This is a genomic window from Colwellia sp. Bg11-28 (assembly GCF_002836245.1).
Taxonomy (GTDB): Bacteria; Pseudomonadota; Gammaproteobacteria; order Enterobacterales; family Alteromonadaceae; genus Colwellia; species Colwellia psychrerythraea_A.
On the sequence record NZ_PJBA01000006.1, the window covers coordinates 403,701 to 634,386 of the forward strand.

At 36.4% G+C, this 230,686-nt stretch carries 199 protein-coding genes, 1 tRNA gene and 4 pseudogenes (2 of these 204 only partly in view); 126 read left to right on the forward strand and 78 right to left on the reverse strand.

Features of this window, described 5'->3' with window-relative positions:
• Positions 1-963: the 3' portion of a M61 family metallopeptidase gene (locus CXF79_RS08715; protein ID WP_232769125.1), read on the forward strand. Its footprint begins 828 nt before the window's first position; 963 of the gene's 1,791 nt are visible here — the last part of the coding sequence; its start codon lies beyond the left edge, outside the window; its stop codon occupies positions 961-963.
• A gap of 76 nt (positions 964-1,039) precedes the next feature.
• Here the strand turns inward: CXF79_RS08715 and queF are convergent, their stop codons facing one another.
• Positions 1,040-1,900 (reverse strand): NADPH-dependent 7-cyano-7-deazaguanine reductase QueF, encoded by an 861-nt coding sequence (gene queF, locus CXF79_RS08720; protein ID WP_101154666.1) that lies wholly within the window; start codon positions 1,898-1,900, stop codon positions 1,040-1,042.
• Positions 1,901-1,955: 55 nt separating this feature from the next.
• Between queF and syd the strand changes: the two genes are divergently transcribed.
• Positions 1,956-2,558, forward strand: a complete 603-nt coding sequence (gene syd, locus CXF79_RS08725) for a SecY-interacting protein (RefSeq protein ID WP_101154667.1) — start codon at positions 1,956-1,958, stop codon at positions 2,556-2,558.
• Between the two features lie 20 nt (positions 2,559-2,578).
• Here syd and CXF79_RS08730 read toward each other — a convergent pair whose 3' ends face one another.
• Positions 2,579-2,944 (reverse strand): hypothetical protein, encoded by a 366-nt coding sequence (locus CXF79_RS08730; protein ID WP_011044291.1) that lies wholly within the window; start codon positions 2,942-2,944, stop codon positions 2,579-2,581.
• A gap of 192 nt (positions 2,945-3,136) precedes the next feature.
• On the opposite strand from CXF79_RS08730, the gene CXF79_RS08735 reads away from it, so the two are divergent.
• From CXF79_RS08735 to CXF79_RS08745, 3 genes are all read left to right on the forward strand, one after another.
• Positions 3,137-3,529 (forward strand): DUF3192 domain-containing protein, encoded by a 393-nt coding sequence (locus tag CXF79_RS08735; protein ID WP_011044290.1) that lies wholly within the window; start codon positions 3,137-3,139, stop codon positions 3,527-3,529.
• A gap of 168 nt (positions 3,530-3,697) precedes the next feature.
• Positions 3,698-4,369 carry a GNAT family N-acetyltransferase gene (locus tag CXF79_RS08740; RefSeq protein ID WP_011044289.1) on the forward strand — a complete coding sequence of 224 codons (672 nt, stop codon included), beginning with the start codon at positions 3,698-3,700 and terminating at the stop codon, positions 4,367-4,369.
• A 1,904-nt stretch (positions 4,370-6,273) separates the two neighbouring features.
• Positions 6,274-6,630 (forward strand): hypothetical protein, encoded by a 357-nt coding sequence (locus CXF79_RS08745; RefSeq protein WP_232769126.1) that lies wholly within the window; start codon positions 6,274-6,276, stop codon positions 6,628-6,630.
• A 94-nt stretch (positions 6,631-6,724) separates the two neighbouring features.
• Here the strand turns inward: CXF79_RS08745 and trpA are convergent, their stop codons facing one another.
• From trpA to CXF79_RS08775, 6 genes are read right to left on the reverse strand one after another with little or no spacing between them, the layout of a single operon-like run.
• On the reverse strand, positions 6,725-7,573 hold the full coding sequence (gene trpA, locus CXF79_RS08750) for a tryptophan synthase subunit alpha (RefSeq protein ID WP_011044287.1): 849 nt from the start codon (positions 7,571-7,573) through the stop codon (positions 6,725-6,727).
• Entirely contained in the window at positions 7,573-8,835 is a 1,263-nt protein-coding gene (trpB, locus tag CXF79_RS08755; RefSeq protein WP_101154668.1) for a tryptophan synthase subunit beta, read from the reverse strand. Before trpB ends, trpA begins: the two co-directional genes overlap by 1 nt.
• A 1-nt stretch (position 8,836) precedes the next feature.
• Positions 8,837-10,279, reverse strand: coding sequence for a bifunctional indole-3-glycerol-phosphate synthase TrpC/phosphoribosylanthranilate isomerase TrpF (gene trpCF / locus CXF79_RS08760; protein ID WP_101154669.1), 1,443 nt, complete (start codon positions 10,277-10,279; stop codon positions 8,837-8,839).
• 1 nt (position 10,280) lies between these two features.
• The gene (gene trpD, locus CXF79_RS08765; RefSeq protein WP_101156221.1) at positions 10,281-11,378 is read right to left on the reverse strand and encodes an anthranilate phosphoribosyltransferase; all 1,098 of its coding nucleotides are present in this window, start codon (positions 11,376-11,378) and stop codon (positions 10,281-10,283) included.
• Positions 11,379-11,427: 49 nt separating this feature from the next.
• Positions 11,428-12,057, reverse strand: a complete 630-nt coding sequence (locus CXF79_RS08770) for an aminodeoxychorismate/anthranilate synthase component II (RefSeq protein ID WP_011044283.1) — start codon at positions 12,055-12,057, stop codon at positions 11,428-11,430.
• Positions 12,050-13,693: an anthranilate synthase component 1 gene (locus CXF79_RS08775; protein ID WP_101154670.1), complete on the reverse strand. Its 1,644-nt coding sequence runs from the start codon at positions 13,691-13,693 to the stop codon at positions 12,050-12,052. The genes CXF79_RS08770 and CXF79_RS08775 overlap by 8 nt, the downstream gene beginning before the upstream one ends.
• Before the next feature lie 403 nt (positions 13,694-14,096).
• Between CXF79_RS08775 and rnm the strand changes: the two genes are divergently transcribed.
• From rnm to CXF79_RS08815, 8 genes are all read left to right on the forward strand, one after another.
• Positions 14,097-15,002, forward strand: coding sequence for an RNase RNM (gene rnm, locus CXF79_RS08780; RefSeq protein ID WP_011044281.1), 906 nt, complete (start codon positions 14,097-14,099; stop codon positions 15,000-15,002).
• 88 nt (positions 15,003-15,090) lie between these two features.
• Complete coding sequence (locus CXF79_RS08785; RefSeq protein WP_011044280.1) at positions 15,091-15,711, forward strand: L-threonylcarbamoyladenylate synthase; 621 nt, start codon at positions 15,091-15,093, stop codon at positions 15,709-15,711.
• 373 nt (positions 15,712-16,084) lie between these two features.
• Entirely contained in the window at positions 16,085-17,152 is a 1,068-nt protein-coding gene (gene rluB, locus CXF79_RS08790; protein ID WP_011044279.1) for a 23S rRNA pseudouridine(2605) synthase RluB, read from the forward strand.
• Positions 17,153-17,172: 20 nt separating this feature from the next.
• Entirely contained in the window at positions 17,173-18,312 is a 1,140-nt protein-coding gene (rnd, locus tag CXF79_RS08795) for a ribonuclease D (protein WP_011044278.1), read from the forward strand.
• A gap of 262 nt (positions 18,313-18,574) precedes the next feature.
• Complete coding sequence (locus tag CXF79_RS08800; protein ID WP_011044277.1) at positions 18,575-18,868, forward strand: YcgL domain-containing protein; 294 nt, start codon at positions 18,575-18,577, stop codon at positions 18,866-18,868.
• Positions 18,868-19,911 (forward strand): lytic murein transglycosylase, encoded by a 1,044-nt coding sequence (locus CXF79_RS08805; RefSeq protein WP_101154671.1) that lies wholly within the window; start codon positions 18,868-18,870, stop codon positions 19,909-19,911. The genes CXF79_RS08800 and CXF79_RS08805 overlap by 1 nt, the downstream gene beginning before the upstream one ends.
• 61 nt (positions 19,912-19,972) lie before the next feature.
• Complete coding sequence (locus tag CXF79_RS08810) at positions 19,973-20,494, forward strand: YcgN family cysteine cluster protein (protein ID WP_011044275.1); 522 nt, start codon at positions 19,973-19,975, stop codon at positions 20,492-20,494.
• 58 nt (positions 20,495-20,552) lie between these two features.
• On the forward strand, positions 20,553-21,416 hold the full coding sequence (locus CXF79_RS08815; protein ID WP_041737975.1) for a DMT family transporter: 864 nt from the start codon (positions 20,553-20,555) through the stop codon (positions 21,414-21,416).
• A 245-nt stretch (positions 21,417-21,661) separates the two neighbouring features.
• Here the strand turns inward: CXF79_RS08815 and dsbB are convergent, their stop codons facing one another.
• Positions 21,662-22,180, reverse strand: coding sequence for a disulfide bond formation protein DsbB (gene dsbB, locus CXF79_RS08820; RefSeq protein ID WP_101154672.1), 519 nt, complete (start codon positions 22,178-22,180; stop codon positions 21,662-21,664).
• 137 nt (positions 22,181-22,317) lie between these two features.
• On the reverse strand, positions 22,318-23,718 hold the full coding sequence (gene nhaD / locus CXF79_RS08825) for a sodium:proton antiporter NhaD (protein ID WP_041737099.1): 1,401 nt from the start codon (positions 23,716-23,718) through the stop codon (positions 22,318-22,320).
• Positions 23,719-24,666: 948 nt separating this feature from the next.
• Here nhaD and CXF79_RS08830 point away from each other — a divergent pair.
• Positions 24,667-26,583, forward strand: coding sequence for an alpha/beta hydrolase family protein (locus tag CXF79_RS08830; RefSeq protein ID WP_101154673.1), 1,917 nt, complete (start codon positions 24,667-24,669; stop codon positions 26,581-26,583).
• A gap of 543 nt (positions 26,584-27,126) precedes the next feature.
• On the opposite strand, the gene CXF79_RS08835 is transcribed toward CXF79_RS08830, so the two are convergent.
• Positions 27,127-27,939: a type 1 glutamine amidotransferase domain-containing protein gene (locus tag CXF79_RS08835; RefSeq protein ID WP_101154674.1), complete on the reverse strand. Its 813-nt coding sequence runs from the start codon at positions 27,937-27,939 to the stop codon at positions 27,127-27,129.
• Positions 27,940-28,220: 281 nt separating this feature from the next.
• Between CXF79_RS08835 and CXF79_RS08840 the strand changes: the two genes are divergently transcribed.
• From CXF79_RS08840 to CXF79_RS08860, 5 genes are all read left to right on the forward strand, one after another.
• Positions 28,221-30,359: a winged helix-turn-helix domain-containing protein gene (locus tag CXF79_RS08840; protein WP_101154675.1), complete on the forward strand. Its 2,139-nt coding sequence runs from the start codon at positions 28,221-28,223 to the stop codon at positions 30,357-30,359.
• A 187-nt stretch (positions 30,360-30,546) separates the two neighbouring features.
• On the forward strand, positions 30,547-31,812 hold the full coding sequence (locus CXF79_RS08845; RefSeq protein ID WP_101154676.1) for an efflux RND transporter periplasmic adaptor subunit: 1,266 nt from the start codon (positions 30,547-30,549) through the stop codon (positions 31,810-31,812).
• 80 nt (positions 31,813-31,892) lie between these two features.
• Complete coding sequence (locus CXF79_RS08850; protein WP_011044266.1) at positions 31,893-32,609, forward strand: ABC transporter ATP-binding protein; 717 nt, start codon at positions 31,893-31,895, stop codon at positions 32,607-32,609.
• Complete coding sequence (locus CXF79_RS08855) at positions 32,602-35,016, forward strand: ABC transporter permease (protein WP_101154677.1); 2,415 nt, start codon at positions 32,602-32,604, stop codon at positions 35,014-35,016. The genes CXF79_RS08850 and CXF79_RS08855 overlap by 8 nt, the downstream gene beginning before the upstream one ends.
• 90 nt (positions 35,017-35,106) lie before the next feature.
• Positions 35,107-36,294: an alpha/beta hydrolase-fold protein gene (locus tag CXF79_RS08860; RefSeq protein WP_101154678.1), complete on the forward strand. Its 1,188-nt coding sequence runs from the start codon at positions 35,107-35,109 to the stop codon at positions 36,292-36,294.
• A 382-nt stretch (positions 36,295-36,676) separates the two neighbouring features.
• On the opposite strand, the gene CXF79_RS08865 is transcribed toward CXF79_RS08860, so the two are convergent.
• Entirely contained in the window at positions 36,677-37,162 is a 486-nt protein-coding gene (locus CXF79_RS08865) for a VOC family protein (RefSeq protein ID WP_101154679.1), read from the reverse strand.
• Positions 37,163-37,888: 726 nt separating this feature from the next.
• Here CXF79_RS08865 and CXF79_RS08870 point away from each other — a divergent pair.
• The 4 genes from CXF79_RS08870 (at position 37,889) to CXF79_RS08885 (ending at position 40,955) form a co-directional block, all read left to right on the forward strand.
• Positions 37,889-38,122 (forward strand): hypothetical protein, encoded by a 234-nt coding sequence (locus tag CXF79_RS08870; protein WP_041737095.1) that lies wholly within the window; start codon positions 37,889-37,891, stop codon positions 38,120-38,122.
• A gap of 580 nt (positions 38,123-38,702) precedes the next feature.
• Positions 38,703-39,260: a DUF1569 domain-containing protein gene (locus CXF79_RS08875; protein WP_011044249.1), complete on the forward strand. Its 558-nt coding sequence runs from the start codon at positions 38,703-38,705 to the stop codon at positions 39,258-39,260.
• A 440-nt stretch (positions 39,261-39,700) separates the two neighbouring features.
• Positions 39,701-40,558 (forward strand): rhombotarget lipoprotein, encoded by an 858-nt coding sequence (gene rhlP / locus CXF79_RS08880; protein ID WP_101154680.1) that lies wholly within the window; start codon positions 39,701-39,703, stop codon positions 40,556-40,558.
• A gap of 67 nt (positions 40,559-40,625) precedes the next feature.
• Positions 40,626-40,955 (forward strand): hypothetical protein, encoded by a 330-nt coding sequence (locus CXF79_RS08885; protein WP_101154681.1) that lies wholly within the window; start codon positions 40,626-40,628, stop codon positions 40,953-40,955.
• A gap of 268 nt (positions 40,956-41,223) precedes the next feature.
• Here the strand turns inward: CXF79_RS08885 and CXF79_RS08890 are convergent, their stop codons facing one another.
• The 5 genes from CXF79_RS08890 to CXF79_RS08910 all read right to left on the reverse strand — a co-directional run bounded on the left by CXF79_RS08890 (position 41,224) and on the right by CXF79_RS08910 (position 44,175).
• Positions 41,224-41,679, reverse strand: a complete 456-nt coding sequence (locus CXF79_RS08890; RefSeq protein ID WP_101154682.1) for a GNAT family N-acetyltransferase — start codon at positions 41,677-41,679, stop codon at positions 41,224-41,226.
• Entirely contained in the window at positions 41,676-42,005 is a 330-nt protein-coding gene (locus CXF79_RS08895; RefSeq protein ID WP_054202994.1) for a hypothetical protein, read from the reverse strand. The genes CXF79_RS08890 and CXF79_RS08895 overlap by 4 nt, the downstream gene beginning before the upstream one ends.
• A 139-nt stretch (positions 42,006-42,144) precedes the next feature.
• Positions 42,145-42,813, reverse strand: a complete 669-nt coding sequence (locus CXF79_RS08900) for a glutathione S-transferase N-terminal domain-containing protein (RefSeq protein ID WP_101154683.1) — start codon at positions 42,811-42,813, stop codon at positions 42,145-42,147.
• 2 nt (positions 42,814-42,815) lie between these two features.
• Entirely contained in the window at positions 42,816-43,532 is a 717-nt protein-coding gene (locus CXF79_RS08905) for a glutathione binding-like protein (RefSeq protein WP_101154684.1), read from the reverse strand.
• A gap of 16 nt (positions 43,533-43,548) precedes the next feature.
• Positions 43,549-44,175, reverse strand: coding sequence for a LysE family translocator (locus CXF79_RS08910; protein ID WP_101154685.1), 627 nt, complete (start codon positions 44,173-44,175; stop codon positions 43,549-43,551).
• A gap of 103 nt (positions 44,176-44,278) precedes the next feature.
• Between CXF79_RS08910 and CXF79_RS08915 the strand changes: the two genes are divergently transcribed.
• The 4 genes from CXF79_RS08915 (at position 44,279) to fadR (ending at position 48,481) form a co-directional block, all read left to right on the forward strand.
• Entirely contained in the window at positions 44,279-45,148 is an 870-nt protein-coding gene (locus CXF79_RS08915) for a LysR family transcriptional regulator (RefSeq protein WP_101154686.1), read from the forward strand.
• Positions 45,149-45,824: 676 nt separating this feature from the next.
• Positions 45,825-46,436 carry a hypothetical protein gene (locus tag CXF79_RS08920; protein WP_101154687.1) on the forward strand — a complete coding sequence of 204 codons (612 nt, stop codon included), beginning with the start codon at positions 45,825-45,827 and terminating at the stop codon, positions 46,434-46,436.
• A gap of 108 nt (positions 46,437-46,544) precedes the next feature.
• Positions 46,545-47,213 (forward strand): hypothetical protein, encoded by a 669-nt coding sequence (locus CXF79_RS08925; protein ID WP_101154688.1) that lies wholly within the window; start codon positions 46,545-46,547, stop codon positions 47,211-47,213.
• A 554-nt stretch (positions 47,214-47,767) separates the two neighbouring features.
• The gene (fadR, locus tag CXF79_RS08930; protein ID WP_011044248.1) at positions 47,768-48,481 is read left to right on the forward strand and encodes a fatty acid metabolism transcriptional regulator FadR; all 714 of its coding nucleotides are present in this window, start codon (positions 47,768-47,770) and stop codon (positions 48,479-48,481) included.
• A gap of 50 nt (positions 48,482-48,531) precedes the next feature.
• Here fadR and CXF79_RS08935 read toward each other — a convergent pair whose 3' ends face one another.
• The 3 genes from CXF79_RS08935 to CXF79_RS08945 all read right to left on the reverse strand — a co-directional run bounded on the left by CXF79_RS08935 (position 48,532) and on the right by CXF79_RS08945 (position 53,496).
• Positions 48,532-50,070, reverse strand: a complete 1,539-nt coding sequence (locus CXF79_RS08935) for a SpoVR family protein (RefSeq protein WP_011044247.1) — start codon at positions 50,068-50,070, stop codon at positions 48,532-48,534.
• 19 nt (positions 50,071-50,089) lie between these two features.
• A complete protein-coding gene (locus CXF79_RS08940) occupies positions 50,090-51,367 on the reverse strand; it encodes a YeaH/YhbH family protein (protein ID WP_011044246.1) in 1,278 nt (425 codons plus the stop codon).
• Positions 51,368-51,561: 194 nt separating this feature from the next.
• On the reverse strand, positions 51,562-53,496 hold the full coding sequence (locus tag CXF79_RS08945) for a PrkA family serine protein kinase (protein ID WP_011044245.1): 1,935 nt from the start codon (positions 53,494-53,496) through the stop codon (positions 51,562-51,564).
• Between the two features lie 509 nt (positions 53,497-54,005).
• Here CXF79_RS08945 and hppD point away from each other — a divergent pair.
• Entirely contained in the window at positions 54,006-55,061 is a 1,056-nt protein-coding gene (gene hppD / locus CXF79_RS08950) for a 4-hydroxyphenylpyruvate dioxygenase (protein WP_101154689.1), read from the forward strand.
• A 111-nt stretch (positions 55,062-55,172) separates the two neighbouring features.
• Here the strand turns inward: hppD and can are convergent, their stop codons facing one another.
• The gene (gene can, locus CXF79_RS08955; protein ID WP_011044243.1) at positions 55,173-55,772 is read right to left on the reverse strand and encodes a carbonate dehydratase; all 600 of its coding nucleotides are present in this window, start codon (positions 55,770-55,772) and stop codon (positions 55,173-55,175) included.
• Between the two features lie 175 nt (positions 55,773-55,947).
• Between can and ppiC the strand changes: the two genes are divergently transcribed.
• Complete coding sequence (gene ppiC / locus CXF79_RS08960) at positions 55,948-56,226, forward strand: peptidylprolyl isomerase PpiC (RefSeq protein WP_011044242.1); 279 nt, start codon at positions 55,948-55,950, stop codon at positions 56,224-56,226.
• Positions 56,227-56,239: 13 nt separating this feature from the next.
• Here the strand turns inward: ppiC and CXF79_RS08965 are convergent, their stop codons facing one another.
• Both CXF79_RS08965 and CXF79_RS08970 read right to left on the reverse strand, forming a co-directional pair.
• Complete coding sequence (locus tag CXF79_RS08965; RefSeq protein WP_101154690.1) at positions 56,240-56,407, reverse strand: DUF2897 family protein; 168 nt, start codon at positions 56,405-56,407, stop codon at positions 56,240-56,242.
• Between the two features lie 76 nt (positions 56,408-56,483).
• Positions 56,484-57,086: a PilZ domain-containing protein gene (locus CXF79_RS08970; RefSeq protein ID WP_011044240.1), complete on the reverse strand. Its 603-nt coding sequence runs from the start codon at positions 57,084-57,086 to the stop codon at positions 56,484-56,486.
• Between the two features lie 193 nt (positions 57,087-57,279).
• Between CXF79_RS08970 and CXF79_RS08975 the strand changes: the two genes are divergently transcribed.
• From CXF79_RS08975 to lolE, 3 genes are read left to right on the forward strand one after another with little or no spacing between them, the layout of a single operon-like run.
• Positions 57,280-58,548 carry a lipoprotein-releasing ABC transporter permease subunit gene (locus CXF79_RS08975; protein WP_011044239.1) on the forward strand — a complete coding sequence of 423 codons (1,269 nt, stop codon included), beginning with the start codon at positions 57,280-57,282 and terminating at the stop codon, positions 58,546-58,548.
• Between the two features lie 12 nt (positions 58,549-58,560).
• Entirely contained in the window at positions 58,561-59,337 is a 777-nt protein-coding gene (lolD, locus tag CXF79_RS08980) for a lipoprotein-releasing ABC transporter ATP-binding protein LolD (RefSeq protein ID WP_101154691.1), read from the forward strand.
• Positions 59,330-60,598, forward strand: a complete 1,269-nt coding sequence (gene lolE, locus CXF79_RS08985; RefSeq protein WP_011044237.1) for a lipoprotein-releasing ABC transporter permease subunit LolE — start codon at positions 59,330-59,332, stop codon at positions 60,596-60,598. The genes lolD and lolE overlap by 8 nt, the downstream gene beginning before the upstream one ends.
• 737 nt (positions 60,599-61,335) lie before the next feature.
• On the opposite strand, the gene CXF79_RS08990 is transcribed toward lolE, so the two are convergent.
• Positions 61,336-61,920, reverse strand: coding sequence for a Fe-Mn family superoxide dismutase (locus tag CXF79_RS08990; RefSeq protein WP_101154692.1), 585 nt, complete (start codon positions 61,918-61,920; stop codon positions 61,336-61,338).
• A 272-nt stretch (positions 61,921-62,192) separates the two neighbouring features.
• On the opposite strand from CXF79_RS08990, the gene CXF79_RS08995 reads away from it, so the two are divergent.
• Together CXF79_RS08995 and CXF79_RS09000 are read left to right on the forward strand one after the other, a co-directional pair.
• Positions 62,193-62,543 (forward strand): Grx4 family monothiol glutaredoxin, encoded by a 351-nt coding sequence (locus CXF79_RS08995; protein WP_101154693.1) that lies wholly within the window; start codon positions 62,193-62,195, stop codon positions 62,541-62,543.
• A gap of 153 nt (positions 62,544-62,696) precedes the next feature.
• Positions 62,697-63,302 (forward strand): peroxiredoxin, encoded by a 606-nt coding sequence (locus tag CXF79_RS09000; protein WP_011044234.1) that lies wholly within the window; start codon positions 62,697-62,699, stop codon positions 63,300-63,302.
• A gap of 107 nt (positions 63,303-63,409) precedes the next feature.
• On the opposite strand, the gene rnt is transcribed toward CXF79_RS09000, so the two are convergent.
• The gene (gene rnt, locus CXF79_RS09005) at positions 63,410-64,105 is read right to left on the reverse strand and encodes a ribonuclease T (protein WP_101154694.1); all 696 of its coding nucleotides are present in this window, start codon (positions 64,103-64,105) and stop codon (positions 63,410-63,412) included.
• A 229-nt stretch (positions 64,106-64,334) separates the two neighbouring features.
• Here rnt and CXF79_RS09010 point away from each other — a divergent pair, with 229 nt between their 5' ends.
• Positions 64,335-65,231, forward strand: a complete 897-nt coding sequence (locus tag CXF79_RS09010; RefSeq protein WP_101154695.1) for a flagellar protein MotY — start codon at positions 64,335-64,337, stop codon at positions 65,229-65,231.
• A 190-nt stretch (positions 65,232-65,421) separates the two neighbouring features.
• Positions 65,422-67,311, forward strand: coding sequence for a M1 family metallopeptidase (locus tag CXF79_RS09015; protein ID WP_198560051.1), 1,890 nt, complete (start codon positions 65,422-65,424; stop codon positions 67,309-67,311).
• Positions 67,312-67,377: 66 nt separating this feature from the next.
• On the opposite strand, the gene CXF79_RS09020 is transcribed toward CXF79_RS09015, so the two are convergent.
• Positions 67,378-67,824 carry a hypothetical protein gene (locus CXF79_RS09020; RefSeq protein ID WP_232769127.1) on the reverse strand — a complete coding sequence of 149 codons (447 nt, stop codon included), beginning with the start codon at positions 67,822-67,824 and terminating at the stop codon, positions 67,378-67,380.
• Between the two features lie 164 nt (positions 67,825-67,988).
• A complete protein-coding gene (gene cysZ / locus CXF79_RS09025; protein WP_101154696.1) occupies positions 67,989-68,744 on the reverse strand; it encodes a sulfate transporter CysZ in 756 nt (251 codons plus the stop codon).
• 177 nt (positions 68,745-68,921) lie between these two features.
• Here cysZ and zipA point away from each other — a divergent pair, with 177 nt between their 5' ends.
• The 3 genes and pseudogenes from zipA (at position 68,922) to CXF79_RS09040 (ending at position 73,535) form a co-directional block, all read left to right on the forward strand.
• Positions 68,922-70,064, forward strand: a complete 1,143-nt coding sequence (gene zipA, locus CXF79_RS09030; protein ID WP_011044227.1) for a cell division protein ZipA — start codon at positions 68,922-68,924, stop codon at positions 70,062-70,064.
• Between the two features lie 154 nt (positions 70,065-70,218).
• Positions 70,219-71,415: pseudogene (gene ligA, locus CXF79_RS09035) on the forward strand (NAD-dependent DNA ligase LigA); the annotation flags it as partial.
• Between the two features lie 164 nt (positions 71,416-71,579).
• A complete protein-coding gene (locus CXF79_RS09040; protein WP_101154697.1) occupies positions 71,580-73,535 on the forward strand; it encodes a BRCT domain-containing protein in 1,956 nt (651 codons plus the stop codon).
• A gap of 227 nt (positions 73,536-73,762) precedes the next feature.
• Here the strand turns inward: CXF79_RS09040 and CXF79_RS09045 are convergent, their stop codons facing one another.
• Positions 73,763-75,325, reverse strand: coding sequence for a hypothetical protein (locus CXF79_RS09045; RefSeq protein ID WP_101154698.1), 1,563 nt, complete (start codon positions 75,323-75,325; stop codon positions 73,763-73,765).
• A 565-nt stretch (positions 75,326-75,890) separates the two neighbouring features.
• On the opposite strand from CXF79_RS09045, the gene CXF79_RS09050 reads away from it, so the two are divergent.
• Entirely contained in the window at positions 75,891-78,467 is a 2,577-nt protein-coding gene (locus CXF79_RS09050) for a toll/interleukin-1 receptor domain-containing protein (RefSeq protein ID WP_198560052.1), read from the forward strand.
• Between the two features lie 750 nt (positions 78,468-79,217).
• On the opposite strand, the gene CXF79_RS09055 is transcribed toward CXF79_RS09050, so the two are convergent.
• Positions 79,218-79,826, reverse strand: a complete 609-nt coding sequence (locus tag CXF79_RS09055; protein WP_101154700.1) for a BRCT domain-containing protein — start codon at positions 79,824-79,826, stop codon at positions 79,218-79,220.
• Positions 79,827-79,928: 102 nt separating this feature from the next.
• On the reverse strand, positions 79,929-80,177 hold the full coding sequence (locus tag CXF79_RS09060; protein ID WP_332871597.1) for a helix-turn-helix domain-containing protein: 249 nt from the start codon (positions 80,175-80,177) through the stop codon (positions 79,929-79,931).
• 108 nt (positions 80,178-80,285) lie between these two features.
• Between CXF79_RS09060 and CXF79_RS09065 the strand changes: the two genes are divergently transcribed.
• From CXF79_RS09065 to CXF79_RS09080, 4 genes are all read left to right on the forward strand, one after another.
• Positions 80,286-80,633: a hypothetical protein gene (locus tag CXF79_RS09065; protein WP_101154702.1), complete on the forward strand. Its 348-nt coding sequence runs from the start codon at positions 80,286-80,288 to the stop codon at positions 80,631-80,633.
• A gap of 207 nt (positions 80,634-80,840) precedes the next feature.
• Positions 80,841-81,539: a hypothetical protein gene (locus CXF79_RS09070; RefSeq protein ID WP_101154703.1), complete on the forward strand. Its 699-nt coding sequence runs from the start codon at positions 80,841-80,843 to the stop codon at positions 81,537-81,539.
• Positions 81,536-83,878: a DEAD/DEAH box helicase gene (locus CXF79_RS09075; RefSeq protein WP_101154704.1), complete on the forward strand. Its 2,343-nt coding sequence runs from the start codon at positions 81,536-81,538 to the stop codon at positions 83,876-83,878. The genes CXF79_RS09070 and CXF79_RS09075 overlap by 4 nt, the downstream gene beginning before the upstream one ends.
• Before the next feature lie 102 nt (positions 83,879-83,980).
• Complete coding sequence (locus CXF79_RS09080) at positions 83,981-85,063, forward strand: hypothetical protein (RefSeq protein WP_101154705.1); 1,083 nt, start codon at positions 83,981-83,983, stop codon at positions 85,061-85,063.
• A gap of 69 nt (positions 85,064-85,132) precedes the next feature.
• Here the strand turns inward: CXF79_RS09080 and CXF79_RS09085 are convergent, their stop codons facing one another.
• From CXF79_RS09085 to CXF79_RS09100, 4 genes are read right to left on the reverse strand one after another with little or no spacing between them, the layout of a single operon-like run.
• Positions 85,133-86,458 (reverse strand): site-specific integrase, encoded by a 1,326-nt coding sequence (locus tag CXF79_RS09085; protein ID WP_101154706.1) that lies wholly within the window; start codon positions 86,456-86,458, stop codon positions 85,133-85,135.
• The gene (locus tag CXF79_RS09090; protein ID WP_101154707.1) at positions 86,455-87,015 is read right to left on the reverse strand and encodes a hypothetical protein; all 561 of its coding nucleotides are present in this window, start codon (positions 87,013-87,015) and stop codon (positions 86,455-86,457) included. The genes CXF79_RS09085 and CXF79_RS09090 overlap by 4 nt, the downstream gene beginning before the upstream one ends.
• Positions 87,008-88,981: a hypothetical protein gene (locus CXF79_RS09095; RefSeq protein ID WP_101154708.1), complete on the reverse strand. Its 1,974-nt coding sequence runs from the start codon at positions 88,979-88,981 to the stop codon at positions 87,008-87,010. The genes CXF79_RS09090 and CXF79_RS09095 overlap by 8 nt, the downstream gene beginning before the upstream one ends.
• A complete protein-coding gene (locus CXF79_RS09100) occupies positions 88,974-90,959 on the reverse strand; it encodes a hypothetical protein (RefSeq protein ID WP_101154709.1) in 1,986 nt (661 codons plus the stop codon). The genes CXF79_RS09095 and CXF79_RS09100 overlap by 8 nt, the downstream gene beginning before the upstream one ends.
• A gap of 500 nt (positions 90,960-91,459) precedes the next feature.
• On the opposite strand from CXF79_RS09100, the gene CXF79_RS09105 reads away from it, so the two are divergent.
• The 4 genes and pseudogenes from CXF79_RS09105 to CXF79_RS09120 all read left to right on the forward strand — a co-directional run.
• Positions 91,460-92,530 carry a hypothetical protein gene (locus tag CXF79_RS09105; RefSeq protein ID WP_101154710.1) on the forward strand — a complete coding sequence of 357 codons (1,071 nt, stop codon included), beginning with the start codon at positions 91,460-91,462 and terminating at the stop codon, positions 92,528-92,530.
• A gap of 21 nt (positions 92,531-92,551) precedes the next feature.
• On the forward strand, positions 92,552-93,820 hold the full coding sequence (locus tag CXF79_RS09110) for a P-loop NTPase fold protein (RefSeq protein ID WP_157825858.1): 1,269 nt from the start codon (positions 92,552-92,554) through the stop codon (positions 93,818-93,820).
• Between the two features lie 117 nt (positions 93,821-93,937).
• Positions 93,938-94,777: a putative zinc ribbon protein gene (locus tag CXF79_RS09115; protein WP_101154712.1), complete on the forward strand. Its 840-nt coding sequence runs from the start codon at positions 93,938-93,940 to the stop codon at positions 94,775-94,777.
• A 194-nt stretch (positions 94,778-94,971) separates the two neighbouring features.
• Positions 94,972-95,850: pseudogene (locus CXF79_RS09120) on the forward strand (helix-hairpin-helix domain-containing protein); the annotation flags it as partial.
• A gap of 91 nt (positions 95,851-95,941) precedes the next feature.
• Here CXF79_RS09120 and CXF79_RS09125 read toward each other — a convergent pair.
• Together CXF79_RS09125 and CXF79_RS09130 are read right to left on the reverse strand one after the other, a co-directional pair.
• On the reverse strand, positions 95,942-97,273 hold the full coding sequence (locus tag CXF79_RS09125) for a Na+/H+ antiporter NhaC family protein (RefSeq protein WP_011044225.1): 1,332 nt from the start codon (positions 97,271-97,273) through the stop codon (positions 95,942-95,944).
• Positions 97,274-97,477: 204 nt separating this feature from the next.
• Positions 97,478-98,698 (reverse strand): EAL and HDOD domain-containing protein, encoded by a 1,221-nt coding sequence (locus CXF79_RS09130; protein ID WP_101154713.1) that lies wholly within the window; start codon positions 98,696-98,698, stop codon positions 97,478-97,480.
• Between the two features lie 248 nt (positions 98,699-98,946).
• On the opposite strand from CXF79_RS09130, the gene putP reads away from it, so the two are divergent.
• The 9 genes from putP (at position 98,947) to CXF79_RS09175 (ending at position 109,642) form a co-directional block, all read left to right on the forward strand.
• The gene (gene putP, locus CXF79_RS09135) at positions 98,947-100,434 is read left to right on the forward strand and encodes a sodium/proline symporter PutP (RefSeq protein WP_011044223.1); all 1,488 of its coding nucleotides are present in this window, start codon (positions 98,947-98,949) and stop codon (positions 100,432-100,434) included.
• Positions 100,435-100,706: 272 nt separating this feature from the next.
• On the forward strand, positions 100,707-101,324 hold the full coding sequence (locus CXF79_RS09140; RefSeq protein ID WP_269801473.1) for an FKBP-type peptidyl-prolyl cis-trans isomerase: 618 nt from the start codon (positions 100,707-100,709) through the stop codon (positions 101,322-101,324).
• 108 nt (positions 101,325-101,432) lie between these two features.
• The gene (locus CXF79_RS09145) at positions 101,433-101,852 is read left to right on the forward strand and encodes a hypothetical protein (RefSeq protein ID WP_011044221.1); all 420 of its coding nucleotides are present in this window, start codon (positions 101,433-101,435) and stop codon (positions 101,850-101,852) included.
• A 101-nt stretch (positions 101,853-101,953) separates the two neighbouring features.
• On the forward strand, positions 101,954-102,760 hold the full coding sequence (gene dapB / locus CXF79_RS09150; RefSeq protein WP_011044220.1) for a 4-hydroxy-tetrahydrodipicolinate reductase: 807 nt from the start codon (positions 101,954-101,956) through the stop codon (positions 102,758-102,760).
• A gap of 556 nt (positions 102,761-103,316) precedes the next feature.
• On the forward strand, positions 103,317-104,468 hold the full coding sequence (gene carA / locus CXF79_RS09155) for a glutamine-hydrolyzing carbamoyl-phosphate synthase small subunit (protein WP_011044219.1): 1,152 nt from the start codon (positions 103,317-103,319) through the stop codon (positions 104,466-104,468).
• Positions 104,469-104,496: 28 nt separating this feature from the next.
• Positions 104,497-107,712 (forward strand): carbamoyl-phosphate synthase large subunit, encoded by a 3,216-nt coding sequence (carB, locus tag CXF79_RS09160; RefSeq protein WP_011044218.1) that lies wholly within the window; start codon positions 104,497-104,499, stop codon positions 107,710-107,712.
• 121 nt (positions 107,713-107,833) lie between these two features.
• Positions 107,834-108,310 (forward strand): transcription elongation factor GreA, encoded by a 477-nt coding sequence (greA, locus tag CXF79_RS09165; protein ID WP_011044217.1) that lies wholly within the window; start codon positions 107,834-107,836, stop codon positions 108,308-108,310.
• Positions 108,311-108,532: 222 nt separating this feature from the next.
• Entirely contained in the window at positions 108,533-109,378 is an 846-nt protein-coding gene (locus tag CXF79_RS09170; RefSeq protein ID WP_101154714.1) for an SPFH domain-containing protein, read from the forward strand.
• 63 nt (positions 109,379-109,441) lie between these two features.
• Positions 109,442-109,642 carry a hypothetical protein gene (locus tag CXF79_RS09175; RefSeq protein WP_101154715.1) on the forward strand — a complete coding sequence of 67 codons (201 nt, stop codon included), beginning with the start codon at positions 109,442-109,444 and terminating at the stop codon, positions 109,640-109,642.
• A 72-nt stretch (positions 109,643-109,714) separates the two neighbouring features.
• On the opposite strand, the gene yhbY is transcribed toward CXF79_RS09175, so the two are convergent.
• Complete coding sequence (gene yhbY / locus CXF79_RS09180; RefSeq protein WP_011044214.1) at positions 109,715-110,011, reverse strand: ribosome assembly RNA-binding protein YhbY; 297 nt, start codon at positions 110,009-110,011, stop codon at positions 109,715-109,717.
• Between the two features lie 362 nt (positions 110,012-110,373).
• Here yhbY and CXF79_RS23615 point away from each other — a divergent pair, with 362 nt between their 5' ends.
• From CXF79_RS23615 to CXF79_RS09220, 8 genes are all read left to right on the forward strand, one after another.
• The gene (locus tag CXF79_RS23615; RefSeq protein WP_101156224.1) at positions 110,374-110,616 is read left to right on the forward strand and encodes a hypothetical protein; all 243 of its coding nucleotides are present in this window, start codon (positions 110,374-110,376) and stop codon (positions 110,614-110,616) included.
• 90 nt (positions 110,617-110,706) lie between these two features.
• Entirely contained in the window at positions 110,707-111,336 is a 630-nt protein-coding gene (gene rlmE / locus CXF79_RS09190) for a 23S rRNA (uridine(2552)-2'-O)-methyltransferase RlmE (protein WP_011044213.1), read from the forward strand.
• A 148-nt stretch (positions 111,337-111,484) separates the two neighbouring features.
• Positions 111,485-113,476, forward strand: coding sequence for an ATP-dependent zinc metalloprotease FtsH (ftsH, locus tag CXF79_RS09195; protein WP_041737089.1), 1,992 nt, complete (start codon positions 111,485-111,487; stop codon positions 113,474-113,476).
• 155 nt (positions 113,477-113,631) lie between these two features.
• Positions 113,632-114,492 (forward strand): dihydropteroate synthase, encoded by an 861-nt coding sequence (folP, locus tag CXF79_RS09200; protein WP_198560053.1) that lies wholly within the window; start codon positions 113,632-113,634, stop codon positions 114,490-114,492.
• 106 nt (positions 114,493-114,598) lie between these two features.
• Entirely contained in the window at positions 114,599-115,936 is a 1,338-nt protein-coding gene (gene glmM / locus CXF79_RS09205) for a phosphoglucosamine mutase (protein ID WP_011044209.1), read from the forward strand.
• Between the two features lie 196 nt (positions 115,937-116,132).
• A complete protein-coding gene (gene tpiA / locus CXF79_RS09210) occupies positions 116,133-116,903 on the forward strand; it encodes a triose-phosphate isomerase (protein WP_011044208.1) in 771 nt (256 codons plus the stop codon).
• A gap of 2 nt (positions 116,904-116,905) precedes the next feature.
• Positions 116,906-117,310: a preprotein translocase subunit SecG gene (gene secG, locus CXF79_RS09215; RefSeq protein ID WP_011044207.1), complete on the forward strand. Its 405-nt coding sequence runs from the start codon at positions 116,906-116,908 to the stop codon at positions 117,308-117,310.
• A gap of 190 nt (positions 117,311-117,500) precedes the next feature.
• Positions 117,501-117,585: transfer RNA gene (locus CXF79_RS09220), tRNA-Leu, on the forward strand.
• A gap of 131 nt (positions 117,586-117,716) precedes the next feature.
• Here the strand turns inward: CXF79_RS09220 and CXF79_RS09225 are convergent.
• The 4 genes from CXF79_RS09225 to CXF79_RS09240 all read right to left on the reverse strand — a co-directional run bounded on the left by CXF79_RS09225 (position 117,717) and on the right by CXF79_RS09240 (position 121,330).
• The gene (locus tag CXF79_RS09225; protein ID WP_101154716.1) at positions 117,717-118,889 is read right to left on the reverse strand and encodes a tyrosine-type recombinase/integrase; all 1,173 of its coding nucleotides are present in this window, start codon (positions 118,887-118,889) and stop codon (positions 117,717-117,719) included.
• Positions 118,890-118,901: 12 nt separating this feature from the next.
• On the reverse strand, positions 118,902-119,150 hold the full coding sequence (locus tag CXF79_RS09230; RefSeq protein WP_101154717.1) for a hypothetical protein: 249 nt from the start codon (positions 119,148-119,150) through the stop codon (positions 118,902-118,904).
• Between the two features lie 201 nt (positions 119,151-119,351).
• Positions 119,352-120,782: a DEAD/DEAH box helicase gene (locus CXF79_RS09235; RefSeq protein WP_101154718.1), complete on the reverse strand. Its 1,431-nt coding sequence runs from the start codon at positions 120,780-120,782 to the stop codon at positions 119,352-119,354.
• Positions 120,779-121,330 (reverse strand): hypothetical protein, encoded by a 552-nt coding sequence (locus CXF79_RS09240; protein WP_101154719.1) that lies wholly within the window; start codon positions 121,328-121,330, stop codon positions 120,779-120,781. Before CXF79_RS09240 ends, CXF79_RS09235 begins: the two co-directional genes overlap by 4 nt.
• 231 nt (positions 121,331-121,561) lie before the next feature.
• Between CXF79_RS09240 and CXF79_RS09245 the strand changes: the two genes are divergently transcribed.
• On the forward strand, positions 121,562-121,963 hold the full coding sequence (locus CXF79_RS09245) for a hypothetical protein (RefSeq protein ID WP_101154720.1): 402 nt from the start codon (positions 121,562-121,564) through the stop codon (positions 121,961-121,963).
• A gap of 249 nt (positions 121,964-122,212) precedes the next feature.
• Here CXF79_RS09245 and CXF79_RS09250 read toward each other — a convergent pair whose 3' ends face one another.
• Both CXF79_RS09250 and CXF79_RS09255 read right to left on the reverse strand, forming a co-directional pair.
• Complete coding sequence (locus CXF79_RS09250) at positions 122,213-122,479, reverse strand: helix-turn-helix domain-containing protein (protein ID WP_232769128.1); 267 nt, start codon at positions 122,477-122,479, stop codon at positions 122,213-122,215.
• A gap of 419 nt (positions 122,480-122,898) precedes the next feature.
• Positions 122,899-123,627: an HNH endonuclease family protein gene (locus tag CXF79_RS09255; RefSeq protein WP_101154721.1), complete on the reverse strand. Its 729-nt coding sequence runs from the start codon at positions 123,625-123,627 to the stop codon at positions 122,899-122,901.
• 323 nt (positions 123,628-123,950) lie between these two features.
• On the opposite strand from CXF79_RS09255, the gene CXF79_RS09260 reads away from it, so the two are divergent.
• The 3 genes from CXF79_RS09260 (at position 123,951) to CXF79_RS09270 (ending at position 126,179) form a co-directional block, all read left to right on the forward strand.
• Positions 123,951-124,364: a LexA family protein gene (locus CXF79_RS09260; RefSeq protein ID WP_101154722.1), complete on the forward strand. Its 414-nt coding sequence runs from the start codon at positions 123,951-123,953 to the stop codon at positions 124,362-124,364.
• The gene (locus CXF79_RS09265; RefSeq protein ID WP_101154723.1) at positions 124,352-125,605 is read left to right on the forward strand and encodes a Y-family DNA polymerase; all 1,254 of its coding nucleotides are present in this window, start codon (positions 124,352-124,354) and stop codon (positions 125,603-125,605) included. The genes CXF79_RS09260 and CXF79_RS09265 overlap by 13 nt, the downstream gene beginning before the upstream one ends.
• 172 nt (positions 125,606-125,777) lie before the next feature.
• Positions 125,778-126,179, forward strand: coding sequence for an SOS response-associated peptidase (locus CXF79_RS09270; protein WP_101154724.1), 402 nt, complete (start codon positions 125,778-125,780; stop codon positions 126,177-126,179).
• Positions 126,180-126,301: 122 nt separating this feature from the next.
• Here the strand turns inward: CXF79_RS09270 and CXF79_RS23365 are convergent, their stop codons facing one another.
• A complete protein-coding gene (locus tag CXF79_RS23365; RefSeq protein ID WP_157825859.1) occupies positions 126,302-126,952 on the reverse strand; it encodes a lamin tail domain-containing protein in 651 nt (216 codons plus the stop codon).
• 452 nt (positions 126,953-127,404) lie between these two features.
• Between CXF79_RS23365 and CXF79_RS09280 the strand changes: the two genes are divergently transcribed.
• Positions 127,405-128,388, forward strand: coding sequence for a hypothetical protein (locus CXF79_RS09280; protein ID WP_101154725.1), 984 nt, complete (start codon positions 127,405-127,407; stop codon positions 128,386-128,388).
• Positions 128,389-128,422: 34 nt separating this feature from the next.
• The gene (locus CXF79_RS09285; protein WP_101154726.1) at positions 128,423-129,175 is read left to right on the forward strand and encodes a hypothetical protein; all 753 of its coding nucleotides are present in this window, start codon (positions 128,423-128,425) and stop codon (positions 129,173-129,175) included.
• A gap of 175 nt (positions 129,176-129,350) precedes the next feature.
• On the opposite strand, the gene CXF79_RS09290 is transcribed toward CXF79_RS09285, so the two are convergent.
• Positions 129,351-129,614 (reverse strand): hypothetical protein, encoded by a 264-nt coding sequence (locus CXF79_RS09290; RefSeq protein ID WP_101154727.1) that lies wholly within the window; start codon positions 129,612-129,614, stop codon positions 129,351-129,353.
• 374 nt (positions 129,615-129,988) lie between these two features.
• Here CXF79_RS09290 and CXF79_RS09295 point away from each other — a divergent pair, with 374 nt between their 5' ends.
• The 9 genes from CXF79_RS09295 (at position 129,989) to CXF79_RS09335 (ending at position 139,180) form a co-directional block, all read left to right on the forward strand.
• Entirely contained in the window at positions 129,989-130,603 is a 615-nt protein-coding gene (locus tag CXF79_RS09295; protein ID WP_101154728.1) for a transglutaminase domain-containing protein, read from the forward strand.
• Between the two features lie 127 nt (positions 130,604-130,730).
• Positions 130,731-131,534 (forward strand): TIR domain-containing protein, encoded by an 804-nt coding sequence (locus tag CXF79_RS09300; RefSeq protein ID WP_101154729.1) that lies wholly within the window; start codon positions 130,731-130,733, stop codon positions 131,532-131,534.
• 126 nt (positions 131,535-131,660) lie between these two features.
• A complete protein-coding gene (locus CXF79_RS09305; RefSeq protein ID WP_101154730.1) occupies positions 131,661-133,343 on the forward strand; it encodes a hypothetical protein in 1,683 nt (560 codons plus the stop codon).
• Between the two features lie 113 nt (positions 133,344-133,456).
• Positions 133,457-134,602, forward strand: coding sequence for a DUF3800 domain-containing protein (locus tag CXF79_RS09310; RefSeq protein WP_101154731.1), 1,146 nt, complete (start codon positions 133,457-133,459; stop codon positions 134,600-134,602).
• 42 nt (positions 134,603-134,644) lie between these two features.
• Positions 134,645-135,658 (forward strand): DUF3800 domain-containing protein, encoded by a 1,014-nt coding sequence (locus tag CXF79_RS09315; RefSeq protein ID WP_101154732.1) that lies wholly within the window; start codon positions 134,645-134,647, stop codon positions 135,656-135,658.
• A gap of 113 nt (positions 135,659-135,771) precedes the next feature.
• Positions 135,772-136,338, forward strand: coding sequence for a hypothetical protein (locus tag CXF79_RS09320; protein WP_101154733.1), 567 nt, complete (start codon positions 135,772-135,774; stop codon positions 136,336-136,338).
• A gap of 114 nt (positions 136,339-136,452) precedes the next feature.
• Positions 136,453-137,319 carry a hypothetical protein gene (locus CXF79_RS09325; protein WP_101154734.1) on the forward strand — a complete coding sequence of 289 codons (867 nt, stop codon included), beginning with the start codon at positions 136,453-136,455 and terminating at the stop codon, positions 137,317-137,319.
• A 620-nt stretch (positions 137,320-137,939) separates the two neighbouring features.
• Positions 137,940-138,251, forward strand: coding sequence for a hypothetical protein (locus CXF79_RS09330; RefSeq protein WP_101154735.1), 312 nt, complete (start codon positions 137,940-137,942; stop codon positions 138,249-138,251).
• 263 nt (positions 138,252-138,514) lie between these two features.
• A complete protein-coding gene (locus CXF79_RS09335) occupies positions 138,515-139,180 on the forward strand; it encodes a hypothetical protein (RefSeq protein WP_101154736.1) in 666 nt (221 codons plus the stop codon).
• Between the two features lie 203 nt (positions 139,181-139,383).
• Here CXF79_RS09335 and CXF79_RS09340 read toward each other — a convergent pair whose 3' ends face one another.
• Positions 139,384-139,950, reverse strand: coding sequence for a hypothetical protein (locus CXF79_RS09340; protein ID WP_101154737.1), 567 nt, complete (start codon positions 139,948-139,950; stop codon positions 139,384-139,386).
• 403 nt (positions 139,951-140,353) lie between these two features.
• On the opposite strand from CXF79_RS09340, the gene CXF79_RS09345 reads away from it, so the two are divergent.
• Complete coding sequence (locus CXF79_RS09345; RefSeq protein WP_101154738.1) at positions 140,354-141,121, forward strand: hypothetical protein; 768 nt, start codon at positions 140,354-140,356, stop codon at positions 141,119-141,121.
• Positions 141,122-141,562: 441 nt separating this feature from the next.
• Here CXF79_RS09345 and CXF79_RS09350 read toward each other — a convergent pair whose 3' ends face one another.
• The 3 genes from CXF79_RS09350 to CXF79_RS09360 all read right to left on the reverse strand — a co-directional run bounded on the left by CXF79_RS09350 (position 141,563) and on the right by CXF79_RS09360 (position 146,465).
• Positions 141,563-143,317, reverse strand: a complete 1,755-nt coding sequence (locus tag CXF79_RS09350; protein WP_101154739.1) for a hypothetical protein — start codon at positions 143,315-143,317, stop codon at positions 141,563-141,565.
• 755 nt (positions 143,318-144,072) lie between these two features.
• Positions 144,073-145,005 (reverse strand): FRG domain-containing protein, encoded by a 933-nt coding sequence (locus CXF79_RS09355; protein ID WP_157825860.1) that lies wholly within the window; start codon positions 145,003-145,005, stop codon positions 144,073-144,075.
• A 203-nt stretch (positions 145,006-145,208) separates the two neighbouring features.
• Positions 145,209-146,465, reverse strand: coding sequence for an IS110 family transposase (locus CXF79_RS09360; RefSeq protein WP_101153835.1), 1,257 nt, complete (start codon positions 146,463-146,465; stop codon positions 145,209-145,211).
• A 619-nt stretch (positions 146,466-147,084) separates the two neighbouring features.
• Between CXF79_RS09360 and CXF79_RS09365 the strand changes: the two genes are divergently transcribed.
• The 7 genes from CXF79_RS09365 (at position 147,085) to CXF79_RS09395 (ending at position 154,395) form a co-directional block, all read left to right on the forward strand.
• Positions 147,085-147,681: a hypothetical protein gene (locus CXF79_RS09365; protein WP_157825861.1), complete on the forward strand. Its 597-nt coding sequence runs from the start codon at positions 147,085-147,087 to the stop codon at positions 147,679-147,681.
• A 108-nt stretch (positions 147,682-147,789) separates the two neighbouring features.
• Positions 147,790-148,449: a hypothetical protein gene (locus CXF79_RS09370; RefSeq protein WP_101154742.1), complete on the forward strand. Its 660-nt coding sequence runs from the start codon at positions 147,790-147,792 to the stop codon at positions 148,447-148,449.
• 467 nt (positions 148,450-148,916) lie between these two features.
• Positions 148,917-149,453: a hypothetical protein gene (locus CXF79_RS09375; RefSeq protein WP_232769129.1), complete on the forward strand. Its 537-nt coding sequence runs from the start codon at positions 148,917-148,919 to the stop codon at positions 149,451-149,453.
• A 273-nt stretch (positions 149,454-149,726) separates the two neighbouring features.
• Positions 149,727-151,346: a hypothetical protein gene (locus tag CXF79_RS09380; protein ID WP_157825862.1), complete on the forward strand. Its 1,620-nt coding sequence runs from the start codon at positions 149,727-149,729 to the stop codon at positions 151,344-151,346.
• An 899-nt stretch (positions 151,347-152,245) separates the two neighbouring features.
• On the forward strand, positions 152,246-152,803 hold the full coding sequence (locus CXF79_RS09385) for a cytochrome b/b6 domain-containing protein (protein ID WP_101154745.1): 558 nt from the start codon (positions 152,246-152,248) through the stop codon (positions 152,801-152,803).
• Positions 152,804-152,827: 24 nt separating this feature from the next.
• Positions 152,828-153,292 carry a helix-turn-helix transcriptional regulator gene (locus tag CXF79_RS09390; protein ID WP_232769130.1) on the forward strand — a complete coding sequence of 155 codons (465 nt, stop codon included), beginning with the start codon at positions 152,828-152,830 and terminating at the stop codon, positions 153,290-153,292.
• A gap of 2 nt (positions 153,293-153,294) precedes the next feature.
• Entirely contained in the window at positions 153,295-154,395 is a 1,101-nt protein-coding gene (locus CXF79_RS09395) for an arsenic resistance protein (protein WP_101154746.1), read from the forward strand.
• A gap of 199 nt (positions 154,396-154,594) precedes the next feature.
• Here the strand turns inward: CXF79_RS09395 and CXF79_RS23805 are convergent, their stop codons facing one another.
• Entirely contained in the window at positions 154,595-154,726 is a 132-nt protein-coding gene (locus CXF79_RS23805) for a hypothetical protein (RefSeq protein ID WP_269801457.1), read from the reverse strand.
• Between the two features lie 307 nt (positions 154,727-155,033).
• Positions 155,034-155,414 carry a c-type cytochrome gene (locus CXF79_RS09400; RefSeq protein WP_101154747.1) on the reverse strand — a complete coding sequence of 127 codons (381 nt, stop codon included), beginning with the start codon at positions 155,412-155,414 and terminating at the stop codon, positions 155,034-155,036.
• 335 nt (positions 155,415-155,749) lie between these two features.
• Here CXF79_RS09400 and CXF79_RS09405 point away from each other — a divergent pair, with 335 nt between their 5' ends.
• The 3 genes from CXF79_RS09405 (at position 155,750) to CXF79_RS09420 (ending at position 159,578) form a co-directional block, all read left to right on the forward strand.
• The gene (locus tag CXF79_RS09405) at positions 155,750-155,992 is read left to right on the forward strand and encodes a hypothetical protein (protein ID WP_011044199.1); all 243 of its coding nucleotides are present in this window, start codon (positions 155,750-155,752) and stop codon (positions 155,990-155,992) included.
• 268 nt (positions 155,993-156,260) lie between these two features.
• The gene (locus tag CXF79_RS09415) at positions 156,261-157,043 is read left to right on the forward strand and encodes a phytanoyl-CoA dioxygenase family protein (protein ID WP_101154748.1); all 783 of its coding nucleotides are present in this window, start codon (positions 156,261-156,263) and stop codon (positions 157,041-157,043) included.
• Positions 157,044-157,319: 276 nt separating this feature from the next.
• Positions 157,320-159,578 carry a bifunctional diguanylate cyclase/phosphodiesterase gene (locus CXF79_RS09420; RefSeq protein ID WP_101156239.1) on the forward strand — a complete coding sequence of 753 codons (2,259 nt, stop codon included), beginning with the start codon at positions 157,320-157,322 and terminating at the stop codon, positions 159,576-159,578.
• Between the two features lie 132 nt (positions 159,579-159,710).
• On the opposite strand, the gene CXF79_RS09425 is transcribed toward CXF79_RS09420, so the two are convergent.
• The 5 genes from CXF79_RS09425 to CXF79_RS09445 all read right to left on the reverse strand — a co-directional run bounded on the left by CXF79_RS09425 (position 159,711) and on the right by CXF79_RS09445 (position 166,321).
• Positions 159,711-160,838, reverse strand: coding sequence for a TDT family transporter (locus tag CXF79_RS09425; protein WP_101154749.1), 1,128 nt, complete (start codon positions 160,836-160,838; stop codon positions 159,711-159,713).
• Between the two features lie 210 nt (positions 160,839-161,048).
• On the reverse strand, positions 161,049-161,324 hold the full coding sequence (locus CXF79_RS09430) for a DUF1145 domain-containing protein (protein WP_011044196.1): 276 nt from the start codon (positions 161,322-161,324) through the stop codon (positions 161,049-161,051).
• A gap of 15 nt (positions 161,325-161,339) precedes the next feature.
• Positions 161,340-162,959 (reverse strand): GMC family oxidoreductase, encoded by a 1,620-nt coding sequence (locus CXF79_RS09435; protein WP_101154750.1) that lies wholly within the window; start codon positions 162,957-162,959, stop codon positions 161,340-161,342.
• Between the two features lie 107 nt (positions 162,960-163,066).
• Positions 163,067-164,428: a DUF1329 domain-containing protein gene (locus CXF79_RS09440; RefSeq protein ID WP_101154751.1), complete on the reverse strand. Its 1,362-nt coding sequence runs from the start codon at positions 164,426-164,428 to the stop codon at positions 163,067-163,069.
• A gap of 30 nt (positions 164,429-164,458) precedes the next feature.
• Positions 164,459-166,321, reverse strand: coding sequence for a DUF1302 domain-containing protein (locus CXF79_RS09445; protein ID WP_101154752.1), 1,863 nt, complete (start codon positions 166,319-166,321; stop codon positions 164,459-164,461).
• 159 nt (positions 166,322-166,480) lie between these two features.
• Here CXF79_RS09445 and CXF79_RS09450 point away from each other — a divergent pair, with 159 nt between their 5' ends.
• The 5 genes from CXF79_RS09450 (at position 166,481) to CXF79_RS09470 (ending at position 174,523) form a co-directional block, all read left to right on the forward strand.
• Positions 166,481-167,506, forward strand: coding sequence for an AraC family transcriptional regulator (locus CXF79_RS09450; RefSeq protein ID WP_011044192.1), 1,026 nt, complete (start codon positions 166,481-166,483; stop codon positions 167,504-167,506).
• A 140-nt stretch (positions 167,507-167,646) separates the two neighbouring features.
• A complete protein-coding gene (locus CXF79_RS09455) occupies positions 167,647-168,840 on the forward strand; it encodes a WD40/YVTN/BNR-like repeat-containing protein (protein WP_101154753.1) in 1,194 nt (397 codons plus the stop codon).
• Between the two features lie 4 nt (positions 168,841-168,844).
• Entirely contained in the window at positions 168,845-171,208 is a 2,364-nt protein-coding gene (locus CXF79_RS09460) for an efflux RND transporter permease subunit (RefSeq protein ID WP_011044190.1), read from the forward strand.
• A complete protein-coding gene (locus tag CXF79_RS09465) occupies positions 171,208-172,623 on the forward strand; it encodes a coniferyl aldehyde dehydrogenase (protein ID WP_101154754.1) in 1,416 nt (471 codons plus the stop codon). The genes CXF79_RS09460 and CXF79_RS09465 overlap by 1 nt, the downstream gene beginning before the upstream one ends.
• A gap of 259 nt (positions 172,624-172,882) precedes the next feature.
• Positions 172,883-174,523 (forward strand): AMP-binding protein, encoded by a 1,641-nt coding sequence (locus tag CXF79_RS09470; RefSeq protein WP_101154755.1) that lies wholly within the window; start codon positions 172,883-172,885, stop codon positions 174,521-174,523.
• 143 nt (positions 174,524-174,666) lie between these two features.
• Here CXF79_RS09470 and CXF79_RS09475 read toward each other — a convergent pair whose 3' ends face one another.
• The 4 genes from CXF79_RS09475 to CXF79_RS09490 all read right to left on the reverse strand — a co-directional run bounded on the left by CXF79_RS09475 (position 174,667) and on the right by CXF79_RS09490 (position 180,776).
• A complete protein-coding gene (locus CXF79_RS09475) occupies positions 174,667-175,338 on the reverse strand; it encodes a Fe2+-dependent dioxygenase (RefSeq protein WP_101154756.1) in 672 nt (223 codons plus the stop codon).
• Positions 175,339-175,462: 124 nt separating this feature from the next.
• Positions 175,463-177,664 (reverse strand): TonB-dependent siderophore receptor, encoded by a 2,202-nt coding sequence (locus CXF79_RS09480; RefSeq protein WP_198560054.1) that lies wholly within the window; start codon positions 177,662-177,664, stop codon positions 175,463-175,465.
• A gap of 546 nt (positions 177,665-178,210) precedes the next feature.
• Entirely contained in the window at positions 178,211-179,101 is an 891-nt protein-coding gene (gene mmsB, locus CXF79_RS09485) for a 3-hydroxyisobutyrate dehydrogenase (protein WP_101154758.1), read from the reverse strand.
• A 172-nt stretch (positions 179,102-179,273) separates the two neighbouring features.
• Entirely contained in the window at positions 179,274-180,776 is a 1,503-nt protein-coding gene (locus CXF79_RS09490) for a CoA-acylating methylmalonate-semialdehyde dehydrogenase (RefSeq protein ID WP_101154759.1), read from the reverse strand.
• Between the two features lie 161 nt (positions 180,777-180,937).
• On the opposite strand from CXF79_RS09490, the gene CXF79_RS09495 reads away from it, so the two are divergent.
• Entirely contained in the window at positions 180,938-181,855 is a 918-nt protein-coding gene (locus CXF79_RS09495; RefSeq protein ID WP_101154760.1) for a LysR family transcriptional regulator, read from the forward strand.
• Between the two features lie 224 nt (positions 181,856-182,079).
• The gene (locus CXF79_RS09500) at positions 182,080-182,730 is read left to right on the forward strand and encodes a response regulator transcription factor (protein ID WP_011044181.1); all 651 of its coding nucleotides are present in this window, start codon (positions 182,080-182,082) and stop codon (positions 182,728-182,730) included.
• A gap of 202 nt (positions 182,731-182,932) precedes the next feature.
• Here the strand turns inward: CXF79_RS09500 and CXF79_RS09505 are convergent, their stop codons facing one another.
• On the reverse strand, positions 182,933-186,487 hold the full coding sequence (locus CXF79_RS09505; protein ID WP_101154761.1) for a hybrid sensor histidine kinase/response regulator: 3,555 nt from the start codon (positions 186,485-186,487) through the stop codon (positions 182,933-182,935).
• Positions 186,488-186,762: 275 nt separating this feature from the next.
• Here CXF79_RS09505 and CXF79_RS09510 point away from each other — a divergent pair, with 275 nt between their 5' ends.
• The 14 genes from CXF79_RS09510 (at position 186,763) to CXF79_RS09575 (ending at position 202,394) form a co-directional block, all read left to right on the forward strand.
• The gene (locus tag CXF79_RS09510) at positions 186,763-187,818 is read left to right on the forward strand and encodes a DcaP family trimeric outer membrane transporter (protein WP_101154762.1); all 1,056 of its coding nucleotides are present in this window, start codon (positions 186,763-186,765) and stop codon (positions 187,816-187,818) included.
• A 203-nt stretch (positions 187,819-188,021) separates the two neighbouring features.
• On the forward strand, positions 188,022-188,849 hold the full coding sequence (locus tag CXF79_RS09515; RefSeq protein ID WP_101154763.1) for an ABC transporter ATP-binding protein: 828 nt from the start codon (positions 188,022-188,024) through the stop codon (positions 188,847-188,849).
• Entirely contained in the window at positions 188,849-190,819 is a 1,971-nt protein-coding gene (locus tag CXF79_RS09520; RefSeq protein ID WP_101154764.1) for a long-chain fatty acid--CoA ligase, read from the forward strand. The genes CXF79_RS09515 and CXF79_RS09520 overlap by 1 nt, the downstream gene beginning before the upstream one ends.
• A complete protein-coding gene (locus CXF79_RS09525) occupies positions 190,816-191,709 on the forward strand; it encodes a branched-chain amino acid ABC transporter permease (RefSeq protein ID WP_101154765.1) in 894 nt (297 codons plus the stop codon). The genes CXF79_RS09520 and CXF79_RS09525 overlap by 4 nt, the downstream gene beginning before the upstream one ends.
• An 82-nt stretch (positions 191,710-191,791) precedes the next feature.
• Positions 191,792-192,865, forward strand: a complete 1,074-nt coding sequence (locus CXF79_RS09530) for a branched-chain amino acid ABC transporter permease (protein ID WP_101154766.1) — start codon at positions 191,792-191,794, stop codon at positions 192,863-192,865.
• Between the two features lie 184 nt (positions 192,866-193,049).
• The gene (locus CXF79_RS09535; protein WP_101154767.1) at positions 193,050-194,309 is read left to right on the forward strand and encodes an ABC transporter substrate-binding protein; all 1,260 of its coding nucleotides are present in this window, start codon (positions 193,050-193,052) and stop codon (positions 194,307-194,309) included.
• Between the two features lie 237 nt (positions 194,310-194,546).
• Positions 194,547-195,368 (forward strand): ABC transporter ATP-binding protein, encoded by an 822-nt coding sequence (locus CXF79_RS09540; protein ID WP_041737081.1) that lies wholly within the window; start codon positions 194,547-194,549, stop codon positions 195,366-195,368.
• 217 nt (positions 195,369-195,585) lie between these two features.
• Positions 195,586-196,836 carry a phenylacetate--CoA ligase family protein gene (locus CXF79_RS09545; protein WP_101154768.1) on the forward strand — a complete coding sequence of 417 codons (1,251 nt, stop codon included), beginning with the start codon at positions 195,586-195,588 and terminating at the stop codon, positions 196,834-196,836.
• 136 nt (positions 196,837-196,972) lie between these two features.
• The gene (locus CXF79_RS09550; protein WP_011044171.1) at positions 196,973-197,470 is read left to right on the forward strand and encodes a PaaI family thioesterase; all 498 of its coding nucleotides are present in this window, start codon (positions 196,973-196,975) and stop codon (positions 197,468-197,470) included.
• Positions 197,471-197,631: 161 nt separating this feature from the next.
• Positions 197,632-198,183 carry a hydrolase gene (locus CXF79_RS09555; RefSeq protein WP_101154769.1) on the forward strand — a complete coding sequence of 184 codons (552 nt, stop codon included), beginning with the start codon at positions 197,632-197,634 and terminating at the stop codon, positions 198,181-198,183.
• 205 nt (positions 198,184-198,388) lie between these two features.
• A complete protein-coding gene (locus CXF79_RS09560; protein ID WP_232769131.1) occupies positions 198,389-199,600 on the forward strand; it encodes a cation:proton antiporter in 1,212 nt (403 codons plus the stop codon).
• 594 nt (positions 199,601-200,194) lie between these two features.
• Positions 200,195-200,668 (forward strand): BufA2 family periplasmic bufferin-type metallophore, encoded by a 474-nt coding sequence (bufA2, locus tag CXF79_RS09565; protein ID WP_011044168.1) that lies wholly within the window; start codon positions 200,195-200,197, stop codon positions 200,666-200,668.
• Between the two features lie 58 nt (positions 200,669-200,726).
• A complete protein-coding gene (gene bufB, locus CXF79_RS09570) occupies positions 200,727-201,590 on the forward strand; it encodes an MNIO family bufferin maturase (RefSeq protein WP_101156244.1) in 864 nt (287 codons plus the stop codon).
• Entirely contained in the window at positions 201,591-202,394 is an 804-nt protein-coding gene (locus tag CXF79_RS09575; RefSeq protein WP_101154770.1) for an HvfC/BufC N-terminal domain-containing protein, read from the forward strand.
• A gap of 76 nt (positions 202,395-202,470) precedes the next feature.
• Here the strand turns inward: CXF79_RS09575 and CXF79_RS09580 are convergent, their stop codons facing one another.
• Entirely contained in the window at positions 202,471-205,875 is a 3,405-nt protein-coding gene (locus CXF79_RS09580; RefSeq protein WP_101154771.1) for a DEAD/DEAH box helicase, read from the reverse strand.
• A gap of 418 nt (positions 205,876-206,293) precedes the next feature.
• Here CXF79_RS09580 and CXF79_RS09585 point away from each other — a divergent pair, with 418 nt between their 5' ends.
• The gene (locus CXF79_RS09585; RefSeq protein WP_101154772.1) at positions 206,294-206,698 is read left to right on the forward strand and encodes a hypothetical protein; all 405 of its coding nucleotides are present in this window, start codon (positions 206,294-206,296) and stop codon (positions 206,696-206,698) included.
• Positions 206,699-206,826: 128 nt separating this feature from the next.
• Here CXF79_RS09585 and CXF79_RS09590 read toward each other — a convergent pair whose 3' ends face one another.
• On the reverse strand, positions 206,827-207,450 hold the full coding sequence (locus tag CXF79_RS09590; RefSeq protein WP_232769132.1) for a PEP-CTERM sorting domain-containing protein: 624 nt from the start codon (positions 207,448-207,450) through the stop codon (positions 206,827-206,829).
• A gap of 287 nt (positions 207,451-207,737) precedes the next feature.
• Here CXF79_RS09590 and CXF79_RS09595 point away from each other — a divergent pair, with 287 nt between their 5' ends.
• On the forward strand, positions 207,738-209,036 hold the full coding sequence (locus tag CXF79_RS09595) for a DEAD/DEAH box helicase (protein WP_101154774.1): 1,299 nt from the start codon (positions 207,738-207,740) through the stop codon (positions 209,034-209,036).
• A 103-nt stretch (positions 209,037-209,139) separates the two neighbouring features.
• Here the strand turns inward: CXF79_RS09595 and CXF79_RS09600 are convergent, their stop codons facing one another.
• The 3 genes from CXF79_RS09600 to CXF79_RS09610 all read right to left on the reverse strand — a co-directional run bounded on the left by CXF79_RS09600 (position 209,140) and on the right by CXF79_RS09610 (position 211,671).
• Positions 209,140-209,820 (reverse strand): helix-turn-helix transcriptional regulator, encoded by a 681-nt coding sequence (locus CXF79_RS09600; protein WP_101154775.1) that lies wholly within the window; start codon positions 209,818-209,820, stop codon positions 209,140-209,142.
• A 218-nt stretch (positions 209,821-210,038) separates the two neighbouring features.
• Positions 210,039-210,422 (reverse strand): VOC family protein, encoded by a 384-nt coding sequence (locus CXF79_RS09605; RefSeq protein WP_101154776.1) that lies wholly within the window; start codon positions 210,420-210,422, stop codon positions 210,039-210,041.
• Positions 210,423-210,849: 427 nt separating this feature from the next.
• A complete protein-coding gene (locus CXF79_RS09610) occupies positions 210,850-211,671 on the reverse strand; it encodes an AraC family transcriptional regulator (RefSeq protein ID WP_101154777.1) in 822 nt (273 codons plus the stop codon).
• 135 nt (positions 211,672-211,806) lie between these two features.
• On the opposite strand from CXF79_RS09610, the gene CXF79_RS09615 reads away from it, so the two are divergent.
• The 4 genes and pseudogenes from CXF79_RS09615 to CXF79_RS09630 form a co-directional block, all read left to right on the forward strand.
• The gene (locus CXF79_RS09615; protein ID WP_011044158.1) at positions 211,807-212,292 is read left to right on the forward strand and encodes a YHS domain-containing (seleno)protein; all 486 of its coding nucleotides are present in this window, start codon (positions 211,807-211,809) and stop codon (positions 212,290-212,292) included.
• 24 nt (positions 212,293-212,316) lie between these two features.
• Positions 212,317-212,631, forward strand: coding sequence for a thioredoxin family protein (locus tag CXF79_RS09620; RefSeq protein ID WP_011044157.1), 315 nt, complete (start codon positions 212,317-212,319; stop codon positions 212,629-212,631).
• Between the two features lie 93 nt (positions 212,632-212,724).
• On the forward strand, positions 212,725-213,195 hold the full coding sequence (locus CXF79_RS09625) for a DoxX family protein (protein ID WP_011044156.1): 471 nt from the start codon (positions 212,725-212,727) through the stop codon (positions 213,193-213,195).
• Positions 213,196-213,262: 67 nt separating this feature from the next.
• Positions 213,263-214,006: pseudogene (locus CXF79_RS09630) on the forward strand (alpha/beta hydrolase family protein); the annotation flags it as partial.
• A gap of 8 nt (positions 214,007-214,014) precedes the next feature.
• Here the strand turns inward: CXF79_RS09630 and CXF79_RS09635 are convergent.
• The gene (locus tag CXF79_RS09635; RefSeq protein ID WP_101154779.1) at positions 214,015-215,517 is read right to left on the reverse strand and encodes an aminotransferase-like domain-containing protein; all 1,503 of its coding nucleotides are present in this window, start codon (positions 215,515-215,517) and stop codon (positions 214,015-214,017) included.
• A 234-nt stretch (positions 215,518-215,751) separates the two neighbouring features.
• Here CXF79_RS09635 and CXF79_RS09640 point away from each other — a divergent pair, with 234 nt between their 5' ends.
• Complete coding sequence (locus CXF79_RS09640) at positions 215,752-216,654, forward strand: EamA family transporter (RefSeq protein WP_011044152.1); 903 nt, start codon at positions 215,752-215,754, stop codon at positions 216,652-216,654.
• Between the two features lie 134 nt (positions 216,655-216,788).
• Positions 216,789-217,982: an amino acid aminotransferase gene (locus tag CXF79_RS09645; RefSeq protein ID WP_101154780.1), complete on the forward strand. Its 1,194-nt coding sequence runs from the start codon at positions 216,789-216,791 to the stop codon at positions 217,980-217,982.
• 124 nt (positions 217,983-218,106) lie between these two features.
• On the opposite strand, the gene CXF79_RS09650 is transcribed toward CXF79_RS09645, so the two are convergent.
• From CXF79_RS09650 to CXF79_RS09665, 5 genes are all read right to left on the reverse strand, one after another.
• Positions 218,107-218,514, reverse strand: coding sequence for a GFA family protein (locus tag CXF79_RS09650; protein ID WP_011044149.1), 408 nt, complete (start codon positions 218,512-218,514; stop codon positions 218,107-218,109).
• A gap of 109 nt (positions 218,515-218,623) precedes the next feature.
• Positions 218,624-218,845 carry a VOC family protein gene (locus tag CXF79_RS09655; RefSeq protein ID WP_269801458.1) on the reverse strand — a complete coding sequence of 74 codons (222 nt, stop codon included), beginning with the start codon at positions 218,843-218,845 and terminating at the stop codon, positions 218,624-218,626.
• A gap of 50 nt (positions 218,846-218,895) precedes the next feature.
• Positions 218,896-219,048, reverse strand: a complete 153-nt coding sequence (locus CXF79_RS23370) for a hypothetical protein (protein WP_157825863.1) — start codon at positions 219,046-219,048, stop codon at positions 218,896-218,898.
• 167 nt (positions 219,049-219,215) lie between these two features.
• Positions 219,216-219,677, reverse strand: a complete 462-nt coding sequence (locus CXF79_RS09660; protein WP_101154782.1) for a hypothetical protein — start codon at positions 219,675-219,677, stop codon at positions 219,216-219,218.
• A 162-nt stretch (positions 219,678-219,839) separates the two neighbouring features.
• A complete protein-coding gene (locus CXF79_RS09665) occupies positions 219,840-220,256 on the reverse strand; it encodes a hypothetical protein (protein WP_011044146.1) in 417 nt (138 codons plus the stop codon).
• Between the two features lie 220 nt (positions 220,257-220,476).
• On the opposite strand from CXF79_RS09665, the gene CXF79_RS09670 reads away from it, so the two are divergent.
• On the forward strand, positions 220,477-221,070 hold the full coding sequence (locus tag CXF79_RS09670; protein WP_011044145.1) for a TetR/AcrR family transcriptional regulator: 594 nt from the start codon (positions 220,477-220,479) through the stop codon (positions 221,068-221,070).
• A gap of 174 nt (positions 221,071-221,244) precedes the next feature.
• On the opposite strand, the gene CXF79_RS09675 is transcribed toward CXF79_RS09670, so the two are convergent.
• The 3 genes from CXF79_RS09675 to CXF79_RS09685 all read right to left on the reverse strand — a co-directional run bounded on the left by CXF79_RS09675 (position 221,245) and on the right by CXF79_RS09685 (position 224,912).
• A complete protein-coding gene (locus tag CXF79_RS09675) occupies positions 221,245-221,553 on the reverse strand; it encodes a putative signal transducing protein (RefSeq protein ID WP_011044143.1) in 309 nt (102 codons plus the stop codon).
• A 424-nt stretch (positions 221,554-221,977) separates the two neighbouring features.
• Positions 221,978-222,556, reverse strand: a complete 579-nt coding sequence (locus CXF79_RS09680) for a class GN sortase (RefSeq protein WP_101154783.1) — start codon at positions 222,554-222,556, stop codon at positions 221,978-221,980.
• Entirely contained in the window at positions 222,540-224,912 is a 2,373-nt protein-coding gene (locus tag CXF79_RS09685) for a marine proteobacterial sortase target protein (RefSeq protein ID WP_101154784.1), read from the reverse strand. The genes CXF79_RS09680 and CXF79_RS09685 overlap by 17 nt, the downstream gene beginning before the upstream one ends.
• Before the next feature lie 617 nt (positions 224,913-225,529).
• Between CXF79_RS09685 and CXF79_RS09690 the strand changes: the two genes are divergently transcribed.
• The 3 genes from CXF79_RS09690 to CXF79_RS09700 all read left to right on the forward strand — a co-directional run bounded on the left by CXF79_RS09690 (position 225,530) and on the right by CXF79_RS09700 (position 227,376).
• Positions 225,530-225,952 carry a hypothetical protein gene (locus CXF79_RS09690; protein WP_101154785.1) on the forward strand — a complete coding sequence of 141 codons (423 nt, stop codon included), beginning with the start codon at positions 225,530-225,532 and terminating at the stop codon, positions 225,950-225,952.
• A complete protein-coding gene (locus CXF79_RS09695; RefSeq protein ID WP_101154786.1) occupies positions 225,945-226,397 on the forward strand; it encodes a hypothetical protein in 453 nt (150 codons plus the stop codon). Before CXF79_RS09690 ends, CXF79_RS09695 begins: the two co-directional genes overlap by 8 nt.
• Positions 226,398-226,494: 97 nt before the next feature.
• Positions 226,495-227,376, forward strand: coding sequence for an HNH endonuclease (locus CXF79_RS09700; protein WP_101154787.1), 882 nt, complete (start codon positions 226,495-226,497; stop codon positions 227,374-227,376).
• 137 nt (positions 227,377-227,513) lie between these two features.
• Here the strand turns inward: CXF79_RS09700 and CXF79_RS09705 are convergent, their stop codons facing one another.
• The gene (locus CXF79_RS09705) at positions 227,514-228,137 is read right to left on the reverse strand and encodes a tyrosine-type recombinase/integrase (RefSeq protein ID WP_101154005.1); all 624 of its coding nucleotides are present in this window, start codon (positions 228,135-228,137) and stop codon (positions 227,514-227,516) included.
• Positions 228,138-228,491: 354 nt separating this feature from the next.
• Here CXF79_RS09705 and CXF79_RS09710 point away from each other — a divergent pair, with 354 nt between their 5' ends.
• Both CXF79_RS09710 and CXF79_RS09715 read left to right on the forward strand, forming a co-directional pair.
• Positions 228,492-228,911 carry a hypothetical protein gene (locus tag CXF79_RS09710; protein WP_101154788.1) on the forward strand — a complete coding sequence of 140 codons (420 nt, stop codon included), beginning with the start codon at positions 228,492-228,494 and terminating at the stop codon, positions 228,909-228,911.
• A 108-nt stretch (positions 228,912-229,019) separates the two neighbouring features.
• A complete protein-coding gene (locus tag CXF79_RS09715; RefSeq protein ID WP_101154789.1) occupies positions 229,020-229,742 on the forward strand; it encodes an HNH endonuclease in 723 nt (240 codons plus the stop codon).
• A 249-nt stretch (positions 229,743-229,991) separates the two neighbouring features.
• Here the strand turns inward: CXF79_RS09715 and CXF79_RS09720 are convergent.
• Both CXF79_RS09720 and CXF79_RS09725 read right to left on the reverse strand, forming a co-directional pair.
• Positions 229,992-230,282: pseudogene (locus CXF79_RS09720) on the reverse strand (DUF3427 domain-containing protein); the annotation flags it as partial.
• A gap of 24 nt (positions 230,283-230,306) precedes the next feature.
• Positions 230,307-230,686: the end of a histone deacetylase family protein gene (locus tag CXF79_RS09725; protein WP_101154790.1), read on the reverse strand. The gene runs 520 nt beyond the window's last position; the window shows 380 of its 900 coding nt (coding positions 521-900); the start codon falls outside the window, past its right edge; it ends in the stop codon at positions 230,307-230,309.

Below are 230,686 nucleotides of genomic sequence, written 5' to 3' on the forward strand. Positions count from 1 at the left end.
GCTGCTCACGAATTTGTTCATACATGGAATGTAAAGCAGTATCGCCCGAAAGGCATTGTGCCTTACGATTATCAACAAGAAAATTACTCTAACTTGTTATGGTTAGTAGAAGGTTCAACCAGTTATTTGCAATACCAGCTTTTATTACGTGGTAATTTAATGACGACAGATGAATTTTTTACTGCGTTAGCTAAACGAATTACCGCGCATGCTCATAAACCTGGGAAAGAAAGTCAGAGTGTGGCACAAGCAAGCTTTGATGCTTGGATAAGTGAGGGAGGAGATTATGGTAATAATCATAGCGTGAACATTTATTCAGAAGGATTTTTAGCCTCTTGGTTACTTGATTTTGATATTCTCACTAAAACTGCATTATCGAAAAGTTATCGAAATGCACACAATCAACTTTACCAACAACATCGCCTGCCAAAAGGCTATGATGAACAAGATGTTTTAAGTATATTAGAACAGATAACAGGTGACGACTATCAAGTTTGGTGGCAAAAAAATATCCAAGGAACAACAAAAATTAATTTTAACCTTTTATTAGCTAAAGCTGGTCTAAAGATGAGTTATGCTAAAAATGTTAAGGATAAATCGAGTGAGCAATCTAAAGTTTGGACTGGTCTTAAAACTAAGCTAGATAACCATGATTTAATTGTTTCATCGGTAGAGAAAAATAGTCCAGCATGGGACGCAGGACTTACGACAGAAGATGTCATTGTTGCAATCGATGGACTGCGCCTGCTCGACAATGAACTTGATAACCGTTTAAAAGATTTTAAACCGAAACAAACTATTACGGTTACCTATTTTCGAAGAGATAAGTTAATAACTAGCCGTCTTAAACTGGCAGCGATACCTAAAAACAAGTTAAAAATCATTCCAATTGCAAAGGCAAGTGTCGAACAAAAAGCATTTTTTAAAGCATGGACGGGTGTCGATTTTCCAGAGAAGAAATAGTGATATAAAAGCATAAAGCATAAAGCACGCATGTTATGTCGCTCTATGCTTTTTTATTTTATAGGAATGCTCTCTGTTATTGGCGCAATGTTCTGGCAAAAGGAGCTTGTTCAATATGACTACTTCTGAATGGGTTAATATCTAACCCTCCTCGTCTGGTGTAGCGTGCAAAAATGGTTAACTCATCAAGTTGACAAAATTGCTGTAAATCACAGTAGATTCTCTCTACACATTGTTCATGAAATTCATTGTGCTGGCGAAACGATATTAAATACTTTAACAATGATGGGTGATCTATCGCTTTACCACGGTAATGGATATAGATGCTCGCCCAATCTGGCTGATTAGTTATTAAACAATTAGATTTTAATAGATGGCTAACTAAATACTCTTCAATTTGAGAGCCTGATCTTTCATCTTGTGCTGTAGCGAGCAATTGTGGGTCATATTGATAATTGTCTATGCTAATATCTTCACCATCAATACAAATACATTTATCTGATTTTTTGGCAATATCTAAGGCAGGGCAGTGATCAACACCAAACAAATTTACGCTTGCCACAGAGCCAGCTATTTTTGATAGATCTTTAGTTAATACTTTCTCTACGTCTTTAATGCTGGAAAACCGTGTTTGATTAAAGCTATTTAAATAAAGTTTAAACGACTTTGATTCAACAATATTGTCACTGGTGCAAGCAAATCGAAATTCAGCAACAGCGACAACGGGCTTACCCTTTCCATTTAACCATGATAGTTCATATCCATACCAAACATCCTCACCTACAAAAGGTAAATTACTTTGATTTAGTGCTAAGTCGTCCCTATTTAAACTTCTAGGTACTCCTTGTAGCAAATCTGCGGTATATTCGCTGCAATATTGTGTACTTTTCCCCAGTGTTAATTTGCTGAGTTCCGTTGCATTTTGATAATTGGCCATAAAATTTTTCAGTAGTGAGCTAGTATCTCGCTATTTTAAAGGATCTTTTCTTTATATGACATCTACAAATAAAACTTTAACGCAAGCGATTTTAAACTTCAGTAAAAGCTATAGTCAACAACACGTCGAGCAATTTGGACATCTTCCTACAGTAGAACATGATGAACAATGGCTATCACCGTGTGACTTAGGTTCACATGATACTAGTCACCATTACTGGCAAGCCGTTGCAATGGAAAGTGTTCAATTAGCTGATAACAAAGAAGAAGCTCTCTCTTTTGAGAATGTCGAGTCAGCATTAAATATTGAATTACATCCGGATATTAAAATATATTTCACCACTATTTTTAGCGGTGATATTGAAGCGCAGTCTGATGACGGTGAATTATCTCTTCTTTTTGCTTGGAACAAAGACGATTTTGAACGATTACAAGAAAATATCATCGGTCATATTTTAATGAAACAAAAGTTAAAGCAAGTTGAAACTGTTTTTTTCGCTGTTACCGACGAGGAAGACATGATTATTTCTGTAGATAACAGTAGTGGAGAGGTCTGGGTCGAACAAGTTGGTTGTAAGCCGCATAAAAAACTCAGCGATTCATTAGCTGAGTTTATAAGTCAGTTAACTCATAAAAATGTAGTGAGTGAAAAATCATAATAGCAAAGATTAAATCATTCCTACTTTTTAGTCAGTTGCTCACTTAAGTTGTTGATGAGCAACTTCATCTCATATAGCTCTTTTTTCATTTCAGTTAATTCCAAAGCTAATGATTGTTGAATCACTTTTTTTATCACACCATTTTCAAGTAAGGATTCCAGTAACTCCGACGTGTTTTTTGCCGATGAATCGTTATTCACTACTTGTTCTTCATTAATTGTAGGAGCAATAAAGTCGGGTTGATGCTGCCAGCCTTTCAGAGTAGTTATTACCGTAGCTAATGGAGCACGTTGACTTAGCTTTGCTTTTACTAAAGCAACTGTCGGCTTTGTTCCGGCATTAGCTAATTGATTTGCGCAGATTAAAATTTCATCGATAATTGTCATTTTACTTACTGATTTGGAATATGAATAATTAATTTAACTATATTTTAGCCAATATAACTAAAGATGTCTTGGTTTTCATTTTCTTATTTTTTAAAACTCTTTAAATTCAGTTACTTAATCATTTGGCTTGTTTTTTGCCTTAATACATCTGAGCATTATAATAAATATTAAAACACCTTAGGAAATATAGACATGAAAAAATCAATAATAGCTTTACTGATTGCAGCTCCACTAGCTATGACATTATCTGGATGTGTTATTAAAATAAATGACGACGGAATGGATCATGGTTTTGTTGGTGATAGCGAAGACCGAACTTATAAAAATCGTAAGAAAATTGCCAAAGTACAATTAGGCACTTCATTTATGGATATACAAGAAAATTTAGGTGTTTCTGATTTTTCTGAGACTTATGCTGATGGCGATAATACAGTGCGCGTTCTATATTATCGCACCCAACGCAAACATAAAGATGGTTTAACGACAAAAGATGAATGTACTTTCCTCCAGTTTATTAATGGCCAACTAGTAGAAACAGGTAATGGTGGAGATTATTCAAAAATTGATAAGGTTATAGCAAATTAATTATTAGTTTTCTTGAATTTTAAATCCCCCGCATAGCGGGGTATTTTTTTATCTCCACATCTATAGTAACAGTTTGTTCTAAACTTATTATATTTGACCTATTTGAAATTATACTGGTATGGTGGGTTGTTAAATTAATGATCATCCATCGTCAGAGTAGGGATAATAATGAGTGAGACAGTATCGGTAGAAAGTAGTGTTGATAGCAATATAAATCAAGACGTTAATATTCGAGCGACATATTTGGGTGCTCATGAATTGAAATTAGCCGCGTCCCTTTTATATCAAGCCTATCATGATGACCCCGTTTTTTTAGATATTTTTAAAAGCGATAAAGAAGATTATGAGCAACGTCTTCGTGGTGCTATCAGGGAAGAACTTAATGCTTTCTGGCAAGCTAAACAGCCTATGATTGGACTGTATCTAGGTGAGGCTATGGTTGGTGTTGCTTGTATTAATAGCCCTGATGAAACATTGGCGAGTGATCGTTTTTGGCATTGGCGTTTAAAGATGCTGTTGAATGCAGGTTACTTTAGTACCAAACAAATGATGCAAAAAGAGCACACTGTATTGGCTGCTGTGCCGTTAAAAATATTTCACTTTTTATCCTTTATCGCAGTTCATCCACTGCATCAACAGCATGGTTTTGGTCACTACTTAATGGCCGCTGTAAATACAGTTCTTGATGAACATCCCGATAGTGAGGGTGTTGCGGTGTATGCAACCTCAGGAAAATTTAAAGAATTCTTCAAACAGGTTGATTATCACACGGTTAAAGAGGTGACAGTAGGCAATGTCTGTGGTTCTGTGATGGTTCACTATCGAGATAAAGAAGAATAAATGTTATTTATTTGCTTTTATTGAAGCTACTGTAGGTCTCTTGTTCCCTAATTTCATTCCCTAAAAAAAATAGCACTGACAAAGTGCTATTTTTTTTGTAAGACATGTCTTACATCACTGTGAGATATATTGGCAATTTCTGCTGCTTCATTTAAATAACAACCTTAAGTTATTGATTGTAATCGGTTATTTTTTGTCATTAATTGTGATGTTGTTTCTGTATTTGGATCTTAATTGTTAACCTGCTTCGACCAATGATGTTTAGGTGTATTATTATTCCTGTCAGGAAGACAAGAAGCAGGGGGCTTCAGCATTACTTGTAATGCTATTAAGGAAGATGCAAGTTACTGAGATGGAATCTAGTGGCTTAAGGACTTACCGGGACGGTAATTATTACTTAAGGATTGAGTTGAGAAAGTTGGATGCAACGGATGCTATTCAAGGAAGATATAAGTAAGGATGCTTGTGTCAGATAAAAGGAAAACCTAAAGCAGGATGCTTTAATTCTAAATAATATTTTTGTGTTATTCAGGATAGGGTTTGATAAGGAGACTTTAAGGATAGAGTCGAGTGGTAGGATACCACAAAGGAAGAAATGAAAGGATATGGCTTAGTGATGATAGCCAATGTCAGGAAGACATGAATTATGGATGATTAAATGAGAGACTAATCGTTTTTCTAAATGGATATGAGTGGACTCATAAGGGATGTGCTAAGGATAGTTGTTCAAGGAAGAAATGAGATCATTAAATATGTGTGCAGGACGCACCATATAAGCTAGTTATAAAGATGCGACTCAATGAGTCGCATTTTTTATAGATCCTAATAAATCACCCAGTTATAAAAATTACTCGACAACCCCGCTTCAAACCGTATTTACTCTAGTTCATCTCTGGATAAATAATAACACCGCCAAACCTCTGTATTCTTTGTAAGACATGTCCTACATCAGTGTGAGATATGTTGGCAATTTCAGCTAGAATATAAGACCAATAAATCCTATCGTACTGATTAATAAGAGTAAAATAAAAAAAGTTTTTGTTACATTATTTTTACATTTTGAACTTTGTTATTACTCGCTTCGATAAACGATATTTAGGTGTAATATCAATCATGTCAGGGAGACAAGGAGCAGGGGGCTTCGGCGTTACTTGTAACGTGATTAAGGAAGATGCGGTTACTAAGATGGATATAGTAACTTAAGGACTTACCGAGGACGGTAACATGACTCAGGGATTGAGTTGAGCAGGAATAATGCAATGGATGCATTTCAAGGAAGATATGAGTAAGGATGCTTGTATAAGAGAGAAGGAAAACCTAACGCAGGATGCTTTAATTATTAATAACACGTTAGTGCTATTAATAATAGGGTTTAACAAGGAGGCTTTAAGGATGAAGTCTAGTGGTAGGATGCCGCTATGGATGATATAAACAAGGATGTGGCTTGGTGAGGATAACCAAGGTCAGGAAGACAATAGTTACGGAAGACTATTACCAAGGAAGCGTAACCAAGGAATGTTAGCTAAGGAAGGTTAACTAAAGGATAAAACACGGAATTGTTGAATTGTATACTTTAAAGGAAATAGGGTCAGGAAGACACTAATTATGGATGATTGAATAGGAAACGTAACCGTTACCCAACATGGACATGAATGGATTCATAAAGGATATACTAAGGATAGTTGTTCAAGGAAGAAATGAGATCATTAATATGTGTGCAGGACGCACCGTATAAGCTAGTTACAAAAATGCGACTCATTGAGTCGCATTTTTTTATGTTTAGATTATAATCTCTGTTCGTTTATCGATATGATTTACTAGGGAAAATCATTATCAACCAGTACCGTATGCTTTGAATGTCATTTCTTCGAAAATCATTGAGTCATTTGAGAGTTGGGCTGTTCATGTTGGAAATATTAGAAAAACTGTCTTCAAAGCTACAACCATTTCGTAAATTGACTTATATAGTGGCAGCACTGCTCATTGCAGTTATTGTTACTCAGGTGCTGCAAACATCTTTGCCAACGCAATCAACCGATCCTACAGCTATGTTAAGTTTTGTTGGCTTGATATGGTTATTACTATTTAATATATTACTTTCTCTTTTCCATAATCTCCCAAAGAACGATGAAGTCTCACAAGGCGTGTTTACACGGGCTAAAATTAAATTGCAACGAAGTTTGTATCATCTTTTAGCATTGCTCTTTATCGGTTTAACGTTAGTGATAGTTTTTTTATCAGTCCGCATGTTGAGAATTTAAATAAACATAATAAAAAAGGAGCAATATAATTGCTCCTTTTTTTATTGTTATTAATTAGCCGGTCACTTGATAACTTAACGTTATTAGGCGTTTATTACCTCGTAGCAGCTTTCATATCTTTAACAAAATGCGTTAAATCAATGAGCATTTTACTTTCGTCGGCTAAGTTATCTTCAATGATTTTAACTACTGCCGATCCACTAATTGCACCAAGAGCGCCTGCTTTGAGGGCATCTTTAACTTGTTGTGGTGTTGAAATTCCAAATCCTAGCACAGGAGGCGCAGCATGATATTTTGCTAAACTATCAATTAACTTGTTTGCTGTCGTCGTAACAGTGTTTTTGGGGCTTTCTGCCGTGTCTACGCCGGTCACGCCTGCGCGACTTAATACATAGGTATAACCACGAGAGTATGAGGACACTTCACGTAAGGTTTCATCACTCGCATTAGGAGGCGCAATGAAAATAGGAGCAATACCGTATTTTAATGCCGCTTCTCTAAACGGTTCACTCTCTCTAATAGGTACATCAGCAATCAAAACTGAATCAACTCCAGCTGCGCTCATATCCCGATAAAAGGCATCAATACCGCGTGCAAAAACTAAGTTGCCATAAAGCAATAAACCAATAGGTATCTGTGGCGCGTATTCTCTTACTCTTTTTAATATATCAATACAAATATCGGTGTTGATGCCAGCACCTAAAGCACGAAGAGCTGCATTTTGAATAGTCAAACCATCAGCACTTGGATCCGAAAATGGAATACCTAACTCTAAGGCATCAGCTCCAGCATCAATTAAACTTTTGATAACAGCAATTGACTGTTCAGCATTAGGATCGCCAATCATGACAAAAGGGATGAAGGCTTGTTCATTTTTTTCTTTTAATGACGCGAATGAGGCTTGGTATCGGGCACCAGCTTGTTGAATGTTTGAGTTTGACATTATGCCTCTCCTCTGTGTTTAACTTTTGTTGTGGATGAAGCTTCTTCAGGTGAAAGAATAGCATGGACATGGGCTAAATCTTTATCGCCACGACCTGACAAGTTAACTAAATAAATAGTTTCTTCGGTTGCAGACTCTGCCATTTTTAATGCTTGGGCAAGGGCATGAGATGATTCAAGTGCAGGAATAATGCCTTCATTCATTGCTAAGGCTTGAAATGCTGCCAATGCTTCATCATCATTAATAGGAACATATTGAGCACGTCCAGTATCTTTCAAAAAGGCATGTTGTGGACCAACCGCAGGGTAGTCAAGACCAGCAGATACTGAGTAAGATTCTTGAATTTGGCCAAAATCATCTTGCATTATATAGGTGTAGTTACCATGCAACATTCCTTTTGTACCAGCAACAAGTGTTGCACCGTGTTCGTTGGTATCAATACCTTTACCACCGGCTTCAACGCCAATAAGCTTAACACCCTCTTCTTTAATAAAATCGTGAAACATGCCGATAGCATTTGAACCACCGCCAACACAGGCGATAACATAATCAGGTAAACGACCTTCTTCATCATAAAACTGTGCTTTGGCTTCTTCACCAATCATTTTTTGAAATTCACGCACTATAGTAGGAAATGGGTGAGGCCCGGCAGCTGTACCTAATAAGTAGTGTGCATTTTCATAATTTGCAGACCAGTCTCTTAGTGCTTCATTAACCGCGTCTTTTAATGTACCTGAGCCAGCCGTTACAGGAATAACTTCAGCGCCCATTAATTCCATACGAAAAACATTAGGCTGTTGTCGCTGACAATCTACAGCGCCCATGTAAACTTTACATTTCAACCCAAGTAATGAACAGGCAATCGCGGTTGCAACACCGTGCTGTCCAGCACCCGTTTCAGCAATTATTTCAGTTTTACCCATGCGCTTAGCAAGTAGAGCTTGTCCTAAAACTTGGTTCGTTTTATGTGCGCCACCATGTAATAGATCCTCACGCTTCAAGTAAATTTTAGCTAGAGGGTTTTTTACAATGTTACGACAACACGTTAATGGTGTAGGTCGGCCAGCATATTTTGTTAATAAATTATTGAACTCGGTTAAAAAGGCTTCATCGGTTTGAGACTCGATAAAAGCTTGCTCTAATTGCTCTAGTGCGGGGACTAATAACTCACCAACGTACATACCACCAAACTCACCAAAATAGGCAGGTAAGCGAGTTTTATTTGATTTTGTCTTTTGAGTATTCTTATTTGCATCTGACATCTTAATAATTCCTAATTTTCGAAAATACTTGCGCTAGTTTGTCACTTGATTTTATACCTGGGCTATCTTCTACACCTGAGTTGAGGTCTAGGCCAAATAAATCTACATGGGTTAACTGCTCTAAGGCTTGACCAATATTGTCATTGTTTAAACCTCCAGCTAAAAAGCTTTTTGATAAATTTTGCTCACTCAAGGCTAACACTTGCCAATCGAAGGTTTTACCACTGCCAGGGCTTTGGCCATCAAGTACATGATGGCTGACATTTGGGTTAAGCAAAGGCACACTTTGTGCTACGGGACTCGCTTGCCATATTTGACAAAAGTCACACTTTTTGAGAATAAGTTCGGCAGTTAAAGCCTCTATATACTGAATATCTTCACTCCCATGAAGTTGCACAGCACTTAAATGTAACGCTTGAACTAATTCAATAATCTGATCACGATCTTCATTAACAAAAACACCGACATATTCTAACTTGGGCTCTGCTTTGATAATTACCTGAGCTTGCTCCTTGGTAACATATCGAGGCGACTTCTCTGCAAAAATAAGTCCGCCAAAACGTGCTCCTTTATCAGCGGCTGCGCTAGCATATTTTATATCTGTTAATCCGCAGACTTTATTATTTCCATAAATGAGCTTGCGACACGCTAAATCAATATCTTGATAAGCGTTGTTTTTGGGATCCATTAATGAGCTCCCTACTAAAAACCCATCAACAGCAGGGGCTAATTCTCTCACTTGAGAGTGAGAATAAATGCCTGATTCAGAAATAATGATTCTATCGTCCGGAATAGTTGGTGCAAAGTCGAATGTACGTGAAATATCAGTACTTAGATCACGTAGGTTGCGATTATTAATACCGATCATTTTTGCATTGAGCTTTATTGCTCTATCGCGCTCAGCTTCGGTGGATATTTCTGTTAGTACTGCTAAGTTATATTGTTCGGCAACTGCCGATAACTCAAGGTACTCTTCATCTGATAATACACTAAGCATCAATAAAACTGCGTCAGCACCGTAGTATCTTGCTAAGTACACTTGATAGCTATCAACAAAGAAATCTTTATTAAGTACCGGGCACTTTACCGATTGGGTTACTATTTTGAGGTAATCAAAATTACCTTGGAAATATTTTTCATCCGTTAATACTGAAATAGCGGCTGCATATTTATCATAAATTTGGCAAATGGCTTTAACATCGAAATCTGGGCGGATAAGCCCTTTAGAAGGTGATGCTTTTTTGCATTCAAGGATAAAACCAGCATAAGGTTTATCTTTAGTTCTTGTTAATGCCGCATACATATCTTTAGTTGTTGGCACTAGTTCATCAATAAAGCTTGATAATGGTTTCTTAATTTTTAAAGCCGCAATTTCAATACGTTTATCGTCAACTATTTGTTCTAAAATATTCTTTTCAGCTGAAGTATTTGTGTCGGTATTCATATTATTTATCAGCCTTTAATTCAGTTTGAGTCGATGAAACATCTTGGTTTGAAAGTTTAACCAAGGTTAATAAAGTGCTTAAGCCTTTACCTGAAGCAAGCACCTCTGTTGCAAGTTGTGCAGCTTGAGTAAGTGACTCAGCTTTATCGTGTAAATACAGTAATGCAGCACAGTTAATTATTACTGCTGCATTGTGTGCATCCTTTCCTTGACCAGATAAAATATCTCTAATGATATCGGCATTTTCTGCAGGCGTGCCACCCTTAATCTCTTCAAGAGTGTAATTTTTTAAGCCAAAGTCTTGTGGTGAAATCGTACGTTCAATTAGTTCACCATTGTTAATTTCAATGGCTTGCGTATTGCCGTGTAACGCAATTTCATCTAAGCCACTACCATGAACAACAAAAGCGCGTTTAACACCGGTCAGCTGGAGTGCTTGAGCCATCGGCATTAATAATTCAGGCGTATATACGCCGAGTAACATTATATTTGGCTTAGCAGGATTAACTAGCGGCCCTAAGATATTGAATAAGGTACGAATGCCCATAGCTTTTCTCACTGGTCCGGCATATTTAAAACCAGAGTGGTAAGCAGGGGCATATAAGAAACATAAATTTGTTTGTGCTAGACAGTGATTGGCTGTTTCAGGTGACATGGATAAATTGACGCCAAATGCTTCGAGTAAATCAGCCGAGCCAGACATACTTGAAACACTTCTATTGCCATGTTTCGCCATTTTTAAGCCACAAGCTGCTGCTAGAACCGCAGCAGTAGTTGAAATATTAATGGTATTAGCACCATCACCACCAGTACCAACACAATCGGCGACAATATCTTCTTTATTACGTTCAGGAAAAGGAGTCGCAGCTGCGCGAATAGCAATTGCCGCACCAGCGATTTCTTCTGGTGTTTCACCTTTAATTTTTAGTGCTGTTAATACACTCGCCATTAAAGCTGGGTCGATGTTGCCTTGGAGTACTTGCTGAAAAAAGTCATGGCTTTGTCTTTGATTCAAATCAAGGCCATCAACTAAGGTAGGTAAAATAGTGTTGATAGTTGATGAAACTAACTCATTTGAGGCAGCACTGGTTGAAGCCATCTCTTTGGAACCTATACTATTGGAGTCAGTATTTAGTGGATTCGTCATTTTATTCTCCAGTAACTTTATTATTAAGTGATGGGGCTAAGGTAAGTAAATGCTGAATACTCTGAGCCAACAAGGTTGCACCAAATGTCGTTAATATTGATTCGGGATGAAATTGAAAGGCTAAAACAGCGTCTTCATCTTTACTAATGGCCATACACATACCGTTATACTGGGCTATCACGTCTAATGATTTTGGTATATCTTTGCCTATCAATGAATGATAGCGAGCAACGGGTAAAGGGTTTTGAATATTTTCAAATGCACCACAGCCACTATGAGTAATACTTGATGCTTTACCGTGCACAATTTCTTCAGCTCTGTCTACCAGACCACCATAGTGTTCAATTAATGCTTGATGTCCTAAACAAATACCTAGCATCGGAATACGTCCAGCACACATTTTGATCAAAGCCATCAGGCAACCCGCTTTATTTGGCTCGCCTGGGCCAGGGGATAAAACAAGTAATACCGGCTCTGATGTTTTTTGGGTATGTTCAAGCATTTTGCTGAAAATAAAATCAGCACTGAGTGTATTTCGATAAACACTGGGCTCAAACCCTAAACATTGAAATTCATCGACCAAGTTATATGTAAAAGAATCTAGATTATCGAGCATAAATAATTTAGTCATGAGCTTGCTCCTTTGCCGACGTATTAGCCGTGATAATGGCACTAATAACCGCTTGGGCTTTTTGCCTTGTTTCATTTGCTTCACTTATTGGGTCTGAATCATAGACCACACCAGCACCCGCTTGTACTTGAGCAATATTATCTTTAACAAAGGCGGAGCGTATAACAATACAAGTATCCATTTCACCAGTACCAGTTAAGTAACCAACCGCACCGCCATAACTACCACGTCGTTTACCTTCAACTGCCCTAATAAGGGAGGTTGCTTTTACTTTAGGGGCACCAGATAACGTGCCCATATTCATGCAAGCCTGATAGGCATGTAACGCATCTAAATCGGTTTGTAAGGTACCGCATACTCGTGAAACTAAGTGCATTACGTGAGAGTATCGATCAACTTTGAGTAAGTCGGCAACATAACGAGTACCGGGTTGTGAAACTCTAGCAACATCATTTCGTGCTAAATCAACCAACATGATATGTTCGGCAGATTCTTTTTTATCTTGCCTCAGTTCTAATTCTATTCGACTGTCTAAGTCGAGTGAAATATTACCCTGTTGATCGAAACCGCGAGGGCGAGTCCCCGCTATTGGGTAAATCTCAACATGACGATTACTGGCTTGATATTTTAATGACGATTCTGGCGATGCGCCAAAAATACAAAAATCACTATCTTTTAAATAAAACATATAAGGACTAGGGTTACTAATCTTAAGAGCTTTATAAGCAGCAATAGAATCAAAACAAGGTAAGCTAAAAGTACGTGATGGCACTACTTGAAAAATATCACCGGCTCGAATATTTTCTTTTAATTGATCAACTATTTCACAAAAACCTTCGTCACTAATATCAACTTGCAATTGTTCATTGAGTTTATCTTTATCGGCAATATCGGTAAATGAAGGGCTTAATTGTAATACCTGTTCGGCATCAATAGACTTAGCAAGCGTTTCTTTAATCTGAGCAACACGATTGGAAATCACTACTTGGCTTTGTTTGGTTTTTTCAGAATCATTGCAGTTGAAAATATTACCTATAATTTCGGTGCTTTGTAATTCATGGTCAATAATTACTAACGTTTCAGCTAAGTAATAAACAAAATCAGGGCAAGTATTATCACCTTGAGCAACAGTGGGTAATTCCTCTGCTATTGCCATAAGATCAAAAGCAAAAACACCCCCTAAAAATACGGAGAAAGGGTGACTTTTATCATCGGTGAGTTGATTGAATAATCGTAAACTGTGAAATTGATTGGTTGCACTTAATCGCGCTTTTTCATCAAGGTCTTTAGCAACCTCGCTAAATGTTGCTTGAAATGATTTTCCATCATCAGCAAAACTTACTTGAGCATGTGACTCTAGTTGAGCCGCCGCGTAATCGATAGCACTTTCGCCATTTAAGGATAATGCAGAGAAAGTGACAGTATTGCCATTACATACAATCTTTACTGCCGCGTCAGTTAATAATAGGCTTTTTAATAAATGCTTTTTATCAATCTCGGCAGATTCTAGTAATATATTATGTTGTTGTTGGTGACATAATAATTGGTAAACACTTAACGGATCATTTTGATAGTAAGTACTATCTTGTATGGTGATTACTTCACCCTTAATTTTACTTGGTAAATTTTGAGTCATATTGAATACTTCTATTAGAGTTTATTAAAAGAAAAATTGTCAGCCTGCGTAAATAGGCAACAGCCACCAAATAAACCATGTTTTTGTTCTGTTCATTTTAAATCCTTTGTTTACTAACTCTCGTTCGCTTTAACGAGAAAAACCCGCTAACAGGAGCGGGTTTTTTTGAAATTCGATTCATCTTTTTTAAGATACACGCAATTATCACAACCCAATTATGTCGAGTTATGCCACCACCAAATTAATGTTATGTTTGTATTTGCTGTGTTCATTATTTACGTACCTTTAAAATGTATTGTCTTATCTACTTTTCGATTAATAATAAAGGAAAAAGTATCATTGTTTACTCGTTATCAGTAAACTTATCATAAGACTAAGTTTTACCCCTATAGAAGACCTTATTATGGCGTTGCTGTCAACCACTGATTTCCCGCATCTGATAGTAAAAACCGAGGGTTTTGCCCACAAACGCATCGACCTACACAGCCACACGAATTGCTCTGATGGCGGCTTGTCGCCACAAACCTTGATAGATAGGGCGGCTAACTTTCAAATTGATGTTTTAGCTATCACAGATCATGATACTGTCGCTGGGCTTGATATAGCGCAAAAGCATATTGAAGACAAAAATATTCCACTTAAATTGATTGATGGCATTGAAATATCTACTGCATGGCAAGGGTTTGAGATTCATATAGTTGGTTTAAATATTGATAAGAAAAATTCAGAATTAAAATCACTTATAGAGCAGCAGCAAGAAGCGAGAGAACAGCGCGCTATTTCAATGGGTGAGAAACTAACGAAGTGTGGTTTCCCAACTATTTATACCGATGCTAAAGCGATGGCTGGTGAAGGCTCTATAACACGGGCTCACTTTGCTAAAGTACTGCATCAACAAGGGCATGTTAGTACTATGCAACAGGCCTTTGATAAATATATTGGTAAGAAAGGTTCAAAAGGGCAACGCGCTTATGTAAAACCTAACTGGTGTAGTATTGAAGAAGCTATTGTGGCTATACATCAAGCTGGCGGAAGCGCAGTGATGGCTCACCCAATTAGATATGATCTTTCGGCTAAATGGTTACGGCGTTTGATTGTTCACTTTAGCGAAGTTTCAGGTGATGGTTTAGAAGTGGTATTACCACAAATGAGCCCGGATCAAAGACGAAAGATGTTGGCTTATTGTCAAGAATACAATTTATATGCTTCGATGGGATCAGATTTTCACTACCCAAATAAATGGAGTGACTTAGGTCGTAACCTGACTATGCCTGTTGGTGCAAAACCTATTTGGGCTCAATGGCAATAACGCAAACGATAGAAAGTATCTCAACAGATTAATTAGCCGTTTCAACTGACAAGAAACAATCAAAAAGTTTTAAAGAAAGGAAAGTCTCATGAGTCAGTTTTTTTATGTACACCCTGATAATCCGCAAGGTCGTTTAATGAAGCAAGCGGCAGATATTATTAAGCAAGGCGGGGTCATTGTTTACCCTACAGATTCAGGCTACGCATTAGGTTGTCACTTAGGTGATAAAAAAGCATTAGAGCGTATCTGTCGCATTAGAGACATAGATAAAGATCATAACTTTACCTTAGTTTGCCAAGATCTATCACAAATATCAGAATATACACGGGTAGATAACACAGCTTATCGATTACTAAAAAGTAATACTCCGGGCGCTTACACCTTTATCTTTAAAGGTAGTAAAGAAGTCCCTAAGCGACTGTTAAACCCTAAAAAGAAAACAATAGGCATAAGAGTGCCTGATAATACTATTGCACAAGCCTTGTTGACTGAACTTGCAGAGCCTATAATGTCTACCAGTTTAATTATGCCTGGCCAAGAAATGGCTGAGTATGATCCTGAACAAATTCGAGATTTGTTAGAACATCAAGTTGACCTTATCGTCAATGGTGGTTATTTAGGGGAGCACCCTACCACGGTGATTGATTTTTCTAATGACAGTATTGAGATAATACGCGTGGGAGAGGGTGATCCTACTCCATTTCAATAAGCTGAAGTAAAGTGCAAGTGAAACATGCACTTTTATACCCGTGACCATTCAAAATGCATGTTTCAGTGGGAGAAAAAACGATTTAGGCAAGACATTGATTGTAGGAAATGGTTGTTCCATTCTCAAAATCAATAACGACGTATAAATCGTTTTTAGCCCCATCGTAGAAGCGCTTGAGCAATGTCATTTTATTGTTGCGTCAAAGAAATAGGGAATAACCTTAATTTAATTGACACGCCTAAAACTGAAATAGCTCAAGTACTCTGAATCGAGTATTTTGAATAATTACGGGTATATAAGGTAATTGAGCCTGAACAATGAGCCAGAAGTTAGCTTCAAGGGAGCTGCTACTGACGTAACAGAGTAAAAGATAATGACGGTTGACAAGAAAAAACAAGCGAGAAAAGACGAAGCCTTAGATAAAAAATATGGCACGCGTGGTACTGAGAAAAAAGGCACTGCTAAAAAAGGCATGACCAAGCAAGATGTCGCAAAGAAGGGCGCAGCTAAAAAAGGTCAGCATAAAAAAGAGCCTGAAAAGGCAGTGAAAGTTGAGTTTCAAAAAGCAACGCATTCAGACTCAGAGAAAGTACAAAAAGTATTAGCTCGTGCTGGTAAAGGCTCTCGCCGTGAAATGGAAACCATGATAAGTGAAGGTCGTGTCAGTATTGACGGTAAAGTCGCTTTTCTAGGTGATCGAATCACAGGTACCGAACAAATTCGCCTTGATGGACATCACGTTAAACTTACTGCCCAAGATGAAGATATCTGTCGCGTACTTGTGTATAACAAGCCAGAAGGTGAAATGTGTACACGTAAAGATCCTGAAGGAAGACCAACCGTTTTTGATCGTCTTCCTCCTCTTGACGCGGGTCGTTGGGTTGCTGTCGGTCGTTTGGATATTAATACTTCCGGTATGTTGTTGTTTACCACTGATGGTGAATTAGCTAACCGATTAATGCATCCGTCACAGAAAGTAGAGCGTGAATATGCAGTACGTGTCTTTGGTGAAATCAACGAAGCTATGTTACAAACGTTACGTGCAGGTGTTAAATTAGAAGATGGTATGGCACGTTTTCAAAAAATTACTTACCGTGGCGGAGAAGGTCGAAACCATTGGTTCCATGTTGTCTTATCTGAAGGACGTAACCGAGAAGTTCGTCGTTTATGGGAAAGCCAAGATGTACAAGTAAGCCGTCTTATTCGAGTGCGTTACGGTGATATGGAAATGCAGCGACAATTACCTATGGGTGGTTGGCGTGAATTGGCGTTAAAAGAAGTGAACTATTATCGTCAATTAGTTAACTTAACACCTGAAGCAGAAAGTAAAGTTAAAGTTGATGAGAAGGCGATGGACAATGCTAAAAGTCGTCGAATTCGTCGTTCAGTTAAAAAGCATCAGCAACGTCATCAGCAAAGTACTCGTCGCCGCCATAAGTAGCCGTAGTAGAAATAAAAAATATGCATTATCAATTGATTGAAGATCAGAAAAGCTTAAATAATTTATGCGAACAACTAGTTAAAGCTAAAGTGTTAGCCATAGATACTGAGTTTGTTCGTACACGTACTCTGTATGCTAAATTAGGATTACTTCAGGTATGCGATGGAGAGCAATTAGCACTTATTGATCCTCTTGCAATTGATGATTTAGCACCTTTTTGGGCGTTACTTACCAACGAAAATATCACTAAAGTGCTGCATGCTTGTTCAGAGGATTTAGAAGTTTTCTTAACTGCTGGAAATTGTAAACCGGTGAATTTAATTGATAGTCAGATCATGATGTCATTTTTAGGTCATGGTTTATCTTTAGGTTATGCTGCTATGGTAAAGCACTTTACTGATATCGAATTAGATAAATCGGAATCACGTACTGATTGGACAAAAAGGCCATTGACAGAAAAACAATTGGACTACGCCAGTGCAGATGTTGATCATTTATTTGATATTTACCCTAAATTATTAGCTGAAATTACTCAAGCTGGTTTTTTAGCTTATGCTCAGATAGAAACACAGAGCATGATAGACAAAAAGTTTACGCCTATCATTGAAAGTGAAATGTACCTTAATATCAAGATGAACTGGCGATTAAATCCTAAGCAATTAAATTTATTAAAATACTTAGCAAGTTGGCGTTTTCAGCAAGCAAAAAAGCGTGATTTACCTCTTGGTTTTGTTGCAAAAGATCATACCTTAATGGCCTTAGCACAAAGCAATCCAGAGAGTGTAAACGCCATGCTTACGCTTGAAGGAGTCGAAACACTTGATATTCGCCACAAAGGTAAAGCTATGTTGGCGGTTTTAAGCCAAGCAGAACAGGCGGAAGTAAGTAGTTATCCAGATAAAATTGATAGGTTAGATGAATATCCTGGCTACAAACAGATATTTAAAAAGTTGAAAACGTTTTTAATTACGGCAAGTGAGCAGCAAGGCTTAGCGATTGAAAATGTTGCCTCAAAGAAGCAAATCAATCAATTTTTAACTTGGCAGTTTGATCTTAATGACGCTCGCAATAGTTCGGCTAAGGTTGATCTCATAACTGGTTGGCGTTACGAGTTGTTTGGTCAAACCTTGTTAGATTTTGCCCAGCAAGGTTTCGAATAACCGTCATATATCCATCGTTACATTTGTTTTTAAGGGAATAACCCTTAACATAAAAATGTGTCTTGATTATGATTTGCACAAGTTTCCTGAAACGAGCATCTTCAAGCTGAGCAGATATGTCACCTTCGTTTTCTATGTTAGGCACTCTCTAAATTTACATTTTTGTTAACAATATTTCATTGAGTCACTATGGGGTTCACCCATGGCTCATGATATATTGATAACTCAACGCTATTTTCTCAATTATCTATAGGTCTCCATTATGCTATGTGCAATTTATAAAAGTGCTAGAAAAGCCCAAACTTATCTTTTTGTTAATAAACGTGATGACTTTTCGTCAGTGCCTGAAGGTTTGATGAAAACGTTTGGTACACCAAATTTAGTCACATTAATTAATTTAGCTACCAAAGATAAATTAGCAATGGCTGACTTAGAAAAAGTGAAAAAAAACTTAATAGAAAAAGGGTTCTATTTACAGTTACCACCACCACAAGAAGACTTATTGAAAGAACATAAAGCGGCTATGGCAGCTGAAAAAGAGCAAGGAGAGCTTTAATGAATTTGACTATAAAAAGCATTATTCTATCGATGCTTCTAATTATTGGCATGATGAACTCATCAATGGCTGCTAAAGCGGAGCTTACAGAAGAGGGTTTTGCTGAGTATGTTATAAAACTAAAGGCAGAAGCATTAGCGAAAGGGTTTAGCCAAGCATTAATTGATGAAAGTTTTGCAGAAGTAAAGTTTCACGAACGTGCGGTAAAAGCGGATAGAAGCCAACCTGAAAATGTTGAAACACTTGATACTTATCTACCTAAGCGAGTGCCAAAGTGGAAAGTTGATAAAGCCAGGGCTTTGTATAAAGAGCATCAAGTATTGTTAAACCAGATCGGTGAAAAGTATCAGGTTCAACCGCGTTTTATTGTAGCTTTGTGGGGACTTGAAACTAATTTTGGTAAGTTCACTGGTGGATATAATGTTATTTCTGCCCTAGCGACATTGGCTTATGAAGGGCGACGAGAAGTCTTCTTCAAAAAACAATTAATGGCAGCATTAACTATATTAGATGAAGGTCATATTACTAATAAAAATATGAAGGGCTCATGGGCAGGGGCAATGGGACAAAATCAATTTATGCCAACGTCTTTTTTAAGCTACGCAGTTGATGGTGATGGTGATGGTAAGAAGGATATTTGGCAAAACCAAGCCGATATTTTTTCGTCTATGGCAAATTACTTACAAAAAGAAGGCTGGAATGATGAACTGACTTGGGGACGCCAAGTGAAGTTACCAAAAAACTTTGACTATACTTTAGCTATCCCAAAGAATACTGGCAGTCGAAAAAATTGGTTAAAGGCATGGTCCAAAACTGAAAGAACGCTTACTCAGTGGCAAGCACTAGGCGTAAGGCGTTCTGATGGTACTAATTTACCTAATGTTGATATTAAAGCGGCGTTAGTTTTTCCAGATGATGAAAATGGCCGAGCATACCTTGCTTATGATAATTATAAGAGTTTAATGCACTGGAATTTATCTTATTATTTTGTCAGTTCAGTAGGTCATTTATCCGATCGTATTAAGTTTCCACCTATTCAGTAATGTACTTGAAATTTTATGAGCAAATTATGAGTAAATCCATTCGTCAATTAAGTAGTAGTAAATGATCGATAAAAACACACAAGAAAACCCATTTTGGCAAACTAAAAGCTTAGCGGAAATGACTCGCCCCGAATGGGAGTCATTGTGCGATGGCTGTGCTAAATGTTGCTTAAACAAGTTTATTGATGATGAAGATACTGATGATGATTCGGAGCTGTTGCCGACCGATCATATAAAAGAAGGTGAGCACATTTTTTACTCTAATATTGCTTGTCACTTACTTAATGAAAAATCTTGTCAATGTTCTAAATATGAGCAACGGACAACGTTAGTACCTGATTGTGTTCGTTTAACACAAGAGAATATTGATGCGGTATTTTTCATGCCGCCTAGTTGTACTTACCGTCGCCTGCAAGAAGGGCGTGGCATGCCATCATGGCATCCTCTTCTACATAAAGGTAAAAAGTCTGCTATGCATAAAGCAGGTATGTCGGTAAGAGGGAAAATAGTTAAAGATAATGAAGTCAGTATTGAAAATTTTGAAGATCACATTGTCATTTGGCCATTGAATGATATTGATTAATTGATACTTAGATAGCGTATCGTTTATGACGAAAAGTACTCCCCACCCGTCCTCTATAATAAAAGCTGAACAGCAAAGCTTGCTTTACTTACATATCGCAGTTTTCCTTTTCGGCGGCACTGCGCTATTTTCTAAACTCATTGGTTTACCTGCCCTGGATATAACCGTTTATCGAACGGGTATTGCTGCCTTAGCATTGTTTATTTTGCTAACGTTGCAAAAAAAACAAATATCCTTATCAAGTATGAAAGATTACGGTATCGCCATTTTATTAGGCTGTGTGGTAGGCTTACATTGGGTCACTTATTTTACCGGCATGCAAATGGCAGGGGTTACTGTCGGCATGATAGCTTTTTTTACTTACCCGGTAATAACCGTCTTTATTGAGCCTTTTTTTAATAGAACAGTCCCTAAAATGAAAGATATGATCACAGCTTTTGTGGTTATTATTGGCATTGTGCTGTTAATTCCTGAAATTAGTTTTGGTAATCAAATTACTTTAGGCATTGTAACCGGAATTATTTCTGCGGTATTTTTTGCATTACGAAATATTCTGCATAAAAATTATTTTTCTCATTATTCTGGGCCACATACCATGCTATATCAAACCTTGGTAGCCTGTTTGATGCTGTGCCTTTTTGTAGAGGTGCCACCAATGCAAGTAACAGAAAGCGATTGGTTATTGCTTTTATTAGTCGGAGTTGTTTTTACTGCCACTCCGCACGCCTTATTTGCCTCAAGTTTACGTTCTTTATCAGCCACAACAGCTGGGCTCATTTCTTGTTTACAGCCTTTGTACGGTAGTATATTAGCCATCATTCTATTACATGAACGTCCTGATATCTTAACTATAATCGGGGGGCTATTGGTCGTTAGTGCTGCTATTTTTGAAACATGGTCAGTGAGTAGAGGAAGACGTTAGTAAGGTCTTTAAATCACTTATTAGTAGAGAAATATAGCTATTATGAAAAGGGGATGTAGCAAGGTTTACTCTTTACTTGAACTGAGTTCATTGTGGCTGATTTAGTATTTGCTGAGAAAGTACTAAAGTCACTAGGTAAAGGAGACGGGTATTAAATAAACCTTGTTTAATACCATACTTCACATGAGTAGAGACACGCTATGAAGAATAGTCTGTCTCTACTCATGTTAATCGTTATTTAGTCGTTATGGTTTCTTCGCACAAACTAGGCGATTTATGAGTACAATGCTAAATACTATTGAAAATAAAGCATAAACAACGACCATCCACTGTGGCATGCTGTAATTGAAGAAACGCCAACTTATTTCACCACAATCTCCTGTCGCCTCAAATAAGAATGGTATCCATTCATGCAAAGGAGCCCAAGTAGGAAAGTGAGGTATGAATTCACAACTAAAGAAGAGTGAGCCGCTATTTTTCTGCATTTCAACATGTTCTAACGCAATAATTAGTCCCCAAATTGCGCCAACTCCCCACAAAACATAAGCTAATATTCGGGCAACGATATTCTGATGTCCTATAGCACCAATAGCTCCAGCGGAAAATATAGCCAAAATAGCAAGCCGTTGATACACACACATGATACAAGGCGCTAAACCTAGCACGTATTGGAAATATAAAGCTGAAAGCTCTAAGCCTAAGGCGGCGAGTGCCAGTAGTAACCATGGCCTTTGACTAGTGGTTATATTACTTAAGTAATTCACAAAAAATCCTCAAAAATGTTCAATAAAAAAGCCTCTAGCAAACTAGAAGCTTTTTAAGGGTAGCATGAAGAAATTACAGATTAAGTATTTCTTTGCTTTAAGCTCACATTATTAATGTAAGCAATTGATACAAGTTATTAATTTATTAATAAATGTACATAAATACTAGCAGCGTAACCTAGTGCAATTACTGGCGTCCATTTTAGGTGACTGAAGAAGGTATAGTGACCTCTTGCTTGTCCCATTAAGGCAACACCAGCGGCAGAGCCTACTGATAACAAACTACCGCCAACACCAGCAGTAAGTGTTACTAATAACCATTGCGTATGATTCATATCAGGGTTCATTGTTAGTACTGCAAACATGACGGGGATGTTATCAACAATAGCCGATAATAGACCAACTAAAATGTTGGCATTAGTTGCGCCTAATTCACCGTACATAAACTCTGATGCCATACCAAGGTAACCAATAAAGCCTAAACCACCTACAGCAAGGATAACACCATAAAAGAAGAATAAAGTATCCCATTCTGATTTAGCTATTTTATCGAAAATATCAAATTCATCTTCTTGTTTAAGAGTACTCGGTATACCTGAATCGTTGATTTTACCTTGACCAGATCTACGAAGGTAATAACCAAAGAACTTTAAGTAACCTAAACCTAACATCATGCCAAATACCGGTGGTAAATGTAGGAAGTTATGGAAAGATACGGCAGTAAGAATGGTTAAAATAAATAACCCAACGATGATTAAACCACCTTTTTTGATAGGAGTTACGTCACTTGTCTCTGAACTTGGGTTACCTGTAGGTAAAAAGAACTGCATAATAAGTGCAGGAATAACAAAGTTCACAACGGATGGTAAGAATAAGTGGAAGAATTCAGAGAACTGAACCATACCTTTTTGCCATACCATTAAAGTAGTAATATCGCCAAATGGACTAAATGCACCACCAGCGTTTGCGCCTACCACAATGTTTATACAACTCATTGCGATAAATTTAGGCTCATCTTTTCCTACGGCTAATACTACAGCACACATAATTAATGCCGTTGTTAAGTTATCTGCAATTGGAGAGATAAAGAAAGCTAAAATACCAGTTATCCAGAATAAAGCTCTATAGCTATAACCTTTTTGTACTAACCAGTCACGAAGGGAATTAAAAACATCACGCTCTAAAAGTGCGTTGATGTAAGTCATGGCAACTAATAAGAAGAAGAATAGTTCAGCATATTCAAGAAAATTATGACGAATTGCAACTTCGGCAGCATGAGGCATGCCATTAGAGCCATAATAAGCAGCGATTAAAATCCAAATAAGTCCAGCAGCAAGTAATACGGGTTTTGATTTTCTTAGATGCAATTGTTCTTCTAAAATCACCAGCGTATAAGCTAGAACAAAAATAGCAATAGCGGTATAGCCAATCCAATGACTAGTTAAATCAATACTCTGATGTGCTGCCTCTGATGCAAAAGCCATGCTTGGGAAAAGCACTGCTGATAACGCCAGTAAAACGTATACAAGTGGTTTCATGTTACTCTCTAAATGGACTGTAAAGTTATATGCGGATTTAGCGATTATTATTCGGCGTGAAGTCTAACAAATTTTGTACTTAATGACACAAAAAAGCCGTTGATTTCTATTAATTTGGTTGATAACAGCTATCAATTTGATTTATAACAAGCTTAGGGGAGGCTGTTCTTTTCATTTTGGACATTGCCACTTATCTGGAGAATCTCAAGCATTTGACTTTCCTCGAACTCAAGTTCTTAGGAAATAGCCAACATGAAAGACTGCCATTTAAGTTGAGACCTATAATCACTTTAGGCACTCATCTTGATATTTACTATCGCCAAGCTAAATTTAGTACTCAAGTATGAAAAGTGAATAAAAAGTGAATGAACCTCCTACATTTCTATAGCGCTTTCGTACTCTAAAGTAGATGGGATGCATATTTTCAAGCATCGATAGAAAAGCGATACATTAAGGCCAATTTGGTGACCTTAAACTTTAGATCAGGTTTGGGCATCAGTGAGGATAAAACCAATTCCCAAAATCGGTTTGGTTTTATCTCTAATATTTATAGGTGCTAAGGTTCCCTTTGTGCCTTGAGTTCAAATGGTGAATGCAACACACAAGTTAAATTTCTCTGTTGGTGTTTCATATTTGCATGCTAAATGGACATTCTCCACCTAAGTAGACAAACTCTCTATTACAAGAGCAGACTATAAGAACTCTAATCGAGTTAACTTTATACTTATGCCGAGTTGACGCAATGTATAAATTCACCTGAAGTAAGGGGAGAGGTACTTATGAATTTGAACATGCTCTTAAAAGTTTGAAAATCTCAATTATGTCTGTTTTTTATTCACTTAATTTAACGCTGTTGATTTTTATACACTATACTGACGCCGGAGAATAAATACGCCACTGATAGCGTTGATAGCTCAGAGCTATAATAACTATAAAAGGAATTCACGCATGATAAAACTCCCTCCATTAATTGTCACCGTTTGCGCAGGATTATTACTTTTAGCTTGTTCAACACCACCAAAAGAATTTGTTAAACAATCGGTTACTGAAGAAAGTAAACCTCTATTTCAGAGCTATAGTGCTGAAGAGTTTTTCAAAACAACCACGGTATTTGGCTCATCAATTAATTCTGACGCGAGTGCTGTACTGATCAGCAATGATGAAACAGGTATATTTAATGCATTTAAAATGCCTCTTGATGGCTCACCGCCAATACAGTTAACCCATTCAACACTTGAGTCTATTTATGTCAAGAGTTGGTTTCCTCGGGATGATCGATTTCTTTATACCGCTGATAAAGGTGGTGATGAATTAGATCATTTGTATGTGAGGGAATTGTCGGGAGAAGTGACTGACTTAACTCCTGGAGATAAACTAAAAGCCTTCTTTGTAGGTTGGCACGAAGATGACAATCAGTTCTTTGTCGCTTCCAACGAAAGAGACCCCAAGTTTTTTGATGTATACCTCTATCAGGCCAATGATTATTCAAGGGAACTCGTTTATCAAAACAATGCCGGATATTCAGTAGAAAGTATTAGCCCTAATGGTCAGTACATAGCGTTGAGTAAGACCAATTCTAATGCAGATTCCGACCTATACCTTGCTGATCTTAATGAGAAAAATGCTGTGACTGTATTAATAACTGAGCATCAAGGGGATATTGAGCACAGTGCCTATACTTTTACGCCCGACAGCAAACAGCTGATATATTCAACTGATGAATTTGGTGAGTTTAAGCAAGCTTGGGCTTATGACTTGAAAACAAAAAATAAATCGCTAAATTATGCTTCTGATTGGGATGTCAGGTTCACTTACTTTTCTGAAAATGGTCGCTACCAAGTGATAGGCGTCAATGCAGATGCCCAAACTAAGTTACAAATCATTGATTTAAAAACAAGACTACGATTAGCTCTACCGAACTTGCCAGCTGGAGATTTACGGGGGGTTAACTTTTCTGCCGATGCCAGCCAACTAGTATTTTATATTAATTCAGATACGTCACCATCTAATTTATATGTCCATAAATTAGGTTCAACTGGAGTTAAACGTTTAACCAACACAGGAAACCCTAATATTCTCGAAGATAATTTAGTGGAAGGAGAAGTTGTTCGCTTTAAAAGCTTTGACGGTTTACAGATCCCCGGTATTTTGTATAAACCAAAACAGGCAGAATTCAACAAGGTTCCTGCTTTAGTATTTATACATGGTGGACCAGGGGGACAAAGTCGCAAGGGATATTCGGCCTTAGTGCAACATTTAGTGAATAATCGCTATGCTATTTTTAAAGTAAATAATCGCGGTTCGAGTGGCTATGGCAAAACATTCTTTCACTTAGATGATAAGAAACACGGTGATCATGATTTAAAGGATGTGGTTTATAACAAATATTATTTGCAATCGTTGGATTGGGTCGATAAAGACAGAATTGGTGTTATTGGAGGCAGTTATGGCGGATATTTAACTATGGCGGCGATGGCATTTACAGACGAGTTTCAAGCAGGAGTCAATATATTTGGCGTCACTAATTGGGTGCGAACACTGGAAAGCATTCCTCCATACTGGGAAGCATTTAGGAAATCACTATATGATGAATTAGGCGATCCCAAAACTGATAAAGAACGATTGCATAATATTTCTCCGGTTTTCTTTGGTCATCAAATCAAAAAACCTGTACTTGTTGTGCAAGGTAAAAATGATCCTAGAGTGTTAAAAATTGAAAGTGATGAAATGGTTGATTCCATCAGGAGTGGTGGTACTTACGTTGATTATTTGGTGTTTGATGATGAAGGCCACGGTTTTAGTAAGAAAGCTAATCGTATTGAAGCATCCAACAAGTACTTAAACTTTTTCAAAACACAATTGTAATCTTTGAACTTCACCATAGTATAAAAATTTTTAGGTAAAGGTCAGATTCAAGTTCTGACTTTGCCTAATATTAAATTCGCCCTAGAATGCGTACTCTTAAGTCATACCAATACAACTTCCTGACTGACGGCTATGGTGGCTTAGTTCGCTTCTGGCTTAACGACTCATTGACGAAAGTCATCATTAAAGACTCATGTTTTATCTATGGAGAACATACGCTATCAGGAGACTGTTAACGTTCATGAGTGTTCCTGTTAAAGATTATATGCTTTTAGCGCATCATCATACTTATACAAACAGTAAATTGGCTATGTTAAATTACAAAGATGATATGCAAAAACAGTCTATAGATTAAAGCTTTCAGATGTCGAAGTTCAATGATAAAACCTTGGCAGCTAACTTGCTTTACTCCGGTAACATCCAGCGTTTTTCCTGATATGTCAACTATTTTGATTGTCGATAAATACAAAAATATAAACGCTAAGATTGTGGCCCTACAAAGAAAAGAACCATCAATACCTATGCGAATATACTCCTTAATATTTATATTACTGTCACCTTAGATAATGAGTTTTGAATTTCATACGCTGGATGTTTTTCTTTGGGAGTTAAGTGCAGGATTAATGCCTTGGTCATAGGAACGGCCGAAGCAGGATTTTGACCTGTGATCAACCTTCCGTCTACAATTACATGTTCTTTACCTTTAGCTGCTGAGGTATAAATACCGCCGAGCGAAACAATTTTATCTTCTAATAAAAAAGGATAGTTATTTTTAGCCCAACGTCCCTCTTCGATGTTAGCTTTTGCTGTTAATTTCCTTCCTGAAATAAGACGCGAACCATCAGATAGTTTGACATTAATAAGTGCAGCTGGACCATGACAATCTGCTGAAATGATACCGCCATTTTCATATATTTCTCGAGTCACCCTTTGTGCTTCTTGGTTTTCAACCAAATCAAACATAGGTCCCGCGCCACCTGCAAAATATATCGCTCTATATTGCGTTGATATTACCTGTTTTAGCTCAATTGACTGTTCAAGTTTTTCTGGCAACGAAGATTGCTTAAACCAGTTACTGTCCTTGCCCGATAGACGAGTACTACCACTGGCAGTTCCCTTACCTCCTTTAGGACTAGCAATATCTATTTCAAATTCAGCTTGTTCTAACAATTTATATGGTTCAACAACTTCAGGCAACCAAAAGCCATGTTGATCACTCGAAATTATGATCAGCACCTTACCCTTAACCTCATTATCGTTTATCTCTTTAGCATTTGAACTGGTGGAAAAAGCAAAAATAAGCCAAAGTGGAAGGAGTATTTTTAGTATCAACTTATATTGTTTTAATTCTTTCATTAGTAATCCTCTTATACAGTCATTGTTTATATTTCGATGACAAAGGTACTGACAATTAAGCTGGAAAAAATGAACAAAAAAGGATTAGTTAGGATTTAATAAGGAAAAATTTGTGACTTAATTGTGACTTCACATAAAAATCAGATAGTTACAATTAAATCCATCTCAAAAAAAACTTACTTTTTTTGAAGGTTTTCATTAATTATTTTGATTAAATACTTTATGATGATGCTAGCTAAAATATAACAACTAATAAATTTACAGTATTAATAGGATGTACTTTGCGTTATCTCGAATTTAATCACATTACCATAGATACTCAGAATCAATTACTGATCCGTGATGGTGAGAGCATTATCCTTGCACCTAAAGTTTATGACTTATTGATCTTCTTTTGTAAAAACCCAGCAAGAATAATAACCAAAGATGAGTTGATGGATGAAGTCTGGACAGGTACCTTAGTGACCGAAAATGCCATTAGTCGTACCCTAGTAAAAGTAAGAAAAGCATTAGGAGATGATCCTAAAAGCCCGCAATTTATCATTACCGTGCCGCGTAAAGGCTATAGAATGGTTACTGAATTTAATGCCAATGATAAATGCCAATACAATGAGCAAAATACGACGGAGCATACAAGTACCAACAAAGAAAACAATAATACCATAACAGCTTCTTTCTCTTCACTTAATAGCACTAAAAACAAAAAACCAAAAACGTTACTCTCCTTGTTTGCGATCTCTTGCACATTATTAATAGTGGCAGTTTCCTTTTATTTTTCAACTCAACAGAATATCGAAATAATTGCCACTAAGCAGCTAAAGCCACTAACGAGAGAGATAGCTGACGAACAACATCCAAATGTCTCTCCAGATTTAAGTCAACTTGCCTATACCAAAGTAGTGAGCGGTAAACCAAGTTATATTAATATTGAAAACTTGTCAGATCATTCCAAAATGAGTGTCAGTCACCCAAGAGGAAAGTTATCTCGCCCAGTATGGTCGCCAACAGAGAGTAAAATTGCCTTTTTATATCAGCATAAACAGGTTTGTATTATTTTTTTAGCTGAACAAAAAGAAATTAAAAACAAAGATAACTGGCAAAAAATTACAGAATGCAGCGGCGAAAGTTGGCCTCATTTGGTTTTTTCACCTGATGGCCAGTATTTATACTTTAACGACCGACAATCAAAAGCTAATGGTTATCAAATTTTTCGTGTCGATTTGCTCAATAAACAAAAAGATATTATTAATCAGCCAATCACCAGTGGTCAGGGAAATTACGCTTTTGATATTTCCCCTGATGGTCAACGTTTAGTCATGCTAAACAGTGAGTTCACTTCTCAAACTCGTATTTATACACTAGATATCGCCCAAGCTAAATTGCAACTAACAGCAAAGTTACCTTACTTGATGGGCGCTGTCGTTTGGCATCATGACAATATGACACTGGTGCACCCTTCTCCTCACCCAGCTTATGAGTTATGGCAAAGTAATTTGGCCGGAGAAAAATTAGCAGTGGTTGTCAGTAATACCTCACGGGTTAAACAATTATCGCGCATTAACAACAAGCAAGATTTTACGTTTGTTTCTTATCTAATAAACCGAGACATTCACTTTAAAGACTCAAATAAAGACAATCAGTCGATGAATTTAGATAACTCTTCGGTAATGGATTATCTGCCTGCGCTTGCCAATAATAGTGATCAATACGCGTTTGTTTCCAAACGTTCAACGACGGCAGAAGTTTATTTAGCACCATTACCTACTGAGAATAATAGTGTCACGACAAGTAAACAGCTAACATTTTTTAATACCCCTGTTAGGCTCTTTCAATTATTGTTTTCACCTGATGACAGTCAACTTATGGTTTTAGCTGACAATCAAATTGTTATTGTTGATATAGATAAAGGCGAGGTAAATAAACTGGCTTTAGGTAATAGAGCCATTAGCGGTATCAGTTGGCAGGATCAACACACCTTATTATTCTCGACTATTCGCAATAGTGATTGGCAATTAATGCAGTACAACATAACAACCAAAGTACTCACCGCCAAACCAAATGGTTATCAGGGAGGTCTATATGATCACAAAAATCAGAACTTTTACTTTTTAGCCGATGAAAGCAATGAAGTGATAAAATTGAATGATTTAACACAAACCCCTCAATCAACAGGGTTAATTTGTGAGCCAAGCTTTATAAACCGTCAGCTGAATTTAACATTAACACCTGATGGCTTAGTCTGTTTATCTGATGTTAACAATAATATACAAGAACTTAAGTACTATTCTTTTGCAGATAAATCTATCTCTCCATGGCAAGAGTTACCAACATCGTTTGATTATCAAATAAATAACAAAGGGGTTATTTTCACTCAGTTGAAACAATCTGTGGCCGATATTATGCAAACAAAAAGTAATTAATGAGTAATAACAGCCAAATATTTAAAAACAAATAGTAACATAAGTCATTGTTTATATTATTATAAAGTTGTGACCACTTAGATGGTCACAACTTATTCCAAACTAATCACTTCTTTTTCCCGCTTTGTTCCTTTCTTCAATAGCTATTTGCTTAACACTGGCACCACATTGTTAAGCAGGAGTTATTATGGACAAGCCCATCAGCAACAAAATAAAAAAATCTAACTACCGTAACTATTTATTGTTTACGTTAACTATTTGTATAGCAGCCGTTGTACTTACCATTGCCAATTCAAGTATTGATACAGGAAAAACGTATAACGTTGAGAAACAAAATTTAGTCGTAGATACCGTAAAACAATCAACTTTTACTGAATTTTTACCTTTGCGTGGTTTAGTACAGCCTGAAGAAACAATTTTTATAGATACTATTGATGGGGGACGTGTTGAGGAAGTTTTTGTGCAAGAAGGCGCATTGGTTGAACAAGGTCAAGCGATTCTCAAATTAAGTAATACAAATTTACAACTGAATGTTCTAGCACGAGAAGCTGAAGTGTCAGAGCAAATTAATAATATGCGCAATACACGTTTAGCATTAGAACAGAATCAATTATCGCTTAAGCGAGATGTAATTGAACTCGATTTTTCAGTACTACGTTTACAAAAAGATTTTAATCGCCATAAAGCCTTAATCAAAAAAAATATAATTTCACAACAAGCTTTTGAACGAGTGGAAGATGAATTAGCTTTTCAAATTAAATATCGAGAAACAGTTAAAGAAAGCCAAGAAAAAGAAGCCATATTACAAAGTCAACAATTAGCGCAACTTGAACAAAGTATTAAAACACTACAAAGCAACCTTGCTATTTCTCGCTCCAGCTTAGATAAGTTAATTATTCGAGCTCCCAGAGCTGGGCAGTTAACCTTTTTAGATGCCCGAGTCGGTGAGTCAAAACGTGATGGCGAAAGGTTAGGTCAAGTGGATTTAATTGACCAATATAAAGTCAGTGCACAAGTAGATGAGTTTTATGTTAGCCGTGTTGCCAAAGGACAAATTGCGTCTTTTGAATCAGCCCAAAAAAGTTATCAGTTAATCGTTAGTAAAGTTTATCCCGGTATAAATAACGGCACCTTTAAAGTTGATTTCAAATTACAAAGCCAACAAATTGCTCAAACGTTACGCCTTGGTCAAAGTTTACAAATGAAGTTTAACTTGTCATCAAGTGAGTCAAAACTGCTACTCGCCAATGGAGGATTTATACAGAGTAGTGCTGGAAGTTGGGCATTTGTAGTTGACCCCTCTGGTGCGACCGCTAGTAAGCGCACTATTCGTTTAGGTCGAAAAAACCCACAAAGTATTGAAGTTATTTCTGGTTTGCTGGCCGGTGATCGCGTGATCACTTCTTCCTACGCCAGCTTTGCTGATGCACAGCAACTTAATCTTAGTAACTAAACACGTATAAAAAAACGAATTTTAAAATCAAATAACTATGGTCGGTCGAAAACAATACACATATACCCAAAGGAATTATTATGATCACATTAAATAATATCAGCCGCTCATTTATCGGCGATGAAGTAGAAACGGTCGCTATTGACGACATGAGCTTGACCATAAAAAAAGGCGAATTCTTGTCAATATTAGGACCGTCGGGCTGCGGTAAGTCAACCTTACTTAATGTACTTGGTATGTTAGACCATATCGACCAAGGGCAGTTTACGTTTTTGAAAACCAATGTAGGCCAATCAACTGAAAGCCAGCGCGCACAATTAAGAAAACAACATATCGGTTTTATTTTCCAGAGTTTTAATTTAATTGATGAATTAACTGTTGAGCAAAACATAGAGTTACCGCTTTATTATCACAAAGTGGCAAAGGCTGAACGAAAACGTTTAGTTGATGAAGTATTACATCGTGTTGATATTGCTCATCGTCGTAACCATTTACCCGCGAAATTATCAGGCGGACAGCAACAACGTGTTGCTATTGCGCGCGCTATTGTTACTCAACCAGACCTAATTCTAGCCGACGAACCAACAGGGAATTTAGACTCAAAAAACTCGATACAGATAATGGAATTACTCCAGCAACTAAACCAAGAAGGGTCAACCATTGTTATGGTGACTCATGCACCTGAACATGTAAATTATGGTACGCGTGTTATTGAGTTGCTCGATGGAAATATTTGCAAAGACAATCAAATAAGCTCTCAAATTGAGCTAACTACTGCGGAGGTGTCATGTGCTTAAATTATTATTAATTGTTGCGTGGCGCAACTTCAGCCGCGATAAAGTAACCAGTGCGATTCAATTAGTTGGACTGATTATCGGTATTGCCTGTTTTATCTTAATTCAACAATATGTTGACCAACAAAAAAGTTATAACCAGCAATTTACAGACGCTGAGTCTATTTATCGTGTTAACTTACAACGTGATGATAATAGAGCACAAGCTTTGACTACGTTGGCGCTAGCTGAAGGACTTGATAGTAACTTTAGTCAAGTAGACTCTGTTACTCGAGTATCACGTAGTAATATTTCAGTTAAACATCAACAAAATGTATTTTCGGAGCGTGGTCTCTATGTCGATAGTAATTATTTTGATTTCTTCGACTTTGAATTGATCGAAGGTGATATTCACACAGCACTTGATGCTCCAGATAGTCTCGTTTTACACGAAGCATTGGCCATTAAGTATTTCGCGCGCAGTAGCGGTGTTATAGGTAGTCGCTTAACCATTAATGGTAAAGAGCATCAAGTCACTGCTGTCGTGAAAAAAACTACGACGGCTAGCACTATGCCTGCCACACTATTGATACCAATCAAAAATTTCTATGAACAATTGCCTGCAGTCGATTGGGCCGAACGCTGGAATTACGCAGCGACAGTGACCTTTGCTAAGATAACAGACACAACAAATATACAAACAGTCGCTAGCGATGTTAGTCGTTATTACGATAGCCGGACAAAAGGTTTATCGTCTTATAAAAAACGTCAGATCACTTTCGAACCTTTGCGCGAGCTTTATTTAAACAACAACGTAGCTTATAGCTTAATACCACCAGGCAGTGCTGCCATGGTGAATGCATTCAGTATTATTTCATACATGATTTTAGTACTTGCTTGTGTCAACTTTACTAACTTATCAACAGCAGCCGCCATGCGCCGTGGTAAAGACGTTGGTGTACGTAAAGCACTAGGTGCGAGTAAAGGGCAATTAGTAACGCAATACTTAGTTGAAACAGTGTTATTAACAGCAATCGCTACACTACTTTCCTTAGTCGTTATAACGTTATGTTTACCTACATTTAATCAACTGATGAACGTCGAAATAAGTTTGACATACTCGATGCTTTTTATCACACAAATAAGCGGACTAACGCTTTTGGTCGGTATGGTATCAGGGAGTTATCCAGCATTTTTCTTAAGTAACTTATCTCCTGCGCATGTATTAAAAGGTTTAGTGACAACATCAAAGTCAGGTGTGCTCTTACGCCGATCTCTGATCATTATACAATTTGCGATTGCCGCATTTTTAGTAGTCACTAGTTTAGTTGTAAATTGGCAAATGCAGTTTATTAAAGACATGCCACAAGGTTTTGACAGAGAAAATGTACTGATCGTTAGTTATGGTGAAAAAATATATCCTGCTTTTAAGAACCAAGTCGAACGTCACCCGGATGTTATTTCAGCTTCGATGTCACACACAGTGCCAACAAAATCAACGCGTACCTCAAACACTGTAAGACGACTTGAGGATATGACGACAGAGATTTGGACAGGTAACAACCCTGTTCATTATGATTTCTTTTCAACTTTTGGCATTACGATTTTAGCAGGGCGTGATTTCTCTACTGCTTATGTAAATGATACTTATCAAGAAAATAAAGATGACTGGCAAAGTTCAACGGGGAAATTAATCATTAATCAAACCTTAGCCACGACACTCGGTTGGAGCCCCGAAGAAGCTGTGGGAAAAATGTTGACCTTAGGTGGCGGCAACGAAGGATTACACAATCATCAAATTATCGCAGTAGTTGAAGATACCCATTATGTTAATGCTAAAAATGTTATTCCGCCGATGACCTATATATTATCTGCTAAGCCAGAACAACGCCCTTTACGTTGGGTCTCTATTCGCTTAAAAGCAGGTGCCAGCTTACAAACAGTCAAAGATCTTGAACAAATATGGTTGGGCTTAGATGGTAAGTTAGCTTTTAAATATAACTGGTTGTCAGACTTGTTTTCAGCCTCATATCGCAATGAAAACCAACAAACAAATTTACTCAATATCTTTACGTTAATTGCAATTACAGTAACGGCTATTGGCTTATTTGGCTTGGCTGCTTTTAATACCCAACGACGTATTAAAGAAATTGCCATACGAAAAATACTCGGAGCAAGCACTGGCCAGTTATGCTTTATGTTAGTAAACCAATTTTCAAGTTTAGTATTACTCGCTAATCTTCTCGCTCTACCCTTGGCTTACCTACTAATACAAGACTGGCTAAATGGTTTTATTTATCGTATTGCTATGCCTTACAGCGCCTTTTTACTTAGTGCGTTATTTTGTTTAGTTATTGCCTATGTCACTGTAATGGCAGTCGCATTTAAAGCGGCAACAGCCAAACCCGTTGATTCACTTACCTGCGAATAGTCACTATTTTAAGTTCTAAGCTAAAGCTTTTGGTATGCCCAAAAGCTTTAGCCAAAACAAGTGCCCTTTAAAAGAACACATGGTATTCAAATGATTAATATAAAAAAATCTAACATAATTAAAAATATAAAAACGGCTGTTATTTTAATCACATTATCTATTTCTCCACTAACGGTATTTGCTAATAGCGCTGTAGTCACAGATCTAAATGAACCACTCGTTATTGCGAAAAAATATAATTTTCAGTCAAAAAGGCTTGGCGAAGACCGTACTTTCTATGTGCATTTACCTGATAACTACCCACTATCAGGCAAAACATATCCCGTATTATATATTCCTGATGCTCAAAATAAGATGCAAAAAACAGCTGCTATCACTGATGATTTAACAACTTTTGGTAAACGTATTCCGGCGATGATTGTGGTTGGTATTGAAACCAATAAAAACCGTAAAGCCGACTTAAGCACTTTTGATAGTTCAATAACCTTTCTAAATTTTATTACCCAAGAGCTTAAGCCTTACATAAATGAGCATTATCAAACAAGTGGTGAAAATTTATTAATGGGTAGCTCGATGGGAGGAGAGTTTGTATTACGTGCTTTATTAGAGCAGCCAAATCAATTTAATGGATACTTTTCTATAAGCCCAAGTGTTTATTACAGTGATTTTACGTTAGTTGATAAAGCGATACAAATTTCAAATAAAAAACAAGTTATCAACAAGAAACTTTATTTAAGCGTTGCTAATGAGGGCTGGAATCAAGGGGTAGACACGCTAGTTTATCATTTGAAAAAGCATCCTATTCAAGGATTAGAATGGCAGTTTGATAAGTTAGAACACGAGTCACATGGCTCCATTTCATTTAGAAAAAGCTATACCGATTTACAAGATTATTATCAAGGGTGGGCAGCACCCCATTTTAAAAACATTCAAGACTTTGAAACGCAAGGAGCCATAGAGGGTTTACTGAGATTATATGCTAAACGATCCCCATCAGTTATTCCTGTGAGTTTACTTGACCACATAGCGATATTGTATCTTGATGAACAACAAGCTGACAACGCTATTGAGTTATCCTTGTTGGCTGTCAAGGAACACCCTACATCTGGTAGAGTGTGGAGAAACTTGGCTTTCATTTATGAAAAACTATCAATGCAAAATGAAGCATTAGCAGCTTTAGAGCAAGCATTGAGCACAGCAATTTTAAATAAGCATCGTGCACGCAGTATTGCCTCACATAAAAAAGCTTTGACTGAGTTTAAAGCTAAACAAGGGTAATATCTGGCTGTTGCACGCTCAAAAAGCAGACTATCATTACGTCTACTTGTTATTAAACCAAGACTAATTAAGTATTCGTATATAATGCTTATTAATCTCCACTTTCGTATCTAAGTAATACTTATCAAGGATGATTTTACTCATAAATAATGACCGCTTCAGGTTCAGTTGATTTTAACTCAGTAGTTATTCATGCCAGTTTTGAGATGAAATTGATATTAAGTTCTATTTCACAAAAGGGGCGATTGCGCCATAGATTATATAATCTAAATAACCTCCTATCTCGCAATAGGGCACAAAACGCCCTAGAAAATTTACCACGACACACAAAAAAGGCCACCATTTAGGTAGCCTCCTCATATTGCGTATTACGTTAAAACGATTACTCGTAATCAGTAGCGTAAGTTTCTTCATAAGTGTGAGAGTAAAGCTCAAACAAATTGCCAAATGGGTCTTCTAAGTAGACCATTTGAGCTTGTTTGCTATCGTCTTCTGGATGGTAGCGCATAATGTCCATACGCACTTTACCACCATACTGCTCAGTACGCGCAATAACACCTTTGAAGTCATCTGTTTGAAGACAGAAATGGAAGATACCAAGGCGTGAGAAATCAACTTCGTGACGCTCTTGACGCTCTTTCATTTCAAACATTTCAACACCAATGCCGTCAGACGTTACTAAGTGCGCAATGTTAAAGCCTTTAAAGCCTTCACCAAAAACTGCCACACACATTCTGCCAATGGCAGTTTCACGCTCTTCTTTTACCTTAGTGTTACCCATTACAACTTTTAGGTTAAGCGCTTTAGTATAAAATTCAACAGCTTTATCCATATCGCCAACCATGATACCTACGTGATTCATTTTCATAATTTACTCCAAAAATTCTATTGATTAATTCGTAATTCGTTTCGATGAGGTAATACTACGCTGAATGGTACATAACTAAAAATTATCAAATATTATTGATTTGATAACAAAACGTAATGATTTATGTGGTCGAAATTTATTGAAATGAAATAATGAATGCAGGATTATTCAAATACACTGTAACTTTTTGCGTGGTGAAAACACAAAATAATTTGATTGTCAGCTTGGAATAGCCAAATATAATTAGTGCTATTACTAAGTAAATTAGGCCACTTATTTTTAGTTTCTAAGTCGTAATGGGGCGTTTTCGCCATAGATTATATAATCTAATATAACCTCCTATCTCGCAATGGGGCACAAAGCGCCTTATAACTTTGTACTCTTTATTTGTTGAACTGCTCCATTTAGGGTAGTTCCTCCCAAATGAGTTATAGGAAAAGGCGCGATTCTATTCTCTTACCAGAAAGAGATAAACTATCCAGTTCAAATCAATATTTTTTTGGGGTAAGGATTTCATTCTTCCAATACTCTCCTATACTTTTACATGCAAACAATTAAGTAAAGTGAGATGTTCAAATGACTAAAGAAAAAACAACTACATGTTCGTGTGATGGCGGCTCTATTGAATGTTCTGGTGATTCCTGCGGTTGTCACTGCAATTCGGAGCGATGCATCTTTACTTGTGGCGACACCCTTAATACAGGTTTCTCATCTAATGTAACTCTAATGGTCACAAAACGTGATGACACTAAGCCTGATCGTAATAAAGATAAATTAAAAGTACGATCAAATGGGCTACCTCTTGGTCAAGTTGCACTAATGCTTAATAAGGACTACGTCGGAGAGGTGCTTGTACCTATAGGTCGTATAGATGAAATTACCACACTCGAAATAAAAGGTTCACTTGAAGAAATTTGTTACAGACTAGGTTTTACTCTTCAGCCCAAAACTAAAGCTTGATCCAGTCAATTAAACTCATATACGCGAACTACCAAAAGTGGCGCCACTTTTGGTATACGACTTCGGTTAGCCAGTGATGCTAAGCGTTAATACAGTATCTTCCAAATTAATTTCTAAGTCGGTTAGGTGGCGTTAGCGCCTTGGAAATAATGCTTTATTTCATCTGAATTTTTTAAAAAGATCAATGACATCTTTGGTGGCACAACGGACTATTTATTAAGATAAAATCTTGTTTGAATTATGGCGTCTTTGTGGTAAAAGTGGTTATGTCTCGATAGTGGCATAAGTTAATCTTAGAAAATCATACAAAAAACATCATAAAATGATTATGGTTTTACTTCTTCTGCGTGCGCATTGAAAACATTAGCTACAAAGTATTTGTGATTTGTTTTCTAATGAATGATTTGTGTCGTATTACTAAGAAGTATCAGTAATATCCAAGCCCTGACTAAAAATAATAACATTTACTTTATAATGCTTTGAAGTTATGTGATATTAATCATTAATTAAATGAAGTTTATGGGGCGGGAATTACTAATAAATCGCCATATTATACTGTAAGCTCTTTCAAAGGTTTAACATGAAACGTAGACAATTTATTAAAACCTCAATTGCAATTGGTGGAACCATTGCGAGTGTTAGTGGTGGAGCATATCTGTTAATTGATGAAACTAATAAATTTGATCTTAAGATCTCATCAGCTTTAAATAAATTAGAACTTTTATCAGACAAAAACCTTGTGCAAACAGGGAAGTGGGAACTATATAAAATATTTACACATTGTGCACAAAGTGTAGAGTATTCAATGTCTAAATTCCCAGAACATAAATCTAGTTTTTTTAAGAATACAATTGGAAAATTAGCATTTTCACTTTTTTCATCTAAAGGAAAAATGACTCATAGTTTAAGCGAGCCTATTCCTGGCTCGCCTTTAATTGACTCAACTTTGGATACAACAGAGGCATTGAATCATTTAAAAAAATCATTGACTGATTTTGATAATTATAAAGGGGAACTAGCGCCGCATTTTGCGTATGGTGAATTAACAAAAAGTGATTATGAAATAGCGCATGTTATGCATTTATATAACCACCTTCAAGAAGTAAAGAGCATACAATTTACTCAAACGGATGCCTAAAAGTTGGTTAACGCTCGTTACTCGCAATTTGAGCGCACTATTTATCGCCGCTTAGCAAAGCGTTACCGATACAAAAACTAATCCAAATTTCACATTATAAATAATTATTAATGTCTATATCGTGGCAAAAGTGACGGTTATAGAAAATCCCTCAAACGTCGTAGTTTTTTAGCATCAATAAATATTGGTGCTAATGTTCCCTTGGTGCGCATTCCTGACATTAGTAATTAATCTTTTTCCCTATCTTTTCTAATGAATAAATTATGTGTGTTACTGAGACGTATCAGTAATAACCTGATTTTCCCATAAAAAACACCTGTAATAATATAATAAGACTTTGAAATTAAATAATATTGAGTTATTTTATTCAACAATCAAGTAGATGGGAGTTACTGAGACGTCTACATAATAAGCTGTTAACGCTACCAAAAGGGATGTCGATGAAATCTAGAATATTAATCATAATACTAGGGATAGTTTTTTTAGCTTCATGTAGTTCGATACTAAGCCAAAATACTGGAAAGAAAACGCAATCGAGTAGCTTGATGGATTTTCTATATCCAGATGAAACAAGCCGTTCTGAACATAAACCAGAAATACCAGTTTTAAAATTACCCGTTAAAGTAGGTTTAGCTTTTGTCCCATCTAAAAATTGGCAACGTGATGGGATTCATAGTAAAGATCAAATAGAACTTCTTGAAAAAGTTAAAAAATCATTTCTCAAATATGATTATATTGATCGAATTGAGGTTATACCTAGTACATACCTACAAAGTGGGGATGGTTTTACAACTCTAGAGCAAGTTGCAAGGCTATATGACGTTGATGTTATGGCTCTTGTTTCATACGATCAAGTAACTCAATCACTTGAAAATAATGCAGCATTGCTCTATTGGACAATTGTTGGAATGTATGTCATTCCTGGAAATGAAAACTCTATTCAAACATTTGTTGATACAGCTGTTTTTGATATAAAAAGCAAAAAGATGCTTTTTAGAGCGCCCGGTATAAACAAACTTGAAAAAAGAACTACTGCTGTAGGAATTGACGATACACTTTCTGAAAAATCATTAGAAGGTTTCGGGTTAGCTGTTACAGATATGACAGTTAATTTGGATGCAGAACTTGCTCGCTTTAAAACGAGAGTAAAAGAAGAGAAAATTGCAAAGGTTGAACATCGTAAAGGTTATAGTGGTGGCGGTTCAATGAGTTATTATTTGTTAGTTTTGGTGTTCGTAGTGCTAACAAGAAAATCAACAAGGACAAAAAACAGTTGGCTTTTTCTCCTTCGTCGCTAATTTTAGCCAACAATTTTTGCCTGTTATTTAGGCGTTATGCTTTAATCAAGCTTAAGGAGTAGCTTTCATGAAAAAACTTATTTTACTGCCTTTACTCTTAACTATTTTAAGTTGTTCTTCGACTACTAATATTACTGAAGGGTATGGTATAGAAATTGTGTCAATTGGCACCCAAGGTGAAACACGCCATGTAAAATTTAATAGGGTAACAGGTGAATCTTGGTGGTCTGAGAATACAGTGTGGAAACCTATTATCGATATTAAACCTATCCCTGAGTCACAATATATTATTAAAATCATATCAACTGGCAAAAGTTGGCGTGCACTTAGAATTGATACCTTCTCAGGTGATACGTGGAAAAATAGTAGAGGGAAGTGGGTTCCTTTCAAGCAGTAAACTTCAAACATACAAGTAAATCAAGGTGACACGCAATAGTTGGGTAGCGTTCGTTCTTCACTTATTTTAGCCAACGTTACTTAGCTGCTTATGGCAGCGTTATCGATACAAAATCTGTTCCGACTGCTCGATGGATGCGATTGAATGGTTATTTTTATTTGAATTCAAGAATTTAGTGTTTTGTTCGTTTTAATAAGGGACAAAAAGGGATAATGTTAAGCCTGTGAATAATTAAGGTTTATCTACAGGCTACCTATCGTGTTTTAATTTATACTTCTTTAAGCATAAATATTGTTTCTTCATTAAAACCTCTATTTATATAGATGTCTCTTGCATGTTGATTAGAGGAAAAAACGTTTAAACTAATATTTGTAATATTCAATTCGCGAGCAAATTCTTCAGAATATTTAAGTAGTTTAGAGCCAATACCAAGTCCTTCATGAAATTTAGGAACGGCCAAAATAGAAATATGCAATAAACTTTTATTGTTAAAAAAGTCTTGTCTTGTTTCTACAAATAAAATGCCGACTACTTTGCTTTCTAGCTCTGCGACATACAAATACTGGTTTGATTGACGTTTATTAAAGTAAGCCTCAATAACTTTCAAATCACCCTTTACAATTTCTTTATCAGTTCTCCAGTATGGAGTTTCAAAATCAGCAAGCCTCTCAACTATTTTTATAACTTGGGATTTATCTGCTTGACCTGCTTTTCTTATTTTCATGTGTCCATCCTTATTGCCTCACTATTACCATAAACGACTTCTTGATGTTCAACATACTTGGGTTTGTCAATAAGAAAATCATCGTCCTTAGGGTAATATTTTGCCAGATGATAATTTTCACCTGCAAAATTTTTAATCGACTCATAAGAGTCCCAAAAAGTCAGTGTTGTAAAATAAAGTTTATTGTCTTTTTCTTCTAGCGTTAAAAACGCACCTATATTACCTTTTGTACTCTTATAATCTGCAAAGCCAGTTTGCATTATATAATCTATATATTCATCACGCTTAGATGTGGGTATTGGTGCAGTCCATTTTCTAGTGATCATTATTCATCTCCAATGGTGGTAGCTGTTGAAATATTTTAGTTTGTTCTGTTATCACATTTCCTGTATGTAATATTCATTTAGACTCAGTTAGCATTATTCCGCTAGTTCATCAATGCTATGTACTTTCAGATTAAGCTCCTCAACCCTGAATAACATAAATCTGACTAATCTTTAAAAACCAATTTTTGCAGTTGCTACTTAACTCATTAATCTCAAATGTATGGCTAGTTGTAAATAACCACTGTAAGCTGCCAAAAACAATGAAATCTGGGTATAGTGGGCTAGCTCCCCCGATAAATTCAGTTTTGGTTAAATATTTTTCGAGTACACTGAGTTTTGAGAGAAAACTTTCTTTAGCTGTATCGTAATTTTCTTGTTGAACATCTTCTAGCTTCTTGCCGAAGAAACTTTCCCGCGTTCTTCTAAAATAAGGTTTGTCTTGATCTTGCAAGTGGCTATGTATATCTGCAATTGCCATTCTCGCTATGTCTGAATGTAAAGAATTTGCCCATGCTTCAATAAAAATTGATAAAACACGTCCCTCATTAGAACTAAATAATGAGGGTTTTTCAGGATAGTTAGCCTCCAAATACTCAATTATTTTAAAAGAATCGTTCATATTTACGTTTCCATCATGGATAACTGGAACTGTTTTAAATTTACTGTCAGATATTTTTTGTATGTCAGTAAATGCTGTTTTTACACTTAAAAAATCTAATTCTTTATGTAATAACGCTAAACGTACTCGCCAACAATAAGGGCTAAAAATGACGTTGTTTTTACCTGCTAATTCATATAATTTGATCATGTTTATTTCTCGCTATTTTGATGTGGTGTAGTCACCTTAACTTGGTTGAATAATAAACTTGAAGCCTTTTCATTTACAGTTGGTTTTGTGTTGATATTTTTAGCTACTTCTAATGCTTTAATCGTAGCAGGCCTTTTACTTACTGCTTTCAGCCAGCGTTCTAGATGCTTAAAGTTAGAAATATCTTGGTTCTGATATTCATGAATTCTTATCCAAGGAAAGCACGCTATGTCAGCAATAGAGTAGAAATTACCTGCAAGGTATTCAGTAGATGCTAATTGTTTGTCCATAACACTATATAAACGGCTTGTCTCATTCTGGTATCGCTTTATTGCGTAAGGTACTTCATCAGTAGCATAATGGCTAAAATGATGATTTTGCCCTGCCATTGGTCCAAGTCCAGCAACTTGCCAAGTTAACCACTGAATTACTTTGTATTTATCTTCAGTTGTATTTCCTATTAAGTGACCTGTTTTCTCAGCTAAATATTGTAAAATTGCACCAGACTCAAAAATATTTATACTTTTATCACAATCATTTGGCGAGTTATCAACGATTGCAGGGATCCTTTGGTTTGGACTGATACTTGAAAATTTTTCTGAAAATTGCTCTCCTTCACTAATATTTATCGGGTGAATGTTATATGCTAATTGCAACTCTTCAAGCACCATTGTAGCTTTGTGACCATTAGGTGTAGTCCAGTAATATAAGTCGATCATATTTACCTCTGTTTTCTTAAGTGAATAAATTATATGTGTTTTCAATAGCTTGTTTTATTAACAAAGTACCGAATGTAAAAAATAGGGCGGCTGATATTTTATTAAAGATATAAGTGAGCTTTTTAAGGTCAATTGATTTTGCTATACGTGTAAAAACGTATGTATATATGCTATGCACAATAATTACATTGAATGAGAATATTAGTGATAAGAGAGCAGGTTTGTGAAAGCTAATTGTTTTAGTATCTAGGTATAAAGGAAATATAAAAATAAAAAATGCAAGAGCTTTAGGGTTCAATAAGCTGATCAATATTCCATGCTGAAATAAATTAAGCTGTGTGTCTTTTTTATGCTCTTTTTGCATGCTCTTTTGCCAACTGTTAAATGATAAATAGAAAAAATACAGTGATCCAGTAACGCTAGTTATCAGAAGAGCAAAGTCTAATATATTTGCTGCAAAAATAAGGAGCAACGTGGCACATACTGCTACAAGTAAAATGCCAGTAGCAACCCCTAAAATCCCGCTAAATGTTTTAGTTAATCGGTAATTCAAGGTGTTATTAATTGTAAATAATACCGCTGTACCTGGGCTTGAAACCGTGATTAACGACAAAATAAAAAAGCTGATAAAGTATGTGTTCATTTTTTCTCCGACTCGTTTACGTAGCTAGTCTATCTTGCTAGCATGAAATGATTAATAGTGTTTAAGTGTTAACAGTTTTTACTGAGGGTTTATAGTGGATAGAATGAAAGCAATTGATATCTTTATTGCTGTATGTCGGGAAAAGAGCTTTTCTAAAGTTGCTAATGAATTTGACTTATCACCAACGATGGTAAGTAAATACATTGATTTTTTAGAAAAAGAGGTGAATGTAAAGCTTTTGAGTAGGAGTACACGAGGTCAAAAACTAACAGAGGCAGGTGAGTTGTATTTGAGTAAAGCGGCAAAGTTATCTGCACAATATCAACAACTGATGCATGAGATGGAATATTTTTCAGGAGAGCCTCAAGGTCGCATAAAAATAAATGCTCCTGTGACGTATGGCACATACCAGTTAACTTATCTCATTAGTGATTTTATGGATAAGTATCCTGATATTCATATTGATTTAGATCTTTCGGATTCATTGTCTGATGTACTGTTGGATGATTTTGATATGATCTTTAGAGTCGGTGAGTTAAAGGATGCATCTTATATCTCTAAAAAAGTCGATGAGCAACAACTCATATTTTGTGCTTCTCCTGCATATTTAAAAGATTTTGGTATACCAAATAACATTAATAATCTTGAAGCACATCTATTTTTGGGATTTAAACCTTGGCAAACACACTCTAGGTTGAAAAGAGAATTTCAAATAGAATCATTACGGATTGAAGATAGTAAATTTGTGAGTAATAGTGGTAATTGCTTAAGAGTTGCAGCTTGCCAAGGTAAAGGAATAATTCTTCAACCATCTTCACTGCTTAAAGAGAACCTAGATAATTCCACCTTGATTAGAATATTAATTGGAGAAGAACCTAACCCACGACCAGTTCATTTACTCTATCCAGCTAAAAAACAATTACCTCTCAAGATACGATTGTTTATTGATTTTGTTTCAAACTATCAGAGGTAACTGCATTTGCAGTATTTTAATTTTATCATTGCGAGATTAAAACAACTATCTGTCCAATCGTAGGTTATAAATTAATTTTATTTACCTTTTTAATTCTTGTATAATTCTCAAAAATAACCAGTTATTTCCTTTAGTGTTTACACTAAGTTCTAATTTTACTTTTATAGATAAGTCTTTGATTTCTAATAAACTTCCCGTTACTCCTATGCTCGATTGGACTTAAACTTCCATTTATCCTGACCTAAAGATACTAATGGAGCACCATAGGAACCCTTAATAAAAAATTAAGATAAAAAGGGCCCCAAATTACTCACCCACTTCATAGCTAATTCCGATAATTTCATCTCTCATTGTAAGCCTCTTTATAAATATCAATTAGATACTAAAACTAATGTTTTATTGCTGAGCTTATGTTCCCTTGGTGCGCTAAGCAGACTTTAGCGAGAACTTTTTTGCCTTATATTTTCTAATGAATTACGTCTGTTTTTTACTGTTTTTATGTACAGTTTGAAAAGTAGTACCACCTTTTGAGAGAAAGAAGGCATAACTGATTCTTTCAACTTATAGTACAAGTACCTTGTACTTGTTAATTCCTTGAAAATCATTCGATTAACCGTTATTGTTGAGCGCAATGAATTATGAAAGGAGGCATGGTGCCTTGTTTAGGTAAGGCACCATGCCTCCTAATAAACTGTTATATGCTATTGCGAATTTGGAGTTTTCGGTGAATAAGTTTAAGAATATTTTAGTGCTTTGCATTTTAACTATTTCGGTAGTTGGTTGTTCGAGTTACAACTCAAAATATAACAATAAAGCCCTCTTACTTAACGAGGGGGTAATTATAGTTTCTGTTGTTAACAAGTTTAATTCAGATCCATTAGCTCCCCATGTTCTTTTTAATAAAAGCTCAGAGTGTGTTGGTTTTGTTGCTCTTGCTGAATCTGACATCAATTATGTAGAAGATGATAAGGTAGTACATTTGAATGTATTAAAATTACCAGAGGGAAATTATACAAACCACAATTGGGGCTTGTACTACAATGGCCCTCCTACTTGGGGCAGATATTTACGTCCTCAAGACCCTTATGAATTAAATATTAAGGTAAAGGCTGGTGAAGCTTTATATTTAGGTAGTTATCAAGCCACCACTAATGGATTAATCATTAAAGATAACTCGGAAAAAGACTTAGCTTTAGCTCGTGAACGTTTTCCTAATTTAAACTTAATTCCCCAAAAAACTGAGTTTGTAAAAATTGGAAAGTTTAAAGGTTACAAAGAATGTAAATAGGCGCACATAACAAGCTGTTAAATCAGGACAAAATACAGTTGGCTGTTTTCGTTCCTCAACATTTTAGCCAACAATATTTTGCCCATTAACGAGGGCGTTAGGTTTAAAATGGAATTTGCTAAACTTTTAATACTTTCAATATTCTTACAGCTAATATCTAGTTGTGCAGTTGTAAGTTACTCCACTGGTAGTGCTGTAAGTCTAAGCAAAGAATCTGACTTTGATCCAAGTAAAACCTATACATATTATGATGATGCTGTGTCTCGTGAGCTAAAGTTTGGTGAATTTGAACTTCGAGTTATTCCATACAATACTTTAACAACAAGTAGTCACTCTGAACTGTTGTTCATCCCTTTTGAAGAAAGAGGACAGTTTAAAGGCTCTATTGGCGAAAGACCTTTTCAGATTAGTATTAGCCTAAAGGGTGAGAAGAATAAAATCACATTTTACCCATTTAAATCAATACTAAGTGATGGAGCCAAATTAGATGTTGTAAAATGGCGAGATCCAAAACCAACTTGCGTATACAATTATACTGACTGGAGTGTTTTAGAGTCAGGTGCTTTTCACGTAGTCAAAGACAGGCTAAGAAATCAAGAAGAAAGTTGTATGAAACCAGGTTGGGTTGAATATTTACTCGTATTCGATTCGGAAACTCCAAATCCCAATTCTAGATTTAGTTTAGATTTAACCTTTAAAAATAGTGAAACCAATGCGTTAATAAAAAAGAAACTGTTCTTTAGTCCTGCTAAGTATATTTCTACTCAGACGCATTAAACCTAACAAGAAATTAAACAAGGACAAAAAAAGTTGGCTTTTGCTCTTTCGTCGCTTATTTTAGCCAACCATTTTTTGCCTGTTAATTAGGCGTAATCGATACAAAATCTAATCTGAATCATTGTTTATCGTTTATTAGCTAATGTCAGCAAAGTGGCATAAGTGAACCTTAGAAAATCATTCAAAAAAACATCATGAAATTATTATGGGCTTAAGTCTGCTGAGTGGCAATAGTGACGGTTAGAACTTTCTCTCATAGTAACTCTCCATGAAAGATATTCTCTTTATGAGTGATGTATCCCACATACATACCTAAAACACTTATCATTAAAAAAGTAAAACAAACCCCATTAATGATGATTAAAATTTCTGAAGTGTTATAAATTTTTTGATAGGATGTATTTTACTAATTCTCAGGTTGCCGTGGATTCTCATTTTAATTGTCAGTGATCAAAAATTTTGTCATTTTTGTATCCTTGTGCATAAACGTACTTCTGGTACAATCAGTCATAATCATCCCCCTATTTACACATATCATTAGGTAATTATCATCAATGGTCATAAAAGCTAAAAGCCCAGCAGGATTTGCGGAACAATATATCGTTGAGTCTATTTGGAATGGTGGTTTTCCTCCTGGATCTATATTGCCAGCTGAACGCGAACTTTCTGAACTTATCGGGGTAACTCGAACTACTCTGAGAGAAGTATTGCAGCGATTAGCTAGAGATGGTTGGTTAACTATTCAGCATGGTAAACCAACTAAAGTAAATGATTTTTGGGAAACATCTAGTTTAAATATTCTGGAAACCTTGGTGCAATTAGATCAAGATGGAATTCCAGATTTAGTTGATAATTTATTATCTGCGCGTACCAATATAAGTGCAATTTATATTCGCGCTGCATTAAAGAATAACCCCAAAAAAGCTATCGAATCATTAGAAGCCTACATTGATGTTGAAGATTCTGCAGAGGCATTTTCACAATTTGATTATCAACTAAATAAAGATTTGGTTATAGCTTCAGGTAATTCAATATATTTATTAATATTAAACGGTTTAAGTGGTTTATATTCTCGCATAGGTAATTTATATTTCGCTAACCCTAAGGGCCGTGAAATATCGATAAATTATTACAAAAAGTTAATAGAGTTGGCCAAAGCAGAAAAATTTGATGAAGCAATTTTTGCTGTTCGTCAAAATGGTATTGATTCCGGTCTACTTTGGAGTGACCTCAAGGATGAAGTGTTACAAGAGCTCTCAGAAGATTAACGTTTAATTTAGACAAATAACTAGTAAAAAAACCAAAAAAGAAGACGATTTTAATCGTCTTCTTTTTTTTGTGGGCAACTAGCAATGATTTTATCCTCACCTGATATGTCTTCTTGAATAATTTTAACGTCAAAGTGCCATAAATAATGTAAGTGTTTTAATACCTCATCTTTAGAGTTACCCAGTTTAACGTCGTTATGTGGCGTATAGCGGAGTGTTAACGCTCTGTCACCATCAATATTAGCATCAACTATTTGGATATTTACTTCAATATTACTGAGGTTATACTGATTGGCCAAATTGTGACGTACTTTTTTATATCCTTGCTCATTATGAATAGCACCAATTTCAACATAATTATTATCACTATCATCATGGATGTGAAATAGTTTAAAATCACGTATTAATTTTGGCGATAGATACTGACTGATAAAACTTTCATCTTTAAAGTTTTCCATGGCAAAATGTAAAGTATCTACCCAGTTACTCCCTGCTATTTCAGGAAAATATTCTCTATCTTCTTCTGTCGGGTGTTCGCAGATACGCCGAATATCAATGAACATATTAAAACCTAAAGCATAAGGGTTTATGCCTGAATAATATTTACTATTATATTCGGGCTGCGCAACAACATTAGTATGGCTATGTAAAAACTCCAGCATAAACTTATCAGTCACTAAGCCTTCATCGTATAAGTGATTTAAAATAGTGTAATGCCAAAAACACGCCCACCCCTCGTTCATTACTTGAGTCTGTTTTTGTGGATAAAAATACTGAGATATTTTTCTTACAATTCTGACTATCTCTCTTTGCCAAGGTTGTAATAGAGGCGCATTTTTTTCAATGAAATATAAAATGTTTTCTTGGGGCTCTTTAGGGAATTTATACTTATTATCTTTATCTTGCTGCTCTTTTTTAGGAACCGTACGCCATAGTGCGTTTACTTGTGACTGTAAATACTCAGCACGTTCAGATTGTCTTTTAAGCTCTTCATCTAATGATATTTTTTGTGGTCGTTTATATCGGTCGACACCATGGCTCATTAAAGCATGACAAGCGTCTAACGTGGACTCTACTTCACTAATGCCGTATTTTTTCTCACATTGAGCGATATAATTTTTTGCGAATAACAAATAATCAATAATAGAGCTAGCATCAGTCCATGACTTAAATAAGTAATTACCCTTAAAAAACGAGTTATGGCCATAACAAGCATGTGCCATGACGAGGGCTTGCATAGTAAGCGTATTTTCTTCCATGAGATAGGATATGCAAGGGCTTGAATTGATGACTATTTCATAGGCTAAGCCCATTTGGCCACGTTTATAGTTTTGTTCTGTTTGAATGAATTTTTTACCAAAGGTCCAGTGACTATAACCAATGGGCATACCTACGCTAGCATAAGCATCCATCATTTGTTCTGCAGTGATGACTTCTATTTGGTTAGTGTAAGTATCAAGACGGTAAAAGTCTGCAACTCGGGCAATTTCATGCTGATATTGCCCAAGTAAATCAAAGGTCCAGTCAGGAGTATCATCTAACGGAGTTACGTCTGCTTTTTGAATTTTTTCATTTTGATAATTTGTCATCAATCACCCCTTCACTCTGTTAAGCTGCACTTTTTGTATTTTTTTTGAAAAACTTTCTAAACACAGGATAAATATCAGCAACAGATTTTATGTGCTGCATAGCAAAGTTAGTATGAGATTCTTCCACTTGTTGATAGTGCTTCCAAAGTGTCTGGTGGGCTCGTTGGGTTATTTCGATATAACTAAAATATCGACTTTTAGGCAATATTTGCTGTTCTAAAAGTGCCTGACATCGAGGAGAGTCGTCTGCCCAGTTATCACCATCTGATGCTTGGGCACCATAAATATTCCACTGGTTGTCATTATAACGTTCAGTGATTATGTCATTCATAAGCTCTAGAGCACTTGATGCAATGGTTCCGCCCGTTTCTTGCGAATAAAAGAACTCATGCTCGTCAACCTCTTTAGCCTGCGTATGGTGTCTTATATAAACAACATCAATATTCTTATAGGTACGGCTAAGAAATAAATAAAGTAAAATATAAAAGCGTTTAGCCATTTCTTTGGTTGCTTGATCCATAGAGCCAGATACATCCATTAAACAAAACATAACCGCTTTTGAAGTAGGAACTGCTTGCTTGGCATAATTACGAAACCTTAAATCAAAAGTATCAATAAAAGGAACCTTAGATATTTTATTTTTTAAGGTTTCAATTTCAGCGATTAAGTCTCGTTTTCGTTGAATATTGTCGTGTTTATCATTATTTAAAGCCTGTAGCTCTAGTTCAAGTACTTTTATCTGTTTGCGCTTTGAAGCTGTCATCGCTATACGGCGGGCAATTGATCCTTGTAATGATTTGACAATATCTATATTTGAGGCAACACCTTCAGCACAAAAGCCGCTACGAACTGTTTTATACTCAATTAATTTGTCTAATTGATTTCTTTCAAGATTGGGTAACTCTAAATCCTCAAAAAGAAGATTTAAGTACTCTTCTTTAGAAATTGAAAAAGTAAAGTCGTCTTCTCCTTCACCACTATCACTTGCATCGCCTTGGCCTCCACCTTGACCTTGCTGTTTTGGCGGACGAGGTATCCTATCACCAGTAGAAAACTGATCATTTCCAGGGTGAACTCTATCTTTTACACCACCATCACCTTGGTGAAAGGTGGGTTCAGATAGATCTCTGTTTGGAATGACTATGCTTTCACCAGAATCAATATCTGTCACACCACGTTGATTTATGGCATCGGAAACAGATTTTTTAATTTGATTTTTATAGCGTCTTAAAAAGCGTTGACGGTTAACCGTACTTTTATTTTTACTATTAAGACGTCTATCAATAAAGTTGGTCATACGTTCTCCTTATCTCTTTTACTGTACATAGCCGATACCATTCAAAATGCAGGAAAAGTCATTTACAACTCATCATAGAAGGTTATGAGTAATCCTATTTCATTACTGTGCCTGCAACTGAAATGGCTCACAAACTTTTAAACATGCATCTTGCTCGGTAACGGGTATATATCCTTTTTTGTTAGAGATACAACTTAAGAGGACTTTCTAACCCGTAAATACCATTCAGACAATAAGCGCACTTGCTTTCTGGTATAGCCTTTTGTCATCATTCGTTTAACAAAATCATCGTGCTTTTGTTGGTCATCTGTTGATGTTTTAGCATTAAAAGAAATAACGGGTAGTAAATCCTCAGTATTGGAAAACATTTTTTTCTCAATCACCGTTCTAAGCTTTTCATAACTTGTCCAAGCTGGATTTTTACCATTATTATTAGCCTTTGCTCGCAGTACAAAGTTCACTATTTCATTACGGAAATCTTTTGGATTGCTAATACCTGCAGGTTTTTCAATTTTTTCTAATTCATCATTCAATGATTGTCGATCGAATAATTGACCTGTTTCAGCATCTCTATATTCTTGATCTTGAATCCAAAAATCTGCATAAGTAACATAACGGTCGAAAATATTTTGCCCATACTCGGAGTAAGACTCTAAGTAGGCGGTTTGAATTTCCTTCCCTATGAATGCTATATATTCCGGCGTTAAATAATCTTTGATAAATTCTAAATAGCGTTCGGCGATTTCTTTAGGTAGTTGCTCTCGTTCAACTTGCTGCTCTAATACATAAAACAAGTGAACTGGGTTTGCTGCTACTTCAACGCTATCGAAGTTAAATACCCGTGACAGAATTTTAAAAGCAAATCGAGTTGATAGCCCTGACATACCTTCATCAATGCCAGCATAATCACGATACTCTTGATAGGATTTTGCTTTTGGATCGGTATCCTTAAGCGTTTCACCGTCATACACACGCATTTTCGAATATATACTTGAATTGACGGGGTCTTTTAAACGAGATAATACAGAGAATTGTGCAAGTATATCTAAGGTGTCTGGTGCACACTGCGCAGTTTTTAATTCACTGTGCTCAAGTAGTTTTTTATAAATGTTAACTTCTTCAGAAACGCGCATGCAATAAGGCACTTTAACTATATAGACTCGGTCTAAGAATGCTTCGTTGTTTTTGTTATTTCTGAAAGTCTGCCATTCGGATTCATTTGAATGGGCGAGTAAAATACCGTTGAAAGGTAATGCTGAAAGCCCTTCTGTAGGATTATAGTTACCTTCTTGGGTAGCTGTTAGTAATGGGTGTAGCACTTTAATAGGCGCTTTGAACATTTCAACAAATTCCATTAAGCCTTGATTTGCACGACATAAAGCACCTGAATAGCTATAAGCATCGGCATCATTTTGAGCAAAATGTTCAAGCTGTCTAATATCAACTTTACCAACGAGTGCCGAGATGTCTTGGTTGTTGTCATCACCCGGTTCGGTCTTAGCTATAGCAATTTGATCTAAAATGGATGGGTAAACTTTTACTACTTTAAATTGGGCAATATCACCTTTAAATTCATGTAAGCGTTTCGCAGCCCAAGGAGAAATAATATTGTTTAAATACCGCCCAGGAATATTGTATTCCTCTTTTAGAATCTTTCCATCTGAATGAGCATCAAATAAACAAAAGGGATGATCATTAACAGGGCTACGTACACCATTTGCGCTTAAAACATAAATGGGTTCTTGTTGCATCAAAGACTTTAATTTTTCAGCAAGAGAAGATTTACCACCGCCAACCGGGCCTAATAAATATAAAATTTGTTTATGCTCTTCTAATCCTTGTGAAGCATGTTTTAAATAAGACACAATTTGCTCAATAGCTTCTTCCATGCCATAAAAATCAGCAAAAGCAGGATAGCGTTTGATAACTCTGTTGGAAAATATTCTGCTCAGCCTAGGATCGGTCGCGGTGTCGACCATTTCAGCCTCACCAATAGCCGTAAGTAAACGTTCGGATGCACTAGCATAAGCCAGATTATCTTCTTTACAAATAGTTAAGAATTCTTGTAAACCAAACTCTTCTTGTTGAGCTTGCTCATAGCGCGTTTGATAATGTTGAAAAATACTCATAACTACCTCCAAAAAAATACGATGCTATCCACTAAGATTAAAATAGTAAAAGCCAGCACTTAACAGCTTGCAAAGGTAAGGTAAAAAGCACTTGCTATATTTTAAGGTTAGTCGTTCTGGCTGATTTTGCTAAGGAAATTAGTAATTAAATTGTAACTAGTATGAAAAAGCCACATTAAGTTAACTCGCTAATTTCTAATTAATCAAAGGTGATTTAGTGCGTATTAGCTTTACCAGTAGGAAGTTAGAAACTTTAGCTGCAGATATTAAATTATACATGAGCAAATACTGCTTATTTCTGCAGTCAATCAAGCGACTGTTTATATTTCTTTACACTAAGCTGCGAGCCATAGTATAGGCTTGTTAGCAGTCAGTTATTTTTTTGTACAAAGACACGTACAACTTCTGTTACAACCGTCTTTTAAGCCTTGTCCTTAGAGGACTTTCGCTTTAATCATTTGCCCTAGATAATAGCTTTAAGACAGACATTGAATGAAAGAGAGATAACAATGACCGATAACAAAAACCCGTTAAAATTGTGTGGTATTGAATTTACTGAATATGCCACGCCAGACTCAGACTTTATGGAAAAAGCTTTTTATGGCTTTGGTTTTTCAAAAACTAAAAAAATGAAAGGACGTGATGTTGAATATTTTAATCAGAATGATATCCACTTTTTATTAAATAAAGAAAAAGTGGGTTTCTCTAAAGAGTTCGCTAAAAGTCATGGTCCTGCTATCTGTTCTATGGGCTGGCGCGTAGAAGACGCTAACTTTGCCTTTAACGAAGCGGTCAAGCGTGGAGCAAAATCTGCTGAAAATGAAGCAAACAAACTTCCATATCCCGCAATCTTTGGTATTGGTGATAGCCTTATCTATTTTATTGAAAATTTTGCTAAAACAGGTACTAACAAAGGCTTGATCTATGACACTGACTTTGAAGACATTGCTGAGCCAGTAATAGTTGAAGATAAAGGTTTCTTAGCGGTAGACCATTTAACCAATAATGTTTATCAAGGCACTATGCATAAATGGGCTGATTTTTATAAAGACGTCTTTGGTTTTACTGAGGTTAGATACTTTGATATTAAAGGTGTTAAAACCGCTTTGATTTCTTACGCACTTGCATCACCTTGTGGTAAATTCTGCATCCCAATTAATGAAGGGAAGGGCAGTAAAGATAACCAAATTGATGAATACCTTAATGAGTACAATGGTCCAGGTGTACAACATTTAGCTTTTATCACAGATGATCTTGTTGGCTCTCTTGATAAGTTAGATCGATCAATTGTTGATACACTTAATATCGTTCCTGAGTATTATGATGAAATTTTTGACCGCGTACCTTGGGTAAAAGAAGATAAAGCGCGTATTAAGGAACATCAAATTTTAGTTGATAGCCAAAGTGAAGACTCTTATTTACTGCAAATATTCACTAAAAATTTATTTGGCCCAATTTTTATTGAAATGATTCAACGTGTTGACGATCAGGGTTTTGGAGAGGGAAACTTTTCAACTCTATTTAAATCAATTGAGTTAAATCAAATGGAACGTGGCGTTTTATAAATAAACGTCCCAAACATCGTAAATTTAAAAGCCAACAAGCTCTATGAGTTTGTTGGCTTTTTATTTTTTGAAGCTAAGTTTTTAAGTCAGTATCATTTAGAAAGTTAGAACTTATTTACCCGTAGCTGATACGTTTAAGTCTTTTAAAATACCATCATGTAAGTTGTACACTACGCCATGCACTGTCGTATCTTGGTTATTTTTCCAGGCATTGACTAAGGTAGTGGTATTACAGATATTAGCGACTTGCTCCATAACATTAAGCTCACATAGTAAGTTAATACGTTCTGTTTCATCAGTCAATTTGTCCATTTCTTCTTTATGGAAACGGTAAACATCTTCTATGTGACGTAACCAATTGTCTATCAGACCATGACTCTTATTATCAAGAGCTGCACTAATACCACCACAACCGTAGTGACCACAAACAATAATATGTTGTACTTTCAATACATCCACAGCGTATTGAATAACAGATAAACAATTTAAGTCTGTATGAATAACTTGATTGGCAATGTTACGGTGTACAAAAACCTCTCCAGGATCCATGTTTAAAAGAGCGTTTGCAGGTACGCGGGAGTCAGAGCAACCTATCCATAAATATTTTGGTGATTGTTGTTCAGATAGTGCTTTAAAGAAGTTAGGGTCTTCTTTAGTGATTCTTTCTGCCCATTGTTTATTATTATCAAACAGGTGTTGGATTTTTGTCATAAGTTAAGTCCACATTGAGTAGTTAAATTCATGACATTTTATGTCATAGAAAAGGTAAGTAAAAGTAATTATTTGTAATGATAGTATCTATATACCCACTACCAATCAATATGCAGGTTTCAGAGTGCTTGGGTATAGTATAATAACGGCAATGATAATCTGATAGGTAAACGTTATGGCGAGTGCATGTGCCCTACATATTCTAGTAAAAACGGAAAAACTAGCGGTAGAATTAAAAACACAACTTGATAAAGGTGCTAATTTTGGAGCCCTTGCAAAGAAGCATTCACTTTGCCCATCTAAGAAAAAAGGTGGTGATTTAGGGGAGTTTCGTCGTGGGCAAATGGTTAAAGCATTTGATGATGTTGTTTTTAAAAGGCCCTTATTAAAAGTTCATGGACCTATAAAAACAAAATTTGGCTACCATTTAATAAAAACCTTATACCGAAGTTAATTAGTTAGATTGTTTATTCCTGATCCTTCTCTTCCTTTTCTAGTTCTTTATTACGCTTTTTAATATCGGCTAACTGCTCTGCAGTTAAATTGAACTTATGCGCTGATTTTTTTATTACTAAAATGCCTCCAACTATAATACCAATAGCGAGGGCTGTAATGATTATGGCTGTGATTGACATAGGTTATAATCCTTATTGGTAGTCGTTTTTTATCGCAATGAAGTGCGACATCATATTCTAATGAGAAGAGTGTGACTTACTGTTCACTTTCTTGATTACGTAATTTTGCCAGCTTTTGTAATTGTTTAGATTGCTCATGTAAGCTGCCACGTACTAAGGTTTCTCTGTCTTCTTCACGAATAAAATGAAAAGTAACTTTGTGGATAAATAGTTCGTTAGCTGCTTCAACCTCGATGACTTCACCATAGCAATATATAGCACAGTGACTTTCTAGCAGGAATATTTTAAGCTCAAGTAATTGGCCTATATTAAACGCCTTTGGAGTAACAAACTTAATGCCGCCGCCACCAAACTTTATCCCTTGGTATCTATGTTGTAACTCATCTTGCTGACTCAGAATATAGCCAATAAGTAAGTCAATTTTTTTTGATTGTTGATTAAGAAAACTAACAAGCTGAGAAGCACTGTTACCTATGCCTTGTAATGATCGTAAAGCTGATTGATCTATTGTGCTCATATCAGTAGCGAGTTTGAAAGGCATAGGCATACTGGAAATAAATTTGTCATAACTGCAGTCGTCAGTATTATCAATAGGCAGGATATTTACCGAGAACTCATGTTCAATGGCAAAAAACTCATCATATTGTGCTAATTTTTGATCGAGAGAAAGAGTGCTCATGTTATTTATTTCCGTGTAGAAGATAGTGCTTTCATAAATAGTTGAAAGCATATTAATTAATGCAATAGCAGTACTTATAGTAGAGAATTGTAACTAACAATATCTCAGCGGCTATTTATCTCAGACAATGATAGTGACTGTGTTATGCTACAGAACAATCTAAATCAGTACCAGATAAAATAAAAATACCTCAATGTTTCAACCTATTAGTATCTTCATCGGGCTACGCTATAGTCGTAGTAAAAGCCATACAGGCTTTGTTTCTTTTATAACTTTCTTTTCCACTGTTGGTATTTTATTAGGGGTGGCTGCGCTTATAACCGTTGTTTCTGTAATGAATGGTTTTGAAGGCGAATTAAAGAAACGTATATTAGGTATAGTTCCCCACGTAATTGTTAGTGACTTTAGCACTATAGATACGGGTACTGACCAAGAGAAATCCTGGCAAAACTTACGTGAAGAGTTACTGACTCAACCCAATGTGCTGCGAGTAACACCTTTTCTTGAGAGTGAGGCTCTGATCCAATCAACTAAAGGGCTTCAAGGTGTTTTAGTTCAAGGTATCATGCCTAAATTTGAACAAAAAAATATCGTAAGTACTCATATGGTTGCTGGTAGTATGGAGAATCTCTCGACACAAAGTTATTCTTTAGTCTTAGGGCAATCTTTAGCCAATAAATTACAGGTTTCTCTTGGCGATGAGGTTCGCTTAGTACTGCCTAATAAAAGTGTTTTTACTCCGATGGGGCGCATTCCGGTACAACGCGTTTTTACTGTTGCGGGTATTTTTCATATTGGTTCACAGGTTGATGATGCCATGGTTTACGTTGATAGTCGCTATGGTGCGAAATTACTCAGGCGAACGGGTGATGGTATTGATAAATTACGCCTATATTTAGATGATGCATTTAATGCCAAAACCGTAGTGAAAAACCTTGAGCAGAAGCAACAAAATACAGAGCATAGTAAAACACTCGATTCTATTAATTTTAGTACTTGGGATGAGAGCCAAGGAGCATTATTTTCAGCCGTGAAAATGGAAAAAAATATGATGTGGTTAATGTTAAGTTTAATCGTGGCTGTGGCTGCATTTAATATTGTTTCTGCGTTAGTGATGGTTGTTGTTGAAAAACAAGCTGAAATAGGCATATTGCAAACATTAGGTTTAGCGCGAATTGAGGTTATAAAAATATTTATCACTCAAGGTATGGTTAATGGCCTGTGGGGAGTTAGCTTAGGTGGACTTCTTGGCGTGATATTAGCGCTAAATTTGAACAGTATCTTGTTAGTGGTAGGGGTTAATTTATTTGGTTTTGGTATGCAAGACTTACCAATAAAACTTGAGTGGTTTGATGTGCTTACTATTATTTTATCTGCACTCGCAATGAGCTTTCTTGCCACACTTTATCCTGCATACCAAGCCTCGACTACTCAGCCAGCTCAGGTATTACGAAATGAATAAGGCCAAAAATTAATGAGTAAAGTATTACAATGTTGTCAGCTTTCTAAGTCATATATACAAGGTGACATCGAAACTAAGGTCTTAAATGACTTAGAACTAAGTGTTGATAAAGGAGAGTTACTTGCGGTAGTTGGGAGCTCTGGCTGCGGAAAAAGTACCTTTTTACACCTTGCCGGTGCATTAGACTCGCCAAGTTCAGGCAAGGTGCTTATTAATAATATTGATATCCATCAGTTGTCTGATAAAGAAAGAGCCAAATTTAGAAATGAACATATTGGCTTTATTTATCAATTTCATCACTTGATGATGGAGTTTAATGCTCAAGAAAATGTAGCGATGCCATTAATGATCCGAGGTGAAAAACCAAAGGATGCATTGTTAGCAGCTAAAGAAATGCTCGACCAAGTGGGTTTGTCTCACCGAATTGATTACCGACCTTCACAATTGTCAGGCGGCGAGCGTCAGCGTGTAGCAATAGCTCGTGCATTGGTGACTAAGCCATCTTTAGTGTTAGCTGATGAGCCTACCGGTAACTTAGATAGCGATACAGCGGAACAAATTTATCAATTGATTCGTAGTTTAAATAAAACAGCCCAGACAAGTTTTGTTATCGTCACTCATGATCTGGTCTTAGCGAATCGTATGGATAGGCAAGTAAAGTTAGTTCAAGGGCAACTAAGACCACTTTCGGATAACAGTGAGCAAGCATTACCTCCTACTTCAAGTATCACCGATCCTGCGAATAGCATTAAAGATAATGAATCTCAGGCAAATGAACGTCATGTTTAAACCGTTAAGTATTTTTTTAGGCTGGCGTTATGTCCGAGGTCGACACGGGAATGGTTTTTCGGCGTTTATCTCAGCTTCTTCTACTATCGGTATAGCTTTAGGTGTCACTGTGCTTATTGTAGTTCTTAGTGCTATGAATGGCTTTGAACGAGAACTATCTGAAAAACTTCTTTCGATAGTACCGCATGTTGAGTTAGTCAGCGTTAATGAGCCAATAAAAGATTGGCCAAAAAGTATTGAAAAAGTAGAAATAGAATCGTCAGTCATTGCGGCTGCGCCAGTTATTAAAATGACAGGAATGCTACAACACGGTTTAAAGCTCAAGGCCGTAGAGGTTCGTGGCGTAGATGCGAAACTTGAAAAGCAAGTATCAAGCATTGATGATTATATTATTGCTGGTGAGTGGCAAGCTTTAATGGCTAGTGAGTTAAATGAAAACACCATTGTTATTGGTAGTGGTGTGGCAACAAAGTTATCGGTAGAACTCGGTGATAAAATACAACTATTGTTACCACCACCTGGGGGAAGCAATGATGTTAAGCAAGTGTTTTCTGCGCCGATTACCCGTCAGGTAGAAGTGGTTGGTATTTTTAAATTTGGTGGCACAGTAGATGAAACGTTAGCTTATATCCCTCTGACGCTAGCCAGTGAGGTCATGGGATATAAAGAGAATGAAACACAAAGCATACGTTTAAAAGTTACTGATGTTTTTTCTGCGCCTAAAATTGCCCGACAGGTCGCCTATAATTTCGACCACTATGTTTATATTAATAACTGGACTCGAACCCAAGGACATTTATTTAATGACATTCAACTAGTGCGTATGGTGATGTTTATTGTCTTGGTGTTAGTTATCGGAGTGGCTAGTTTTAATATTGTTTCAACCCTTATTATGGCGGTTAATGAAAAACAAGGTGATATCGCTATTTTAAAAACTATGGGAGCAAGCTCAAGTACCATTATGCTGGCTTTTATTGCACAAGGTCTGGTTAATGGTGTTGTAGGCAGCTTGTTAGGCGCTATGTGCGGTGTTTATTTAGCTTTAAACCTTACCGATATTATTAGCACGCTAGAGCAGTTAATGGGAATTACCTTCTTGTCTGGCGATGTGTACTTTATTAACTACTTACCCAGTGTTCTTCATGCGAGTGATGTGTATATCACAATTATTACCGCACTCATTATGAGCCTTTTGGCAACGTTATATCCAGCATGGCGAGCGACTAAAATAGAACCTGCGCAAGTGCTAGGTCAGTTATAACTACCGCGATTCATCCTACTTCAATAAAAAGCTAATCCGCTAAAAAAAACTCAAAAAAAAGCCCGCAAACTAAGTGCGGGCCAACTATAACATCAAGTTGATATAAGGAAATTACATTCCAAGAAACATGTCAGAGAGAAAAGATAGTAAGCTATCATTTCGGAGTAATCATAGTTAATGATGTCTCCGTAAGAGTACGAAGTAAAACATCATTGCGCTAACTCAGAAAACAAAACCATCATAATAGTCTTTATTTACTTCGACAAACTAAAAAAAATGCATCTTTCGCATTATAAAAACTAATGCGAAGAGGGCTAAGGGGTTAGGTTATTAATAAAATGAATAACTATTCGTTTTTTTTCATTAAGCCCAGTTTAATAGGGTTTCAGACTGAATTTTTATACATAAGTTGATTTTTATTTAAATGTGGCTCAGTCTATTTACCTCAGCGTACCTATTAATTATTTTTAGATTGTTTTTCAGAATCAGAAAATATAATGTAAATAATATATGCCGTTCTCCCCGTATAAATCAAAAAATGATCCTAGATGATAAATTGGCTAGAGAACTTTTATGTTTAGCTGTTTAGATCAAGTAGTGATTTTGGTGGATTTGTACATTTGAATATTGCTAGTGAGAAAGACGCTGGAGTGTTTTTGCAGTTAAGTAGAATATTTTGTTTAGAGAAGACCTAACAAAGATCAGAAACCTTTGCTAAGTCTGCATAAATTTTGTCTTTACGAGCTAAAGTTAGCTTGAGCAAAATCCCAGTTAGCTAATGCCCAAAAACCGTTAAGGTAATCAGGTCTTACGTTACGGTAATCAATGTAGTAAGCATGTTCCCATAAATCTACAGTAATAAGTGGCGTAACACCTTCGTCAGTCAATGGTGTTGCTGCATTTGAAGTATTAACGATAGCTAAACTGCCATCGGCATTCTTTACTAACCAAGTCCAGCTAGAGCCGAAGTTGTTGATAGCACTATCAGTGAATTTAGCTTTAAACTCAGCAAAAGAACCAAAGTTACTATTGATTGCAACTAATAAATCACCTGATGGTTCACCACCAGCGTTTGGACTTAAGCTATTCCAATAAAAAGTATGATTCCATATTTGTGCTGCATTATTAAAAATTCCAGCTGAAGACGTTTTAACAATCTCTTCTAAGCTTTTATTTTCAAATTCAGTTCCGCCAATTAAGCCATTAAGCTTAACTACATAAGTATTGTGATGCTTTCCGTAATGGAATGATAACGTTTCTGCTGAAATGTGCGGTTCTAATGCGTTTTGCTCGTAAGGTAATGCTGGTAATTCAATGGACATTATACTCTCCTAATTGTAATTCTAATTTTTAACCAAAAATGGGTGTGTTTTTATATAAACTTGAGTAAAATACTCAAGTATTATTTATATATAGGTATTGTGAAGGCTACTTTCAAGGCTATATATTTTAAAATCAATAGCTAAGCTATTTATATAATAGTACTTATTCTATTACCTTGTATTGAAAAGAGTTGATAATTTGTTTTTTATCTCCATATGTAAGGTATCTGAGTGCAAAAGAATAGAATAAGTATTAATTAAGAGAGGGTATTATGGATACAATTGAGCGCATTAAAGAACAAATTAGCGAAAATACGATCTTGCTATATATGAAAGGGTCTCCTAAATTACCAAACTGTGGCTTTTCATCACAAGCATCACAAGCATTAATTTCTTGTGAAGAAAAATTTGCTTATGTTGATATTTTACAGAACCCTGATATTCGTGCAGAATTACCTAAATATGCTGATTGGCCAACCTTCCCGCAATTATGGGTTGACGGCGAGTTAGTAGGTGGCTGTGATATTATTATGGAAATGTTTCAACAAGGTGAATTACAAACCTTAGTGAAAGCTGCCGCGGCAAAAAATGCATCAGCAGAAGATAGTTCAGCAGACGCATAATAAATATTACTTAACTAATTGATTTTATATACCTGTTACCATTTTAAATTCAGCTTTAACCATGAATTTTGATTGGTAACGAGTATTTATCTGCCACAAATTTTGTTGGCAGAAAATTAAACTTTTTTAACATAAAGATAAATGGAGCATAAAATGAGCGTATTAGTTGGTCGTCAAGCACCAGACTTCACTGCTGCAGCAGTATTGGGTAGCGGTGAGATTGTAGATAGCTTTACATTAAGCGAAGCAATTAACGGTAAAAAAGCAGTAGTATTTTTCTATCCTTTAGATTTTACTTTTGTTTGTCCATCAGAGTTATTAGCTTTTGATCACCGTATGGAAGAATTCAAAAGCCGTGGCGTAGAAGTTATTGGTGTTTCAATCGATTCACAATTTTCACATAACGCATGGCGTAACACTCCAGTAAATGACGGTGGTATTGGTCCAGTACAATACACTTTAGTTGCTGATACTAAACATGAAATTTGTAAAGCATACGATGTTGAACATCCAGAAGCTGGTGTTGCATTCCGTGGTTCTTTCTTAATTGATGAAGAAGGCAACGTACGTCACCAAGTAATTAACGATTTACCACTAGGTCGTGATGTTGATGAAATGATACGTATGGTTGACGCACTTCAATTCCACCAAGACCATGGCGAAGTTTGTCCTGCTGGTTGGAACAAAGGTGATAAAGGTATGACTGCTTCTCCAGAAGGTGTTGCTTCTTACCTTACTGATAATGCAGATAAGTTATAATTTTTCCTGACTTTTTTAGTTAATCGCGTAAGTTGATTAACTAACATGCAAAAAAAAACCGCGAAAGCGGTTTTTTTATATCTAAATTTTAGTTTGTTGTTTAGTTGTTAGACTTCTGTTTCTTCAACAGCTAACGGCCAACCACCTAATGCTCGCCACTTATTAACGATATGACAAAATAGTTCAGCTGTTTTTTCAGTATCATATAAAGCACTATGTGCTTCGCTATTGTTAAAGTCTATTTTTGCAGCGATACATGCCTTTGCTAAAACGGTTTGCCCTAGCGCAAGACCGGCAAGCGTTGTAGTGTCAAAACTAACAAAACTATGAAAAGGGCTGCGTTTAATCTTACAGCGCTCGGTAGCGGCATTTAAAAAGCCTAAATCAAAGGCTGCATTATGCGCAACAATAATAGCTCGCTGACAACCTGCAACTTTCATTTTCTTTCGAACCAATTTAAAAAGATCTTTTAGTGCTTCATCTTCATCAACTGCACCGCGTAACGGATTTGTTGGGTCTATACCGGTAAATTCCAACGCTTTAGGTTCAAGGTTTGCACCTTCAAACGGCTCAATGTTAAATTGTATTGTTTCATCGATAGAAAAATCACCGGTGTCTTCATCTAAATGTAACACTGAGGCTGCAAGTTCAAGTAAGGCATCTGTTTGGGAATTAAAACCGGCTGTTTCAACATCAATAACAACGGGAAAGTAACCGCGAAATCTTTGAGAAAATTTGCTTTTTACTTTTTCAGAATTAGGATTGCTTTTTTGCTGGGTATCTATAGAGCTTGATTCAGACATTAGTCACTAAGTATTATAGGTTTAAATAATGCCGATTATTATCGCAGAAAGTTTATTTAAAAACGACAATGAAGATGGCTTATCAGTCATTAAATTGATTTTTTTACTCTGTAAAGCGATTTTTAACCGATAAAATGCTAAAGTTATCTGAGTTTAGGGCGATACCCTATATATCCAATACAGGCAAAAGTGAATAGTCCTGTTACCGCTATCGATATTGTGCATAATTATGAAAAAAATAGTCACATCAATGAGTACTTATTTTCTTGTTATAGCTAGTTTAGTCACTAGTTTGCTAGCTAGTGATGTAAAAGCCGGCATACGCCAATATAGCGCAGATATCCATACCTCTAAATGGCAATTATCTGATGATTCACGCCTACAATGCACATTATCACACCAAATCCCTCGCTATGGCGAAGCTCGATTTTCAGCAAAAGCCAGCCGAAAGCTTAATATGGAATTTGAGTTAGATATGATGCTGTTACCGGATAACTACTCTTTAGCCGAAGTTCGCAGTGTTGCCCCTAATTGGCAGCCAGGTACTGGTTCTCGTACCTTAGCGAATATGAAGTTACATAAACAGTTTAACCCTAGTCTGCCGAAAAAAGTTGCTTGGACTATGTTAAGTGAATTAGAGCAGGGCATGAGTCCTACCTTTTATTATAATGACTGGTATAGCGAACAAGATAAAATATCTGTTGGTCTTTCAACCGCTCGCTTTAAAAAAGCTTATAGAGATTTTGTTGGTTGTGTTGGAAATTTATTGAATTATAGTTTTGATGATATTGCTTATACCGTACTTAACTATCAATCAAGTAGTGATAAATTCACTAAAGCATCACAAAGACGTATCGAGATGATCCGTCAATATTTGAGTTTAGATCCAGAGTTAGAGTTGGTGTTGATTGATGCTTATTCTGATAGTTATGGTGGTCGTTGGTCTAATTTAAAATTATCAGAACGCCGCGCCGCTAAAATCAGAGATTATTTTGTAGAAAATGGCATTGAAGTAAGCCGAATTGAAGCAAAAGGTTATGGTGAGAAGCGCCATATATCTTCCAATGACACCACGCTAGGGAGAGGAAAAAACCGTAGAGTGGTCATTCAAATGCAGAAACCATAACTTTACCCAAGTTACTATATTGAGGTGTTGTTAAAGTACTGTAAATAATACTTGCTACTATCTCAATAGAGCGCGTAAAAAATATAAAGTAAAATATTGAACAGGCCTGTAGATTCGCAGTAATCTACAGGCCTGTTTTTGTCTGAGCCCTGTTTGGGGACGACTTTTTAATTTTAAGGTATAAAATGTCATGAAACATTTTTCAAAACTTTGCTTTTTACTCAGCACTTTTACTGTGTCTATAGCGCCAGTTACATGGGCCCATGAAGGGGCCACTCATCAACACGCAAACGTGTCAAAGTTAACTGATGCGTATACTTACGCTAATTATGACCAAGTCAAAGCAACTCATGTGTATCTTGATCTTAATGTTGATTTTGATAAAAAATCGTTATCTGGTTTTGCAGAGTTATCACTTGATTGGTTTACTGATAATAAAGCGCCATTAATCTTAGATACACGTGATCTTGTTATTCACCGCGTGATGGCAAAAAATAGCCAAGGCCAGTGGGTAAAGGTGAACTATGATTTAGCTAAACGCGATGACGTGTTAGGTAGCAAGCTAACCATTAATACACCATTAAATGCTAAAAAAGTTCGTGTATATTATAACTCAACAGAAAAAGCGACAGGGTTACAATGGTTGTCAGCTGAACAAACTGCTGGTAAAGAAAAACCCTTTCTATTTAGTCAAAACCAAGCAATCCATGCCCGTTCTTGGATACCTATCCAAGATACACCAAGTGTTCGAGTGACTTATACTGCACGTATAACTACCGATAAAGATTTATTGGCGGTAATGAGCGCGAATAACGAACCGGGTACTGAGCGCGATGGCGACTATTTCTTTTCAATGCCTCAAGCCATCCCACCTTATTTAATTGCGATTGGAGTGGGTGACCTTGAGTTTAAAGCGATGAGCCATCAAACAGGCATTTATGCTGAATCTTATATTTTAGATGCTGCTGTTGCTGAATTTGATGATACCCAAGCCATGATTGATAAAGCTGAACAAATGTATGGCAAATATCGTTGGGGTCGTTACGACTTATTGATGTTACCTCCTAGTTTTCCTTTTGGTGGTATGGAAAATCCACGTCTTTCATTTATCACACCAACCGTTGTTGCGGGTGACAAAAGTTTAGTTAACCTAATTGCTCATGAGCTTGCTCACTCATGGTCAGGAAACTTAGTTACTAATGAAAGCTGGCGTGATTTATGGTTAAACGAAGGTTTTACCAGTTATGTTGAAAACCGTATTATGGAAGCCGTTTTTGGTACGGACCGCGCAGTAATGGAACAAGCATTGGGCGCACAAGATCTAAATGCAGAAATACTCGAACTTGATGCAAGTGATACTCAGCTATACATCGATTTAAAAGGTCGAGATCCTGATGATGCCTTCTCTGGTGTACCTTATGTTAAAGGGCAGTTATTTTTGATGTACTTAGAAGAAAAGTTTGGTCGTGAGCGTTTTGATGCATTCGTGTTAGAATATTTCGATAGCCATGCATTTCAAAGTTTAGGTACGGATAACTTTGTTAAATATTTAAAAGCTAACTTAACTGATAAATACCCTAATATTGTTAGTGATAATGAAATCAATGAGTGGATTTTCAAAGCAGGCTTGCCGAGTTATGCGCCGCAGCCTACTTCAAATGCCTTTAAAGTTATCGATAAGCAAATTAACCAATTAGTAACTGATGAGTTAACGTTAGAACAGTTACCTACCGCTCAGTGGACATTACACGAATGGTTGCACTTTATTAATAACTTACCTGTAGATTTAGATCACCAGCGTATGGTGAATTTGGATAAAGCTTTCGACTTAACCAATAGCAGTAATGCTGAGATTGCTCATGCTTGGTACCTATTATCAGTGCGTGCTGATTACAAAGAGGTTTATCCTGCAATGGCTAAGTACCTAAAAAGCATCGGTCGTCGTAAATTGATAGTGCCGTTATATAAAGAGCTTGCCAAAAATGCAGAAAGCAAAGCGTGGGCAGTTGAGGTGTATAAACAAGCTCGTCCAGGTTACCATGGTTTAGCCCAAGGTACCGTAGACGGTGTATTGAAATAAGATACTAATATCTCGAGACAGAAAAAGGGGCTCAATGTGAAAACATTGAGCCCCTTTTTACTATTATTAATTTTTATTTTCAATAATAACATCAACTTGACGTTTTTTGTTTTGCTGAGAAATAACTACGCGCATTATTTCTTTACCCTCTTGGTATTGTAGCGTTAATCTGTCGCGTTTAAGCTCTTGTGAGTAGGGCTCACCGAATGCTTGTTGATAAAAATCGATTACTTGCGCTTCGCTTGATTGGGTGAAATAGTTAATGACAGCAGGTAATTTATCAGTGAATTCAGCAAAAACTTGAGCATTATCCAAGATTGGAATATCAATAACACCATTATTGATTACCTTACTGACGACTTCTTCTTCTATTTCTTCAATGACCGGCTCTGCCACAATGACAGGGGCTTGAGTAGGCTGCTCTTCAATGTCTTGCGTCGACGAGCAAGCACTTAGACCAACTGCTATCATACTAAGTAATGTAAAATGCTTAACAGCTTGTTTTACTCTCATTTAAGTCACTTCCGTTCAAGTTTATGTTTTTATATAATTTTAAATATATACGATTTTTAGCACTAACGCGATAATAGCCTTACAAATATCATTAAAAATCGTTAGTTAGGCAGTACTTTATGGCTCATCTCTATCGTCGCGCTTTAGTATCGAGACTAAGCCTTTTAGACTTTGTCTTGATAATGATCAACCCATAATGCTGTCGCACCACAAATGGCAACAGGCATTACAACCAGATTAATGATGGGGATCATAGAAAATACAGCGACAGTAATACCAAAGCTATAACTAATGCCTTGGTTTTGTTTTAAAACTTCTTTCATCTTTGCAAATGGAACTTTGTGATTATCAAACGGGTAATCTTTGTATTGTATTGCCATCATCCAAGCTATAAATAAAAACCAAAGTACTTGCCCTACAACCGGTAATAGCCACATGATAATAAAAAAACCAATGGCACGGGGTACATAATAAGCGAGTTTTTGCCACTCTCTACTGAGCGTTCTTGGTATATCTTTTACAATATCAAGCATGCTGCCTTTTGGAGCTTCATTACCAGACAAAAGAGCTTCCATTTTTTCAGACAATAAGCCATTAAAGGGAGCCGCTAGCCAATTGGCCACTGTACTAAAAAGAAATGAAAAAATAACTAAAATGGTGATCACAGCTAAAGGCCATAATATAACACTCAACCAATCAAGCCAACTTGGTAACCAAGCCATTACATTTTCCATATAAGTATTCAATTCTGAGTAAACAAAATAAAAGGCAAAGCTGAATAATAGGGCATTGATTGCTAAAGGAATGAAAACAAAACGACGTATACCTTTTTGTCTTATTAGACTAAACCCTTTGAAAAAGTAGCTGGCGCCGCTGTGATCAATGGGCGGAAATTTAGTTTTTTTAGCTGAATGTGGCATGAGCGTAGAGTATTCCTAAGTGACTGATATTCATCGCGTGAGTATAAAAGCTTCTTTCATACTTTTACAACATTTACTTGTTACAAATATCTCTAATTTCTGATAAAGTTTTCTGTTAATATATCGCGATAAGAATCGCATGAAAAACAGTAATCAAGAAAGTAAATAGGCTCGAAAATGGAAGATAACTTCAGAAACGTCTTAATTATACTCAGTGCCATTGTCATTACCGCAATATTTATTCATGGCTTATGGACATTAAGAAAACAAAAAAATCCCTATAAACTAAAAACATCGAAGGACAAAGCCGATCCTATAACGCGAGATTTTGACCGAAAAGGTTTTGATCAAGATGGTGTTGGGCAAGTTAAAGTTAAACCAAGTGCAGAAAATGACAAAATAAACCTTGAAAATGAGGCCGTCACTGAGCATTTTATAACTGAAGGTATTCAACTGCCCGATGATCTATCTAAAAGCCAGATCATAATAAAAAATGATGTTTTAGGCGATCTCGCGGGGCAGACCTCGAAAGCTAAACAGGAAGAACTTGATAATAATTCGATTCAAGAATTAGATAGCAGTCTTGAAGATGACTGGTTCAAAGAAGACAATAGTGGCCAATTTTCTAAAGGTGAATTAGGTGACGAGTTAACTCCTGCTCCAGCTGTTGAAAAGGTCAAGAAGAAACCGACAAAGCCAAAAGCAGTTCATATTGAACCTTTATATGAACAGCCTGTTACGCAAGCCAAACCTGCTCGCACGCCAATTAATAAAGTTAGCAAAACACCATCAAAAGCTACACTTAAACGTGACCAAATTGAAATTGATTTTGATAACCAGATGAGTGAACAAGCTGCCGCACCTAAAAAAATCAAAACTCAATTAGAACCACAGGTCATTATTTTATCAGTAGTAATGCCGGCTAATCAGCAAATGCTTGGTGCAGCGCTCTTACCTAGCTTGCTTACACTTGGCTTAAAATATGGTGAAATGAATATTTTTCATCGTCACGAAGATAATGCAGGCAAAGGTAAAGTAACTTTTAGTTTGGCAAATATTATGAACCCAGGTTCATTTGATTTAGATAACATGGAAAATTTTGCAACACGCGGTGTTAGTTTATTTATGACATTACCAAATGCGGGTGACCCTTTTTCTGTGTTTGAACAAATGCTTAATGCAGCAAAACAATTAGCTCAAGAGTTTAATGCACAAGTTCTTGATGATAAACGCAATGTAATGACTAAACAAACCGAGCAACATTATCTCAGTAAAATACGAGAATTTGATCGAAAAAGTCGCATTGCGCTTGTGGAGTAAATAGTCACGATTATTGCAATACTTGAATGTTACAACGGGCTTTAAAGCCCGTTTTCTATTTTATACCCGTTACCAATCATCTCTTTGTGTCAGCTTCTATTAAAACTAATAGAAGTGACCTATATAAATTATTAAACTTTAGTGAATCATTTTTATGTCGAATGTCGAAAAGAAAATTAGCCAACTGCAACAGCAGCTTAATCAATATAATCATGAATATTATGTATTAGACCAACCTAGTGTGCCTGATGCAGAATATGACCGATTAATGACAGCATTAATCGATTTAGAAAAGACTAATCCTGAGCTTAAGACTATTGACTCACCTAGCCAAAAAGTTGGCGGTCAGGCATTAAAATCTTTCACTCAAGTAACTCATCAGCTGCCGATGCTTTCTCTTGATAATGTTTTTTCTTTAGATGATTTTCACGCATTTGTTAAACGCGTAAAAGATAGGTTAAATGACAATCAAGCGATAGTCTTTTGTGCCGAGCCTAAATTAGACGGTTTAGCAGTGAGTTTACGTTATGAGCACGGGCAGTTAATACAAGCGGCTACACGTGGCGATGGTAGTGTAGGGGAGAATATTACGACTAACATTCGTACAATAAAATCTATTCCGCTTAAGTTAATGGGCACACCAGGTAAAGATTTTCCTGATATCGTTGAAGTCCGCGGTGAAGTTTTTATGCCTAAGGCAAGTTTTGACGCATTAAATACATTGGCTAAAAAACGTGGCGAGAAAGGTTTTGCAAATCCACGTAATGCAGCGGCGGGAAGTTTACGACAACTTGATTCTAAAATCACCGCTAAACGTAATTTAGCTTTTTACGCTTATAGCCTTGGATTTGTAGGGAAACTGTCTGATGGAGGCGCTGAAAGTACCGATTTAACCAATGACTTTTTTGCTAACTCTCATCATGAAAGACTATGTCAGCTTAAAAGGTTGGGGTTGCCTATGTGTCCAGAAGTACGCTTACTTGAAAGTGAGCAAGCCTGTGATGCGTTTTATCAAGATATCTTAGCAAAGCGTAGTGCCTTGAGTTATGAAATTGATGGCACTGTATTAAAAGTTGATGAAATCTCTTTGCAGAAACGTTTAGGGTTTGTCGCACGTGCCCCACGTTGGGCTATTGCTTATAAATTCCCTGCGGAAGAAGAATTAACCTGTGTTGAAGATGTCGAGTTTCAAGTAGGGCGTACTGGCGCGATTACTCCCGTAGCACGTTTGAAACCGGTATTTGTTGGAGGCGTAACAGTGTCTAATGCCACATTACATAACCAAGATGAAATAACCCGATTAGGGCTGAAAGTGAATGATTTCGTGGTTATCCGCCGTGCCGGTGATGTGAATGTCATGTTCACAGGTATGAGCAAATATTTGTCAAATAGAGCAACAAGCTTAAACTCTAGTTTAACTCATTAATAAGGACTCTTCATGTTAAATGTAAAATTCAATAAAGAGCAATTACTAATTATTGAGAAACTAAATCTTATGTCTTGGGTAAAACGAATATGTTAAATGAAATACAAAAAGAAATATTTTCAAAGAAGCACGAAAAGCTACATCTATCTTTGTTAATAGAAGTGTTGGAAGGAATTGTTGAGTTCAAATCTTTGAATGAAGAGTTCCAATTAGAAATTCTTGAAATCACTAATGCATGCTACAGAGCAAAACACGAACTTATCAATGATCGTGTTTATGATGGATTTCAGGAAATATTTAAAGAGAGTAATGAATTAGGTGAATACCACCCATATTTGACTAATGTAGAATCAGAAGATGTACTTGAAGGCAAAACAGTTGAATTACCACAAAGAATGTTATCAACACAAAAAGCTTATACGTTTAAATCGATTAATAAGTGGTTAGATAATGTAATAAAAACTGGCAATATGGTTGATATTAGCGAACTAGATATCGAAATTAGAATTACTCCAAAACTAGATGGTTATGCTGGGTACGATGATGGAAGTACTTTATATACAAGAGGTAATGGAGTTAGAGGAAGAGATATATCATTTGCATTTGAAAGGGGATTACAGGTTGCAAAAAGTGCTCAAAGGGGCCTTGGTGCGGGTGAAATTGTTATTTCAAAGGATTACTTTGAATCCAATTTATCAAAGTACTTTGAAAACTCAAGAAACATTCAAGCATCGATAATAGCAGAAAAGAATATAGATAAAAGAGTCCAGAAAGCTATGAATGAGGGCGCTGCCGTATTTTATCCTTTCTCAAAGTTAGAAAACTGGGAAGGTAAAATATCAGATCTTCGTAGTGATTTTGATGCAATAACTCAAAATATATTAGCAAGTTGTGATTACGATGTAGATGGTGTTGTTTTAGAGTGTAAAAATCAAAAAATCAAAGAGAAAATGGGCGCTACAAGAAAGCACCACCGTTGGCAAATAGCACTTAAATCTAATGATGAAAAGGCTCAGGTAGAAGTCTTGGAAGTGATACCTCAGACTTCAAGGAATGGGAAGTTGACACCAGTTGTTCGAATCAATCCAACCAAATTATCAGGTGCAGAGATAAGTAGAGTTACAGCGCATCATTATGGAATGGTTAGAGATAAAAAAATTGGGAAAGGTGCTATTCTTGAAATAGTCAGATCAGGTTTAGTGATCCCTAAAATAGAGAAAGTAATTGAATCAGCTAATGCTGATATTCCAGATGTATGCCCATGTTGTAATGAAGATTTAAAATGGGTTGATGATAGTCTTTATTGTCTTAATACTTCAGCCTGTAAAGACCAAATAGAAAAGAGCATAATTCATTTCTTTGATACTTTGGGTAACAATGATGGTTTTGGAACCGCAACAATATCTAACTTAAATAAGCACGGTGTATCAACAATTTATGATGTTTATTTATTGGAAAATAATTCAATTAAACTTTCTGAATTAGGTTATAAAGAAAAAACAGTTAAGAACCTACAGGATGCTCTAACTAGAAGCCGTACAGTCGAAATAGAAGATTGGAGATTTTTAGCTGCTTTCGGATTGAATCGTTTGGGCCTTGGAGTTGCGGAAAATTTACTCGAACATCATTCGATTGAAAGTATTTTTGATTTAGACACTAAAGAATTAGTGAAGATAGATGGTTTTGCGAAGAAAACAGCAATCCAACTTGTAAAAGGTTTGTCATCAATTAAGGATGTTTTTCAAAAGATATATTCATTACACTTTAATTTAACTGTAACTCCAAAGAAATCAGATCAGCTAGATAGTAACTCGCCAATTGCAGGTAAAATTGTTGTCTTTACTGGGGCGATGACACAAGGCGCAAGAGGAGATATGGAAAAACAAGCTAAATTACTTGGGGCGAAGGTTGGAAAATCAGTTTCAGGTAAAACAGACTTTCTGATCACAGGTGAAAAAGTTGGTGAAAACAAGTTAAATGCAGCTAGGGATAAAGGTGTTAAGGTTCTTTCTGAAGAAGAGTATTTATCATTAATAAATGATTAATTAAACATAATGTTTGAGGCTCTCAATCGAAAACTGAGATTGGCCTCTAACATGAGCACTTTTGCCACAATATGTCTTAATTTTAGTTTGAATTTATCACCATAAATAGTCCGCTTTGCCACCATAGCGATAATAGGGATTTAAAATCAAGCTGTCAAAAAAATACAGCTTGTATTAGTTCCGATTCAATTTAAATTCTTTGACACCATCATGTTTTACATTAATTATTATTCTAATATCTTTGTAAGAGAGTTAATAAGCTCTGTCATTTGCTCTAAAATCTTATCGAATGCAGTTATTAGGTCGTTATCGTCAATCTCAAGGCGGTTAATAGTCTTTTCATACGTTTTACCTCGTCTATGTGCTACTCCCGAAGAACGAACCCCTTGAAGCCCTCCCAAGAACCTAGCAGCATCAAAATCTATCTCTTTTGTTTTAATAAATGCAGAAAACAACTTCATAGATTTCGTTTCATCACTTGGCATAACCACTTTTATACCTTTCACATTTATCGAGTCGATTGTGATTTTAACAAGTGATAAAACTTGTGAATCAAATTCAGATTGTTCATTTTTGGTTAAGCAATGTAATGTATTAAAACAATGTTTATCAGAGTCCGTTAAAGGTAAGAATAAATACCAACCGAATTTTTCAAACCATTCATTTTGAAATCTTTCAAACACGCTCTTAAAGATTAAGTCGGGGCTTTCAGGATTTGACCATTGCCCTAACATACTCCTTTCAAAGTATGTTTTGCTCATCTTTTTATCTTCTGCCCCAATATTGAAGCATTTCCAATATTTTTGTTCCGAATGGGGTAAGTCCTTTCCTAAATCACCTAAAAAGACACAAACATGATCTTTTGAATTATTATCAATTCTTAACTGCCAATATCCAATTTTATAAATCATGCTATCTGAAACTTCATATTCTGTAGATGCATTAAAGTATCTTTGTAGAACATCTTTACTAAAAAATACTTGAGTTAAATAGTATGGCGAATCGGGGTTACCACCAAAATAATCAGCTAGAATAGATGGATCACACGAATGAGATTTTGAATCGTGCTCATCTCCTTTAATGATAAATTCTTCATAGTCTTCTTCTAAACTAACAGGTGATGCATTTTGCTCTGTTAAACCTAGGCACTCTATTAATTTTTTACCTACCACTCTTGTAAAGTTCTTATAACCTTTTACATATGAGTCATTGGAATATTTATCGTATCTAATACTGTCTTTTTTAATTATTTCTTCGTTATCAAAATTTTCGTTAAAATGAAAAGTGCTTTCAAAAAACAAAAGTAAATTCATTTGTTTGGCTGCCATGAATGCTTTTAAGAATGAAGCTCTAATTACAATTTCTTTTTTTGAATATCGAATTACTTCAATCTCTTTTCCATTATCATCATCAATCACATATTTAGAGTTTTTAGTGTCATTGTACAATCTCAAGTACAATACTAATTCTTGAAGAAGTTCATTACACTTTTTATTTCTTCCTATAAAGTCTCGAACATAAACCAACGGTAAAAATTCAGATGTATGTTCTTCATAACTTACATCATCACCACACGTTATTATTGAAGGACAACCGCTACCGTATGATAAATCCCACCCGTAAGAGTCCATATAAACTTCCCTTCCGACTATTGGAGATAAACAAGAGTATTGCGAACCATCAACCGTTTTATCATCAGAATCGAGGTTTCTAAATAGAGGAATCCATGTTTCTTTACCTAGTTCATTCTCACAATAAGTAACAAAGCCTGATATTTTATTTTTTGACAAAAGAATCCTTCCTAAATTTATTCATAAGGTATTTTATATGCTTATGATAATACCATCTCAAGGTATGACTATGTTTAAAATCAATATTTAACAGTGTTGATTTTAAGAGGCAACATACTTCAATGAATTTAGTATTTGATGAACGATTGATGGTTGAACTTCGCTCTCTGGAAAAATAGTCCTTATCGCCTCGGAAATCCCGTTAACATTCTGAGAGGGACTATCACTGACAGCTACGAAAGCGGACATTAAAATCAACAGGTTTTTTAGGTGTATTTAGTGTTCATAAGACGTTGAGTTACCTTCATATTGATAATCAACAAAGCCACCAAAGCTGCCGTTGAGGTAATTACATTAAAATGACTTAAAGTATCAGGAATTGATATCACTTGCTGAAATCAATTACTCTGACCTCATTGATGCTCTGCTGCTTCTGAAAAATCATTTATTTTGGTAAATATTCATGATTTGTCCGTGATGTATTGATTTTATTAATTTTTTAATATTGCTTGTACTGCTCTAGAATGAGACTATTTAATTAAGATTAACCTATAAGGATATTCCCTTGAGTAAAAAAATATTTATTAGCTACTGCCATAAAGATGAAGCATTCAAAGAAGACTTGGTTGAGCATTTATCATCTTTAAAACGCAATGGTGATATCTCCATTTGGAATGATAGAGACATTAACGCTGGTGATAAATGGAAAGATGAAATAGATCAAAACTTGGAAGATGCGGATATGATTTTATTTCTCATTACACCAAGCTTTTTAGCCTCAGAGTATTGTTTTGAAGTTGAAGCAAAAAGAGCATTTGAAAAAGAAGAAGAAGGAACTGCCAGGTTAATACCAATTGCTGTTAGAGACTGCGTATGGACAAACACTCCATTTGGCGGTTTTCAAGGTCTCCCAAAAGACGGTAAAGCAGTAAAGTTATGGGATGATACTGATACTGCATGGAAATTTGTAGTGGAACAATTGGCAAAGGTGCTAGCTGATTTCAAACCAAAAAAAAAAGAACTTAATAAGCAGCTTGACCTAACGACCTTCATTTCTGCTAACGAAAAAACATTAAATTGGCTAGATGATACAGAACTCTCATATTCACATAGAAAAGTAGATAATGTACTTCTAAGCCATATTTATGTAACTCCAGACCTAATGGTTACATCTGATGTAAATGAAGATGAAATTAAATATGTGAATTCAGAAAAGCACTTAGAATCAAAAGGTTATTATTTTTTACTAGGAGAAGAGCAACAAGGGAAAACAACGCTACTTAAAAATAAATATAAAAATTCATTAAAAAATAGTGTATTGCCTGTTTATATTGATATTTTTAAAGCAAATGTAAATAAATCAGATTTGTCTAAATATTTAAAAAAAGCTATTGAAGAACAATATGATAATTTAAGTTTTGAACAGTACATTGAATATCCAGAAAAAATATTGCTATTGGATAATTTGGATAAGATTAAACTAAATAATAAAGCCCTTGATCATTTCTTCGTAAATATAGAGTCGATGTTTAATTGCGTAGTGATAACAGCTCATGACTCATATGCTTTTATGTCTTCTGAATCAAACCACCTTTCTGAGTACCACTCTATAGAGATTCAAAATTTAGGGCATGTTAAAAGAGAGGAAATGGCGAAAAAATGGTTATCTCTTGGTGTTGAAGAAACAATAAACGAACATGATTTATATAAAAGATGTGAAGAAGTTACCGTTTACCTGAACTCCATAATTAGAAAAAACATAATGCCAGCTAAGCCAGTCAATATTTTAATGCTTATGCAAATATTGGAGACGAATGAAGGTCATAATTTAGAAATGACTTCTCATGGGCATTGCTATCAGAAGTTAATTTATCAACATTTAGAAAAAGCAAATGTAAAAGATGATAGTGAAACATCTAAATGTTTAAACTTTTTAACAGAACTTGCATGGAGCATATTTAATAATAAAGGGCCATTGAATCAACATAAACTTGAAGAATTTGGCAAGTCATATAATAAAATATTTTTACCCGTTGATCCGAGTCATTTAGTTTCAATACTAACTTCAGCTCAAATACTAAAAGAAAGGGATGGTCTTTTTTCTTTTTCTTATCCTTATATATATTATTTTTTCTCCGCAAGGAAAATTGCAGAAGGGTATTCAAATGATGAGGCAATTCGAAACGTTTTTAGCGAGATATTAAATGGATTGCATCGTGAAGATTTTGCAAACATTGTCGTTTTTATTACTCATCACTCAAAAGAACCTTGGGTAACTGAAAATGTATCTTCAGTTTTAAGTACTTTATTTTCTACACAAACAGAAGCTATGCTCACTAAAGAAGAGCTATCTTTTATGGACGATTTTATTGGCCAAATTCCCGATATAGTTATGGAAACAAAAGAAGTAGAAAAAGTAAGAGCATTAAGAAATCAGAGAAAAGATGAAATTGACAGATTTGAAATAGCTAATTCAAGTGAAATCTCCAGTGTTGAAGATGATCATGTTCCAAAAGACATTCTTGCTAGTATTAATAAGACTTTTAAAGGGATGGATGTTGCAGGCCAAATTATTAAAAATCGACATGCATCTCTTACTAGAGATACTCTCTATGATTTGGCTCAAAATGGTACAGCAACAGGACTTAGGTTCTTAGATTATTTTATTTCCATTTCTGATGCTACTAAAGTGGAAATTGTTAATGTTGTTAAAAACCTTATTGAAGAGTCACCTACTATATCTGATGCCGAAATTAACGACCATGCAAAGAAGATGTATTATCATCTGATCTATGGTGTTGTTAGCTCCGTAATTAAGAAAATTGCATCCTCTGTTGGCTCTAAGGAAGCATTTGAAATATATAAAGCATTAGAAGAAGATTCTAATTCTCCAGCACTGACTTTAATACGTCAATCTATTGATCTACAATTCAATAGAAAGTTAGATACAGATGAGATATCCAAAACGGCCTTTAAATTAAAAAATAACAGTGTTTGCACTAGAATATTAAAAGAAATTGTTGTTCAGCATACCTATATGTTTCCTGTTGAATATCAAACTAAGCAAAAGTTAGAGAATTTATTAGGAATATCAACCAAAAGACAAAGGCAATTAGATCTTAAGACTGTAGGTAAAGGATAATTTATTTGATAGCACTAACTAAAATTAGCAATTTAGATTAGATATTCATGTTATTACTACAAAAAAGCTCAATTTATATATTGGGCTTTTTTATTTAGAATCTTAAAATATCTAGGTCCACGTTAGGTAAACGGCTTGACATGAGATAAGTCTGTTTATTACTAAACACGACTCAAAGTTAACATAAAAAATTAAAGGTCAACGGCAGCAATGAGCTTTTAACTGACTTTAAATAATTATTCTATTGCTGTTTTTCCAGCATAATTAGTTACCGGAAAATAAATATATTTTTCGTTCTTATTTATAAGGAATTCACGTTGGGTTTTTATTCGTTCAAAGTAGTTTTTTATTTATTGTTCGGATGTGTATAATTATGATTTAAATAATTTAATCTCTATTTTTCAGTGTCTTATACTCTTCGTTTTGACGCTGTTAGCTCTGTAATTAATCTTGTTGTATTTTCTCATTATTCAGTTGCTTACGTGTTTGTTTTTGTGAGTTTAAAGTGGTTTTATTAATTTTAACGTTAAACCGAGCTTGTAATGCGATTCTATGTGAATATTGTTACATTCAAATTGAATTTATCGATATTAGGTAAGATTTGTTGATTGAATAAATATTCAATGCAGGAATATTTATTCAACTTTTATTGACGGTAACTTACACAAAATATCAATATAGAGTAAGTATCCTTGTGCATAGATTGATAAGGATTTAACTATAGCAACTGTTAATTGTTCACTAAACTAATTAGACTCCAGCCTCATTTGCCCAATGCTCTTCAGTGATGATTATTAATGGCATACCGCTATCTCTGTATTCAATTGCTTTTTCAATTTTACGTCCGAATGTTTCATGTGCCCAGCTATCAGTTACATAAGTACCAAGTACAAGATAATTAAGTGTTTTAGTAACACTGTTTGCATTAACACCACCAAGCTCGTCTATTGCTGCCTGGCAATCTTTTCGGGTGCCAAATGCACATGTGCCAGTAAACAAAAAGGATGCACCATCAAAGTCTATTTTAGGTAAAGGAGCATCTATTGGTAATGAGGTGGTTTTAGCTAATTCTCCAATTTCAGAACTTTCACCTGAAATAGCTTGTAAGATATTTTTTAACTCTTCTGATTCATCTGAATCTAATACACCATCTTCAAGCATAATTGCCACTTTTTGAAGTAGGTTATCTATTATTGGATTTTCTGAATTTTGCTGGTTTTGGATTAACCATGTTAAAAGAAATTCAGCTTCGCTTTGGTTTACATTACCATCAGCAACTAAGCCCTTGCTTAATCCAATAAGAGTATCTATTTGTCTATCTTGAATGTTTTTTCTATTAAATCGTGTGAAAATTTCCATATTCTCTCCAGAGTTTTGTTGGCCTAATCGTAGAATGTGTAGATGTCTTAGCAATGCTTAATTATTTGATAGTTATTTAAATTATCCTTTACTAAGTTTATCTCATTGTCTTTGGGCTAGTATTTTTAATCCTTCAACGGGATCTAAGTTTAAAGCCTCACAATATTGTACGTATTCGTGAATGCTTAGCTTTCTTTGGGCTGTTTCAATTTTGCTAATAAATTGAAAAGGCTCATCTATTATCAAGGCGAGTTCTCGCACAGAGAGGCTTTTATTAAGTCTCCCTTTCTTCAGCCAATCTAGTAGCTTTTGGTGTTTTTCAGTGTTTATTGATTTTATCATTGTCCCCATAATAGTGACATGTTATCGTGTCCCCAAATTAGGGACTAAGTGTATTGGTTAATATAAACGAAATTATATATTTTTAATTAAAATAAATACGGTTTAGAGGTAATGATTATGGAAAGAACATATTTATATGATGGTGTTTTGATATCAGTACTAGATAGTGTAAGTCGTGAAAAGCAATCTGATATAAAATTTCTTACAGGCAAAGTGATTCATGACAATACGAATCGATTTCAAGTTGGAAAATCCCTAATAACTTTAGAGCTTGAATTGTGCGGAGGGAATGTTTTTTTAACTAAAGAAGGAGATCTATTTGAAACATCTAATTCACCTATTGTTACTGAAGTATCATGTGCTGAATTTCTGCTTATGAGGATCAACTCTCTCAAGTTAAACCAAATTTTAGCTATGCGTGAAAATAGAAATAAATCTAAGTTAATTTCGGCTTTTGATTATTAGATGAAAGTGGAAAAGTATTAATTATCAGTCTGATGTATCATCATCACTATTTTATATATTACATTTTAAATAAGTAGTTTTAAATCAACAAATGTAAATATAAATATTTCTAAGTAACTGAAAATATGAGATGTTAGTAACATATAAATGCTTTCTTCAATAAATACCTAGGTGCTTTTATTTGAAGTTTTCTAAAATGGATTTTAAGTGAAAATAACTTATCAAGAAAAAGTACAAGCAAGTGACTTACCTGTAGATGCAGTCGCGGATACATATCTATTTTCGATTCAAATAATAGATGTGAATAGACGAGCGCATGATTTATTGAATGAAATATCTAACACCTCTTGGATTCAAAAACTCAGCCCTGTGGCTCAAGCATCCTATACAATAGTTACACACAAGACTATTGCTAAACTAGTTCATATATTTACCTCTGTTAATAATAAAGTTACCAAAGATTTTGGTGAGTTTATGATATCAATGAGTTCTGGGGAGTGCTTAAATCAAGTCTACAATCATAGTGTTCTTCCTTTATCAGAGCTTTGGAAAGAAAAAACATCCAATAATCATGGTTTCGATTTTCACACCTTAAGTCCAAATGATAAGTTCTCTTTTGGTGAGGCTAAATATACTAGTTCAGGTAATTCCTATACTACATCCGCAGAACAGGTTGTTAGATTTTTAAAGGAAGGAAAAGACGGTGTTGATGCGGTCCATTTAATTAATTTTGGAAGTAGTACCGCTATTGATAATTTAATAAAAAGAAAGCGAGGGTGCATTGTAGCGTTTTCTATTAATAGCGATAACTATAAGCAAATTTTAAAAAACACATTAAATAATGAGAATGTGCAGAAGCTAAGTAAGAGCTGTGATGAGCTATACATCATAGGGGTGAAAGCATGAAGCCTAATGACTTAATCAACCTTGAATCCCCTGATGCTATTTTTACAACTTTATTTGCAAAACTTCATGAAATGGGACCTATTGATCAACAAGATCTTGAAACATTATCTTATTTAAAACGTTTTCATCCAGATAACTTTGAAAAGGAAGAAAAACAACTAATGTACCTGTTAGGTTTGTTTTATAAAACAGACGAGCCGGAAGATTTATTAAGTTTTTCATACTCTATTTTCTCTCAAGCAATTCAAAGTGAAACGGGGCAAAGCTTTACACCTGTGCAAGCTAGTATCAGAAAAAAAATAATTGCTAATAAATATTTTTCATTTTCTGCTCCTACAAGTGCAGGGAAGTCATTTCTTTTTAGAGAGTTAATCAAACAGGAAAGTGGCGACATTATTATTGTTGTACCATCTAGAGCTTTAATAGCTGAGTATATTTTAGCAGTAAGAGAAATTGTCAAAGATCAAAAAGATATTTTGATTCTTCAATTTGTTGATGACGTAAATATAAATAAAACATCACGAAGAATCTTTATTGTAACGCCAGAAAGAGCTTCGGAAATTTTCAAGTCACCTGATAGCTATAAACCGTCATTGTTCTTATTTGATGAAGCTCAGATTTCTGAAGAGAAAATTAGAGGGATAACGTTTGACGCTTTTGTTAGAAGGAGTGCCAAGATATTCCCAGGAGCCAAAAAGGTTTTCGCTCATCCATTTATTGAAAATCCTGAAGCACAGCTAATAAAACATGATTTTGAAAAAGATTCAGCCTTTGAGCGGTATCAGCAGAATTCTGTTGGAAAAATATATTTAAATTTTAATAAAAAAACTAACAAGTTTGAATGTTTTTCACCTTTTATTAAAGATGCACATCTAAAAAATAATAAGTGCGATTTTCCATATGATGTTGTTCAAGAAAAATTGGTCAGTGGTGGTAGTGTCCTTATTTACATCACAAAGACATCTATTTACGACAAGAGCTTTGAAGATACTTTTGAGCACTATATTGCACTTTGTTCTGCTATTGTAAACACTGATGCAAATGAGATTATTGATGAGATAGAAGAACTTATTGGCGCAAAAGGAAAGGACTCTGAGCTTGTAGAGTTAATGCGTAAAGGGGTAGTTATTCATCATGGTTCAATACCATTGGCAGTGCGCTTTTTAATTGAAAAATTTACTAATCTTGGTTTTTCTAAAATCTGCTTTGCGACTTCTACTTTAGCGCAAGGGGTAAATATGCCTTTTGATATAGTTTGGGTAGAAAACGTCCGTTTTTCTGGTACTAAAGAGGATCGGGTTCTTGGACTTAAAAACTTAATTGGGAGAGCTGGTCGAAGTACAAATACAAAAAATAATTTTGATTATGGTTATATAATCGTAAGAAATGTTAAGAGTTTTGTAGAAAAGCTAATTGAAAGTTCTTCCTTAAGCACCTCATCTCAGTTAGACGAAGGTTCACATGATTTACCTGATGATTTAAGTGAATTTATTCATGCGGTCAGAGAAGGTGAACTTAATGATGAATATAATTTACCTAATAAAAAAACTGATAGGTTAAGATCCTCCGAGTCCTATTTACTGATTGTTAGAGCACTTGATTTTTTATTTAGGGATGGAAAGTTAATTGATGGTAGCGCATATCAAGATATGACAAAGACGGAAAGGCTGAAGCTTAAAACAGCTTTTGCTGGGATCTATGAACTATCTTTAGGGAGAGAACTGAAATTAGGTGAAAAAACAGTTCTATCAGCATCAATCACAATATTATTATGGCAGATCCAAGGAAAGACGTTCAAAGAGCTTTTAGGTTTGAGGTATAGCTACTTAACAAAGCAAGATGAGCAAAGGAAAATTAGAAAACAGCATAAAGCAGGGATAATACCACTAGATGAATGCAACAAATTAATTGGGCAATTAGCAATAACATATTCAGCAATACCACATTCTCTTCCTGATTCGAAATTAACAAGTCCACTTCCTTCGAGATTTAGAAGGAAGACTATAAGTGACTTTAACTATGATTTAATTGTATATGATACATATGACTTTTTAGATAAGGTTATATCATTTTCTTTAGCTGACGTATTTATCGCAGCCTTTGATCAGTACCATGAAGTTTCACAAGATGTGAGAGCTTCTGAAATGGTAAATTATTTTAAATATGGAACTAATGACGAAAAAGAAATATGGCTTTTAAGATATGGTTTTTCAATTGAAGAAGCTGAAAAGATCAAGGAACTTGTATTATCTATTGATGAAAATGAAATAATATTTGATGAAAATATTAATGTGAGAAATAATTTTCACATCAAAAAAATTGTTGAGCGTTATTTATAGTATTCGCTATCTAATAGTTCTATTAAATTATTTTTATTTGAGCAAAGAATAGAAGTAATGAACTAGGTTTAAGCGAAAATTGAAATTATATGGAGTTTTAAATTGGATTTAGATAAAGAAAGTATTGCCAAAGGTTCCTATAGATCACTCTGTAGCAACGAAGAAATTGAGCGTATTTTTAATGTGTCTTCAGCTAGTGATTTCTTACTAAAAGTTAGAGCTGATACAGCTATTGATCATATGAGAATATATAGGGTCTTTAGGCATAAAATGATAAAAGCGGGAAATAACTGGAACTTTAGTAATTATTTTGATGTTAAGCCATTTGAAAGTTATATAAAACATTTAGCGGACGATGAGTATACTCAGGCGCAAGAGTTAACTGCTGGATTTGTTTTTTGCGAGAACCCTAATGGTAGTATTGAAAAAACCGATTTTGGAAATATAATTACTGTGTCGGAATCATTGCGATATTTTTTATATTTTATGAATATAGCCTTTTTAGACTTTGACAATATGGAAGTTCCTATTGAAGTGAAAGGGGCAGCAATCAAAATTGCAATTAGAACGATGTTGCAAAGTGAAGCTGTTGATTTTGATATGGATCCTAGAGGAAAAGTTCCTGAAGAAATTCATGATGCTGCTAAATACCACACAGATCGACAATTAGAATTTATTATAGGACATGAATTTGCACACCACTTCCTAGGTCACCTTGATAATGCAAATTTAATAGAAGGTAAATATTTATCGGCCATAAACTCGGATGATATCACTCATAAATTTTTTTCTTATGCACAGAAAGAGGAGCTTGATGCTGACATAAATGCTATTGAAAGACCTATGTACACCCCTGATATGAAAGTCGATCTTATTAATAGAGCATTATTCTTTTTTGTATATTTGGATATCTACGAAAGTGTGAAAGAACAAATTATGCCATCTATGGGGCATATAAAGTCACATCCCAATCCTATAGATAGATTTAAACATTTACACAATCACTTTAAAAATGAAGTTGAATTTGATAGTGAAAATTTAGATAATTTATTGAAATGGAGCGAAAAATATAAAGAATCATTATCGGAAGACGTTGCTTTAAATATTGAATCTTATGAGTCATACGGTTCAATGTATCTAGCTCAGTGGCGCGGTAAAGTCTTAGTTGATCGTGTGGATTATTAACAATTAAAATAAACCCTGCTATTTTTGTCCTACAATTGCCACCTGTAGGGATTGAACTTACTATGTCACTCAAATCCCATTAATTATAGTTGATAGGCTAGCCATAGCCTCATCATTAGAAATTTTGTTATTTTCATATTTTTGAACGATTCTTTTTAATTTTGTTATTTCAGTTCTGACTATACGGCTTACTTTCTCTGTAGCTAAAGTCAATTTTTGGTTATACAGTTGGGCTAAGTGTACATATTGTTCCATCGTTGAATTTGAGGCGTGTAATGTTAACTTTCTAGCAGCAGACATGGCTACTGTTAAAATGTTGCTAAATACGGCTTCTGTATTATAGCTTTTAAGTGTCTTTGCAACGTTTAGAGTGATGAAACGATGCCTAAATGAGTGATTATTTAAATGTGCTAGCTCATCAGCATATTTACTATTGTTTATAACGTTTAATGTGTAGTTTTTTAAATAACTTTTTTTCAGTGGTTTACCATTATCTACGTTCACAAAAAGCTTATCATGCTTCATGTCTGGCCATTGCGTTTCAATAAACTGTATGTAACTCATGACTAGCTGTAATGTACCGTTAGAGACAGGAACACTTCTTTTTTTTCCTTTATATTTTCCTTTATTAACTGGTATTGAGTTTAAATCACTTTCTTCGTCAGCACTTGCCAGTGGATCATAAGCTTCTTTTATCATACTGCGAGTAATATCCGCTAATTCACTAATTCTTGAGCCTGTCGCATCAAGCAAATAACTGATAGATTCCCACCTTAATATTAGCAATTTATCTGGATTAGGGTGTTCAGTTGTGTGGTGAATAGCATCAAGCCAATCGATAAACTCGTCATCTCTTATATACTCAACTTCTTCATGTATAGTGACTAAACCTTTAATAGATTGATGGTCAAAATAAGTTATAACTTTACCACCAGCATTAAAAGATTCTTTTGTTACATGAGATGAGTATTTTACAGCATGAGCTGTTTTTTGTGTGATTAAAAATAAATCCTGATGAGTCTCTTGTAAGAAAAAAAAGTAATCAATAGCTACTCTTACATGACCTTTTATTGTGCCGTTATCGATATTTCGTGATTTTAAGTGTGTGACATAATCATAAAAACATTCATCATTGAAGTTGTATTCGTTAATACCTTTAATAGTATCAATAAAGTTGAATAGTATGTTTATGCTTCTAGTTTGTTCAATTATATTGTTAGGTTGTGGTCTAATGCCATAACTTATAGGCCCCCCGCCATATTTCATTATGTACTGGTTGGCCTCCCAGTTAAATGATTTGTCTTTGTTTAATAAAAAAGGATATTTAAATTTATCGTTGGGCTTAAGTTTAAGAAAATCGAGCCTTGGTGATTTTGCTATGAATACCTCACTCATTCTACTATTTTAAACCTGTCTTTCTTATTAACATTGCAATGAGATTTCAATAAGTTATGGTATTGCTTGTTCTCAAAATTCTGAGTAACGATAAAGCTTTTTAGTTGTTCATAAGCTCGGAACAGTTCAACGACATTATTGTTTAATATTTCAATTGTCTCGTCCTTTTCCTTACCTTCTAATACTAGGTCGTTTCTAGTCTTATATTTACTTTTTTTCTTTGGTTCATCTTCGATATTTTCAGAAGCTACCCATAGTGGGATTTTCTTATTAAAATTATAAATTGCATCTAAAAGTTCATTCAAGAAAGGTTCATTTTTTTCTGTTTTTGCCGTGTTAACGGTATATTTGAATACTTCAAATTCTTTGTTTTCCCAAGAGTGAATATCACCAATATTGAGCTTTGTTCTTTTGGAATTGAGTGGTATGTAACATGGCATTTTATCTAATGTAAAAGCGTCATTTAATAATTTTGTTTTTGTAATTATACTATTAGTAATTTTTTCGCTGTTTCTAACGTTTTCATGAGATGTTTCTCCTTTTTGATACTTAGGCATTGTTAGCACCTTCAGTAAAATAGAAGTAGATTGTTTTGTCATCACATCGCTTGAAATGAACCTCTTCACCTGTTTTTTTAATTCTTTCGTTTATTGCATGATAAACAACGTCCTCAAGTTGAAGGTTTAATTTAATCGATTTTTCCTTAGCTAGTTCTACAATATTGCTAATAGCTTTATCAACATTCAAATTTTCATTTATTTTTACCGCTCGTTTGGCTATTGAAATTATTGCTTCATCCATCCATTCGCTACTTGGGTGTATTTCGGCATACCCAAAAGTCATTTCTAAATTTTCATGCCCTAAGAACCAACTTAATTCTTCAATACCTTCTTCATTTGTCAAACTAAAATAGAGTATTGCGAATAAACGTCTGAATTGGTGTTCAGTAGCATACCAACGTTTTTCATCTATTAAGGGGACTCCTGACCAATCGCTGAAATGATTTAGGCATGATTGCATCGTATCTGAATATAAATGCTCAGGAATAAAATCGTCATCTGATGGACAAAAATGACGTGTTATTAATTTTTTTGCATTGTGAAAGTTAGTAAATAAGTAGCTATTCTCATCATCATGGTTTATCCCATATCGTTCCTCTAAGTATTGTGAAAATTCACAGTACTGTAACCCCAACTCATATATTTGAGCTGGTATGGGACGATGAATAGTTTCTAATAGATTAAAGGTAGAAGCTTTTTGTTGTTTGAATTTAACATCACATAAACCATCAAGAGGTGAGTGCTCAAAACAGTTTCTTTTTAATAAAAGAATGGAAAACTCTCGCGTTGCTAAATATGCAAGCAGAAGTATATACATGGATGCTAGATGCAACTGTATCGCATTCACCAGGCTTATAGAGCCTTTTGGCGAGGTGTCTCTTTTAACTTCGTGCTCTAAGCCTAATATACTAATATTCAGGCTAATTAGCTCGACAGGACACTTTACTATGAGAAATAACCGCTCTCTTGTATAGCACTCTTTTAAAAGCGTACTTTTGGCATAATATTTAGCTCTATTTTTATAATGTAGATCTATATCTTTCAAATACTTCAGTAATGATGGTCCATAATTTATCTGGAACTTCATTGATTGTGATATTAGATGAAAAGCGGTTTCTAAAGGCATTGCTGCTGTTTTTACTTCGTTTTGAAAACCATCAAATAACGTTGCTAAACCTTCTTCACCACCAAGAGTTTCATAGGGAGAGAAGTTAATCGGAAATTTCAAATCTTGAGAGTTATTAAATAAGTGCTCTAGGTCTGAAGTGATATTCTGAACTGTTTTTTTATTTACTAGCGTAAGCTCGTGAATACCTCTCGATATGTTGGCATCATCAAATTCTTTTTTTGTACTGCTATTGGATATGTACAGTTCTTTCAACTTAGATGCTTTTATTCGAGCCTTTATTATCGAAAAAGTTTTGGATCTCAGTTTTAATTTTGAATTAATATTTTCCCAATCTTTATTTGTGGGTTGATGTGTAATCAGTTTTAATTCATCAACAACTGCATAAAACTGTTCCGCTTTTGTTTGGAATGACTCCATGAAATCAAAAAAATCTTCTTCAGTAATTTGATTTAACGCTAAAATTGGAGGCAAATCATTAAGCTCTCTACATTCATTGACAGAGACAATAAATGATATGATATTTCGATTTATGTTTGCCAACTGGTATGGTTTACTTATTGAATTGCTTTCGAATGTGTTTTTTAGACATTGTTGTAAATCAGCGAATATATTGCAGTAAATCTCATCTGTTAGTATGCCGAAAGAACTTATTTTTTTACTGAATATTATTTCAGTTAAGTGAGACTTAGGAGTATTTGAATCTACTTCAATGTTTTTTTCTAATTTTGCCACATTCCAAAATGATGCATTTATATCATTTGCAATCCAGTTAGTTCCATTTTTTGCAAGAGATTCAGTTATATTTTTCTCTATGGCTGAAGAGTGTTTATTCATGACTATTACCTCTACCGTCAAGCAATAACTCAGCATCTCTAATCATTTTTTTGTGTTGAATAGAGGCTGAAACAGCTTTGTTCAATGCATTCTTGCACACAGTATAGAATTCACTGCCATCGTCTTTTTCATGTTTTAAGTAGTTAATGATGAAGGCAAAGTTCTCTACGGAACATACAAAAAAATATTCAGATTCAACTTTTTCTTCTGTTGGCACAATAGGCTTTAACTTTTCGAAAAGTGGGCCACCAAAGTCTTTGTTGTCATAAATCTCAAGGATACATTTGTCATAGGATTCTTGTGACATACCTAGCAATTTTAGTTTTTCTGGTTCTAAAGCTGTGGCCAATATCAAATAGATGTGTTGAAAAACTGAGATCTTTCTTCTGTACATGATCTCCTGTAAAAACAAGGGAATATAAGTGCTTAATGTGGTCTTTACTTTATTCCCTAGGTAAGTTGCTGCTGCGACAACATCACCATCTGTTCTAATGTAAATTTCTATTGCTCTTGAAGTTCTTACTTTCATGAGGGTAGGCTTTAAATTTGAAAACTCTGGCGGTAGGTTGTTAGTACAAAACTGACGAAATTCACAATCAAAAGAGTTATCTTTTCTTAAAATTGTTTGTGATTTTCTTATCCAAAGTAAATTTGTTTTAAGCTCTTTACGTTTCTTTTCGGTTAACTCGATTGCAAACTGGATGCAAAAAGAAGCATTAATATTACGTGGGTTAATGTCGGTAGGAGGAGCTAATTTTGATGCATCTGTTGTTCTTTTTTGAAGCCTTCTTTGTCTCCATTTTATTACATTAAACCTTACAGTACCGTCATCTTCTATTTTGATAAATTCATTTTTTGAATTAGGAGAATTTTTATCTATCTTTACTTTTAGATTATATAAAGAAGTTGGGTTAATTCCTTCTTCGTCAGTAATGATAAGTTGCATTGCACTGGCTAATTCGTTTTCAAGACCGTTAAATTTCTGGTTGTTTTTAAGGTGAGGGAGTTTAATTTGATAATAATAGAACACCGTCTCCTGTGCTATGGAAACCATTTGATCAAGTCTGTGTACTAAATTAGCATAGAACTCATCAATAAGTGATTTAGCGGAGGTTAAAGATTTTTCTTTATTTACTTCGTCAATATTGATCTCAGCTATAGTTGGGTTTGTACTTCTCATTAAGCTAGATTTAGAAGGCTTCTTGATGTTGTTGGTTAAGCGAATATGTTTATCTAGTAAACCAATATCCTTCAAGTGTTGAAATAGTTCAATCGCCCGGCTAGTTTCATAATACTTAGTATTCATTGAACCTAACTCGGTATCATAGCTGTCTCTGAAATTATTTAGACCTTGCTCAATGGCATCTTTTGACCAATGAATATCTATTGATGAAATTTCTTGGAATGCATTTACAAAAACTCTTAAGTAATTCTTTTCAACATTTTTTGATCTTATAAATAATTTTGTGGCATTTAAAATCTCTTCATTTGGACAAATCGTTTTAAGAACTAATTTTAATTGAGCAGTAACATCACTTGCGTTTTGTGGGCAAATATCAAAAATATTAAATTGTTTAGAGTCATTATCTTGAATAAAGAAATCAACTGAAATGAAGTACAAGTATACTTTCTTAGTTATGTTAGCTAACTGAGAAGGTAATTTTCCGTTAATTGTCACAGATTCAAAATATTTTATTAAAGAGTCCTGAAAGGAGAATAATCTTTTTGACTCTTCAACGAGGTTATGTTCGTAGTGATATTTGAGAATTTTGATAGCTATATTAATGTGAATAAGCCTAAATCCCTTGTTGTTAACATTAGAAGTAATGTTTAAAAATAAATTTTCAGCTAATTTATATGTTCCAACAAGGGTAGTTAATAAAGAAAGCTTTTCTTGAATTACCTTTGATTCTTTAGATGCACCATCGTTTGAAATTTGTCTTTTAGGGACCGATTTATTGTTTTTTTCTGTATGCATTTTTTATCCCTTCTCACTTATTTATAAAAACTATGCAGACAAAAATGATAAAAAGCAAGTGGGTTTTATTTGTAAGTTGCTGATTTTTATCGTATATAATTTAGTGTTTATTAATTCGAGAACAAGATTAATCATTTGAAAACAAACTAGTAAAATGGTTTGTCTAACTTATTTCGAGGTAAAAGGACTTACTTTAAGTTGGTAATTATTTTTGAAAACATTTCCAAATAAGGGTAATTAAGATCAAAAGTATTGGTAAGAAGGGGCAATTTAATAGTTATTGTTTACTATCGAGCATAAATTAGTTTGTTAGTTGTTTTATCAATTTTGAGTGATAATTGTTGGCGGCTTAAAGCATACAAAATATTCCTATTTGAACTATGCATACTACTAATATCTTACTACCTTTCCTCCTACTGACATTGTTGTCTTATTAGTTTATTTATTATTAATAATCAATTAAAGTGTTATAAATTAGTTGGTTATTATTAGGAAGATAGATGAGTACTTACCAAGAAGGAAGAGATGCTGGTGTGTGGGGAGAAGATGGGGTTCCATATGATCTATCGGATGGCGATGACCCGAATGCTTTAAGTAAAAAAGACTTCATGGACAATTATCCTAACGATAAGAGCAATAAGATCTTTGAAGGTTATGATGCATCTCAATTTCCTGGTATGAGCGAAACAGGAAGGGTTGAAAATTTTGATGACTATGCTGTTGCTGAGTATGAAGATAGAGGGTTAAGACTTAAATCTATCGCTGATGAAATAAATGAAAGTGTTTTAGCTCATTTTGTCTTGTACGATTACAAAGGGACGGTTCAGTCAAATAACTCTTCAGCTATACATGCATTAAAAGAAAAATATGGAGAAGATATTGAGATAAATGGTGATGTTGTTTACATTTTTGATGAAGTCATATCGATAAATAAAAAGTCTCCTGGTAAAAGCGATGATAAAAATAAAGTAACTCAATATTGGCATATGCAATTACACCCAAATCAACAAGATTGGGGACGAGAAACTGAATTACTAGAAAAATTATCATTGATTGGTCACGGGATATCCTCATCAGCTAATACAGTGAACAACTTCAGCAATAAAATGAATATCAATGATATTGTTTTAATTAAGAATGGAAGCCGCCCGGTTGCTTTAGTAAAAGTCATTAGTAAAGTTATTGATTTAGGGGATAATAAAGACATATCCAATGATCTTGATTGGTTTAAATATAGACGTAATATTAAAATTTTGAAGCTTGCAAACAATGATATGCAGGACTTCCCCCAACCCAGGCGCACCTTGACTCTTGCCAAGGACATGAAATCTCAATCTTATAAGTACATTGAGAACTGGCTGAAAGGTATGTCTCCTAAAGAGTTAATACCTAATCTTGTTTCTATTCCCACCAAGATAAACTTAAATACAGCTAAACCATCATTTGGGGTTGAAGCAATAGCTAAAACATTATCATCTATCATAATTAATATACCGGAAAGAAGCGGTATGATGATTGGTGTTTTTGGTAAGTGGGGTAGAGGAAAAACATATTTAGTTGATAAAATATGAGAAAATATATCTTCTCAAACTTTGTTCCATAGAGTCAATTTTTCTGCTTGGAAGTATCAAGATACTAAAGAGTCATGGGCATACCTTTATGAAGTCATGATGAAGCAGTATTTATCAGAAGATTCAAAAATAAAGTTAGGTAAGTCTACTAAGTCCTTACCCAAGACATTAGGGCGTTACCATAAGCTTTGGAAGTTAAATTTACAAAAACATAAATGGTTTCCTATCATAAGTTTTTTTATGGTTTTTGGACTGGCATTTTACTGGTCTTTTTTAGCGGATAAAATAAGTATTATTAAAACTGTAGTAAGTACCTTCGGTCTAGTTTTATTAGCAAAAATGATTTTATTTTATTTTCAGCAAAGAACTACAGCTATTGGCCTTTTAAATAAATACTTAAATCGACCTAGTTATTTGGAATACCTTGGCATGCAAGCCGAAGTAGAAAACGAACTTGAAAGCCTAATGAAAACTTGGATACCAGATCTAACCAATAATGAAAAAGTTCTTTTATTTGTTGATGACATTGATCGGTGTGATCTTGAGAAGGTTATAAGTATTGTAGACGGGCTTCGGATTATATTAGACAACCCTGAAATCCATAAGAGGCTTATAATCGTCACTGCTATAGATGAAGAAATACTAAGAGAAGCTCTTGCTGTTAAATACAATGCTATAAAAAATCTAGATATTCCCAAAATGTATCAAGAGTATTTAGAAAAAGTATTTATTATTGGTATAAAGCTAAATGAATTAGAGAAAATTGAAATGGAAGAGTATTTAGGAAAAATACTTCCAGATTTAAATTTTGATACCAAAGAAATTGAAACCTCTATTGAAAAAGCTAATGAGGAAGTAGAAGAAAGCAAAGAAGAACAAAGTATTACTAATGATAAAGGTATGCCGAACGAAAAAATTGTTGATGAAAATATTAATGAAGAGCAATCTGAACTTGAACTTACTGAAAATAAAGAGCTAACTGAACTGGAATTAACAGAAGATGAAAAGCGCTACTTAATAACTTCTATTCAGAAATTAAAGGATGCTACACCAAGAAAAATAAAAATATTTTATTATAAATATCTAATTTTAAAGCAACTATTTCATGTTCGTTTGACGGATAAAAATTTAATTGAAAAGTGGGACACGCATAATGATGAAAAGATCATTATGGATATTCTTATCCATATAAGTAATCAACAACCTATATCGGACTTTATTTATGATGTAAAAGATAACGATATTTTAGATGCTTTGAAATATTCTTCTAACATGGTCTCTGCATTATGATTTTTTTGATAAATGATTAAATGTTTTAGTAGGTAATTAACTCTGGTTTAGACTAGTTTTTTTTAAGTGTGGTTAACTAGGTAGCCTTTCGGATATCACTAAGTTGCGTGGATTGATATGAACTTAATACCTTTTGCATATCTAGCATCAACTCAAGAGTTAGTTGATGTTGCTGACGTTCCATCTGGTAAAGATTGTCAATGTGTTTGTCCTAGTTGCAAAATACCACTAATTGCTAAAAAGGGTATGGTTAAGGAGTGGCACTTTGCACATGACAGTCAATTCATAGATAAAGAACAAACTGAGCCTTGTGATTTTTCATGGGCTGTTGCTGTAAAAATGATGATCAAGCAATTGTTGATGGATGGAACAGAAATTTCCTTGCCTGATTACCATATGGAACTACCAAGCATTGGTTATAAAAGCACAAATCAGAAAGTGTTAATCACTAAACCTTCAAGAGTTAAATATTCTAACCCTACTTTAAAAGAATATGGCTGCGACATTATTCTAGAAGTTGGCGGAAAAAAACTAGGGTTGATTTTTTTCATGAGTAAAAAGAATACTATGGATGAACAAACGATTGATCCTCATTTAGTTGGATTAATTGGGGTGGATATCAATGGTTTCGCTTATGATGAAACTGGCAAAGCTATAAACCACCTTCGAGCATATCTTAAGTTATCTATAGAGAGCCATGTAAGATCAAAATCTTGGTTATATCATGCTAGACAAAGAAGCGTGATTGAAAAAGAGTTACAACGGCAACGTACACTGAAAAATCTAGAGTTAAGCCGCGATGCTAGACTAGGCCGCAATAAAGCTCTTGATACAACGGTAGATAAGTTTCAAAGCTCATGGTTTTGTGTAGCTTGCAAGCACTCTTATCAAGGTGAAAATATAGGGTTAAATCCATGTCCTAAATGTAACAGTCACTTTTACCGAAAAGCAGTATGATGTGAGCACTAGACATGTCTAAATTCTCATAATTTGCATATTCATAAACTTTAAATTATTAGAAGGGGCTAATTGATAGATTTATCAATAAAACTGTAATTCAACCTAAAGCTGTTTTAGAATAGAAAACAAATACTTACTTCTTTGCATGGTTAAATATTATCTATTTGAATAATTATCAAACATGACATTCTGACGTTATTCCTCAAATTGTTAGCGTAGTACTTGATAAACGACCAGATAATGCCGTCGATATAGTCTTTCCTACCAGTTGCCCTGTTTGTGACTCTGCAGTGGCTAAACCTGAAGGTGAAGCCGTACTGAGATGTACCGCCGGACTTTTCTGTGCGGCGCAACGAAAAGAAGCTATTAAACACTTTGCTTCTCGAAAAGCACATGATGTTGATGGTTTAGGTGACAAACTAGTAGAGCAACTTGTAGATGAAAAGTTAATTAATACACCCGCTGATTTATTCAAATTAACCGAAATACAGGTTAGTACTATAGATCGTATGGGTAAAAAATCAGCGACCAATTTAATTAATGGACTTGAGCAGGCTAAAAGTACCACACTAGCAAAATTTATTTATGGTTTGGGCATACGCGAAGTCGGTGAAGCAACTGCTGCTAATCTAGCAAATCATTTTTATACCTTAGCGGCAATTGAAAGAGCTTCTCTTGAAGACTTACAAAATGTTTCAGATGTTGGCGAAGTCGTTGCCAAAAATATTATTAATTTCTTTAAAGAAGAGCATAACTTAGCGATCGTTTCTGGACTAAGTGAAGTAATGCACTGGCCAACTATTGAAATAAAGTCAGCTGAGGAGTTACCGCTTGCAGAGCAGATATTTGTTTTAACAGGCACATTAACCCAAATGGGAAGAACTGAAGCTAAAACAGCCTTACAGTCCTTGGGAGCTAAAGTATCAGGTAGTGTCTCGAAGAATACACACTTCGTTGTTGCAGGTGATAAAGCGGGATCTAAACTGACTAAGGCTCAGGATTTAGGTATCTCAGTGCTTACCGAAGATGGGTTAGTAGCGTTACTTGCCGAACATGGCATAACTATTTAGTTAATAGTTAGTTTAATCTTTCATTGTAAATCAGTTAATTAAAAAGGACGCTTAAAAGCGTCCTTTTTTGTGTGCTTTAACAAATAAAATTTTATTTAGTATTACTTGTTAATCGCCAAAAAGAGAAACCAGCGGCAAAAAATAAAACCATAGGGTAAAAAGAATGGCTTGCTACAGATAGTGGCGAAATATGTAAAGTAGCGCCAAGTAATAGTACTTGAGCTCCGTACGGCAGCATACCTTGGTTAATACAAGCAAAAACATCGAGTAAACTGGCTGATTCAGCAGGGGATAACTCGCCATCAGTAGCAAGGTTCTTAGCAGTATCACCCGTGACTATAATTGATACGGTATTGTTTGCAGTGAAGAAATTACAAATAAAGGCAAGTCCAGCAATACCTAAACCCGCTGCTCGCCTCTTATTATTGGGGGTCAGTTTTCTGGCAAGTGTTTCTATAACACGCGTTAACGCGGCTAAACCACCTTGCTGACGAACTAATTCACTTAAACCACCAATAAAAAGGGATAAGAGAAAGATGTCTTGCATACTAGAAAATCCAGCAGTAATGTCTTTTAACCAAGCGGATAACTGGTAGCCATTACTAATCATACCAATTGCTGCAGCTAGCACTATGCCCAATGTTAAGACCACAAAAACATTCACTCCCATCAAGGCTAGTACAAGAATAGTTACGTAAGGAATTAAACCAATAAGAGCAGACTCGTTGCTCAACTCATGGCTTACTTCGCCGCCTAATATTGTAAATATCACCAAACAAATAAGGGCTGCAGGAACGGCAAATTTAAAGTTAACACGAAACTTATCTTTCATCTGCGCGCCTTGACTACGCGTAGAAGCGATAGTGGTATCAGAAATAATTGACAAGTTATCACCAAAAATAGCGCCCGAAATCAGACAGCCAGCGACGAGTGCAGCATCTAAGTTTGCCGTTTCAATAAATCCTAGTGCAACAGGTGCTATAGCAGCAATTGTGCCCATAGATGTTCCCATTGCGGTAGATAAGAACGCAGCGACTAAAAATAACCCCGGCAGTAGTAGATAATCAGGGAATACAGCTAAGCCAAGCTGTACGCTGGCATCAACACTTCCAGTTGCTTTTGCAACCACGGAAAAAGCACCAGCAAGAAGATAAATAATACACATGGTTGTTATGTTGCTATTACCTGCACCACGGATAAATTGCTCTACTTGTTTTTCAATTGTACTTTTAGATAGGTACTTTCCTAAGCCAATCGAGACGATAATAGCCGGGATAATAGCAATACTTGCCGGTAGTTGATAAAAAGCAAAATCAACACCTTGTAGAGTTAAAATTATACCAGTACCGAGAAATAGCCCTAAAAAAATGGCAAATGGGAGTAGGGCAAATAAGTTTTCTTGGGGGGCATTTTTTTCAGTCATATCACAGCTACATAAAACAATATCGTTGCTGCATTATAAAAGTAAAATCCTAAGTGTCAATGTAGATGTTTAGATGGCTAAATGACTAAGTGCTATAAAAAGGGCTATAAAAAAAGGTCAATTACCTAAGTAAGTGACCTTTGCTGTAAAATATTAATAAAACAATATGTAATCTAAGTTGAGATTTATTTTTTTAACATCTAGTTAATCAGCAGCTTGTGTTTGCTCATCAGCCCAAGTAACGGCTTGATTGTAATGCTCTACCACTTTATCTTTATCGAGTTGTAACTTTTCCATTACCAAGGTGGTTTTATCCCACTGGGCTTGTTCGATAAATTCCACTAACTTAATCAATGCAGCCATAATGCCTTTTTTGGTTAGCAATGGGTTTTTGATCTCTTGTGAAAGAGGAAGCTTCTCTAATACCGTAGCCATCTCTTCATCCAAAATGGCATCTATCATTGATAACAATCCCGTTAAAAAGGCAATGGAAGCATCAAGCTGTGAATTGATATCTTCTGCGACCAACTCACAAAATTTTGCTCTTGTCATTGCTAAGTTAATTAATTCAGATGGTTTATTAGGGTTTGCCGTAATAGCAAACATCAACCCAATAAATCGTTTTAATTCACCTGAGCCTAAAATAACGAGTGCTTGCTTGATTGTCGAGATTTCATTGCGGCGTTTGAATATAGCTGAATTAGCATAACGTAGTAATTTATAAGACAGCGATACATCCCGTTCAAAAACATTGGTGATACTATTTAAATCGAGTTCAGTTTTAGAGGTTTCGTAAAGCAACTCTGCCATTGCTATCTGAGAAGGAGATAAATTTTTTGTTTTAATCATTTCAGGTTTTGCAAAAAAGTATCCTTGAAAATAATCAAAACCAAGTTGCAGCATTTGATCATATTCTTCATAGGTTTCAACTTTTTCAGCTAACATTTTGATATGAGGATGATCTTTGGTCGCTTTAAGTACTTCGCGAATTTCTTCAATTCCGCTCATTTGAATATCAATTTTAATGATTTTAATATAAGGATAGAAATGCGCCCACACATTTTGGTGTTCGTAATCATCTAAAGCGAGGGTATAGCCTTTTTTATGTAAGTCTTTACAGAGGGCTAATAGCTGTTTACCGGGTTTAATTGTTTCAAGAATTTCAACTACGACCTCATCAGGCGTAAGCATTTCAGGATAGCCTTGTTTCAATGTTTCCAAGGTAAAGTTGATGAAGGCAGGTTTGTTACCGGTAAATTCGCTGATGCCCATATTAAATTGGCTAGCTTCAATCATCTTGCTGGTAGCTTCATCACCATCAATATCTGGAAATACATTATCTATGCTATCTCGGAAAAGTAACTCGTAGGCAAAAAGTTTTTTACTTTTATCTAAAATAGGTTGTCTTGCGGCGTAAAAATTCATAGAAGTAGTTATCTAGCTTAGCTTGGAAATATTAATTACTATTGAATATATGGTATAGCGGCTTTTTTTGCATTAGTTTTTTGAATATGTATGCAGTTTATTCAATATATGCAGCGTTGTTGCTAATTATTATCATTCTCATTATTATTAGAGGCATAACTTATTCATCTAAGGTTTCTTTCTTTAACCAATTTTGCTAGTTTAGCGACCTTACTCATTCACTACTACATAATAAGCAGGTAATTACTTTGGCTATCGGTACCTTAATTTCTTTAACTCTCTATTTTATAACCATGCTATTAATTGGTTTATATTCTTACAGAAAATCAACCAGCGATGTTGCAGGCTATATGTTAGGTGGCCGTAGTCTATCGCCAAGTGTTGCTGCATTATCTGCCGGCGCTTCTGACATGAGTGGTTGGATGCTTATGGGATTACCAGGCGCTATGTATATAACGGGCATGAGCAGTATTTGGATTGCTATTGGCTTAGTGATTGGCGCATTTCTTAATTATTTAGTCGTTGCACCACGCCTTAGAACCTATACCGAGCTAGCAAATGACTCGATAACCCTGCCTGATTTTTTCGAAAACAGATTTAATGATAAATCGCGTGTATTAAGAATTGTATCATCAGTCGTTATTGTGGTGTTTTTTACCCTGTATACCTCTAGTGGTATTGTTGCTGGTGGCAAATTATTTGAGAGCTCTTTTGGCTTAAATTATGAGATTGGTTTATATGTTACCGCTGGTGTAGTGGTTGCTTATACTATGTTTGGTGGTTTTTTGGCGGTAAGCTTAACTGATTTTGTTCAAGGCTGTATTATGTTTATTGCCTTAGTATTGGTTCCTGTTGTTGCCATAAGTGAAGTCGGTGGTCTGGCCGAAATGCAAAGTAGCATCGAGATGATAAACCCTGATCTACTTAATCTATTTAGTGGTGTTAGTGCTCTTGGTATCATTTCAGCCATGGCTTGGGGGTTAGGTTATTTTGGTCAGCCTCATATTATTGTGCGTTTCATGGCTATTAGAAGTGTAAAAGACATGCCAACCGCTCGTCGTATAGGTATGAGTTGGATGATTGTTTCTATTATTGGCGCGATGGCAACAGGTTTTGCTGGTATTGCTTATGTGGCTAAAACAGGCATCAAGCTTGATGATGCAGAAACTATTTTTATAGTACTATCCCAATTATTATTTAGTCCATTAATCGCAGGCTTCTTACTAGCGGCAATTTTAGCCGCTATCATGAGTACCATATCGTCTCAATTATTGGTGACTTCGAGTTCGCTTACTGGTGATTTCTATCAAGCCTTTTTACATAAAGATGCCAGTGAAAAACAATTAGTCTTAGTTGGCCGAATTTCTGTTTTGATTGTTGCATTGGTCGCTATTTATTTAGCGTACGATCGTGACAGCAGTATATTAAGTCTAGTCAGTAATGCTTGGGCTGGATTTGGAGCCGCCTTTGGACCTGTCATTATTGGTTGTTTATATTGGAAAGATATGACGCGTAATGGCGCTTTAGCTGGCATTATTAGTGGCGCAGTAACTGTACTTATTTGGATTTATGCACCTATCACCATCGATGGACAATCCCTTAGTGCTGTTATGTATGAAATAGTACCTGGCTTTATTGTTTGTTCTCTAGCGATTTATATCGTAAGTAAACTATCACCTAAAGTAGAAGAGAGTATCAGTACTACATTTGATGAAATGTTAGAGATTCATAAATAACGCATACCAAGTCTGTTATATAGTTTGTCTAAAAACTCGTTGCCTTAAAACAACGAGTTTTTTGTTTATATCTACAAAGCATTATTTAGGCTTTATTGTTAGGTGATGTTTACTGGTAATTACTCGGGTCAGGTCGTAATTTCAAGTTGTTCGCATTAAAGCTTTTATGCTAGAATCGCGATAATTTTAAACCTTCGATTAATTTAGTTAACCTTAAAGTAAAGTTTACAAATAATTAATCATTAAAAATGACAGTATTGTCTGGAGTTTATATACCAATGAGTTTTGATACTATTGAACAACGTGTTAGTTATGGCGTAGGTCGTCAATTAGGTGACCAACTTCGCAACAACCCTTTTAAAGAGTTTGATATCACCGCTGTACAAGCTGGTATTGCTGATGCTCTTGCTGATGCGGCTAGCCAAGTTTCAGATGAAGATTTAAACGATGCTTTTTCTATAATTTCTAAAAAATTACAAGAACAAGAGCAAGCTGCTGCTAAAGAAGCTTCAGCTGAAGGCGAAGTATTCCTAGCTGATAACGCTAAGCGTGATGAAGTTACGGTAACTGAATCTGGTTTACAGTATGAAGTAATTACTACAGGTGAAGGTGAAAAACCTTCAGCTGAAAGCACTGTAAGTGTACATTACCACGGTACTTTTGCTAACGGTGATGTTTTTGATAGTTCTGTTGAACGTGGCCAACCGGCTGAATTCCCAGTAAACGGCGTTATCGCTGGTTGGACTGAAGCACTACAGTTAATGACTGAAGGCAGTAAGTGGAAATTAACTATCCCTTATGATTTAGCATACGGTGAGCGCGGTTCTCAAGGTGCTATACCTCCTTATGCTACGTTAGTTTTTGATGTTGAATTATTAAGCATCAAATAATTATCGTATTATAATGAAAGCCCTCAATTGAGGGCTTTTTTTTAAGCTAAAACTAATTGAAGCAATGCAGCTATTGTTAATGTTAACCAGCAAGGGGAGTAATTCATTATGCGAATTGATATCAAGTTACAAGATCTCTTTAAACGCTATCAAAGTGCATTTATTGATTATGATATTGATGAAGTAAGCCGTTGTTATCACTTACCATGCACACTAAATACACCTGATAAAATAATTTTGCTTTCAAGCCCCTCAGATTGTCTTCAAGAATTTGGCACTATCTTCACTCAACTTAGAGAAGCTAAAACGAGTGATATTATTGCGAAAAAAGCATCTTTTGAGCAAGTAAGTGAACAGTTATATTTAGTGTGCATAGATTGGGATTTTATCGATGGCCAAGGGCAAGTCTTTGCTGACTTTACTGCGATTTACCATGTGTTAGACAGTGAAGGGGCATTGAAAATAGTAAATGTTATTTCTCATGAGCTTGATAGCTCGTTATCATTAACTGAGCCACTAGATTGGTGACATCTATTCATTACGAATAGGAGTTGCTAATAGAAAATAGAAAAAATTAATTAAATTTATCGGCGGTTTCCGCTCTTATCAAAAGAACAGTAGAGAACAATATGAAAGTAAAAGTAGCTATTTTAGGTTGCAGTGGACGTATGGGACGCAATTTAATTCAAGCAGCTCATGAGCATGCAAGTATCGAATTAGTTGGTGGTAGCGTACGTACCAGTTCATCTTTTGTCGATTTTGATCTGGGGGAATTGGCGGGTATTGGTGCCATTGGTATTAAAACATCAACAACGTTAGCTCAATTGGCTACAGCAGATGTTTTTATTGATTTTACCTCAATAGAAACGACGCTAGAAAACCTTACTTGGTGTAACGAAAATAAAAAAGCGTTAGTTATCGGCACGACAGGTTTTTCTGATGAACAAGTGCAGGTTATTGAACAAGCAGGTAAAACTATGTCTGTTATCTTAGCGCCTAATACCAGTGTTGGCGTTAATTTAATGTTTAAATTATTGCAAGTTACAGCAAAAGCCATTGGTGACTATACAGATATTGAGATTTTTGAAGCGCATCATCGATTTAAAAAAGATGCACCGTCTGGGACTGCTGTCAAAATGGGGCAAGTTATAGCTGATACGTTAGGACGTGACCTGAATAAAGTTGCTGTTTATGGGCGTGAAGGCATAACAGGAGAACGTGATCGAGAAACTATCGGTTTTGCAACTGTTAGAGCTGGCGATATTGTTGGCGAACATACTGCATTTTTCGCAGATTTAGGCGAAAGACTTGAAATTACGCATAAAGCTAGTTCTCGAATGACATTTGCTCTAGGCGCTATGCGAGCAGCATTTTGGTTAAAAGATGCTGACGCTGGTTTTTATGATATGCAAGACGTACTCGGATTAAAAGATTAATGTTAATACCTAGTTAACATCTAGGTATTAACGAAATTTCACATAGATAAGTAGTCTTTTCAGCCCTTTGACTAGTAAAAGCTAGGAAAAGCTAGAAAAGACTGAGTTTTTACATTTTATTACTAGACGAAAGTAAAGTACAAGCGTAAAATAAGTGGATTTTGTCAAAAATTTAGCTGAAAAGCAGTTTTTGACACCTATTTTTGTACGGGAAGTACTGTATACCAAGTTGATTAAATTTCTTCTCAACTCAGAGCTTTGCTCGATATTTACTAACAAGGCAAGTTTATTTAGATTTAGTCATTCTAAATCCAATAAACTTAACGTAGTTAGTGGATTTCGAACAAGCTCCCGAAGGGCGAATTTAAAAGGCCCATATACGGCGGTATTGATTTTGACAATAGAATTACTATTCTCTTCAATCAATACCTTGCCTATAAGCCTTTTAATTTTCGCTGAGTGTGAAAGAACTTAATCAACTTGGTATAATAAGCAAATGCATGGAGCACTTGCTGTTACATGCGCGTTTACGTTTATTTCTTCTTTGGAGGTTACATTGGCTACATCTGCTATTTTAGTGCTTGAAGACGGCACTGTTTTTAAAGGCACCGCAATTGGTGCACAAGGATCGGCTGTTGGGGAGGTGGTATTTAACACTTCTATGACAGGTTATCAGGAAATCCTTACCGATCCATCATATGCAGAGCAAATTATTACCCTGACTTACCCGCACATAGGTAACACAGGTACTAATAGCGAAGATAAAGAGTCAAATAGCATTGTTGCTAAAGGCTTGGTTATTCGTGATTTGCCATTACTTGCTAGTAACTTTCGAAATGAACAAAATTTAAGTGATTACTTAATTGCTCATAACATTTTAGGTATCGCGGATATTGATACACGTAAATTAACACGAATTTTGCGTGAGAAAGGTGCACAAAATGGCTGTATCTTAACACTTGATGATAGCAGCGATGAGAGCTTACAGGCTGACGCACTAACACAAGCAAAAGCATTCCCTGGCCTTAAAGGCATGGATTTAGCTAAAGTAGTCTCTACTAAAGAACAGTATCAGTGGACAGATGGTAGCTGGGAGCTTGGTAAAGGTTTCACTAAGCCAGACAATCTTGAGTTCCACGTTGTAGCCTATGATTTTGGCGCTAAACACAACATCTTGCGTATGTTAGTTGACCGTGGTTGTAAATTAACCGTAGTACCAGCACAAACACCAGCAAGTGAAGTTATTGCGATGAACCCTGATGGAATTTTCTTATCAAATGGACCTGGTGATCCAGAGCCATGTGACTATGCAATTTCTGCTATCCAGTCTTTCCTAGAAACAGAAATACCTGTTTTTGGTATTTGTTTAGGTCATCAATTACTTGGCCTAGCAAGTGGCGCAAGCACAGTGAAAATGAAGTTTGGTCATCACGGTGCTAACCACCCGGTGAAAGACTTCGCACGTGACGTAGTAATGATTACTGCACAAAACCACGGCTTTGCAGTTAACGAAGAAAACTTACCAAGTAACTTAACTGTTACCCATAAATCATTATTTGATGATTCATTGCAAGGTATTCATCGTACAGATAAACCAGCATTTAGCTTCCAAGGTCATCCTGAAGCAAGCCCTGGTCCACACGATGCAGCGCCATTATTTGATCACTTCATCGATTTGATCAAAACCTACAAATCAAACAACGCTTAAGCCGACAGACAAGAGAAGAGAGAAAATAATGGGAAAACGTACTGATTTAAAAAGTATCTTGATCTTAGGTGCAGGTCCAATCGTGATTGGCCAAGCCTGTGAGTTTGATTATTCTGGCGCTCAAGCGTGTAAAGCACTTCGTGAAGAAGGTTATCGAGTTATTTTAGTTAACTCTAACCCAGCAACGATAATGACTGACCCTGATATGGCCGATGCGACTTATATCGAACCTATTCACTGGGAAGTTGTACGTAATATTATTGAAAAAGAACGTCCTTGTGCTGTTCTACCTACTATGGGTGGTCAAACCGCATTAAACTGTGCTTTAGAACTTGAAGCCAAAGGCGTACTAAAAGAATTTAATGTTGAAATGATTGGTGCTACTGCTGACGCAATTGATAAAGCAGAAGACAGATCTCGTTTTGATAAAGCAATGAAAGCGATTGGTCTTGATACGCCAAATGCTGAGATTGTACATACTATTGAAGAAGCGCACGCGGCAAGTAAAGTATTAGGTTTTCCTTGTATTATACGTCCTTCATTTACCATGGGTGGCACCGGTGGCGGTATCGCATACAACATCGAAGAATTTGATGAAATTTGTACTCGTGGCTTAGACCTTTCTCCAACATCAGAATTACTAATCGATGAATCATTAATCGGTTGGAAAGAATATGAAATGGAAGTGGTTCGCGACAAAAATGATAACTGTATCATTATTTGTGCGATTGAAAACATTGACCCTATGGGCATCCACACGGGCGATTCAATTACTGTTGCACCAGCGCAAACATTAACTGATAAAGAATACCAAATTATGCGTAACGCTTCTTTAGCGGTATTACGTGAAATTGGTGTTGAAACAGGTGGTTCAAACGTACAGTTTGGTATTTGTCCTGAAACTGGCCGTATGGTTATTATCGAGATGAACCCACGTGTATCTCGTTCATCAGCATTAGCATCAAAAGCAACAGGTTTCCCTATTGCTAAAATCGCGGCTAAGTTAGCGGTAGGTTATACGCTAGATGAGTTAAGTAATGATATTACTGGTGGCAAAACACCAGCATCATTTGAACCAACCATCGATTACGTTGTAACTAAGATCCCACGTTTTAACTTTGAAAAATTTGCTGGCGCAGAAGACAGATTAACTACGCAAATGAAATCTGTTGGTGAAGTAATGGCTATTGGCCGTAACCAACAAGAATCTATGCAAAAAGCATTACGCGGCTTAGAAGTTGGCGTTAATGGTTTTGATTCAATTGTTGATGTAACTCAGCCCGGTGCTAAAACCAAAATAATGCATGAGCTTCAAGAAGCAGGTGCTGACCGTATCTGGTATGTAGCCGATGCGTTTCGTTTAGGTTTAACCGTTGAAGACGTTTATAGAACAACAATGATTGATCGTTGGTTCTTAGTACAAATTGAAGACATTGTTTTAGAAGAAGCAAAAGTTAGCGAAGGCGGTTTAAAAATACTAAACCCTGAGTATCTACGTAAACTTAAGCGTAAAGGTTTTGCTGATTCTCGTTTAGCTGATCTTATTGGTGTATCTGAAGCTGAAGTACGTAAAAAACGTCATAACGCAGATATTTATCCAGTTTACAAACGTGTTGATACTTGTGCGGCAGAGTTTAGCTCTGATACGGCTTATATGTATTCAACATACGATGAAGAATGTGAATCAAACCCGACCGACAAAGAATCAATTATGATTCTAGGTGGTGGCCCTAACCGTATTGGTCAAGGTATTGAATTTGATTACTGTTGTGTTCATGCAGCATTAGCATTACGTGAAGATGGTTATGAAACTATCATGGTTAACTGTAACCCTGAAACAGTTTCTACCGATTACGATACGTCAGACCGTTTATACTTTGAATCAATTACTTTTGAAGATGTACTTGAAATTGTTCGTATTGAAAAACCTAAAGGCGTTATCGTGCAATATGGTGGTCAAACACCACTTAAATTAGCACGTGCTTTAGAAGCCGCTGGCGTACCAATAATTGGTACTTCTCCAGACGCTATTGATAGAGCTGAAGATAGAGAACGTTTCCAGCAAGCAGTTGACCGTTTAGGTTTATTGCAACCTGAAAATGCCACCGTAACTTCGTTAGAAGAAGCTATGGCTAAAGCCGAAGGTATTGGCTTCCCGTTAGTTGTACGTCCATCTTATGTATTAGGTGGCCGAGCGATGGAAATCGTTTATGACTTAGACGACTTACGTCGTTACATGACAGAAGCGGTAAGTGTTTCTAATGATTCGCCAGTATTACTTGATCACTTCCTTGATGATGCGATTGAAGTTGATATTGACGTAGTTTGTGATGGCACTGATGTCGTTATTGGCGGCATTATGCAGCATATTGAACAAGCCGGCGTTCACTCAGGTGATAGCGCATGTTCATTACCAGCTTATAGCTTAAGCCAAGAAATACAAGATGTTATGCGTAAGCAAGTAACAGACTTAGCGTTTGAGCTAGGTGTTATTGGTTTAATGAATACGCAAATGGCAGTTAAAGACAATGAAGTTTATATCATTGAAGTTAACCCACGTGCAGCACGTACTATTCCGTTTGTTTCAAAAGCAACGTCAGTACCACTTGCTAAAGTCGGCGCACGCGTAATGGCGGGAAAATCACTGAAAGAGCAGGGCATAACCAAGGAAGTTATTCCGAAGTATTTCTCTGTTAAAGAAGTTGTGATACCGTTTAACAAGTTTCATGGTAGTGATCCTTTAGTTGGACCAGAAATGCGTTCAACAGGTGAAGTAATGGGCGTAGGTGATACGTTTGAAGAAGCTTACGCAAAAGCAAATCTAGGCGCTGGTGTATCTGTTCCTAAAACAGGTCGTGCTTTAATATCTGTACGTAATAGTGATAAAAAACGTGTACTTGAATTAGCTAAAATCATGGTTGATTTGGGTTATGATATAGATGCAACTCACGGTACTGAAGTGATTTTACGTGAAGCGGGTGTTCCGGTTCGTCGTGTTAATAAAGTACATGAAGGTCGTCCACATATTCTTGATAGAATCAAAAATAGTGAATACAGCTATATTATTAATACTACTGAAGGCCGTAAAGCTATTGAGGATTCAAAAGTATTACGTGGCGGTGCATTGCGTTATAAAGTTGCTTACACAACGACATTAAATGCTGCATTTGCTAGCTGTATGGCTCATGCTGCAGATGAAATGAGTACTGTGCGCACTGTGCAAGAGCTACACAATACGTTGTAAACGGACTACATAAAGCTTAAATTCCTGAGTGAATTTAAGCTTATTCAAAGTATTTAAAGGTGGTTACCCCCTATTTATAGGCAAGGTTAACCGCCTTTATTGTTAGAGTGAGAAAATAAGAATGATTAAATATCCAATGACCCTTCGTGGTTCTGATCTATTACATGATGAGCTTAAAATCTTAAAAACAGAAAAGCGTCCGCGCATTGTTAAAGATATTGCTACAGCACGTGAACACGGTGATTTAAAAGAAAATGCCGAATACCATGCTGCAAAAGAAGAGCAGGGCTTTTGTGAAGGGCGTATACAAGATATCGAAGGTCGCTTATGTAACGCGCAAGTGATTGACGTAACGGCAATACCTAACCATGGTAAAGTTATTTTTGGTACCACAGTTACCTTATTAAATTTAGATACCGAAGTTGAAGTAACTTATCAAATTGTTGGCGATGATGAAGCTGATTTTAAAACGGGTCGTATCTCAGTTAACTCACCTATAGCGCGTGGTTTAATTGGCAAAGAAGTAGATAGTGAAATTGAAATAACGATTCCTGGTGGCGTAGTAGAGTATGAAATTGTTTCTGTTGAACATATCTAACATACTATTTTAAACCGCTATTAGGGTATTTATGCCGTCATCGTTGTTTAAGTAAAAGGTCGAAAACGTCATGTTTTCGGCCTTTTTTGTGCGCGTCTACTTAAGTGAGCGTAAATAGCGTAATTTTCATGTCAAAAAAATCGTCTTGCAAAGTGTTAAGAACAATAGTACTCTTTTGTGATATCAAAATGATATCACTTTAGTTTGTTTCAGGGAGTTAGCATGAACGAGAATATAGGTTTTTCAATTAATGGTTACGGTATTTTTATTGCCTTGTTAGCTGCAGCAGCATTTATTGTTAGCCAAGCCGCGATAGGAAATATAGAAATAGTCACTGTAATTGTATTCATCGTTACTGTGGCAGCAATTCCAGGTTTTTTTATGGTGCAACCAAACCAAGCGAAAGTAATGACTTTTTTTGGTAGCTATGTTGGCTCGGTAAAGGCATGTGGTTTACGTTGGACTATTCCTTTGTTTATGCGTAAAAATATTTCACTGCGTATTCGAAACTTTGAATCCAATCAGATGAAAGTGAATGATAATCACGGTAATCCTATTGAAATAGCCACCGTAGTTGTATGGTCGGTAGATGATACCGCAGAGGCTTCTTTTGAAGTGGACGATTATATCAGTTTTGTAAATATTCAAAGTGAATCAGCTTTACGTAATATGGCTATTAGCTATCCCTATGATCAACATGAAGGTGATGAAATCGCTCTACGTAGTCATCCTCAAGAAGTCTCTGAAGCATTAAAAATAGAAATACAGCAACGGTTAGGCAAAGCGGGCGTGCGAGTACATGAAGCACGTATTAGTCATTTAGCTTATGCACCAGAAATCGCTAATGCTATGCTGCAAAGACAACAAGCTTCTGCCATTATAGCAGCACGCAGACTTATCGTTGATGGCGCTGTGGGCATGGTAGAGATGGCATTGAGTCAACTATCAGAAAAAGGTATTGTTGAGCTTGATGAAGAACGTAAAGCAGCCATGGTCAGTAATTTATTGGTCGTACTATGTAGCGATAAAAGTACTCAACCCGTAGTTAATACGGGTAGTTTATATTAATTAGGTGTTGTTCAGTTATTAACCCTTGAGTTATTAATCGTTTAGGTATTAATAGGAAATATAATGGCAGCCAAAAAGAGCTTCCCACTTAGAATTAACCCTGAGGTTTTAGCTGCAATGCAGCGATGGTCTGCTGACGAATTACGCAGTGTTAATGCTCAAATTGAATATGTATTAAGAAAAGCCTTGGTTGATTCAGGCCGAGTAAAGCTGATTCAAAAAGTGGTAACCATTGTTGAAGAAGCTGATGTTGTTAAAAAATAAATAATTCTTCAGCAGAAATAAAAAATGACAGCAATTGCTGTCATTTTTTATGGTTGCAAAGCAAAGGTAAAATTAAATCTTAGGGATTCTAATTTTATTTTCTTCACTTTTACGATAAATAACTAAAGTCTTACCAATTACTTGTACTTGAATTGATTTGGTTTCGCGACAAATAGCTTCAACGATTAACGCTTTAGTTTCTTTATCATCTGTTGGGATTTTCACCTTGATTAACTCATGGTGATTAAGTGCATAATCAATCTCGGCTACAACCGCTTCTGTTAAGCCATTATTGCCAAGTAAAACTACTGGTTTTAAAGGGTGTGCTACGCCTCTAAGGTGCTGAATTTGTTTTTTGTTTAAGCTCATTACTAAATTTCGTTATCTGTTGCCTTGAATTGCCGCCATTTTACCCTTATCTAGTGACTAATACCAAGTCTATTAAGTTTTTTCCTACTCAACGAGAATTAAAAGGCTTAGAGGCAAGGTATTGATTGATGATAATGGTTATTCAGGAGAATATGCCCCTGCATTCTCTAATAAGCTGCATCCGTGCCGCGTCTTTGTTAAAATCAAGATAGTAGCATATAAGCCTTTTAAGCTCGCCTTTCGGGAACTTGTCAGGTAAGTGACAAGTTCACAAATTTGTTTAGGTTCAGAATAACAAGGGACTGTTGAGCTTTTGCGGTTGAATTTTGTTCGAGATAAAAGCGTTTTAATTGCGGCGAGTAGTGTGTAGCCTAGTCATTCTAAGCAAATACTACTCAACAAAGAGTAAAACGCTTTTAGCCGAATCCTTCGGACAGCATTTGTTAGTCATTTTTACGGCGTTATCGCATTTTTATGTGGAACAACCACATGACAAAGGCTCTGCCTTGTATAAATACGTAACAAAACGCTGCAAAATCAATCTCGAAAGTTCAATAGACCCTAGACCAATACAAAATTTATTTATTCTAACTTCTCTGACATAGCTCTGAGTAGGGAATAAATTTATTAGAATTGGTATGATACTAATAGTTAAATAACTTAACGCATTTAAAGTTAGATGAGTAAGAAAAAACATGGCAAATAAAAAACACAAAGCGAGTAGTCAGCGTTGGTTGGATGAACACTTTGATGATGAATACGTAAAAAAAGCGCAACGTTTAGGGTTACGCTCACGTGCAGTTTTCAAACTTGAAGAGATAAATATTAAAGATAGATTGATTAAACCAGGTATGAAAGTTGTCGATTTAGGTGCAGCCCCAGGTGGTTGGTCAGAATATGCTGTTAAGGTTGTAGGTGATAAAGGGCAGGTTGTTGCTTGTGATATTTTACCTATGGATGCCATTGTTGGTGTTGACTTTCTTGAAGGTGACTTTAGAGAAGAAGAAGTACTTGATGCATTATTGACTCGTATAAATGGCAAAAATATTGACGTTGTTATGTCTGATATGGCGGCGAATATGACTGGTAATGAAAGTGCTGATTCAGCGCGTAGTATGTATCTTGTTGAGTTAGCACTAGATATGTGTAGCCAAGTATTAAAACCTAATGGCGCATTTGTGGTAAAAGTATTTCAAGGTGCTGGCTTTGAAGATTACATGAAAGCGACCCGTGCAGTATTTAAAGCGGTTAAAACCCGTAAGCCAGAATCTTCTAGAGCGCGTTCGAGAGAAGTATATTTAGTGGCTACTGGCTACAAAGGTTAGTAACATTTTACTGGGGTAAGTTGTAACTAGTTGTTACTGGCGACTAAAGTTAAATAGCGACTAGCCTTGAATTGTAGTAAATTAGGCACAATAGACTAGTATAGATTTATTATAATAAATATTTTAAATATCACAAGAGGTCATTAAGTTGAGCGATATGGCGAAAAATCTTATTTTATGGTTAGTTATTGCAGTTGTTTTGATGAGTGTATTTCAGAGTTTTTCTCCAAATACCACAGAAGATCAACAAATGGATTACACCCGCTTTATTCAGGATGTACGTCAAGGACAGATTCGCGATGCGAGTGTTGATAGAAATGGCGTAATCACGGGTGAAAAGCGTAGTGGCGAAGCATACAAAACCGTTATACCTGGTGGCTATGATCGTGATTTAATTAACGATCTTGTTAAACAGGGTGTTCGTGCTGAAGGTAAATTACCTGAAGAAACGAGTTTCTTAACGACTATTTTCGTTTCTTGGTTCCCAATGATTTTGCTTATTGGTGTATGGATTTTCTTCATGCGTCAAATGCAAGGTGGTGGCGGCAAAGGAGCTATGTCTTTTGGTAAGTCTAAAGCACGTCAGTTAAGTGAAGAGCAAATCAAAACGACTTTCGCCGATGTGGCTGGTTGTGATGAAGCGAAAGAAGACGTTGCTGAATTAGTTGATTACTTGCGTGAACCTAGCCGTTTTCAAAAGCTTGGTGGACGTATTCCATCAGGTATTTTACTTGTCGGTCAACCAGGTACAGGTAAAACCTTATTAGCGAAAGCTATTGCTGGTGAAGCGAAAGTTCCTTTCTTTACTATTTCAGGCTCAGACTTTGTTGAAATGTTTGTTGGTGTTGGTGCATCTCGTGTACGTGACATGTTCGAACAAGCTAAAAAAGCGGCTCCTTGTATTATCTTCATCGATGAAATCGATGCGGTAGGTCGCCAACGTGGCGCTGGTATGGGTGGTGGTCATGATGAACGTGAGCAAACACTTAACCAAATGTTAGTTGAAATGGATGGTTTTGAAGGTAATGAAGGCGTTATCGTTATTGCCGCAACTAACCGTCCTGACGTATTAGACCCTGCATTACTTCGTCCTGGTCGTTTTGACCGTCAAGTAACCGTTGGTTTACCTGATATTCGAGGTCGTGAACAAATTCTTAAAGTACATATGCGCAAAGTACCATTAGGTGATGATGTTAAAGCTGAAGTTATTGCGCGTGGTACGCCAGGCTTCTCTGGTGCAGATTTAGCTAACTTAGTGAATGAAGCTGCTTTATGTGCTGCACGTACGGCGCGTCGTGTTGTTAGCATGAAAGAATTTGATGCAGCTAAAGATAAAATAATGATGGGCTCAGAACGAAAATCAATGGTAATGAGTGAGTCAGAAAGAGAAATGACTGCTTATCATGAAGCTGGGCATGCAATCATTGGTCGTTTAGTGCCAGATCATGATCCTGTTTATAAAGTGAGTATTATTCCTCGTGGCCGTGCCCTTGGTGTGACTATGTACTTACCAGAACAGGATCGATTTAGCCATTCTAAGCAACATCTAGAAAGTAACATTTCTTCTTTATATGGTGGTCGTGTTGCCGAAGAAGTTATTTACGGTAGTGATAAAGTTTCTACTGGTGCTTCGAACGATATTGAGCGTGCAACTAACATTGCTCGCAAAATGGTAACTCAATGGGGCTTATCTGAAAAAATGGGTCCTATGTTATTCGCTGAAGAAGAAGGTGAAGTATTCTTAGGTCGTACGTCTGCAAAATCATTGCATATGTCTGATGAAACAGCGAAAACAATTGATGAAGAAATTAAATCAGTAATTAGCCGTAACTATCAACGAGCAGAAGACTTAATCAAAGCAAACATGGATGTATTACATGCCATGAAAGATTGTTTGATGAAGTATGAAACGATTGATGCCTTACAAATTGATGACTTGATGGCTAGAACATCTGTTCGTCCTCCTGCTGGTTGGGAAGACAAAGGTGGTTCAAGCTCTAATTCGGATGACAGCAAAGGTGATAAAGCTGCAGATGTTGAAGCGACTGATAAAGATGCTGAAACAACTAGTGACCCAGAAGAAACTAGTCAAGTAAAACCTGATACAACTAAGCCAAGTGGTGATACACCAGCAAGCTAAGATGTTTATATCATTATTAAAGCCTCGTTATTTACTGTAAATACCGAGGCTTTTTCATATGTAGAGCTTTCCTATTTACTCTTCATATATACCCGTTCCACTTGAAGACGCTCGTTTCAAATGGAGCGGGTATAAACACAAAAAGAAAGATCAAAATGACAAAAGATAATTTTTCAGCTAATAACGCAGATAATCAACAAGCCGAGCAGAAGCAAAATAAACCTCAAGCGCAAGTGATGGGCATCTTAAATATTACTCCTGACTCATTTTCCGACGGCGGAAAGTTTGCCACGTTTGATAAAGCGCTAGCGCAAGTCGAACAAATGATACTTGATGGTGTTGATATCATCGATATCGGCGGCGAATCTACACGCCCTGGTGCTGTTGATGTGAGTGTACAGAATGAGTTATCACGCGTTATTCCATTACTTAAAGCGATCAAATCAAATTTTGATATAAAGGTGTCAATCGATACCAGTAAAGCCGAAGTAATGTCACAGGCAATCGCTCATGGTGCAGATATTATTAATGATGTTCGAGCATTACAAAATGAAGGCTGTTTAGCGGTATTAGCAAAGAGTCATGTACCAATTTGTTTAATGCATATGCAGGGTTTACCACGCTCGATGCAAAATAACCCTCGATATGATGATGTTATTGGCGACATTAAGCAGTTTTTTATTGACCGAATTAAAGTATGTGAACAAGCAGGTATAAACCGAGAACGTCTAATTTTAGACCCCGGTTTTGGCTTTGGTAAAACGCTGGAGCAAAATTATCAATTACTTGCTCAACTACACCAATTTAGTGAATTAGGTTTACCGCTGTTGTCTGGAACATCGAGGAAATCAATGATAGGCAATTTATTAGCGCGTAATGTTGATGAACGTCTTGCAGGTAGCTTAACTACCGCTATAATAGCCGCACAGCAAAACGCTAGTATAATTCGGGTGCATGACGTTAAAGAAACTGTTGATGCCCTAAAAGTATTATCCATAACAGCTAAATACCAGTGATGGTCAGTTGCAGCAGAACAAAGACAACGTTAGATGAATTCAATGAATATCTAACGGAAATTGCTGCAATAAATAAAGCTATACAAGAAAGTATATAAGGAAAAATATGTCAGATCGTAAATATTTTGGTACCGATGGTATCCGTGGTTTAGTGGGTCAATATCCTATAACACCAGAATTCGTGATGAAACTAGGTTATGCCGCGGGTAAAGTACTCGCTGGTCAAGGCACTAAAAAAGTGCTTATTGGTAAAGATACGCGTATCTCTGGTTACATGCTTGAATCCGCACTTGAAGCTGGATTTTCAGCGGCAGGTATCGATGTAGGCCTTCTTGGACCTATGCCAACGCCAGGTATTGCTTACCTTACTAAAACATTCAGAGCCGAAGCCGGCATTGTTATTAGTGCGTCGCATAATCCTTTCTACGATAATGGCATCAAATTTTTCTCTAATACAGGGGAAAAACTCCCTGATGCGGTGGAGTTAGCTATTGAAGCTGAATTAGATAATCCAATGGGTTGTGTTGAATCAGCAAAACTCGGTAAAGCGAGTCGTGTTAATGATGCAGCGGGGCGCTATATCGAATTTTGTAAAAGTAATTTCCCTAGCAAAATTTCATTAAAAGATTTAACTATTGTGGTTGATTGTGCCCATGGTGCGACCTACCACATAGCGCCGAATGTATTTCGTGAATTAGGCGCAACGGTTATTGAAATCGGCACTGCGCCTAACGGAACCAATATAAATCAAGGGTGTGGTGCAACATCTATGGCAGCAATCAGCAAAGCTGTTGTTGAACATAAGGCTGATTTAGGTATCGCCCTTGATGGTGATGGCGATCGTATTATGATGGTTGACCACACTGGTTATGTTATTGATGGTGATGAAATTATTTATATCATCGCCTGTAATGATTTAAAAACGGGTCGAAAAGAGGGTGGCGTTGTTGGTACCCTGATGAGCAATATGGGTTTAGAGTTAGCTTTAAAAGAGTTAGATATCGAATTTGCTCGCAGTAATGTTGGTGACCGCCATGTAATGGAGTTATTAAGAGAAAAAGGTTGGCAGCTAGGCGCCGAAAACTCAGGTCATGTCATTAATCTTAATCATACATCTACGGGTGATGGTATTATTGCTGCGCTTAACGTACTTACTGCGGTAACTAAACAAGAAAAATCGTTATTTGAGTTACGCCAAGGCCTAACAATGCTTCCGCAATTACTGGTCAATGTTCGTTTTTCGGGACAAAATAATCCTTTAAATGATGCTGATGTATTAGCTGCTGTTGATGAAGTTAATGAAACACTAACGGGTCGCGGTAGAGTGTTACTTCGTAAATCAGGTACTGAACCACTTATTCGTGTAATGGTTGAAGGTCCAGATATGGATGAAGTGACTTTATTAGCTAACAAAATTGCTGATTTAGTGAAACTTGTTAAGTAATTATTATTACTAATTACCACTATTAATAGCTAAACACCGCGATAAGTATAAAAAAACTGCAACTAGTAAAAGATATGTGTTAAATACTTGTATCTTTTGCGCAGGTTAGTTACTATCTCGCGGCTTCATTTTAGCAATGACTCCATTTAAATATTAACTGAAGTCATAAGATAATAACCTAGGCTAAGAGGTATAAATGACTAGACAAGCAATTGTAGCCGCAAATTGGAAAATGAACGGTGACTCAGCCCTAGTTGATACTATGGTTTCAGGGTTGGCTGATATTGAACTATCATCGCACGTTGATGTGGTTATTTGTCCTAGCTTCCCATATTTATCTGAACTTAATCAGAAAATAAAAGCAGCTAACTTAAATGAAGCTATCCATGTAGGCTCACAAAACGTGAGTGAACATGAAAGTGGTGCTTACACAGGTGAAGTATCCACGGCTATGTTGCAAAACTTAGCTATTAACTATGTAATAGTTGGTCACTCTGAACGTAGAAGTATCTTTAAAGAAACCTCTACGCAAGTTGCTAAAAAAGTTCATGCTGCATTAAATGCAGGCTTAACACCCATTTTATGTATTGGTGAAAGTGAAGCAGAACGAGCAACCGGAGAAACTGAAACCGTGCTATCAGCGCAGATTCAGCCAGTTATCGATGAGATAGGCATAGAGAAATTTAAGGATGTTGTTATCGCTTATGAGCCAGTTTGGGCCATAGGAACAGGTAAAACAGCATCAAGTGCGATGGCACAAGAAACACATCAGTTTATTCGTAAATTCTTAGCTCAACAAAACGAGCAAGTAGCGGATAAAGTACCATTACTCTACGGTGGCAGCGTAAATGCAGCTAACTGTGAAGAACTATTCGCACAAACTGATATAGACGGTGGTCTTATCGGCGGTGCTAGTTTAAAAGCGGAACAATTTAAAATTATTTGTTCTGCAGCGAAAGGAAAATAGAAATGTTGTATCAAGTATTAATTATAGTCTACGTACTAATTGCTTTAGCCCTAATTGGTTTAGTATTAATCCAACAAGGTAAAGGCGCAGATATGGGCGCATCTTTTGGTGCTGGCTCTTCTGCCACTGTTTTTGGTTCAGGTGGTTCAGGTAACTTCCTAACATCAGCAACTACGTATTTAGCAGTAGGTTTCTTTGTTATCAGCTTAATTTTAGGTAACTTAACGGCTAACCGTACTAAGTCGGTTGACGAGTGGAATAACCTAGCAGTTCCTACTGACCAAGCGGTTGATGCTATTCCTAGTGAAAGTGTTGAAGCAACTACATTACCAGCTGTTCAAAACAGTGATGTACCTGCATCAGACGAACCTGCTAAGAAAGAAGAAAACAGCAACGTTCCAGATTAAACTTAACTAAACCTCAATTTAGTTAGCAGTAAAAGTTAAAAATCTAGTATTGCGCGGATGTGGCGGAATTGGTAGACGCGTCAGCTTGAGGGTATTGTGAGCCTAAGAATTAAGTAGGCTGATTTACCTAAAAATAAGCAAGATAACTTAGCAATAAAGATAGTATAGAATAATATAAATTTAGTATTGCGCGGATGTGGCGGAATTGGTAGACGCGCCAGCTTGAGGGGCTGGTGACTTAGGTCGTGGGGGTTCAAGTCCCCCCATCCGCACCACTAAATTTACAAAATATACTTTAAAGGCCAGTAGCAAAATTGCTTAAGGTCTTTTTTTTGCCAAAAAAACGTCCCATTATCGTCCCACAACAGTCCCAAAATACAGTATTAAATCTGTTTTTTTCACTGTATCAAATATCCAATTCAGCTGCCGCTACCTTTATCCATTTTACGTGACCCTTTTTGTATAGTTTAGTTGATTCAGCATCTGTGTGAGCAGCTCTCGCTTGTGGATCAACACCTGATTGATCGTATTGATATATGGCTAAAGCTCTAATTTCATGAAAAGTAGGGCGCTCTTTAGGTTTTAGGTGGCTGTATAGTTTAAGTTCATCACGAAGTTTGGTAAATGCTTTAGTTAAGTAACTTGTTCTTAATTGAGTATTATGTTCTTTATTCTCCATTTTTTCATAATTTCTAATGAAAGATTTATGAACAATAAATGGGGACTCAATCCCATCGCTTTTAGACTCTTTTATTATTTCTTTGAGTCGTTTTGTTATAGGAATCGCAACTCTCGATGCTTCTTTTTCTTTAACTTTTTTCCTATGTATTTTCATCACACCATAAACTTTTATTTCATTTTCAATTAGCGGCTCATCATACCAAGTACAATCACTATATTTTAGGTGGCAAACTTCATGTATTGAATGAGTCGTTTGGAGACTAACATTCATCGCTATTTTGATAAATAAAGGAGCTTTTTTACTCATCTTTTTGAATGCTGATAACGAAAGCCTTTTTCTTTGTACAATATCTTTTGGCTTTCTTTTTTTTAAGTCTGCAAAATTTGTCTCCATACCCCCAAGATCTATTATGTAGCTAAAGGTTTTTTTTAAAAATGTAATTTTCTTATTAAATAGGTTATTAGATTTATTTTCCGCTACGGTTGCCAAAAAATTATTCACAAGTTTTAGATCTATGTCTTTTGATAGTGTATTGCCATGAAGCTTCGATAACCTCTCTAGGTCATGACAGAAGCCTTTAAATATTTGGTCTCCAATTTTGGATGTTAATAGTTCTTCAGCTTCAACTCGCTTCTTAATGATTGGAATCCAATACTTTAGAGGCTTATTAAATGAATCTTTTGGCTGTAATACATCTTGTATTAATATAGGTGGGCGCTGTGAGCTATTACAAAGGATTACTTCTTGAATAGCATCAGCTTCTTCTGTACCAATTGGGAAATATCTCTCTGTTCCGTCTTTATAGCGAAACCGATAACGTAACTTACCGCGTAATATCCTCTTATAAAGGCCTTGTGGTAGGTGTGAGTTTTCTTTTTTTCGAGCGCGAGGGCACATATAGTTCCCTTGCTATTGTTTGTATCTAAATTGTTTAACTATATCTATTTCTATCGTTGTTTCCGCAAATCCAACTAAGAAGTTTCCTCCATCACTGGTTCGATAGATTTCCACAGGAAAATCGCCTTTTATTAGTTTAATTCGTGCTGTTTTATATGTCATTTTCCATTTGACAAGGTATAGATCATAAAACTCACGGAGAGTAAGTATTTTCCAGTGGGGATGCTGTTTTAATTGTGTGTTTTTGGTGTAATATTCCATATATTGTCTCGTGCAAGGTGCATGGTGGCTGAGACATATAATCAATTATCTCAATAAAATCTTTTATATTCCAAGATTTTATTGATATCGTTATTTGTCTACTTATGTATTTTTGGAATAAGTTAATTTTAGGTGGTTGATATATATGTTATTTATTTTAACGTCATTTTACTGATGTTTTTTTTCTACTTTTTTTAATTATTATTCAAATATTTCGTATTTATAGTGTAGTAAGTTTACTACATTCTCGCTGGAGGCTAATTTATAATTAAATGAGGATTGTAGCCCTAAGTGCCTTGTAGACGCCCTTATTATTATGTCTTCTACATTAATTTTATCATCCATTAACTGAACTATTTTATTTTCATCCTCATTCAATTTTAATAGTTCTTTATTTAATTTTGGCTTTCTAACAATACGTGTATCTTTGGGGGGCAATTGTTCTAACTGAAGGTCAGCTAGTTTGTAATTAAATAGTATCTCTTGCCTAGGGAGCATTTGTGCCATTTCATCAGAAAATTTGAGCAACTTTGGATGCGCAAGACAATATAACCAAGAATTTTGAGTATGATTTAAATGTGAAGTGTTTATTCTCAAAGATCGTCCAAATATTTGTGAAAACAGTATTTTTGTCATTTTATTTGTTAGATAGACAATTACTTGAATTCGAGGTATATCAACACCTTCGCTGACCATGTCTACACTCACTAGCCACAAATCTTCGCTATTCTTAAATGTTGTTATAGTTCTTTCTGGATCTCGGTGGGCACTTGAGACAATTTTCACTTTTTGTTTATAAACATACTTTAAAAGCATATAAACCATCCTGGCATGTGACACATTTTTGCAAACGACTAAACCAGACGCATTTTTAATTGATAAGCGAATATCATGTAACTTCTCATTTGCATCAAACAATAATTGATTGATAATATTTTTATTCCATAATAATTCAGAATAAATTACTTTTTTTTCATTTATTAATGTCTCAATAGATAACTTTGAATCGCCCCCAATACCATCGGAAATATCATAAGATACTATATGGGGTATTTTGTTAATATTATCTCTTATTCCTTCGGCTAATGAATACTGTATATCTACGCTTGGAGTATTGTCAGTATATTCTATACATGAGATCGGACGATTATCAGATCTAAATAATGTACCACTCATACTTAATACTTTATTTGAATGCTTAGACAGCACTAATATCATTTCTCCCCAGCTATTAGATACCTCGATTTCTTCACCACAAAGATGATGTACCTCATCTAAAATTAGTAATACTCGATGCTTTTTTGCTATTTCAATAGCTTTAGTTCTTGTGTAATTTTGATTTGCGTATGTAACACAAATACCTCCCGAAAATGCGAGTCCGTCAAATGTTTTATTAAATTTTTGCTCTAGACTCTTTCGCATTGAGTTACATACGTTTGTCTGTGGAGCAGCATATATGATGTAATCAATTACATTGTTTTCAAGAAGAAAATATGAAATCTCGGTAGCAACCGTAGACTTTCCCGCCCCTGTGACAACGTTCATTACTACATTCTTTTGATTATTTAAATAAAGTGATATTGCTTTGTTAAGTCCTACTTTTTGCCATTTACGTAATTCTATATATTTCATATATTTCTAGTCTGCTCTAATCTAGTTTTAATTAGCTGAATTGTAATTTTCAAGGAATTGATCTTATGATGGCCTTGCTTGATGTCTTTATCTAAGCTCATAATTTCTATTTTTAAGTCTTCAATTAGTTCTTTATCATTTTTAAATCTAGTTAACCTCGCATTCAAACACTCTCTTAATTCAATAGTTTCATTTATTCCATTATTCTCAATATTCAGTTCTTCCTTTTCTTCTGATAATAACTTTAATCTAGATTGATATTTAATTAGGTCACTTTCATTTGTTTTAGCCATGTAAATTCTTAAGTTTGGACGGATTTTGATTGAAGAAATTTCGTTGTTTTTTACTAAGTCATTTAAAACGTTTTGTGCACGCTTATTTAACTTCTGTTTTAAATCTTTTGCTAATGGAACTTGCATTTCTAGCTGTTGACTAATACGGTTTACAACGTCTTTTTTTTTGTGATCCTCAGATGAAAAATTAAGTATATCTTTGATTATTTCACGTAGCTTTTTTTCCTGAGGTATCACATTTTTAACTTTATCCATAAGAGACTCTAATTTGTATTTGGCGGGATCTTAGTCTCTTTTATTTTTACAGTCAACGATTAAGTTTAGCAAGTTGTTGTTTTTAAAGTGAAATTTGTTCTATTTGTTCTATTTGTTCTATTTTTTATTAATTAGAATAGGGGAGTATGACTATACTGTAGCGGCATACCAAATGTTGTCGCCTATTAGAATTGGGAAAGCAGGGTTAATAAGGATTTTCTGCATTTAGGAATGCTAGATGGTAATCATTTAACAGATACTTGTGGCGTTCAAATTAAAGAATTAATTAGAAAGTTAAGACTCGAAGTTTCTCAAAAAAAAGCGAATCAAGAGATTGTAGATCTGGAAAAGTATCACAGTGAATATCATATAATTTCAACTGAACCAGAAAACCATCATCGAGTAGATTATATTTTGGCAACCTTGGAAGCTAAGGAAGATTTTTGTATAACTGGTTTCAGTCGTTTAATAGCATACGGTAAAGCTATATTTTTATATACTCTTCAATATTTAATACCAACATCGATGATGTTATTCGAGTTATTGATAATCAGCGATATATTGGGAGTTACAACAATTTTCTGTGGGGTTTTTGCTGCCCCTTCAACTATTACAGGTTGTAAACAATGCTAATAAGAGATTATGGTTAGCTATTCAATACAAAACCTAATCCATCTTAGTCGATAAGCAATAATACCTAACGTCTATTTTCTGGCATTAGTTAGCCTTAAATAGCGCAACGGCAGTAATGAGTTTAAAACTGTCGTCGGGAATAACGGTGGTGGTATTTCTACATAGCGCACGGTGAAACCTATTAAACTAATGTCTCATTGCTGTCGTTTTGGAGAGGAAGAACTTGAGTCCGTTTAGTATGAAGCGGTGTTAATCATCTTTGAAAAAATCTTGTAGATCGTCAAAGTCAGGGATGCGATTTCTGATAGGGGATACGCTTAATTCAAGCCCAAGGCCATTTATATACCGTTCATATACTCTAAGTGAACCCGTGAACTTCCCATTTTCTATTAATGATATAATAGATTTATGAACACCAGTTTCTTCAGATAAAGCCTTCTGAGTTTTACCAAGCTCTTTACGTTTATGGGTGATAATATTCCCATTTTCAATCCGACTAAACATAGAGCCCTTCATATATAACTTAAAGTAATTTGTTTACTATATAGTAAATAAATTGCATTGGTATAGCTTTGTTTACAATATAGTAAACTTTTCAAAGTTGATTATTAGTAAGAATGGCTTTGATATTGAGCTCACTTAAAAGTTAAAACCCAGTTGGTCACTATTTTTAAGCTTACGGATTCTTACTGTAGTGATAGTCTTTTTGCCACCTAGTTAGAGGAAACAGTCTTATGTTGTCATATCTTTAAGTGGTATTAGTGAGCCTTAGATAAATACTTTAACCACAATGATGATGTTCTGCTGCCAAGGTGTTCTAAGCCACTAAAATGGTCATATGGTAGTTAAAGAAGCAGCGGTACATTTCATTTTTACTGGTTTACAATTATTAGCAAGATTGAAATAAATCACTAAGTAGTGAGTTGAAATCTTGGTTAATTACAATATTGCTTTTTAATTTGACCGTAACTACCTTTTTCTTTATCACTCAACGTTAAGTTGTAGGTCTTATAAACTCTGAGAAAGCGAGATATGTATTGACACTGATTAGCTGGCGGTAACCATGCATTTAATCCCTTTGCTCCTTTTTGTTTATTCAACCTTGCTTCGACACTCAATAGATTTGCGGGGTCGTTTGCAAACTTTACACGCTTGGCTTTAGTCCAGTGATTCGCTCCGTGTAACCATGCCCACTCCAGCGATACAACATGGTCAATGTCTATCTCTGAGGCCACATATAGAGTTTTCCCTGAAAATGGTGAAATCCATTTTCCTGATGCTACCTCACACTCCTTTTCTGTTTTAAACAGGACAGGCGACAAAGAATAAGTGATGAGTGTTTCCATTCTTGAGTTCTGGCAGTCTTTGTTACTGTCAGCCCAGCCATGCCCAAACATCTTTCGTGAATAATTTGACGATATAGTTGATTTTTTCTGTGTGTGAACTGGTGTAGAGGAAGAGTTTTTAGCTAGTCTGCCACCGGATTCGATACACGACGCTAAACTATTAAACGAAGTAAAGTTCTTAGTACGTTTGTAGGATGGGCTTTTTAGGTCGTGGCATATATCTGACTTTGATTTCTTAATCGTTTCAGCATTGGCTAAAGGAGTAAGTAAAATAAGGTTGAGCAGTACAGAAGGGAATAATAAACTTTTGAATGTCATGTAATAAGTACCGAATATGTATTTTGACTTAGTAGAAAATTTTAGAAAGGTCTCTTTGGCTTAGAAGTCTTTTCTTGTTAATAAAAGCTGCCGACTGTTCTTAAGGAGTTCATAGAATTTCACCTGTAAAACCCACAGGGACTAAAGACAATCGAATAATGCTCAACTTACCTTAATAGTATTTAGCATCAAAGTATTAAGTTTAATTCATTACCAATATTTTAATGCGCTATTGGTTTTAGTAATACCTAATTGATGATCGCACTTCATAATATCTCCAAAAAACACTATACTGTACTTATATACAGTAATATTGGTTTTTTATGAAGATAATACCCGTTTATATTGAAGCAGGCATATCCGGCTTTGAATCACCCGCAGCAGAATATAGAGAACTAAATCTATCATTAGAAGAGTTACTTCTTCAGCACCCTAATGCGACTTTCTTTGGTCTAGCTAATGGACGGTCAATGGAAGGGAAAGGGATTTTTAATGGGGATGTTCTGGTCGTTGATAGAGCAGAGCATGTTAGTAATGGCGCTGTGATTGTGGCAAATTTTAATGGGTGCTTTGTGTGCAAAATCATTGATACTGAAAATGCCTTATTGCTATCTGCATCTGAGAGTCACAAGCCTATCAAAATATCTGACAGTGATGACTTTCAAATAGAAGGGGTAGTCAATGTATCCTTTAGATTGCATAAACAACTACCCGTCCTGCTGTCATGTTTGGGTTAGTTGATGCTGTTTCATTCTATGCTCGTGCGGAAAAGGTCTTTGACCCAACCATTAGGCATAAACCCGTTGTCGTCTTAACCAATAACGATGGCTGTATTTGTGCTGTTTGTCCTATTGCGCGTCAATTAGGCATACCTAAATTTGTTCCTTATTTTAAGATTAAGGCATTTTTAGAAAAAAATAATGTCGTTGTTCGTTCTTCAAATTATGAGTTATATGCTGACTTAAGTGAAAGAATGATGAACGTTATTGCACGGTATTCTGATAACCATTATGTCTATTCTATTGATGAATCGTTCTTACATTTCAGGAACTTTAGCTGTGTTGATAACTGGCAGGAATACGGCCATGTAATACGAAAGGCTGTTTGGCGAGAGACACGATTACCCGTTGGCGTAGGTTTTGGTGCAACTTTAACATTAGCCAAAGCAGCGAACCATGCATCCAAGAAATTATCAGGTTTTGATGGTGTTGCTGTAATAGATGATGAAGCCTCTCGTAAAGAAATCCTTTCTAGAATGTCGCTCACTGAGGTTTGGGGTATTGGCAATAAGTTGAGTAAACGGTTAAGTATATTAGGGCTTAAAAATGGCTGGGATTTAGCTAATCAATCACCTAAAGCTATGCGAGGTCAGTTTGGTGTGGTCGTTGAACGCACGGTGAATGAACTGAACGGCATGCAGTGCTTAAATTGGGATGAAATAGGGCAAGACAAACAAGAGATATTTTCTACACGTAGTTTCGGGCAACGAGTTACCGACGGTCATGCACTTAAAGCTGCACTATCGAGTCACGCCAGTATTGTTGCGTCAAAAGTGAGAAGACAAGGTTCTTTGGTTAAACGCTTAGTTATTTTTGCATCAAGCTCACCACATGATGACCATTACTATAAAAAATCTGTCATTTATGAATTCCCCATTGCGACTGACAACACCCTAAAGCTTGTAGGTGCTATTTCTTACGTATTTGATAGTATTTATAGACAAGGTGTTAGCTTTTATCGCTGCGGAGTAGGTGGCGTCGAACTAGAAAATAGTCAATTTCAGCAACAAGATATGTTTAGTCTTAGTGTGAACAACCCTCCTTTAATGAAATGCTATGACCAAATAAATCATCGCTATGGTAGAGGCACTCTTGAAGTCGCTGTTGCTGAAAAAAATGAAAAGTGGGCAATGAGACGAAACTTCTTATCACCTCGCTCTACGAGTAACTGGTCAGAAATACCTAAGATAAACTGTTGAGGTTAATATGTGTGGTCGATTTAGTGTAAACAAAGCAATTTCACCTATTGTGAGTGAGCTGTTTAATACGCACTTCAATACAGAAACGAATGCTAATTTAAGTCCTAGCCAATCAGTTGCAACGTTAGTTAGCAGCAACTCAACCTATCCTCAAGTAAATGCGCTATAGGGAATAAAACCTTCATGGTCAAAGAGGCTTATTATTAACGCCCAATCTGAAACGGTTGCTACAAAGCCTACGTTCAGACAAGCTTTTCAACATCAACGCTGTTTAATTCCATGCAACGGTTGGTTTGAGTGGCGAACAGAAGAGGGTAAAAAGGTTAAGTACCTATTTGAGCATACCGACAAAGTACCTTTGTATATGGCGGGTATATTGTTTCAGCATGAATTTACTGAATTAGTCACGTTAACTACAAAACCTAACCTTAAGTGTGGTCAATACCACAAAAGAATGCCTGTACTTATTGCTCATGAAGATAAAGAATCCTGGTTTCAATCTTCGCCTCAAGACCTCGAACCATTACTTAAGCATGTGAATAATGAAATGATACATATTGAACGCAGTGGTTAAGTTTATGGTTAACTATGTGCGCATTATAGTAAAGGGTTAGTCTTTTTATCTAAGGATTAGAAACAAAAAAACACCAATCATTACAATTGATGTTTTATAGAAAAAAACTTAAATGATTAAGACTATTTCTTAAAGCGACGTGACGCTAAACCAATCATTCCTAATGCAAAAATAGCAAGTGTAGATGGCTCAGGTACTGAAACACTACATACTTGGCCAACATCATCATTACATCTTCCAGCAGTCGAAAAGTCCCCACTTGCGTTTAAAAGAGTAGATGTTGCCCAACTGCTACCTAAGTTATTATCAAGCGATACTGATGTTAGTGCCATAGAGGCACCAGTAGGGTCAGGAAATACTGGACCACCATCCCACTCTACACGGTCAATTTCATTCAATACATCATCAAATAAAACTAATTCGTCAGCGCCATTTGCCAAGAATACTGCACTGTATTGGTAATCTACAGATATACCACCGTTGGTTAAGGTATCGGCGTTTCTACCTAAAACTAAAAAGCCACCAGATGAAATGATTAATGAACCACCATTATTAACGACCTGACTATCAATATCATTATCACCAAATGTCCATCCATTTATATCGATATCAGTTAAGCCTGAATTGAATAGTTCAAACCATTCACCATTAGAATCAGTAACCGCAGATGGGTTTTGAAATATTTCGTTGATTATGATGCCTGCATTGACAGGTATTGATAAAGTTAAACCAATTACTGCTGTTAGCGCCATCTGAGTTATTATTTTTAACATTTTATTCCTTAATGTATCAATTTTAGACCGTAGCCTATTATCCATTTGTTAAAGATCAGCAAAAAGTATACCGTCTAGGCAATATCTAATGATATCAATAGCGTGATAATCAACGATAATTTCCGCAGAGTAATACTGTAAAACAACCTGACACTAAAATTATTAACCAGTTCATCAACCAGCAGAGACATTTAACCAATGTGTTGCGTCCATCGGTTGAACTCAAGGCGCTTAACTTACATTAGATTAGAAAATTATGCAATATATTTTCTAATGAATAAATCATATGTATTACTTGTACTTCTCAGTAATAACCTTATCTGTCCATAAATAACAATATAATAAGGCTTTGAAATTAAAGAATATTGAGTTATTTTATTAAACAATAAAGTAGATGGGGATTACTAAGACGTCTACATAATAAGCTATGAGCATTCAAAGGAGTTGTTGCATTGTTTAAAGATGAAAAGTTTGACCATTATTTATTTGAAGATATCCCATTAGATAGAGATATTTATTTGATGGATGAAAAATTTTTAGGTGAATACAATGAGATGATGAGCAAGTTTTTGGATGACCCTAAGAATAATGAATATTCATCCGTAGGATATATAAGTAATATTGCTGCAAGGAAGGTTCTTGAAAATTCCTTAGAAATTTCATGGTTTGCTAATATTGCTCAAAGGTTTCACGAAATATCAATTATTTTACCTAAAGAACACTTTGTATATTGCGTTGGCTGTTGGCAATATGACGAAAAACCAATTGTTTTTGTTAACGGGAATTGGTTGAATAGTTTACACGCTCGATCTTTTTCTATATTTTCTTTAGTTGATGCTATTGGAGTAAAACAATACTTAGAAGACGATAAGTTAACTACTGACATGTTAACTTTATTGAGAGATAAGATTGATTTATTGGCTTCCGAATATCCTCACATTTCATTTTTATCTTTCGCTGATAGTATACTTTTAAAAAGTAATTGGTCTGTAGGTGCTTTCGATAATGACATTTCCTATAGCTATAACCCCGAAATATTCATTCATCTAGCAGATCAAATATCCAACATTTATAAAGAGTGTTTAGGCTTAGCTACTTATGCTGTGATAACGCAAGGGCAAAATTCATATTACGATGATTCTTTACTACATATATCAGAATCTAAAAATCATATTTCGTTAAATAGCTTAGGTATTCCTTTTGCCCAATTAATGGATATTGAAAATACAGCTAGAGTTAATATACGAGAAAAAAGTCATGAACCTGCTGATATATATATGGATTCCCAGTATTATAACTCGTTGAACTTTAAATTTGAATTTAAGAAACATGATCAGCCTAAAGCTGAATACTCAACAAAAATGGTAAGCAAAGAATGTGAATATTATTATAACTCTGTGCCTACTTTGCTAGAAAATCTGAAAAGTCAATGCTAACAAGGCGTTATGCACCAGTGTGAATTGGAGTCCTATGGATATTTACAAAGAGAAGTTAAGTAAAAAAACATTACTTAAATTATCCGATGTTGAAAGGAAGTTGTTTATAAGTCTAGCCCACGTACAGAATGAAATTCGTTTTTCTTTGTACACGGTAGTCTGGAGCCATGACTATAGTTCTAAAGATGATGACATATTGAAGGGTCAAATATCGGTTAACTTTTATCATTTGAAAATACTTGCGGGTAAATTACATGAGAGTTATGAATTATTAGTTAAATATTACTTCCCAAACAAAGTTATATCTAAAGAATTTAATAGTTTTGCGAAGAAAGAAGTATTGATTACCTTAAAAGAAATAAAAAAATATTTTAGTAAAAAAAATAATTTTATAACAGAAATAAGGAATAATCTTTCATTTCATTATTCACCGAAGGAACTAGATCAACAACTAGCTAAATTACCTGATGAGTTAGAGTTATATGTTTCCAAAGACAATGACGCTAACACCTTATATTATTTCGCAGAAGAACTAGCGAATAGAGCCGTATTCGAGAAGCTAAATTTATCAAATGACATAAACCCTATAGATGCAGTTTATAAAGAAATAATCGACTTATCAAAAATGTTCAACAAAATTAATGCTGAATTAATGAGATTTATTCTAAACAAATATAGTTCAGATATATGGTGTGGATCAGCCGAATTATTGGAGTTAAATGGGCTAATGAAATTTTCTGATGTTAAATTACCTTTGTTTACAGATACATCTGACGACTTTATTTAAAGCGCAAAACAAGTTACTTAAACAGACGTAAAACGTGTGTCCCTGACTAATTTTAGTCAAGTATTTTACGTCGCTTAGAAAGGCGTTATCGATACAAAATATAATCCGAAGTATTGATTGTCTTTAAAAGCTAATGTCTCGAATGTGGCAGAGCGCGACCTTTAAAGCAGACAATTTACTCGATATTTATTTTTTGAGGTGTAAGGGTAACTAGTTGTTCGATAGTGCAATCGATATCCTTGCCTCGAATGTGCCTCTTCTCTTGCTTCTTGGTGCAGATAGTAGCCACTTCCTGTAATACAGTTCTAAACTTCTCCCTGTACTTTTGCTCTTGCTTCTCGCCATTCCAAGACAATAATATAGTTACAGGAATAGTTAGTAGAATTAGGGGGACTGCTATACCTCTTCTAATTTTGATTGCGCTTTTGGTTGTACCCATAAATTACCTCCTTGTTATTAGTCCAATCATTAGACTAGATTAACTAACCTGAAAAAGACAGATACTTACCTATTAAGGCAGAGCTTATGTGTAGTGATGTAATGGCAAAATCAGTCTATTTAAAGGTCGTTTTTAGCTTTATAAATTAGTCCCAAAAGAGGTAGGACGCGACTTTTTTAACAGACTATTACTCGATATTTAATTGTTAAGGTGTAAGGAATATTTTGTGCGCGTTGAAGACATTAGCATTTACCTTTTGCTATATATTTTCTAATGAATAAAATACTAGCGTAAACGATGTAATGCCGTGTAATGCCCTTTTATATGGAAATCTGTATAATTTTTGAGAACTGTTATAACTATATGGAAATCACATGAAATACTTAACGATACTGCTTGGAATTTTATCATTATCCGCTTGTGGGGAAAATAAATTAGTTTCTTGTTTGAACGACTCTGAACATGCAAAAACACAATTGTCTTTATATTCTGAAGAAGGTGGGAGTACATATGAAGTTATAAAAGCCGTTAGAACTGATCAAAACTACGGTGAGTGTTTCATTAATAAATTAGACATCCCTAAAGAAGCGACTATTGAACAAAAAGCACAAATCATTTTAGATTTTACTTCCAATACAATTCAATATGCTCCAGATAAAAAGAAAGCAAAGTTAAGTGACATAGATCGCCCAGGTACACGGTTACCTTCGAGAACTGTTGCTGACGGAGAAGGAGATTGTGAAGATAAAGCTGCACTCTCTGCTGTTATGCTTAGACAGCTAGGGCTTAAAACTTACGTCATAGTACGCCCAGCGGACTTTAAAGGTATTGGGCACGTTTTTCTTGGTGTAAAGGCAAACTATGAGACAAAACTAAAATGTGATGGTGAATACGTGATAGCTTTTGATCCAACACTAGATAACGCTAAAGTCGGTGATGAGGAGTATGGGTTAACAGAAGTCAAAAATGCAAGTTGCACTAAAATATAGTTATAACAAGTTACTTAAACGGAAAAATAACAGTTAGCCCTCACTCCGTGAATATAGCCAACCATTATTTTTCGCTTAGTAAGGCGTTAGGCTTTTAAGTTTTTAAATTGCACTATAGGAAATAAAATTGAGCACTGAATTTTTAGAAACGGATTTTGATAAAGTTAGCTACCTTGTGAATTTACTTACCGCAAGAGCAACTGGGCTTGCATCGGACTCAGGTGAATTTGAAGCATTACGTTCTGAATTACTAAGTAATCCTAATCTTGCTCCAATGCTTCCTCAGTGGTTACGACAGCATCGTAATTTAGATTCATTTTGGGGGTTTATTCAGCCAAAATTCAGTAGTTACGCCGAAAGACGTACGTACTTATCTGGTGAGTTCACACCAATATTAGATCAATTGGAGTTTGGGCAACCAACTCAGGTAATAATGCCAAGCAGTATTACAAATACACCTTTGCCCCCAGCAAAAGAAGTTCCTCGTAACAAACGGAAAGTTTTTATTGTTCATGGACATAACAACGAAGTAAAACAAGAGGTAAGTCGCTTTGTAGAGCAACTTGGTTTAGAAACTATTATTCTGCATGAGCAAGCGAATGCAGGAATGACAATTATTGAAAAAATTGAACATTATTCAAATGATGCTGATTTTGCTCTCGTTTTATATACTCCATGTGATTTGGGTAGAGCTATAACCGAGCCTAACCCTCCAAAAAATAGAGCACGACAAAATGTAGTGTTTGAGCATGGTTACCTTATTGCGAAGCTTGGTCGAGAAAATGTTTGCCCTTTAGTTAAAGGAGCTCTTGAAACCCCAAATGATATAAGTGGCGTCTTGTATGTAACTATTGATGATCCTGGTGCATGGAAGAATCAGGTAGCGAAAGAGTTAATTCAATGTGGCTACACTTTAAAATCATTTTTCTAATAAGTATCAAAGCCTAATGCGTTCAAACGGACAAATAACAGTTGGCTGTTTGCTCCTTCGTCGCTTATCTTAGCCAACAATTATTTGCCTCTTAGTGAGGCGTTAGGCATCTTTGGAGTTAACCTCTTGTCAGTAGAAATTATTAAATCTCAAATTTTTAAGTTTTTATCCTCAGATGAACCTGAAGTGATGGCAATAAAAGGCCAATGGGGAGTTGGGAAAACTTTTAGTTGGAAAAAGTTTCTGAATGAAGCTTGTGAAGAGAATAAAATAAAACTTGAACGTTACTCATATGTTTCCCTGTTTGGAATAAGCTCTTTAGATGCTTTTAAGTATACGATTTTCGAAAATGTAGTAAAACGTGAAATTATTGGAACTGAGGCGAGCATTGAAACATTTAGAGCTAATACAACTAGCCTTATGGAATCTTTTGGCAGGCAGTCAGTTAATTTTTTCAAAGGAGCTCCAATTGTAAAGTCATTTAATCCTGCTATCGAAGCTATTTCTTTTTTATCAATAACTAATACTCTTATTTGTATTGATGATTTGGAGCGAAAAGGAAAAAGCTTAGACATAAAAGATGTATTAGGTCTGGTCTCTTTACTAAAAGAGCAAAAAAGATGCAAAGTAGTGCTCTTATTGAACGACGGTGAAGAGGGATTAGAGGACTACGATAAGTATCGTGAAAAAGTTATAGATATTGAACTTTCCTTTGTACCAGATCCAAAGGAATGTGCTTCCATTGCTTATTCGGGGAGTGCGGATTTTCACGGTAGACTCCAAGAATTAACTAGTAATCTCAATATAAGAAATATTAGAATCTTAAAGAAAATCGAACGACTAATAGATTTAGCTATACCTTTGGTAAATGAGTTTGAACCTGAAATATTAGATCAAGTAATGCATACCCTTGTACTTTATTCTTGGAGTTATTTTTGTTCAAATACTGATGATGATATTCCTCCGTTAGACTTTATAACATCTAAGGGATATGTGTTACTTGGAATTGGTGATGATGAAATTGATGAACAAGAAAAGGGCTGGCAAACAACTTTACAGGCTTATAACTATCAGCTAACAGATGATTTAGATTTAATGTTGGCTGAAGCAGTAAAAACTGGTTTCTTCGTTGAAAATGAAGTTATAAAGCAATCAGAGATTAAAAACCAACAAATAATTGCGTCAAAATCTGAAAACTCTTTTTCTTATGCATGGGGATTATATCACGACACATTTAATGATAACTCTGATGAAGTTATAAATGGGCTATACGAGAGTTTTAAAGCTAATTGTAAGCATATTACCCCGACAAATCTGCATGGAACGGTTACGTTATTTAAAGAACTTGGTGAAAATCATAAAGCATCTGAAATTATCGATATTTATATTGAGAATAGAAGAGAAGAAACTGAACTCTTTGATATGGATGAGAATAATGTTTTTGGAGATATCATAGACTCAGAGGTAATACAAAAATTTAATAATGTTCATAATCAAGCAGTACCACTAGAGACGGCCAAGCAAGTTTTAGATCGTATCGCAGGAAAGAGTGGTTGTAATGGAAGTGATGAAACTGTATTGGTAAATACTACTGTTGATGAATACTTCTGTTTGTTTAAGGCAGAACAAGGTCGAAATTTATCAAATTTTATAACTACCTGTTTGAAGTTCAGACAGTTTTCAAAACCAACTGAACAACAAAGAGAAATAGCAAACAGAGCAACTCAAGCACTTGAAAGAATAGCATCGGAAAGTGAAATAAATAAAAGAAGGGTCAAGAAGTTTGGCGTAAGTATACAAAGTGCCTAACAAGCCGTTCAAACGGACAGTTGGCTGTTTTCGTACCTCAAACATTATAAGCCAACTATTTAAGCCTCTGAATGTCTATATTTTTACGTACGTAAACTGCACGGTGTAATTAAATGGAATTAGAATTTACAAACAATAAGTACACTATCTATTACGATGAATCGAACAATATGAGAAAGTTACTTCTTGCAGGTGATGAGTACAATATTGACAATGATCCAAACCAAGATGCGTCTCCTATTTTTGTACTAGCTGGAATAGCGTTTGCTAATTCCAGTAAGCAAATAGATTTTGACCTCCTGAAAAAACAGATGCATCTACAGAAAGAGTGTTCAGAGCTTAAACTCGCGCAGATGGTTAAAATTAGAGCCAAATACACGCCTATAGAAGCTTTTAAGTATGCGCTAGGAAGTAAGCGGTTTAAAACTCTTTTTGAGTGTCTGAACTCAAGTAAAATATTTATTCACTATAAAATGATAAATACCGTCTATTGGTCATTTCTAGATATCATCGAAGATCTTGTCTTATGCACTAATGCTCAAGAAGACTGGATGAACCAGTTCTTTTATAAAGATTGTTTATATAGGCTGATAAAACTGGATAAAGAAAACTTTTTGTCACTAATGACAGATTTCAACTATCCGAATATAACAAAAGAGAATTCTCTGAAGTTCTTAGAAAGACTAAATGATCTAATAATGAAAAATGTGACTGTAAAGTTCATTGAGAATAGTAACGACCAAGACTTTGAAATGTTAGTGAAACTAGGTTCTCTAGTTTATAAATGCATTAAGTTATTTGGTGAAGAGCTTAACTTTGAGTTGGTTTTTGATCACGACAAAGACATTCTTATAGAGGATTTCTCAATCTTTTATATGAATAGACTTAAGACATTCCCCAATTCACAGCACATCCTAGATAACGAATGTGAAATAGAAGAAAAAATAAATATTATCAGAATGCATGACCCTAAATTAGATGCTGTAAATTTTTCTTTTGTTGAGTCTAAAGAAGCACAGAACTACCTTGTCCAAATTTCAGACGTAACAGCTGGTTTTATTAGGCTATATTTCAATTTTCTTGAGTATGCATCTATTGAGGAGGTTAATTTATTCATGGATTCGCTAAACCCTACACAAAAACAAACGATGTCATTATTTAAAGAGTTACTTGATAAGTCTGTCGAGGAATGTCATATATTGCTCCATAGAGTTGTAGTACCTATGGATGAGCGTAAGGCTTCGATATTACTTAATTAACAAAATATAACAATGCATTAAGCATATTGGGATGAATTAAGTATGATAATTTCAATGGACGAATCAGGGTCATTTGTAGAGTCCCCCTCTGATAACTCATGGTGCGTAGTTAGCGCCTATGTGTTCTCTGAAAGAATACAGTCTAAATCGTATGAAGCACTTAAGAAGTTGAAGATAAATAGTGGAGCCTCAGCTAAAGAAGAAATAAAGCTTAAAAACGTATCTGAAAGCAATTATTTTTCCTTTCTAAAGGATTTATCTAACCTCGGTGGCGTATTGTTCTCCGTTGCGACTGACTCAAGATTAAACACTGATTTGGTGATCAAAAAGCACAGAGATATACAAGCTGACAAAATACGAATAAATGCCCCAATCATGATCCATGCTGAAGGTAAAAAAGCAGTATTAGATTTAGCAGACGAAATTCAAAATTTACCGCCGCAACTCTATACACAATTACAATGCCAAGTAGAATTAATAAGTGATTTGTTAAATCGGGGGGTATTATATTATGCTCAACGTGACCCTATAACACTTAGAAAGTTTAAGTGGAGGATTGACCAAAAACACCCTAACAAAACAAGGTATGAATACGCATTCGAAAGAGTATTGTGTCCATTACTTCAAACAAAATCCTTTCGTGAACCGATGATTTTTTTAAAAGAAGCTGATTATAGTCATATGGAGCCATTTTTTTATTCTCAAAAAACAGTTCCAAAATACATTGAAGATACATATGGAAAGAAACTAGAAAGTGGCGTCAATATTGGCGATATTATAAGAAATGATTTGGAGTTCTCTGATTCTCAAGCTAATTTGGCTGTGCAGATCTCAGATTTGCTTGCCTCTGGTGTACGCAGGAGTCTAAGAAATGGCTTTTCAGATAATAAAGTTGCATCAAAACTACTCGGAAGTCTTATGCTTACTAACGGAAAAAATAAATATCCGATTAAATTAATAAGTTTCAGCACACAAGAATCAAATGTAGATGCAAGAGTCGCAGAGACTATGCGTATATTTGATGACTTTTCTAGAGGCATATTACAAAATGCCTAACAAAAAAATTAAGCGGGACTGCTAACAGTTGACTAGGTTTCGCTCCGCTACACATTTTAGCCAACTTTTAATCAGCCCCTTATTTGGGCGTTAGGCATTCAAGGAGTTTTCAAATGGATTGGTTCTTTAAACTGGTGAGAATTGCAGGTGTTAATTTTCCTGGTGCTGCATCTTTAGTTCAATTGCAAGCTGAAATTGATTCTCAAGCAATTACTAAAAGAATAGAAAAGCTAAGTGACCCCATTAGCTCTCTTCACGAGGATGTACAAGTAGTTGCTAGAGAAATTTATCAAAACTTAAAAGAGAAAGACTCGAATATTTTATATTTCTCTGACGAATTTTATAGGAAGTACAGTCGAGCATTAGCTGCACTAGATTCAAGTAATTTAATTGAAAAAATTAATACTGCTGGTTCTAGATTTCCAATAGCTATTACGTTATCTGATGCTTCATTTGTTATGTATATGTGCAACTTAGAAGAAGATTCCGAAAAAATGGAAAAAATCACATCAATTGTTGATAGCTGTGAGGTTGGAACTTGGCTAAATGGTGATTTATTAAGTCAAGAAATTGGACTGCCAGTTAATGTCATCCGTGGAGTTTTTTCTATCTATGAGTCTAAGGGCTACGGATTACTATCCAAAACATTAGGGTCATGTCAGTATATGGGGAATGCCTAACAAGTTGCTTAAACGGACACTGAAATACAGTTGGTTGTTTTCACTCCGTTCAATATTGTAACCAACTATATTTAGCCGCTTAATGTGGCGTTAGCCTACTTGGAATAATCGTTCATGCCTCAACGCTCAAATTCATTTCAAAAACTGGTTAAGATTTTAAACGAACGCTTGGATGATTCTTGGTTAGTGACAGAATCAAAAATGTATATTGATAGTATTACTGGTGAAAAGAGAGAAGTAGATATTGCTATAGAATCTAACTTCGGATCACACAATATAATCATCTCAATAGAGTGTAGAGATCATAAAAGAAAGTGTGATACTCCTTGGGTTGAGTCAATGAAGGCCAAACACGATTCACTACCGACTTCTAAACTTGTTCTTTGGTCTTCTAGTGGGTTTTATAAACCAGCACTACTGAAAGCATCAAAACTGCAAATAGATACTGTTACACCAGGTGATATTGACAGCTTGGAATGGACAAAACTAGCTAAAACCATAAAAAATGGCACACTTGAACTATTAGAGAGCCAATTGTCATTTTTTATAGATGCAGAAGATATGAGTGGTGAAAAAGTAAGGCTTGAAAATAGTGAATATAATTATATTCTTCAAGAATGCTTATCAAAGAACGAATTTGATGTTTATTCATTGCGTCACTCAATAGCTCATGACCCAAGAGTCGGTGGCACTCTTTTACAACATTCATCCAAAGGTGATAATGACTTCTGGATTGAGTATACACACCCAAAACAGTGCGAAGTAATTGATGAAGACTATAAAAAATATAATGTGTTTAGAATCGGCTTTGGTGTTAAAGCAAAAGTCGAACATACAGATTTGGAAACCAAATCTGTTTTATACCAGGGTGTTGTATCAACTCTCGCTACTGGTGATTTCGGAAATAAGAAAGTGGAAATATTCATCGAAGAGAAAGAAAATGAAGAGCCTGTTGTATTATCAGGTATTGTAAATAAGTAGGCTAATAAGGCGTTCAAACCGACAAGAAGCAGCTGGCTGTTGTTCGTACCTGACACATTTTAGCCCGCTTTTATTTGCCGCTTAATGTGGCGTTATCGATACAAAAACTAATCCTAATTCAGTTTTAGTCCGTTAGTGCTAATGTCTCGAATGTGGCAGCTACTGCCCTTAGTAATCATTCCAAGAACCTTTCAATTATTAAAATTCCTCAGAGTTCACCTTCATGTCAAAAATGTGCGCATTGCTGACATTACAGCTAAAAATATTGCTATACATTTTCTAATGAATTAACTACTAGTGTATACGATGTAATTCCCTTTCTATGGAAGTCTGTATGATTTTTCATGGTGTGTTACTAAGACGTCTTAGTAACACACCATTTATTATAATAAATACTCAATACAGTCACTTAACCACCTGAATTTATGATGTTTTGTTTGCTTTGTGCTTAAGGCGTGTTACTAAGACGTCTCAGTAACACGCCTTAATACACATGTGATTTATCATTACTAGTTTCTAATGCTTTGAAAATATGGGATATTAATATAAATTAAATGTTATTTATGGTGCGTGTGTTACTAAGACGTATACATAATAAGCTGTTAGGCTTTAAGTGAAATATGGATAGTTCGGATAATAAAGCAGAGTTCAATAGCATATGGAGCAACCTTGATTATACGCTTCACGAATTGTCTTGTGGTGTATTGTATGGCGCAAATGGTGCTAACGAAAAACAGTGCCAAGAGTTAATGAAGGATACGTATCGTTTGCAAGAACTAGCAGAAGCTCTTGGTGAAGACGCGGATAAATTTATAGAATTCTGCCGTTGGCATTATGAACGTTATCCGCACTACTTAAGTAGGCAAACACATTTTGGTACTTATGGTCAGTACATTGTTAAATATGACGGTCCATTCGAATTTAAAGCCTAACAAGTTACTCAAACGGACGCTAAACAGTTGGCTAGCACTCGTTCCTCGTACATTTTAGCCAACAATTTCGCGCCGCTTAGTAAGGCGTTATCGATACAAACTCTAATCCGAATCAACGCTACAGGTTAAATGCTAATGTCTCGAATGTGGCAATAGTGTCGTAACACGGATAATGTGGCCAGTGCATTAGAAGCTTTAAGTGGTAGCGTAAGTAGCTAACCTCATTAAAAGGGATTTTATGTTATGCCGCAGACACTAAGCATATGAATATCAGAACCAGAGCTGCTCAAATTAGATCTAGATGGCTAAGAACGGGCTTCCAATGTAAGTTATCACTCGATGAATTAGAGCCTCTATTTTCAGTTTATGCTGAGAGTCCAAGAGGCAAGCTTGTGATTATTGATAAGACGAAGGCAATCACCTTAAAAAACCTCCTAAGCTTATCTGCTGATGAATATAATATTTATAAGCTAGACATCAAAGCTCGTAATCAAGCTACATTGCTTCATACAACGTTAAGCCGTTTTAACCAGCCAGTCCTCGTTAGCATTGATGATATTTATCAAATTATTCGAGATAAGGTTGATATCAAGAAAAAGTATTTCATACTAAAAAATGAAAACTCACCAGTAACCATCAAAAACCTTATTTTATCCCCCGTGACAAGAACAGAATATTATCTAAAGCTGAAAAAGAATGCTGATCAAAAAATGATATTCTGGCGAAAAAAAGGGCTTGAACTTAAATTTACTCTCACTCAATTAACCGAACAAATGGAATCAGTAGGGTATAGAATGATTAGTTCTAAAAAAGGGGTTCCTATACGTGACCGGATTAGGATTATCGACAACGAAGAGTCTTTGACGTTAAATAATATAGAAATATTAGTTAGTATTGATGATGAATCGAGAGTCAGGTTAAGCGTTTAAGTAGCCTTAAAGTAGCTATCCCAAGCAGTTAAGTTTTGGGAACTAACCTAGTGGCAATATTCCCTTAGTGCGCTTAGCGGATGGTAGCTGCTCGCTAACCCTAACGTCCGCTTGAAGCTCAAACATTGCTGCCGTTGATATTAATTTCTAAATGGCAACTTAGTTGGATTTTTTGCCCTTGAGTAGCAGAATTGATTAAATTATCAATTTATTGGTGTGTGTGCTGCATAATTAGTCCCAAAAACATTAAGAAGTAGTCGTAAGTGCTTTTTTGGTCTTTTTTCAAAATCGTTAATATCTGAACCTATATAACCCTCCCAAACTGTCTTTTGTATTTCATTTTTAAGATCCTGAATAGAATATAACTCCAACCATACTTTCTTTGCTGTGTAATCAGTTGAATACGGAATAGCTGTAGTTGAGGTTGTTGTACCGCTGTAATAGGTTCCACCGACATAACCGGAAGTATAGCTAGTTTGCGGCAGAAGTATGGCTGAATTAACGGTAGAAGTTTTTTGTCCCATTTGGAAGCCTAATATGTAACTTGCTTCAAGTGGATCGTCAGTTATATTAAAACCTGTTTCTTTCATTTCTTTTTTTAATAGCGCACCAAATTGCCTATCTTTAATTTTCGCTTCATCGTCAATAAATATATATATTGAGTCAGAAATATTAATATTGTATTCAGGATCTGTAACTGAAGATATGTAAGCTGTATTTACACAACCAGAAAGAAATAAAGTAAAAAAAATACAAATAAACTTTTTCATGATGACCACTTAATTAAAACTGAAATTTACCAATCAGGAATTAAATTATAACGTACATAAAGTATACTTTTTGCGCTTTAATGTTACAGAAATGTAGCCTAGAGTTATCAAAGTATAAAATCCTATGTATTTCTATTAGTGACGTTGATGAGATGGTGGTAATTAACCTCACTGTCCGCTTTGGTGACTAAGCCGAAGTTAACTTAAGAAGTTTTTCCATATATTTTCTAATACATAATTTTGTCGTATTACTAATATTATATTTTGATAAGTATTTGTTTGAATGGTTTCCAATTTATTGAAATTATGGGATATTAACGTAAAATAAATAAAAACATGGAACGGACATTACTTAAAAGTATCCATAATAAGTTAGACTAAAAACCAATACGGAGATAGAACAATGCAGGCAGTCGCTACACCTTTTTATTTGGATTGGTCTTTTTGGGCTGTGATTGTTGCTTTTTTGGCAATATTTTTATCTCAGATTCCACCGATACGTACTCTTCTTAAAAGAGCTAAATTAGAACTAGAACTTTATTCCAAAGTATCAATTAGTCATAAGTTAGGTAACCCAAACCTTCAGTTACACCTTATTATAAATAATATTGGTGGGCGGAGAGTTAGAGTAAAAGATATAAATGTGTCAATCTCAAGAGATAGTGCGCCTGTGGTTGATTTCCCTGCTCAAACCTATCTTCAAAATCAGAATGACCAAAATACAGTTCTATTTACAACATTCGCTTTAGAGCCTAAGCAAGAGTGGGCTCATATTACAAATTTCCTTAATTTTTTTAATAGAGAAAACGAGAAAGAATATCAAAAAATTGAAGGTGATTTACTTTCCGATTTTAGAGTATACAAAAAAACAACTAAAGGGAAAGAAAACACCGAAAATGAAGACTTTTACGAACACCCTGATAATCTTGTGCAGCCAGTTTATCAGTTCTTCGAAAAGCATTTTTGTTGGAAAGCTGGGGAGTACACTATGAACATTAACGTTGTAACTGATTCAGAGTCCGCTAATATAACGAAAAAATACAGATTTACTATTTTTGAGTCTCATACCGATACACTTACTTCAATAAAGGATCACTTTAAATACGGTGGTGGTACTTACTGGAATCCAAAGATTCAAACAAGTGTAGTTTTGGAATTAACTGAGGCCTAATAAGTTTAGGCAAATGGATACCTCAGAGCTAAAGGAGTAATCCATATAAAATCTAATCCAAATCAACGCTACAGATTAAATGCTTATGTCTGCAATGTGGCATAAGTGAACCTTAGAAAATCATTCAAAAAAACATCATGAAATTATTATGGGCTTAAGTCTGCTGCGTAGTCTTACCCCATTAACTATGGGTTGTTCTTTGGGTCAAGAGCTAGCCAACTGCGGACATTAGCTTTTGAGCTACTAAAGGCAGTTCAGAGCCTTTTGAGGACATAAGATGGTCATGTGTTTTTAGTTTTCTGTGACGCTATGGAGCACAAAGCTCCATAGGGTTTATCGTGCCAAGATTGGATTGGGGATTAGACTATCTATGGAAAATACAAATGGCTAAATGAAAAAAAATTATGCGAAGGCTAATTAACTTTATTTGACTCCAATTATTCAATCAGGCTTAAAATTTACTAATTTAAGTAGTTCAGAAGTATCACCTACTGAATAATGATTTAGGTAAAACAATCTATTTTTCTTTTCACCTCGACCATCTGCTGACCATTGCTCCTGTTCTTCAAGCTTCAATTTTAACAGAATACCAATTTTACCTTGTTCTAATTTAAGTTCGCACGGAGATCGAGTATCACACCAAAGAGCTACAATTGAACTTGGAGGATGCTCACTGCCATTCGTTGACCGCTGTGTCATACCATATGGCGAGATAGATAAAACACTACAGCCAGGTTCGTCAACTAAAGCCGATGAATATCTATGAGACCAGCGCCCTTTCATTTGAGGGCCGTCAAGCAAAAGAGCAACGACAAGATCAGGGCCTAGTGCGCGTACAACAGGAGCTATGGGATCTTGTCTTGCCAAGTCTTCACAGATAAGCGGGCATATATGAACATGTTCATCCCGATAAGAAATAAGCTTTCTATCGCCAGTTGCACAGTTTTCCCACCACTTTACTTTGTCCGTACTAAGTACATTACCTAACCCATATGTATTTAACTGAGTGGCATCGAGAGCCCATCGATGATGTTTTCTCTGATTCTCACCAACATAATTATTAATAAATTGGTTCTGATAAAGAAGCTCCAAACTATTTTCACCATAACTTTCAACACTATCACCGTCTCCAAAGACACCAAATATAATAACAGGAGGTTCAATGTTTCTTTCTGAAAAATAGTCTCTGATACCGCTTAATAGTTCAGTTTTATCGTTTGAGTTCACCGCACATTCAGGAATAACAACAAGATCTGGTAAGCTTAGTTCTCCTGATGATTCAATCGCGTATACGATCATCTGATGGGTAATTATTTGACGATTCTCATATGAAAAAAAACCAAATTTTTCATCCATTTGTAAGGTTGGTTTATTGTCTTGCTTAAAAAACTCATCCTTAATCTCTAGCGGCCAAGGAAGAACCAAAACATTGTATTGATTAGGTTCGATTGCCTGAGTTGAGCTTCCAACAAGTGCTGTTACTTCAACCCCTGGCTTAATGTATGCTAAATCATGGCTTAAGCTATTAAGTGAGATACCAGTTTGCGGCGTATGGCTCTTAAACTGAATTACACCATAACTTTTATCACATTGAGATAAGCTATAAATAATTGAAAGATCTTTTCCGGCAATCAATGTCTCTGCATATCTACTGATCAGCGCATTACGAGTTCGATAGATCTCATTTTGTATTCGGTAAGCACATACATCACTTGCAACATACAGTTCAAAAAGTAACTTCAGATAATCAGGATCTTTTAGTAATTTTTCAATCTGCTCTCTTGTTCTACTGCTGCTAAACAAATTATACAATAGTTGATAAAATCTCGGACTTACTTTAATTTCATTACGCGTTTGAGCATCGAGTAATCCTTGGGACCAGTTTCTTTGGTGGTTACCTGTTTTTAGCTGTTTTAGATAATCGGTTCCATTCTCTATAGAAACGATTTTTTGGTACACATCATATGTATCAAAAATCCGAGCGATAAGATGAAACGTATTCATCGGCCACATCAAGTATTGCAATAATTGATTCTCAGGATTATCTAAATCTATGGTAAAAGCAGCCTCTTCTGAGGACTCCTTTATTTCGGCAAAATCCTCTTCTGAGGACTTCTTTATTTTGGCAAAACCCTTTTTAGGGACTGAAGAATCATCACCCAAAAACATTCTGTTCAATAGTGTTGCTAATATCATGTTTATATCACCAGTTCATCAATAGCATCAGTTAGATGCAACTGGGCTGTTTGAATTTCTTTAAAGCGAAAATTAAAGATGGGATAATAAAAATATCAATTATATTCAATAAGTTTCGATACCCAATGTGTTTGATGCTGTAATTTAACACCAATAAAGTAGCGGCGCAATAAACAGAAAATGTTAAGTTTAAATCATAAAATCAATCAATATAACAGGCTGGTAATACATTAGAAACGGTACTGCGAATTAAATTAATTGCTTTGGACATTGAGGCTGTTATAACTCGCTTTTGCGCAAAAGCGAATGTCAGGTTTGTCGGATCACTTGTCACTCGATAAGCGAATGCTAACGTCCGCTACCGTATCAAAGTGATCATTAAAAACGGTTCTGCTGGTTCATGAGAGGGGTCAGCTTTGTGGTATCAGTTGACCCTATCATAGATTTTAAACGCATTATAAAATGACTAGCTGGTAAGGTCACAAAGGTGGTAAAAGTTAGCGTTGCATTCACCATTTGAACTCAAGGCTTAAAGCTGTCGTTAGCCACTATTCTCTATTCTATTTATAAAGCGACTGTCCCCGTTAATTTAGTTTAATAATGACCAAGCTAAAGTGTTTCAGGAAAAGATTAAAAGCGGTATGGTTGGTATTAAGAAAAACCGCGGTACTGACATAGATAACGAAGATCTAGAGTACCGCGACTTGTGGTGACATAAATTGGGCAGTATAAAAGCTGGTCGCACAGAGAGCTATTTACTGGTTTTTATACTCTTCAATTAATGAGCTAGTTTTCTTTTCAAGGGCTTCTTTCCATCGATCTAATTCACTTTTTGGATAAATAAAATCATGTGTTATACCTTTACCTTTAAGGTAGTCCATGACAAAAGGCTTTAAGTTTCGATTGATTTTTATTCTCCGTTCGTTAAGTGAACAACGCTCTTTCATCCTATACATCAGAACATCGTACGGAACAGCATCACTATTAAAATATACGCAGCCTTGTTGATTACGTATTCTAAGGTTATGTTCAAAGCAGGGATCTCTTAACTCAGGAAATTCAACGTTTTTAGATGAAAAATTATATTCTGACGCTAATTCTCTTAATTCATTATCAGATTCATCAACAAAATATTGCCCATTCAAAACAAGTTTATTTATAGTATCTACCCATTTAATGGTATTTGTTTGGAATAGACATACATAATCAGAATTGTGCTTCATATCATCTTTGTAGTCGAATGCAAAAAATAGTGCTACATACGGAGATTTTGTTAAGTCTATGAGGTTTGTTGGCAATCCATAATGCTGTGCTAAGGAGAGATAAAAGTTAGCATCTAACTTATCTTTTTCTTTAGGTAGGTTAACTATCAGCCCTAGTTCTTTAGTGCAATAGTCGGCGAACTCTAGAATCATTTTGTCATGAATAACAGAGTAATCATTATTTTCGGTACTTTCATCCAAATACAGTAACAGCTCTTTAAAGGTAGTGATTTCAGGTAATTTAAATACTTTGGAGAAATGACGGTAAAAAGTTGAAGTTATCATCCAATCAGCTTCATGTTGTCCTCTAAATAAAAGCGTTTTTTCTGATTGTTGTGATAAACCATCTAGCTCCGCAAGTAACTCGGTTAATTCACCTTCTGTATTAATCTCATATGTGTACCAAAAGGCTTTGTCTTGAATCATCATCATCTCCATTTTTAAAAAGGATATTATGAGTGTATTTGTAACTTTGGTACAAATAGTGACGAGTTACAGTTTGTCATCAGCAACATAACAAAAACTTATAAGGGACAGTCACTCAAAATAGCTCGGATATAGATACAAAACCTAATCCGAAACCTTGTTTGGCGCTTATTAGCTAATGTCTTCTTCACGCCCTGAGTCTTTCAGTCAACTATTTTTAACAATAATAGTGGCGACTCTCTATCTCTGAGTGACTTCAGATATTTCGTTTCACTATAGTTCGTTCTCGACTTCCAGCAACGAAATAAAATCCGGATCCACTTAAACGCTAATGACCTTACCGCCGACTGATGAGAATTCCCCTTCCTTCTTTGTTGGGTGTAATACAAACCTGCCCAATAAGATGAATGAACGGTTTTAGCTGACCATTCTATAAATGATTGTCGAAGGAATGTTGAGCATTGCCAGCGCCAATGTACCCATGATTTTTGTCCGCTTCTGACGGTTACAGGAGCGACGCCAGCGTACATTTGTACTTCTGATGCAGTCGTAAACCGATCTCTATTTTCACCAAAGGCGACGAGTAACCGTGGTGCCATGCAAGGGCCTGCACTCGGTAAAGATTCAAAGAACTCTGCATCTGGTTGTTCATGAAATAACTTGTCTATCTCGATGTCGAACATGCCAATAGCTCTAACTGTTGTTATTATTTGATCTGAAATTGATATTGCTAGAAGCTGATGTGAATCAATTATAGCGGTATCTTCGGTGATGTATTGAGCATGATTAATGATCTCAATCCGCTTTTCAATTAGTGGCACTGAGCGCCCACCAGCAGCTAAAAAGAACTTTCTTATGGTATCCGCTCTTGCTCTTTTCAACTTTTGCAAACTAGGCCAGCGATGAATAAAATTGCAAAACATTTCCGAATCTCGATGGCTAAACATCTCTAATAATTGAGGAAAGTATTGTTTAAGGACGTATATCAATCGATTCCCAAAACGTCTTCTATCCTCAACTAATCGGCGTCGTTGCTCCACCAGGTACATGAGCTTCCGTATTGGTGTACTTTGTAAAGCAAGGGGTTTGATTTTTTTAGGGTAATTAATCATTAAATCCAAAGCTAACTCAGCATCTGTTGGATCATCTTTAGCTTTGCTCGGTGTAAATGCTTCACGATATTTAGCTAGCAGCAAGGGATTGATAGGGAAGATTGTGATGAAGTTGTATTTTTGCAAAGCATACACAATCGGTCCTTTTGTCAGCTCAATAGATATGGCCAGTTGCCCTCCAAATCGTTGATGTAAAGACTGTACCCAGTCATCTATTTTTTCTGGTGAGTGAGTTAAAACTCCAAATTCACGGGTCGATTGATTGACACCTTGAATACAAAAGTCGTGTTTTTTATCTGCCCAATCAATACCTATATGAGCAGTAAATTCAGTAGTGAACGTAGTCATATTACCTCCTAAACATTAAGGCGTTCAGTCAGTATGCTCAGCTCTTCGAAAGCAATATAGCCAGTAATGAATGGTACAAGCCCTGAGTATTCGTTATTGAGCTTAAGCGTACCTAAAACATCGAAAGCAAAGGAGTAAACATTTAATGTTATGTGGCAATTATTCGTATGAAATAGGCACTTACCTGAACAGATTAAGTATGGTCTTTATCAGGAGTTAAAGACTATAATGTGGCATAAGTTAACCTTAGAAAATCATTCAAAAAAACATCATGAAATTATTATGGGGCAAGATCAGCGTGCGCATTGCCGACATTGCCGACATTGCCGACATTGCCGACATTGACCTATAGCTTTTAGCCATATATTTTCTCATGCATTACGTCTGTATTTATCACTAGTTCTATGTACAGATTAAGAGGTAATATCACCTTTTGAGAGAAATAAGGCATGACGCCTTCTTTCAACTTATGGTATAAAACCTTGTACTTGGTAATCCCTTGAAAATCATTGAATTAACCGTATGGTTGAACTCAATAAATTATAAAAGTAGGTATGATACCTTGTTTAAATAAGGCACTATGCCTTCCAATAAGCTGTTAGGCAAACCAGGAGGTTTGGTGGAAAACGAAATGCCAGAAGGTGTATTGAGGCAAAGGAGGAATTTTTTACTTTTTAGTCTTATTGTTAGCGCTTATATATTTTTAGATATTAAAATTTCAGATATCTCGATATTTGGAATTAAATTGGTGGTTTCAAATGCAGAAAATATCTTTTGGGTATTAGTGTTTTTCTGGCTATATTTTTTTTGGCGATTCTATCAGTACACTAAAAAAGTACCGACCCTTGGAGTTTCTAATACATTTAGAGGTTACTTTTATAGAAACCTAAAACCTTATCTTGATAAAACGGTTACAAAAAATTATCCCAAGGCACTCTCACACCATGAAGTCGCTTTTTATAACTTAAAATCTAAACCCTTATTTTTGTATGAATATAATGGTGAGCTTTCATTTGCAGTAGAGGGAAAAGATAACCATTACAAAAGTGAAAAAGTAACGTTAACTTTTAATAAAGTTCACTTCATCTTTCCTTGGTTTAGGGCTTGTGCTTCATTAATATTTAAAGAGTCCTGTTTTAGTGATTACGTTTTACCGTACCTACTTGGGGTTCTTATTTTCTTTTATATTCTAATAGGTAAGGTAATGTTTGCCTAACAAGAAAATAAAGCGGGACTGCTAACAGTTGGCTCGGTTTCGCTCCGCTTCACATTTTAGCCAACTTATTATCAGCCCCTTATTTGTTATGTGTTTTAGGAATTATGCGTGAAGTTTATCGATAGCGAACTTAAAAAACGAAAAAAGCACGATAAAACCAAAAGGTTTTCGTCGATTAACTGGCCAATAAAAAAACAAGAGATTGAATCTATTTTTCGTGAGTTCAATAATTTATTTTCTGACTCAAATGTCCACTTTTATATCACAACTACTCTGAATAGCGATTTTTCAAACAAATTTTATGTGGGCTACGATGTCATTCAAATTAGCTTCCCGTTTCGATGGACAGGAAATCGAGTAGTAACCGAAGGTGATGAGCAGGTTACAATGGATCATAAATCCGAACATGGACCTACATTGGTAATATCAACTTCAAAGTTAGGCATAATTAATGTCATCCTCATGCCCGCAAAAAACGATGATAAAAAAATTGAAGTTGATTCTTTGCTGTTATTCACAACGAATAATCCTAATGATCTAACCAGAGGGAAGATTGAAAAGTTCTTGCATCAATTTGTTGTATTTCAAAGAGTGGATAGTTTACTTGAACTTTCATCGTTTAATGAGAAAACCTATATAAAATGGCTTTATTTCTTTGATGCGCGTAAGCGACAAAAAGCTCAGAGTATTTTGTTTAATATTGCCAACCATTGGGCTGCGGTGTTACTGAGTGCATTGGCTGCTTGGCTTATCGCAAAAAACACATAATTATAAGCCACTCAAGCAGTACAAATAACAGTTGGTTTTTGCTCGTGCCTCGCTTATTTTAACCAACTGTTATTTGCCTCTTAGTGGGGCGTTATCGATACAAAATCTAATCCAAATCAGCTTTAAGTGCCAACCACCTAATGTAGGCAATGTCGCAGCTAACGACCTTAGAACAATGAGTCCTGGTAATTTTACCCCAACAAAAGCTAAGGTCAAAAAGGTGGAAAATAGTGTCGTAACAGTGCTAATTTTGCCAGTGCATTAGAAGCTTTAAGTGGTAGTGTAAGTAGCTAACCGCATTAAAATGGATTTTATATTATGACGCAGACACTAAGCATATGAATATCAGAACCAGAGCTGCTCAAATTAGATCTAGATGGCTAAGAACGGGCTTACAATGTGAGTTGTCACTCGATGAATTAGAGCCTCTATTTTCAGTTTATGCTGAGAGTCCAAAGGGGAAGCTTGTGATTATTGATAAGACGCAGGCAATCACCTTAAAAAACCTCCTAAGCTTATCTGCTGAAGAATATAATATTTATAAGCTAGACATCAAAGCTCGTAATCAAGCTACAGTGCTTCATACAACGTTAAGCCGTTTTAACCAGCCAGTCCTAGTTAGCATTGATGATATTTATCAAATGATTCGAGATAAGCTTGATATTAAAAGAAAGTATTTCACACTCAAAAACGAAAACTCGCCAGTAACCATTGAAAATCTTATTTTATCCCCCGTAACAAGATCTGAATATTATCTAAAGCTAAAAAAGAATGCTGACCAAAAAATGATGTTGTGGCGAAAAAAAGAGCTTAAACCTAAATTTACTCTCACTCAATTGACCGAACAAATGGAGTCCGTGGGATATAAAATGATTAACTCTAAAAAAGGGGTGCGTATACGTGAGCGAATACGGATTATCGACAATAAGATAGCTTTGACATTAAATAATATAGAAATATTAGTTGATGTTCATGATGAATCTAGAGTCAGGTTAAGTGTTTAAGTTTTGGTGCTAACCTAGTATCAATGTTCCCTTGGTGCAATAGTTGACCTAATTATCTGAAAAGATAAATGTCTGCTTAGAGTCAAAAACTAACGCTAATTATAATTAATTTGTCGGGCTACAATGGCTCGATCTTAATATGCCGAAATGGTTTAGGATAGTATATTGGTAGTAAAAATAAAAATGCGACCCTATAGCTTTTATATTAATAGGGTGTATTAAGCATAAAATATAAATTTCAGAAGAATATTACAAAAAATACAAGGATTTAATATGCATAGAAGGATCAGCTACAATTCTCAAGAATTCTATTGTCGGTATCTAAGCTTAGGGCTAAATAGTGAACCTGTAATGAGAATGTGTAGCGGAGACTTCTTCACATTTATAAATAAAGAGATGCATTTTAAGAAGCTTCCTTATGATATTAAAATCATTGATTTAATATGTGAAGATTGTATTGATGTTGATTTATTTGTTGAATTACCCAAATCTTATTTTGAAAGTTGGGATAACTTTCCGAATACTGGTCGTCAGTCTAATCAATGTGAAAAAAATGATATTGGAGATGCTGGATATTATAATTTAATAATTAGATTAGATGATGAGACCTCGTTATCCGAATTATCTCATCCATATGATGCACAGCTAAATGAAAGTTTTAAAAAACGATTTGGGGTGCAACCTCCATTAAAACTTATTAAATGTGACCACCCTAACGGAAGAAGTTTTTACCCAAATGAAGCATATATGGCGTATTGGAAAGCTTATGTTATTTTAGAGGCTGCAAACGAATGCCTATTCATTGATCGTTATATGGCAAAGGAAGAAGGCTCACTTCTATTCAAAGATAAAGTAAGGAGCGTAAATCAAAAGTGGTTGTCTCAATATGCATCTATCTTTGATGCCATATCCCATTATCGTACTTTAATTTCACAATTTAATCATCTTGAGAAGCTATTCACTACAACGCATGGTGAATTGTCTCAGCACTTACTTAATAGAGCTAATATTACAGCTTCAGAGCTAAACTCTGGCTTAGGAAGTCTTCTTACACTACATCTTGATTGGAGTCGAAAGCTAAATAACAATGGAATGACAGCATTTAACTTTGCCTTAAAATCTTTAAAACGAGATATTTACTTTTTATTTGAATGGCTTTGCGGTTTGAGTTATACCGAAGAAGATTTATTTAAACAATGGGCTAATAGTAATGGTCAAGCTGCATCACATTCACAACTAAAGGATGTTCTAGATTTTGAGGAAATTCATTTTAAATTGATTTTCGAACGATATACTCCCATATATTGTCAAGACAATTCTAAGTGGTTTAATCTTGATGGAGTAGCAGAAACGTATGACCAGTTAAACGAATATCAAAGTTTTGAACCTTGGATTAGTTCATTTTCGGATTTACATAAGTCAATAAATAAGAAAAGTGATATTACTTTCGTTCAGCCACGTTTACTAGACACTTTACTTGTGATGACAATCAGAACTGAAGTGCTAATCAGAACTATGCTTCTAAATTTATCTGGAAAACAAGAGCCAGATGATTTTTATGTTGTTTTGCGTGAACTATCTGCTTTTGTGAAAGATGATGCGTCTAAAACAGTTCTCATTGCGGTGGGAGATAATCGTGATTTAACCAAATTACAAGATCGCCCAGAGTCAGTGTTCAATAAAATTGAAACTAGTATTATTGGGAAAAAATGGTCAAATAAACAAAAACATTTTTTTAAGGTGATTCAAAAATTCATAACATCTAGGAATTACTTCGCTCATCACTATTATAAAGATCACGAATTTAAAACTCATACTAATAAGTTTTGTGGAGAAGTTGTAACCAGCTGTTTGCAAACAATATTATTTATAAACGACTCCAAACTGAAGTAATTATATGTGGATCGTTGAGGTCAAGTCTGCATATTTACGCGTTATAAATTGGGGATGTGTTATTTAAAACTAATTATAGAGGTAACGGAGTTAGATAATTTAACGTCCCTTATGGCACACAAAGCCGCCTTTAATGATCCTTACTTAGTTCAGCAGTGTGGCATAAGTGACGATTAGACTAAGTTCTCCAATCGGTTTTGTAGTGTGGAGGAAGAATATAACCTAGTTTAGTGAAGTGATGTTTTTGGCTCTTTGAAGGTGAAATTTACAATGAAAGAATATTCACACGTTTCCCACTAATAATCAGCGACAGCTGAATATTTATTTACTATTTTAAATAAGTAAATAAATTGAACAGGTAAAATAATCAGCATATAAAATCCTTCCATTAGTTAAGAAAAGATAATCCTATACTCAATGTCCTGGCAAGGATCGCGATCCAATATACAGTGTTTTATTCTTTATAATATTAACATATAGAAAAATTTATTTTTGCAATTACTTGATATTTAGATGTATTCTATTTTTATTATTGTCATTGAAGTAGACACGTATCCTTGAGGGGCTGGTGACTTAGGTCGTGGGGGTTCAAGTCCCCCCATCCGCACCACTAGATTTAAATAATTATAAAAGGCCGATTCGTGATGAATCGGCCTTTTTGCGTCTGGTTTCCACGTATTTTAGGGAGGAATTAAATGTTTCATCCTAACGCCTGTAAAGACATCTCACTATGTGGCAAGTATTAAGCCTACCACTGTATTGATATCAATGAATAACATAGGGCATATGACCTATAAAGCTGAATTAGAGACAATTGTCCCATGTTTATATGCTTTTAAAGCAATAAACTCATAACAACAACAACAACAATTTATTTCAATTTCTACTTTGGAGTTATTATGAGCGATCAGTCTGCTTACCCAACCTACGCAAAGCTCATTCATTTAGGTATAGCTTTTTTTGGTGTTTTTGCTTTTCTTACCGGAGAGTCTGCTGAAGACGGGATCACCTCAAATGGCTATTTATTGCATAGCTATTTAGGTTTGTCGTTAGCGAGCATTATGCTGATAAGAGTCGCGATGGGGTTTACTAAATCACAGGCATTGTCTTTTAAGGCATGGTCCCCGTTTTCAAAACAGCAAAGGCAATATGCCATTGAAGATTTTCGTAGTCTACTTACGTTAAAAATCCCAAAGCGGGGACCTCATGACGGGCTTGCAGGGGTCACGCAAGCTTTTGGTCTACTGATATTTATTTGGATGTCAGTTACAGGTACTATACTATTTATGCTGGGTTCAGAAAGTAAAAGTAACATTTTTGAGTATGTAGAAGAGTTACATGAAGTAGGTGAGTCGTTAATACCTATTTTTTTAGCGTTACATGTTGGGGCGGTAATTTTACATTCACTTTGTGGTAAATCTAATTGGCGGAAAATGTTCAATAATAAATTGCGTTAAACTTTCCTACTTGAGAGGTATTAAGTGTCTTTAAAGTTATATTTGCCAGCCATCGTGCTGGCATTTGCCATGGTGTTTTTTATTTTTGACATTATCAGTGATGTATTGAGTAATGAAGACGGCTTCCTTCATCTCAGCCTTGAGCTAATGGTTTTTATGGCCATTTCGCTGGTTTTATTTCACGAGCTTCAACATGTTAAATCTCTCAACAAAGTAATCATCAAAGAAAAATCGAAAACAGCAAGACTCGCTGGTGAATTACTGCAAGTGATGAAAGAACAATTCTCTCATTGGGGCCTTACCGTGTCTGAATGTGAGGTTTCGTTGCTGTTAATTAAAGGGCTCTCAATGAAAGAAATAGCGGAAGCGCGACAGGTAAAGGAAAAAACAGTTAGAGGCCAAGCTACCGCGATATATGCCAAAGCCAACTGTGCAGGCAGGCACGAACTGGCAGCATACTTTATAGAAGATTTAATGAGAGAGGTTTAACCATGGGGATTTTTGAACGTTACTTATCTGTTTGGATTGGTTTAAGCATAATACTTGGCGTGATCTTAGGGTTATGGCAACCCAACATATTTCAACTGATTGCCGAGTTTGAAATTGCGCACGTTAACATTGTTGTCGCGGTTTTTATTTGGGTGATGATATACCCTATGATGGTTCAAATTGACTTCTCATCAATAAAAAATGTCGGTAAAAATCCCAAAGGACTAGTGCTAACCATTATCATTAATTGGTTTGTTAAACCTTTTACCATGGCAGCGTTAGGCTGGCTGTGTTTTAACTATTTATTTGCAGATTTAGTTGACCCCGAATCGGCGCAAGAATATATCGCGGGTATGATTTTACTGGGCGTAGCGCCCTGTACAGCAATGGTATTTGTGTGGTCTCAGTTAACCAAAGGCGATCCTAATTACACCTTGGTTCAAGTCTCTGTCAATAATGTCATCATGATATTTGCTTTTGCGCCTATTTCGGCATTTTTATTGGGCGTTAGTGATATTCAAGTGCCGTGGGAAACGTTACTTATTTCCGTTTTATTGTATGTGTTATTGCCTTTAATTGCGGGTGTAGTAACCAGGAGAATGCTAAATAAGGGCAATGATAAAGTTGATGCACAGAAAAGTGCAGAGGTAAGTATAAATGCTGATGAAGAAACAAATACAAATACTGACAGTACTAATAAGTCATTAGACAACTTATTAGCGACATTAAAACCTTGGTCGGTTATCGGTTTATTAGCGACCGTTGTTTTATTATTTGGGTTTCAAGCCAACACCATCATATCTGAGCCGCAAACCATCGGCTTAATTGCTATTCCACTGATGATCCAAACATACGGTATTTTTATTATTGCTTACCTAGCGGCAAAGTGGCTGAAATTACCACATAACATCGCGGCTCCCGCTTGTTTGATCGGCACATCTAACTTCTTTGAGTTAGCGGTTGCTGTGGCTATTTCGCTGTTTGGTTTACATTCTGGTGCGGCATTGGCGACAGTTGTTGGAGTGCTAGTTGAAGTACCCGTTATGTTGTCTTTAGTTTATTTTATTAATCACACCCAAAACTGGTTTGTTGAAGGTGGGTAATCAACGAACAATCATGAGTCATAGCTTAAATATCCCTTAGTTGTGGCTTAACTATAACTCATTTATTACTTAATCATCCTTATCTTTTGGCAGATACTTATAACCAGTAATCATGGCAGAAACTAACCCCTAAAATATGCAAAGGAATAAGGAAGAGTAATCCGTAAAAGGAATATACATGGGCAGTTATAAAGAGTTTTCATATCGCGCGCATTTCTTTATGGGCCGCTTCATCAACATTCAGCTTCGAATAAGGTTGAATCACTTCAGTATCTTGCTTATCTATGGCAATACTTTCGACGAAGTATTTTCCATAGTCGTTTGCCAACATGAAAGTATTCACGAACTAAGTTTTGTTCAACTAATTGCGTAATTAGCTGTTCGTAGATACCCGCAGTGTTCATGAAAAGCCTTTAATTCAACGCTTTAATCGTTTCAGGGTATCTGAAAAAGGATGAGAGAGGAATGACAAAACAGGTTAAATATTATAAAAGAATAAGGGGGAGGTAAACGCTTTACTGCTTTGATATATATTATTTTTTTTATTCTGTATAGATGATAGGACTGTGTATTAAAAAAGAGCCTGTAAAGTTAACTTTAAAGCTCTTTTTTCATCGTGATAAAAACACTTGTCATTACTATAAAGACTTAAGGTACGCCAATAAATAGTTCTGTTCGGCTAGGTCTGTAATTTGAACATGACGCATACGAGTACCCGGCACTAAAATATCATTACCTGCCATCCATCGACGAAGATTGGCTTCTGTCCAAGTTAACTCTGATTTCTGTAATGCTTCAGAATAGGCAAAACGCGGAAGTGATGCGGCTTTACGATTTATAACGCCAACTAAGCTAGGACCAAATGTGTTTTTGCTGGTATCGGTTGAGTGACATGCACTACATTTTTTAAAAATCTCTTGCCCTGCTGCTTGCATCATTACTTCATTATTACCTTTCGCTAATGAAGTAAAAGAGATAGTCGCTGCTAAAATTGACATACCCAATATTTTGCTTTTCATTTTATTCCCTTTATATAACTGAAAGACTCATTGATATTATATTATCAATTGCCCTATGCAGATGTAGACCAAAAGGATGAAATGAGTCTACTCATAAAGTATGAGTTTCTTTCATTACTAAGTTGTTATGTTGAGGAAGGGAGCAGTCAGTAAGTTTTCTCTTTAAAGGGAGCTGATATCGATTTTTTTCGTAGTCTTTTATTGTATTAATCTTTGATTACGTTTCAATAAACAATATTAAATCAGAAAGTTGACAATCATAGTGATAATGATTAATGTTTGGCAGTCTGGTTGGAAAATGACCATGAAAATATTTAACATAAAGGGAACTTTAAATGAAAACCATTATATTAGTTGCATTATCGACTCTTCTATTTGCATGTAGTAATACTGATAAGCAGAGTGAAGATGGTCAACTCACAGCAGCACAAAAATCATCTGGTTATGAATGTAAAAGTATTAAGGTAACCGGTACTCGTATTAGTAAAAAAATATGTAATACCGCAGCAGAGCGTCAATATAGTAAAGAGCATGCTGATGAATTCGCTCGAAAAATGAAAGATGACATCACTAATTAACATTAGTCATAATAACAATATCAAAATAATGAAAACTTTGAGTTGCATCAGGCACCTTTTAAATAGTTTATCAGCACTACAAGTAACTAAAGATACTAATGAATAATCTTTAGTTACTATCCTTATCATTACTTCCAGTTTTTTATAATCTCCCTCGATACTGTTTTTTTTGAGTGACTGATGGTCATTTGCCACGTTTACCATTAAAATTCACGGTTCAGTAAGTGTTGTTCTTATAAGAACGTTAACGTGGAGGCAATGGCCGTAAATGGTTGAAAATAGAAGTCAGTTATATAGCAGTTATCACGATCAAGGTTACTTTGTTATTAGAGATTATTTTAATGTGGCTGAAATATCAGCCCTTAGAAAAGTCATATTAAAATTCCATGAAGCTTGGAAAAAAGATAATGAAGAATTTTATCGGGAGGAAGCGTTCAACTCTTCCTTAATCACTGGAAGTCAGTATTTAGCATATGACGATCGAGTGCAGTTATTTAACTTTATCAGTTCAAAAAAAATAATGAGTATTATCGATTCTGTGATGGCGGCTAATCCAGCATTTATGAATACTCAATTATTTTTCAATCCCGTTAATTCCCATCAAAAAGATTTTTGGCATAGAGATTGTCAATATGATTATGAGGTTGAAGATCAAAAGAGAGTCATTTCTGAGACACAAGTCGTACATTTTAGAATTCCATTATTTGATGAACTTGGTATGGAGCTGGTGCCAGGAACGCATAAACGATGGGATAATGATGAAGAATTTGAAGTCCGACAAGAAGAAAAGGGCAGAGTCAGTAGTGAAAGCCTCTCTACCGGAAAAAAAATTAAGTTAGCTGCGGGTGATTTATTAGTTTTTTCGGCTGATATGATCCACCGGGGACTATACGGATTAGATCGATTATCGCTGGATATGTTAGTTTTTGATTCAACTGGCGATTATGTTGACTATGTTGATGATGATTGTTTACCAGAAACCTCCATGCTGGATAAAATTGATGATCCTAGATTGTTTATGAATACCATCGATTTAAAGATGAAAACTTAATTTTAGTTCGCAAGGCCATTGGCTGCTTAGTGGCAAATACTACCTAGCATTATCCAAAGCTTCATGAACTTAGGTATTTTAAATTAATAAAGATCTTTTCCGTCTGAAATAAGTTTTTTATTGATATTCTCCTGCTGAATTTTGCCTTTTGAGGTATCATAGTACAATAAGAATACAGCTACTGCTTTAGTGTGTTTAAGGCTTTGACATTTTTCGCCTTTCTTATGAATTAAACACAATTAAATTAAAATCTATAATGGAATATAGAATATGAACATGGACAGTGTTAGGTTAAGAAAATTATTAGATCATCAGCAAGAAATATTATCTAAAATTGCATTAGGTACGCCTTTAGACGACATTCTTAACGATATTTGTTTATCTATTGAAGAAATTATTGAGGATAAATCAGCAAGGTGCTCAATCTTATCGTTAAAAGGGGATCGACTTTTTCATCGTGCGGCACCCAGTATTGATTATAACTATTGTCAGTTAATAAATGGGGGGCAGGTAGGCCCAAGCGCAGGTTCATGTGGGACATCAGTACACCGTAAGTCGCGCGTAATTGTTAAAGACATAGAAACATCACCGTTATGGTGCGATTATAAAGAACTAGCTTTAAGCTTTGGCCTAAAATCTTGCTGGTCAACGCCAATTATTTCAACGCAATCAACTATTCTTGGCACCCTTGCCATCTATCATAGTTATCCTAAAACCCCATCAATTGAAGACTTAGAGTTAATCGACTACTTCGTTAACTTTTCCAGCATAGCCCTAGAAAAAAATGTTGAATCACATAAAATTAAGCAACTGATTTTTGATTTGCAGCAAAGTAATGAAAAATTTCAAGCTTTTACTAAAGTCATGCCTGATTTGATCTTAATTTTAAGTGAGGAGGGGGAATATACTGATATTTACGGATCATCTGATGAATTGTTATATAACTCGCTAAGTAAACTCATTCAACAAAACGTGCAGGATGTTTTGCCTGAAGAGGATTCTGCGCCGATTATGTCGGTAATCGAAAAAACGTTAGAGACTAATGATGTTCAAATTTTTGAATATCAGCTTGAAGTTCAAAGCGGTAGAAAGATTATTTTCGAAGGAAGAACAGCACCTATTGAACATTACCAGCCAAGTAATTTATCCCAAAGGCATGTGGTATGGATGGCTAGAGATATTACTATCCGAAGGACGGCCGAAAAGGAAGTCGAACGGTTAGCATTTTTTGACCCCCTAACCAGCCTTCCTAACAGGAGGATGCTTAACGAAAGGTTAACTATGTGTGTAGAGAGAGTAAAGCGCACGAATAAAACAGGTGCTTTATTATTTTTGGATTTAGATAAATTTAAAAGAGTTAATGACTCATTAGGACATAGTGCAGGGGATAAAATTCTCATTGAATTATCAAATAGATTAAGCTCAGTGATAAGGTCATCCGATACCTTAGCTAGAGTTGGAGGTGATGAGTTCATTCTGTTGCTGGAATATATTGGTGAGGATAACAAACAAGCTAATATCGAAGCTGAGATAGTTGCGCAAAAGCTACGAAGTGTATTCCAAGATAAGTTTGAAATAGATGGATTTGCATTTCAAATGAGCTGTAGTATTGGCATTTGTTTAGTAAATACTGAAAACTCAGTAGCAGAGCATATATTGCAGTTTGCAGACACCGCAATGTACCGCTCTAAAATGAAAGGAGGTAATAGTTATAGTTTCTATGATCCTGAATTACAAACGCTACTCGAAAAGCAAACTGAGCTTGAAAAAGATATTGTAAGGGCGATAGCTTGTAATGAATTTTGTGCTTACTTTCAGCCTAAAATAAGTGCATTAGGTGAGGTCGTTGGAGCGGAAGCTCTCATTAGATGGAATCATCCGAGTAAAGGATTAATACCCCCCAATGAATTTATACTTATTGCTGAACAATATGGATTAATTCAACAGCTACAAAACATTGTGCTAAGAGATATTTGCATTTTAATTAATCAACTTAGTGCTGATAATATGATTGATGAGTCATTTAATGTTTCAATCAATATCAGTCAATGTCAATTTAACTCATCGACTTTAAAAACTGAGTTACTTAATACAATTAAGAATTTCAATATACGGTCATCACAAATTAAATTAGAAATAACTGAATCAATGTTGTCAGGTGATATAGATAAAACGATGCAGCAAATGGAAGGACTCAAAGACAAGGGGTTCCTATTTTCAATAGATGACTTTGGTACCGGTTATTCATGCTTAACCCACCTAAGTGCTTTTCCAGTTAAAGAATTGAAAATTGATAAAAGTTTTATTGATAAAGTTCTAGATGATGGCAGCGGATTTAATATTGTTCAAATGATAATAAGCTTGGCAAAAAGTCTTAATATATCTGTGGTAGCTGAAGGCGTTGAAGGGTTAGAGCAATTCGAAATATTGAAAACGATGCACATTGACTCAATTCAAGGTTATTTAATTGCAAAACCAATGATTTCAAATGATTATTTAGCATGGCATAAACATAATAAAGCTATCTTTGAATAACCTTTGAGTATTCTAAATGCTAATTATTTCGCGCGTAAATATCAATGAACTAATACGAACACTCACTAATCTCTTGAGCATTGTTGAGTGTCCGTATTTCGCATCATATTTCACACTAGGTAAATGACGTTATTATTTCGGCCCTTTTTTAGCAATGATAATAGGAGAGCTGACTGGGTTTTTCATAATATGGCCGCTCTTAAGGCCTTTAATTGTTCCCCATGCAGCTATAATCCAAGCACATAATAATCCTGCAAATAAGATAACCGCAGCCCATTCAAATGCTGGCAACCCAGTATGTAGCGCTAATTGGGTAGTGCCTGTTACACAGGTGCCTACTGGGAAGGTAAATGCCCACCAAGTGAGCGCAAAAGGCATCTTTCTACGCAGAGCTCGTAAGGTAAGAAAGCTTGCTAAAATCGACCAGTAAAAGGCAAAGCCCCACACGGGTACGCCATACAAAATAGCCATAGTATTTAGACTGCCTGCAATGGGGTGTTCAACAACTGCTAAGGCAACTGCCCCTAAGGCGCCCGCTGCGGTGATTGATTGTCCCAGAGGCCCTAACACTAACCACAATGTTGGTACTCGTGCGCCGCCAGACGTACCTGAGTGTACTAACCGTCCCCAGATTAAGGTAAGAATAATCATTGCAGCCATTAAGCTAGTACCAAACATGGCATAACAAGCATAGAGCAGCGTTTGTTGTAATAAAGTATCTTGAACGTGGGGAATAAACATCGCGCCAATTGCCGCTGATACCATAGGCGGAACGACTGGCATAAGCCAACCACCAAAGGCTGCATCTCCACGTACTTCATGATGAGTAAAAAGTCGATAAGGTATAATAACGGCTGTCATCATCCCTACAATGGTGCCCGTTATCCAAAGACTCCAAGCAATTACCATCAATGTATCTTGTGCAAAAAAATGATGGCCAAATAATAATGTTCCGCCAGCAATAGTAAGCAGCGCCATTGGTGGTGCACCAAAAAATTGCGCCATCACAGGATCATTAAATTGGCGTTTGATAATATGAGGGTTGGTAATGGTTTGAACCGCCTTTAGCAGTAGCATTACAATTAACATGAGGGAAGCAATAACCCAGATCACAAGACCGGCTTGACCTAAATATTGACCCACCATAGGTAAACCAACGGCTGCATTAGCAATAATGCCGGTTCCCATTACGGAGGCAAACCAGTTTGGGCCAATCTCGATATTTAATTCAGGCTCTACATTTTCTACGTTCACCGTCACGTTATTCTCCTTGTTTGTTAAAGCCGTTTATTGATGAATAAACCACTTTTACTGATGACTAAGATGTTCCTTTGAAATCTGTTGATTTCGTTCATTATTATTGTAATAGATTACAGGTGTTGTGGCGTCATGAATAGTAATAACAATGCCATTAAAAAAACCACATCCAGTTCCCTGAATGTGGTTACGTAATTCAAATAGTACGATTACTTATTTTTCAATACTTTTATTTAATAAAGGCAGCCAGTGACCAAAGCCCCAAAGCATGGTTTGTACAAAACTTATCTCTGTATTACTTTTAGTTTTCACTTTGGCTTTCATCGCAAAATACTCAAGCAAGTGCGCCAAAAGTACAATGCCAGCTAAGGGTAAAAGATATAATTGATATTCTACGGGGAGCGGATTTATTGATGCTAGCCCTAATATTGCCAGTATCCATAAACCGGTGAGTAGTGCTTTGGTACTGTGTATTATAAAATTAAACATGGGTTCTTTCCTTAATTAATGTGTCAGCATCATATCTGCAACTTTTTCGGCGATAGCCATCGTCGGTGCGTTGGTATTGCCACTGATAAGTGTTGGCATAATAGAAGCATCTATTACTCTTAATTTATCAATACCGTGTACTTTGAGCTGATTATCAACCACAGCCATGCCATCATTACCCATTTTACAGGTGCCTACGGGATGAAAAACTGTGCCTATACGCTCTTTGGCTTTAGCAAAAATTTGCTCATCTGTTTCAAAAGCATTTCCCGGGTGCATTTCATTACTATAATGTTGGGCTAATGCCGGCGCGGTTAATATTTTACGCAGCTGACGCATGCCATCAATTAAGACTGTTTTGTCTTTTCCTTCTTTATCAGAAAATAAGTTGAAATCTATTTCTGGTGCATCTTGATAATTAGCTGATTTTAATGACACAGTGCCGGTACTTTCAGGGCGTAGTACACAGACATGACATGAAAACCCATGTTGTGTTAACAGTTTTAAATCTCTGCCATTATCGTCATATAACAAAGGCAGCATATGCAACTGAATATCGGGTCTGTCTTCCTTCTCAGTAGATTTAATAAAACCACCAGCTTCTAAAATACTGTTGGCAAGTTTGCCTTTGTTACCCGTGATGTAGTTAATACCATCAGGTACCATTTTCAGTAAACTTGAAACCGATAGGGTAAAACCGTCTGTTTTTTTACTTTTTACTAAGACACAGGCATCTACATGTTCACGTAAGTTTTTGCCTACGCCTTTAAGTTCATGCACACAATCAATACCGTGTTGTGTCAGTTCACTCTTATCGCCAATACCAGATAACATTAATAGCTGTGGTGAAGCGATGCTACCACCACTTAAGATGACTTCTTTATTCGCTGATAAGGTTCTCTTTTCGCCTTTAACGTAAACATCAACACCATAAGCTTGTTTGTCTTTTAGTAGTACCTTACTCACTTGTGCATAAGTTAATACGGTAAGGTTAGGTCTAGACAGTATTGGCAACAAATAAGCATGAGCAGCAGAGCAACGCTTGCCATCTTTTATCGTGCATTGGTAATAACCTACGCCTTCTTGATCACTGCCATTAAAATCATCAGTCACTTTGAAACCCGCCTGTTGGCTCGCCTCAATATATCGTTTACTGATTTCATAAAAAGCGGGGCGATCTGTTACTTGTAACGGACCTGCGCCGCCGTGCAATTCACTCTCACCACGGCTATTGGTTTCTGACTTTTTAAAGTACGGTAAAATATCGTCGAATGACCAACCTTCATTACCTAATTCTGCCCAATGGTCATAATCTTGTTTTTGCCCTCGTATATATAGCATGGCATTGGTGGCTGAACTGCCACCTAAACCTCGACCTCTGGGAACAAAGAGGGGTTCACCATTGCGAATATCTTTTCTAGGTTTAGCATCAAAACTCCAATTGAATTTTTTCAAAAACATGAAAGCTGAAAATGCCCCCGGCGTTTTTACTAACATAGAGTTATTATCACTGCCAGCTTCTAACAAGCAGACGTTAAATTTACCGTCTTCAGTTAACCTATTCGCCAAAACACAGCCCGCTGAGCCACCTCCAACTATGATGTAGTCAAAGTTGTTATCTTTCGATTTATTCATATACCTTGCCTTAAATTTTTACTGTTTATGCGTAAAACACTCTTAAGCTGTGCCTTAGGGATATGCTGTAAACATATCCCTAAGTTGTTTGAAAATGCGTGTTGAGATTAACGTCCTAAACGTCTAAGAGCAGAGGTAGAAAAATCTTTGCGTTTAACTTTTTTACCCCAAATCATGAAGGTTGGCTCTTCATTACTTAGCCCTGTTACTAGGTAACGTCCAGAGTCTAAGTCATATAAGGTTTCAGCAACCATCCACGGGGTATCAACATCATAAAATTGAATGTTATGCGCTTCCGATAATTTCCATAGTTGACCACGGCCATCGTATTGATCGATAACTGAGGCACCCCATGTATCTTCATCAATAAAGAAAGTACGTTTCGCGTAAATATGTCTTGAGCCTTCTTTTAAGGTCGCTTCTACTTGCCAAACACGGTGTAACTCGTAGCGTAAATAATCAGTATTCAAATGACCCTTTTGTATTACGTCATCATATTTTGCTGTGGTATCAAGTAAGTTATAAGAGTTGTATGGAATATAAAGCTCTTTTTTTCCGACTAGTTTCCAGTTATAACGATCAGGTGCTCCGTTATACATGTCATAGTTGTCAGAGGCTCTTAAACCATCGGTACCTTGACCTGGTCCATCATAAGCAACGTTTGGTGCACGGCGAACACGACGTTGACCAGAGTTATAAACCCAAGCTTTACGCGCTTCTTTTACTTGATCCATGGTTTCATGTACTAATAAAGCCGTACCTGTTAAACGTGCAGGTGCGGTAATTTGAGAAAGATAATAAAACAAAATATTGTTATCTTTTTTAGCATCACGCCCGCCTTTTAAAAACTCAGGCCATACCAATTGATCATTCATTTTAACGGGCACAAATGAGCCATTTGATTGCACTGGAATGGTAGTGGTAAAACGTTTAGCTGTGCCGCCACGAAAACGGGTGATGTGGTTCCAAATAACTTCAGAGCCATTTTGTGCAATGGGGAAGGGGATTGTTGTCTCAAAATTTTCGACACCATTACCCGATTGCACTAGTTCAGCGGTTGTCGCATTTTTCTTAACAACATCATAAAGTTCATTTGAGTAGGCGGCTGTTCTTCTTGTTTTATAAATAGGCATTTTATAATCAGCGTATTTTTCAAACATTGCAATTTGGCCAGCACTTAAGTTCGCTTTGTAATCATCAAAATTAGCGCGCGTTATTTCAAACAATGGTTTGTCTTGGCTAAAAGGATTTTCAGGGCGTCCAGAGTCTTTACTTTTAGTTGAGTTTTTACTGGTTAATCCTCCACTCCAGGCTGGAATAGTTCCGGCTGCATTGGCCGCCATTTCAGCACCTAATGGAGTTAGCGTTTTACCTAATTTATCAGCTTCTTGTGGGCTAACTTTTGCCAATGCAGCACTACTTACCAGTGATAACATCAGTAAACTTGCAGTTGTAATATATTTTTTCATGATGATTCTCTTAATGTTTTTGCACTATAATTAATATGAAAGACCAAATGACAGCGATACTAGGTCTTTATCTTCTAAAATATTATGACTACCACCTGAATAGTTGTTGTAGCCTACGGTGACGGTATATTTTTGCTGATAGGCCGCTTCTAAAGAAAAACCTAGATTCTTCCGCCCTTCATGAAATTGTTGGGCTGGATCTGGCGAGTAACCATTAACATCATGTGCCCAAGAAAGTGTTGGCTTTAACGATACGCCGGCAAATACATCAGAATATTGCCAAACAGCCCGCATGCGATAACCCCATGCACTATCAGTAACAAAACCATCAGTGCGACAATCGCCTGATAACGCGCCTGCATTGACAAGGTTGGTACAATTTAAGCCGCCACCAGCATCAAAATCCCCCAATCCAAAGACTGAGTTTCTACCGTAATGTTGATCAGAGTCTTCAACGCCATCAGTTAAAATCATGCCCACTTCGGCAATAACTGTGACTCGTGAAGCCCCCATGGTGTTTTCAAAAAATTGAATCGCAGTCATCTGCAATTGGGTTACATCAAACTCGTCCCAACCTTTCACCTCTTCACCATAACCAACTGCGGTAACTCTTGGGGTAAAGCGTAAGAATGGCGCTTCAGATAAGGTACCGTTGAGTAATTCTGGTCCGCTGATCTGTACCGGAGTATCAGGTTTATAAGAGGCTTCACCTGATAGTGCTACACCACCAACATTGGTAGCAAAGCTAACGCCGTAAAACTTTAAGTCTTCTGGAAATTCAATGTCATAACCTGGATTTTGTGCGGCGAAAGCGCCACCTGTTGGATCCAATGCTTCTGGTACAAAAACGGGTGAGTTAGCAATATCATCACCGGTAATTGCAGCATAAGTCGGCGGGATATTAGTACGTACTGTGTTAATCAGTGGTAGGCGAGAATGAATATTCATGTAGTATATTCCAAACTCGGTATCATTTAATTCTTCAGCATAATAACGCGCGGCTAAACCATATTGACCGCCGTCATCAGGCTCAACATCCGCTATTCGCTCAGCGGCAAAACCTGCAGCCAATCCAGCTTGATCGCCTAAAGGACCAACAGAAACATAATTACAGCCAGTTGCTGCAAAATCAGCCCCAGAAAAATAAGTACCACAACCGTCAATTTGAGTTTTCTCCCACTCGTATTGATAAAAAGCTTCAACACTTAGGTTTTCAGTGAGACCGACGTTACCGTAGAGCATGCCAACAGGTAAAATACCTTCTTTTAAATCTGCACCAGGGCGTCTTAAGGCTGCGACATCAAAAGGGTTCGACGAATTCATGCCACCCTGAATAAATGTACTTTCGCCCCAACTAACCACTTGTCTACCTAGGCGTATGTCTACTGGAGTATCTGCTAAATCAAACGAAGCATAAACGTAGGCATCTAATAAGGTGGCGCCAGAAAATTTAGTATTATTTTCAAATCCATCATCGCTTAATGGCGTATTCGGGACATAACCATTACCTGAGTTACCATGGTTCACATCACCTTCTTTGAGTGCATAGTCATACCAATATTTAAAGCGCACAAAAGCACCAAAATCGCCTTTGCTTAATTGAATATCATGCACACCTTTAATTATTTGTGAGTAGGCATCATGTTTTGAGTAGTTCAAGTTGCCATCATCTGTGGTACTTGTAGCGCCAGTTCCACCGTTAGTTTTACCAATAAATCGTGGGTCAGCATCGCCTAGTCGCCAGCTTGAACCAATGTCCAATTGAGAATTTATTTGCAATAAAATGTCATCGTCTTCACCAAAATTAAAGTCTACAGCGTGCGCTGATGACGCACTAAGCGCCATAGCGACAACCAGAGCTAATGGTTTGATTTTGTGATTATTATTTAGCATATTATTCGCCTATTATTATCGTTATAATACTTATTGTAATGTTCGTTTCATCATTACATTACGACAATGAACAGTTTAATATTTCGCTAAATGTGCCAACCTGTTGTCATTTCGTGCAAACCCCGTAATATAGATAGGTCCCCAATTATAGGAAACGCAGTGCAAGATTATTATTCAACGTTGATTGGCTGGATGATCCCGATTTCAAGGGCAATGGAAGCTCACCAGATTGATCTTACAACGGCACTTAAAGAATGTAATATTTCTCAAGATGTTATGACAGACCAAGAATCTCGTATTGCTGCCGAAAAGTTTTATAACTTAATAGAGTATTGTAATAAGAAATTAGGACGACATGATTTTTCTATTTTAATTGCGGAACAATTCCATCCCGGTATGTTTCATGCGCTTGGTTACGCCATGATGTCTTCTAACACATTGCAAGATGCTCTAGACCGAATAGCTCATTATAAACGTGTAGTTTCAAATACTTGCCAATTAGTTACCTACGAGAGTAATAACCAATTAGTTTTTGAAATGAATATTTTTACTTATGAGGGAACTAATCGTCCCGTATTATCACTTGCAACAGTCGAAACCTTTTTAGCGACCATTATCCGTTTTGCTAGAGAGTTGGTTACTTTAGATTTCTCACCTGAAAAAATTTGTTTTGCTTATCAAAAACCTGCTCATGATGTGACTTACCTCGAAGAGTTTTTCAATTGTGACATAGAATTTAATAGCGATAAAAACGCTATTATTTTTAATTTTGAGCAAGCACAAGAAAAGCTAATGTGTGGCAACCCTTTAATTACGCATAGTCACGAAAAAATGCTTGATGAATTCATGGCAAGAATTGATAAAAATGATTTAAGCCATGTCATCAAAAATAAAATCTTTGATTTATTGCCGTTAGGTGCTCCTTCACAAATAGTTATAGCTGAAGACCTAGGAATGAGTTTGCGTAATTTACAACGAAAACTACAAGAGCAAGGCACAAGTTACAAAGAAATATTAGAAAGTACCCGTAAAAAATTAGCAATGGATTACATTGTGCAACAACATTTAAGTTTGAGTGAAATTGGCTATTTGGTTGGTTTTTCGAGCGTAGGCAACTTTAACCGTGCTTTTAAACGTTGGACAAATCAAACACCTGGTGAATACCGACAAAGCAAAAAAACCTAACCTTTCGAACAGTTCTACTTAAAACGACCTCAAAGATTAGCTGTGTTGCAAAGATAATCATTTGGCACGTTTAACACCTCTCAAGTTAACTTTATTCATCAATACTAATAAGTATAAATTTTTTACTTATTAGGTTTTCTATGCGTATACCCTATATCGACTGTGGTGTGATGAGCTTATGGTTTATTACTTTGCTTGGTTCATTCTTTACTGTCGCTCAGGCAAATAGCTCTTCTGATTTACTGGAATTACCTGCGACCAATAGTGTATTAGCCAATAAAAGTGTACTGATGGCGATGACGCCAAATAATGACGCTATTCTCGTGGTCGGCGAACGTGGGCATATAATCAATTGGCAAAACGATGATAACTGGCAGCAGCAACAATCGCCTGTCAGCGTTGCTATAACTGATGTAACTATACTGTCTGATGGTAGCAAAGTTGCGGTTGGCCATGATGGTGTCATTCTTAAAGTTGATAGTAATAGCACGACATGGCGCAAAGTATTTACGGGGAAAGAGATAACACAATTCCAAATAGCGCAATTGAAACAGCAATATCAATCTTTAGAGCAAGTCATATTGCAAACTCAGGATGAAGATGAATTAGAAGAATTAACCTATCAACTTGATGATTTAACCTTTGCTATTGAAGACAACCAATTAGAATTAAAATCCGGACCAAATAAACCACTGTTATCAGTTACTAGCACGTCGAATGATACCTTATTTGCTAGCGGCGCCTACGGTATATTGCTCAGCAGTAAAGACAAAGGTGAGACGTGGGAGTTAGTGAGTAATCACCTTGATAACCCCGATAGTTTTCATCTTAATACGGTTATAGCTACAGCAGATGACCAGCTCTATATTGTTGGTGAAAATGGTATGGGCTTTCATTCTACGGATGTTGGCCAAACATGGTCGGTCATGACATTACCTTATTCGGGCAGTTTATTCGGCATTCTCGCCAACACAGTCAAAACTCATACTATTTCCACTGATGATATCAATTCAACTAAAAATAAAACCCAATTGGTCGCGTTTGGTTTACAAGGAAACATCATGGTTTCCCTTGATGGAGGAGGGCATTGGCAGCATATAAAATTACCACGTAGCACTAGTTTGCTCGGCGGAAATTTCTCTAAGCAAGGCAAGGTGTACTTGGTTGGTCATGGTGGCGTTATTGTTAGTTTTTATCCTGAAAACTTATCAACATTGACGATTAAAAAGCATCCTTCAGGCGCGGCATTGTCGAGTGTGTTAGTTAAAGACAATTCGTTAATTCTTGCTGGCCAATTTGGTATTTCACAATGGCCGATTGAGGCAGAGGAATAAACTTATGTCGACTAAAAAAAATTCACACTCACCAAGTGCATTAGAACAAATAATAGAAAACTTCGTTTTTAAACATCGCGCCTTGATGATGACCATAATAGTTACCTGTATCGCTTTGTTAACTATTCAAGCCGTTAAGGTTAAACCTGAAGCTAGCTTCACTAAAATGATCCCGGGTTCTCACACCTATGTGACAAACTTTCTAACCTACAAAAAAGAACTTGCTGATTTAGGTAACGTTATACGTATTGTGGTGGAAAATACCAATGACGATAATAAAGATAGTGATATTTTCAATGCTGATTTTCAACAAACGTTAAAAGAAGTCACCGATGAAGTTTTTTTTATCTCTGGCATAAATCGTGATGGTTTAAAATCATTATGGACACCCAATGTTCGCTGGCAAGAAGTCACTGAAGAAGGTTTTGTTGGTGGCGCTGTTATTCCTGACGGCTACGATGGCTCAGCAGAAATGATTGAACGGGTTAAAGCAAATGTATTTAAGTCAGGACAAATTGGCGTACTGGTCGCTAACAACTTTCAATCCGCTATTATTATCGCGCCACTGCAAGACATCAACCCTGAAACAGGTTTACCGCTCGACTACCGAGCATTATCGACCGTATTAGAAGAGAAAATTAGGGATAAATATAGCAGTAAAAACGTCACTATACGTATAGTTGGCTTTGCAAAAGTTGTTGGTGATTTAATTGACGGCGCTTTACAAGTTGTTGCTTTTTTTGGCTTAGCCGTTCTAATTACCTTTGTTTTACTTTGGCTGTATTCTCGCTGCTTACGCAGCACAATATCCGTCTTAGTATTTTCAATTTTTGCCGTGTTTTGTCAATTAGGTATTCTAAACTTACTAGGTTTTGGTATTAACCCTTATTCTATGTTGGTACCCTTTTTAGTCTTTGCTATTGGCGTCAGTCATGGCGTACAGATTATTAATTCCATCATTCACCATAGTGTTACTGGCGCAAGTAATATTGATTCGGCCAAGCTGGCTTTCCGTTCATTGTATATTGCGGGTATAACAGCATTAGTCAGTGATGCTATCGGCTTTACTACCTTGATGATCATAGATATCGCGGTCATTCGAGAATTAGCCATCGCTGCCAGTATTGGTGTTGCCATTATTATTGTGACTAATTTAATCGCCTTACCCATTTTAATGAGCTATATCGGCGTTTCTCCTGCAGGCCTAAAATACGCACGACAGTCGGCCCACAAAACAGGCATTGTAGAAAGTTTGTTTAAAAACTTCGCTAAACCACCACTGGCAAAAATAGCGTTAGCTGTTGGCATATGCTGTTTAATTCTTGGTTTGTATTTTTCACAATCGATGAAAATTGGTGACTTAGATGCTGGTGCGCCAGAGCTAAGACCTGACTCTCGTTATAACTTAGATAACGCCTATATCGTTGATAATTACAGTACCAGTACTGACTTATTTGTCATCATGGTCAAAACGGATGTTGAACAGTGTGCGCAATATCAAACCTTGGTTTGGGTCGATCAATTCCAATGGCAACTACGCAACGTTGCTGGCGTTCAAGCGGTTAAATCAGTGGCTGATGTTTCAAAGTTTGGTCTATTTGGCATGAATGAAGGTTCGTTAAAGTGGTATGGGCTAAACCGTAACCAATTAATGACTAATGCTTCTTTGTCTAAAACACCACAAGGTTTGATGAATAAAGACTGTTCTATGGTGCCAGTGCTCGTTTTTCTCAATGATCATAAAGCGCAAACCCTTGATAACGTGGTAAAGGCAGTGGAAAAATTTAATGCTGAAAACCAAATTGAAGGTATTGAATTTTTGATGGCTGCAGGTAATGCAGGCATAGAATCAGCGACCAATATGGTGATAGAAGAAGCAGAAACCGAAATGTTACTTTGGGTTTACTCTATCGTTATTATTATTTGTTTAATCACCTTTAGAAGTGGCCGCATCGTTATATGTATTATCACGCCGTTAATTTTAACCAGCATTATGAGTCAAGGTTTAATGGGCATACTAGGCATTGGCGTAAAAGTAGCGACCTTACCGGTTATTGCCTTAGGGGTAGGTATTGGGGTTGATTACGGTATTTATATTTTCAGTAAAGTTAAAGAAGCTCTGGGGCAAGGAAAGTCCTTGTACATGACCTATCGCTACGCGTTAAATCAAACCGGTAAAGCCGTTGCTTTCACGGGCATAACCTTAGCTATTGGTGTCGCCACCTGGGTATTTTCACCGATAAAATTTCAAGCGGACATGGGTATATTACTCACCTTTATGTTTATTTTTAACATGTTGGGTGCGCTTACGCTTATCCCTGCTATTGCTTGGTTACTTAATATTGGCTCTCACCGGACTAAAAAATAATGATTGAAATCACCTCAGAAAAAGCACTAACAGAGACTTTTTTACAACAAAAAGCGCATTTTGCTAACAATACTTACCCAAGTTACCAAGATCGACTTAGTGACTTAACAAAATTGAAGGCAATTCTTATTGATAATCAGCAAGCCTTTATTGATGCGATGAGCCAAGATTTTGGTCACCGAAGTGCTGATGATACCAAGCTAGGCGATATCCTTAGTACTGTGATGGGCATTAACTATGCGATAAAGAAATTAAAAGGTTGGATGAAGCCAGAAAAAAAACATATCGGCATATTATTTCAACCAGCAAAAGGTGAAGTTATTTTTCAACCCAAAGGTGTGGTTGGGATTATCGCGCCATGGAATTATCCTGTTTTTCTTGCTTTTGGGCCATTGACCACCGCCTTAGCTGCGGGTAATACCGCTATGATAAAAATGAGCGAATATACGCCTAACACTAATATCCTATTGGCTGAATTAGTGGCTAATAATTTCCCACACAAAAAAGTCGCGATTGTATGCGGGGAAGCAGATATGGCTGCAGCCTTTTCAAGTATTGCTTTTGACCACTTATTCTTTACTGGCTCAACGGGTGTCGGCAAATTGGTGATGAAAGCCGCCGCTGAAAATTTAGTGCCAGTCACGTTAGAGTTGGGCGGTAAATCTCCGACGATTATTGATGATGACATTGATATAAAAACCGCGGTGAGTCGATTGATTTTAGGGAAAACTCTTAACTCAGGGCAGACGTGTGTCGCGCCAGATTACCTCTTTTGTCCAGAGAATAAGGTAGCTGAGCTAACACAAGCGTTTAAAGATGCTTATCAAACTATGTACCCCAATACTCAGGATAATGTTGATTGCACCTGCATAATTAACGATGCACAGAAAGCGCGAATTGATAGTTTGTTAACGGATGCCAAAGCGAAAGGTGCCAATATCATTCCGTTAATCCCAGACAGTAGTAACGGCTCATCCAGAAAAATGCCGTTAACAATACTAACCAATGTTACTGATGATATGAGTGTGATGCAGCAAGAGATTTTTGGTCCGTTAATGCCAATTATTGGTTATAAAAAAATTGATGAAACAATTGCTTATATCAACAGTAAACCTCGACCGCTTGCCCTATATATTTGTAGTTTTAATAAAGCATTTCAGCAGAAAATTTTACTCAATACCCATGCGGGTGGCGTTTGTATTAACGATGCTGCGTTTCATGTTATTAATGACGATTTACCTTTTGGTGGTATTGGTGCATCAGGCATGGGGCAATATCATGGCAGTGAAGGTTTCAAAACCTTCTCGCATAGTAAAGCGGTACTTTCACGAGGACGAATCAGTTTGGGGTCCTTATTGTTCCCACCGTTTGGCAAAAAAATTCATCAACTTGTCTATAAGTTATTTATTCGTTAGTCATTTAACAATAAAAATAACGACAACAATTTATACCAATGAGATTAATTAAGGGGTCAAATTTTAATGAAGATAAATTTTCATGAGCAAGGCGCTTGATTGAGCAATAGCTGGCTATTGGGATTGAAAGCAACGATGTTATTGGATATTTAGACCATTTTAAAAGATCATTTAGTTAGTCTGGTTGGTATTATTACTGTTTTGTTTTGATGCTTGTTCTACTATATTCTAAACAAAGCTAGTTACTTAAGGAAAGCACATGACTAAATCTTGGTTTACCAATTATCCTGAAAACGTGGCACATACTGTCGACTTAAGCCGTTACTCTTCTTTAACCGATTTACTGCAACAAACCTCAGCAAAGTATCAGAAGAACACTGCTTACAGTAATTTTGGTGCGGAACTTACTTTTGAACAAGTAGATGAATTATCACGCGATTTTGCCGCTTATTTACAAAATAAATTAAGCGTTGTCAAAAATGATCGTGTAGCGCTAATGTGTCCTAATACCTTATGTTTTCCGATAGCCATGTGGGGCATCATTCGTGTTGGTGGTGTACAAGTTAATGTTAACCCTATGTACACGCCAAGAGAGCTAGAACACCAACTTAATGATGCGCAAGTTGATACGATTATAATTTTCTCTCCGTCAACCCAAATGTTAGCCGAGATTTTAGATAATACGGGCATTAAGAATATTATCACTGTTGATTTAGATGATTTAGTTAATAAAGGTCTACCTTGTGCAGGGGTAGACGAACGTTTAACTAATACCATCAGTTTTACTGATGCGCTAGCGCAGGGTAAAACTCTGGGTTTGAATGAGCCAGCATTATGCCAAGATGACTTACTGTTTTTGCAATATACCGGTGGTACCACAGGTTTATCTAAAGGGGCTATGCTGAGTCATGGCAATTTAATCGCTAATATATTGCAATATAAAGAATTTGCTAAAGCGCATATTGATTACGGCAATGACATTGTTATCACCGCTATCCCGATGTACCACATCTTTGCTTTGATGGCGAATACCCTTAGTTATTTTAGCTTTGGCGCTAAAAATGTTTTAGTCACCAATCCACGTGATATGCCGAGCTTTGTTGAGGTATGGAAAAATACTCCGGCCACTATGTTTACTGGCGTAAACACTTTATATAACGGTTTATTACATACGCCAGGCTTTGATGAGGTTGATTTTTCCTCATTGAAACTTTGTATTGGCGGCGGCGCAGCTGTTCAGCAAGCGGTGGCTGATAAATGGCGACAAGTTACCGGAGTTAAACTGCAAGAAGGTTATGGTTTATCAGAAACTTCGCCTATTTTAACGTTAAATTTTGGTAGTGTAGATCACTCTGATGATGTTCCTGGTATCGGCGTACCTGTGCCTAACACAGACATTTCTATCCGTGATGAGATGGGCAATAGTGTTGCACAAGGCGAGTCAGGTGAGTTATGCGCTAAAGGCCCGCAAGTGATGTCGGGTTATTGGAATAATGTTGCAGCAACCACTGAATGTATGACCCCTGACGGCTATTTCAAAACAGGTGATGTTGCCATGTTAGATGAACATGGATTTTTCCATATTGTCGATCGCATAAAAGATATGATTAATGTTTCGGGTTTCAATGTTTACCCAAATGAAATTGAAGCTGAAGTGGCTAAAATGCCGGGCATATTAGAATCTGCTTGTATCGGCGTTGATGATGAGAAAACCGGTGAAGCAGTTAAACTTTTCATTGTTACTGATAAAGACTCAAAAGAGGGCGAAATTACAGAAAAAGACGTCATTAGCTTTTGTCGCCAAGGTTTAACTGGTTATAAAGCGCCTAAACATGTGGTCTTTATTGATGAAATTCCTAAATCAAGCGTCGGTAAATTACTACGTAGAGAGTTAAGATAATCTCTACTTCTTAATCTTTATTTAACGATAAAGGAGTATGTGAATACCTGATTGGGTATTAAGTGAAGTCTTCATTTAATACCCCGTTTAACTTATCTAATTGGGTATTAAATAGTTAACTAACCTTACTCCATCAAAAACTATTATGTCATCGCCCATTGGCGTAATAAATTTGCATGTGTTTTGGTGATACGATCAAAAGCAGACGTTTTACCATGATGCTCCATAATCTCTTTGCGGGCACAGTCCAAATCAAATAAAATTTCACGCTGTGAAGCTTGGGGAATATGACTTTCTATCCAGGTTAAGGCTACTTTTCTTGAGCCAGAAGTCACCGGGTTAACACGATGTAAGGTGGTGCTAGGATAAATAATGGCGTCACCAGCGTTTAATTTAAATGCCATTTCCATTCCTGATAAATTCATCACCAGTTCACCACCTTCATAATCTTGAGGAGGGGTTAAAAAGAGTGTGCAGGAAATGTCTGTGCGTAATACGCTCTCGTTTACCATAAGCGCATCATCAATATGATCGCCGTAGCCACCACCTAAGGTTGATTCGCTAATGATAAAGGGCATCATCGCTTTAGCATAAGCCGCGCCGGTAAATTGTGGATGTTGCGTTAAGGCTCCTTGAATGCCGGTTTGTATTTGTTCATTTAACTCAGTATCTCCTTGCCATTGCAGATTGTGTTTTACGGCTTTTGCATGCCAGCCAGCAGTATCTTTACCACTGTTAAAGCTGCCATGTTCAATTAATTGAATAATAGAAGCCACTTGTATTGGCGAAAGCACTTGAGGTAGTTTTGTGATCATGATTTTTGTAAACGCGTCCTTAACCTGCTTATTCACTGACAGATTAAGGACGAGTGTTTGCCTAGTTAAATGTAAAGTTATTGATTAGCATATGCTCTCTAGAAAGCCCTTATAGAAGTGCTTTCTAGAAGTGATAGTTTAGTGACAAATTAACCGCTCTAGGTGTATTAGGTTGTACTGTAACCCAGTTAGCGCCGGCTTCAACTCGATTTTTATCAAGCACATTATTAACGACCAATGCTACATCCCAATCGTCTGTTTTGTAATAGGCACCGACATCGGCTTCAAAATAACTTTTTATTTTATAATCTCCATCATTACGTTCAGATTCATAACGTAATCCTAAAGCAAAACTGATGTTTTTATCAAAGGTATAGTTGTTCCACAGTGATACCGCATGTTTAGGGGTATTATTCGATTGAACACCTTTATCGTCACCGACAGTGTCATGTGCGTCAGTATAGGCATAACTTAAACTACTGTTAAACTTTGGCGAAAAGTACATTGCTGCATCAACTTCAACACCTTTTGATTCAAAACTTTTACCATCAAGTTGCAATAATTCCCAACCGTCATCACCTCGATTAAATTTAGTGCTGTTACTACGATCTAGTGCAAATAATGTAACGGCAGCAGTTAAATTGTTATTAAGTAAATCACCCTTTATTCCTAACTCATAGTTATTGCCTTCAACAGGTTTATAGTCTGTTTTACCATTACCATACTCGATAATATAACGACCTTTAACCGGTTCATATGCTCGGCTATAGGTAGCAAAGACATTAATATCACGGTTAATTTTTTGTACAACGCCTAAGTCCCAAAGTGTATCGTCAAAGCTGGAAGCTATTGTTTCACCACTGCTTAACTCTTCTTGATCTTGTTTAACATAAGCAAGGCCAGCGGCTATGGTAGTGTTACCTATACTGATACGATCTTTTAAGTAAATATTAGTATCGGTTTGAGTGCGTGGTTTGGCAGGACTATCGACAAGACCATCAGGAATAGGACCCGTGACTTGTTGATCTGGGTTTGAGGCTGAAATTGGATTCTTGCCAACCGCATCTGCGCTATCTTGAAAACTACGCGCAAATTTAATGTCCATATCTCGATAGTTATAACCAGCAAGTAAATGATGTTTAATGCTACCGGTTTCCACTTTACCTTCAAAGTTAATATCAAATAAGTTATAGCTATCATCACCCGCAGAGTATACCCATTTGCGATTAACGAGATCCTTACCTACTTCATTTTCTAATGCTGATGAATCAGAAATGTACAAATCTAAGGCATTGGAAGTAGTTTCATTATGACGGAAGTTCGCAGCAAGTTTCCAATCTTCAGCTATTTGATGTTTGATCAGTACACTGGCGCTTGTTGATTCATTTTCACCAACATCTATTGGACTACCGTAGTACTTACCACGATTAATAGGTTTGCCATAAGTTGTCACTTCACCTGATGCAAAGGTGGACTCGAATACACCATCGGCATAACCGCTACCACCCGTTCGTTTACGATCGGTTCTTTCAAAGCGGGGTAATATAGTGGTGTTTTCACCTAGTTCGAAGCTTAATGCAGCATCAAGTAGTAGTTCTTCAATTTCGCGACCATCTTGAAAGTGGTCACCTGATGGGGTGTATTGTGCTAACACGCGATATAGCACACTTTCATCGGTTATTGGGCCGGTACTATCTAGGTTAAAGCTGGTGTCATTGCGCTTGAAATTACCGGTATCGCTTGAGGCATAACTTCGGTTATTAAGCCCAATGGATGTTTTAGCCGTCGTTTGAGGCTTTTTACTGGTAATATTAATCAAACCACCCGCGACACCCGCGCCATAAAGAATTGCTTCAGGGCCACGAAGGAATGTCGTGTTTTCTGCATTAAAGGTACTTGGTAACTTAGAGCCTGTTCCACCTTCGCCACCTTGTAATGAACGTAAACCGTCGACCATTACATTGTCTATACTGGTTGAAAAACCACGTGCAATGTAAGTACGATCCGCAGGGCCATTGGCTCTAAAACCAGCAACATAATTGAACGCCTCTCTGACATCTTGCAGGGCACGCATTTTTAAATCATCAGCATCAAGCTCCATCATAGAACGGCCAGTATCTTTGATAGATACATCCATTTTGGTTGCTGCGGTAGAAGGTTTTTCAATATCACTCATCGGTCTGCCAGAAACTGCAATATGTTCTATTGTGTCTGACTCATAACCAATATCAGGTACCTCTTGTGCTGAAACTTGATTAACAAGCGAAGAGATAAGTACTGTTCCTAAAGACACTTTTTTCATGTTTAATATTTTGTTGTTTGTCATTTTATTATTCATTATGTTTAAAGATGTAACGTTAAAAAGAACGCAGATCCTAATGGTAATCATTATCATTTACAAGTGTTAATTGTTTAATTTGTTTTTTGAACAAAATGGGGAGGATTAGCAGTCCTAATTTGGGGGCTAAATTAGATTAATTGTTAGTGGGTAAGGAGTTAGGATTATTGAATGAAGTGGTATTAGTGTTGTTATTTTTGAAAAATATATCGAATTGAGTCATGTAAACTTGCGAAATTCACCGTGGATATTGCAATGTAACTTCTTTTATTTAGCTAAATTGAGCCGATAAGCGGAAGTCTTACTTGCTACAAATAACTTGAAAATAACTTGAAAACAACTTGGAAGTAAATGGGTAGAGAGGGAGGGTACTGACTAGTGCAGACGTTATTATATCTGATTCAAGTAATGATTTACCGCTTGAGTAAAATACTATCTTTTGATGAAATCAAAAGGCCGATACATTATGTATCGGCCTTTTCTTTGGATCGTTCTTAATCGTAGCTACAGTAATTTCTAAAAGAAGAAAATAACTTACTTTGCTTGATTGAAAAGATTAAAAGCACTTGAGAAATCTTTTGCACCATTACCATTGGCAGCATGCATAGCGTATAAACTACGCGCTAATGCACCCATTGGTGTTGATGAGTGACTTTTTACCGCTGTATCCATCGCCAAGCCTAAATCTTTAGCCATCAAGTCAACCATAAAGCCACCCTGATAATCATTAGATGATGGGACATTTTCCATTACACCAGGGCAGGGATTATAGACATCAAGAGTCCAGTTACTGCCTGAACTACTACTCATAATATTTGACAATACGGAAGCATCTAAACCATTGCTGATACCTAGTTGTAAAGCTTCAGAGGTCGCTAACATTAATACTGATAACAGCATGTTGTTACAGGCTTTAGCCACCTGACCAGCGCCATGATTACCGGCATGAAAAACATTTTTACCCATGGTATCTAAAACGGGTTTAGCTTGGTTAAAATCAGCTTCACTGCCACCAACCATAAAGCTTAATGTACCGGCAGTTGCACCACCTACGCCACCAGAAACAGGAGCATCAATAAAATTGATACCTTGTTCTAACAAAACAGTACCAACTTTGATTGAAGTAGCAGAGTCAATGGTAGAAGAGTCAATAACTAAAGCGCCTTTAGCGATATGATTGATCAAGCCATTTTCTGAGAGAAATACGGCTTCAACATGCTTGCCAGCAGGCAGCATTGAAATAATAAATTCAGCACCTTTCACACAATCACTGGCTTGTGGTTGCGTTGTTGCACCTTGCTCTACTACGTTAGCAACGGCTTGCTCTGATAAATCAAAAACACAAACCTGATGTCCGGCTTTGACTAAGTTGATGGCCATTGGGCCACCCATATTTCCTAAACCTATGAAAGCAATATTCGCCATGACGTTCTCCTGTTGTTTGTACTTAATTATTTTAAACGGCAGTGCTAAGACGATACACTACTGTTGTATTAAAATATCCTCAACTATTAACCTCTCAATGATAAATTCTCGACGATAACCTCTCATTGAAAAAGAGGCGTCGAGAACTTCTTATCGAAAAATAGTTGGTGCTTTATTTCATGCTAATAGTGGTGTGAACATTCAATCCATCTTCATGATCTGGTTCAAACCAACGTGCCGTTACTGACTTAGTTTGTGTCCAAAAGCTAACTGTTTGTTTACCGTTTGGACCTAAGTCACCCAATTTTGAAGCTCTTGATCCAGTAAAGCTAAAGAAGGCAACTGGAACCGGAATAGGAACGTTAATACCGACTTGGCCAACATCAATTTCATTTTCAAATAAACGCGCATTCCAACCTGAAGAGGTGAAAATAGAGGTACCATTACCATTAGGGTTAGCATTGATAATTGCGATGGCTTCTTCTAATGTTTCAGCTTCTAAAACACATAATGCTGGGCCAAAGATTTCTTGAGTATAAATATCCATGTCAGTAGTAACATTGGTGAATAATGTTGGGCCAACAAAATTACCATTTGGATAACCTTCAACTTGACAGTTTCTGCCATCAATTAACATGGTAGCGCCTTGCTCAATACCACTATCAAGTAAGCTGATAATACGTTTTTTAGCTTGAGGCGAAACTACTGGGCCTAAGTCAGCATCACGCTGAGAGCCAGGACCAACTTTCATTAATTTTGCACGTTCTACTATTTCAGGCAACCAGTCACGAGACTTGCCAACTAAAATAGTGACAGGGTTAGCCATACAGCGTTGACCGGCAGCACCAAAAGCTGAACCAAGTAAATCATTGATAGCTCTGTCTTTATTTGCATCAGGCATAATAACCATATGGTTTTTAGCGCCCATCATAGATTGTGCACGTTTTCCGTGTTTGCTCGCATGATTATATATATGCGTACCAACATGAGTTGAGCCAATAAACGATACTGCTTTTACGTGTTCATGTTCAATTAACGCATTCACTGCATCAGGGCCGCCGTGAACAACATTGATAACGCCTGCAGGTAAACCCGCTTCAATAGCTAGTTCTACAAAACGTACTGTTGATGAAGGAGCTTGCTCAGATGGTTTAAGAACAAAGGTATTACCACAAGCAATTGCTGGCGGAAACATAAAGGCCGCTAGCATTAATGGGAAATTAAAAGCCGTAATACCTAAACCTACGCCAAGTGGCTTATGTAATGTATAAGTGTCGACACCGGTAGCAACATTATTGCCCATATCGCCTAGTTGTAAGCGAGTTACTGAAGAAGCATTTTCAATTGCTTCTAACGCTCGACCAACTTCACCTTCAGCATCAGGTAATGTTTTACCATGTTCCAATGTTACTAACTCAGCTAACTCTTGAGTATTTTCACGAACCAAATGTGCAAAATTTACCATAATGCGCATACGATTAGTTAACGACGTTTTAGACCAAGTTTTGAATGCAGTTTGTGCACTTTGAACGGCTAATTCAATTTCTTCTGCAGTTGCAATAGGGACACGAGCAACAACTTCTTGAGTCGCAGGGTTTAAAACATCTAACCACTCTGTAGTTTGTGAACGAACTTTTTCACCATTAATGATTAGTGGAACTTCAGTAATACTCATAGCAACCTCTATTTATTAAAAACATTAAAAACATTAAAAACATTAAAATTATTTAAATCGATATAAGCAAGATAGGCCTTTCTTAATGTTGTCACAATAAACATAAATGCAATACGCTTTGCATTTTTGCAATGGTGTTTGAAAAAGAGTAGACTAACTAGATGAATTGGGATGATATTAAAATATTTCTTGAGGTTGCTCGTGCCGAGCGACTATCAACAGCCGCTAAACGCTTAACGATGGATGCTTCCACTGTGTCTAGGCGTTTGCATAAGTTAGAAGAAAGTATAGCGACAAAACTATTTGACCGAACGCAAGACGGTCATGTATTAACGCCTGATGGCGAAATGTTACTTACATCAGCCTGTAAAATGGAGCAGGATGCACAACATGCACTTTCCAGTATTCACAATAATAATGAAGAAAATTGTGGCTTAGTTCGTATTGGTGTGACCGAAGCGTTAGGTAATTTTTTTGTTTCACCCAACCTTTTGACATTGCAACAACAGCATCCCAACATTGATGTACACTTATTACTTTTTTCACGTTATGTAAAAATCAGTAGAAATGAAGCCGATATCGCTATTGCAGTTGAGCGTCCCAAAAGTACCTCGATGATAGTGTCAAAACTTTGCGATTATAAATTACAGCTTTACGTACATCAGGATTATTTAGACCATAATTTAAAGCAATATCCGCAAGGTATAACCCTTGATAATTTAGCTGAACATAAATGGGTCACTTACGTCGATAATCTAATATTTACCGACCAGCTGTCCTACATAAAAGAGTTAGACCGTTATTTATCAGGTGAGTTAAAAGCAAATTTTAGTAGCACCAGCATTATCAGCCAATATTTTGCGATTAAAAGTGGTTTAGGTATTGGAATTCTTCCTTGTTTTCTTGCCGATCAAGATAAAAGCCTTATTAAACTTCATAGCCAAGATATTACTATTAGCAGAAGTTTCTGGCTGGTTACTCATCCAGAGAGTAAACGATTGTCACATGTAAATACCGTTTGGCAATACTTAAAACAATTAGTACTAGAGCATGCTGAGTTATTAAATCCAAAAGAATAACCTCAATTATATTCAATCTTTTATTGCGTAATACCCCCGTAAATAACGTGAATAATTGCAGACAATGCTGCTGTTTTGTTGTCAACACACCGAAGATAAATTTAAAATCTCCCTAGCAGCTTCATACAGACTTTGTTATTGTGTTTGTAATAGTAAAAGTTTTCATTTAATAAAAAACAGCCGATATTATAATAATCATAGTCGGTTGAAGGATGAATTTAATTATGTTCGATAACATGAAAATAATATTGGCTGACGATCATCCTCTATTTCGCCAAGCATTAACCATCACGTTAAAATCTCACTTTACTAGTGCAGTAATTGTGGATGCGCAAAATATTCCTGAGCTTGAGCTGCATTTACAAAGTGAAGAAAAAGCTGATTTACTCTTGCTTGATTTGGATATACCTGGGGCACATGGTTTTAACAGTTTAATTAGTATTAGACGTTCACATCCTGACTTAGGTATCGTGGTTATTTCTGGTTTTGAAGATAAAGAAACAATCCATAAAGCGATGAGTTTTGGCGCTGCTGGTTTTATTCCTAAATCGACGCCGGTACCTCAAATGCTTGTTGCCATAAAAGAAGTACTTAATGGCACATTATGGACACCTGACGGTGAGTTTAACCCGAATGAAAAAGTCAATAATATAGATGATAAAATTGCGTCTTTAACCCCTAAGCAGCATGAGATTCTATTAATGTTTGCAGATGGGTTACTCAACAAGCAAATAGCGTCTCAGCTTGGTACATCAGAATCTACCATTAAGAGCCATGCCAGTATTATCTTTTTAAAATTGGGTGTACGAAACCGCACTCAAGCGGTGATCACTTTAAATGAATTACAATTAAATCAAAGCACTTTTGGTCAGTGATACCAATGCTTTAAGTTAATACCTACTGTTGTTGATTGAGCTATACAGCAAGGCTTTGTTGCTCAATCCCAATAGCCAGCTTATTACTCGTTCAAGTATTCAATTAAGCACTTAATTAAGTACTCAATCAAATAATCAACCAAGCCCTTATCCTGATTTATTGTCTCTGCGTATAACAATAATACTCACACACAGTACTTTTTTATGTATTATTTTGTGAGTAATTCTTTGCCAGTTCTTCGGTGAGTAACGAGCTCATTAAAGCACGTAACGCAAGGGGTCTGATTATTTTGCGTAAATAGCCAATATTATGCTGTTTAGTTAACGCCATCAGGTTTTCACCTGTCGTTGCTGTGATAAGAATGGCAGGCAGTGCATAAGGACTCATTGCTCTTAATTGTTTAATAAGCCCTATGCCATTAACGGGATCAATTGAACATGAACTATTATTCCTCTCACTGATCAGCATATCAGTAGCCATAATAGTGTTATCGTCTTGGCAACCGTCTAGTTGATAATCGACCAGTAAAATATCAATCTCGTCTTCGTGTTTTGCATAAAGCTCTCTGGCTTGCTGGGCGTCAACAGCGGTGAAAACTTGACACTGCCATGCACTCAACAATTTAGACATGCCATCAAGTATTGCGGGCTCATTGTCTATACACAATACGCCTACACCGTGCAAACTCATACTCGCAGGGGGTAATGTTTGCTCTTTTGCCGCAGGCGCTAGCGTCATCGGTGCATTAACACTAAACAAACAACCATGACCTGGTTTCGATTTTAAATCAATTTTGTGCTCAAGAATATTTGCCAAGCTCTGCGCAATATTTAGTCCTAAGCCAAGTCCTTTAGGGCCCATAACATTGCTATTGTTTAATTGAGTAAACTGGTCAAAAACTTGCTGTTGTTTGTCTATCGGAATGCCAGGGCCGTTGTCGAAAACTTGGATTGATATTTCATTACCTTGTCTTCGACAACCCAACAATACTTTACTCTGGTTTTTCTTGTCACATCTATGGGCATAGCGGAAGGCATTACTGAGGAAGTTTTGTACAATTCTTGCTAGTAAGGTGATGTCACTTGCCACATAAATTTTACTCATTTTACAATGAAACTCTACATGATATTCATCTGTTAAGGCATTAAATTCATTGGCTAACATAGTGAAAAGCTCTTTGATTTCAATGGGCTCAATAGTTGGCGTGATATTACCACTTTCTATACGTGCTATTTCATTGAGATCTAGCAACAAGCTATTTGCTATCTCTAAAGAATTATCTATCTTTTTTATTTGTTCTCGTTCTTCATTACTGACTCTTGGACTTAAAGATATGGCGGAAGAAAATAACCTTGCGGCTGAGAGCGGTTGTAATAAATCATGGCTACACGCTTTTAAATACTGACTTTTCTTGACGTGCGCTTGCTCAGCTTTAGTTTGTGCTTGTATGAGTTCATGGTTAGCAAGTGCCAACTCTTTGTTTGCCTGTTCAAGCTCGGCAGTACGAAATTGTACCCTTGATTCGAGATCGGTATTTTCTTCTTTCAACACCTCTTCTGTCTGACGATACTGAGTAATATCAGAGAATATCATCACAAAACCACCACCGGGAATTGGACTGCCTTCTATGCGAATGTTTTTGCCATTTTTTAGTTTATATTCAGTGTTATGGCGACTACCTTCCATAATATACTGAATACGTTTTTTAACGCGTAAATCGATATCTTTAGCAAAATAACCTTGCTGACTTAAATTGAAATGTATTAGCTGACTGATAGGGCAACCAATATAAATAAATGCCTCTGGATAGCTAAAAATATCTAAGTATTGTTTATTCCAAGCAACTAACTTTAGCTCGCTATCGATAACTGAAATGCCTTCGCTCACATTTTCAATAGCACTTTGTAATACCGTGCGACTAAACTCTAATTGTTGAGTTGAGTTATCCTCAACCAATTTAGCGACTTGATCAAAGGCCATGCCGCGGCTACTAATCGCCAGAGACGTGACCAACTTTGCTGAGGCTGATCCTAAGACACGGGCAAGCGTGTTTTCTGCATGAAACAATATCGCTTCATTAAATTTTTTGTTGTCCTTAGTCTGATTCATCGAATGAAACTTTTCAAAGCACTTGGTTGCTTTTTCTTCACCTATAAATCTAGCCACTAAAAGCTCTAACTCTACAATGTCTACTTTGGGCTGCGATGGCAGGCTCCACTTGATTTTTTTTCTGTCTGTATAGAAAAATTCACTTTGCATTTGTTCTCGAATACTTTGTCTTGTACCTAAAGAAACAAGCCATAGCGCGATAACATTAATGAGCAAGCCAATAAGGGTTATTACGGTCGTTTTAGGTAAGTCTGTGTTTTCTAAAGGGTGGGCATATATGCCTAATTGAGGTATTAAATTAAATACCGTCCAAATAGTAAAACCACAAATTATCCCTGCAAGCACACCCGCCAGTGTTGCTCTACGCCAATAAAATGCGACAAATAAAGCGGGACCTATTTGAGCTATTGCGCCAAAAGCGACTTCGCCTAATGATGATAATGCATCGGGAGGTGATACCAATAACAAGCCATAACTTAGAAAAATAACCAGCAGTACCAGTGTTTTACGGATAAACAATAACTGTAATTGAAAGTGATTAAAGTCTTGTTGCTTTTGGCGTGAAAAGTTAAACATGACCGGAAACACAATCTCATTACTGAGCATGGTACTAAGAGCAATAGTTGAAACAATAACCATCGAACTTGCTGCTGAAACAGCGCCTAAAAAGGCAAATAAAGATAACCACACTTGGCCATCCAAAGCAGGCAAAAATAGTACATAAGCATCTGCAGCGAGAGAACTGCCATAATTTAAATTACCAGCTAAGCCGAGAACAGCGGCAAAAAAGCCAAAAATAAGTAAATAAACCGGTAAAACCCACCTTGCCATACCGCTTGTTTTTTTATCTTTTATTTCAACAAACATTACTTGAAATTGTCTTGGCAAACATAAGAAAGCAGACATGACGATGATTAACATGCCAAACAAACCAAACAGGTTACTGAACTCAAACTGTTTCTCAATATCAAACTGATCTTTTGATAATTCCCAAATATCCATAGGTGAGTCATAAATAATAAAGCTGACGAATAAACCTACTAACAGGAAAGCAATTAACTTCACCAGCGATTCAAAGGCAATCGCTATCATAACTCCGGGGTGACGTTCGGTAATGTCTATTGTTCTAATACCAAAAATAATGGTGAAAACAGCGAGGATAATGCTAACCACTAAACCAATTTGCCAAATAGGTAGGTCTTGAGTTTCTTGTAATATTTGATAGGAATTCACAATCGCTTTTAGCTGCAGTGCTATATAGGGCATGGTGCCTATTAAGGCGACTAAGGTAATAATAATTGCTAAGGTTTGCGATTTACCAAAGCGTGCTGATAACAGATCGGCAATAGAGGTAATTTTGAGCTTTAAACTGGTTTTTATAATACGTTGAATGAAAGGCCAAGCAAAAACAAACAGCACAATGGGCGCTAAATAAACAGAAAGGAAAGTAAAAGAGTGATTAGCGGCTTGTGCAGTCGTACCTAAAAAACCCCAGGAAGTACAATAAACACCTAATGATAAGGCATAGATAATCGTTTGTTGTTTTGCTTCTAGCTTATTACGATATTTCCCACCTAGATGAGCAATCAGAAACAACAGACCTATATAGCCAATACTAACGCTAACCAGCAACCAATTCGCAAACATAATATTAAACCTACTTAACTATTCAACTACTTATCACCTGTTAAATTTAACATATTTCTTTAAATAAAAACCTCTATATTTCTACGACTTAAGGACTAGTCTTTGAATAAATTATTTCCTACGACTAAAGGACTAAGCGCTAGGTGCTAAGTCTTATTTCCGATTGTTACATTTTTGTACTGGCTTATGATGATTAGGTAAACCTGAGTTCGATTGACATAAAACACACATAATAAGTTCAAATAAAATAACAAATAATAACAAGGGAAATAGCAATGGTTAGCAATAAATTTAAAAAACTACTACTCGCCTCACCTTTACTTGTAGCTGCTAGCGCAGCAAATGCTGGTTATGACATCAAAATATCAGACGAAGATAAAATATCTTTCGGTGGATATATCAAAGTCGATGCCCGCTATGTTGATGGTAATGTTGGCTATAAGCCTTTCTGGACTGGTTCGGGCACTAAACTTGCTGAAGATGCTTCACAATTTAATATTTTTGCCAATGAAACTCGTTTCAACATGAAGTATACCCATGGCGAAGTAATGGGCTTTATTGAAATGGATTTTTGGGGCGGCGGCGGTAACGAAATCGTTTCAAACTCAGCTCATCCTCGTCTTCGTCACGCTTTTATCAAATATAAAGACGTATTAGCAGGACAAACGTGGTCAACCTTTATGAATACTAGCGCTATCCCTGAAACAGCAGATTTCGCGGGTGCAACACAGGGCTTAGTGTTTATTCGTCAAGGTCAAGTACGTTACACCATGGGCGATTTCCAATTCTCACTAGAGAATCCTGAAACTTGGGGTGGTGATACCGCAAATGACAGTGTTCCAGATGTAGTAGCACGTTATAACTTAAAAGGTGACTGGGGTTCTGTTTCATTCTCTGCTCTAGGTCGTCAACTTAATACTAATTCAGGTGAATCTGAAACAGCTATTGGTGGTTCAATTGCCGGTCGTATTAAAACCATTGGTAAAGATGATTTTAGATTCCAATTCCACCAGGGTGAAGTAGGCCGTTATGTGGGTGTTGGTTTCACTAAAGATATCAATACTGATACTGCAGGCGTTGAAAAAGTTGAAGACACCACTGCTTATCTAGCTGCATACCGTCATTACTGGACTGAAACATTAAGATCTACTGTGCTTTACGGTTCAGCTGAAGCTGATTATTCAGGTGCTGAAAGTAGTCAATGGAGTGTTAACTTATTTGAAAACCTAACTAAGCAATTAGCGGTAGGTGTTGAAGTAGGTCAGTACAGACAGGACAACCTAGATGCAGATTCAAATTATGCTCAAGTAACAATGAAGTACGTACTTTAGTTTTATCTTAGTACGCGTAACAACTCCCATTTTGTTGTTACGTTTTTGAGGGGGAAGAGTTCCCCCTCTTTTTTATGTACAGGACGTACGCTATATCGCAGTGACAGACGCTATATGGATATAGCTTATTAGACAGCAGATTGTCTTGATGTTTCAAGCGTGTAAAAACGCATATATTTTTTTATCAATTGAGGAGTGTGAGTATGACTGAGTCAATACTCAAAGTAGAGAACGTTTCATTAGCGTTCGGTGGCGTAAAAGCACTAACCGACGTTAGCTTTGAAGTTCCCCGTGGCTCTGTATTTTCCATTATCGGTCCTAACGGCGCTGGTAAAACCTCCATGCTTAACTGTATCTCTGGACGGTATCAACCTAATTCTGGAAACGTTATTTTCAATGACAAAATTGTCACTGACTTACGTCCAAATGACAGAGCAGATCTTGGTATGGGCCGTACCTTTCAAAATTTAGCCTTGTTTGGTCATATGTCAGTTTTAGACAACATCATGGTTGGCCGTCATCACCTATTGAAAAATAACTGGTTAACAGGGCCTTTATATTGGGCATCACCTGCGCAAAAAGAAGAACTTGCCCACCGTCGTTATTGTGAAGAAATTATCGACTTTTTAGAAATTTCTCATATCAGAAAATCTGTAGCAGGTACTTTGTCTTATGGTTTACGTAAGCGAGTTGAGCTAGCACGTGCAATGGCATTAAAACCCAAATTAATTCTTCTAGATGAGCCTATGGCTGGTATGAATTTAGAAGAAAAAGAAGATATGGCTCGTTATATTCTCGATTTAAATGAAGAGTTTGGTATCACAGTAGTGATGATTGAGCATGATATGGGCGTAGTAATGGATATTTCACACCAAGTAATGGTGCTTGATTTTGGTAAGAAGCTAATGTCAGGTTTACCTCATGAAGTGATGGCTGATCCACATGTTAAACGTGCTTATCTTGGTATTGAAGATGATGATGAAATAGAAGAAGAAGCGACTAATACCACTGAAGAGAGGGAGGCTAGCTAATGTCTAACTTACAAGCAGCAACAAAAGATTTTGAAATGGGGGAGTTAGATACTTTTCCAAAAATACTGAGACAAAACGCTAAAAGCTGGCCAAATGATATTGCCATGCGAGAAAAAGAGTTCGGTATTTGGAACGAATTTACCTGGGTAGATTATAACAATCGCGTTAAGTGGTTATCACTAGCGCTAATAAAATTAGGTGTTAACCCGAAAGAAGCTATCGCTTTATTAGGTGATAACAGACCAGAATGGGTTTGGGGTGAAGTAGCCGCACATTCTATGGGTTGTTACTCAATCGGTATTTTCCAAGATTCCTTACACGAAGAAGTGGTTTACTTACTTAATAAAAGTAACGCGACTGTTGTTATCGCGGAAGATGAAGAGCAGTGTGATAAATTGCTTGAGTTAGGCGATGACATTCCAGATGTAAAACTTATTGTTTATTGCGATCCACGTGGCATGCGTAAATATGACGATAAGCGTTTAATCAGCATTGAAGAAATATATAAGCAGGGTCAAGCAATAGAAAAAATGTCACCTGAGTTATATGACACTTATGTTGATGCGACTAACGCTGATGAAACTGCTATTTACTGTACAACGTCAGGCACAACCTCAAAACCTAAAATTGCCTTTTTATGTGGTGGTAATTTTGTTAAGCACTGTAGTTCATATTTACGTGCTGATCCTCGTCAACCTGGCGATAACTATGTCTCGGTATTGCCACTTCCATGGATCATGGAACAAGTCTATGCGGTTGGCCAAGCATTAATTGCTCGTCAAATAGTCAATTTTGTTGAAGGTCAAGAAACACTGATGGCTGATTTACGTGAAATTGGACCAAACTTTGTTTTACTTGCACCACGCGTTTGGGAAGGTATTTTAGCCGATGTTAAAGCGCGTATGATGGATTCCACGCCACTTAAACAGAAGTTATTTGATTATGCTTTTGCACTTTCTGAAAAAGCACAACTAGAAGGTAAACGTTCAGTATTTGCTGACTTTTTATTGATGAATGCCTTAAAAGATAGATTAGGTTTCACTAATTTGAAATCAGCGGCAACCGGTGGTGCAGCCATGGGGCCTGATACTTTTAGATTCTTCCAAACTATCGGTGTTCCGCTACGTCAACTTTATGGTCAAACAGAGTTATGTGGTGCTTACACAGTTCACAAAGAAAATGACGTTGATTACGACAGTGTTGGTGTTGCTTTTGATACTGCTGAAGTAAAAGTCATTAACGCTGATAAAGAAGGTGTTGGTGAGGTTATCGCTAGAACTGTGGGTATGTTTACTGGTTATTTAGATAATCAAAAAGCCTATGACGAAGATGTTATTGATGGCTGGATGCATACCGGTGATGCGGGTTATTTCAAACCTTCAGGGCACTTGGTTATTATCGACCGAATCAAAGATTTAGCTAAAACCAGCAATGGTATTCAGTACTCGCCACAATATATTGAAAACAAATTGAAATTCTCATCATTTATTGGTGAAGCCGTTATTTTAGGTAAAGACAAACCTTACTTAAGCGCCATTATTTGTATTCGCTTCTCGATTGTTTCTAAGTGGGCAGAACAACAAGGGTTAGGTTTTACTAACTACACCAGTCTTTCGGCTTTACCTGAAGTTTATCAAAAGCTAAGTGAAGAAGTGGAAAAAGTTAATTCGACCTTACCTGACGCACAAAAAATCAATAAGTTTATTTTGCTTTATAAAGAGCTTGATGCGGATGACGGTGAATTAACTCGTACGCGTAAAGTACGACGCACAGTTATTGCGGATAAATATGGCGACATTATTCAGTCTATCTATGACAACAAAGAGCGAGTTGATATCGATACAGTCATTACCTTCCAAGATGGTGGTAGCTCACGTATTCAAACAACACTTAAAGTTGCGACGGTAATTGAAAATGATGGTAGTGCTGTTTCATCAACAAGTAGTCAAACTCAGAGGAAAGCATCATGAATTTTGAACTCTTAACTCAATTAATCATCAACGGCCTTATTGTTGGCTTGTTATACGGTGTCATTGGTATGTGTTTTGTGTTGGTTTATAAATCAACACAGATTGTTAACTTTGCCCAAGGTGAGTTCTTACTCATTGGTGCCTGGGTATGTTGGGCTTCACTGATTTACTTAGAACTGCCGTTCTTTCTAGGCTTTATATTATCACTGTTATTCATGGCCGGTTTTGGTGTGCTGTTACAAATGATAGTACTGCGTCCTATGATTGGTGAGCCGATTATCTCGGTGATCATGGTGACTATTGGTCTGTCTATTTTCTTCCAATCATTAATGAAATGGATATTTGGTGTTTCACCACAAAGTTACCCGCAAGTATTTGATACGCAGAGTATTAACATCTTAGGCTTAAATGTAGAAATGGCGTACTTAATGAGTACGGTGATAGCGTTAATTATCATGGTCGCATTCTTTTTATTCTTTAAACATTCTAAGCATGGCCTAGCGATGAGAGCGACAGCTTTCGATCAACAAGCTTCGCAAAGTCTAGGTGTGTCTGTAAAGCATGTTTTTGCGATGAGTTGGGGGATTGCAGCAACAGTTTCTGCTACCGCAGGGATAGTGCTCGGTATGGTTAATGGTGTTTCAGATTCACTTTCTATTATGGGTATCAAAGTATTCCCAGCCGTTATTTTAGGCGGATTAGACTCTATTGTTGGCGCCATCGTTGGCGGTCTCATTATCGGTGTATTAGAAAACGTCGCTGAGTTTTTTGATAGTCAATATTTACACATCGGTAATATGTACGATATCGCACCATTTTATGTGTTGTTAATTATTCTTTGGTTCAAACCTTACGGTTTATTCGGTACCAAAGACATTGAGCGTATATAGCATAATTTTAGCTAGGTTCAACTGGGCCTAGCGCAATTTAATTAACAATATCAATAAAACGAACAATTATTAGGAGTGATTTATGTCTAGTTTAACGATGCGCCCGTGCGGAGATTTCCGCACTAGCTATAAACAAGATAATACAATTTTTGAAACAAAAACCATCCGTTGGGTGACCATTTTTACTATCTTAGCGTTGTGCTTTGCACCGTTAGTTGTTGATGGTTACTTTATTACCTTATTAATTCAAATATCCTATTTAGGCATTGCTGCATTAGGTCTGAACATCTTAGTAGGTTACACCGGACAAATATCGTTAGGGCATGGTGCTTTCTTTGGCTTTGGTGCGTTTGCTTCGGCCTGGTTAAACACCAGCTTACATATCCCAGTGTTTTTATGTATTCCTTTAGCGGGTTTCTTAACCATGGGCGTTGGCATGATGTTTGGTGCGCCAGCTGCACGAATTAAAGGTTTATATCTAGCGATAGCAACACTTGCTTCGCAATTTATTATAGAAGATTTCTTTGCTCGAGCTGATTGGTTCTCTGGTGGGGCATCAGGTTCAATGGCAGATCCGGTAACCTTATTCGGTTTTGCTTTTGATACCGACGAAAGCTTTTACTATGTCGCGTTATTCTCACTAGTCTTTATGTTCATCTGGGGTTGTAACTTAATGCGTAGTCGTGATGGACGTGCCTTTGTTGCCGTACGTGACCATTACTTATCAGCTGAAATCATGGGCGTAAAGTTAAATAAATATCGTCTACTTTCATTTGGTATCTCTTCTTTTTATGCTGGTATTGGCGGTGCGTTATATGCCCATTATTTAGGTTATGTATCGGCAGAAGGTTTTACCATCATGATGTCTATTCAATTCTTAGCGATGATCATTATCGGTGGCTTAGGTTCGATAAAAGGTACCTTGATGGGCGTTATCTTCATGGTGTTCTTACCTGAAGTATTAGAAAGCGGTGTTGGTGTAATGAAAATGACCGATTGGGGAAATATCCCTATGGTGGTTGATGGTTTAGCTTACATCAAAGAAATGGCTATTGGCTTAGTTATTATCGGTTTCTTAATCTTTGAGCCAGAAGGATTGGCACATCGTTGGACACAAATTAAAAACTATTGGAAATTCTATCCATTTGCTTACTAAGTGATTTTATTAAAAACACTTGAGAAATGAATGGTGAATAAATCGCAGTTACATAGGGACATAAAAAAGGTAACTGCGAGAAAATAAGCGTAAATATAAACATAAAAATAATACTGCTTACCTATTTATATAAACAGGTTACTTATATAGAGAAGTACTAAATAAAAAGTTGAGGAACGTTCAAATGAATAGCATTAAAAACAAAAAATTATTACTAAGTTCAATTACTACTTGTATTGCTTTAAGTTTTACTAGCCAAGTTCAAGCAGAAGATTCTGTTTTTGTTGGCCATTTAGCCGACATGTCAGGCCCTACTGCTTTTGTTGGTAAAAATTATGCCAATGGTGTGCGCGATTCACTTGCTTATATAAATGCCCATGGTGGTATTGACGGTACTAAACTTAGATCTGAAACCATTGATTATGGTTATAAAGTTCCACAAGCGATTGCTGCTTATAAAAAATGGAAATCACGTGAAGGCATGGTTGCTATGCAGGGCTGGGGTACAGCGGATACTGAAGCATTAATCTCGTTTGTTGCTCGTGATAAAACACCAGTTTTCTCTGCATCGTATTCAGGGCATTTAACAGACCCTACAGGTAAAAACCCTCATACGAAAAAACCTGCACCTTATAACTTCTTTTATGGCGCATCTTATTCAGACGCTTGTCGTGGTTTAGTGCAATGGGCAGCGGATGATTGGAAAGAAAAAGGCAGTAAAGGTAAACCAAAGTTTACTCATATTGGTGCAAACCATCCTTTCCCAAATGCGCCTAAAGCGGCTTGTGCAGAATACGCAGAAGAGCTTGGTTTTGATGTTCAATCACCAGTCGTTGTTTCTATGAAACCAGGTGATTTTAAAGCGCAATGTTTGAGTATTAAAAGCTCTGGTTCAAACTACGGTTATGTTGCGAATATAGGTGGTTCAGTACTGTCGTTAATTAAATCTTGTGACACAGTCGGCGTAGATATTCAATTTATGTCAAGTATTTGGGGTGGCGATGCAAACATGTTTAATGCTGCTGGTTCAGGCATTAAAAATTATGTCTTCCCAACGATGACACCATTTTGGGGTGACGATGTACCTGGTATGAAATTGGTACATGAAATTTCAAAAATGTCAGATAAATCAGGCGAGCAAACGCGCGTTCATCACTACATGCGTGGCGTATGTTCAACATACTTCATGAAAGAAGCGATGGAGTGGGCTAAACAGAACGGCGGTATCACCGGTGAAAATGTTAAAAAAGGCATGTACGTTAATAAAGACTGGGTACCTAAAGGTCTAGAAGGCGTATGTTTAGCTGCTAATTGGAGCAATGAAGATCATCGTGGTATTAACCAAGTAAACATCTATAAAGGCAACTACGAAAACGGTGATGTTAAAGTTGAAAAAGTATCACAAGTTACCTTGGAACGTCGTGATGATTGGTTAGGTTACTAATCCTCGTCATACTTGGCACCGTAGCTTTATTGTCGTCATTGCTCGCCACAATCACTTAGTGTACTAAGTTCATGTGGCTCGCAACTCGACGGCTTCACTACTGCACCAATTATTTAGAGGATCAAAACCTAATTTATTATTGAGACAATAAAAATTAGGCAAGTATATTTTTAATTACCTGATAACTATTCAGCTTGTATAAGTTGGGTAGTTATAGTTTTAACGGAGTATAGATGTATGTCACAGGCGGCAGCAAAAATTCAAACAGCTACACCAATGTTATCGGTTAATAACATTGAAGTGGTTTATGACGAAGTTATTCAAGTACTTCGAGGGGTAACATTAGATGTCCCAGAAGGAGACGTTGTAACGTTACTTGGTCCTAATGGCGCAGGTAAATCAACAACATTAAAAGCAATTTCAGGCCTACTTAAATCAGAATATGGTGAAGTGACTAAAGGTGATATTACCTTTATGGGCGAGCGCATAGATAAGAAAAATGGTGAAGATGTTGTACGTAGTGGTCTGATCCAGGTGATGGAAGGTCGTCGTATTATCGAAGATATGACCTCGATTGAAAACCTAAAATTAGGTGCTTATACACGTAATGATTCACAAATAAATCAAGATCTTGAAATGGTGTTTAATTATTTCCCACGTTTAAAAGAACGTACAGGTCTAGCCGGTTATTTATCAGGTGGTGAGCAACAAATGTTAGCCATAGGTAGAGCATTAATGGCTCGTCCTAAAATGATTTGTTTAGATGAGCCATCCATGGGTTTATCACCATTACTGGTTAAAGAAGTATTTGGTATTATTAAAAAAATTAATAAAGATCAGGGTATTACCATGTTGTTAGTTGAGCAGAATGCTAACTATGCAATAAGAGCTGCTGATTACGGGTACATTATGGAGTCAGGTAAAATTGTACTTGATGGTACTCAAGAGCAATTGCTTAGCAATGAAGATGTTAAAGAATTCTATTTAGGTGGCGGCAACGAAGAACGTAAAAGCTTTAAAAACTTAAAGTCTTATAAAAGACGTAAGCGTTGGTTATAAGCCACGTACATTCCAGACTATTTCCATTTCACTTGATTTTGTTGTCGAAAGTGCTCACTTACTATCGTAAGCTCCGCGCTGTCTCCTAAAACTCGAATGAACTGACTTCTTTCTGAAAGTACGTGAAGTAGTAAAAGCAAAACGATATAAAAAAGTACATGAAAAATTAACGTTTTCATATTTATAAATTATCATATTTCTAAATAATCGAGTTACCATGAAACAATATTTTTACGAAAGAGAATGTCAAAACCCTGAGTTACGTGAGCAGTCTCTATTAGAGCGTTTACCTTCTTTTATCACCTATGCGAAGCAAGAATGTCAGCATTATGGGCAAATTTTACAGCATATAGATGCTGATAAAATTACTAGCCGAGAATTGCTTGCGCAACTTCCCATTACGCGTAAATCAGACTTAATGAAGCTACAAGCAAAAAACTCACCACTAGGTGGTTTAAATGCGAACAAGGCTAACATAGGCAGAATTTTTCAATCACCAGGACCTATTTATGATCCTGAAAATACCAGTGATGATTGGTGGCGTTTAGGCCAAGCATTCTATGCTGCTGGGTTTAGAGCTGGTGATATAGTGCAAAATTGTTTGTCTTATCACTTAACACCCGGCGGGTTTATTCTTGATTCAGGCGCTAGAGCTTGTGGTTGTGTGGTTATTCCAGCAGGGCCTGGGCAAACAGAGCAGCAGCTTGACATCATTGAACATTTAAAACCTCAAGGTTATAGCGGTACACCATCATTTCTGAAGATTTTACTCGATAAAGCTAAAGCTGAAAATCGAGATATTTCAAGTGTTACTAAAGCGTTAGTTACAGGCGAAGCGCTTCCTAAAGGACTTAGAGCTGAATTTGATGCTGCTGGTATTAACACCTTACAAGCCTATGCTAGTGCAGATGTTGGCCTCATTGGTTTTGAATCTAAAAGTGATGATGGTTTTATTATTGCTGAAGATTTATTGGTAGAAATTGTCCGTCCAGGCACTTTAGAGCCTGTTGCCGATGGCGAAATAGGTGAAGTTGTTGTCACCAGCTTTAATGTAGATTATCCACTTATTCGTTTCGCTACTGGAGATTTGTCTGCAGTGAAATCAAGTGAAAGTGCTTGTGGTCGAACTAATATGTGTATTAAAGGCTGGTTGGGTCGCGCAGACCAAACGACTAAAATTAAAGGTATGTTCGTGCATGCAGAGCAAATAGAGCAAGTACGACAAGCCTATCCTCACATCGCTAAAATGCGTTTGTCAGTAACTCAGGTTAATTATAATGACCAAATGAACTTACAATGTGAATTAGATAGTAGCGGCTATTCTGAGGCTGATATTGCCGGTGCAATTGAGAATATTAGCAGCAGCTTGAAAAAAATAACCAAACTTAACGGTGCGGTTGAGTTGGTTGCGGTAGGCACTTTAGCAGATGATGGCAAAGTCATTGATGACTTACGACCTATTGGCTAAGTTTGCGTTACTAATCTTTTTAGAAACGGCTTTATCTCTCACTTTATCAAAAGTGAAATAATCGTAAAGCCAGCAACATAGGCAAATTTGTATCACTTATTTGCCTATGCTCTTATCAAATTAAATAAGGATTTTTATGAACGAACAAGCTTTCCAAGATTGTTACCCTGAAGAATTAAGCCATTGTTATGGTTGTGGTAAAAACAACCAAGACGGTCACCAATTAAAAAGTTACTGGCAGCATATTGATAAGAATGATTTGTTAGCTAGCGTAACTATTGCTCGTTTTACTCCGTCTGATATTTTCACCGCTATTCCTGGTTTTGTTTATGGCGGCATGACAGCCTCATTGATTGATTGTCATGGTACTGGCAGTGCATCAGCTATGGCTTACCTTGCACAAAATCGTGAAATGGGTAGTTCACCTACATTACGATTTGTCACTGGTGCGTTGAATGTTAGTTTTTTAGCACCAACACCACAGGGCGTTGAGTTGGAATTAATCGGTCGTTTTAGTCAAGTTAAAGACCGTAAAATTGTCGTTGATATAACCTTATCGGCTGCTGGTGTTATTTGCTCAAAAGGACAAGTTATCGCAGTATTGATGCCAGATACTATGGCACCTAAGAAATAGGGAACACGGGCAACTTAGAGTTTTTCTGCAAGGAAAGAAAGGTTGCCAATAAGGTCATGAAAGCAAACATATATTCGTTTTATTTATGTATCTTTACAAATAATAACGAGTATTTGTCCGTCTAAAGGGACATTATAAGTGATAACCTCAAGGAGCTAATTATGTTAAAAAAAGAAAGTACCGGTCTGATTGTTGTCGACATACAAGGGAAATTAACGCGTTTAGTTCATGATAGTGATGCGCTTGTGTCAAATTGTGAAAAGCTCATCAAAGGGGTCCAAGCCCTTGATTTACCGATTTTATGGCTTGAACAAAACCCAGAAAAAATTGGCCCAACAGTTAATGAATTGAGTTCGCTACTTAGTTCTCCTACTGGTCATCAAGAGCCCATTATAAAATATACCTTTGATGGTTGTGAAAACGCTCAATTTATTGAAGCAGTTAAAGCCACTAACGTTGATACATGGATTGTTTGTGGTATTGAAGCACATATTTGTGTGTATCAAACCGCGATCAGTTTAAAACGTATGGGATATGAAGTACAAATCGTTTCAGACTGTGTTTCTTCTCGTGAGCTCGATAATAAAAATTTAGCCATAAACAAACTTGTTAACAATGGCGTTGAGTTAACGGGATTGGAAATGTGTTTATTTGAACTGGTTAAAGACTGTCGAACCCCTGTATTTAAAGAAATACTTGTCTTAATTAAGTAGTGATATGAACGCCTAGTTATATATCGATTAAAACACTGACTCCCCAAGCTTCAATACTATTGAAGCTTTTTTTATACTTAAAAAAATTCAAAAAACACTCAACACCTACTCCTCAATCGATGTATTTTCCTATATCGACTAAGCTTAGCTATACCTCATAAAGAATCGAACCACTTGGTAATAATCAAGAAGGGGATAATAAGCTATGAATATTCATATGATTGTTTCTATTACCTTGCTTATTTTAGCTGTTGGCGTGTTTGCCATTATTCTCGCTCGTTTTATACGCATACCCTACACCTTATTATTAGTTGTACTCGGGTTTTTTCTGTCCTTGTTCACGGTAGCATTTGGCATAGATACCGGCGTGAGAGCGAGTAATTTTCAGGATTTGATGTTATTTATATTGCTGCCAGTATTAATATTTGAAGCAGCTTTTTCTTTGAACAGTAAACTATTATTCAAATATTTGCCCAACGTACTAACGCTTGCAACACTTGGTTTGATCATTTCTACGCTTGTTATCGCTGTTTTCCTTTATTTTGGTATCGCTCATCCAGGTTTTCCTTTCATCGCGGCATTATTAACGGGTGTTGTTATATCAGCAACGGACCCGGTTGCTGTGGTTGGTCAATTGAAAGCGTTGAAAGCGCCTGATGATTTAAACGTGTTAATTGAAGGGGAGAGCTTATTTAATGATGCAACGGCGATTGTTTTATTTAGTATTATTCTCAGCATTGCTTTAGGTCAAAGCGAGCCAGACTTGACGTCTGCCATTATCACGTTTAGCAAAGTATTTTTTGGCGGCATTATTGTGGGTAGTGTATTTGGATATATTGCAGCACTGTTAGTTAAAATAATTGATACATCTGTGCCACATATGGTGGTTATTACACTGTTTCTAGCTTATGGGACCTTTTACATCGCGGAGCACTTATTTCATGTCTCAGGTATTGTGGCAGTAATGTTTGCTGCATTACTTTTTAAAAAATCAGCACAGGATCAGCTAAAGGATGTTCATACCGGTTTGCACAATATATGGGAGTCACTTGGTTTCATTGCCAATATTTTTGTTTTTGTCTTGCTGGGATTAGTGGTCAGTCTTAATATGTTTACTCAAATGTGGCTAGCCATAATATTAGCAATAGTGGGGGCTTTTATTGCGCGAGTCATCGCAGTCTATTGTTCAGTATGGTTAAATCAGGTCATTGTGGGACAGCCTATTAACCGTAAATATCCACCCATCATGATCTGGGGGGGATTACGCGGAGCGGTCACCATTGCATTAGTTTTGTCATTGCCAACCGAGTTACCCTATTGGTGGACTATTCAATCTATTGGCTTTGGCATTGTACTTTTCACTCTCATTGTTCAAGCAACAACAACTCCACTGTTAGTTAAAAAACTCAACATTTAACGTATCTAAGTACCTAGCTTATGGACGTTATCCCCGTAATGTTTAATCGGAGGGCCAGTTCCTAAAAAGTAATGGAACTTTGATAGTGACCTCGAACATAACATTTACGTTAAGATCTTGAGTTAACTACATTGATCTTGAATATAATGGATTTTCATAATGACTCTAGTTTTGTTTTTATTAGATAAGTTATTATCAATCAGTGCATTAAGTTATAGTTTCCCTCATTTGTTAGCTCTGTGAATATTTCCTAATACTCACTTCACGATATTAAAATGTCCTCGTTTATAAGGTAAATAAATGCCTTGATCGATCAATTTATTTTACCGGTCGAACGGGAAAATCTCATTAAAATTTCAAAAAATATAAAATAATTATTCAGATAAAAATTGAAAGTTATAAAGACATTAACAGGTCAAATTAGGTGGTTACTTTTATAATTGGTCATAATTATTTTAAGAAAATGATGATCTTGAACTAAGATTAAAGGTGCTGTAGGCAATATTTTTATTTAAACTGAACATGATTCATATGTAACTTAGCTTAAAGCAAAATGTGGCCTGATCTATAACTAAAAACTAATGGGAGAATACAATGAATCAGAGCACTAAAACAAAACTTCAAGGTACCGCGGTAGCACTAGCCGTTGCTGGTTTAATGGGATGTACTGCAGTTGCAGGCGACTCAAGTACTAAAACAGCTAAAACTAGCGCAACCAATACGGTTGAAATGGCGCATTGTTACGGCGTGAATAAATGTAATGGTCATAACGACTGTAAAACGGCTGAAAATGCCTGTAAGGGACAAGCGGTTTGTAAAGGCCATGGTTTTGTTGCTATGTCGACTAAAACCTGTGACGACATTGGCGGTAATGTACAAGACGATTGGCGTGGCGTAGTTGATACTGCTGAGTTGACTCATTGTTACGGCGTCAATAAATGTAATGGTCATAACGACTGTAAAACTGCTGAAAATGCGTGTAAAGGTCAAGCCGCATGTAAAGGCCATGGTTTTGTCGCGTTACCAGCACAAACTTGTGATGATGTAGGTGGCACTGTTGGTTCATAACTTGATAACAAATCAAGCTAGCGCTAGAGAGTATTCACTCTCTAGCGCTGTTGACGGTATCGCTCCACCTGATGATTTCCTCGGCTTTGGTTTAGGACTAAGAACAGATCATTTTCAAGATGTGCTAGCAACTAAACCCAATATTGATTGGTTTGAAGTTGTCTCTGAAAATTTTATGGTAGACGGTGGTAAACCCAAACACTATTTACACGCAATCCGTGAGCTTTATCCTATGGTGATGCACGGTGTCTCGTTGTCTATTGGTTCAACTGATCCGTTAAATATGCAGTATTTACGGCAGTTAAAAGTCCTGGTAAACGAACTACAGCCACAATGGATATCAGACCATCTTTGTTGGACAGGCGTTAATCAAACGAACAGTCATGACCTATTGCCTTTACCGTATAACGACGAAGCATTAAATCATGTTTGCGATCGTGTTGACCAAGTGCAAAATTTTTTAGGCCGTCCTATTTTATTAGAAAACTTATCTAGCTACATTACTTATAAAGAATCTGAAATGAGTGAATGGGACTTTTTCAATAATGTTGCTCGTCGCTCAGGCTGTAACATATTGTTAGATATAAATAATATATATGTCAGCGCACGAAATCATGAATTTGACCCACAAGATTATCTTGAAGGTATCGACAAAAACAAGGTCAAACAATTTCATTTAGCGGGTCATACTGATTACGGAAATTACGTTATTGATACCCATGACCACCCAGTTGCTGATCCTGTTTGGGCTCTATATAAACAAGCATTAGAAAGGTTTGGTTGGGTAAGCACTATGATTGAACGCGATGATAATATTCCGCCGCTGGCTGAGCTATTAGCTGAAGTTGAAACCGCACGGAACATTGCTTACGATACTTTAGGTCAATTGGAGCGAGTGAAGCAACGGGAGGTAGTAACGTAAGTGGATAAATTACCGTTAGCATCATTACAGCAAAAATTAATTGATTATTTAGTCGATGACGACCCCAAGGTCACGACTAATATTATGGAGCAGATTAAGGACCACGGCAGTATTACCCGTGATGTTCGTCTTCATATATACAAGAACGCTTACCAAGCAAGACTGAAAGAAACCATTGAAAACGACCATGAAATGTTAGGTTTTTTCCTTGGTGATGATTTATTTGATCAAATGGTCTTAGGTTATATTAATGCTTACCCGTCTGATAATACCTCGCTTAGATATTACGCTGATAAATTACCATTGTTTTTAGCCAATAACGCGCCATTTAAAGATCATCCTATTATTAGCGAATTAGCCCATTTTGAACGCTTACTTATGGTGGCATTTGACGCGGCTGACGCAACCCGATTTACCCGTGATTTGCTCGCAAATACGCCGCCTGAACAGTGGCCTGATTTAGTTTTTCGTTTTCACCCAAGTGTTCAACTGGCGCACTTTCATTACAATAGTGTGGAAACTTGGCAAGCGCTAAAACAGGAGCAATCACCTGAGCCAGCAAAAGCGCAGCATAGTGATTGGTTGCTTTGGCGAAATAATGATCGCCTAACGCAATTTCGTTCCTTGCCACAGCAAGAATATAACCTGATCACTATGATTTTAAATGGTGCGAGTTTTACCGCTTTATGTGACTTTTTACTCGAAGAAGTGAGTGAAGAGCAAGCTAGCCAAGTGGCCTTAAATTATCTACTAAGATGGCTAGATGATGGCATATTAATAAAACAAGAATTTCTTCAGCAGTGACGTATAAGTTATCGATAAAGACCGATACTAATTGTATCGGTCTTTATGTTTCTACTCACTTAGTTCTAGCTCGTCTCTAGCTCAGTGGTGTAAGTAGCGAGTCCAAGATATCGTCAGTTAAACTCAGCTTATTATCACTGACTTCTTCAGATAACAAGGCTTTGGCGAGTTCGGCTTTGTTTTGCTGAATTTTTTGAATCTTTTCTTCTATAGAGTTTTCAATAATCAATTTGTAAACAAACACAGGTTTGTTTTGTCCAATTCGATAAGCTCTATCAGTGGCTTGGTTTTCTACTGCTGGGTTCCACCAAGGATCAAAATGAATAACCGTATCGGCTGCTGTTAAGTTCAAACCTACACCACCAGCGCGTAAGCTAATTAAAAATACCGGCACTTCACCGCGTTGAAACTTATCAACTACCTCTTGTCTTTTAGTGGTTGAGCCCGTTAATTTAACATAACCAATACCTGCATCGATCAACTCATCCTCTATTAAAGAGAGCATGCTGGTGAACTGTGAAAAGATTAATATTTTACGGCCTTCATCTATTTGCTCAGGCAGTGTTTCCATTAAATATTCAAGCTTAGCGGATTGATTTACCTTTTTAGCGCCTTCCAGTTTCAATAACTTAGGGTGATTACATACCTGTCTTAGTTTTAATAACGCATCCAATACTTCTATCTGACTGCGTTTTAAACCTTTATCAGCAATAATATCTTTTAAGCGGCTATCCATCGCTAAGCGCACAGATTCATACAACTCAGCTTGTTTACCTTCAATACGCAAGGTTTGAATTATTTCAGTTTTTGGTGGTAACTCAGTGGCTATTTTGTCTTTGGTTCTACGTAAAATAAACGGCTTAATACGCTGATTTAATAACTGCTTACGTTCTAACTCACCATGTTTTTCTATAGGTGTTCTAAATAGTTTAGTAAATTGTCTTTGTCCGCCTAAAAAACCAGGCAGTAAAAAATTAAATTGTGCCCAGAATTCGCCTAAATGATTTTCCATTGGCGTACCCGTTAAGCACAATTTATGCTGCGCTTTTAGTGTCAGAAACGCTTGGTATAATTTAGTTTTGGTATTTTTTATATAATGGGCTTCATCAAGCACAAGGTAATAAAATTTTTGGTCAGTGTAATGTGCTAAATCTTTAGTAATTAACGCATAACTGGTGATGATTATATCAACCTGATCTTCACCACCTTCGACGGCCTCAAGACAGCCAAATTGCTCATGACGTTTGTTACCGTGTAATACTTGATAAGAAAGTTGAGGGGTAAATTTATCTATTTCATTAGCCCAGTTAAAAATAACACTGGTAGGCGCAACGATTAATATCGGTTTAGTCAGCCGACCTTGCTGTTTTTCAATTAATAAGTGCGCCAAGGTTTGAATGGTTTTACCCAAACCCATGTCATCAGCTAAAATACCGTTTAATTGGTACTCGCGCAAAAACTGTAACCAGTTTAGTCCTTGGTGCTGATAAGTTCTTAACGTCGCGTTTAAACCTTCGGGTACAGGAATCGTAGTTACTTGTTGAAAGTCTTTTAGTTTATCAGCCAGCGCTCTTAACTTACTTGTGCCTTTTGCTATCATGCCTTGGTCATCTAACATCGATAACGTTTGATGCCCTTGAAAACGCGATAGCTCTATGGTGCCATCATGGCTTAAGGCATTAGGCATAAATAGTTCAATGAACTGTTTTAGTATTGGCTGCACGCTTTGATAACGTAAGGCAACAAAACCACCATTGTCTAAATCTACATAAATGGGTGAATCAGGTGAAATAAGGTTTTCTTTTTCGCGGTCAAGTAATGCTGATCTAGGCAGCTGCTCAATAGCGCTAAGCAAAATAGGAAACGCAGGCATTTTTTTACCATCAATGGTTAAGTTTAACCCTAATGAGAAAAAGTCATGATCATCGGTTTCCATCACTTCGGCATCAAATACGCTATCAGTAGAAAGCGCTTTATAATAAAAATCATCAGCAAAAGTAATATGCCAGCCTAGATCTTCAAGTGGTGATAATTCTTGATGTAAAAAGCGTTGCCACAAGACACTGCCTTGCATCAGCATGGCAAATTCAGGAGTTTTACTTTTGTTCAAATCGTCCTGACTAGTATAAGTGTAACGTTTAGGTTTAGGCTGAGGGTTAAATTTCAGCGTGGTCAATTTATCAATAACCGTTTGTTCAAAAGCTAAGTCACGATAAATTTTTATCTCGCGTGGACTTACATTTTCACGCTCAACTTCATCCTCAATATTACTATAAGCACCACTCTCAATATTACTATCGGCATCACTCTGGGCATCACTATCAATACTAAGCTTAGTTACGTTTGATGGCGTAATCGTAACGTTTTCATCATGGGGATTAACTAAATTACCTTGATAGGAAAAATTAACCTGCACATAACCCGTTTGTCGATTAGAGGCTACTGGCGTAGTGAAGTGCAAGTACACATCAGGTTGTGTTAACTCTTGTGAGTATTTTGTTTTAGGTTTAGGCAAACGTTTCACTGCATCGCCTAAGGACATAGATAATTTACTCATTATCCAGGGTAATTTATCTTCTTCAAAAATAGGGGAATTAAGTAAACCTGCTTCAAAATCACATTGAGTATTAGTATTAATTTTTCCAAAGCAATTTTTTTCTTCGTCATAAAAACACAGTGGCTGTGCTTTGATAATACGAATACTTTCTGATGGCTGCATTAAAACAAGCTTTAACGTATGTAAACTGTTACCCAACGCTAACCACTGCCATTCTGCTTCTAGTGGCTCACTTAACGTCACCGGCTCGCTTAAGTCGTACGTTGTATGCCAAAAGCTACGATTAGTTTTTATAATGCGTTCAAATAAATCAAAATACTTAATGGTATCGCCATACTGGTTAGTACGCATAAGCTCGGTAAGTACAGCAACATCCTCGTCATTCGCATAGGCACTATTAATCAACGAACTGGCAGAATATTCACTGCCAATAGAACTATTCCAACCGCCACTATTTTTTGGTCGAGCTGACTTAATACCTAAAGTTAAAAAGTCGTCTTCGTTATATGGGTTGGGCTTTAAAAAGTATAATAATGATTTTTGCTGGGTATTGGGCTGGTATCTAGTTGGCTGAGCTTGAAAACGGTTAAGCCATTTATCTATTATTGTTTCTGAGGTAGCGATGCTGTTTCGGTCAAAATGTTCGTGAATATAACACTGCGCTAACGCTGAACCATGTTTACAATCGCGACCGACATAACAATCACAATAACTGGCAATATCACCAAACTTACCATCAAAGACTAAACGCGTTAAATAACTTGATTCGCGCGAGCGCTCACTAAAAACTACACCGCGAATTACTTCACCGTCAAGAGCGCAGGTTTTTACGCCATTTGCCTGAAAAATTCTCGCGCCTTTTTTCCATTCATTTTTGGTAAAGTGTTGTTCAAGTAATTCAGGAGTAAACGTGTTTTTGGCCATAGTATTTAATTATTAAGAATTCAAATCGATCGGTAAGTTGGAAAGTTGGGTCGTTATCTTTTATTAATAAGATGAAAAATATCAATAAAATGATAAATATCAATTACAGCAATAGAACCTTCAGGGTTAACTGCTAATAGCGGGCCACTCATTATGTAACCTCGATAGTACCATATTGCCTGCTTATTCATAAGTACGGTAACTGTATTTCAATCAAAGATGTTCAATGATTTTCACTTTACTTGGAACATGCGTGATTCACCTCGTAGACGAAATGACCTACTACGCCAGTCACAGCTCTTTTTTGCTTCAGAAAAGGTCCCTTGTTATTTAAGTAAATTAACTAGGGACAACCTAGTTAATTTACTAAATAAACAGTAAAATCAGTAAAGAGTAAGGGCTAAGCAAGGAATAGAGAGTGATTTCAAAAAAAGTAAGAGAGCTATTTGTCTCATTAATGGAAGCTTCAGATGATTCTCCAGTTTCCTATGATGTTGAAACTGAGCAATACAGTGGTTTTTTCAATAATGTAGTTGTTGATAAGTATATTGACTTAGGCGCGTTAGAATTGGTTGAAGGCGGGAATGGCGAGACAACCATCTTGCTTAACAACCGAGATGACTTTTTAAGCTCTTTTGCTGCAGGTATCAGAGAAGCTAACAATGGTAGTGATCAATCATATGCAGATTACAACGCGAATCCGTTTGCCTTTTCAGTGGGTTATGAGCACTTTCATCAAATAGCTAAGAAAAAACGTAAGATGTGTGGCTACATATGTCATGGTTTTGAAAACGATGATACCGGTTTAATACATCAACAATAATCTTCAAGTGATAATGCTACAGCATTGCTGTCCTTGTTAATTGTTAATGTAAAAAAAGCATCGACTAATTAAGACGATGCTTTATGAGTTACGTTAAGCGCTTCAGCAATATTATCTCTGATAATTTATTAAGATTTTTTCTTAAATCGACGAGCTGTTAATCCTGCCATGGCTAATGCGAATATAGCAAGTGTAGATGGTTCAGGAACATCGACAGGAGGTGGAGAGTCACTTGTTGTATTAATGGTTAAAGTCCAAGGTTGTCCTGGGAAAACTGTGCCAGCCGATATTTGAAAGTCCCAAATTGCACCCGCAGTTGTTGTGCTTAAAGGGCCTGTTTCTGGTCCAAAACTATCAAAGAAAGACGCTGAAATGTCGCTGCCAGAGTTAACCATATTAAAGTTATCATCGAATAAGTTAGCGACATTATTGTGCAAATCAACGTTCATACTTTGGCCAATATTGGCATCATCAAATACACCAGAAAATGAAAGTACTATGCTATCAATAGTTAAACCAGCCAATTGTGTAAATTTTATTCGATCAGTTTCTGCTGGAGGTGTCTCATTAATCACCCCTTGAATAAGATTAATACCAGCAACAAGATTTACATTAGTACTACCTATAGCATCTAGATCACCATCAACTGTTTCACTATAAATTAATGTTGCTGAAGCATTCCCCATGAAAAATAAGCTACTAAAAGTAAGTAGAATAGCTGTTAAAATTGAGTTAGAGCATTTGAATGTCATAAAAGCCTCTTTAATTGAATTTTACAAAATAAAAAGTGATTTTTCAGACTACTTGAAGCAATAAGCACACCAATCAATTAATACATAACTATTTCAATAAGATGAAAAATCGAACTAATTCTCTATATGAATACTGTAAAATAACCCGACAGTTATCTGAAGAAAACGCTTACTATTGTAGAAGGCTGAAAAACATAACTGTAAAGTTTGATCAATTTCACTAACTTAACAGACCATAAATACGCTAAAATAGGGGTAATTACTTTAGCTTTGAGCCCTTTATTTTAATGACAACTGTTACAACGCCTGCCACCTTTACAGAACTTGGCCTTATTACCCCCTTATTAGCGCGATTAGCTGAGCTGGAATATCATCAGCCAACGCCTATTCAAGCGCGAGCTATCCCAAGTGTATTAGCGGGACGTGACTTAATTGCAGGGGCAAATACCGGCTCAGGTAAAACAGCCACCTTTGCACTGCCTATGTTGCAGAAATTACGCGAAGACATTTCATCGGGCAGCAAAAACAGTAAAGGTAACTTTGTTACTGGACTAGTTTTAGTACCTACTCGTGAACTCGCCAAGCAAGTTGCAGACAGTATTAAATCTTATGCAGTGCATTTTAATGGCGAAATTAAAACCCTTGCTGTTTTTGGTGGAGTATCAGTCAATATTCAAATGCTCGCATTACGCGGTGGCGTCGATATTTTGGTGGCAACGCCGGGTCGATTACTTGATTTAATTTCAAGTAATGCCATCAAGCTCGATAAGGTTAAAACCTTAGTACTTGATGAAGCCGACCGCATGTTAAGCCTAGGTTTTACTGAAGAACTAACAGCGCTGTTGGCATTAACGCCGAAGAAAAAACAAACCTTATTATTTTCAGCGACTTTTCCTGAACAAGTAACAACGTTAACGCAAGAACTGCTTAATAACCCGATTGAAATACAATTACAAAGTGCGGATGCCAGCACGTTAGTTCAACGTGTTTTTACCGTGAACAAGGGTGAAAAAACAGCGGTATTAGCGCATTTGATTCAGCAAGAGCAATGGCGACAAGCGCTTATTTTCGTTAATGCCAAACACCATTGTGAACACTTAGCTGAAAAATTAGCTAAACGTGGTATTACCGCCGCCGTGTTTCATGGCGATAAAGGTCAAAGCGAACGTAGTCGTGTGCTTGATGGCTTTAAAGCTGGCGATATTGAAGTGTTAATTGCTACGGATATTGCTGCCCGTGGTTTAGACATCGAAAAACTTCCTGTAGTCATCAACTTTAACTTACCAAGAAGCCCATCAGACTACATGCACCGTATTGGTCGAAGTGGACGTGCTGGTGAAGTAGGTTTAGCCATATCGCTTATCGACCATGAAGATTATCATCACTTCAGCGTGATCGAAAAGAAGAACAAATTCAGGCTTGAACGTGAGCAAGTTGAAGGTTTTGAAGCCGCTGAAATTACCGGTGATTCAATTTTAGCCGTAGAGAAACCAATGGCAGCGCCTGAAGGCACAGGTAAGAAAAAACGTAAAAAGAAAACATCGGTCAATGCCGATATCTGGTCAGGATATTCTAAGCCAGAATAAATCCATTTATACTCAAGCATCTTCAGGTAGTTTGGGTCTAAGTTAGCGAAGCATTCAATTTTAGTCCTTGTTTGCTTCAGCTTAAAGAGAGGGGAGGCGGTAATTATCCATACTTTCTTTGCATTTCCTTGATGAAATCATCGAGTTCTTCACCGTCTACCACAGGAAAAAATCGTGGAGTAAGGTTAATCAATATTATCCTGTCGATGCGAAAATTTCGAAAGTCATTTCTAAGTTCACACCAGGTTAATAGTGTCCAACAGCCTCTCCATAAATGGATAGCGAGTGGACGTACTTCTCGACTGGTTTGCGCGTGTTTAGCGTCTTCATAATCCATTTGAAGGTATTGTCTATCGGTGGCCGCTTTACGTAAAAGGTCTAGATGTTGAAATTCATTTGATTTGGCATGAAACTTAGGTGCAAACATTAATGAGTTAAATGTTTGCAGCCTTTCAGGCAATACTGCAGATATTTTGATCATTGCTTGTTTGGCTGAACTCGCGAGTTCGCTACCTCCCCAAGCTTCTACCATTCTCATGCCTACTTGAATCGCTTCAAGTTCTGACTCGTTAAACATAAGTGGTGGTACGTCTACTTCACGACGTAATAAATACCCTACACCTGCTTCACCTTCTACAGGAATACCATTGGCAATGAGATCTTGAATATCTCGATAAATAGTTCTTGTAGACACCTCGAGTACTTCTGCTAATAAACTCGCAGTAGTTAAACGGCGATTCTTTAACAACTGTATGATTTGAAAAAGTCTGTCTGCACGACGCATTATTATCCCATTACTTCAATTGGTATAATACATAAACCCAGTATTGAACTGGGCTTATACCCAAGCGACTTAAAACACGCATCTTCAAGTGGTTTGGGTATATGTATTATTTTTATATACTGTTAAGAGTGTATTTTAGTTATACCAGTTTCATTAAGTTTGTGATCTTGTTGTTGAGTTAGACATGTTGATGAAGCCTTAATAGGTCAGTTTTATCATCACAGACTTTGAGACCACAACCCAACTTTATTTCCTTCGCTATCTACAAAAATAGCAATGTAGCCACATTCGCCTTCTTTAATAGGCATTGGAGGTAATAAAATTTCAACACCCGCTGCTTTAATCTCATTCACTTTGTCATTTAACGTCAAACTAAGATGTAAATACACTGTGCTGCCATCTCGGCTTGGCACCATCATATCGTGTTTCAAAAGGGCAAAACTTGGGTCGCCTATGTTGGCCGTTTCAGCAATAGACATTTCCATGTCATTCATTACTTCGTGTTTAAACGTTAAATCAAAATGCGTTTGATAAAATGCAACTGCTCGGTTCATATCAGTAACAGATATTTCAGCCCAGACCAATGGAGAATGTTCTAACATATTGTATTCCTTTAATTAATGATACCAAGTTGATTAAGTTCTTTCCCACTCAGCGAGAATTAAAAGGCTTAGAGGCAAGGCATTGATTGAAGAGAATGGTAAAATCAATAACGTCGCATGTAAGCCTTTTAAACTCGCCCTCTGGGAGCTTACTCTATGCCCACTAACATCGTTAAATTTATTTGATTTAGAATGACTAAACCGAAACAAATTTTCCTTGTTATTGAACATAGAGCAAAGCTCTGAGTTGGGAAGAAATTTAATCAAATTGGTATAAGTTCGCAATCGGTTTGACTGCGATAAAAGAACAATACCACTGTGCTACTGACAGCATGGTGTCAGTAGTCATTAGTTTTTTATTGAAAACGTAAAATTAAGGCTTTGGCTACGTTGATAAGGTTAAATCCATTCATATAGAAAAATCAAGCTAGCGCGTTTGTTCAACCCACTGTTTAGGCGAGATCCCCAGTTTTTTTCTAAATACTCTTGCTAGTGCTGATCCGTTCTCATAACCAACGGCATTGGCAACTAATGCCACAGGCTTATCTTTTTTTAATAAATCTTTAGCCACAATGATACGCCAATCAATTAAATAATCTCCTGGGCTTTGACCAACGGTACGTTTAAATATATCCGCAAATTTTGATCGTGACATTATGGCAAGTTCAGCCATTTCTTCTAATCCCCACGGTTGCTCTGGCGCTTTATGAATAGCGAGTAAAACAATAGACACCTGCGGATGAGCTAAACCAGCGAGTAAACCATGCTGCATAATATTGTTATCTAGTACATGACGAAGCACATGAATAAGAAATATATTGGTCAACGAATTAATCATGGGTAGCTGTCCAGATCGTTCGTGAAAGGCTTCTTCGAATAACCAGTCTGCAGTTTGTTTCAATCTTTCGTCGTCGCTAAGTTTAAATGACATCATCGAAGGCAGAGCATTAGCAATTGGATTAGAAGAACTTTCGTTATAAATGATGTTAGCGCACACCAGTTCAGGGGGATTATCTTCATTACCAATAATACGATGAGCATGAGGTGTTGGAAAAAATAACACGGTCGGTTCATTAACCAACCGAGATTTCCCCTCTTCATCAATCAGCGTTAACTCCCCACTGAGAAGTAAATGCAAGTGTCCTCGATTTGGCTCTTTATTAAAGTGACTAATACCACATAAGTTTCCGGTAAAGAAAACCTCTGTATTCATCGAAAAGCGTTGCAAGATGACTGAAAGTTGATCCATTTTATCTCTCTTTATGACTATTCTGGACGATTGGGTTCAAAGTTAGGGCTATGTCATTCCTTTTGGGTAATTGAAAGGCCTATATTATCAACCAAGGAAAACATCCTTATTAATAATTAAATACTGGAGCAAATAATGAAACTTTCAACCTTGATAAAATCCACTTTCGCAACTTCTGCCTTATTAGTTAGTAGTTTAAGTTTTGCAGCGAACATTGAAGTAAATGCAAATGGCAATGATTTAGCCATTAAAGGCTATGACACCGTATCTTATTTTACAAAAGGTAAACCAACGAAAGGTTCTGATAAATTTACAGCAGCTTATAACGGCGCAATTTACCAGTTTTCAACAGCGGATAATCGTGACCTTTTTCAATCTGAGCCAAGTAAATATGCACCACAGTACGGTGGTTTCTGTGCTTTTGGCGTAACGATGAATAAAAAATTCGATACTGACCCTACTGCTTGGCATATCCGTGGCGACAAATTATACCTAAACCTAAATAAAGACGTACAAAAGAAATGGGTAACTGACATTCCAGGTTACATCGAAACAGCTCAAATTAATTGGGTTGATATTAAAGGGTTAACCGAAGAGCAAATTGAAAAAGTTTACGACTAATATCTACTTAAATAAGGTTTTATTATGAAACAACTAACATCAGCAGACTCAATAGATGATCTATTATCTCAGCATCAATATTCACTGTTATATTTTACTGCTTCGTGGTGTGGGCCTTGTAAATCAATGTCACCCATAGTTGAAGACGTTTCTGGCTTGATGAATGGTCGATTTAACACGATTAAAATTGATATCGATAATATGGCAAATGTTGCTGCAGATTATGGTATACGCAGTGTACCAACGCTGATGTTAGTGAAAAATAATGAAATTATTGATCAGCGTGTTGGTGGGTTGCCACCACAACAAATGATGCAATGGTTAGATAAACTTGCCTAATTCTCATTTTAAATAATGCGGCACTGAATAATAAACTATTAGTCAGTGCAACATTAACCATCACTTAATTTTTACTTTTAAAGATAAATAACTATGCATACCTTAAAAAATTTATTGTTATCACTTAGCCACTTTTACCGTAATGTCGCAGGAAAAATAAGCCTGTTAGAGCCTGTTGCATTATTAGCTGCACGTTTTTATGTTGGTTGGGCGTTTTTCTCATCAGGCTTGACTAAATTAAGAGACTGGGAAAGTACGTTATTGTTATTTGAATATGAGTATCAAGTACCCGTATTACCGTTTGAGTTAGCCGCTTATTTAGGAACCGCCGCAGAAATTGTGTTGCCGTTGTTATTGATGGCAGGGTTAGCAAGTCGTTTTTCAGCCTTGGGTTTATTCTTTGTTAATATTGTTGCAGTAATAAGTTTGGAGGAGATTGCTCCTGTAGCGTATGCCGAACATGTCTTGTGGGGAGTATTATTAGCACAGGTTGTTATTTTTAATGGCGGACGTTTAGCGCTAGACCGTCTAGTTGAAATACAGCTCTTTAATGCCAAAAATTAACACCTCTTGTAGTTAATTTATATGTCTTTGTATAAGCAAGGTTAATAGTAAACTGAGGAATTAATTAATGAGAACGAAAGTTGAGTTTCCTAGCCAAGATCAATATCTAGCTGGTTTGTTAGAAACGCCAGAGCAAAAAATACGAGCCTATGTTTTGTTTGCTCATTGCTTTACCTGTGGTAAAGATGTGGCTGCAGCATCAAGAATTAGTCGATTTTTGGTGCAACATGGTTTTGCTGTGTTTCGATTTGACTTCACTGGCTTAGGGAATAGTGACGGTGATTTCGCTAATACTAATTTCTCATCTAATACTGAAGATTTAGTGTCAGCTGCATATTTTCTTGAACAGAATTATGAGGCACCTCAACTTTTAATAGGTCACAGTCTTGGCGGCGCGGCTGTTTTAGCAATGGCTTCACAACTTCCTAAAGTCAAAGGTGTAGTAACAATTGGTGCCCCGTATGAAGCAAGTCATGTCATACATAACTTTGATGCACACCTCGAAAAAATAGAGCAAAGTGGGTCGGCGAAGGTGAGTTTAGGCTCACGTGAATTTACAATTAAGAAACAATTTTTGGATGATTTACGTAACCAAACGACAGAACATATACAGCATCTTAATAAAGCTTTATTGGTATTACATTCACCGGTAGATTTAACTGTAGATATTTCAGATGCAGAGAAAATTTACAAGGCTGCAAAACACCCTAAAAGTTTCGTTAGCCTAGACACAGCGGATCACCTTTTATCAAAATCAATCGATAGTGAATATGTCGCTCAAACAATTTCAGGATGGGCGAGTCGCTATATTCCAGCACCTTAAATCCTATCTGAACTAGCCATTTTAACTAATTTCATCAACTTATCAATTTGGCTATCTACTTCTTCTCGAGTGTCTTTGTCATTACCCTCGGTTATCATAAACCCCGTGTTGACTCTAAAATAATCTTGATACAAATCACGGGTACTAAATTGCTCACCAATGCGTATATCAATATTATATTCAGTAGCTTGCTGAAGAAGTTTACGGCCATTTAAATTGGGCACTTGAATCCATAAAACAAAACCACCGGAAGGATCGCTGATCTTACTGGCAGCAGGTAAGTATTTTGTTAAGTAACGCTGATAACTCAATGTGTGTTGTTGTATCGCTACACGCAACTTTTTCAGGTGTTTTGCATAATCACCATTACTAATAAAATCAGCTAGGCCAAGTTGAACCGGAGAAGAGACCCCTTGATTACAATACTTACGCTTTTGTAAATATTGCTCGGTAAAACGACCCGGCCAGCACCAGCCTAGTCGATAACCTGCCGCAATTGTTTTTGACACTGAGCCACACCATAAAATATAGCCGTGTTTATCCCAATGTTTGGCAGGTAAGGGCATGACTTTACCGTGCGCTAATTCAATATAAACATCATCTTCTATAATCGGAATCTTGTTGGTTTGCGCAAGATTAACTAAGTGCTGCTTCTGTAATGCTGTCATAGAAATACCTTGAGGATTCATATGTGAAGTACAAAACAAGCCTGCTTTAATCTGATTACTCTTCATATGTTGTTCAAGTTGGACAAGATCAATGCCTTGCTCTGTTGACGGAATTTCAACAACTTTACGCCCAAGTGCGGCTAACATGTCTAATATTCCATTAAAACAAGGTGAACTGATGGCGACAGCATCGCCAATGTCAGTGCATATTTCTATTGCCGTTTGAATGGCATCCATACAGCCATTGGTGATTAACAGTTCATCACTGGGGATGTGAAAGTCATAACTCTTAAAGTGGCTACTCAGTGTATCTCTCAGTATTTTTTCTCCCTGAATATCGGGATAAAAACTAATATTACTACCTTGCCTTTTAAGTGCTCGACGAAAACTGTTTTGTAACTTATCTAGCGGGATAAAATCTGTAGAAATACGGGCAACGCCCAGCGGCCCCACTATGTCTTTATTCGCGGGTTGATATACCGAATGATTGGCAAAAGAAGTGTTTGAGCTATCCACTGCGCAAGCAGATGAACTGTCACCTTGATAATAAGACTTAACAACGGGGAGCTTTGGATCAGTCATGATACTTTTAAAAGCAACGAGTTCAGGTTTTTCATTAGCCATTCGCTGCCCGCAAACAAAATACCCTGATTGTGGTCTAGCAAGGATCCAACCTAAGGATTCAAGATACTGATAACAGTTAAGTGCCGTGGTCATGCTTATTGAATGCTGTTGTCGAAAATTTCTTAACGATGGCATGCGACTATTTTTTACCAGTTTTCCACTGCTGATATCGGCAATACACATTTCAGCAAGATCAATATATCTCATCTATTCGTTTACCTTTTGATATTAAAACGACAACTTTGCTGTTGTTGCTTATTACTTTCTAGCGTTGTGACCGTAAAACACAGCCACCATATAACAAAGTTTGAATTAACTGTACCCTTTTTTATTTTATAAATTGTATCTGTTCTCTTTTTTGCTTTCGTTAATAATAACTGCACTTGTAAGAAAACGAACTTAACCACTTGCCATTAAATCTGGCATTTAAAAGGATGAACAATGAACAATAGAGATCTACTACTCGGCATTTTTGTGATGATTATTTGGGGGCTTAACTTTTCGGTGATCAAACTTGGCGTCAGTGAAATAGACCCTTTGTTACTCACCGCATTACGTTTCAGTTTTGCCGTCATTCCTGCGGTATTCTTTGTTAAAAGACCACAGGTAAAATGGCGATATTTAATGGGCTACGGCCTCGTTTTTGCCATTGGTGTGTGGGGCATGGGTAGTTGGTCAATTCAGGCGGGGCTCTCTGCAGGTATGGCTTCAGTATTATTGCAGATGAATGTCGTTATTAGTTTATTAGTGGGCTACTTTGTACTTAAAGAAACCGTTGCTCCCATCAAAGTAGTTGGCAGCGTTGTTGCCATTTTAGGTTTGGCGTTAAGCGTATCGGTAACTGATGGTTCAGTGACAACGTTAGGTTTAGTCTTTATTTTAATAGCCGCTTTATCTTGGAGTATTACCAGTATTCTTGTTAAAAAAGCAGGGACCAAAGAGATTTTTGCCTTTAGTATTTGGGGTATGTTATTTGCGCCGTTACCTTTATTTGCACTCGCTTTTTTACGCGGTGGACCGGAGCAATTACAAACATTGAATTCACTCGCTAATGGCTCTGTTATTTTCTCTGTGTTATTTCAAGCCTACCCAGTTACGCTATTTGGCTATTGGGTTTGGAATCGCTTATTAGTGAAATACCCATTAAGCACAGTTGCGCCGTTAACCTTTTTGGTACCCATTTTTGGTTTATTAGGCAGTGCTATTTTTTACCAAGAGCAAATAGGGCTTGTCAAAGCACTCGCATGTTTATTAATTATTGTAGGGTTAATCATTGGCTTAATAAAAACGGAAAAGTTAAAAGCGTATTTACATCAACCTAAATCAGCGAAACAAGTGGTTTAGGATAAATGTTCAAATTAACGCGATATACAGACTAAGTAGTCGTTTAAAAAATAACAGCAGGTGATATAGTAGAGTCTTGATTTAAATGTATTAAATTACGTTATTTTTTATTTAATTAAAGTTGAAGAGCTCCCATGTTTGCCAATATTCCTTTACCTGCTTCTGACGAAATTATAGATTTGATGGCACGTTCATCTAAAGATGAACGACCTTTTAAAGTTGATTTAACCGTAGGTGTTTATAAAGATAGCAATGACAACACCTTGTTAATGAAAGCGGTGAAGGAAGCTGACCAACTACTCGCCAATGCAGGACGAAATAAAAGTTATGTTGGTTCAAAAGGCGATCTTGAGTATGTGCAATTACTCCAAGAGCTGGTGTTTGCAAACCAAACCGTTAAAGGTTATATCAGTGGCGTTCAAACGGCAGGGGGCAGTGGCGGCTTACGCGCCATTTTAGATTTAATTAAACTCGCAAACCCTACTGCCAAAATTTGGGTAAGTGACCCAACGTATGCCAATCATATTCCAACCATTATCGCCGCAGGTTTGGCTTATGAGGAATATCCTTTTATTGATCATAAAACCATGACGCTTGATGAAAGTGGCATGTTCGATACACTAGAAAAGTTAGGCGAAAATGATGTGGTGCTACTTCACGGCTCATGTCATAACCCGTCAGGATTACGTTTAACAGCGCAACACTGGCAGCAAATTGCTCAGCTATCAAAATCTACCAATTTCTTGCCGTTAATCGACACTGCGTATCAAGGCTTTGCCGACGGATTAAATGAAGATGCTGCGGGTTTACTTACTATGGCTAAGTCGGTTGAACGTTTGGCGCTTTGCGTGAGTTGTTCGAAAAATTTCGGTGTGTACAGTGATAGAGTCGGCGCTGCTTATATTCTAAGTCCAACACTAGAAGAAGCAAACAAAGCACAATCTCAACTCGCTATTATGAGTAAAACCACTTATTGGGTGCCACCTTCAAATGGCGCTGAAATTGTGAAGACTATTTTGAAAACACCAGCATTGAAAACAATGTGGTCAGATGAACTTTCACAGATAAATGGTAAAATTAAAGGGCTCAGAGAAAAGCTTTGCGCGGCATTTCGTCAACACTCAGGCGATAACTATTTTGACTATATTTTATCTCAAGAGGGCATGTTTGCTATGTTGCCCGCAACTGAAGAACAAATGGAAAGTTTGAGGACTGAATATGCCGTTTACGGTTTGAATAACGGACGAATTAATCTTGCCTCAATTCCTGAACAAGATATTGATTATCTTGTTGAAAGCATTTTAGCTGTCACACAAGTGAGTGAATAAGTAAGTCATCTTAAGGATGTTGATTGCAGAAGCACAAGACGATGGCATGAGTAGCTTTGTTGAATGTACTCTATACCATTGCTTCATCGTTTTGTGGTTTGTTAATAATATTCAATTCGGGTAACTATTCAGGGAAACCACTGAACCCTTTAGCGTTTAAGCCAGGCTTAAGCCAACATGCTTCTTCTGATGTAAACATATTAGCTTGTGGTTTTAAATCAGGCAGCTCATTAAGTGAGCCTGCAGGTATAATTAATGTTGTTTTATTTTTGTTTATAAAAGGAAGCGCAGAGCCACAGAGGGAACAGAACGATTTTGAAAATCCTCTAGTAGGGTGATCATACACGGTAACGTTGCGCTTACCTTTAAGCCATTCAATATTTGTAGGAGCAGTCAAAATGTTCGACGTAAATGCCGAGCCTGATAGTTGCTGACACTGCTTACAGTGACATTGATAAAATGCCTTAAATTCATCTTTGACAGAAAATTGTACTGCACCGCAGAGACATCCGCCTGTTAATGTTAGTTTCATAATATCCTTACCTCATGATTTATCATTGTAAGTGGAAAGTTTTCCATCTTTTGTCACCGTACTTTTGTCGCCCTATATTATGGATTATTCCCTGCTCAATACTAGGTGATTAGCGATCTATTAATTCAATTTTGTAGCCATCTGGGTCTTCTACAAACGCGATTACTTCATCGCTACCTGCCAGAGGGCCGGCCTCACGGACAATGTTACCGCCTAATAGCGCTATTTGAATACATGCGCTGTAACAATCGTCGACGCCAATTGCAATATGACAAAAGGCATTACCCAACTCATATTTATTAACGCCATAGTTATACCCGTGACCATTCAAAATGCATGTTTCAGTGGGAGAATAAAACGATTTAATTGACGCGCCTCAAACTAGATTTTCTCAAGCGCTCTGAATCGAGCATTTTGAATGATTACGGGTATATAGGTTAACTCTAATACACACGTTTCAGACTCTTTTGCATAACCTAAAAAGGTTAAAGAAAAACCTTGCCCAGGTTGTTCGAAAGTTCTGAGTACGTTCATACCTAATATTTTGGTATAAAACTCGATTTATTTTTCAAGGTTAGATACTCTTAGCATCGTATGAAGTATTCGATTCATCGTGGAAATCTCCAGTTAATTGTCGAAAAAAAATCACCACTAGCCCGTACTAATTGATAAAGGCTAGTGCTCGCGATTTTTTTTGTGATCTACAATTTACAAATTTCACCACTGTAACGTACTAGTCCTTCCATATTATTCAAATCGACTAAGCCGTAACTTTTGAAATTACCCTCATAGCCTTTGAACGTGCCGGTCGTAGATTCTTTCTCAATGGAGTAATTAATTTCAATCATAAAATTACCCATTTTACCTGGTACAGCGGTTAACTCTGCATGATCTACCGTGTGAAATGAGCCTCCAGTATTGTTTAAAAAGTAGTGGTTCAAATCCATTTCTAAGCCACTTTTGGTTTCTCTTTGAGCAGTAATTGTGCCACTTGCCGCACTAACACTGCCAATTAATGCCGCCGTAATTCTCACCGAACCATCAGCTTGAGGTGAGAATGTTGGCATTGCCATACCCCCAATTGGCGTACATATTTTTTGACCCGCAAAGGAACTCGTTGAAATGATGATAAATAAACTTGCCGCTACTATTTTTTTAAACATAAATTTCTCTTTTTTAACGTTAAATTTGTATGGATAACAACAAAGACACCTAAGGTTCACAGTGTTTGTCGATGTTTTTTACAATGATTCTGTCCACTTCCTGTTGAGACTATAAATGAGTGAACAAAGAATATTACTGACCAAAATCACTTGGAAAACCTGTTATCCCATTGAAATTTCTGCACCAATTTCTTCATTGGTCATCGCGATGCCATTGAAATTCCATGAGCCATCTACCGTATGAATAACATTCGAGTAAATATGTTCTATCGGTTGTTTTCCGCCAGATAAAGCCCTGATTATTTCGGTTGCATCAGCAAAATGCGCCAATTGAATGTCTCTTGAAGCAAAAGCAAATGAAGGTACCTTCCATTCCATCCAAACGCCTGAGAATTCTTCACCACCCGAAAAAGTCGAATTTTTAGGCAGTACTGAAACATGTGCCGTTATATTAGGTGTCATCACCGTATTACCTAAAAGACCGTGATGTTTAAGCATTGAATGAGTGATTTTTTCAACCGCTTCCTTTTCAGAACCAGCAGGGATAACGCCTTCAGTAAGAGTTAGAGTTAATGGCATAGTATTCTCCAATAATTATTAAGTTAATTGTTAGTGATTAATCGATGTTGCTTTTAGGCAACGTCAGTTTTAATCATTAAATATAGTGATCGTTATATTTTGTAATTGAGGTCATATTATATAGTGATCGTTATATTGTCAACGAGAAATATAACGATTGCTATATTTTTATTTGGAACACAGTTATAATGTAAATATTCTCAGGGGTTCGGATATTTACATGACGAAAGTAAGCAAAAAAGAAGAAACAAGAAAACGTATTATCAACGCAGCGAGTCAAGCTTTTCGAAGCAATGGTTATGCGGGTATTGGTGTTGATGGTATAGCTAAAGAGGCAGGCGTTACTTCGGGTGCCTTTTATGCCCACTTAGGCTCAAAAGAAGGTGCATTTGAAGTGGCATTGTCGGTAGGTCTTGATGAGGTGATTACTGCTATCCCTGAGTTTCAACGTCAACATGGAAAACAATGGCTCGTGGCTTTTTCAGATTATTATCTAAGTCAATCACATCGGGAAAACCTTTCATGTGGCTGCGCAATGACAACCCTTTCACCCGAAGTTGTTCGTACTAAGCCTCAATTACAAAGTCTCTATGAAGAAAAAATGAAAGAAATAGTTGCGCTTGTGGCTCAAGGAATTGAGGGTGATTCGAAAGAGGAGTGCATAGCTAAGGGATGGGCATTATTAGGTGTTTTAATTGGAGGACTTACTACAGCCAGAGCGGTAGCGTCTATTAAAACTGCAGATCAAATTGCAACTTCTATCAAAAGTGCAGTAATTAATATTGCGGGGAATATTAAAGAATCTACAACTTAACGTCGATAAAACAATTGCTTTAGAGCTAAAATATTTATCAACTAGTACCTATCAAAAAGTTAACTTTTATTGGCAGCCGAAATTGCCATTACTTATTATTAGGCATGCCTATGCAGTGCTTTTACTTTGCCCTCAAAGTATTCCATTAAGCTGTTTAAGTTAAAGCGTTTGGCATTATGACGCTTTTTCAGTTTGGCACTGCCAACAAGAATCAAAAGAAGCATCATTTTGCTCTTGGCACTGCTGACAAAACCAATCGTGTTCTCCTTGCTGTTTTAATGCCTGCGCTAAAATTGTTTCCGCTTTCTCTTCATCAATATCATTAATTATCCATAACTCTACCCAGGTATCTATAGGCGCTAATACACCTGCAGCGCCAGAGGCAAACTCATTTTTCAAAGTGACTTCTATATTGTGATTTTCAAGAATGTTTTTAGCGTTATTTACTAAAAATTGATTTTCATTACTGTAAATTAATTTCATAGGCACTGCTCTTTGTTAATGAAAGTAAAGGTTATATTAATAATAGAACCTTTGGGAGGAAAAATAATTTCTTTTGTTGGCTAAGCATTTTACTCAAGAAGCGATTAATCACGTCATTTTCATTTAGGAGTTAATCAATAAGACATCTGCACTCAGGTGTTAGTTAATAGCGTCATCTTACTCAGGAGTGAATTAATATCGTCATCTTCGAAGTCTCTAGTCGAAGATCCATTGTCTCTTGGTTACTAGGTTAGTCTTATTACAATGAAGTAAGTTCATTTTTAGTGTAATAAAGTGCGGTTTGATAATTATTTAAACTATGATTTATATAGATTTTATTTCACTATTCATCGACAAGGAACAATGATTAGTAGATTGTCTTTGTGTCAGAACAGAACTATAGAAATACCCCGGCAAAATGCATTCAAAGCAATCTTGCTGTTATCACATACCTTTCATTACTATTACTGCCAGCAACATTACCTATATTACGAGTATTAGTAAAAGGGTAGCAAGTGATTAGAATTAGCTGCGAATCATCTGCCAAAATGGGGAGCTCGCCTGTTGATGCATCGACAATATCAATGGCTTCAACTTGGTAAAGCTGGCTTTGACCATGTTTGTCAGCCAGTGAAATTATATCGTTCATAACTACCTCGTCTAAAAATGAAAAGTGACTATCTCTATGTCCGGCAACAACAAAAGGTTGAGCGCTTCTGACTTGATTAAAAGGAGCAATAGCACCGGCTGAAAAAGCTAATGTGGTTGGATCACCGCCGTTAAGCACAACTACATGCTTGTTTAAACGTTCAAATGAAAGCTCTGCAATGGGATAAGTATCTGCCCACGGCCAAGGTTTAGTCTTTTGTTTCAAATCGATTGTCTGATGCCAGCTGTAACTTATTAATTGCTCAGAGAGCCAGCCTTTAATTGGCAGCCAGCTCGCATGAAGACAAAGCAAGCTGCCAGTAACAAGTAGCAACTTCTTAATGAGGTTTTTCATTACGACTCACCAACTTAAAACGTGTATTAGCCAGCCAAGTATTAGCCAGCATAATATTGTTCAACCAAGCTAAGTTTCTAATCTTCATAAATACTAAGCTAAGCAACATTAGCGCTATGCCTACCAAAAACTGTAATTGCCAATCTAGGGCTGTTTGAGGCATAGCTACCAGTAAACTCTCATGAGCTGGTATCGCATTGTTTTTAGATTTTTTGATAGATGACAAGTCATTTTTTACGAGCAAAGACGAAACTTCTGGCTGCTTTTCTACCGCAATAAAACTGGTGTAAGGCGATATTATTTGATGATTGAGCGAAGTGGCAATAACCTGCGATTTTACCTTGTCTTTATTTGCTCCAACAATAAGGCTATCGACTAAACTCTCTATTTTACGCCGTGCCCAAAGTGATGAAATACCTTTCGATGGCTGGCGATCATCAATGATTAATTGCTGGTAGAAAGGTGTTGAGACTGTTTCAGCGGTTAATTGAACACTGCTGATAGGGAACTGAGATTTAAGGGCTATTTGCAACGGCTCACCAAAATATAAATCAGGGATCTTTTTAGGATAAACCTCAACTTGCTGGTGAATTTGGTTATCAAGCGTTAAGGTAATATTAGTGAGTGCGGGTTGGCTTATTTTTGTCATGAAGTGGCTCATTTTTCGCTGCACTTCACTTTTATTTTGAATCAACACATAACTTCCTCGACCAAATTGAGCCGCTTTTTTCATAAAGTAACCATTGGGTGCTGCGCCTATTCCTACGGTATATAGACGAAAATTCCCCTGAGCGGTGTTAAGTAATTGCATAAGCTCAAATTCATTAGCGACAGCGCCGTCAGTAATAAAAACTATTTGGCGAATTGCTTTTGCAGACTGCGTTTTATCTTTTTTCATCATTAACGCGTTGCTTAATGGTCGGTACATTTCAGTGCCACCATTTGCACTTAAGCCATCAATGAATTGTTGTGCTTTTGAGATATTGTGTGCTGTGGCCATGTGAGTGACAGGGAACAGTAATTCGGTATCATTATCGAACGCGATAATATTGAAACTGTCTTTATTGTTAAGTTGTAATAGGGCGAGTTGCAGACTCGCTTTTGCTTGCTCCATCGAGCCAGTTTGCATTGAGCCTGAGGTATCAATGATAAAAATGATATCTCTTGCTATCACTTGCGCTACGGCTGTTTCAGGCGGGAAAAAAGTCAATAAAGTATAAAACTCACCTGAAATTTCTTGGGTAAAACTACTGACTTGAGGTTGATTACTCGCAATTAATTGCCAAGTTAAATCGAACGTTTTGTTAGATATCACCTGGGTTTTATCTAAAGTAATAAAGTAAGCATTTTGCTCACTGTTTAACTTACTGCTTAAGTCACGTGATTGTATTTTATGGCTATCACTGACAATAGACGTGATGGGAATACCTGAGTTTAATACAATGTTTATTGATGATTGGCTACGAGCAACTGATCGAACATGCGTGGTTGTTGAACGTGTAGTTGATATTTTAAATGGCTCGGGTAACGATTTTGTTGAAATGTTAGCTGAAACGTTAGTTAAGTCGTGAGTGAAATTGCTTGGTGAGCGTTCAGATGAGTATTCAGGTGAGTGCCCAGACGATTCATTAAACGAGTTTGACGTTGATCTTGGTTGATACCTATCGGTTAGTGCAAGGGGTAGTCGTAAATTGAATTTCCCCTGAGAGAACGAGACAGGCATGATAAATTTTAACGTAACAACAACGGTTGACTGCGCAGGAATATTCGCTATTTTGTTGGTAAATAAATTCGGTCGCTGTTGCTCGACTAAGCTTGCTTTTCGTCCTTGTTTTTTGGCTTTTTGGTAAATAACTTTTGCTGCTTTTTTTTCCATTATTTCGCCAAGTATTTCTACATTACCCATTTCTATCTTTAACTGTTTAACGGCTGAGTTTTCAGGTAATGGAAACTGATACTTTCCCGCTAACGCAATATTGTAAGGGTTAATAAAGGTTTGCTTTATTTCTGCATAAGCAACTAAACCATTAATTTCAATGTTGGCTTTGATACCAACAGGGAAGGTTGCACGCATGGCTGAGTTTAGACTCTGACTTTTATTTGGATTCTGATTTTGATTAGGATTCTCAAAAAGTAATTGCGGACCATGAATAAGGGCATTGCCTCGCTTTATCTGTTCCTTAGAATCAAGTTGGCTACTTTGTGCAAAAGGCATTAAAACCAAGGCAAGAGAGATGATAAGTAATAACAAAAGTGAAATTTTTAACCATTTATAGCGTCGTTTTTTACGCTGTTGTTGGCAATAATACGAATTTTTATAATCGATAAGTTGTAGGTTTTTTTTAGAAGTAAACATCGCTTGCTCTTGTCTTTAATTGATACAGAGTATTAAAGCAAAGTAATGAGTGTTACTAGTGTCAACTTAAGGGCAAAGTACTGTCGAAATGTGGCGAAAAGATGGCAAGTGCAGTGTAAATACTGCGGCCGTTGTTGCAAATGTCATTGAAGCCGTCATTCCCGCGTTGTCTTGGCGGGAATCCATGGGGTTGGAGTTTAGTCGCTAATTTATATAGCGTAGCAGTACCTTTCAACGTCACTTGAAGTGAAACATCATGGCATGCCCGCTGGCCGAATAACGATTTATGAAACACGAATTAGAAAAATGTAGCAGATAAGGGAGTGGTAAATGTTTAAATTTACTCTTGTCTTCCTTATTCCTTAATTAGATGTCTCTTTGGTGCGCTAAGCGGAAGTTAGTTTCAAGTATATTTGGAATATATTATCTAATGCGTCCCTGTGTCATATTACTGATGACTCTCAGTAATATCAAAACCCTAAGAAAAGCTAAATATTATTGGTTTATAAACTACTGAAAATATGAGATATTAACATGAATTATATAAGGAGATTGGGATGGTCATTAGTGAGAAGTTTTCATAATAAGCTGATAGCGTTACAAGGATTGATTTATGTATGAGTAGCCAGGAATTAAAAAACAAAAATCTCGATGAATCCCTTCATCTCAAAGTAGATATCAGAACAGAAGCTACGATCAGTTCTACCCAAGAAGACTTCCCTTTATGTGAAGCTGACTTTATTCGTTTGAAAAATGGTAAAGCTAAAGGCTTAGATATAGCTATTACATTTTTTCTAACCTCTCTAGGTAGTTTAATTTTATTTGGAGCTAAATACTTAGCTAGTATTCTTGATAATAAGCTTTTTGTTTATGAGTCATGGGAATGGATAGCTCCATTAATTGCTGCTGTAATCTCAATTGTCATCTATATTTCTTCCACAATTATTCCCAACGATAGAAAACGAGTTTGGAGTGCAATAGAAGCACACTTTAAGAAAGCTCCAAGAATTAGACATATAAAAGGAGCGAACCATGACTGATATGGTTGATGTACCAACAGAATACAAACCCTTTAAGAAATTAATTATTTGTTCAAATACATTAGAAAATGTAAAAATTCCTGTATCTGTTTCTGGAGATATTCCTTTCTTAGTTGGTTATGGGAAAACAGCTAGAGTATGGGTGAACATGTTATCTCAAAAAGAGTCAGGTATTACAAAAGCATTAGTTCGAGATAATTTAACTCTGCACAACCAAATACAAGTTAAAGCAAAAAATAATGTAACCACTGTAACGGTTAATAAAGAAGTTCTCTTAGAAGTCATTAAGCGGAGTGAGGATGAAGCCGAAATAACTAAGCTTAATTTAAGAATGATAGGAATAGATATCTACGGTGACCAAAATAGCTTTAACGTTGGTACTCAAGTAATGAGTGGAAATAGCTTTTCGAATGTAGACTGCATGATTGGTGTTGAAACTTATTGAAGTTCTAATAAGCCGTTAAAAAGTTCCATTGTCGCTTTTTAAACCAACTATTTTATTACTGTTAACATGGCGTTATACGCTTTAAAGGAACTCTGTGATGGTTGCTAATAAACGAAAGTCTATTCCTGCTAAAGTTAAATCGATCTTAAGAGAAGAGGTTGGCTTCGGTTGTCCTGTAAAAAATTGTGGAAATCCATATCTAGAGTACCATCATTTTGATCCACCAGTTAACATCAGAGCACATAACGAACCAGAAGGAATGATTGCACTTTGTGCCCAACACCATAAAAAAGCAGATGGTGACGTTTATACAACTGAACAGCTTCATGAACTAAAAAAAGATAAAGTTAACGCGAGTATAGTAAAAGGTAACCTTGATTGGTTGCGCCAAGATCTCTTAGCAGTCATCGGTGGAGTTTTTTATTACGAAACACCAATTCCTGTATTAATTGATAACCAAGAAGTCATTTCCATAAAGCGTGATAACGATGGTTATTTAAGGCTAAGTGTAAATATGTTAAGTGTTCAAGCTGAAGAGCGCTTAATTATAGATGCTAATTCTTGGGAAAATATTGGATACCCAATTGACCTTCGGAGTCCTCCACAAGGTAAAGAGTTAGAGGTCAATTATGTTAATGGGGATATGCTTTATTTGCGGTTTTTTGTAATTAACTCAGCAGCAGAAGCTAGCAAAAAATATAATACCAATGTTTTTGAGACCAATAAAGATATTAACTTTCCTATCACAGTCGTTGAAATTAATATGTCAATTGGTGGAACTACTATTAACTTTTCACCTTCTGACACGTCATTTGCAAGTAACACTATCAAGGGCGGCTTAATAAGTAGGTGTGGCGTAGGTTTATCATTAGCTAATACTGGTGTTAATTGGCTTCAAAACCCTAAGTGGAAACTTCAATCAAGATTTGAAGTAATTGATAATTCTAATGTTATTAATGTAAAGTTTGGATCCAAATAAAAGCCTATAAGTTACACTAATGGACGCTAAATAAGGCGTTATCGATACAAAAGCTAATCTAACCTGTCCAATTATCAGTAATAGCTAACGTCTGCAAGGTGGCAGGAAGCGTCCATGCTTCTTGTGTTATTTGTGATTTAAATATCGATAGTTTCTGACAGTTCAAGTGCGTCATCGACTTCTATACCAAGGTAGCGAACGGTACTTTCTAGTTTTGTATGACCAAGCAGAATCTGAACGGCTCTCAGGTTCTTGGTTTTTTTGTAAATCAAGGTTGCTTTAGTACGCCTCATTGAGTGAGTACCGTAGGATGTTATATCCAAGCCAATACTAGCGATCCACTTTTTGACTATTCTTGCGTATTGCCTAGTCGTTAAATGGAAACCATCTTTTACTCTACTTCCGAATAAATAATCACTGGAACGAAGTGATCTAAATGAGATCCATTTTTGTAAAGCTGCCCTCGTTTTTTTGGTTATTTCAAATTGAACAGGAGTTCCTGTCTTTTGTTGAATTAGCATTGCTCGTGATTGAATATTTTTCCCATGCGCAATATCCGACACTTTGAGTTTAATAAAGTCACATGCTCTTAATTTACAATCGAGGGCTAAATTAAACATTGTTAATTCACGAAGGTTATCTGCCAAATCAAGCCTGGTTCTAATAGACCAAACTTCCTCAAGTTTAAGGGGAAGTTTTTGACCAACAAGCTTTCCTTTATTCCAACTAGGTTTTGGGGTGTAAGGGATTATGTTGTACATAATAGTGCTCCTTTGATTAAAGGGACTATAAGTATGGCTCAGTGCTAATGTTCACGGTTGTGCGCATTATAGACGTTAGCATTTAATTATTTGCCATATATTTTCTAATGAATATTTTATGTCATGTTACTGAGAAGTCTTAGTAATAACCTAAAAACACCCATCTAACATCCTAATCTATTGATTTTATGGGGAATAGTCTCAAATTCTATATTAGATAAAAATAAAATATTTATTGTTTATAAAGCTTTGAAATTATGGGATATTAATACGAATTAATTAAAGCTTATGGGATGGATATTGCTGAGAAGTCTCCATAATAAGCTGTTATATGGCAATAAATATTGAGAAAGTATGACTAGAATATCAAATGAAGAGTTAAGAGCTATCGATACAAGTTTAGGTGAAATCAATAGTGATATTATCGACGTGATGGGCTCTGTTATGACTATAAAACCAAATATATTGAAAGCTATACGTTGTACTAAATTAAAATCTTATAATGATGAAAGGCTAAGAATAAGAAACCTTTTAAATAAGATTGATACAAAGCTTCATGGATTCATCAAAATTTATGACGGTTCCAATGCAATGGATCTTCTTGCTAATCAATTAACAGTAATATTCTCGGTTAGAAATGCAGTGTTCGTAAGCTTAAGCGAGGTAGATAAAATAGTGTCAGACATTGAAAATAAATCTGTATTTCAATTTAATACAGCAATAGCACTTTTAGCTATTGTAATTGCTAGCGTCAGTCTGAGCGTAGCCATATAACAAGCAAATCAATCAGGACAAAAAACAGTTGGTTTTGCTCCTGCGTCGCTTATTTTAACCAACTATTTTTTGCCCATTATTTGGGCGTTAAGTTACTAAGGAGTTGTCGTGGCAGGAAGCAAAAAATTTCGTAATAAAATCTGTGTTTATTGTCGAAAAAATAACTCGACTACAGCTGACCATGTATTTCCAAGGAAACTATTCCAAACGCATGAAAGGGATAACCTTCCGAAAGTTCCTTCATGCACCGAGTGCAATAATGCTAAATCGAAACTTGAACATTATATAACTGCTACCCTCCCATTTGGTGCAACTCACGATAATGCCAAAACAGCGCTTTCTGTTGATGTAAGTAAAAGACTATCTAAAAATCAAAAATTGCACAGAGAGCTTGAAAATTCTTATAGTCGTAAACAAATACCTGATTCACAACTTGGAACGAGAAGTGCTCTTACTATTTCATTAGACTTTAAAAAGTTAGATGAACTTTGTGCATATATTGCAATAGGGCTTATGTGGCATCACTGGGAGAAATTGTTACCACTAAATTGCTCACATAAGGCTTTTACTCCATCTGGGTATGGCCTCGAAATTATTGACGGGTTATTTAACACAGCATCACAGAACAGGGTCAATAAAATTTTAGGTGATAATACGGTTAGGTACAAAGGTATGCTGAGCGATATTGATAAAGGAATGTCAGTTTGGGCAATTCAATTGCTCGGAGGAATTACTATCGCAGATAACAATTTTAGTAATGTATTTGAAAATAGCTTTGTAGCAGTAATAACCGGATCAGCGACGACTTTAGAAATGATAGAATTGGTGTAATAGTAACTTAACAAGAATTTAAAGTGGGACTGCTAGCAGTTTGCTCGGTTTCGCTTCGCTACACATTTTAGCAAACAATTATCAGCCCCTTAAATGGGTGTTATCGATACAAAATCTAATCTAGACGCATCAATTCAGGTTCCCGCATAATGTCGGCTTTGTGGCAAAAGTGAATGTTTTAAATACTAATATAATCGGTCTATTCTCAGGATTTTTTATAAGTGCTCCATAATAATGGAAACTTAATAATCAGCCTACCGCCAACTTAGCCGTCTCATGCCACAAATATGCTGGCATGGGATGTTTAAGTTTCCATGTGATATTCATTGGCTGACTGCCTTCATATTTGACAAAATCGCCAGGGCCAAAGTTAACAAAACCCATCGTTCTGCCGTTTTCATCTTTGCCTTGTTCACGCACGAATAGCAGGAAGGTCTTAGTGGTTTCCTGTTGAGTAATATAACCTAAACCTCGGCCAGAATTTGGACTCGCGTTGTTTTGTGTTTACCAATGAAATAGGGTCGGGCTAATGGCATAATCCAAGTCTTCATATAGTCGAATACCCTATATAATAACACCAGCAGCAACAAAAAGTTGTAGGTGTACATTAACTAACGCTTCAATATCTCTTTGGTAACCACCACCGATGACCGCAGCGATTGGTATACCTTTAAGCTTACAGTAATCAAAAACTAGCTTGTCACGCGCTAAAACACCTTGAGTAGAAATATCAAGATGACCAAGATCGTCATTGCAATGAATATCTACTCCCGCATCGTAAATTACTGCATCAGGCTTAAAGCTAGAAAAGGCTTTATTCAAAGCATTATCTATTGTCTCCAAATACAGACTGTCTGTTGTTCCTTTCGGCAATGCAAAATCTAAATTTGAAACTTGTTTACGGTGTGGGAAATTTTTTTCACCATGAATTGAAACCGTAAAAA

Bases quoted from the DNA above. Each gene is read 5' to 3' on its own strand.
- queF (WP_101154666.1), bottom strand. From the start codon at position 1,900: ATGGCCAATTATCAAAATGCAACGGAACTCAGCAAATTAACACTGGGG.
- syd (WP_101154667.1), top strand. From the start codon at position 1,956: ATGACATCTACAAATAAAACTTTAACGCAAGCGATTTTAAACTTCAGT.
- CXF79_RS08730 (WP_011044291.1), bottom strand. From the start codon at position 2,944: ATGACAATTATCGATGAAATTTTAATCTGCGCAAATCAATTAGCTAAT.
- CXF79_RS08735 (WP_011044290.1), top strand. From the start codon at position 3,137: ATGAAAAAATCAATAATAGCTTTACTGATTGCAGCTCCACTAGCTATG.
- CXF79_RS08740 (WP_011044289.1), top strand. From the start codon at position 3,698: ATGAGTGAGACAGTATCGGTAGAAAGTAGTGTTGATAGCAATATAAAT.
- CXF79_RS08745 (WP_232769126.1), top strand. From the start codon at position 6,274: ATGTTGGAAATATTAGAAAAACTGTCTTCAAAGCTACAACCATTTCGT.
- trpA (WP_011044287.1), bottom strand. From the start codon at position 7,573: ATGTCAAACTCAAACATTCAACAAGCTGGTGCCCGATACCAAGCCTCA.
- trpB (WP_101154668.1), bottom strand. From the start codon at position 8,835: ATGTCAGATGCAAATAAGAATACTCAAAAGACAAAATCAAATAAAACT.
- trpCF (WP_101154669.1), bottom strand. From the start codon at position 10,279: ATGAATACCGACACAAATACTTCAGCTGAAAAGAATATTTTAGAACAA.
- trpD (WP_101156221.1), bottom strand. From the start codon at position 11,378: ATGGCTTCAACCAGTGCTGCCTCAAATGAGTTAGTTTCATCAACTATC.
- CXF79_RS08770 (WP_011044283.1), bottom strand. From the start codon at position 12,057: ATGACTAAATTATTTATGCTCGATAATCTAGATTCTTTTACATATAAC.
- CXF79_RS08775 (WP_101154670.1), bottom strand. From the start codon at position 13,693: ATGACTCAAAATTTACCAAGTAAAATTAAGGGTGAAGTAATCACCATA.
- rnm (WP_011044281.1), top strand. From the start codon at position 14,097: ATGGCGTTGCTGTCAACCACTGATTTCCCGCATCTGATAGTAAAAACC.
- CXF79_RS08785 (WP_011044280.1), top strand. From the start codon at position 15,091: ATGAGTCAGTTTTTTTATGTACACCCTGATAATCCGCAAGGTCGTTTA.
- rluB (WP_011044279.1), top strand. From the start codon at position 16,085: ATGACGGTTGACAAGAAAAAACAAGCGAGAAAAGACGAAGCCTTAGAT.
- rnd (WP_011044278.1), top strand. From the start codon at position 17,173: ATGCATTATCAATTGATTGAAGATCAGAAAAGCTTAAATAATTTATGC.
- CXF79_RS08800 (WP_011044277.1), top strand. From the start codon at position 18,575: ATGCTATGTGCAATTTATAAAAGTGCTAGAAAAGCCCAAACTTATCTT.
- CXF79_RS08805 (WP_101154671.1), top strand. From the start codon at position 18,868: ATGAATTTGACTATAAAAAGCATTATTCTATCGATGCTTCTAATTATT.
- CXF79_RS08810 (WP_011044275.1), top strand. From the start codon at position 19,973: ATGATCGATAAAAACACACAAGAAAACCCATTTTGGCAAACTAAAAGC.
- nhaD (WP_041737099.1), bottom strand. From the start codon at position 23,718: ATGAAACCACTTGTATACGTTTTACTGGCGTTATCAGCAGTGCTTTTC.
- CXF79_RS08830 (WP_101154673.1), top strand. From the start codon at position 24,667: ATGATAAAACTCCCTCCATTAATTGTCACCGTTTGCGCAGGATTATTA.
- CXF79_RS08835 (WP_101154674.1), bottom strand. From the start codon at position 27,939: ATGAAAGAATTAAAACAATATAAGTTGATACTAAAAATACTCCTTCCA.
- CXF79_RS08845 (WP_101154676.1), top strand. From the start codon at position 30,547: ATGGACAAGCCCATCAGCAACAAAATAAAAAAATCTAACTACCGTAAC.
- CXF79_RS08850 (WP_011044266.1), top strand. From the start codon at position 31,893: ATGATCACATTAAATAATATCAGCCGCTCATTTATCGGCGATGAAGTA.
- CXF79_RS08860 (WP_101154678.1), top strand. From the start codon at position 35,107: ATGATTAATATAAAAAAATCTAACATAATTAAAAATATAAAAACGGCT.
- CXF79_RS08865 (WP_101154679.1), bottom strand. From the start codon at position 37,162: ATGAAAATGAATCACGTAGGTATCATGGTTGGCGATATGGATAAAGCT.
- CXF79_RS08870 (WP_041737095.1), top strand. From the start codon at position 37,889: ATGGTCACAAAACGTGATGACACTAAGCCTGATCGTAATAAAGATAAA.
- CXF79_RS08875 (WP_011044249.1), top strand. From the start codon at position 38,703: ATGAAACGTAGACAATTTATTAAAACCTCAATTGCAATTGGTGGAACC.
- rhlP (WP_101154680.1), top strand. From the start codon at position 39,701: ATGAAATCTAGAATATTAATCATAATACTAGGGATAGTTTTTTTAGCT.
- CXF79_RS08885 (WP_101154681.1), top strand. From the start codon at position 40,626: ATGAAAAAACTTATTTTACTGCCTTTACTCTTAACTATTTTAAGTTGT.
- CXF79_RS08890 (WP_101154682.1), bottom strand. From the start codon at position 41,679: ATGAAAATAAGAAAAGCAGGTCAAGCAGATAAATCCCAAGTTATAAAA.
- CXF79_RS08895 (WP_054202994.1), bottom strand. From the start codon at position 42,005: ATGATCACTAGAAAATGGACTGCACCAATACCCACATCTAAGCGTGAT.
- CXF79_RS08900 (WP_101154683.1), bottom strand. From the start codon at position 42,813: ATGATCAAATTATATGAATTAGCAGGTAAAAACAACGTCATTTTTAGC.
- CXF79_RS08905 (WP_101154684.1), bottom strand. From the start codon at position 43,532: ATGATCGACTTATATTACTGGACTACACCTAATGGTCACAAAGCTACA.
- CXF79_RS08910 (WP_101154685.1), bottom strand. From the start codon at position 44,175: ATGAACACATACTTTATCAGCTTTTTTATTTTGTCGTTAATCACGGTT.
- CXF79_RS08915 (WP_101154686.1), top strand. From the start codon at position 44,279: ATGAAAGCAATTGATATCTTTATTGCTGTATGTCGGGAAAAGAGCTTT.
- CXF79_RS08920 (WP_101154687.1), top strand. From the start codon at position 45,825: ATGCCTCCTAATAAACTGTTATATGCTATTGCGAATTTGGAGTTTTCG.
- CXF79_RS08925 (WP_101154688.1), top strand. From the start codon at position 46,545: ATGGAATTTGCTAAACTTTTAATACTTTCAATATTCTTACAGCTAATA.
- fadR (WP_011044248.1), top strand. From the start codon at position 47,768: ATGGTCATAAAAGCTAAAAGCCCAGCAGGATTTGCGGAACAATATATC.
- CXF79_RS08935 (WP_011044247.1), bottom strand. From the start codon at position 50,070: ATGACAAATTATCAAAATGAAAAAATTCAAAAAGCAGACGTAACTCCG.
- CXF79_RS08940 (WP_011044246.1), bottom strand. From the start codon at position 51,367: ATGACCAACTTTATTGATAGACGTCTTAATAGTAAAAATAAAAGTACG.
- CXF79_RS08945 (WP_011044245.1), bottom strand. From the start codon at position 53,496: ATGAGTATTTTTCAACATTATCAAACGCGCTATGAGCAAGCTCAACAA.
- hppD (WP_101154689.1), top strand. From the start codon at position 54,006: ATGACCGATAACAAAAACCCGTTAAAATTGTGTGGTATTGAATTTACT.
- can (WP_011044243.1), bottom strand. From the start codon at position 55,772: ATGACAAAAATCCAACACCTGTTTGATAATAATAAACAATGGGCAGAA.
- ppiC (WP_011044242.1), top strand. From the start codon at position 55,948: ATGGCGAGTGCATGTGCCCTACATATTCTAGTAAAAACGGAAAAACTA.
- CXF79_RS08965 (WP_101154690.1), bottom strand. From the start codon at position 56,407: ATGTCAATCACAGCCATAATCATTACAGCCCTCGCTATTGGTATTATA.
- CXF79_RS08970 (WP_011044240.1), bottom strand. From the start codon at position 57,086: ATGAGCACTCTTTCTCTCGATCAAAAATTAGCACAATATGATGAGTTT.
- CXF79_RS08975 (WP_011044239.1), top strand. From the start codon at position 57,280: ATGTTTCAACCTATTAGTATCTTCATCGGGCTACGCTATAGTCGTAGT.
- lolD (WP_101154691.1), top strand. From the start codon at position 58,561: ATGAGTAAAGTATTACAATGTTGTCAGCTTTCTAAGTCATATATACAA.
- lolE (WP_011044237.1), top strand. From the start codon at position 59,330: ATGTTTAAACCGTTAAGTATTTTTTTAGGCTGGCGTTATGTCCGAGGT.
- CXF79_RS08990 (WP_101154692.1), bottom strand. From the start codon at position 61,920: ATGTCCATTGAATTACCAGCATTACCTTACGAGCAAAACGCATTAGAA.
- CXF79_RS08995 (WP_101154693.1), top strand. From the start codon at position 62,193: ATGGATACAATTGAGCGCATTAAAGAACAAATTAGCGAAAATACGATC.
- CXF79_RS09000 (WP_011044234.1), top strand. From the start codon at position 62,697: ATGAGCGTATTAGTTGGTCGTCAAGCACCAGACTTCACTGCTGCAGCA.
- rnt (WP_101154694.1), bottom strand. From the start codon at position 64,105: ATGTCTGAATCAAGCTCTATAGATACCCAGCAAAAAAGCAATCCTAAT.
- CXF79_RS09010 (WP_101154695.1), top strand. From the start codon at position 64,335: ATGAAAAAAATAGTCACATCAATGAGTACTTATTTTCTTGTTATAGCT.
- CXF79_RS09015 (WP_198560051.1), top strand. From the start codon at position 65,422: ATGAAACATTTTTCAAAACTTTGCTTTTTACTCAGCACTTTTACTGTG.
- CXF79_RS09020 (WP_232769127.1), bottom strand. From the start codon at position 67,824: ATGAGAGTAAAACAAGCTGTTAAGCATTTTACATTACTTAGTATGATA.
- cysZ (WP_101154696.1), bottom strand. From the start codon at position 68,744: ATGCCACATTCAGCTAAAAAAACTAAATTTCCGCCCATTGATCACAGC.
- zipA (WP_011044227.1), top strand. From the start codon at position 68,922: ATGGAAGATAACTTCAGAAACGTCTTAATTATACTCAGTGCCATTGTC.
- CXF79_RS09040 (WP_101154697.1), top strand. From the start codon at position 71,580: ATGTTAAATGAAATACAAAAAGAAATATTTTCAAAGAAGCACGAAAAG.
- CXF79_RS09055 (WP_101154700.1), bottom strand. From the start codon at position 79,826: ATGGAAATTTTCACACGATTTAATAGAAAAAACATTCAAGATAGACAA.
- CXF79_RS09060 (WP_332871597.1), bottom strand. From the start codon at position 80,177: ATGGGGACAATGATAAAATCAATAAACACTGAAAAACACCAAAAGCTA.
- CXF79_RS09065 (WP_101154702.1), top strand. From the start codon at position 80,286: ATGGAAAGAACATATTTATATGATGGTGTTTTGATATCAGTACTAGAT.
- CXF79_RS09075 (WP_101154704.1), top strand. From the start codon at position 81,536: ATGAAGCCTAATGACTTAATCAACCTTGAATCCCCTGATGCTATTTTT.
- CXF79_RS09085 (WP_101154706.1), bottom strand. From the start codon at position 86,458: ATGAGTGAGGTATTCATAGCAAAATCACCAAGGCTCGATTTTCTTAAA.
- CXF79_RS09090 (WP_101154707.1), bottom strand. From the start codon at position 87,015: ATGCCTAAGTATCAAAAAGGAGAAACATCTCATGAAAACGTTAGAAAC.
- CXF79_RS09095 (WP_101154708.1), bottom strand. From the start codon at position 88,981: ATGAATAAACACTCTTCAGCCATAGAGAAAAATATAACTGAATCTCTT.
- CXF79_RS09100 (WP_101154709.1), bottom strand. From the start codon at position 90,959: ATGCATACAGAAAAAAACAATAAATCGGTCCCTAAAAGACAAATTTCA.
- CXF79_RS09105 (WP_101154710.1), top strand. From the start codon at position 91,460: ATGAGTACTTACCAAGAAGGAAGAGATGCTGGTGTGTGGGGAGAAGAT.
- CXF79_RS09115 (WP_101154712.1), top strand. From the start codon at position 93,938: ATGAACTTAATACCTTTTGCATATCTAGCATCAACTCAAGAGTTAGTT.
- CXF79_RS09125 (WP_011044225.1), bottom strand. From the start codon at position 97,273: ATGACTGAAAAAAATGCCCCCCAAGAAAACTTATTTGCCCTACTCCCA.
- CXF79_RS09130 (WP_101154713.1), bottom strand. From the start codon at position 98,698: ATGAATTTTTACGCCGCAAGACAACCTATTTTAGATAAAAGTAAAAAA.
- CXF79_RS09145 (WP_011044221.1), top strand. From the start codon at position 101,433: ATGCGAATTGATATCAAGTTACAAGATCTCTTTAAACGCTATCAAAGT.
- dapB (WP_011044220.1), top strand. From the start codon at position 101,954: ATGAAAGTAAAAGTAGCTATTTTAGGTTGCAGTGGACGTATGGGACGC.
- carB (WP_011044218.1), top strand. From the start codon at position 104,497: ATGGGAAAACGTACTGATTTAAAAAGTATCTTGATCTTAGGTGCAGGT.
- greA (WP_011044217.1), top strand. From the start codon at position 107,834: ATGATTAAATATCCAATGACCCTTCGTGGTTCTGATCTATTACATGAT.
- CXF79_RS09170 (WP_101154714.1), top strand. From the start codon at position 108,533: ATGAACGAGAATATAGGTTTTTCAATTAATGGTTACGGTATTTTTATT.
- CXF79_RS09175 (WP_101154715.1), top strand. From the start codon at position 109,442: ATGGCAGCCAAAAAGAGCTTCCCACTTAGAATTAACCCTGAGGTTTTA.
- yhbY (WP_011044214.1), bottom strand. From the start codon at position 110,011: ATGAGCTTAAACAAAAAACAAATTCAGCACCTTAGAGGCGTAGCACAC.
- rlmE (WP_011044213.1), top strand. From the start codon at position 110,707: ATGGCAAATAAAAAACACAAAGCGAGTAGTCAGCGTTGGTTGGATGAA.
- folP (WP_198560053.1), top strand. From the start codon at position 113,632: ATGACAAAAGATAATTTTTCAGCTAATAACGCAGATAATCAACAAGCC.
- glmM (WP_011044209.1), top strand. From the start codon at position 114,599: ATGTCAGATCGTAAATATTTTGGTACCGATGGTATCCGTGGTTTAGTG.
- tpiA (WP_011044208.1), top strand. From the start codon at position 116,133: ATGACTAGACAAGCAATTGTAGCCGCAAATTGGAAAATGAACGGTGAC.
- secG (WP_011044207.1), top strand. From the start codon at position 116,906: ATGTTGTATCAAGTATTAATTATAGTCTACGTACTAATTGCTTTAGCC.
- CXF79_RS09225 (WP_101154716.1), bottom strand. From the start codon at position 118,889: ATGTGCCCTCGCGCTCGAAAAAAAGAAAACTCACACCTACCACAAGGC.
- CXF79_RS09230 (WP_101154717.1), bottom strand. From the start codon at position 119,150: ATGGAATATTACACCAAAAACACACAATTAAAACAGCATCCCCACTGG.
- CXF79_RS09235 (WP_101154718.1), bottom strand. From the start codon at position 120,782: ATGAAATATATAGAATTACGTAAATGGCAAAAAGTAGGACTTAACAAA.
- CXF79_RS09240 (WP_101154719.1), bottom strand. From the start codon at position 121,330: ATGGATAAAGTTAAAAATGTGATACCTCAGGAAAAAAAGCTACGTGAA.
- CXF79_RS09245 (WP_101154720.1), top strand. From the start codon at position 121,562: ATGCTAGATGGTAATCATTTAACAGATACTTGTGGCGTTCAAATTAAA.
- CXF79_RS09250 (WP_232769128.1), bottom strand. From the start codon at position 122,479: ATGAAGGGCTCTATGTTTAGTCGGATTGAAAATGGGAATATTATCACC.
- CXF79_RS09255 (WP_101154721.1), bottom strand. From the start codon at position 123,627: ATGACATTCAAAAGTTTATTATTCCCTTCTGTACTGCTCAACCTTATT.
- CXF79_RS09260 (WP_101154722.1), top strand. From the start codon at position 123,951: ATGAAGATAATACCCGTTTATATTGAAGCAGGCATATCCGGCTTTGAA.
- CXF79_RS09265 (WP_101154723.1), top strand. From the start codon at position 124,352: ATGTTTGGGTTAGTTGATGCTGTTTCATTCTATGCTCGTGCGGAAAAG.
- CXF79_RS23365 (WP_157825859.1), bottom strand. From the start codon at position 126,952: ATGTTAAAAATAATAACTCAGATGGCGCTAACAGCAGTAATTGGTTTA.
- CXF79_RS09285 (WP_101154726.1), top strand. From the start codon at position 128,423: ATGGATATTTACAAAGAGAAGTTAAGTAAAAAAACATTACTTAAATTA.
- CXF79_RS09290 (WP_101154727.1), bottom strand. From the start codon at position 129,614: ATGGGTACAACCAAAAGCGCAATCAAAATTAGAAGAGGTATAGCAGTC.
- CXF79_RS09295 (WP_101154728.1), top strand. From the start codon at position 129,989: ATGAAATACTTAACGATACTGCTTGGAATTTTATCATTATCCGCTTGT.
- CXF79_RS09310 (WP_101154731.1), top strand. From the start codon at position 133,457: ATGGAATTAGAATTTACAAACAATAAGTACACTATCTATTACGATGAA.
- CXF79_RS09315 (WP_101154732.1), top strand. From the start codon at position 134,645: ATGATAATTTCAATGGACGAATCAGGGTCATTTGTAGAGTCCCCCTCT.
- CXF79_RS09320 (WP_101154733.1), top strand. From the start codon at position 135,772: ATGGATTGGTTCTTTAAACTGGTGAGAATTGCAGGTGTTAATTTTCCT.
- CXF79_RS09325 (WP_101154734.1), top strand. From the start codon at position 136,453: ATGCCTCAACGCTCAAATTCATTTCAAAAACTGGTTAAGATTTTAAAC.
- CXF79_RS09330 (WP_101154735.1), top strand. From the start codon at position 137,940: ATGGATAGTTCGGATAATAAAGCAGAGTTCAATAGCATATGGAGCAAC.
- CXF79_RS09335 (WP_101154736.1), top strand. From the start codon at position 138,515: ATGAATATCAGAACCAGAGCTGCTCAAATTAGATCTAGATGGCTAAGA.
- CXF79_RS09340 (WP_101154737.1), bottom strand. From the start codon at position 139,950: ATGAAAAAGTTTATTTGTATTTTTTTTACTTTATTTCTTTCTGGTTGT.
- CXF79_RS09345 (WP_101154738.1), top strand. From the start codon at position 140,354: ATGCAGGCAGTCGCTACACCTTTTTATTTGGATTGGTCTTTTTGGGCT.
- CXF79_RS09350 (WP_101154739.1), bottom strand. From the start codon at position 143,317: ATGATATTAGCAACACTATTGAACAGAATGTTTTTGGGTGATGATTCT.
- CXF79_RS09355 (WP_157825860.1), bottom strand. From the start codon at position 145,005: ATGATTCAAGACAAAGCCTTTTGGTACACATATGAGATTAATACAGAA.
- CXF79_RS09360 (WP_101153835.1), bottom strand. From the start codon at position 146,465: ATGACTACGTTCACTACTGAATTTACTGCTCATATAGGTATTGATTGG.
- CXF79_RS09380 (WP_157825862.1), top strand. From the start codon at position 149,727: ATGCATAGAAGGATCAGCTACAATTCTCAAGAATTCTATTGTCGGTAT.
- CXF79_RS09385 (WP_101154745.1), top strand. From the start codon at position 152,246: ATGAGCGATCAGTCTGCTTACCCAACCTACGCAAAGCTCATTCATTTA.
- CXF79_RS09395 (WP_101154746.1), top strand. From the start codon at position 153,295: ATGGGGATTTTTGAACGTTACTTATCTGTTTGGATTGGTTTAAGCATA.
- CXF79_RS23805 (WP_269801457.1), bottom strand. From the start codon at position 154,726: ATGTTGGCAAACGACTATGGAAAATACTTCGTCGAAAGTATTGCCATA.
- CXF79_RS09400 (WP_101154747.1), bottom strand. From the start codon at position 155,414: ATGAAAAGCAAAATATTGGGTATGTCAATTTTAGCAGCGACTATCTCT.
- CXF79_RS09405 (WP_011044199.1), top strand. From the start codon at position 155,750: ATGAAAACCATTATATTAGTTGCATTATCGACTCTTCTATTTGCATGT.
- CXF79_RS09415 (WP_101154748.1), top strand. From the start codon at position 156,261: ATGGTTGAAAATAGAAGTCAGTTATATAGCAGTTATCACGATCAAGGT.
- CXF79_RS09420 (WP_101156239.1), top strand. From the start codon at position 157,320: ATGGACAGTGTTAGGTTAAGAAAATTATTAGATCATCAGCAAGAAATA.
- CXF79_RS09430 (WP_011044196.1), bottom strand. From the start codon at position 161,324: ATGTTTAATTTTATAATACACAGTACCAAAGCACTACTCACCGGTTTA.
- CXF79_RS09435 (WP_101154750.1), bottom strand. From the start codon at position 162,959: ATGAATAAATCGAAAGATAACAACTTTGACTACATCATAGTTGGAGGT.
- CXF79_RS09440 (WP_101154751.1), bottom strand. From the start codon at position 164,428: ATGAAAAAATATATTACAACTGCAAGTTTACTGATGTTATCACTGGTA.
- CXF79_RS09445 (WP_101154752.1), bottom strand. From the start codon at position 166,321: ATGCTAAATAATAATCACAAAATCAAACCATTAGCTCTGGTTGTCGCT.
- CXF79_RS09455 (WP_101154753.1), top strand. From the start codon at position 167,647: ATGCGTATACCCTATATCGACTGTGGTGTGATGAGCTTATGGTTTATT.
- CXF79_RS09460 (WP_011044190.1), top strand. From the start codon at position 168,845: ATGTCGACTAAAAAAAATTCACACTCACCAAGTGCATTAGAACAAATA.
- CXF79_RS09465 (WP_101154754.1), top strand. From the start codon at position 171,208: ATGATTGAAATCACCTCAGAAAAAGCACTAACAGAGACTTTTTTACAA.
- CXF79_RS09470 (WP_101154755.1), top strand. From the start codon at position 172,883: ATGACTAAATCTTGGTTTACCAATTATCCTGAAAACGTGGCACATACT.
- CXF79_RS09475 (WP_101154756.1), bottom strand. From the start codon at position 175,338: ATGATCACAAAACTACCTCAAGTGCTTTCGCCAATACAAGTGGCTTCT.
- CXF79_RS09480 (WP_198560054.1), bottom strand. From the start codon at position 177,664: ATGACAAACAACAAAATATTAAACATGAAAAAAGTGTCTTTAGGAACA.
- mmsB (WP_101154758.1), bottom strand. From the start codon at position 179,101: ATGGCGAATATTGCTTTCATAGGTTTAGGAAATATGGGTGGCCCAATG.
- CXF79_RS09490 (WP_101154759.1), bottom strand. From the start codon at position 180,776: ATGAGTATTACTGAAGTTCCACTAATCATTAATGGTGAAAAAGTTCGT.
- CXF79_RS09495 (WP_101154760.1), top strand. From the start codon at position 180,938: ATGAATTGGGATGATATTAAAATATTTCTTGAGGTTGCTCGTGCCGAG.
- CXF79_RS09500 (WP_011044181.1), top strand. From the start codon at position 182,080: ATGTTCGATAACATGAAAATAATATTGGCTGACGATCATCCTCTATTT.
- CXF79_RS09505 (WP_101154761.1), bottom strand. From the start codon at position 186,487: ATGTTTGCGAATTGGTTGCTGGTTAGCGTTAGTATTGGCTATATAGGT.
- CXF79_RS09510 (WP_101154762.1), top strand. From the start codon at position 186,763: ATGGTTAGCAATAAATTTAAAAAACTACTACTCGCCTCACCTTTACTT.
- CXF79_RS09515 (WP_101154763.1), top strand. From the start codon at position 188,022: ATGACTGAGTCAATACTCAAAGTAGAGAACGTTTCATTAGCGTTCGGT.
- CXF79_RS09520 (WP_101154764.1), top strand. From the start codon at position 188,849: ATGTCTAACTTACAAGCAGCAACAAAAGATTTTGAAATGGGGGAGTTA.
- CXF79_RS09525 (WP_101154765.1), top strand. From the start codon at position 190,816: ATGAATTTTGAACTCTTAACTCAATTAATCATCAACGGCCTTATTGTT.
- CXF79_RS09530 (WP_101154766.1), top strand. From the start codon at position 191,792: ATGTCTAGTTTAACGATGCGCCCGTGCGGAGATTTCCGCACTAGCTAT.
- CXF79_RS09535 (WP_101154767.1), top strand. From the start codon at position 193,050: ATGAATAGCATTAAAAACAAAAAATTATTACTAAGTTCAATTACTACT.
- CXF79_RS09540 (WP_041737081.1), top strand. From the start codon at position 194,547: ATGTCACAGGCGGCAGCAAAAATTCAAACAGCTACACCAATGTTATCG.
- CXF79_RS09545 (WP_101154768.1), top strand. From the start codon at position 195,586: ATGAAACAATATTTTTACGAAAGAGAATGTCAAAACCCTGAGTTACGT.
- CXF79_RS09550 (WP_011044171.1), top strand. From the start codon at position 196,973: ATGAACGAACAAGCTTTCCAAGATTGTTACCCTGAAGAATTAAGCCAT.
- CXF79_RS09555 (WP_101154769.1), top strand. From the start codon at position 197,632: ATGTTAAAAAAAGAAAGTACCGGTCTGATTGTTGTCGACATACAAGGG.
- CXF79_RS09560 (WP_232769131.1), top strand. From the start codon at position 198,389: ATGAATATTCATATGATTGTTTCTATTACCTTGCTTATTTTAGCTGTT.
- bufA2 (WP_011044168.1), top strand. From the start codon at position 200,195: ATGAATCAGAGCACTAAAACAAAACTTCAAGGTACCGCGGTAGCACTA.
- CXF79_RS09580 (WP_101154771.1), bottom strand. From the start codon at position 205,875: ATGGCCAAAAACACGTTTACTCCTGAATTACTTGAACAACACTTTACC.
- CXF79_RS09590 (WP_232769132.1), bottom strand. From the start codon at position 207,450: ATGACATTCAAATGCTCTAACTCAATTTTAACAGCTATTCTACTTACT.
- CXF79_RS09595 (WP_101154774.1), top strand. From the start codon at position 207,738: ATGACAACTGTTACAACGCCTGCCACCTTTACAGAACTTGGCCTTATT.
- CXF79_RS09600 (WP_101154775.1), bottom strand. From the start codon at position 209,820: ATGCGTCGTGCAGACAGACTTTTTCAAATCATACAGTTGTTAAAGAAT.
- CXF79_RS09605 (WP_101154776.1), bottom strand. From the start codon at position 210,422: ATGTTAGAACATTCTCCATTGGTCTGGGCTGAAATATCTGTTACTGAT.
- CXF79_RS09610 (WP_101154777.1), bottom strand. From the start codon at position 211,671: ATGGATCAACTTTCAGTCATCTTGCAACGCTTTTCGATGAATACAGAG.
- CXF79_RS09615 (WP_011044158.1), top strand. From the start codon at position 211,807: ATGAAACTTTCAACCTTGATAAAATCCACTTTCGCAACTTCTGCCTTA.
- CXF79_RS09620 (WP_011044157.1), top strand. From the start codon at position 212,317: ATGAAACAACTAACATCAGCAGACTCAATAGATGATCTATTATCTCAG.
- CXF79_RS09625 (WP_011044156.1), top strand. From the start codon at position 212,725: ATGCATACCTTAAAAAATTTATTGTTATCACTTAGCCACTTTTACCGT.
- CXF79_RS09635 (WP_101154779.1), bottom strand. From the start codon at position 215,517: ATGAGATATATTGATCTTGCTGAAATGTGTATTGCCGATATCAGCAGT.
- CXF79_RS09640 (WP_011044152.1), top strand. From the start codon at position 215,752: ATGAACAATAGAGATCTACTACTCGGCATTTTTGTGATGATTATTTGG.
- CXF79_RS09645 (WP_101154780.1), top strand. From the start codon at position 216,789: ATGTTTGCCAATATTCCTTTACCTGCTTCTGACGAAATTATAGATTTG.
- CXF79_RS09650 (WP_011044149.1), bottom strand. From the start codon at position 218,514: ATGAAACTAACATTAACAGGCGGATGTCTCTGCGGTGCAGTACAATTT.
- CXF79_RS23370 (WP_157825863.1), bottom strand. From the start codon at position 219,048: ATGAACGTACTCAGAACTTTCGAACAACCTGGGCAAGGTTTTTCTTTA.
- CXF79_RS09660 (WP_101154782.1), bottom strand. From the start codon at position 219,677: ATGTTTAAAAAAATAGTAGCGGCAAGTTTATTTATCATCATTTCAACG.
- CXF79_RS09665 (WP_011044146.1), bottom strand. From the start codon at position 220,256: ATGCCATTAACTCTAACTCTTACTGAAGGCGTTATCCCTGCTGGTTCT.
- CXF79_RS09670 (WP_011044145.1), top strand. From the start codon at position 220,477: ATGACGAAAGTAAGCAAAAAAGAAGAAACAAGAAAACGTATTATCAAC.
- CXF79_RS09675 (WP_011044143.1), bottom strand. From the start codon at position 221,553: ATGAAATTAATTTACAGTAATGAAAATCAATTTTTAGTAAATAACGCT.
- CXF79_RS09680 (WP_101154783.1), bottom strand. From the start codon at position 222,556: ATGAAAAACCTCATTAAGAAGTTGCTACTTGTTACTGGCAGCTTGCTT.
- CXF79_RS09685 (WP_101154784.1), bottom strand. From the start codon at position 224,912: ATGTTTACTTCTAAAAAAAACCTACAACTTATCGATTATAAAAATTCG.
- CXF79_RS09690 (WP_101154785.1), top strand. From the start codon at position 225,530: ATGAGTAGCCAGGAATTAAAAAACAAAAATCTCGATGAATCCCTTCAT.
- CXF79_RS09695 (WP_101154786.1), top strand. From the start codon at position 225,945: ATGACTGATATGGTTGATGTACCAACAGAATACAAACCCTTTAAGAAA.
- CXF79_RS09700 (WP_101154787.1), top strand. From the start codon at position 226,495: ATGGTTGCTAATAAACGAAAGTCTATTCCTGCTAAAGTTAAATCGATC.
- CXF79_RS09705 (WP_101154005.1), bottom strand. From the start codon at position 228,137: ATGTACAACATAATCCCTTACACCCCAAAACCTAGTTGGAATAAAGGA.
- CXF79_RS09710 (WP_101154788.1), top strand. From the start codon at position 228,492: ATGACTAGAATATCAAATGAAGAGTTAAGAGCTATCGATACAAGTTTA.